Raw genomic sequence first — 228,883 nt, 5'->3', positions numbered from 1 at the left:
GCATCGCGGTCAGCCACTTGTTGCCGTGCTGCGCCTCGGGCTGGCGGCGCTTGCCGGCCGACTCGAAGACCCCCGGCGCCAGCCCGGCCCAGGAGGCCAGATGCGCCGCGGAGGGAAAGCGGGACATGTCCCCGCCGGTCTCGGCCAGGATCACCTGGGCCACCTTCGGCCCCACTCCGGGAATGGTCTGCAGCAGTTCCAGCTGGTGCGCCCAGGGCCGGCAGGCCTGGTCGATCACCGCGTCGAGTTCGGTGAGCGCGGTCTCGATCAGTTCCAGCCGGCGCAGCATGGTGCGCGCCAGCCGGGCGTGTTCCTCGGTGAAGTGCCCGGTCAGCGCCTCCACCAGCTGCGGGATCTTGATCCGCATCTTGCCCTTCGCCAGCTGCGCGAGCACCTGCGGATCCCGCTCGCCGGCGATCATCGCGGTCAGCATGGCCCGGGCCGAGACGCTGGTCAGGCTGGCCGCCACCGAGGACAGCTTGATGCTGGCGTCCTCCAGCATCAGCTCCAGCCGGGTCACCTCCCGGGTGCGGTCGCCCATCAGCTGCACCCGGTAGCGGGTCAGCATCCGCAGCCGGCGGATCTCCGGCGGGGGCACGAACGACGGGCGGATCAGCCCGACCTCCAGCAGCTGGGCGATCCACTCCGCGTCGCGGACGTCGGTCTTGGGCCGGCGCACTGCCTTGATGTGCGCGGCGTTGCACAGCCAGACCTCCAGCACCTCCTCCAGGCAGTAGAACGCCGGCTTCCAGTACGTCGAGGTCGACTCCATCGCCGCGATCGTCACCCCGCGCTCGACCAGCCAGTCCCGCATCACCTCCAGCGCGCGGGTGGTGGTGGGAAACGTCCGCGTCTCACTGCGCCGGCCCCGCGGGCCCGGCGTGCGCACGCAGACGGTCAACGTCGCCTTGCCGATGTCCAGCCCGGCGACCCGCTCGTAAACGACCTCCATGTCGACCCTCCCCTGCATCGCCACCGATGGGGTGTCGTCCGGAGGGCCCTCTGCCAGGACACAGACCCACGCGCTCGGGGCAGCAATCAAGGGGCACCCGAGGGCCCCGCGCCATACACATCTACGGGCTCACTCGCACCAATGTGACACGACGTCGCCGGACCTCTACAGCATTCTCATCGCCAAGGGCAGCGATCAAGATCGCAACCGTTACACGTCTTGCATCTCGGGTTCGGGAACTCGTGGTGACGGGTTACCGGAGAACTGCCAGCACACTTCAGGCCATGGGTACGAGCGGCACCCCCGAATACCGGGCACGACGGCGGGCAGCTGAGCAACAGCGCCGTCAGCGCCACCAGCAGACCGCAGTGAAGCGCCCCCGTCCGGACCAGGCCGGCCCTGCGGCGGACGGGCCCGAACGCCGCATGGCCGCGACGACCTGCGGATGGTGCGGCGGACCGATCACCCCGCGCCGGCGCGGCCCGATACCGAAGTGGTGCTCGGCCGCCTGCCGGCACCGGGCCTGGGAGCAGAGCCGCGCGGCGAACTCCGGCCGGACGGCAGTGCAGGTGGTCGAGCGGCGGGTCGAGATCCGGTTACCCCTCGAGCCGACCCGTCGGGACTGGCCGCGGTTGCTCGGCGAGCTCGCCGGTCAATTGGATGACGACCGCGTCTACGACCGGGACCTGCCCGCCCTCGGCCGGGCACTGGACCCGGTCCTGCGGTCCTACCGGCGGCGGGCCCACTGGAGCGGCGCACCTGACCTCCCCTGATTCTCCAGAGGCGGAGCTCCCCTATTTGCTCCTGTAGGGCACCGGCATCGACGGTGACGTCGGGACAGGTGTCGTGGAGCGGGAGGCCGACGGGGGTGACGTTGGTGACGGGGGCGGTAACGACCCGACCGGCCCGACGTCACCCCCGACCGGTGCGCCACTGCCCTCGCACGCGACGTAACTCCCGGCCCTGCTAGACGGCAGTGCCCCCTGGCCGCGCAGCACGCCCCGCCGAGAGTGCACCGATCCGGTGCGAGGGGTAGCGCGCGCCGGTGACGCCCGCGCAGCATGCCCTTCGACAGCCGGCCGCACATCTGTCGCCCCGTCGTCGGCTACTCGTCGCAACGGATTGCGCAGTCCTGGATGCATAAGGTGTGTCGGCTCGTGATTTTGGAAGCTCCAGTAGAGCCTGGTGGAGGTGCCGAGCCGACGCGGGCCTTTACGGGACACTCGGGGGTCGGTCGCTGCCGGGTGTTGGCCATCGGCTCCTGGAGAGTGGCTGCGGTGCGGCGCGGGAGAGACGATCGCGCCATGGCCAAGCGACAAGGCGAGGACCCGGACGCCCTGCACCGCAAAGCGCAGACCGCGATCCTGTCCGAGCTCGCCGGCGGGAACGACGACGCCTTCGAGCTCATGCTGTCGGTCCGGCCGTACGACGTCCGCGGCCACTTCACTCCGGACGTCGCGCTGCTCGAGGTGGCAGCGGCGGCGCTCGGGCTGGCCTGCCCGCCGGGGAGCGAGCGGCTGGAGTACGACGGCTGACGGATCGCTACCTGTCCGACTACCTGCTCGACGGCCGCACCGTGCGCCGCCGGACGCAGTACGCCATCTACGCGGCCGCTTGCATGCGAGGCGGACTGCATCCCGAACTGCTGATGGAGGCCGGCACGTGGCAGCCACGGCTTTGGACTTACGCAGTCTCGGCGGTCCTCCTCTACTGCCGCGCCGCCGCGGAACGCCTCGACCTGCCAATGGCGGTGATCGCCCTGCGCGTCGCTGACGAGCTCGGCCTCGAGCTGCCCGCCACCGGAGGAGCATCCGAGCAGCTCCTGCCGTAGCTCAGCGCAAGACGAGCCGACAGGAGGAGCGCAGGCGGTTCGGCCACGCTGCAGGACTCCTCGAGACAGCGAAGCAGGAGAAAGTCTGGAGACTTCGCCGAGCAGGCGGCCACCCTCCCCCCTCACCTGCAGAAGTCCGCGCCTGGCACAGGAGAAGTACCGGCGACCCGTCGGCAACCGTGAGCTGAACGTTGCTGACGCCGGAGGGCCTGGCCATGACCGACAACTCGCGAGACGCATCTGTAACAGCGCTGCTGACCCTCACCGAGGCGGCCGCCGTTCTCCGCACACCCGTGGCCACATTGCGCTATTGGCGGCATCTCGGCATCGGGCCCGCCGGATTCCGCCTGGGTCGGCGCGTGCTGTACCGCCGCGACGACCTCGACCGGTGGGTCGAGGACCAACGCACCGCTCAGGCGGTCGACCCGCTTCAGAGCTGACCACCCGAGTAACAGTCCCGGCGCGGCGTCATCCACAGCCTCGACGCCGTCCCCAGATCCTCCCTGGCTCCACCACGGTGAGCTGCGCGACCGCAGGCTGACGAATCCAGGTCATCCGCACGCCGCCCGAACCTGGGTCCGACGCCGAGGGGACGAGACATGCCGAGGCCGCCGCTGGCCGTGGGGACCTTCGGCAAGGTCAACTTCCTCGCCCTGGGCAAGGGCCGGATTCGGGCACAGGTCAGCTTCCGCGACTTCGACGGCCGCCGCCGGTCGGTCACCCGCTTCGGGCGGACCAAGGCCGAGGCGGAGCGCCGCCTGCGGGCCGCGCTGCGCGACCGGGACAGCGCCCCGGACGAGGGCAAGAGCGCGGACAGCCGACTCGCAACCGTGGCGACCGCGTCGCTCTTGGAGGTCGACGACAGCGACCTGGCCGCCGGCACCAAGCGGCTGTACCGCTTCGCCGTCCAGAACTACGTCCTCCCGGGCATCGGTCAGCTCCGGCTGCGGGAGATCACCGTGTCCTCCGTCGACCGGCTGCTGACCGCCGTCCGCACGAGCCACGGCGCTGGCGCCGCCAAGTCCACGCGGTCCGTGCTGTCCGGCATCCTCGCGGAGGCCGTTCGTCGCGGAGCGCTGCCAACCAACCCGGTGCGCGAGGTCGCGTCCCGCCGGTCCCACCGCCGGCCTGCGGCGGGACCGCGCGCCTTGACGGTCGACGAGGTGCGCCAGCTGCGGGAGCGGCTCGGCGCCGACGAGGAGGCGGCCAGGCTCGACCTCCCGGACCTGATCGAGTTCATGCTCGGCACCGGCGTGCGCATCGGCGAGGCGTGCGCGGTCCGCTGGGCCGCCGTCGACCTGGATGCGGCGACGCTGCGCGTCGAGGCGACGCTGATCCGCGTGCCCGGCCGCGGGCTGGCCATCCAAGAGGCTCCGAAGACCACCGCCGGCCGGCGCACGATCGCCCTGCCGACCTTCATCGTGGACCTGCTCCGCCACCGCCAGGCGTGGGTGCCAGCGGCGGACGGCTCGGCGGTGGTCTTCCACAGCCCGACCGGCCGGCTGCGGGATCCGCACAACACCAGCAGCAACCTGCGCCAGGCCCTCGACCGGGCCGGCTTCGACTGGGTGACCTCGCACGTCTTCCGCAAGACGGTGGCGACGCGGCTCGACGAGGCGGGGCTGTCGGCCCGCCAGATCGCCGACCACCTCGGCCACAACCGGCCGAGCCTGACCCAGGACGTCTAGATGGGCCGGGGCCTGGCCGCCCCAGAGGCGGCCACGGCGCTTGAGCGCCGTCGCTGATCAGCGACGCTCGCGGAAGCGATCCGGGGAATCGAGCAAGGGCTTGGGCGCGACGAATCTTCGTCGTCTGTTCGTCGTGGCGGCCCGTGCGACGAGGCGCTCAATGGTTTGACCTGCGGTGATGCTCCCCCGATTGGACTCGAACCAATAACCCTGCGATTAACAGTCGCATGCTCTGCCAATTGAGCTACGGGGGACGGGCGGGTACGACCCGCGCGCCCGTCGAGAGTACCGCACGGGTCCGGACGTCCCGCGCAGGCTCCCGTCGCGGGGCGCCGCGTGCGGCCGTAGCGTGATCACCCGCTCGGTGTCCGCTCACCAACCCGGAGGTCCCCCCGTGGCCAAGTTCTCCTTCCTCGTCGGCTTCGGTGCCGGCTACGTGCTCGGCGCCAGGGCCGGCCGCGAGCGCTACGAGCAGATCTTGCGGATGTGGTCCGACGCCAAGGACAACCCGCAGCTGCAGGGCCTGGCCGGCATGGCACAGGCCCGCGCCGACGACGCGGTCAGCTCGGTGAAGTCCAAGATGGGCCGCGACACGACGCCCGAGTCGAGCACGTCGGCGCGCAGCACCGGCACCACGACGACGCCGCCGGCCACGGCCACCAGCTCGCCCGACGTCACCGCCCTGCCGGTCGACCCGCCGCCGATCGCCTGACCACGCCGGGGCCGGCCGGACGACGTCAGTCCGGCCGGTCCCCCGCGACGGCCTCCTCCAGCTTGCGGCGGGCGACCTCGCGCGCCTCCGGGTCACCGCGGTCGGCGTCGTCGTCGAAGACGACCGTCCACTCGCGCGCGGCCTGACCGGGCACCCGCCGCGCCACGAGCACCACCCCGCCGCCGTTCGGCAGCGGCGTGCGTCGGCTGGCCACCACGGTCTCGTCGACCCGCCGGCGCACCACGGCCGGCAGGTCGCCGGCGTCGCTGAGTGCGTGCCGCTGCTCCTGCTCCCGCGCCTGTACGCCGGGCTCCACCTCGGTCAGCGCGACCACCGCGAAGCTGCCGCCGCCGTCGTTGGTCGCCGTCCACCGGGCCGCGCCGACCTCGTGCCAGCGCAGCACGTCCACGGCGCCCGCCTCGTCGAGCGCCAGACCGGCCGGCACCACCCGCAGGCCGCGGCTGGTGGCCACCAGCCAGCCCTGCCCGCGCACCAGCTCGCCCCACGCCAGCACCCGCTCGTCGTGGTCGGCCGATGCCTGGACGACGGCGCGCACCGGCTCCGGCGGGCGGGCGAGGCGGCGGCGCAGCAGATCGGCGAGCCTCACTCGCCCAGCCCGCCGATCGCCCGCTTGCGCAGCGAGATGGCCTTCTGCTCGAGCGCCATCAGCTGGGTGAACAGGCGCATGTACGCGTCGCCCTGCTCGACGGGGTTCATCCGCTGCAGCTGCCCCTTGATGGCCGCCACCTGCCGGTTGGTGTGCATCTCCTCCAGCCGGGCCAGCACCGCCGACACGTAGCCGGCGTCGGCCTCCCCCACCGAGCGCAGCGGCTCGACGGCGAGCGCGGTGAGCATCGCCCGGGCGGTCTCCCGGTCGCAGTGCGCGGCCACCTCGTCGAGCCACGCCGGCCCGGTCACCTGCGCGGCCGCCGCTCCCCCGGCTCCGGCCACCGCCGCGGCGACGGCGGCGTGGTCGGGGTCGGTGTAGGCCTCGGCCGGCACCGCGTCGAACGAGGGCCCCGCGATCTCGGGCACCTGCAGCGCCGCCTTCACCGCCTCGCGCTCGACGGCGACGGCGGCGTCGTCCGGCGTCCGCTTGGGCACCCGCGGCCGGGAGCGCGACGGGGCGCTCCCCTCGCCGGTGATGCGGCGCACCCGCTCGAGCACCTCGGCCTCGTCGGTGTCGCCGATCAGCCCGGCCAGCCGGCGGGCGTAGGCCGGGCGCAGCGCGTGGTCCTTGACCTGGGCCAGCAGCGGCGCGGTCCTGTCGAGCGCGGCGACCCGGCCCTCGACGGTGTCGAGGTCGTAGTCGGCCAGCGTGGTGCGCAGGACGAAGTCGATCAACGGCGTCCGGCGGGCCACCAGGTCGCGGACGGCGGCGTCGCCGTGCTCCTGGCGCAGCTCGCAGGGGTCGCGGCCGTCGGGCTCCACGGCGACGAAGGTCTGCGCGACGAAGCGCTGGTCCTCCTTGAACGTCTTCATCGCGGCGGCCTGCCCCGCGGCGTCGCCGTCGAAGGTGTAGACGACCTCCCCGCGGAACTCGTCCTGGTCCATGAGCAGCCGGCGCAGCACGCCGATGTGCTCCGCGCCGAACGCGGTCCCGCAGGACGCGACCGCGGTGGTCACCCCGGCCAGGTGGCAGGCCATGACGTCGGTGTAGCCCTCGACGACGACGGCCTGGTGGCGCTTGGCGATGTCGCGCTTGGCCCGCTCGATGCCGTAGAGGACGGTGCTCTTCTTGTACAGCGGCGTGTCGGGGGTGTTGAGGTACTTCGGGCCGGGGTCGTCGGGCGCGAGCTTGCGGGCGCCGAAGCCGATGACGTCGCCGGTGATGTCCCGGATCGGCCACACCAACCGGCGGTGGAACCGGTCGATGAGCGTGCCCCGCGAGGACTCCTTGGCCAGCCCGCCCAGCACCAGCTCCTGCTGGGTGTAGCCCTTCGCGCGCAGGTGGCGGGTCAGCCCGTCCCACCCGCCGGGGGCGAACCCGCAGCCGAAGTCGACGGCGACCTGCCGGTCGAACCCCCGGTCGGCGAGGAACTGCCGGGCCGGCGCCGCCTCGGGGCTGCGCAGCTGCTCGGCGTAGAACTCGGCGGCCGCGGTGTTGGCCGCGACCAGCCGCGCCCGCTGCCCGGCCTGCGCGCGGTCGGGCGCCCCGGTGGGCCGGCCGCCGTCGTCCTCGTACCTCAGGTCGATGTCGGCCCGCCCCGCCAGGCGCTCGACGGCCTCGGTGAACGAGAGGTGGTCGATCTGCTGGACGAAGCTGATGACGTCGCCACCGGCGCCGCACCCGAAGCAGTGGAAGAGGTTGCGTGCGGGCGTGACGTGGAACGACGGCGACTTCTCGTCGTGGAACGGGCACAGCCCCTTGAGGCTGCCGCCCCCGGCGCGCTTGAGCTGCAGGTGCTCGCCGACCACCTCGTCGATCCGGCTGCGCTCGCGCACCAGCGCGATGTCCGCTGCCCGGATGCGTCCCCGGCCGGCCATGTGCCCCCTCCGTCGTGCTGCTGCCGGGACGCCCGCGCGCGCCCCGCACCGATCATCCCCCGTCGGGACGGCGGGAGCGGCCACCGTCCCCAGGCCGCTGCGCGCTGGTCGATCGACCGGCTGCGGCCCGATCGCTCCCCAGCGATCGTCCCCGGCCGCGGGCTCAGCTGCCCCCTGCCGCGGCGGCGCCGCCCGCGACCGCGGCCGTCGTCGCGGCCTCGTCGCGGCGGCTCATCACGAGCCCGAGCCACAGCAGGAAGACCTGGTGGTCCAGCGGCAGCGACTCGTCGGCGGTCAGTGTCGGGCGCGGTGACCAGCCGCCCGTCGTCCCGGTCTCGGCGACCACGCGGTCGCCGTCGAGGTACCGGTGACCGCCCTTCCAGCGGGACACGACCTCCGACCGCAGCGTCGTCCCCTCCAGGTCGGCCTCCCAGGTGCCCTTCCAGAACGACGTCTGCCGGGCGCGCAGGCGGGCGGCGTCCTCCGGCTCGCCCGCCCGACGGGCGGTGAGCGTCCCCCTGCTCTTCGCGAGCACCCACTCGCGGTCGCCGACGACGGCCGTGGCCGCCTCCTTCCACCTCGACGCCCGCAGCGTGGCGACGACGAGGCCGTCGCACAGCACGGGCAGGACGCCCTTCCCCGTGCCGCCCCGACCGGCCTTGCCCAGTTCGAGCACGGTCCCTCCTCACTCAGCCGATGCCCGGCGCCCCCGCCACGCTCTCGCCGGTCGCCCGGTAGAGCAGGTAGGCCGCCGTCTCCCTCAGGATGTAGCGGAACTGCGTGGTGCGCGTCTGCACCGCCGGGCCCTGCCGGGTCGGGGAGCTCTCCACCTCCATCCCGGCGTCCTCGGCCATCCGCTCGGCGCGCATCGCGTGCCACGGGTCGGTGACCAGGACGGCCGTCGACCAGCCGCGCTCGGCGTAGGCCGTCCCCACCGCCCGCATGCTCTCCAGCGTGTCCACGCCCTCGGGGACCGCGAGCAGCGAGTCGGCCGGCACGCCGGCGTCGACGAGGTAGTCGCGGCCGGCCTCGGCCTCGGTGAACGCGTCACCGGCCGCCTTGCCGCCGACCGTGACGACGACCGGCGCGACGCCGTCCTCCCACAGCGACAGCGCGTGCTCCAGCCGGGCCTCGAAGATCGACGACGGGACGCCGTTGTACTGCGCCGACCCCAGCACCACGATCGCGTCGGACGACGGCCGGGCGTCCCCCCGCGCGGTGTACCAGATGGCGGCCGCGGTGGACGCGACGAGCAGCAGCGCGGCGAGCACGACGGCGCCGACCATCCGCGACAGCAGCGCCCCCACCCGCATCCCCCATGGGTATCACGGAGCGGGCGCGCGGCGTGGCCACGGGGACCGGTGTGGCGCGTGTGCCGTCTCAGGACCCGGCGCGACCGCCGCCGAGCGCCGCCCGGCCGGCCTCCAACCGCGCCACCGGCACCCGGAACGGCGAGCAGGAGACGTAGTCCAGGCCCACCTCGTGGAAGAAGTGCACCGAGTCCGGGTCGCCGCCGTGCTCGCCGCAGACGCCGAGCTTGAGGTCCGGCCGCGCCGCCCGGCCCTCCGCGACGCCGACCTCCACGAGCCGCCCGACGCCGGGCAGGTCCAGCGACTCGAACGGCGAGACGCCGAAGATGCCCTTGTCCAGGTAGGCGTGGAAGAACGCGGCCTCCACGTCGTCCCGGGAGAAGCCCCAGGTCATCTGGGTCAGGTCGTTGGTGCCGAAGGAGAAGAACTCCGCCGACGAGGCGAGCTCCGCGGCGGTCAGCGCGGCGCGCGGCACCTCGATCATCGTGCCGATGAGGACGTCGAGCTCGGCGCCGCACTCCTCGAACACCGCGGCCAGCACCTGCTCGGACTCCTCGCGGATGGCCTCCAGCTCCTGCACCGCCCCGACCAGCGGGATCATGATCTCCGGCCGGGGGTCGCCCCCGGCCGCCTTGCGCTCGCAGGCCGCCTCGGCGATGGCCCGCACCTGCATCGCGAACAGGCCCTTGACCACCAGCCCGAGCCGGACGCCGCGCAGCCCGAGCATCGGGTTCTGCTCGTGCAGCCGGCGGACGGCGGCCAGCAGCCGCAGGTTGCCCTCGTCGGGGTGCCCCTGCGCCTCGGCGACCGCCACCCGCACCGACAGGTCGGTGAGGTCGGGCAGGAACTCGTGCAGCGGCGGGTCGAGCAGCCGCACCGTCACCGGCAGCCCGTCCATCACCTCGAAGATCTCCAGGAAGTCCTGCTTCTGCAGCGGCGCCAGCGCGTCGAGCGCGGCCTGCTTGCCCTCGTCGTCCTCGGCCAGGATCAGCTTCTCCACCAGCTGGCGCCGGTCGCCGAGGAACATGTGCTCGGTCCGGCACAGGCCGATCCCCCGGGCACCGAACCGCCGGGCGCGGGCGGAGTCCTCGGGGGTGTCGGCGTTGGTGCGCACCTCCAGCCGCCGCGCCCCGTCGGCGTGGGCGAGGATCCGGTGCACGCTGCGCACCAGGTCGTCGGCGTCGGCGGACCCCGGGTCGATCTCGCCCTCGAAGTAGCGGACGACGGCGGAGGCCTCGACCGGTACCTCGCCGAGCCACACCCGCCCGGTGGACCCGTCGATCGAGATGACGTCGCCCTCCTCGACGGTGACGCCGCCGGGTGCGGTGAAGCGGCGGTTCTTCGTGTCGACCTGCAGCTCCTCGGCGCCGCAGACGCAGGTCTTGCCCATGCCCCGGGCGACGACGGCGGCGTGCGAGGTCTTGCCGCCGCGGCTGGTCAGGACGCCCTCGGCGGCGATCATCCCGGACAGGTCGTCGGGGTTGGTCTCCCGCCGGACGAGGACCACCCTCTCCCCCCGGTCGGCCCACTGGACGGCGACCTCGGAGGAGAACACCGCCCGGCCCACGGCGGCGCCGGGCGAGGCGTTCATCCCCTGGGTGAGCTGGGTGGCGTCCCCGCCGGAGACGAACCGCGGGAACATCAGCTGGCCCAGCTGCTCGCCGGTGACCCGCCGGACCGCCTCGTCCATGTCGATGAGGCCCTCGTCGACCAGCTGGGTGGCGATGCGGAACGCCGCCGCCGCCGTCCGCTTGCCGACGCGGGTCTGCAGCATCCACAGCTTGTTGCGCTCGACGGTGAACTCGATGTCGCACAGGTCGCGGTAGTGCGACTCCAGCGTGCTCATGATCGACCGCAGCTCGCGGTAGGCGCCCTCGTCGATCCGCTTGAGGTCGGGCAGCGGCACGGTGTTGCGGATGCCGGCGACGACGTCCTCCCCCTGCGCGTTCTGCAGGTAGTCGCCGTACACGCCCTGCTCGCCGCTGCCCGGGTCGCGGGTGAAGGCGACGCCGGTGCCGGAGTCCATGCCGAGGTTGCCGAAGACCATGGCGACGACGTTGACCGCGGTGCCGGCGTCGCTGGGGATGCGCTCGCGGCGGCGGTAGAGGATCGCCCGCTCGGAGTTCCACGAGTCGAAGACGGCGTTGATCGCCAGGTCCAGCTGCTCGCGCGGGTCCTGCGGGAAGTCGCGACCGCACTGCTCGCGGACGATGGCCCTGAACCGGCCGACGACGTCCTCGAGGTGCCCGGCATCGAGGTCGAGGTCGAGGTCGGTGCCCTGCTCGTGCTTGACCTCGTCGAGGGCGTGCTCGAACAGGTCGCCGTCGATGTCGAGGACGGTCTTGCCGAACATCTGGATCAACCGGCGGTAGGAGTCCCACGCGAAGCGCTCGCTCCCGGACTGGGCGGCCAGCCCGCGGACCGACTCGTCGTTGAGTCCGACGTTGAGGACGGTCTCCATCATCCCGGGCATGGACGCCGCGGCGCCCGACCGCACCGACACCAGCAGCGGGTCGTCGGGGTCGCCGAGGGTCTTGCCCATCGACTTCTCCAGCGCGGTCAGGTGCTCGGTCACCTGGCCGCCGAGGTCGGGCGGGGTGCTGCCGTGCTCGAGGTAGTAGCGGCAGGCGTCGGTGGTGATGGTGAACCCGGGCGGCACCGGCAGGCCCAGGTTGGTCATCTCCGCGAGGTTGGCCCCCTTGCCGCCGAGGAGGTCCTTCTGCTCCTTGCTGCCCTCGCTGAAGTCGTAGACCCAGGTGGCCGTCCCGGTACCGCTGCCCACCGTGCACCTCCGTGCTCGTCCGCCGGCTGACCCCTCGCCTGCCGGGGACGGCGCCCCGGGGTCCCCCGTCCGCCGCCCCGGCGAGCACGGCTCCGAGTGCCGCGTCAGGTAGACGTCTCATACGTCCGCTCGGAGCCAGACAGCGATCGTGGCCCACCGGCCGGGGACGCGCCAGACCCGGCGGGCGCGCAACCCGGGCGGACCACCCGGGCGGAGGAGGGCCGGCCGGCCGGTGAGGTCAGCCGACGACCAGGAAGCCGAGGACGGCGAAGGCGACGGTCAGCAGGCAGACCAGGATCCCGACGTAGAGGCTGGTCCGGTTGACCGGCGACGGCGGCGGGGGGACGTAGTTCGGGAAGCCGGTGGCCAGCGTCCCCTGGGGCAGCCGCGCGGACTGCTGGGGCGAGGGCGCGAACTGCGGCTGGGGCGGCAGCTGCACCTGGCCGGGGAAGACGATCTGGGTGGGCGCGGCGGGCTGCTGGACGGCGGTGCCGGCGGGGACGTGTGGTGCGGGCTGGTACGGCGGCTGCGACAACGTGGTTCCTCTCGAGCAGGCCCCGCTGGACCTCCGGTCGGGGGCGGCGCACATCGTGGCAGCCGCCGACCGGGGCGAGAAGGGATCCCGGCGCGGCTCGCTGGCGCCGGGACCGCGGGCCCCGCGGTCAGCCGGCGGGGGTGGAGCCGCAGACCCTCGGGCCGTCCTCGAGCACCACGCTCACCGTCGTCTCGGTGCTCGTGCCGCCGTCGTCCCACCGGACGAGGACCTGCTGGGCGGCCGTGCCGTCGACCTCGCCGGCGGTGACCTCCTCGATCCGCGCGGTCCCGGGCTGCGCGTACCCGGCGGCGGTCTCCTCGGCCGCGCCGCGCTCGCGCTCGGACTGGCACAGCAGCCCGCCGGCGGTCTCGGTGTCCCCCGCCTCGAGAGCGGCGAGGAAGACGCCGACCACCTCCCGGGCCTGCTCCTCCCCGCTGCCCTTGACCAGCGGGAGGGCGACCACCGCGGCCACGCCGACCACCACCGTGCCGCCGAAGACGCCCAGCAGCAGACCCCGACGGCGCCGCGGTGTACCGGTGTGCAGCGCCTCCGGGTCCTCGTCGTAGAGGTACGCGCCGCTCATCCGCCGCTCGTCCCCAGCTCCGCGCCAGCCGGCGGGCGGGGGTCGTCGCGGTCGGCCAGCCAGCCCTCGGGGAGGGCCACCGGGCGCGGGCTGCTGGTGCGGCCGCGGGGCCCGCCGAGGACCGCCGCCGGGTAGGGCTGGTCCTCGATCCGGTCGAGCAGTCCGGCCAGCTCGTCGAGGGAGCTGACCATGGCCAGCGCCCGGCGGACCTCGGAGCCGACCGAGAACCCCTTGAGGTACCAGGCCACGTGCTTGCGGAAGTCGGTGCAGCCGTGCAGCTCACCCTGCCCCTCGCTCAGCAGCGCGGCGTGCCGGTACATGACCGCGGCCACCTCGCGCAGGGTGGGCAGCGCGCGGCGCGACTCCCCGGCGAAGGCGGCGGCCAGGTCGCCGAACAGCCACGGGCGGCCCAGGCACCCCCGCCCGATGACGACGCCGGCACACCCGGTCCGTGCGACGAGCCGCAGGGCGTCGTCGGCCTCCCAGACGTCGCCGTTGCCGAGCACCGGGATGTCGACGGCCTCGACCAGCCGGGCGATCGGCGCCCAGTCGGCGGTGCCGCTGTAGAGCTGGTCGGCGGTGCGGCCGTGCAGGGTGATCGCGGCGGCGCCCTCGTCCTGGGCGATCCGCCCGGCGTCGAGGTAGGTGACGTGGTCGGCGTCGATGCCGATGCGGGTCTTGACGGTCACCGGCACGTCGCCGGCCGCCCGCACGGCGGCGCGGACGATGTCGCGCAGGAGCACCCGCCGCCAGGGCAGCGCCGAGCCGCCGCCCCTGCGGGTCACCTTGGGCACCGGGCACCCGAAGTTCAGGTCGACGTGCGCCGGGCGGGTGCCGGCGACCTCCTCGTCGACGAGCATCTCCACCGCCCGCCCGACGGTGGCCGGGTCGACGCCGTAGAGCTGCACCGAGAAGCCGGCCGCCGCCTCCTCGGGCGTCGCCCGGATCATCCGCAGCGTCTTCTCGTTGCGCTCGACCAGCGCCCGCGTGGTGATCATCTCGCAGACGTAGAGGCCCGCCCCGAACTCCCGGCACAGCGTGCGGAACGCCGGGTTGGTGATGCCGGCCATCGGCGCGAGCACGACCGCGGGGTCCACGGTGAGCGGCCCGAGCCGCAGCGGGGCGACCGCCGGCGCCAGGGTGCTCGTCACGCCGTCCAGGGTAGGTGGCCGCAACCGGTGTCCGTGGTCACCCGCGGGAGGGCCCGCCGCATGGACGGCGTCCGCGCTGGGCAGGGGGTGCTCCCGCCCCCGAGCCCAGGAGCACGCGTGCCGAGGTCCGCTCCGCTGTCGCCCGCGGGCGCGCTCGTCCCCGGCGTCGAGCGGATCGCCGTCCTGCGGGCCAACTGGCTCGGGGACCTGGTGCTGACGCTGCCGGCGCTGGCCGCGCTCCGGGCGGCCTACCCCGACGCCGAGATCACCTACCTGGGCGCGCCTTGGCACCCGGAGCTGCTCGCCGGGCGCCCGGGCCCGTGGGACCGGGTGGTCGTCGTCCCGCCGTGGCCCGGCGTACGGGACGCCCCGGGAGCCTCCCGCGACGGCGCCGAGGTGCACGAGTTCCTCTCCGGCCAGCGCGACGAGGGCTACGACCTGGCGCTGCAGCTGCACGGCGGGGGCGGCAACTCCAACCCGTTCGTCGCCGCCCTCGGGGCCCGGGTGACCGCCGGCGCCCGCGACGTCGGCGCCCCGCCGCTGGACCGCTGGCTCCCCTACTGCTCCGACCAGCACGAGGTGCTGCGCTGCCTGGAGGTCGCCGGCCTGGTCGGCGCGGTGCCGACGACGCTCGAGCCGCGCCTGGCGGTCACCCCGGAGGATGCCGCGGCGGCCGACGGCGTCCTGCCGCCCGGGCCCGAGCCGCTGGTGGCGCTGCACCCCGGCGCCCAGGACCCGCGGCGCCGGTGGCCGGCCGAGCACTTCGCCGCGCTCGCCGATGCCCTGGCCGGCGAGGGGACTCGGGTGGTGCTCGTCGGCGCGGGCGACGCCGACCGGCGCACGGCCGACGCCATCCGCGCGGCGGCGGCGGCTCCCCTGCTCGACCTCGTCGGCCGGCTGCCGCTGGGCGCGCTGGCCGGCGTCCTCGCCCGCTGCCGGCTGGTGGTCGCCAACGACTCCGGGCCGCGGCACCTCGCCGAGGCGGTCGGGACGGCGACGGTCGGCGTCTTCCTGGAGCGCAACCTGCTCAACGCCGGGCCGCTGACCCGCCGGCGGCACCGCGTCGCCGTCTCGGCCGCCACCGACTGCCCCGCCTGCGGCGCCGACCAGCGCTGGGGGCGCTGCGGGCACGACCGGTCACTGGTCGCCGGGATCCCGGTCGCGACCGTGCTGGCCGCCGCCCTGGACCTGCTGCAGCACCCCGGCCCCGCGGTGCACGCCGCGGTGCGGTTCCGCGGAGGTGCACGGGGCACCTCCGCGGAACTGCCCGGTCAGCAGCCGGGCAGGCGCGCGGCCAGGTAGGTCTCCACCTCGTCGAGGGCGATCCGCTCCTGGCTCATCGAGTCGCGCTCCCGCACGGTGACCGCCTGGTCCTCGAGGGTGTCGAAGTCGACGGTGAGACAGAACGGCGTGCCGATCTCGTCCTGGCGGCGGTAGCGGCGGCCGATCGCACCGGCGTCGTCGAAGTCGACGTTCCAGTTGCGCCGCAGCTGGGCGGCGAGGTCGCGCGCCTTCGGCGAGAGGTCGGCGTTGCGCGACAGCGGCAGGACGGCGGCCTTGACCGGCGCCAGCCGCGGGTCCAGCCGCAGCACCGTGCGGGTGTCCACGCCGCCCTTGGCGTTGGGCGCCTCGTCCTCGGTGTAGGCCTCGACGAGGAACGCCATGAGCGAGCGGGTCAGGCCGGCCGCCGGCTCGATGACGTAGGGGGTCCAGCGGGTGTTGGCGGCCTGGTCGAAGTAGGTCAGGTCGACGCCGGAGTGCTGGGTGTGCGTGGACAGGTCGAAGTCGGTGCGGTTGGCGATGCCCTCGAGCTCGCCCCACTCGGAGCCGGAGAAGCCGAAGCGGTACTCGATGTCGACGGTGCGCTTCGAGTAGTGGCTCAGCTTCTCCTCCGGGTGCTCGTAGTGCCGCAGGTTGTCCGGCGAGATGCCCAGGTCGGTGTACCAGCGGGTCCGCTCGTCGATCCAGTACTGGTGCCACTCCTCGTCGCTGCCCGGCTCGACGAAGAACTCCATCTCCATCTGCTCGAACTCGCGGGTGCGGAAGATGAAGTTGCCCGGCGTGATCTCGTTGCGGAACGACTTGCCGATCTGGCCGATGCCGAACGGCGGCTTCTTGCGCGCCGCACCCATGACGTTGGCGAAGTTGACGAAGATGCCCTGCGCGGTCTCCGGGCGCAGGTAGTGCAGCCCCGACTCGTCCTCGACCGGGCCGAGGTAGGTCTTGAGCATCATGTTGAAGTCGCGCGGCTCGGTCCACCGGCCCGCGACGCCGCAGTTCGGGCAGGTGACGTCGGCCAGGCCGTTCTCCGGGAGCCGGCCCTTCCTCGCCTCGAACTCCTCCTCGAGGTGGTCGGCCCGGAAGCGCTTGTGGCAGTTCTGGCACTCGGTCAGCGGGTCGGTGAAGACGCCGACGTGACCGGAGGCGACCCAGGTCTGGCGCGGCAGGATCACCGAGGAGTCCAGGCCGACGACGTCGTCGCGGCGCTGGACGACGGTGCGCCACCACTGCTTCTTGATGTTCTCCTTCAGCTCGACGCCCAGGGGCCCGTAGTCCCAGGCGGAGCGGGTGCCGCCGTAGATCTCACCGGAGGGGAAGACGAACCCCCGGCGCTTGCAGAGGTTGACCACCTTGTCCAGGCGGGCGGGGTCGTGCGGCGCTGTCGACGTGGTGGTGGTGCGGGCGCTCACGGGCTGGGGGCTCCATCCGGCTGGCGGTCGGCGAGTTGACCTGCCCACGGTAGTCGGCCTGCCGGCGCCCCCCGACCGGTCCGCTCGGGCCGGTCCGCTCAGGCCGAGGTGTAGCCGCAGACGGCGGGCCGGCCCCCCTCGGCGACCACCGTGACGACGAACTCGCGCGCCGCGCCGTTCTCGAGCGTCACCGCGAAGACGACCTCGTCGACGTCCCCGACGGGAGCCGCGTCGATGGCCCGGCCCTCGGCGATGCGCCCGCCGAGGAAGGTCTCGAAGTCCGCCTGCAGCGCGGCGGGGTCCGGGATCTGGGCCTGCCCGCCGGTGCACAGGTCGGCGTAGGCGGCGTCGGCCTCGCCGTCGACCAGCGACTGCACCCAGCCGGCGGCGACCTCCGGGCTGTCGGGCACGTTCAGCGGCCCGCCGCTGTCGCCGCCGCTCGGCGTGGCCGCGCCGCCGCCGAAGCCCCCGCCGGACGACCCGGGCGAGGAGGAGGTGGACGACGAACTCGCCGAGCCGGACGAGGACGGCGGGGCGGTCGCGGTCGCGGTCGCCGACGACGGCGCGGCGACGTCGGCGCCGGAGTCGTCGCGACCGAGCAGCACGGCGGCCAGCACGCCGCCGCCGACCAGCAGGAGGACCAGGGCGACGAGGAGCCCGACCAGCAGGCCGCGGCGCTTCTTCCGCGGCGGCGGGGCGCCGTACCCGGGCGCGCCGTAGGGCGGCTGCCCCGGGGGGCCGAAGCCGGGCGGTCCGGAGCCGGGCGGTCCGGAGCCGGGCTGCCCGTACGCGGGGCCGCCGTAGCCGGTCCCCGGCGGGCCGTAGCCAGGGCCGGGCCCGCCCCAGCCAGGCTGCCCGCCGGGGCCGTACGGGCCGGGCTGTCCGGAGCCGGGGCCGTACGGGCCGGGCTGGCCGGGGAACGAGCCGGTGCCCGCCCCGCCGGGCCGGCCGCCGGGGACTCCGGGCTGGCCGCCGACCGCGTCCACCCGCAGGGTCGGCGTGCGCTGGTCGGGCGGCCCGGGCATCCGGTCGGTCGGCTGGTCGGGCGGCAGCTGCGACGGGGACGGCGGCACCGGCCGGCCGGGCACCGGGGGCAGGTGCAGCTCGCGGGTGCGGTCGACCGGCGTCCCGTCGTCCTGCGGCGGCTGGCTCATCGCGCCCGTCCTCCCGGCTGCCGGATCCCTGTCCGACGCAGGCTACGCACCCGTCGGGCCCGCCCCCAGCCCCGAGACCGCGCAGGGCCTCACCCCGGGCGCAGGGCCTCATCCCGGGAGGTAGGCCCCGGGCTCGTCGAGCGCGTGCACCCACACCGGCGCCCCGGCGATCTTCACCTCGGCGGCCGACAGCGCGCGGCGATAGGCACCGACCCCGTCCCAGCGGGTGACCAGCGCCCACAGGGACGGGTCGTCGGCGGCCTGCCCCACCTCGCCGCCGCGCCAGCCGGGCCGGGTGGCGAGGACGGCCAGCAGCCCGTCGACGGCGGTTCGCAGCTCCGCGGCGTCGTCCGGGGACACGCGCAGCCGGGTCACCGCGAACACCGCACCTCGCCGGGGTGCGCCGGGCCGCGCCGGGGCGGGGGGCCGTCGGGTCGTCGTCTCCGCACAGCCGTCCACTCTGCGCGCCGCCGTCGCCGGCTGCCCGGCGGGCAGGTGCACGCGCCGCGCCTGAGGCGCTGGCCGGGGTCGGTCGCCGTCCCTAGACTCCGCCGACGACCCGCACCCGGCGCCGGCCCCGACGAGCGCCCGGGGCCGCGGCACACGGAGGAACACCGGTGGACCTGCAACAGTTCGGCGCCTATCGCATCGAGGCGCTGCTCGGCCGCGGCGGCATGGGCGAGGTCTACCGCGCCTTCGACACCGAGCACGACCGGACGGTCGCCCTCAAGGTCCTCTCCGAGCACCTCGCGGCGGACACGAGCTACCGGGAGCGCTTCCGGCGGGAGGCCCACCTGGCCGCCCGGCTCAACGAGCCGCACATCGTCCCGATCCACCGCTACGGCGAGATCGACGGCCGGCTCTTCCTCGACATGCGGCTCGTGCCCGGGCGCGACGTCGCGGCGGTGCTCGCCGAGGAGGGGCCCATGGACCCCCGCCGTGCGGTGTCGATCGTCAGCCAGACCGCGCGGGCGCTGGACGCCGCGCACGCCGACGGCCTCGTGCACCGCGACGTCAAGCCGTCCAACGTGCTGCTCACCGGCTCCGGCGAGGACGAGTTCGTCTACCTGGTCGACTTCGGCATCGCCCGGTCGACGACGGACGCGCAGGGCCCCTCGCTCACGCAGACCGGCGCCGCGCTCGGGTCGTTCGACTACATGGCGCCCGAGCGCTTCCTCGAGAAGCCGATCGACCGGCGGGTCGACGTCTACGCGCTGGCCTGCGTGCTCTTCGAGTGCCTCACCGCCCGCCGGCCGTTCACCGGCGACGGGCTGGCCACGCTCATGTACGCCCACCTCAACACCACGCCGCAGCCGCCCTCGGTGCTGCGGCCGGGCCTACCGCGGGCACTCGACGACGTCGTCCTCAAGGGCCTGGCCAAGGAGCCCGACGAGCGGTACCCGACGTGCGGCGAGCTGGCCGGGGCCGCGCGGGCGGCGCTGGCCTCCGGCGGTGTGGCACCGCGCACGGAGGCCGCACCCCCGACGTCGGTCACCCCGCTGCTGTTCCGTCCGCAGACCGTCGGCTTCGCCCCGGCCGGCGCCCCGGCCGGTCCGGCGACCGGGTACGGGCCGCCGTCGCACCCCGGCCTGCCCGGCGGCTACGGGCCGCCGTCCGACCCGGGCCCACCGGGCGGCTACCGACCGCCGTCGCACCCCGGCGCCTTCTACGGCCCGCCCTCCGGACCCGGCCCGGTCCCGGGCACCGGCTACCCGCCGCCCGGCGGCGCCTCGCCGTCGGGGCAGCGCCGGCCCAACCGCCTGCCGCTGGTCCTGGCCGGCATCGCGGCGCTGCTGGTGCTCGTCGTGGTCGCGGTGGTCGCGCTGACCACCGGGGGCGACGACCCGGTCGACACCACCGCGGGCGGCGGCACGAGCCAGGGCGGGGCCTCCGGCGGCACCGACACCGACACCGGCACCGACACCGGGACCTCCGGCGGCACGGGCACCGGCACCGACACCTCCGGCGGCACCGGCACGCCGGGCGGCGGCGCGACCGGCGGCGCCCAGGACGACCCGGCCGCCGAGCAGCAGCTGCTGTCGATCCTCCCCGGCGACTTCGACCCGGCCACGTGCAGCACGGAGACCCCGGCCGGCGACGGCGACCTGGCCGCCGTCTCGTGCGGCGGCTCGGGTCTCCAGCCGGGCCCGCAGGGCGCGAGCTTCTACCTGTACGAGGACGCGGCCTCGGTCGACGCGGTCTTCCTCGCCGACATGGCGCGCATCGGCGTCCCGGCGCTGCCCGCCGCGGTCCCCTGTCCCGACGCGCAGGGCTACGGCTACTACACGATCGGCCAGCAGCGGGCCGGGCGCATCGCCTGCTACGTCGACGAGGACGACGACGCCTACCTGGTGTGGACCCAGGACGAGTACGCCGCCGAGGCCGTCGTCGCCATCCCCGACGCCGGGCAGCAGGGCCTGGTCGACCTGCTGGCGTGGTGGGAGGAGCGCAGCCGGAGCGACTTCGCGCCCCGCTGAGCACACGCGACGGGCCCCGCTCCTCCCGGCCGGGAGGAGCGGGGCCCGTCGTCGTCCGTGCGCCGGTCAGACCCGGGCGGCGCCCAGGGCCGCGGCGGCCATCCGGTCGAGCCGGGTGGCCACCTGCTCGGCCGTGGTCGGCCGCTGCCCGACCGGGGCCAGGCACGCGGAGACCAGCGCCGCCTCCTCGTCGGTGAGCCCCGGGCTGATCGCCGGCTCGGCGCTCATGACCCGGCGGATGGCCAGCAGCGGCTCGCCGTCGGGCAGCTCGCCGTAGAGCCCGGTGCCGGTGAGCGCCCGGTTGAGGGTGGCACCGAGCGCGAAGACCTCGGTGGCCCGCGAGGGCCGCTCACCGCGCAGCAGCGCCGGGTCGAGGTACTCGACCGAGGCGGCGCTGGCCATCCCGGTCAGCGTGACGCCCGGGGCGAGGTAGCGGGCCAGGCCGAGGTCGGAGAGCTTGCCGCCCTCCTCGGTGAGCAGGATGTTGGCCGGCTTGACGTCCCCGTGGGTGAGACCGGCCTCGTGCAGCGCGTGCGCGGCGTGGGCGGCGTGGGCGACCGCGCGCAGCACCTCGCCGCGGCTCAGCGGCCGGGCCGGGGCGGCCAGCGAGCCGAGCGGGCAGTACTCCATGGCGTACAGGAAGCTGTCCTGCAGCACGGCGTCGTAGACCCGCACCAGGTAGGGCGAGGCCACCTGGGCGAAGGCGCGCAGCTCCCGCACCCCCCGCTCGTAGGCCTGCTCGCTGTGGCTGCCGGTGAAGACCTTGACCGCGACGTACTCGTCGGGCAGGCCGAGGCGAGCCGGGGGGCGGGCCAGGTAGAAGCGGCCGTTGTTGCCCTCACCCAGCACCCGGACCACCTGGTAGTCCGCGATGTTGGCGGGCGCCGCGCCCACCAGGCCGACGGCATCCATCCACGTCCTCCTGAGCTGTTCCCACCCCGGACCGGCCGGGACGCCGCGGTGCGGCAGCGCGTCAGTGTGCCGGGACGGCGGCCCTCCGGGAACCCGTTCGCGCCTGCCGTCGTCCCGCGCTCGGAAGGGCCCTGCGTGGCGTCCGGCGCCGCTAGCATCCGCGCCCGGCCTCGCGCCCTCCATCCCCACCCGGGCTCCGCAGCACGGACCCGGCCGCGCCTCCCGGAGCCGTCGTGGAACCCCACTCGATCCCCGAGATCACCGCCTACGTGTTCCTCGACCTGGCGGTCATCATGGTCATCGCCCGCCTCATGGGCAGACTGGCCGTGAAGGTCGGCCAGCCCGCCGTCATGGGCGAGATCATCGCCGGGATCCTGCTCGGTCCCACGCTGCTGGGCGCCCTGCCCGGCGACCTCGACACGGCGCTGTTCCCCCCAGACGTCCGCCCGTTCCTCAACGTGCTCGCCCAGCTCGGCCTGGTGCTGTTCATGTTCCTGGTCGGGCTCGAGGTGGACCTGTCGTTCATCCGCGGCCGGGAGCGGATCGCCGTCTCGGTGTCGGTCGCCTCGATCGTGCTGCCCTTCGCGCTCGGGGTGCTCCTGGCCACCTACCTGCACACGGCGCACGACGTCTTCACCAACGAGGACGGCACCACGAAGCCGATCTCCTTCGCCGGCTTCGCGCTGTTCATGGGCGTGGCGATGTCGATCACCGCGTTCCCGGTGCTGGCGCGCATCCTCGCCGAGCGGCAGATGCACCGGATCCCGACAGGTGTCCTGGCGCTGGCGTGCGCGGCGGTCGACGACGTCCTCGCCTGGGCGCTGCTCGCCGTCGTCGTCGCCGTGGTGACGGCCGGCTCGGTCGGCGGCGTCTTCCAGATCCTCCTGTGGTCGGTGGTCTTCGCCCTGGTGATGTTCCTGGTCGTACGGCCGCTGTTGAAGCTGCTCGTCGCCCGCTACGAGCGCTTCGGCCAGCTGACCCCGGAGATGCTCGCGCTGGTCCTCATCGGCATCCTCGGCAGCTCGTGGGTGACCGAGCAGATCGGCATCCACTTCATCTTCGGGGCGTTCGTCTTCGGGGTCGTCATGCCGCGGCAGGGCGCCGGCGCGCTCAACCACGAGATCATCGACCGGCTCGAACAGGTCAGCGTCCTGCTGCTGCTGCCGGTCTTCTTCGTGGTCACGGGCCTCAACGTCGACATCGGCGCGATCGACCTGACCGGCCTGGGCGAGCTGGGACTGATCCTGCTGGTCGCGATCTCGGGCAAGTTCATCGGCGCGTTCGCCGCCGCACGGGCGCAGCGGGTGCCCCGGCGACAGGCCACCGCACTCGCGACCCTGATGAACACACGCGGGCTGACCGAGCTGGTGATCCTCAACCTCGGCCGCGAGAACGGCGTGCTGGACGACACGGTGTTCACGCTCATGGTGATCATGGCGGTGGTCACCACGGTCATGACCTCACCCCTGCTGCACCTCGTCTACCCGACGCGCATCCTGCAGCGGGACATCGCCGCCGCCGAGCGGGCCGCGATGGGTCTGACCGACGCGTACACCGTCGTGGTCGTCGTCGACGACCCCGAGCGGGACGCCGGCCTGGTCGACCTGGCCTGCGACCTCGTCGGCCGTGAGGAGCCGGCACAGGTCCTGCTCACGCGGGTGGTGCGCCGGTCGCGGCCGAAGCCCGAGGTGGCCAGCGGTCTCGGCGCCGACCTGGAGCTCATGGCGACCGCGGCCGGGCAGCTGCGCACCCTGGCCCGGCAGGTGGAGGCCCGCGGCCTCAAGGCGTCGGTGGCCTCCCGGTTCAGCGAGGACCCCTGGGCCGAGGTCACCGACCTCGCCGGCAGCAGCCAGGCCGACGTGGTGCTCGTGCGCAGCGGCTGGGGCATCGCCGAAGGCGCGCACGCCGCCGCGGACGACGGCCCGGGCACCCCGTGGCCGTCGTCGCTGCAGGGCTCGGTGGTGGTCGTCTCGGGCGAGCTGGGCGAGGTCGGTCTGCGCCCGGCCGGCCCGGTCGCGGTGGTGCAGGACGGCGACGCCGACGGCCGCGCCGCGCTGCGACTGGCCGCCCACGCCGCCCTCGGCCGCGCCGTGCCGCTGCAGTTGCGCGCCGGCGAGGGACGGCGGGCCGGGCGCCGCCTGGGCACGGTCGCCGACTCCCTGCGCAAGGCCGGCGTCCAGGTGGCCGCGGAGACCGAGACGTTGCCGGCCCTGCTGGTGGCCCCCGCCGGCGCCGGCGCCGTCCCCGCCGCGGACGACCTGACGCCGATCCTGCTGGTGCACGCCGGCACGGCCGACAGCGACCGCGACATGGACGAGACGCTGGCCGGTCTCACCGCGGCACGCCCCGGGGCGGTCTGACCTCCCCTCCACGGGGCGGTCTGACCTCCCCTCCCCGGCGCCGGAGCCCGCGTCCCCGTCCGTGGGACCGCGGGCTCCAGCGTGCGGCGCTCCGTCGTCGAGGGCCGGCCGTCCGGGCCCGCCGTCCGGGAGGACTGCTCCCCCGCCGGGCCGGGCCCGGACACACCGGCGGCGCCCGCCTCCCGGATCGGGGAGGCGGGCGCCGGGTGGTGCGGTGGGGCCTCAGAAACCGCCGTGCGGCGACTCGAAGGCGAACTGCCGCCCGCCCATGCGGACGGCGGTGCCCGGGGTCAGCCGGACCGGCTGGTCGGGCACCAGCGAGGACCAGCCGGGCGCCCCGCGCGGAGCGACCAGTGTCCCGTTGGCCGAGCCGGTGTCGACCAGCAGCACGTCCCACCCCTCGAGGCGGATCTCGGCGTGGTGCCGGCTGACGCCACCGGTCTGGTCGAGCACCAGCAGCGGCCGGAGCTGACCGGAGGCGACCCGTTCGTCGGTCTCCGGCTCGCGGCCCAGCAGGTAGTCCATGTCGAGGCTGACCGTGGCGCCGTCGTCGAAGACCAGCAGCCCCAGCGGTGGGCGCGGTCCCTCCACGAGCACCGCGGTCTGCTGCGTGGTGCGGATGCCGCACAGTGCGCAGAAGCCGGCTCGCGGGTCGTTGAGGTGCCCGTTCTTGCAGAGGATGCCCTTGACCGAGGCGCGGTCGTCCCCGGGTTCCGCGGCCGGGGCCGCCGCCGACTCCTCGCCGCCCACGGTCGGCAGTGGCTCCCGGGGCGGCATCGGCTCGACGACCTCGCCGAACAGCAGCGTCGACTTCTCCGGCGGCGGCAGCTCGGCCGGCGGGGGAGGAACCGGTTCGGCCGCGACCGGGTGCTGGTGACCGTCGTGGTCGTCGTGGCCGTGCCCGGCGTGGTCCCCGGGACCGTGGTCCCCGTGAGCGTGGTCCCCGGGACCGGGGTGCGCGGGCTCGGCCGGCGCCGGGCCCGCGGTCACCGCCGTCCCCGCGGCCGGCCGCGCGGGCCGCGGCGGTGGCGGGGGCGGCGGGGGCGGCGGCGTCAGCGCGTGCGGGGCGGGCAGCCGCAGCTGCGTCGTCCCCGTCGGCACCGCACCGCTCACCGACGGCGCCGGGGCCGGGGAGAGCACGGCGGCCGCCCCGGGGACGGCACCGCCCTCCAGGTCGGCCAGCGGGTGCGGCGCGGTCCGGGCGGTCGAGCCGGCCGACAGGTGCAGCGCGGCCGGCGGCCAGGTGACGAACCGGTCGAGGACCAGCGTCCCGTTGTCGAGCTCCTCCCCCTCCGCGGGCGTCAGCCGCAGGCCCAGGTCGGGCACCTCGGCGCTGCCGCCGCCGGCGAGGACCAGTGCCAGCCCGTCCTCGGTCGCCGCGGCGACCGCGAACGACGGCGGGTCGGTGAGCGTGCCCAGCCAGCTGCGCAGCTCCTCGTGCAGCCGCCGTCCCGGTGCCCGGCTGCCGGCGGCCGACACCCGCCGGCACAGCGTGACCAGCTCGCCGACGTGCGCGTCCCCGGCCGGCGTCGCGACCGGGACGACGGGGACCGGCGCCGGCCCCCAGCCGACGAGCGCCGGCCTGGCCGGCGGCGTGCTCGGGCCGGGTGGCCGGGTGGTCACGCCGACGACGAGGAGCACCCCGGGCAGCCGGACGACGAGGTCCTGGCCCGGGGCGACCCGGACGGCGACCTGGTCGAACGGCGGCACCGTGGCCGGCCCGCCGGTGGCTCCGGTCAGGGGCACCGGCGGTGTGGCGACCGACATCAGATGAGCCTCCCGCCGTTGATCCGCCAGTGGATGAACGGCACGCGCATCGGGCCGTTGGCGACCAGCCACACGATCAGCCAGGTGCTGGCGAAGTGGATGGCGAAGGCCGGGCCGGGCAGCGAGTCGACCCACGGGATCGCGCCGCCGGCGAAGAGGAACCACACCAGCAGCCCCTCCGGGATGCCGGTGAGCAGGCCGAACAGCGTGGGCCAGTCCTTCTCCCACCGGAACTGCTGGATGCCGTGGTAGACGAACTCCCACAGCACCCCCAGCACGGTGATGACCAGCAGCACGGAGAAGGTCGCCCGGTACGACGCGCCCAGGGACGCCCCGGTGGGCAGGACGGGGGTGATGATCAGGGTCCAGATCGATCCGACCACGGCCAGCAGGAAGACCCTGGTCTGGATGCGGCCGTTGAGGGTGGGCAGCACGGGATGTCTCTCTCGGTCGTCGGGGTCGTCGTCGGGGTCGCCCGGTCGGTCAGATCTGCTTGTTCCGGACCCACTTCCACCACTGGCTGGTCGACCGTCCCGGCCCGAGCTTCTTGGCGAAGCCCTGCGCGATGAGGTCGTCGGCGATCTCCTGCGCGGCGATCTGCAGGCCGAAGAACGTGTCGACGCCGGGGAAGGGACCGCCGAGCGTCGCGCTGCCGGAGGCGTAGATCTTGCCGCCGTTCTGCGTGCCGGTGACCTCGAAGGTGCGCTGGACGTCCAGCCGGCCGACCGGGTTGCGCCCGGCGCCGGTGTGGTCGAGGAGGTCGGCCAGCACGCGGTGCTCGCGGATGTCGGCCTCGAGCCCGGTGCAGTCGATGACGGCGTCGAAGGTGCCGACCTGGGGGCCCTGGTCGGGCGTGGAGACGGTGACCTGGACCAGGTCGCCGGCCGGCCGCATGTCCTCGATCGAGCCGATCACCACCCGGTACCAGCCCTGGGCGCGGCCGCGCTTGAGCTGCTCCTGCCAGTCGCGGCGGATGGGGGTGTTGGTGCCGCCCATCTCCTCGTAGAGCCGCTTGCGCTCGGCACCCTCGCTGTGGCGGACCTGCTGCTTGAGCTGCCCGCCCCACACCGACTTCGGGTAGTTGAAGCCCTGGTAGGCCCAGCCGTCGGCGCCCTTGCGGCGCTTGAGGATCCCGGTGCCGTGCGGCTTGTCCACGTAGGTGCGGAACAGGTGCACGATCTGGGTCTGCAGGCCGCGCTGGTCGCGGTCGTCGATGAGCCGCTGCAGCACGCGCGAGGCCACGATGCCGCCGCCGCGGATGAGCACGGTGCCCGGGCGCTGGTGCAGCCGCTCGTAGACGTGCTCGTGCCGCTCGTAGGCGTTGACCACGCGGCTGTAGTCGTTGTGCTCGTTGCGGTAGCGCTGCAGGTCGGGCAGGAACTTCAGGCCGGGGTAGCCGACGGCCACGTGCACGAACTGGCTGCGGTAGGCGATCCGCTTGGTCGGCGTCGCGCCCTCGGGCGGGGTGAGGATCGTGAAGTACCCGCCGCCGACCCGACGGCGGACCATCCGGACCTGGCCGTGGACGACCATCTCGGGGTACCGGATGCGGTGCATCTCCTTCTCCATCGACGTGAACGCGTGACCCGCCTTGGGCGTGTAGTAGTTCGCGAAGATGGGCTCGACCAGCACGTTCCAGGCCTGCTTGAGGTTGCCCTGCAGGGCCTCGCGGATGGCGTAGCTCGGGAAGCCCCAGATGTTGTCGGGGCAGGACGAGGAGTCCGACCGCAGCCGCTCGGTGCGGGGGATCTGCGAGACCGTCGTCAGGTACTCGTAGCTCTCCCAGGGCGTCTTCAGCGGGGTGAGCACCCGCATGGCGCTCGTCGGGACGCCGCAGATGCGCAGGTAGTCGACGGTCACGAACGACCCGATGCCGCCGCCGAAGGTGACAAACGGGACGTCGATGATCGGGATGCCCGCCTCGGCCAGCATCTGGTCGGTCCAGAAGTCGCTGGCGATCAGCTGCTCGGTGAGGTCACCGGGCTGCGCCGCGGGCCGGGCGTGCTGGGGCGCGATCGTGCTCTCGCTCACGGTGGGGGTCCGTCCTCTGTGGGGAGGCGCCACTGTCAGGCGGGTGCGGTGGCCGTGTCAACGGATTCCCGCGCGGCTGCTGCGGACCTCCAGAGGAGCCCACCGGACGGCGTCCGGGGACCTCCGCGGAGGCGTTCAGGCGCTGCCGAAGCGGCGCTGCCGCGAGGCGTACTCCTCGCACGCGGCCCACAGGTGCCGGCGGTCGAAGTCGGGCCAGAGCGTGTCGAGGAAGACGAGCTCGGCGTAGGCCGACTGCCAGAGCAGGAAGTTGCTGGTCCGGTTCTCGCCGGAGCTGCGGACGAACAAGTCGACGTCGGGCATGTCGGGCTCGTCGAGGAAGCGGGCGACGGTGCGCTCGTCGACCTTGGCCGGGTCGAGCCGGCCGGCCGCGGCCTCCCGGGCGATCGCGGCGGCGGCGTCGGCGATCTCGGCGCGGCCGCCGTAGTTGACGCACATGGTCAGCGTGAGGACGTCGTTGTCCTTCGTGAGCTCCTCGGCGACCTCGAGCTCCTTGACCACGCTGCGCCACAGCCGCGGACGGCGCCCGGCCCACCGGACGCGGACGCCGAGCTCGTGCATCTCGTCGCGGCGGCGGCGGATGACGTCGCGGTTGAAGCCCATGAGGAAGCGGACCTCGTCGGGGCTGCGCCGCCAGTTCTCGGTGGAGAAGGCGTAGGCGCTGATCGCCCGGACGCCGAGCTCGATGGCGCCCTCGACGCAGTCGAACAGCGAGGACTCCCCCGCCTCGTGGCCCGCCGTCCGGGGCAGGCCCCGCTGCTTGGCCCAGCGGCCGTTGCCGTCCATCACGATCGCGACGTGCCCCGGCACCCTGTCGGCGGGGATCGACGGTGGCCGCGCGCCCGACGGGTGCGGGTTCGGGGCCTTCACCTCACGCATCGTGCACGAGGCCCGCCTCCCGGCGCGGGGCGACGTCGGAGCGGTCGACCAGGGGCAGCGAGCGCAGGCCGCGCTCGAGGTGCCACTGCAGCAGCGCGGCGACCAGCCCGCTGCCCTCGCGCCGCTGGGGGTTCTCGCTGGCCTCGGCGGTGTCCCAGTCGCCGGACAGCAGCGCCTCCAGGTGCCCGATGGTCACCGGGTTGGGCATCGCCGAGCCGGTCGGACGGCAGGCGGGGCAGACCGAGCCGCCGGCCGGGACGGAGAAGTGCCGGTGCGGGCCCTCGACGCCGCAGCGGGCGCAGTCGCCCAGCGCCGGCTCCCACCCGGCCACCGACATGGCGCGCAGCAGGAACGCGTCGAGCACCAGCCCCGCCGGGTGGGTGCGGTCGGACAGCGCCCGCAGCGCGCCGATGACGAGGAGGAACAGCCGCAGGTTGGGCTCCTTCTCCTCCTCCGCCATCAGCCGGTCGGCGGTCTCGAGCACCGCGGTCCCGGCGGTGTAGGCCGGGTAGTCGCCGGCGATGACCGAGCCGTAGGAGCGCAGGGACTCCGCCTGGCTGACGATGTCGAGGTTCCGCCCGGTGTAGAGCTGCAGGTCGACGTGGCTGAACGGCTCGAGCCGCGCGCCGAACTTGCTCTTGGTGCGGCGCACGCCCTTGGCCACCGCGCGGACCTTGCCGTGGCGGCGGGTGAGGACCGTGATGATCCGGTCGGCCTCCCCCAGCTTCTGGGTGCGCAGGACGACGCCCTCGTCGCGGTACAGCGACTTCGGTGTGGTGCTCACTCAGTACCCGAGCCTGTTCAGCTTCTTGGGGTCGTCCTGCCACTCGCCGAGCACCGTGACGTGCAGGTCCAGGTGCACCCGGGCGCCGAGCAGCGTCTCGATGCCGGGCCGGGCCTCGCTGCCGATCGCCTTGATGACCGACCCGCCCCGGCCGAGCAGCATCGGCTTCTGGCTGGGGCGCTCGCAGTGCAGCAGGGCGTGCACCTCGACCAGCTCGCCGCCGTCCCGCTTGGGGTCGGTGCGGCGGTTCATCTCCTCGATCGTGACGGCGAGGGAGTGCGGCACCTCCTGGAAGACCTTCTCCAGGGCGGCCTCGCGGACCAGCTCGGCGATCTGCCGCTCGACGTCCTCGTCGGTGGTCTGCTCCTCCGGGTAGAGCGGCGGGCCCTCGGGGAGCAGGCCGACCAGCAGGTCCTCCAGCAGCTCGACCTGATCGCCCCGCACCGCGCTCACCGGCACGACCTCGGCGGCCTCGACGAGCTGGCTGGCGGCCACCAGCTGCTCGGCGACCTGCGTCCTGCTCGCGGCGTCGGTCTTGGTCACGACCACGACCACCGGCGTCGTCAGGCCCTGCAGCTGGCGGGCGATGTACCGGTCGCCGGTGCCGACCGGCTGGTCGGCCGGGATGCACAGGACGACGACGTCGACCTCGGAGAGGGTGTCGCGGACGACGTCGTTGAGGCGCCGGCCGAGCAGGCTCTTCGGCTTGTGCAGGCCGGGGGTGTCGACGAGGACCAGCTGGCCGCTCGGGCGGTGCACGACGCCGCGGATGGCGTGCCGCGTGGTCTGCGGCCGGTTGCTGACGATGCCGACCTTCTCGCCGACGAGGGCGTTGGTCAGCGTCGTCTTGCCGGCGTTGGGGCGGCCCACCAGGCAGGCGAAGCCGCTGCGGTACGGCTGCTCCGGCGTGCTCACCGGCCCAGTCTCCCACTCACCGGAGACATCCCCGCGGAGGGCGGCGATGATCAGGTGGGGGCTTCAGGCGGTGGTGCGGACCGCGCCGTCGGGGCCGGCGAGGTGGACGGGCGCGGACGGCGTCAGGTCGTGGACGGCGGCCAGCCCGGCCTCCTCCACGGCGTCGGCGTCGGACACGACCGCGGCGGCCTCCAGGCCCTCCACCCCGCTCGACACGGCGGCGGCCACCGCGGCCTGCAGCGCCGACAGCGTCAGCGAGGGCAGCGCGACGCTCGCGGCGACGTAGGTGCGCCCGTCGGTGTCCCGCACGGCGGCGCCCTCCGGCGCGCCGGTGCGGCCGCGCGCGGAGCGGGCGAGGGTGACGAGCTTGGCGTCCTCGGGCTGCAGGTCGGGCACGGGACGAGTGTCCTACCGGTGGTTCCGGCCCTCCCGCAGGGGCCCGGCGCCGGCCCCGTCCGGAGGCTCGTCCCGAGCGTGCGAGGGGTGAGGGGGATGGGGCCCTTCCGCGGTGGGGGGCGGAAGGGTCCCTCCTCAGCCGTCCACGTCGGTCCGCACCGTCAGCCCTCGACGCCGGCGGTGACGTCCGCGCGGGTGGCCCCCGACTGGTGCTCGGCGTCGTCGGAGGGCACCGGCACCCGGCAGACCAGGATGGTGTCGATGCGGTTGCGCCGTCCGCCGGTGCTCTCGGCCACCAGCCGCAGCCCCGCGACCTCGGCCTGCGAGCCCTCGATCGGCACCAGGCCCAGCTCGCGGGCGAGCAGCCCGCCGACGGTCTCGACGTCGTCGTCGCGGGGCAGCTCGACGTCGAAGAGCTCGGCGAGGTCCTCGACCGGCAGCCGGGCGGTGATCCGCACCGACCCGTCGTCGAGGTGCTCGACCGGCGGGCGCTGCACGGCGTCGTGCTCGTCGGCGATCTCGCCGACGATCTCCTCGAGGATGTCCTCGATGGTGACCAGCCCGGCGAAGCCGCCGTACTCGTCGACCACGATCGCGATGTGGGTGCGGCGGGCCTGCATGTCGCGCAGCAGCTCGTCGACCGGCTTGGACTCCGGCACGAACGCCGGCGGGCGCATGAGCTCCTCGACCCGCGGGCCGCGGCTCTCGCCGAGGTTCTGCGACCGGCGGACGAGGTCCTTGAGGTAGACGACGCCCACGACGTCGTCGACGTTCTCGCCGATCACCGGGATGCGGCTGAACCCGCTGCGCAGGGCCAGCGCCAGGGCCTGCCGGAGGGTCTTGGTGCGCTCGATCCAGACGACGTCGGTGCGCGGCACCATGACCTCGCGGGCGATGGTGTCGCCCAGCTCGAACACCGAGTGGATCATCTGCCGCTCACCGGACTCGACGACGCCGCGCTCCTCGGCGAGGTCGACGAGCTCGCGCAGCTCGACCTCGGTGGCGAACGGGCCGTCGCGGAAGCCGCGGCCGGGGGTGATCGCGTTGCCGACCAGGATGAGCAGCGTGGCCACCGGGCCGAGCACCCGGCCGAGCAGCCGCACCAGCCCGGCGGTGGCCAGCGCGGTCGGGTAGGCGTGCTGGCGGCCCAGCGTCCGCGGGCCGACGCCGACCAGCACGTAGCTGACGACGGTCATCACGGCGGCGGCGGTGAGCGCGGTCTGCCAGCCGACGCCCCACAGCCCGGCGAGGACGACGGCGAGCAGGACCGCCGCGACCATCTCGCAACCGATGCGCAGGAGCAGCAGCAGCGCCACGTGCCGGGCGCGCTCGTCGACGACCTGCTCGAGGGTGGCCGCCCGCCGCACGCCCGCGCGGCGCAGCTCCTCGACCCGGGCCCTGGACACCCGCTGGAGGGCGGCGTCCATGGCGCCGAACAGGCCGGCCAGCGGCACCAGGGCGATCGCGACGACCAGCAGCGTGACCGCGGCGGTGTTCATCGCGACCCGCTCACGTCGGGCCGCTGCCCCGTTCGGCCGGCTCCCCGGTGACCGGCTCCCGCGGCGCCGCGCGCCAGCCCTCGAGCAGGCGGGTCTGCAGGCCGAACATCTCCCGCTCCTCCTCCGGCTCCATGTGGTCGTAGCCGAGCAGGTGCAGCACGCCGTGGGTGGCCAGCAGCAGCAGCTCGTCGTCCATCGAGTGGCCGGCCGCGCGGGCCTGCCGGACGGCCACCGACGGGCACAGCACGACGTCGCCGAGCAGCGCGGGACCGGGATCGGGGTCGTCGGGCCGGGCGGTGTCGAGCTCGTCCATGGGGAAGGCCAGGACGTCGGTCGGGCCCTTCTCCCCCATCCAGCGCTCGTGCAGCACGCCCATGTAGTCGGGGTCGACGCACAGCACCGACAGCTCGGCCATCGGGTTGACGCCCAGCTCGGTGAGCACGTAGCGGCAGACGCCGGTCAGCTCCGCCTCGTCGACGGCGATCTCGGACTCGTTGGCCACCTCGACGGGCACGCCGCTCAGCTCCCCTGCCGGCGCGGCCGGGCGGTGCGGGGCGGCGCGGAGGGGCGCCCGGCGCCCTGCTGCTGGCCGGCGTCCCAGCGCTCGTAGGCGTCGACGATGTCGCCGACCAGCCGGTGCCGCACGACGTCGGAGCTGGTCAGGTTGGCGAAGTGCACGTCCTCGATGCCGTCGAGGATCTCCCGGACGATCTTCAGGCCGCTCTGCGCGCCGCCGGGCAGGTCGACCTGGGTGACGTCGCCGGTGACGACGATCTTGGAGCCGAAGCCGAGGCGGGTGAGGAACATCTTCATCTGCTCGGCGGTGGTGTTCTGCGCCTCGTCCAGGATGACGAACGCGTCGTTCAGCGTCCTGCCGCGCATGTAGGCCAGCGGCGCGACCTCGATCGTCCCCGACTGCATGAGCCGCGGGATCGACTCGGGGTCGACCATGTCGTGCAGCGCGTCGTAGAGCGGCCGCAGGTACGGGTCGATCTTCTCGCTCAGCGTGCCGGGCAGGTAGCCCAGGCGCTCCCCGGCCTCGACCGCGGGCCGGGTGAGGATGATCCGGTTGACCTGCTTGGCCTGCAGCGCCTGCACGGCCTTGGCCATGGCCAGGTAGGTCTTGCCGGTGCCGGCCGGGCCGATGCCGAAGACGATCGTGTGCGCGTCGATGGCGTCGACGTAGCGCTTCTGGTTCAGCGTCTTGGGCCGGATGGTGCGGCCCCGGCGGCTGAGGATGTCCAGGCTGAGGACGTCGGCCGGGCGCTCGGAGCCGCCGCTGCGCAGCATGCCGATGACCCGGCGCACCGAGTCCGGCCGCAGCGCCTGGCCGGTGCCGAGCAGGGCGATGAGCTCGTCGAACACCCGGACGGCGAACGCGTTGTCGGCCGGCTGCCCGGTCACGGCGATCTCGTTGCCGCGGACGTGGACGTCGGCGGTGAGCTCGCCCTCCACCAGCCGGAGCAGCTCGTCGCCGGAGCCGAGCAGGGCGACCATCGACACGGAGTCGGGGACGGTGATCGTCGTGCGGACCGCGGCGGGGGCGGTGTCCGCGAGCGCGCTGTCGGCTGCGGCGGCCTGGGCGGAGGCCTCACGCGACGAGGGGGCGCCGGGCACGGGGACGTTCGGGGAGGTATCGGGCAAGTGCCCTCGACCCTGCCTTCCTGGCACGGGGGTACTGACCCGTCGAGTCTACCCGGGCCCGCGGGGCAGGACCCGCCCTCACGGGGGTCCTCACCTCCCGCTGTAGGTGGCCTTGCCCGGCCCGTCGTCCAGGAAGGAGGCCACCGCGCCGCGCAGGTCGGCGGTGGCGAACAGCGGGCCGGAGACCTGCGGGGTGATCTCGTCGGCGGCCCGCACCCCGTGCCGGACGGCGGTGGTGACCAGCCGCTTGGTGGCCGCGTGCGCCAGCGTCGGCCCGGCCGCGACCCGGCGGGCGTAGTCGCGGGCGGCCTCGGCGAAGCCCTCGTCGGGCAGCACCCGGTTGACGACGTCCCACCGCTCCAGGACCGCGGCCGGGTAGCGCTCGCCGGTGAAGATCAGCTCCTTGGCGCGGGCCGGGCCGGCGCGCTCGACCAGCCGCTGCGGCCCGCCCATCGACGGGGTGAGCCCGACGACGATCTCCACCAGCCCGAACGAGGCGCGCTCGGCGGCGAGCAGGACGTCGCAGGCCAGCGAGATCTCGAAGGCGGCGGTCAGCGTGAGGCCGTGCGCGGCGAAGACGGTGGGGACCGGCAGGTCCTCGATCGTCTGCGCGATCCGCAGCAGCCGGGCCCACAGCGCCGCGCCCCGCTGCCCCGGGTCCGGGCCCTCGGCGATCTCCCGGAAGGCGGTGACGTCCACGCCGCCGGACACCACCCTGCCGCGGGCCTCGACCAGCACCGCGCGGGCCCGGTCGGGCCGGCCGGGCGCGGTGAGCGCAACAAGCTCGGCGGCCGCCTGCTCGAAGCCGGCGAACACCGGCTCGTCGAACAGGTTCAGCGGCGGGGCCTCGAGGACGACGACGGCGACGTCGCCGTCCCGCTCGATCCGGACGGGGGCAGCGCTGCCGTCGGTCATGCCCGCAGCCTGGCAGCCCGGGCGACACGACCGCGAGGGGTCGGACCGGATCTCCCCGCCCCGGTGGTACCGGTACGTCGCGATCCCCGGCGATGAGGCTGCCCGGGGCGTCCCACCTGCGCGCCGCGGTGGCGCTGCTGCCGGCCGACGCCGTCCCCGCCCTCGCCGAGCTCGGCTTCCGGTGCGGCGACAGCTGCCACCGCCCGTCCGACGACCAGACCCTGCACCTCCGGACGGCGGGCGACCGGATCGCCGAGGTCACGTTCGACCTCCCGGAGGACCCCGCGGCCGGCCGCTGGGCCACCGAGCACCTGCCGTTCCCGACCCCCGAGGTCGAGCCGGCCGTCCGTGCCGTGCTGGCGCGGTCGCACGGCGAGGGGCGCCCCTTCGCCGGCGTGGTGGCCGGGACGGTCCTCGTCGTGGACACCCCGCGGCCCTGGTCTCAGGGGGCGACCCCGTCCCCGGGTTCACCGTGACGATCGGCGCGCCGCTGGTCCCCCTGGTGTGACGGCCGGCCCGCCGGCGGCGGTGACGCTGCCCGAGGTCAGCCCGGCGGCCAGGTCATGGGGCGGCCACCCAGGACGTGCAGGTGCAGGTGGTGCACCGTCTGCCCCGCCGCTGGTCCGGTGTTCGTGACCACCCGGTAGCCGGGCTCGACACCGTCCTCGGTGGCCAGCCCCTCCTGCACGGCCACCGCCGCGGCGGCCCGGACCACGGCGCCCAGCAGGTCGGGGTCGGCCTGCGCCACGGCGGCCACGGTCGGGTGGTGGTCCTTGGGGATCACCAGGACGTGCGTCGGGGCCTGGGGGTTGATGTCGCGGAAGGCCAGCGTCCGGTCGGTCTCGTGCACCACGTCGGCCGGGATCTCACCGGCCACCATGCGGCAGAACAGGCAGTCGCTCACGGGCCGACCCTAGAAGGACCCCCTCGCCCCCCACACCTCGCTCCGCTCGGCGCGGGCCCCTGCGCGGGGGCCGCCCCAGCACGGCACCGGCCCCCTACACCTCGCTCCGCTCGGCGCGGGCCCCTGCGCGGGGCCGCTCCAGCACCATGGGGCCACCCGCGCCAGGATGGGCGGCACCCGACCCGTCGCCCTGGAGGTGTCCCGTGCCCGTCCCCCGCTGCAGGACGTAGTGGGCTCCCGTCGCGCTCTCCGGTCGGGGAGCCCCGAGATCCCGTCCCCCTCCCGCCGCGCGTTCCTCGCCGGCACCGCGCTCGCCCTCGCCACGGCGGCCTGCGGCCGCTCGTCCCCCGTCACCTCCGCCACGCCCGCCCGGACGCTGACCATCGGGGCCATCCCCGACCAGGACCCGGAGGTCCTGCAGCGCCTCCACGGCACCGTCGCCGACGCCGTGTCCGCGGCGCTCGACCTCGACGTCGTCTACACGCCGGTCACCGACTACGGCGCCGCCGTCTCCCTCTTCCGCACCGGCGACCTCGACCTCGTCTGGTTCGGCGGGCTCACCGGCGTACAGGCCCGGCTGCAGACGCCGGGCGCGCAGCCGATCGCGCAGCGCGACATCGACGCGGACTTCCACTCGGTGTTCGTCGTCCACGCCTCCACCGGGCTCGCGCCGTCGGACGACCTGCGCCCGCTGGCACCGCTGCGGTTCACCTACGGCAGCGAGACCTCCACGTCGGGCCGGCTGATGCCCGCGTGGTTCCTCCAGCAGGCCGGCGTCGACCCGCAGGGCTTCCCCGGCGGCCCCGGCTTCTCCGGCTCGCACGACGCCACACTGCAGCTGGTCGCCTCGGGCAGCTACCAGGCCGGCGTGCTCAACGAGCAGGTGTGGAGCTCCCGGTCGCAGGAGGGCGCCGTCGACCCCGCCGTCGTCCGCTACGCCCGGACGCCGGGCTACCCCGACTACCACTGGCTGCTCGGCCCGCAGGCCGCCGACCTCGCCGACCCGTTGCGCGCGTACTTCACCGGGCTGCGCGCCGACGACCCCGGCGACGCGGCGGTGCTCGACCTGTTCGGCGCCGGCTCCTTCGTGCCGGCCGCGGCCGCCGACTACGACCGGATCGAGGAGATCGGCCGCAGCCTGGGACTGGTCACCTGAGCGCCGTCCTGCGGCTGACCGGCGTCACCGTCCGCTTCGGGACGGCGACCGCGCTCGACTCCGTGGACCTGACCGTCGGTCCCGGCGAGCGGGTGGCCGTCGTCGGGGCGTCGGGCGCCGGGAAGTCGACGCTGCTGGGGGTGGCCAACGGCGCGGTGCCGCCGTCGGCCGGGTCGGTGCAGGTGCTGGGGCAGGACCCGGCCGCGCTGCGCGGGGCCGCGCTGCGCCGGCTGCGCGCGCGGGTGGGCACGGTGCACCAGCACCTGGAGCTGGCCGGCCCGCTGCGGGTGGTGCACGAGGTCAACGCCGGGCGGCTCGGCACGTGGCCGGCGGCGCGGGCGGCGTGGTCGCTGCTGCGGCCGCAGGGCGTGCCCGAGGTGGTGGCCGCGCTGGAGCGGGTGGAGCTGGCCGACCGGGTGTTCGACCGCACCGACGCGCTGTCGGGCGGGCAGCGCCAGCGGGTGGCCGTGGCCCGGCTGCTGGTGCAGCGGCCCGACCTCGTGCTGGCCGACGAGCCGGCGTCCGCGCTCGACCCGGTGCTCACCGACCGGGTGCTCGAGCTGCTGACCGGGCCGGCGGGCCGGGGTGGCGCCCTGGTCGCCGCGCTGCACGACCCGGCGCTGGCGCTGCGGCACTGCGACCGGGTGGTGGGGCTGGCCGCCGGCCGGGTGGCACTCGACGCCCCGGCCGCTTCGCTGTCGGCCGCCGACCTCGCCGCCTTCTACGGGACCGCGGCGTGACGGCGGTCCTCGACCGGGCCCCGGCGCCGGCGGTCCCCCGGCTGCGGCGGGACCGTCGGCGATGGGCGTGGGGGCTGGCCGCGCTGGTCGCCGTCGGGTGGTCGCTGGCCGGCGCCGTCGACGGGGACGTGCTCAACCCGGCCGGCGTCGGACAGTTCGGCCGGTTCGCCGCGGCCGCCCTCTCCCCCGCGGTCGACGGCGCCTTCCTCGGCGTGCTCGCCACCGCGGCGCTGGTCACCGTCGCCTACGCCGTCCTCGGCGCCGCGCTGGCCCTGCTGCTCGGGGCGTTGGGCGCGGTGCTCGTCGCGCGCACCACCTGGGGACGGCGCCGGCTGGGCTGGACGGCGGCCCGCGGCGTGCTCGCCGTCCCCCGCGGGCTGCACGAGGCGGTGTGGGGCCTGCTGCTGGTCAACGTGCTGGGACTGGACCCCTGGGTGGGCGTCCTGGCGATCGGCCTGCCCTACGGCGCGGTGACGGCGAAGGTGTTCGCCGACCTGCTCGACGAGGTGCCGCGCGGGCCGTACGCGGCGCTGCTGGCCGCCGGGTCGGGCCGGGTGGCCGCCGCGCTGTACGGGCTGCTGCCGCAGGCGTCCGGCGGGCTGCTGTCCTACGCGTTCTACCGGCTGGAGTGCGCCGTCCGGTCGGCCGTGGTGCTGGGGATGGTCGGCGCGGGCGGGCTGGGCTACCAGCTGGCGCTGTCGTTCACGTCGCTGCGCTGGCCGCAGGTGTGGAGCGCGGTGTACGCGCTGGCGCTGCTGTGCCTGGCCGCCGACGTCGCCGGCCGGGCGGTGCGCCACCGGGTGGCCGCGCCGCGGCGGCGGGCCGGGGCGCTCTCCCGCGACCGGTTGCTGACCGCGGCGGTGCTGGGCACGGTCGCCGCCGTCGCCTGGTCGTGGTGGTACCTGGCCCTCGCGCCGGCGTCGCTGCTGTCCGGGCGGACGCGGGGGCAGGTGGGCTACGTGCTCGGCGCCGCCTGGCCGCCCGCGACCGACGGCGACCTGCTGGCCGAGGTCGGGCGCCAGGCGGTGGTCACGGTGCGGATGTCGGTGCTGGCCGTCGCGGTCGCCACGGTCGGCGCGGTGCTGCTCGCCGGGATCGCCGCCCACCCGCCGGGGCGGGTCGGCCCCGGGCGACGGGCGGCCGGGCTGGTCGTGCGGGCCGCGCTGCTGCTGCTGCGTGCGGTGCCGCCGCCGGTGTGGGCGCTGGTCCTGCTGTTCGTGCTGCTGCCCGGCGTGCTGCCCGGTGCGCTGGCGCTCGGTGTCTACACGCTCGGGGTGCTGGGACGGCTGGCCGCCGAGGCGGTCGAGGAGGCCGACCCGCGGCCGCGGGCGGCGCTGACCGCGCTCGGCGCCCGCCCGGCGAGCGGGTGGCTCTACGGGGTGGCGCCTGCGGCGGCCGGGGCGGTGCTGGCCTTCGCGCTGTACCGGTGGGAGGTCGCCGTCCGCGACACGCTGCTGGTCGGCCTGCTCGGCGCCGGCGGGCTCGGGGCGCTGTTGGCCTCGGAGCTGGCGGCCTTCGACTGGCCCGCGGTGGCCACGGTGCTCGTCGCCACGGTGGTGCTGACCCTCGCCGTCGACCTGGTCGGCGACCGCGCCCGCCGCACCCTGCGGTGAGCCGGTCCGGACACGTCCTCCCGCACCGCAGGGCCTCCTCCCCCACCGCCCACCGTCAGGGAGGACGCGCGACGACCAGGTCACCTGATCACCGCGCCGGGACCGCTACCGCCAGCGGGTGGGGACCGACAGCGCGGCCAGGGCGGCGGCGCCCGCGGTGGAGGTCCGCAGCACCTCCGGGCCGAGCCGCACGACCTGGGCGCCCGCGGCGCGCAGCGCGACCACCTCGCCGTCGGTGAGCCCGCCCTCGGGGCCGACGACGACGGCGACCGTCCCGCTCGACGGCACCTCGACGCCGGTCAGCGGACGGCGGGCCTGCTCGTGCAGCACCAGGGCCAGGTCGACGTCGCCGAGCTCGCCGCACACCTGGCGGGTGGTCATCAGCTCGGCGACCTCGGGCACCCGCGGCCGGCGCGACTGCTTGCTCGCCGCCCGTGCCGCCGCCCGCCACCTCGCCAGGCCCTTCTCGACGCGGTCCTCGCGCCAGCGGGTGACGCAGCGCGAGGCCGCCCACGGGACGATCCGGTCGACGCCGAGCTCGGTGGCCAGCTCGACGGCGAGCGGCCCGCGGTCGCCCTTGGGCAGCGCCTGCACCAGCCACAGCTCCGGCTCGGCCGGCGGCACGTCGTAGCGGGCCGCCACCTGGACCCGCAGGCCGGCGGGGCCGGCGTCGAGCACCGTGCCCTCGGCCACGGTGCCGCGGCCGTCGCCGACGCGCACCGGCTCACCGGCGGTCAGCCGCAGGACGTCGACGGCGTGCCGGCCCTCGGCGCCGTCGACCAGGACCTCGGGTGCCTCCGGCAGCTCGTCGAGCAGGAAGAGCGGGGCGCCGTCGAGGGCGGGGCGGGCGTCGTCGGAGGCCGGGACGCTCACTTGAACGGGTTCCGGACCCGCGCGAACAGCCCGCCGGGGGTCTCCCCGGCCGCCGACGCGGGACGGTCCTCGCCGCGCAGCACCGCCAGCTCGCGCAGCAGCTTCTCCTGCTCGGCGTCGAGCCGGGTCGGCGTCTGCACGTCGACGTGCACCAGCAGGTTGCCCCGGCCGGTGGCGCGCAGCCGGGGCGCGCCCTTCCCGCGCAGCGTGAGCACGGTGCCCGGCTGGGTGCCCGGGCGGACGTCGACGTCGGTGTCCTCGCCGTCGAGGAGCGTCAGCGGCAGCGTGGTGCCGAGCGCGGCGGCGGTCATCGGCAGGGTGACCCGGCAGTGCAGGTCCTCGCCGTCGCGGGTGAACACGTCGTGCGGGCGCTCGCGGATCTCCACGTAGAGGTCGCCGGCCGGCCCGCCGCCGGGGCCCACCTCGCCGCGGCCGGTGAGCCGGATGCGCATGCCGTCCTCGACGCCCGCGGGCACCTTCACCGGGATGGTCCGGCGGGCGCGCACGCGGCCCTCGCTGCCGCACTCGGGGCACGGGTCGGGGATGACCTGGCCGGTGCCCGCGCAGCTGGGACAGGGCCGGGTCGACACGACCTGGCCGAGGAAGGACCGCTGCACGCTCTGCACCTCGCCCCGCCCGGAGCAGGTGGTGCAGGTGACCGGATAGGTGCCCGGCGCGGTGCCGGCGCCGCTGCACGTGCCGCACAGGACGGCGGTGTCGACGGTGATCTCCTCCGTCGTCCCGAACACCGTCTGCTCGAGGTCGAGCTCGATGCGGATGAGGGCGTCGTCCCCCTCCCGCACCCGGCTGCGGGGCCCGCGGCCGCCCATCCCGCCGGCGCCGCCGAAGAAGGCGTCCATGATGTCGCCGAGCCCGCCGAAGCCGGCCTGACCGAACGGCGAGCCGCCACCGGCGCCGGGGCCGGTGTCGAACGGGTCGCCGCCGAGGTCGACGATGCGGCGCTTGTCCGGGTCGGTCAGCGCCTGGTACGCGCGGCTGACCTCCTGGAAGCGCTCCTTGGCCTCGGGGTCGGGGTTGACGTCGGGGTGCAGGTCGCGCGCCAGCCGCCGGTAGGCCTTCTTGATGTCGGCGTCGGACGCGCCCCGGGACAGCCCGAGGACGCCGTAGTAGTCGGTTGCCATGGAGTCGCAGACCTCAGCTCTCGGCCAGCAGCTGGCCGACGTAGCGGGCCACGGCGCGGACCGCGGCCATGTTCCCCGGGTAGTCCATGCGGGTCGGGCCGACGATGCCCAGTCCCCCCAGTGCCCGGTCTCCGGTTCCGTACCCCACGGACACGACCGATGCACCGGCCAGTGCCTCGTGGGCGTTCTCCTCGCCGATGCGCACGAGCACCGTCCCGCCGGCGTCGACCTCGCTGATCAGCTTGAGGACGACGACCTGCTCCTCGAGCGCCTCGAGCAGCGGGCGGAGGCTGCCCGGGAAGTCGACGGCGGTGCGGGCCAGGTTCGCCGTCCCGCCGACGACCAGGCGGTCCTCGCCCGGCTCGACCAGCGTCTCGACCAGCGCGGCGCTCATCGCGGCGACCAGCCCGCGCAGGTGCGGCGGCGCGGTGTCGACCAGGTCGGGCACCTTGCCGCCGGCGTCGCCCAGCCGCGCGCCGCCGAAGGCGGAGTTGAGCAGGGCGCGCAGGTCGGCGACGTCGTCGCGGGCGACGTCGACGGGGCACTCGACGACCCGCTGCTCCACCCGGCCGGTGTCGGTGATGAGCACCAGCAGCAGCCGGGAGGCGGTCAGCTGGACGACCTCGAGGTGGCGGACGGCGCTGCGCGCGAGCGTCGGGTACTGGACGACGGCGACCTGGTGGGTGAGCTGGGCCAGCAGGCGCACCGTGCGGCCCAGGACGTCGTGCAGGTCGACGGCGCCGTCGAGGAAGCGCTCGACCGCCTTGCGCTCGGCGGCCGACAGCGGCTTGACCGCCGAGAGCCGGTCGACGAACAGGCGGTAGCCCTTGTCGGTGGGCACCCGGCCGGCGCTGGTGTGCGGCTGGGTGATGTAGCCCTGCTCCTCGAGGACGGCCATGTCGTTGCGGATGGTGGCCGGCGAGACGCCGAGGTCGTGCCGCTCGGCGAGGGCCTTGCTGCCCACCGGGTCGTTGGTGGAGACGTAGTCCTGCACGATCGCCCGCAGGACCTGCAGACGGCGCTCGTCGTGCGCCACGGTGACACCTCCCCGTACCGGTCGACGTGCCCGTGCGGGCGGCCCCGAGCGGGCGCTGCCCGCGCGCACCGGGCTCGCCGGCGGGCTGGCACTCGCACGGATCGAGTGCCAGCCCAGCATACGACCGGCGGGCGCTCGCGTCTCGGAGCGCGCACCGTCCTCCCCCGCGGGGGGCGACGCCGAGCCGGCGGGACGGCCGATAGGGTGACCCGCGGCGGTGCCGGAACGGGGCGGTCGGAACGGAACGGAGGTCGGGTCCCTGGTCTTCAAAGCGGTCCACGACGGCCGGCCCTATCCCGAGCACGGCCTGTCCACCAAGGACTGGGCGATGATCCCCCCGCGCCAGATCCGCCTCGACACGCTGGTCACCACCAAGCGCGAGCTCGCGCTGGACACCCTGCTGGCCGAGGACTCGACCTTCTACGGCGACCTCTTCCCGCACGCCGTCCAGTGGCACGGCGAGATGTACCTCGAGGACGGCCTGCACCGGGCGCTGCGGGCGGCCCTGCAGCAGCGCACGGTGATCCACGTCCGCGTGCTGGACCTCGACGCGCTGATGCCGGCCGACCCGGGCCGCCTCGCGTGACCGCACCCCTGGCCCGGCTCACCGGGCCGGCCGACGGCGTCGTCCTCCGCCGGGCCACCGCCGCGGACCTGCCGACGATCGTGGCACTGCTGGCCGACGACCCGCTGGGCGCGACCCGCGAGGCCGCGGACCTCGCGCCCTACGAGGCCGCCTTCGCCGCCGTCGACGCCGACCCGGCGCACGTGCTCGTGGTCGCCGACGACGGCGGCACGGTGGTCGGCACGCTGCAGCTGTCCTTCGTGCCGGGCCTGTCCCGCCGTGGCGCGCTGCGGGCCCAGGTCGAGGGCGTGCGGGTGGCCGCCGCGGCCCGCGGGCGGGGCCTGGGCGCGGCGCTGCTGCGGTGGACGGTCGAGGAGGCCCGCCGCCGCGGCGCCGCACTGGTCCAGCTGACCACCGACAAGCGCCGTCCCGACGCGCACCGCTTCTACGAGCGGCTGGGCTTCACCGCCTCGCACGAGGGCATGAAGCTCGAGGTCTAGGTCGGCCGCGCTGCAGGGGCCCGCCCCCAGGGGAGCGAGGGGTGGGGGGCAGCGGGGTCCCTCGTCAGAGCCAGCCCTTGTCGGCGGCGACGCGGGCGGCCTCGACGCGGGTGCGGGCGCCGGTCTTGCCGATCGCCGAGGACAGGTAGTTGCGCACCGTCCCCTCGGAGAGGAACAGCCGGCGGGCGATGTCGGCGACGGTCGCGCCGTCGGCGGCCTCGCGCAGCACGTCGGCCTCGCGGGCCGACAGCGGCGTCGCCCCGATGGCCAGCGCCGCGGCGGCGAGCTCCCGGTCGATGACCCGCTCGCCGGCGACGACGGCGCGGATGGACCGGGCGAGGTCGGCGACGGGTGCGTCCTTGACCAGGAAGCCGGCCGCGCCGACCTCCATGGCCCGGCGCAGGAAGCCCGGCCGGCCGAACGTGGTGAGCACGACGGCGCGGACGGCGGGCAGCTCGGCGGCCAGCTCGCGGGCGGCCTCGAGCCCGTCCGCGCCCGGCATCTCGATGTCGAGCAGCGCGACGTCGGGCGAGTGCTCCCGGGCGGCGGCGAGCACCTCGTCGCCGCGGCCGACCTCGGCGACGACGGTGATGTCCTCCTCCAGCTCCAGCAGTGCCCGCAGCGCCCCGCGGACCATCGACTGGTCCTCGGCCACGAGCACGCGGATCACCGGGCGGCCCCTGCGGGCACCGGCGCCAGGGGCAGGACGGCGCGCAGCTCGTAGCCGCCGTCCCGGCCGGCGCCGCCGGTGAGCGCGCCGCCCAGCGCACCGACCCGCTCGGCCAGGCCGGTGAGACCGGAGCCGGGCTCGGTGTCGCCGGCCGGGCCGCGGCCGTCGTCGGACACGGTGAGCACCGCCTCGGCGCCGTCGTCGCTGAGCGAGACGGTCACCGTGCGCGCGCCGCTGTGCCGCAGCACGTTCGTCGTCGCCTCGCGGACCACCCAGCCCAGCGCGGCGTCCACCGGGCCGGGCAGCACCGGCACCCGGGCGGGCAGGCGGACGGCGATGCCGGCGCCGGACAGCGCCGAGCGGGCCTCGGCCAGCGCCTGGGCGCAGCTGACCTGGCGGTAGCCGCTGACGGCGTCCCGCACCTCGGCCAGCGCGCGGCGGGCGACGGCCTCCACGTCGGCCATCTCGGTGCGCGCCCGGGCGGGGTCGGCCTCGGCCAGCCGCCCGGCCAGCTCGCTCTTGAGCGCGATGAGCGACAGGCTGTGGCCGAGCAGGTCGTGCAGGTCGCGGGCGAAGCGCAGCCGCTCCTCGGCGACGGCGTTGCGGGCCAGCTCCTCGCGCGCCTCGGCGAGCTCGTTGTTGACCTCGACGAGGTGGCGGGTGCCGCGCAGCCCGAACGCGGTGAGCAGGCACATCACCGGGAGGATGAAGAGGTCGCCGAGCACGTCGTCGGCCGCGACCACGGCGGCGCACACCGCGGCGGCCGTGACCACCGCCGGCCACACCCAGCGCTGCGGGAGCGCCGCCGCCGAGGCCGCCGACACGTAGATCATCAGCCCGGCCCAGGACGGCCCCAGCCAGACGGCGAGCACGACGGCGAGGACCGCGACGAGCGCCAGCCGGGACAGCGCCGGGGGACCCCAGCAGCCGCTGCCGAAGGCCCGGCGGAACACGTCGAGGTAGACGACGGTGAACACGAGCAGGCCGGCGCCGGCCACCACCCGGACGGCGAGCGGCCGGTCGGTGGTGATCAGGTCGGCGACCGGGAAGAACTGGAACAGGAGCCAGGGCAGCGCCCAGCCGATGCGCTGCCACCGGGTGCGGGGTCCCACGGCGACCGACCGTAGCTGCATCAGCCCGCGACGGCGGTCAGCGGACGACGCCGCGCCACCAGGACCGCCAGGGCGGCGAACACCGCGGCGAAGGCGACCAGCGCCCCGACGGCGGCCACCGACGGCGGCTGTCCCCCCGCGGCGGCGCGGCCGGCCTCGGCGTACCAGTACGACGGCAGGCCGTGCGCGACCGCCCGCAGGCCGGAGGGGAACAGCTCGACCGGCACCCACAGCCCACCCAGGGCGGCCAGCACGGTGCCGACGATGCCGATCGCGCCGCCGGCGGCCTTGGTCTCCAGCGCCCAGCCCAGCAGCAGCCCGAGGGCGACGAAGACCGCCGACCCGAGCCACAGGACGCCGACCAGCGCGGCCCACTCGCCGGCCGCCAGGTGCACGCCGTTGACGAACCGGCCGGTGAGCGCGACGACGACCAGCGGCGGCAGGGTCAGCAGCATCCCGACCGCGACGTCGACGGCGACCACCGACGTCTGCGGCACGGGCGTGACCCGCAGCTGGCGCAGCCAGCCCGATGCCCGGTCGAAGGACAGCCGGACGGTGGCACCCAGGGCCGCCCCGATGGCGCCGTAGGCCATCATCGAGACCATCGTGGCCGCCGCCAGCTCCGGGCTGCCGCCGCCGGGCGTGCCCGCGAAGACCTTCGTGAAGAAGACCGTGAACAGCGCCGGCAGCAGCACGGTGAAGAACAGGAACTGCCGGTTGCGGCCGACCCGGCGCAGCTGGAAGACGAACAACGGGCTCACCGCGCGCCTCCCACCAGGGACAGGACGGCGTCCTCGAGGCTGGCGCCGCGGACCTCGAGGTCGGCCAGCGGGACGCCCTCGGCGAGCAGCGCGCGCAGCGTCGCCTCGACGTCGGTGGTGGTCAGCGCGACCGTGCCGCCCGTCCGGTCGACGCCGCTGACGCCGGGCACGCGGTCGAAGGCCGCGCCGTCGGGGGCGCAGAAGCGCACGGTGCGCCCGGCGACGGCCGACCGGATGCCGGCCGAGGGGCCGTCGGCGACCAGGCGGCCACCGGCCATGACCACCACCCGGTCGGCGACCGCGTCGGCCTCCTCGAGGTGGTGGGTGGCGAAGACGACGGTGGTGCCGCGGGCGGCCAGGTCGCGCATGGTCGTCCAGAAGGCCCGGCGGCCCTCGACGTCCATGGCCGAGGTGGGCTCGTCCAGCAGCAGCAGCGGCGGCTGACCGGCCAGCGCCAGCGCGAGCAGCACCCGCTGCCGCTGGCCGCCCGAGAGCGCCTCGACGTCGCGGCCCAGCAGCCCACCGGTGCCGGTGGTGGCGACCAGGTCGTCGAGCGGCCACGGGTCGGCGTAGCTGCGCCGCACCAGGTGCAGCACCTCGCCGACGCGCGCCTCGCCGGGCAGTCCGCCGTGCTGCAGCATCGCGCCGACCCCGCCGGCGCGGACGGCGTCGGCCGGGGCACGACCCAGCACGCGCACGGTGCCGGCCGCGGGGCGGAGCAGCCCGAGGGCGGCGCTGACGGTGGTGGACTTGCCGGCCCCGTTCGGGCCGAGCAGCGCGACGGTCTCGCCCCGGCCGATGCGCAGGTCGAGGCCGTCGACGGCGAGGACCTCGCCGTGGCGGACGGTCAGGCCGGAGACGTCGAGCGCGTCGGGAGGCACGGCACGAGCCTGGCCTGCGTGAGGCTCCGCGCAGTAGTGCGGGACGTCGCCTTCCCGACCTGACATCCGTCAGGTCGGGGTCACCCCCGGCGGTCGAGGGCCCAGACCACGGCGGCGTGCGGGAACGTCAGCGCGAGCAGGACGCTGACCTGGGCCTGCAGGCCGGCCACGTCGCCCAGCCGCCACAGCACCGCGACGGCCGCCAGCGCGACGGCGCTCGGCACGACCGCGGCCCGGCCCAGCCGGCGCGCCGCCGGGCCCCACCGCCGTCCGCCCTCGGCCGCGCGGGCGAGGTCGAGCAACCGGCCCGTGTGCCGGACGGCGTGCCAGAGCCCGAAGTAGGCGCCGAACGCGGCCAGCGGCGGTGCGAGGGCGAAGACCGCGGCGACCAGCAGGAGCTCCGCGGCGTCGTGCACCCGGTGCCGGGCGAGCAGCCACGCCGTCGCCGCGGCGACCGATCCCGCGACGAGGACGAGCCCCGCGGTGCGGGAGACGAGCACCGCGTCGGCGATGCCGGCCGACAGCGGCCGCACCCACGGATCGGTGGTGGCCGGGTCCCGCCACAGCAGCAGGCCGACGACGGCCAGCCCGTGCGCTGCGCACGGCAGCAGGTCGGCCGCCGGACCCGGGACGGGGCGGCCGGCGCGCTCGGCCCAGGCGACGACCTCACCGCGGCCGAAGTGCACCGCGGAGAGCACCAGCGCCGCCGCGAGTGCCGGGGTCGACGCGAGGAGCAGGGCCGCGGCGGCGACCGCGGCCGCCGCCGCGTAGGCGACGACGACCAGCACGAGGAGCCGGCGGGAGGCCCGCCGGCGGCCCGACCACCACCAGGGGACGAGGTGGTCCGCAGCACCGTGCGGTACGCCGAGGACGGCGCCCGCGACGGCCACGGGCACCGCGGCCGCGGCGACCGCTCCTGGTGCGAGCAGGCTCAGGGCGAGCACCGCCGTCAGGACGGCCACCGGCAGCCGGGTCAGCACCGGCAGCTCCCGCAGGGCCCGTGGAGCGGGCGCGGCGGGAGCCCCGGCCGGGAGGGTCGCCGCCCGGCCGGGGGCGGTGGTCCGCGGGGCCACGGTCACGCCGACCACCGCCTCGGTCAGACCGCGACGGTGTCGCGGCCGGGGGTGGCGGCCTCGTGCACCGCCTGGAGCAGGGCGACGTCCTCTGGCGTGTACCGGCGGTGGCCGCCCGCCGAGCGGACGGAGGCGACCAGCCCGTACCGGCTCCCCCACATCCGCAGCGCGGAGGACGAGACGCCGGGCCGGGCGGCCACCTCGCCGACCGAGAGCAGCTCCATCAGCAGATGCTCACACGTGGCGGAGCGGCCGCCCTGCACGGGCCCGCCCCGAGCTCACCAGAGGTGGGAGCCGGGTGGTCCTCTAGTCGGTCAGGTCGCGGACGACGGCGTCGGCGAGCAGGCGGCCGCGGTCGGTGAGCACCGCCCGGCCCCCCGCGTGCGCGTCCGGGTCGAGCAGGCCGCGCGCGACGGCGTCGGCGGCACGCAGCCGGCCGGCGCCGGACAGCGCGGTCAGCGGCAGGCCGTCGCGCAGCCGCAGGCCGAGCATCACCGTCTCCAGCGCGCGGTCGGCGGGCTCGAGCACCTCGCGGTCGGCCACCGGGCCCTCCCCCGCGGCCAGCCGCCCGGCGTACGCGGCGGGGTGCTTGACGTTCCACCAGCGCACGCCGCCGACGTGGCTGTGCGCGCCGGGCCCGACGCCCCACCAGTTCGCGTTGGCCCAGTACAGCTCGTTGTGCCGGCAGCGGGCGGCGTCGCCGCGCGACCAGTTGCTCACCTCGTACCAGTCGAAGCCGGCGCCGCGCAGCGTGGTGTCGGCCTGCACGTAGCGGTCGGCGAGGACGTCGTCGTCGGGCACCGGCAGCTCGCCGCGGGCGATGCGCCGGGCCAGCCGGGTGCCGTCCTCGACGATGAGCGCGTAGGCGCTGACGTGGTCGACCGGCGCGGCCAGGACGGCGTCGAGCGAGGCGGCCCAGTCGGCGTCGGTCTCCCCCGGCGTACCGTAGATCAGGTCGAGGTTCACGTGCTCGAACCCGGCGGCGCGGGCCTCGCGCGCGGCCTCGGCGGCGCGACCGGGGGTGTGCCGGCGGTCGAGGACGGCGAGCACGTGCTCGGCGGCCGACTGCATGCCCAGGCTGAGCCGGGTGAAGCCGGCCGCGCGCAGGGTGGCCAGGCTGGCCGGCGTCACCGACTCGGGGTTGGCCTCGGTGGTCACCTCGACGTCGGGCGCGACGGGGAACAGCTCGCGGACCGCGGCGAGGACGGCGGCGAGGTCCTCGGCGGGCAGCAGCGTCGGGGTGCCGCCCCCGACGAAGACCGTGGAGACCGTGGGCAGGTCGGGGCCGAGGGTGTCGGCGGCCTGCCGGAGCTCGGCGATCGCCGTCCCGGCGTACTCGGCGCGGTTGGCGCCGGGGCCGAGCTCGTCGGAGGTGTAGGTGTTGAAGTCGCAGTAGCCGCAGCGGGTCGCGCAGAAGGGCACGTGCACGTACAGCCCGAAGGGCGTCCGGGCCAGCCCCTCGCGGGCGCTCTCGGGGAGCTGCAGGGTCGCCGGCGGGGCGTCGAGCAGCGGCAGGACGGTGTTCATCTGACCCCAGTGTGCCGCGCGCGGCAGGATGTCCGGTCGTGGCCGACGACGAGGTGCTGCAGGTCTCGGTCGAGCGCGGGGTCGCGACCCTCACGCTCGACTCCCCCGCCAACCGCAACGCGCTGTCCCGCGCGGTGCGCGCCCGGCTGCGGGAGGCGCTGGACGCCGCGCTGGCCGACGACGCCGTGCGGGTGGTGGTGCTCGACCACACCGGCCGGGTCTTCTGCTCGGGGATGGACCTGTCCGAGGCCGTGGGTGCCGGCGCGGGCGACCAGGGCGTGCGCGAGCTGCCCGAGCTGCTCGAGCGCATCTGGACCGCACCCAAGCCGGTGGTGGCCACCGTCCGCGGTCCCGCCCGCGCCGGTGGGGTCGGGCTGCTGGCCGCGTGCGACGTCGTGGTGGCCGGGGCGTCGGCGACGTTCGCCTTCTCCGAGGTGCGGCTGGGCATCGTGCCGGCGGTCATCTCCGCCGTCGTGCTGCCGCGGGTGCTGCCGCACGTGGCGCACCGGCTGATGCTCACCGGCGAGGTGTTCGACGCCGCCGCGGCGGCCGCCGGGGGGCTGGTGGACCTGACCGCGCCCGACGAGGAGGTCGACGCCGCCGTCGAGGGCCAGGTGCGGGCGCTGGCGGCGGGCTCGCCGTGGGCGCTGGCCGAGACCAAGCGGCTGCTGCGCGCCGGCGGCCTGCGGGGCTCCTTCGACGACCTGCTCGACCTCTCGGCCCGGGCCTTCGCCGGCGAGGAGGGCCAGGAGGGCATCGCCGCGTTCCGGGAGAAGCGGCCGGCCCGCTGGGTGCCCGCGGCGGAGTAGGTCCCCGGCGACCTCGTGCTCTGAGTCGGCAGGCGACCCGGAGCACGAGGTCCGCGCCTCCACCGGGTCCCTGCCGGTTGCCCGGAGCTCGCCGCGCCGGGACCCTGCGGACATGACCGACCCGGAGGACCCGCGCGAGCGCTTCCGCACCCTGCCGCAGCCCGTCGACCCCGACGAGACCGTCGAGACGGTGGACGCCGGCGCGGTGCGGCCGATCGTCACCGAGAGCGACGAGCGCGACCGGATGCTGCGCGAGGCCGGCGGCGCCTGAGCCGGGAGCGGACCCCTCCCGCCGACCGTCGTGCTCTACCCATGGGTGTGGGCAGAGCACGAGGACGCTCAGAGCACGTGGGTGGCGATCAGCTGCCCGAGCTGGCGGATGTCGGAGTTGCCCGTGGACTCCAGCCGGACCTCGCCCGAGCCGCTGGACCACAGGTCGAGCCCGGCGTCGAGGTCGAAGGTGCCGGCGGTCTCCACGGAGAAGGCCTGGACCTTGCCGTAGGGCAGTGAGGTGACGTCCCGCTTCTTGCCGGAGAAGCCCTGCACGTCGACCGCGATGAGCCGCTCGCTCCTGAGGACGACGAAGTCGCGGACGGTCCTGAAGGCGAAGTGCACCTGCTCACCCGGGATGAGCAGCGGGGCGACGCGCCCGCGACGTCGCGAAACGTCGCCGCGGGCTCCCAGGCGGATCGGTCAGCGCAGCCGGCGGCTGGCGTCGGGGAGCCGCTCGGTCACCCCGCGCACGTCGAGCCACTCCATCAGCGGCACCGCCACCCGCCGCGTCGTCCCCCACGCCGAGCGGGCCTGGCTGAGGGTGAACGGCTGCGGCACGGCGGCCAGCCGCGCCCGCGCCACCCCCTCCACGCCCGGCGCCAGGTACACGCCCTCGGCGATCCGCACCAGCTGCCCGTCGCGCACGGCGGCGGCCAGCTCCCGCGGGCCGAGCCGGGCGGCGCGCAGCTCGTCGGCGTCCGGCGCGGCGAAGGGGTCGCCGGCCAGCCGGGCGCGGATCGCGTCGACCGCCCGCTGCACGGCCGGCGGCAGCCCGGCGGCGGCCACCACGACCCGGCCCTCGCGCAGCGCCAGCGGCGGCCGGACGACCAGTCGCACCAGGTCGTCGTCGGGCAGGTCGAGCTCCCGCCGGACGACGGCGACCGGCGGCCCCGGCTCGAGCGGGTGGACCTGCCGGTGCGCCGCGACCAGCCCGGGCACCCGGCGGGCGAGCTCGCCGACCAGCCCCGGCGCGAGCAGCCACGGCCCGGCGCGGACGGCGTCGTCGGGCACCGGCCAGCCCATCGCGGTGAAGTCGGCGGCGCGCACCACCCGGCGGCGCGCGAGGTCGGCCGCCGCACCCGCCGGCCCGGCGTCCTGACCGTCCAGCTCGGCCGCCCGCTGCCGCGCCGCGCCGCGCCGGCGCAGCTCGGGTGGGGCGACGTCGCGGACGTCGGCGCCGAGCACCCGCCGGGCTCCGGGGTCGCGCAGCAGCACCCGGTCGCCGACCCGCAGCGGCAGCGGGGTGGCCAGCCGCAGCCGCACCGCCGCGCCCTCCAGCGTCCGCACCCGCACCGGCACCGCCGCCGACCCGAGGTGCAGCACCGCCTCGGCCGGCAGCCGGTCCTCCGGCTCGGTGGCGAGGACGACGTCGACCTCGGCGGTGGAGCGGAAGGCGCCCGGGGTGAGCAGGGCGTCGCCGCGGGAGAGGTCCTCGACGGCGACGCCGCGCAGGTTGAGCGCCACCCGGGCGGTCGCGCTCGCCCGCTCCACCGGCCGGCCCAGTGACTGCACGCCGCGCACGCCCACCTCGCGGCCGCCGAGCTGCAGCCGGTCCCCGGCGGCCACCGCCCCCGCGGCCAGCGTGCCGGTGACGACCGTGCCGGCGCCACGGACGGGGAACGCGCGGTCGATCCACAGCCGCACCGGGGCGGCGGGGTCGGGCGCCGGCAGCCCGGCGAGCAGCGTCTCCAGCGCGGCGGTCAGCTCGGGCACGCCCCGTCCGGTCGGCGCGCCGACCGCCACCCCCGGCACCGCGCCCATCGACGTCGCGGCCAGCCGCTCGGTCGCGTCGGCGAGGACGGGCGCGGGGTCGGCGAGGTCGGCCTTGGTGACGGCGAGCAGCGCGTGCCGCACGCCGAGCGCGTCCAGGACGGCGACGTGCTCGGCGGTCTGCGCCGACCAGCCGTCGTCGGCCGCGACCACCAGCAGCGCGGCCGGCACCGACCCCACCCCGGCGAGCATGTTGCCGACGAACCGCTCGTGCCCGGGGACGTCGACGACGGCCAGCACCCGGCCCGAGGGCAGCGTCGTCCAGGCGAAGCCGAGGTCGATGGTCAGGCCGCGGCGGCGCTCCTCCTCCCACCGGTCGGGCTCCATGCCGGTGAGCGCCCGCACGAGGGTGGACTTGCCGTGGTCGACGTGCCCGGCCGTGGCGAGGACGTCCATGCCGGTCAGGCTCCCCGCCCGGCGACGGCCAGCACCGCGGCGGCCAGGTCGCCGTCGGCCGACGGCGGCACGCTGCGCAGGTCGAGCAGCGTCCGGTCGTCCTCGACGTGCCCGACCACCGGGCAGGCCCCCCGGCGCAGCGGCTCCGCGAAGGAGCCCGGCAGCGACACCGCGGCGCTGGGCAGCGGGTGCTCGGGCGCCCCTCCCCCGCCCACGCGGGCGGCCGAGTCCACGGCCCGGGCGTCGACGCCGGCCGACGCCAGCCGGGCGGCCAGCGCCTCGGCGCGGCGGCGCAGCCCGGCGACGCCGGCGGCGAGCATCTCCTGCACCGGCGGCAGCGGGCCGCGCAGCGTGGCCTCCAGCGCGGCCAGCGTCGTCTTGTCCACCCGTAGCGCCCGGTACAGCGGGTGCCGGCGCAGCCGCTGCACCAGCTCGGCCCGCCCCAGCACCAGCCCGGCCTGCGGGCCGCCGAGCAGCTTGTCGCCGCTGGCCAGCACCAGGTCGGCGCCGTCGGCCAGCGTGGTCTGCAGGTCGGGCTCCCCGGGCAGGACGGGGTGCGGGCGCAGCAGGCCCGAGCCGACGTCGGCGACCAGCGGGACGCCGGTGCCGGCCAGCCCCGCGGCCAGGTCGGCGACCGGTACCGACCGGGTGAAGCCGCGCACGACGAAGTTCGACGGGTGCACCTTGAGCACCGCGCCGGTGCCCGGGCCGAGCGCGCGCGTGTAGTCCTCGAGCGCCACGCGGTTGGTGGTGCCGACCTCGCGCAGCCGGGCGCCGGTGGACTCCAGCAGCTCGGGGATGCGGAAGCCGTCGCCGATCTCGACCAGCTCGCCGCGGGCGATGACCAGCTCCCCGCCGAGCGCCGTCGCCACCAGCGCGAGGGCCGCGGCGCAGTTGTTCACCACGATCGCGGCCCCGGCCGCCGGGACGGCCGCGAGCAGGGCCGCCAGGGCCGCCTCCCCCCGGGGCCCGCGCCGGCCGCTGCCCAGGTCGAGCTCGACGTCGGTGGTGCCGCTGGCGGCGACCACGGCCTCGACCGCGGCCGCCGACAGCGGCGCCCGCCCTAGGTTGGTGTGCACCAGGACCCCGGTGGCGTTGAGCACCGGCCGCAGGCTGCCCGCGGTACCCGGGAGGCCGGCGAGGACGGCGGCGACGGCGTCGTCCGGGCCGAGCGAGCCGTCGCGCACCCGCTGCTGGACGCCGCGGACGACGTCCTTGACCAGCTCGCGCCCCAGCCGGGCGGAGGCCGCGGCCAGCGCGGGGTCGGCCAGCAGCGTGTCGGTACGGGGCACTGCCCGCCGCAGGTCGGCGCTCATCGCTGCGGAGCGTATGCGCGCCGGCCCGCGGGGAGGCTGGCGGAGGCGGACGGGAATCGAACCCGCCTGACCGAGCTGCTCGGCCACGTCGGCTTTAGAGGCCGCGGGGGCCACCAGGCACCCTGACGCCTCCGCCGGCCAGCCTACGGTGGAGCGGTGACCAGCGCGCCCGCGACGATCCGGCTCACCCAGTACGCGCACGGCGGCGGCTGCGCCTGCAAGATCCCGCCCGGCGAGCTCGAGGCCGTCGTCGCCGGGCTCACCCGCACCGGCCCGGCCGACCCCGCCGCCGAGCTGGTCGTCGGGCTCGACGACGGCGACGACGCGGCCGTCGTCCGCATCCCCGGCGGGCAGGGCCTGGTGCTGACCACCGACTTCTTCACCCCGGTCGTCGACGACGCGTACACCTTCGGCCGGATCGCCGCGGCCAACGCGCTGTCCGACGTCTACGCCATGGGCGGCACCCCGGTGGTCGCGGTCAACCTGCTCGGCTGGCCGCGGGACGTGCTGCCCGCCGAGCTCGCCGCCGAGGTGCTGCGCGGCGGGCTCGAGGTGGCGCAGGAGGCCGGCTGCCACGTCGGCGGCGGGCACTCGATCGACGACCCCGAGCCCAAGTACGGCATGGCGGTGACCGGCCTGGTGGACGTCGACCGGGTCATCCGCAACGACGCCGCCGCCGCCGGGACGCCGCTGTCGCTGACCAAGCCGCTCGGCGTCGGGGTCCTCAACAGCCGCATGAAGGCGACCGGCGAGGTCAGCGAGGAGGCGGTGGCCTCGATGACCGCGCTCAACCGGGACGCCGGCCGGGCCGCGGTCGCCGCGGGCATCCGCGCCGGCACCGACGTCACCGGCTTCGGGCTGCTCGGCCACCTCTACAAGATGGCGCGGGCCAGCGGGGTCACCGCGGTGGTCGACGCCGCCGCCGTCCCCTACCTGACCGGGGCGCGGCAGGCGCTGGCCGACGGGTTCGTCTCCGGCGGCACACGCCGCAACCTCGACTGGGTGCGCCCGCACACCGACCTGTCGGCGGTGTCGGAGGACGAGGCGCTGCTGCTGGCCGACGCCCAGACGTCGGGTGGGCTGCTGCTGGCCGGTGAGGTCCCCGGCACGCCCGTGATCGGCGAGTTCGTGCCGCGCCGGGACGCCGTCGTCGTCGTCCGCTGACCGTCCCGGCGCGTCGCGGCCGACGCGCCGTCCTCCCCGGCCGGGGGTGCGTGAGAACCGCTTCCGGCGCCGCGCCGGCGGCTGTCACCCTCCCGCTCACCGGACCCGGACGTCCCGGGCACCGGCTCGTGAGGAGGACGGCATGAGGACGAGGACGGCCGGGCGGGCACTGACCGTGCTGCTGGCCACGGCGGCCCTGGGCGCGACGGCGGGCGCCGCGGCCGCGGCACCACCCGAGGGAGTCGGGCCCTACACGGCCTCCCGGGCGTGGGCGGTGTTCAGCGACACCGGCGAGGAGCTGTTCGCCGAGGTGACCGTCGAGGAGGTCAGGGGCTCGGGGACGTCCCTCCGGCTCGGACTGTTCGGCCCGGCCTGGTCCTGCACGGTGGACGGCGAGGACGCGACCGTGGCGGAGGTCGAGCAGCTGGAGTCGGCGCGCGTGGTCGCGTCGTACGACTACACCTGCACCGAACGGGACGCCCCGCAGGGCCTGGCACCGCGCGTCGAGAGCGGGACGGCGACGGTCGACGTGACCTGGACCGGGGTGGGCAGGTCGCAGCGGGAGCCCCTCTACGACTGCACCGTCGGCCGCTACCTCACCCGGCAGGCGACCGTCTCCGGCGGCGTCTCGCTGTCCGACGGCCCCCAGTCCGACCTCGACCTGCTCAACGGGGGCGGCCTGTCCCACGACCACAACGTCTGCCCGCCGGGCTGGGTGCAGGACGCAGGGGCCTGAAGCCGGCCGTCCGGCGGGCGCGCTGTCGCCCGCCGGACGGCGGTGTCCTAACGTCCGGCGCATGCGCGCCGTCTTCGTGTCCTCGCCCTCGCCCGACGACCCGCTCTCCGTCCTGGAGGTCGGGGACCGCCCCGAGCCGGAGGTGCCCGACGGCTGGACGACGGTGCAGGTCAAGGCCGTCTCGCTCAACCACCACGACCTGTTCAGCCTGCGCGGCATCGGCCTGCCGCAGGAGCGCATGCCGATGATCCTGGGCACCGACGCGGCCGGGCTCGACGAGCACGGCAACGAGGTGGTCGTGCACGGCGTCGTCGCGACCCCCGAGTGGACCGGCGACGAGACGCTCGATCCCAGGCGCACGCTCTTCTCCGAGCTGCACCAGGGCACGATGGCCGAGCGGGTCGCCGTCCCCCGGCGCAACGTGCTGCCCAAGCCGGCCGAGCTGTCCCTCGCCGAGGCCGCGTGCCTGCCGACCGCGTGGCTGACCGCCTACCGGATGCTGTTCGTGAAGTCCGGGTTGCGGCCCGGCCACACCGTGCTGGTGCAGGGCGCCAGCGGCGGCGTCGCCACCGCGCTGACCGTGCTGGGCAAGGCGGCCGGCTTCCGCGTGTGGGTCACCGGCCGCAGCGAGGAGAAGCGCCGGGCGGCGCTCGACCTCGGCGCCGAGCAGGCGTTCGAGACCGGCGCCCGGCTGCCCGAGCGGGTCGACGGCGTCATGGAGACCGTCGGCGAGGCGACCTGGAGCCACAGCGTCAAGTCGCTCAAGCCCGGGGGTGTCATCGTCACCTCCGGCGCGACCACCGGCTTCAACCCCGGCGCCGAGCTGAACCGGGTCTTCTTCACCCAGCTGTCGGTCATCGGCTCGACGATGGGCACCCGCGACGAGCTCGAGGCGCTCATGCGGATGTGCGCGGCCACCGGCGTCCGCCCGGTCGTCGACGTCGAGCTGCCCCTGGAGCAGGCGCGCGACGGCTTCGCGCGGATGCTCGAGGGCCGCACCGCCGGGAAGATCGTCTTCACCCTCTGACCCGCGGAGGTGAGCGCCGTGATCGCACGGATGTGGCGCGGCTGGGTCCGCACCGAGGACCGCGACGCCTACGCCGAGTACATCGAGGCCACCGGCATGGCGGAGTACCGGCGGACGCCCGGCAACCGGGGCGCGCACATGCTGACCCGCGATCTCGGCGACGGCCGCACCGAGATCGTGACGCTCAGCTTCTGGGAGTCGCGCGACGCGGTCTCCGGGTTCGCCGGCGAGGACGTCTCCCGCGCGGTCTTCTACCCCGAGGACGACCGGTACCTGGTCGACCGCGAGGTCACCGTGAGCCACTACGAGGTGCACGGCCAGGGCTGAGGCGCGCCCACCCGCCCGGCGACGCACCCTCCGGTGCGTCAATCTGGGTTGACACCGCCGGTAGAGCAACCTAGGTTGACGGGCGTGGCGGACACAGCGCAGACGGCGACGGCCGCCGGCAGCCGGGATCCCGCGATCGGCCTGGCGGCCGTGCGTTCCCTCCGGGTCCTCGTCGAGCGGCTGGAGGCGCTCCAGGTGGGCAACGCGCGCGACCAGGGCTGGACGTGGGAGCAGATCGCCCAGCTCCTGGGCGTGACCCGGCAGGCGGTGCACAAGAAGTACGCGAGCGGTCGCGGGCCGCTCCGGCGGAAGGACTGAGTCGTGTTCGAACGCTTCACCCCGGAGGCGCGCGAGACGGTCATCGGCGCCCAGGTCGAGGCACGGCAGCTGCGCGACCAGCGCGTCGGCACCGAGCACCTGCTCCTCGCCCTGCTGACCCAGGACACGCCGAGCACCGCCGTCCTGTCCCGGTACGGACTGACGCACGACTCCGTCGCCGAGACGCTCCAGGGGTACCGCAGCCCCGTCGACGACCTGGACGCCGACGCGCTCACCACGCTCGGCATCGACCTGGACGCGGTCCGGGACCGGGTCGAGGCGACCTTCGGGCCCGGCGCCCTGGACGGCGAGCCGGGCCGCCGGCCCGAGAGCCCGGCGCACATACCGTTCAGCCCGCGCGCGAAGAAGGTCCTCGAGCTGTCGTTGCGGGAGGCCCTGGCGCTGAGGTCGAGGAGCATCGGCGACGGGCACATCGCGCTGGGACTGCTGCGCGAGGGCCAGGGGCTGGCGATGAAGGCCCTGCACGACCGCGGCGTCGACCTGGTCGAGCTGCGCCGGGACCTCACGGCCGCCCTCGCGTCCTGAGGACGACCCCGGGGACGGACGGCGGCCGGACCGGGCGACCGGGATCGCGGGTCCGCCCGGGCCCGGTCAGCCGTCGGCGGGCCGGCGGGGACCGGCCGTCGCCCGGCCCCGGCCGTCGCGCAGCAGCAGGACCGCGGCCACGGCGGCCGACCCCGCCGCGACGGCGGCGCCGGCGAAGACGGTGTGCAGCTGCGTCAGCAGAGCCTGGTCGAGGGCCGCCGAGTGGGCCGGGCAGTCGGCCGGCGACGCCGGGCAGACGGTCAGCGGCGAGCCGATCGCCGCCACCTCGGCGGTGAAGCGCCGCAGCGCGACGGCGGTCAGCAGCGAGAGCCCGACCAGCATGCCGACGGTCCGGGCGACGACGGCCAGGGCGCCGGCGCTGCCGTGCACCGCGGGGCTGGTGACCCCCAGCAGGACGGCGTTGACCGGGGCGATCGCCAGGCCGAAGCCCAGCCCCGCGGCGAGCAGCACCACGGTCGACCAGGCGCCGTCCAGCGACCGCTCGCCCCACCCGGTCATCGCCCACAGCGCGAGGGCGGCCAGCGCCATCCCGCCGGCCGCGACCCACCGCGGCGGCACGACCCGGCACAGCCAGCCGCCGGCCACCGCGCCCACCGGCACCGCCACGAGCAGCCGCAGCAGGACCAGCGCCGCGCCGAGCTGGTCGCCGGGCGTCGTCGTCGCGCGGGCGAACAGCGGGACGTCCACGAGCGCGGCCACCAGCGCCGCCCCGACCAGCAGGTTGACCAGCAGCGCGCCCCACGCGCCGGCCGGGCGCAGCGCGCGCAGCGGCAGCACCGGGTCGGGCGCGCGCCCCTCGTGCAGCCAGAAGCCGACGGCGGCCAGCGCGGCCACCGGGAGCAGCACCGGCCCGTGCGCGACCACCTCGGTGGCCGGGTCGGCCGCGGCGAAGGCCCAGACCAGGGCACCGAGCGCGACGACGGCCAGCAGCGAGCCCAGCACGTCGACCTCGCGGGCCAGTCGCGGCAGCCCGCGCAGCGGCAGCACCGCGCCGGCCGGGACGACGAGGCTGCGGACGACCAGCGCGATCCCGGCGGCGACGGCGACGAGCACCAGCGGCGTCGTCGCCGGGACGCCGTCGGCCAGCGGGACCCACGCCAGGCCGAGGGTGACGTCCTCGGCCAGCGCCGCGGGCTCGGCCAGCTGCAGCCCGGCCGCGGCGCCGGTCGCCAGCAGCAGGACCAGACCGAGCAGGTCGGGCCGCCGGTCGCGGCCGGTGAGCACGACACCGGCGGCCAGGCCCAGGCCGAGCAGCAGGTTGAGCCAGAAGACCGCGCGCCAGTCGGCGACGGCGAGCACCGCCGCCCCGGCGAGCGGGCCGAGCACGGCGCCGGCCTCCTGCACCGCGCCGACGACGCCGAGCGGCACCGAGCGGCGCTCCGGCGGCCACCGGTCGGCGACCAGCGCGAGCGTGGCCGGCACCAGCCCGCCGGCGCCGACGCCCTGCAGGCCGCGGCCGGCGACGGCGAGGCCGAGGTCGGTCGACGTCGCCGTCAGCAGCGAGCCGACGGCGAACAGCAGCAGGCAGCCGGCCAGCACCGGCACCCGGCCGCGCAGGTCGGCCAGCCGGCCCAGCAGCGGCAGCGTGGCGGTGTAGCCGAGCAGGAAGCCGCCGATGATGGGTGTCGCCCGCTGCAGCTCGTCGATGCCGACGCCGACCCCGGTGAGGATGTCGGGCAGCGCGAGGACGACGACGTAGGTGTCGGCCGCGGTGACCAGGACGGCCAGCGTGGCGAGGACGACCAGCGGCAGCCCGGGGACCGGGCGCGGCGCGGGAGCCCCGGCGGCGGCCGGCTCAGCCGACAGGCGGTGCGGTGATCTCGACATCGGCGCCGAAGTCGGAGAGCTCGATGGTGAAGGTGGCGTCCTGGCCCGCGGTGTGGAAGGGGCCGGTCAGCTCCGCGCGGCGCAGCTCGCCGCTGTCGGTGGCCACCGAGAAGCGGGCCTGCACGGGCTGGCTCGGGTCCTCGCTGGTGAGCACCTGCTCGACCCGCTCGCCGGGCAGCTCGGCGGTCACCTCGCGCACCACCTCGCCGTCGACCCGGCGCTCCTCCCCCAGCTCGGCGGAGTCGGCGTCGGCGAGCAGCTGGGAGATGCCGGTCCCGGGGTCGAGCAGGGTGCCGGGGTCGCCGAAGCCGAACTGGGCGGGGTCGACGACGCTGTAGCCGGTGGTGAACGGCAGCTGGGCGTAGACGGTGCCGTCGACCGAGACGACGGCCAGATCGAGTGCGGAGCCCGCGGCGAGCACCTGCAGGGTGCCCTGGAACGACGCGGGCCGGGCGACGTCGCCCTCGCCGCCGACCAGTTCGGTGCCGGTGGTGGGCGCGCCCTGGCTGGTGAGCACGAAGTGCAGGCTGCTGGCCTCGTCGAGCGTCGTCCTGGCCCGCGCCAGCAGCTGGTCGGCGGTCTCCTCCGGCTCGCCCCCGCCGCAGCCGGCCAGCAGCGGCACGGCGGTCGCGACCGCGGCGAGGAACCCGGCGGCACGGCGCAGCAGCATCGGCTCCCCTCCCCGTCGCACCGGTGCACCCGGCGCGGCGCGACGGTAGCGCGCCCGGAGGGTCAGGCCGGGGTGGCGACCCCCGGACGGGTGCGCGCCCCTCCCCGTTCCGTCGCGCGGGCGATGCGCTCGGCGATCTTCGGCCGGTCCTTGACCGGGAGGTGCGCCAGCGCGGGGGCGATCTCGGCGATCCGGTACCGCTGGGTCGTGGTGGCCCGGAACAGCCGGCCGGTGGTGACGCCGTGGGTGGGACGCTCGACCACCTCGACGGCGTCACCGGCGCCGACGTCGCCGGTCTCGAGCACGCGCAGGTAGGCCCCGGTGGCGCCGTGCGCGGTGAACCGCTTCATCAGCTGCGGCACGCCCCAGAACCGCTCGAGGTTGGCGCACGGGATGCGGCAGGCGGTCACCTCGAACAGCGCCGTCCCGACCCGCCAGCGCTCGCCGAGGACGGCGCCGGTGAGGTCGAGCCCCGCCGTCCGGAGGTTCTCGCCGAAGCGGCCGGGCGGCAGCTCGCGGCCGAGCTCCCGCTGCCACCAGTCGGCGTCCTCCTGGGCGTAGGCGTAGACCGCCTGACCCTCGCCGCCGTGGTGCTTGCGGTTGACCTGCACGTCGCCGTCCAGTCCCAGCTCGGCGACGGCGACCCGGCCGGGGACCGGCTTCTTGTCGATGCCGCTGCGGTCGGGACGGCGGCCGGGCAGCGGCAGGAGGCCGGAGCCGGAGACGCACACGGCCAGCAGCCGGCCACTCACCTCCCGGCTCGCTGGCGCTCGCCGAGCGCGTTCGCGGACGCTGCTGTGCCCATGGGTGAGCCCGCGCGCTCGCTCACTTCTTGCTGGCGGTCGACTCGTTGGTGGACAGCGCGGCGACGAAGGCCTCCTGGGGGACCTCGACGCGGCCGACCATCTTCATCCGCTTCTTGCCCTCCTTCTGCTTCTCCAGCAGCTTGCGCTTGCGGGTGATGTCACCGCCGTAGCACTTGGCCAGCACGTCCTTGCGGATGGCGCGGACGGTCTCGCGGGCGATGACCCGCGAGCCGACGGCGGCCTGGATGGGCACCTCGAACTGCTGGCGCGGGATGAGCTCGCGCAGCTTGCCGGCCATCATCACGCCGTAGCTGTAGGCCTTGTCCTTGTGCACGATCGCGCTGAACGCGTCGACGGCCTCGCCCTGCAGCAGGATGTCCACCTTGACCAGCGCGGACTCCTGCTCGCCGGCCTCGGAGTAGTCGAGGCTGGCGTAGCCGCGGGTGCGCGACTTGAGGGCGTCGAAGAAGTCGAAGATGATCTCGCCGAGCGGCAGCGTGTAGCGCAGCTCGACGCGGGACTCGCTCAGGTAGTCCATGCCGCCGAGCTGGCCGCGCCGGCTCTGGCACAGCTCCATGATCGCGCCGGTGTAGTCGGTGGGGGCGATGACCGTGGCGTTGACGACCGGCTCGAAGACCTTGTCGATCTTGCCCATCGGCCAGTCGCTGGGGTTGGTCACCGTGATCTCGGAGCCGTCCTCCATCACCACCCGGTAGACGACGTTCGGCGCGGTGGAGATGAGGCTGATGCCGGCCTCGCGCTCGAGCCGCTCGCGGACGATCTCCAGGTGCAGCAGGCCGAGGAAGCCGACGCGGAAGCCGAAGCCCAGCGCCGCGGAGGTCTCCGGCTCGTAGGTCAGCGCCGCGTCGTTGAGCAGCAGCTTGTCCAGGGCCTCGCGCAGCAGCGGGTACTCGCTGCCGTCGATCGGGTAGAGGCCGGAGTAGACCATCGGCTTGGGGTCGCTGTACCCGCCGATCGGCTCGGCGGCCGGCTTGTGCTGCAGCGTGACCGTGTCCCCGACCCGGGACTGTCGGACGTCCTTCACGCCGGTGATGAAGTAGCCGACCTCGCCGACGCCGAGGCCGGCGACGGGCTTGGGCTCCGGGGAGATGACGCCGATCTCGAGCAGCTCGTGGACGGCGCCGGTCGACATCATCTTGATGCGCTCGCGGCTGGAGATCCGCCCGTCGACGACGCGGACGTAGGTGATGACGCCGCGGTAGATGTCGTAGACCGAGTCGAAGATCATCGCCCGGGCAGGGGCCTCGGCCTCGCCCACCGGGGCGGGGATCTGCGCCACGATCTGGTCGAGCAGCTCCGGCACGCCCTCGCCGGTCTTGCCGCTGACCCGCAGGACGTCGGCGGGGTCGCAGCCGATGATGTGCGCGATCTCGGCGGCGTACCTCTCCGGCTGGGCGGCCGGCAGGTCGATCTTGTTGAGGACCGGGATGATCGTGAGGTCGTTCTCCAGGGCCAGGTAGAGGTTGGCCAGGGTCTGCGCCTCGATGCCCTGCGCGGCGTCGACCAGGAGGACCGCGCCCTCGCAGGCGGCCAGCGACCGGGACACCTCGTAGGTGAAGTCGACGTGTCCCGGGGTGTCGATCATGTCGAGCACGTACTCGTCGCCGGCCGCCTCGCCCGTCCGCGGGGTCCAGGGCAGCCGGACGTTCTGCGCCTTGATCGTGATGCCGCGCTCGCGCTCGATGTCCATCCGGTCGAGGTACTGCGCGCGCATCTGCCGCGCCTCGATGATCCCGGTGACCTCGAGCATCCGGTCGGCCAGCGTCGACTTGCCGTGGTCGATGTGGGCGATGATGCAGAAGTTCCGGATCCGGGCGGGATCGGTGGCAGCAGGAGTCGTCACAGTGCCGCCATCGTCCCACGGCGCGACGCGGCTGCAGAGGACCGTGCCGGGGGCCGGTCCCGCTCCCTCGCGATCCCGGCCGGCCGACTGCCGGCTTGGGGTGCCGCCGCGGGCGCTGGTAGCCTGGCAGGCCGGTCCGCTGACGCACGCCGTCCGGACGCACCGACAGACCCTTTCCCTCCTGCGAGACACCGAGGCTCACGCGTGGCGAACATCAAGTCCCAGATCAAGCGGAACAAGACGAACGAGAAGGCGCGCCAGCGCAACGTCGCCGTCAAGTCCGCCCTGAAGACGGCCGTCCGCCGCTTCCGCGAGGCCGCCGCCTCCGGCGACACCGCGGCCGCGACGACGGCCCTGGCGCACGCCACCAAGGCGCTCGACAAGGCCGCGAGCAAGGGCATCATCCACAAGAACCAGGCCGCCAACCGCAAGTCGGGCATGGCCAAGCAGCTGACCAGCCTCTGAGCTGCACCTCAGCACCCGGCGAGCCCCGTCCCCGCGAGGGACGGGGCTCGCTGCGTTCCGGGGCGGTCCCGCGACCGGCGGGGCGGCTCAGCGACCGGCGCGGGTGCGGGCGGCGCGGCCGGTGACCGCACGGATGGCGACGATGCGCCGCACCGCCCGCTCCAGCGCGTAGTCGGCACTGGCCGCCACGCCCTTGACGTCGGCGTTGAGCTCGGCGGCGACACCGATCGCCTGCTGCAGCCCGTCGATGCTCCAGCCGCGGGCCTGCGCCTGGGCCTTCTTCACCTTCCACGGCGGCAGCTTCAGCGCGCGGGCCAGGTCCCCGGTGTTGTTCGTGTCGAGCGAGGTGACCCGCGCGGCGGTGCGGATGCCGTCGGCGATGGCGTCGGCGATGAGCACGTGCGCGACGCCGCGGTCCAGCGCCCAGCGCAGCATCTCCAGTGAGCCCTTCCCGTCGCCCACGAGGACCCGTTCGGCGACGGTGAAGCCGGTGACGTCCGCCTGGCCGCGGTGGAAGCGCGCGACGGCCTCGTCGTCGATGGCGCCACCGAAGTCCGCGACCAGCTGGATGGCCGCCGACGACAGGGCCCGCAGGTCGGCACCCACGGCGTCGACGAGGGCGGTGACCGCCTCCGGGGTGATCCGCCCGCCGGCCCCGCGCACCTCGTTGCGGACGAAGGCCGCCCGGTCCCCCGGCGAGGAGATCCGGGCGCACTCGTCGACGGCGGCACCCGCGGCGGTGAGGGTCTTGATCAGGGCCTCGTTGCGCTTGCCGCCGTGGTGGACGACGACCAGGGTCAGCTCCGGGTCGGGGTCCTTCACGTAGCTGGTCAGCGCGTCGACCAGCGCGCCGGCCGCCTCGTGCACGCCGGTGACGACGACGAGCCGGTGCTCGCCGAACAGCGAGGGCGCCAGGACGTCGGCGAGCTGCCCCACCGGCAGGCCGAGGGCGGGCAGCTCGTGCAGCTCGGCGTCGGGGTGGCGCTGGAGGACCGCGGTCCGCACGGCGGCCACCGCGCGGGAGCGCAGCAGCTCCTCCTCGCCCACGACGGCCCGCAGCCGGGAGGTCGGTGCCGGGGGTGCCGCTGCCACGGGCCGATGGTGTCACGGCGGGGTGACGGGCCGGCCGCGCTCCCGGGCGGCGCGCGGCGGGGCTCCGTCGGATGCCGTCCGGGATCCCCCCGGTGGGCGGTGCACCTCCCTCCGCCGGTGGTCCGGCCGCGGTGCCGCCCGGACCGCCGCGGACGGCGACGCCCCAGTTCCCGGCCGACCCCACGACCGCGAGGTCGCCCTCCCGGTCGGTGCGGTGCACCCGCATGCCCGCCCGGGCCAGCCACGACAGCAGTCGCGGCGCGGGGTGCCCGTAGGTGTTGTCCGCGCCGACCGAGACCAGCGCCACCCGGGCTCCGGAGGCCTCCAGGAAGGCGGGGTCGGCGTCGGCGCTGCCGTGGTGCGGGACCTTGAGGACGTCGGCGCGCAGGTCGACGCCGCGGGCGAGGACCCGCGCCTCGGCCGCCGCGCTCAGGTCCCCGGTGAGCAGCACCCGCACCCCGCGCTGGGTCACCCGCACGACCAGCGACAGGTCGTTGGCCACCGCGGCCGCGGTGGCGATCTCGGGCGGCGGTGCGAGCACCTCCAGCTGCGCGGTCCCGACGACCCGCCGGTCCCCCGGCCGCAGCACCTCGCGGCGGGCACCGGCCCGGTCGGCGGCCGCGGCCAGCCGGGGTGCCCGCTCGTCGGCCGGCGACAGGGCTCCGGTCGCGACCACGCCCACCGCCCTGCCGTCGAGCGCGCCGGCCAGCCCGCCGGCGTGGTCGGCGTCCAGGTGCGACAGCAGCACCAGCGGCAACCGGTCGACGCCCAGCCGGTCGAGGCAGCGGTCGACCGGGCCGACCTCGGGTCCGGCGTCGACCAGCACCGCCTCCCCCGGGCCGGTGGGCACCACCAGCGCGTCGCCCTGCCCGACGTCGCAGGCGACCAGGACGGCCTGCGCCGGTGGCCACCCGTCGGCCACCTGGCGCAGCGGCCAGCCGATCACCAGCAGACCGACGAGGGCGGCCAGCGCGAGGACCCGCAGCCGCCGGTGCCGCCACAGCAGCAGCCCGACGGTGAGGAGGAGCGCGGTGAGCAGCAGCGCGCCGCGGGTGCCGGCGGGCCAGCCGGTCGCACCGTCGGGCAGGGCGGCGGCCGAGCGGGCCACCGCGACCAGCCACCGCACCGGCCACCCGGCCAGCCACACGAGGGCGTCCCCGGCCGGCGGCAGGAGCGGACCGAGGAGGGTCCCGAGCAGCCCGAGCACCGTCGCGGGCGCGACCGCCGGCGCGGCGAGCAGGTTGGCCGGCAGCGACACCGGGCTGACCAGACCCGAGAGGCCGGCGACCAGCGGTGCGGTGGCCAGGCCGGCGGCTGCCGCCACGGCGACCGCGTCGGCGGGTGTGCGGGGCCAGCGCCGCGCCTGCAGGCGGGCCGACCAGCCGGGCGCGAGCAGCACGATGGCCGCCGTCGCGACGACCGACAGGGCGAAGCCGGCGTCCCGGGCGAGGCCCGGGTCCAGCAGCAGCAGGACGACCACCGACGCGCACAGCGCCGGCACCGCCGCGCGTGTGCGGCCCGACGCCAGGGCCAGCAGCGTCACCGCCCCCATCGCCGCCGCCCGCACCACGCTCGGCTCCGGCCGGGCGAGCACCACGAACCCGGCCAGCGCGGCCACCGCGACGACGGCCTGCACCCGGCGGTCGACCGCCCGGCGCCGCAGCGGGGCCAGCACCCCGGTGAGGACGATCGCCACGTTGGCGCCCGAGACGGCCGTGAGGTGCGCCAGGCCGGCGCGGCGGAAGTCCTCCTCGAGGACGGGGTCCATGGCCCGGGTGTCCCCCACCACGAGCCCGGGCAGGAGCCCGCCGGGCGGGCCGCCGACGACGCGCGCGGCCGAGTCGGCCAGACCGTCGCGCAGACCGTCGGCCGCGCGGTGCGCCCACGGCGGTGACCCGAGCAGCTCCGGCGGGCCGCGCGCCGACAGGCGGGCGACGACGCCCTCGCTCGCCGGGACCCCGGAGACGGCGGCCCGCGTCCGGACCGTCTGCCCGGGCACGACGGCGTCCCAGTCCTCGGCCGCCGCGAAGACCACCGCTCCGGCGGTCAGGTCGACGGCGCGCGCCCCGTCGACGAAGCCGGTGACGGTGGCGTCCAGCACGACGCGCGGTGGTCCTGTCCCGCGGAGGCGCCGCGGGTCGCCGTCGACCTCCAGGACGACCTCGACGGTGCGGCCGGCCCCGACCTCGGCCAGCGGGGAGACCGCACGGGCGGCGCCCCGGACGGCGGTCACGGTCGCGGTGGTGGCGAGCGCGGCCAGCACCGCGAGCAGCACGAGCGCCGCGCCCCGGTGCCGGCGCCGGTACGGGTGCCGCCGCTGCGCTGCGGCGGCGAGGACGGCGACCAGCACGGCCGCGCCCGCGAGACCGGCCAGCGCCGGTGGCGGGAGCACCCCGCCGGCCAAGGTGACCAGCCAGACGGTGGCGGCGACCGGCACCAGGCGCAGGTCCAGCCACGTCCACCGGCCCTCCGGAGGAGCGCTCACACCCGGACCAGGTCGGCGAGCTCGGCGTAGATGGCCGGCCCGATGCCGGGGACGTCGTCGAGCTGCTCGACGCTGGTGAACCGGCCGTGCTCCGTGCGGTGGTCGACGATCCGCTGGGCGAGCACCGGGCCGATGCCGGGCAGGGCGTCGAGGTCGGCGACGGTCGCCGCGTTGAGGTCGACCGGCCCGCCCGGGGCGCCTCCTCCACTCGTCCCGGACACCGGTGCGGCCACCGCACCCGGCACCCCGACGGCGACCTGCTGTCCGTCGGTGACGACCGCGGCGAGGTTGACCGACGCGGGGTCGGCCTCCGGGAGCAGGCCGCCGGCCGCGGCCACGGCGTCGGCCACGCGGGCGCCCTCGGGCAGGGTCACCAGGCCGGGGGTCACCACCAGCCCGACCACCGAGACCACCACGCCGGCCCGGGCCCCGGACACCTCACCCACCGCCGGGGACGCCGCGGGTGCGCCGTCCGTGGGCACCGCACCGTCCGTCGTGGCTGCGCCGCCGGTCGTGGCCTCGGCCGCGGTGTCCGCGGGCGGCGGCGCCGGCTGCACGGTCGGCCGGTCGAGCCAGGTCCAGCCGGCGACGGCCAGCGCGGTGACCAGGCCGGCCGCCCACAGCGCCCAGCTCCCCCGGCGCCCCGGGTCGACCCGCACCGTCCGCTCCGGTGCCCGGTGGCGACCCAGGCCGTGCGGGAGCCGGTCGCGCGGGTCCTCGTCGCGCGGCTCGTCGACGTCGACGTCGCCGTGGTCGTGGCGGTCGTCGCCCGGGTCGTCGACCCGGTCCGGGATCCCGGCGACCGGGCGGCGGAGGAGCGCGACGCCCGTCCTGGGCAGCTCCTCGGGCTCGTCGTCGGTGGGCAGCCAGCCGGCGGACCGGCGGCCCTCGTCGAGCAGGACCCGCAGGCGGGCCCGGATGACGTCGGCGTCGTCGTCGCGGCGGGAGGTCAGGCGCACGTGGCGGACGCTAGGCAGCCCCGGCCCGCCGGGAGCCGCCACGTGAGGAGCTGTGGACGGCGGCGGGCCCTGTGGACGGTCGCGGCCGTTTCGGACAGCACGGGGCGCAGGGTGCCTGGCGTGTCCTGCGTCCTCCGGTCAGTCCTCGCCCGGCTGCGCGTCCCCGCCCGGCTGCGCGTCCCCGCCCGGCTGCGCGTCCCCGCCCGGCTGCGCGTCCTCGTCCGGCCCGGCTCCCGCGGCGGGCGGCCGTGCCGGCGCGGGGGCGACGACGACGCCCACGGCGCCGGGGCCCACGTGCGCACCGATGACCGCGCCGAGCTCGCTGACGTAGAGCTCGCGGATGCCGGGGACGGTCTGCTGCAGGTCGGCGGCCAGGCGCTCCGCGCGCTGGGCGGCCGCGAGGTGGTGCACCGCCACGGAGGCGCCGGGACCGCCGGCGGCCTCGACCGCGCGCTGCACCAGCCGGGACAGCGCCCGCGCCGACGTGCGGACCCGCTCGAGGGGGACGACCCGGCCGTCGGCCACGTGCAGCACCGGCTTGACCGCGAGCGCGGTGCCCAGCAGGGAGGCGGCCGAGCCGATCCGCCCGCCCCGGCGGAGGTGCTCGAGGGTGTCGACGACGAAGAAGGTGCGGGTCCGGGCCGCGGTGTCGTTCGCGACCGCGGCCACCTCGGCAGCACCGGCTCCGTCGGCCGCGGCGCGGGCGGCCGCCAGCACGGCGAAGCCGGTGCCCATGGCCGTGGAGCGGGAGTCGACGACGGTGACCACGTGCTCGCCGACCTGCGCAGCGGCCAGGCGGGCGGCGTCCCAGGTGCCCGACAGCTCCGCGGACAGGTGGATGGAGACGACCCGGTCGGCGCCCTCGGCCAGCCGGCGGCGGTAGGCGGCCACGAAGTCGCCGGGGGTCGGGCGCGAGGTCGAGACCTTCTGGCCGCGGGTGCTCAGCGCCCGGGCGACGTCCTCCGGGGAGACGTCCTCGCCCTCCCGGCCGGAGTGCCCGGCGAGGACGACGTAGCAGGGCACGACCTCGATGCCGAAGCGCGTCACCACCTCGGGTGGGAGGTAGGCCGTGGAGTCGGTGACCACGGCGACGGACACCAGGGGAGGCTAGCCCGCGCCTCCTCGCCCGACGGCCACGGTGGACGGTGCGGGCTGCGGACCTGGTCTCAGAGCGCCACGTCGGCGTCCTCGGTCGGCGCCGGTGACCCCTCCTCCGGCGTGGCCCCCGCGTCGACCGGCGCCGGGACCGAGCGCGGCACCGGGCCCTCGACGCCCTGGTTCGCGCCGGCGGGGAGGGCGGCGACGGCGCAGTTGTGCCGCATCAGCCGCCACCGGGTCCCCTGCCGGACCAGCTCGCTCCACCCGCAGTTGGCCAGCGGCCCGAACACCCGGCGGTGCTGCGGGCCCAGCTCGAGCAGCGCCTCCATCAGGCGGCCGCCGGTCCCGCCGTGGGTGACCACGACCGCGACCTCGGCCGGTGGGAGGTCCGAGAGCGCCGCCAGGGCCCGTGCGGCGACGGCGGGTGCGTCCTCCCCGCCCCGACCCTCGACCGGCCGGCCGGCGAGCCAGGCCGCGTACTGCTCGGGATGGCGGGCGGAGACCTCGTCACGGGTCAGCCCCTCCCAGGCGCCCAGGTGGTGCTCGCGCAGCCGCTCGTCCAGGCGCAGCGGCACCCCGAGCAGCGCGGTGAGCACGGCCGCGGTCTCGGCGGCGCGGACCAGGTCGCTGGAGACGACGACCGTGGTGTCCGGGTCGAGCCCGCCGGCCACCAGGTGCGGTGCGGTGCGGGCGGCCTGCGCGTGCCCCTCCGCGTCCAGCGGCGGGTCGAGCTGGCCCTGGAAGCGACCGGTGGCGTTCCACTCGGTGCGCCCGTGGCGCCAGACGACCAGGCGGGGCACCGGCAGGTCGGGCGGGACCGCAGCCGTCACCGGCCGGTCGCCTCCTGTCCGCCGGAGCCGTCCTGCAGCGGATCGCCCTCCAGCACGTCGTCGTCGGCGAGCTCGTCCTCGGTGACGAGCTCACCGGTGGCCGCGCCGGACGGCCCGCCGGACGCCCCGCCGGACGCCTCGCCAGGCGTCTCGTCGGGGTCCGGGCGCAGCGGCACGGGGTCGGCGCTGCCGGGGTCGACGTCGTCGGCCGACAGCGTGCCGCCGTCCGCGGCCGGGGGTGCCGCGGCGGGAGGAGCGGCGCTGTCGACGAACGGGATGGTGGGGCAGTCCTTCCAGAGCCGCTCGAGGGCGTAGTAGGCGCGCTCCTCGGCGTGCTGCACGTGGACGACCACGTCGACGAAGTCCAGCAGCACCCAGCGGGCCTCGGCGACGCCCTCGCGCCGCACCGGCTTGACCCCGTGACCGCGCAGCCGCTCCTCGACCTCGTCGACGATCGCCTGCACCTGGCGCTCGTTGGGGGCGGCGGCCAGCACGAACGCGTCGGTGATGGCCAGCCGCTCGCTGACGTCGACGATCGAGACGTTGGTGGCGAGCTTGTCGGCGGCGGCCTGGGCGGCGAGCAGCGCGGTCTCCCGCGCCTCGGCGGAGGCGGTCATCGGGGCACCTCCTGGAGGTGGGGGGTCGGTGGGTCGGCGGGGCCGGCGTCGGCCGGGCCGGGCTCCGGCGGGTGGTCGGAGGTGGGCCGGTCCCGGCGGGGTGCGGCCGTGCGGCGGGCGCCCGGCGTCGACCGGTAGAGCCCCCGCTTCTCGATGTACTGCACCACGCCGTCGGGGACGAGGTACCAGACCGGCATCCCCCGGGCCACGCGGTCGCGGCAGTCGGTGGAGCTGATCGCCAGCGCAGGGATCTCGACCAGGCTCACCGACCCCTCGGGCAGGTGCCCGTCGGCCAGCGTGAAACCGGGCCGGGTGACCCCGACGAAGTGGGCCAGCGCGAGGAACCGGTCGCTGTCGCGCCAGCTCAGGATCTGGGCGAGCGCGTCGGCGCCGGTGATGAAGAACAGCTCGGCGTCGGGGCGCTGGGCGTGCAGCTCGGTCAGGGTGTCGATGGTGTACGTCGGGCCCTCGCGGTCGACGTCGACCCGGCTGACGGAGAACCGCGGGTTGGAGGCGGTGGCGATGACGGTCATGAGGTAGCGGTCCTCGGCGGGGCTGACCGCGCGCTCGGTCTTCTGCCAGGGCTGACCGGTGGGCACGAACACGACCTCGTCGAGGCCGAAGAGCCCCGCGACCTCGCTGGCCGCCACGAGGTGCCCGTGGTGGACGGGGTCGAACGTCCCACCCATCACACCGATCCGGCTGCCAGCCACCGATCGAGCCTAACCGTGCGGGGAGGGCCCGGTCCGCACGGTCCCGTCCGGGCGGACCCCGTCCGGGCGGACCGGAGCACGACCGGCGCTGCGGGACCGGGGCGGCGGCCGGGCGCGGTCACCCGCACCCGGCCGCCGGGACCGCCAGCCGGCCGGGACCGGCACCTCCGTGCCGCCGGTCGCGGCGATCCGGCTCCCGTCCGCGGGGACGGCCGGATCCGGCGCCACCCGGCCCGATGGGGCCGGGGCTCAGAGCGTGGTGACAAAGTCGGCCAGTTGGGCGGCGTTGCGGCACTCGACCATGTCGATGACCTCGCCGTACCGGTCGGCCGCCGAGTCACCGCTCCCCCACAGCCGCCGCGGCTCGGGGTTGAGCCAGTGCGCCGAGCGGGCCCGCTTGACCAGGTCGGTGAGCACGGGCAGCCCCGGCTGGCGGTAGTTGGTCCGCCCGTCGCCGAGCACCAGCAGCGACGTCCTCGGCCCGACCGCAGCGGGCCAGCGGTCGGCGAAGACCTCGAGGGCGTTGCCGTAGTCGCTGTGCCCGTCGAAGGCCACGACGTCGGCCTCGCGGCCGATGCGGGCGATCGCGTCGGAGACGTCGGCGCCGGGCCGGAAGAAGCGGGTCACCTCGTCGGTGGCGTCGACGAAGGCGAAGGCCCGGACGCCGGAGAAGTGCTCGCGCAGCGCCTGGGTGAGCATCAGGGTGAAGTGGCTGAACCCGGCCACCGAGCCGCTGACGTCGCAGAGCACCACCAGCTCCGGCTTGTGCACCTTGCGCGGCCGGTGGTGGGTCACCACCGGCACCCCGCCGGTGCCGAGCGAGGCCCGCACGGTCCGGCGGAAGTCCAGCCGGCCGACGCGGCCCATCCGCCGCCGCGCCGACAGCCGCGCCGCCAGCCGCCGGGCCAGCGGCGCCACCGTGCGCCGCAGCTCGGCCAGGTCGGCCTGCTGCGCGCGCAGGAAGTCGACCTGGTCGGCCAGCGGCCGCACCGCGCTCCTGGCCACCCGGTCGCGCCCGCGCTCGGCCGCCGCCCGCCGTCGCACCTCGGCGTCGACCGCGGCCCGGAAGGCGGCCAGCCGCTCGCGCACCGTCTGCCGCGCCACCTGCTCGGCCAGCCCGCCGCGCCCGCCGTCGCCGAGCAGGCCGGCCAGCAGCTGGGCGACCAGCGTGTCCGGCGACAGCGCCCGCATCACCCGGTAGCCGAAGTAGGACTGCCCCGACGGGGAGGCCGGCGCGCGGCCCAGCTGGTCGACGGCCTGCCGGGCGAAGCGGCGCAGCGCCTCGTCGTCGCCGTCCACGAGCAGCCGGGCGAGCTCGGCGCGCATCCGCTCGGCGAGGTCGCGCTCGTCCCCGCGCCCGTGCCCGTCGGGCAGGTCCAGCGTCGAGGCGTCGGCGTCCCCGGGCTCGCCGTCGGCGTCGGCGTCGGAGGAGCCGGCCGCCGGGCGGTCGGCCAGCGGCCACCACAGGTCGAACAGCACGTCGTAGGCCGGCCGCTGCGACGCCCGCTGCAGCAGCACCGCCGCCAGCCCGTGCCGCAGCTGCTCGCGCTCGAGCAGGTCGACCACGGTCAGGATCTCCGCGGCGTCCACGGCCTGGCTGATCCCCACCGGGATGCCGGCCTCCCGGACCGCCCGGACGAACCCGTCGAGGTGGCCCGCGAGCCCGCCCGGGGCGCCGACCGGCGACGCCATCAGTTGAGCCGCAGCTCGGCGGCGGCGCGGTCCTGGTCGCTGGCGTGCTTGAGCACCACGCCGAGCGTCGAGCGCACCGCGGCCTCGTCGAGGGTGTCCAGGCCCAGCTCGAGCAGGGTCTGCGCCCAGTCGAGCGTCTCGGAGATCGACGGCGACTTCTTCAGCTCCATCGCCCGCAGCGCGCGGATGGTGCGCACCAGCTGCTCGGCCAGCCCCGGCGCCAGGTCGGGCACCCGCGACAGCACGATCTCGCGCTCCCGCTCGGCCGAGGGGTAGTCCAGCGCCAGGTACAGGCAGCGCCGCTTGAGCGCCTCGGACAGCTCGCGGGTGGCGTTGGAGGTGAGGACGACGGTCGGCCGGCGGGTCGCGGTCACCGTGCCGAGCTCGGGGATGGTGACCTGGAAGTCGCTGAGCACCTCCAGCAGCAGGCCCTCCACCTCGACGTCGGCCTTGTCGGTCTCGTCGATGAGCAGCACGGTCGGCTCGGTGCGCCGGATGGCGGTGAGCAGCGGCCGGGAGAGCAGGAACTCCTCGCCGAAGACGTCGTCGTGCACGGTGTGCCAGTCGGCGTCGTCGGTGCCCTGCGCGGCCTGGATGCGCAGCAGCTGCTTCTTGTAGTTCCACTCGTAGAGCGCCCGCGACTCGTCGAGGCCCTCGTAGCACTGCAGCCGGATCAGCTCCGACCCGGTCGCGGCGGCCAGTGCCTTGGCCAGCTCCGTCTTGCCGGTCCCCGCCGGCCCCTCGACCAGCAGCGGCTTGCCGAGCCGGTCGGCCAGGAAGACCGTCGTCGCGATCTGGGTGTCGGGCAGGTAGCCGGCCGTGGCCAGCCGCTTGCCGACGTCGGCGACCGAGGAGAACTGGGGCGACTGCGACGGGGGGCGGGGCATGCGGCTCCTTGGCGGCGGGCCGGGTCAGCGGGTGTGGCCGCTGCCGGTGACGACGTAGGTGGTGGAGGTCAGCTCCGGCAGGCCCAGCGGGCCGCGGGCGTGCAGCTTCTGCGTGGAGATGCCGATCTCGGCGCCGAAGCCGAACTCGCCACCGTCGGTGAACCGCGTCGAGGCGTTGACCAGGACGGCGGCGGCGTCGACCCCGGCGGTGAACGCGGCGACCGCGCGGGTGGAGTCGGCGACGATGGCCTCGGAGTGCCCGCTCCCCCACCGCTCGATGTGGTCGAGGGCGGCCGGCAGGTCGTCGACGACCCGCACGGCCATGTCCATCGACAGGTACTCGGTGGCCCAGTCCTCGTCGGTGGCCGGGACGACGGCGTCGTGCGCGGCCCGCGCCGCCTCGTCGCCGTGCAGCGTCACGCCGGCGTCGACGAGCGCGGCCAGCAGCCGCGGCAGGAACGGCACGTCGCGGTGCACCAGCAGCGTCTCCGCGGCGTTGCACACGCTGACCCGGTGCGTCTTGGAGTTCAGCACGACCGCCTCGGCCATCGCGGCGTCGGCCGAGGCGTCCACGTAGACGTGGCAGTTGCCGACGCCGGTCTCGATCACCGGCACGGTGGCCTCGCGGACGACGCGCTGGATGAGCGAGGCGCCGCCGCGCGGGATGACCACGTCGACCAGCCCGCGGGCGCTCAGCAGCTCCCCGACGGAGGCGCGGTCGGCGGGCAGCAGCTCGACCGACCCGGCCGGCAGCCCGGCCTTCTCCGCCGCCTCGGTGAGGACGGCGACCAGCGCGGCGTTGGTGCGGTACGCCGAGGCCGAGCCGCGCAGCAGCGCCGCGTTGCCGCTCTTGAGGCACAGGCCCGCGGCGTCGACGGTCACGTTGGGACGGGCCTCGTAGACGATGCCGACCACGCCGAAGGGCACGCGGACCTGCCGCAGCTCGAGCCCGTTGGGCAGCCGGGAGCCGCGGACGACGTCGCCCACGGGGTCGGGCAGGGCCACCAGCTCGCGCAGCGCGCCGGCCACCGCGGCCACCCGGCCGGCGTCGAGGCGCAGCCGGTCGAGCACCGACGCCGGCGTCCCGTCGGCCGCCGCCGCGTCGACGTCGAGCGCGTTGGCGGCCAGCACCTCGTCGGTGCGCTCGACCAGCGCGTCGGCCATGGCGGCGAGCGCGCCGTCCTTCACGTCGGTCGGGAGGGTGCGCAGCACGCGGGCGGCGGCGCGGGCACGCGCGGCGGCGGCCCCGATCAGCGGCAGCTCGGTGACCTCGGACACGCCCCGGAGGATACGCGCCGACCCTCCCGCCGGGGCCCCGCGGCCATCGTGTGAGAATGGTTCTCATGACCACGAGCGCCCGGCGGACCGTCGCCCTCACCGCCGCATCCGCCCTCCTGCTCGCCGGCTGCGGGTCCTCGGGTGACGACGCGGCGGCCGCGGACGGGGTGGGCGTCGTCGCGGCGTTCTACCCGCTGCAGTGGGCAGCCGAGCGCGTCGGCGGCGACCGCGTCGACGTCACCTCCCTGACCCCGCCCGGCGCCGAGCCGCACGACCTGGAGCTCACGCCGCAGGACGTGGCCACCGTGGCCGGGACCGACCTGCTCGTGTACCTCGAGGGCTTCCAGCCGGCGCTCGACGACGCCGCCGCCGAGGCCGGCGACGCCGCCTGGGACGCCGGGCAGGCCGCGGACCTGTCGCTGACCGCCGAGCCGCACGGGCACGAGGGCGAGACCGAGGAGGAGCACGCCGAGCACGCGGGCGAGGAGGCGGTCGACCCGCACTTCTGGCTCGACCCGACCCGGCTGGCCGACGTCGGCGACGCCCTGGCCGACCGGCTCGCCGAGGTCGACCCCGACGGCGCGGCCACCTACGAGGAGAACGCCGCCGCGCTGCGGGCCGACCTCGAGGCGCTCGACGCCGAGGTGCAGCAGGGCCTGGCCGACTGCGCCGTCCGCACGATGGTCACCGCCCACGACGCCTTCGGGTACCTCGCCGACCGCTACGGTCTCGAGGTGGTCGGCATCACCGGCCTGAGCCCGTCGTCGGAGCCCAGCGCCGCCCAGCTGGCGGAGATCTCCGCGCTGGTCCGCGAGCAGGGGGTGACCACCGTCTACACCGAGACCCTCGTCGACCCCGCCGTCGCCGAGACCGTGGCCGGGGAGGCCGGCGTGCAGACCGCCGTGCTCGACCCGCTGGAGGGCCTGACCGACGAGTCGGCCGGTGTCGACTACCTCGAGGTCATGCGCGCCGACCTGGCCACCCTGCGCGCGGGCCAGTCCTGCACGTGACCGACGGCCACCCCAGCGGCACCGCCGACACCGCCCTCCGGCTCGACGGCGCGACCATCGGCTACGGCGACGTGGCGATCGTGCGCGACGCGCACCTGACCGTGCGGCGCGGCGAGGCGCTGGCCGTCCTCGGTGCCAACGGCTCGGGCAAGACGACGCTCTCCCGCGGCCTGCTCGGCCTGGCCGCCGTCCTCGGCGGCACCGTCGAGGTGCTCGGCGCCCCGGTCGGCCGGCTGCGCGAGCGGGGCCGGGTGGGCTACGTACCGCAGCGGCACACCGTCAGCGGCGCCATGCCGGCCACCGTGCGCGAGGTCGTCGGCGTCGGCCGGCTGCCCCGGCTCGGCCTGTTCGGCCGGCCCGGCCCGCGCGACCGGGCCGCCGTGGCCGACGCCGTCGACGCCGTCGGGCTGGCCGACCGCCTGGAGGACCCCGTGGCGGCGCTGTCCGGCGGGCAGCAGCGCCGCGTGCTCGTGGCCCGCGCACTGGCCGCCGAGCCCGAGCTGCTGGTCATGGACGAGCCGACCGCCGGGGTCGACGCCGGCAGCCAGGAGGCGCTGGCCGGCGTGCTGGCACGGGTGTCGGCACGAGGAACGACACTGGTGGTCGTGACGCACGAGACGGGGCCGCTGGCCGCGGTGCTCTCCCGCGCGGTGGTGGTCGACTCCGGCCGGCTCACCTACGACGGGCCGCTGGCCGCCGCCGAGACCCTCGCCGGCACCGGCGGGCACCACCACCCCGGCGAGGACGACGGCCCGGCCGTCCCCGGGTACCGCCTCGACCAGCCGCGCCCGGCACCCGACGCCGTCCGCGTGCGGAACGGGAGCCGCTGAGGTGGAACTGCTGCAGTACGGCTTCATGCAGCGGGCGCTGCTCGCCTCGCTCATGGTCGGCCTGGCCGCGCCCGCCGTCGGCGTCTTCCTCGTGCAGCGCCGGCTGTCGCTGCTCGGCGACGGGCTCGGGCACGTGGCGCTGACCGGCGTCGCGATCGGCATCCTCACCTCCACCGCCCCCGTGGGGACGGCGCTGGTGGCCGCCGTGCTCGGCGCGGTGCTCATCGAGCTGGTCCGCGCCCGGGGCCGCACCAGCGGCGACGTCGCCCTGGCGGTGCTCTTCTACGGCGGCATCGCCGGCGGCGTGGTGCTGCTGTCGCTGGCCCCGCGCGGGCAGGCGACCAACCTCGACGCCTACCTCTTCGGCGCGATCACCACGACGACGGCCGGTGACGTCACCGCCTTCGCCGTCATCACCGTCGTCGTCGTGGGCGTCGTGTGGCTGCTCGGCTCACGGCTCTACGCCGTCAGCGACGACGAGGAGTACGCCCGCGCGGTCGGCCTGCCGGTGCTGCCGCTCAACGTGGTGCTCGCCGCCCTCGTCGCCGCCACCGTCGTGCTGTCCATGCGGGTGGTGGGCCTGCTGCTGATCAGCGCGCTGATGATCCTGCCCAGCGCCGTCGCCCAGCTGGTCGGCCGCAGCTTCCGCCAGACGCTGTACCTGGCCTGTGCGATCGGCGTGGTGGTGAGCGTCTCGGGCACCGCGGCGTCGTACTACACGGGGACGCCGTCGGGCGGGACGATCGTGCTGCTGGCCATCGCGCTGTTCCTGCTCGTCACCACGGCGGTGGCGGTGCGCGAGGCGACCGCGCGACGGCGGCACGGCCGCCGGGTGGAGGTGCACGCCGCCCACCCGCACGAGCACGGCGAGGGCTGCGGGCACCGGGCGGTGCCGCACGGCGACCACGTCGACTACGACCACGACGGCCACCTGCACGCGCCGCACGCCACCGGCACGGGCGTGCACTACGACGAGCACAGCGAGCACGGCGGCCGACCGGTCCCGGCGCGGACGGAGCGCTCGTGAGCAGCCCGGCCGAGGTCCCCGCCCGCCGGCAGACACGGCAGCGGACGGCGGTGCTGGCGCTGCTCGACGAGCTCGACGGCTTCCGCACGGCGCAGGACCTGCACGCGCTGCTGCGCGAGCGCGGAGACGCCGTCGGCCTGGCCACCGTCTACCGGGCGCTGCAGGCGCTGGTCGACGACGGCCTGGTCGACGTGCTGCGCAGCGAGGTCGGCGAGGCGGCCTACCGCCGCTGCTCGCCGGTGCACCACCACCACCTGGTGTGCCGCTCCTGCGGGCGCACGGTGGAGGTGGCCGACCCGCCGGTGGAGCGCTGGGCCGCCCGGGTGGCCGCCGAGCACGGCTTCGCCGACGTCCAGCACCAGCTCGAGGTGTTCGGGACCTGCAGCGGTTGCGCGGCGGGGGCCGCTCAGCGGTAGGGGTCGGTGACCTCGCGCAGCCGGGTGAGCGCCGCGCGCAGCTGCGCGGTGGCCTCCTCGCCGAGGTGGGCGGTCCACTCGGCCTCCACCTCAGCCTCGACCCGCCGTGCCACGGCGACGGCGGCCAGCCCGCGCTCGGCCATCCGCACCAGCCGGGCCCGGGCGTCGGTCGGGTCGACCACGCGCCGGACGTAGCCGCTCCGCTCGAGCTGGTCGACCAGGTGCCCCGTCGTCTGCTTGGTCACCAGCGCCTGCTCGGCGAGGTCGGTGAGCCGGGTGCCGTCACGGCCGATCCGCGCGGCGATGCGGCCCTGGGCCGGCGTGAGGTCGTCGAACCCCGCCGCGGCCAGGGCAGTCAGGATGCGGGCCTCCATGGCCCGGTGCGGGTAGAAGCACAGGACGCCGAGGTTCTGGTGGTCCTCCGGGTCGGTCGTCACGGTTCCCCTTGACGGATGGTCAGATCATCTGACGGAATGGTCAGACCATCGTACTGAATCTGAGGAGGCCGCCGTGGACCTCGACGAGGTGTGGCGGACGATCGACACCGAGCGGGCAAGCCTGGCCGACCTGCTCGACGACCTCGCGCCGGACGAGTGGGAGGCGCCGTCGTCGTGCGACGCCTGGCGGGTCCGCGACGTCGCCGCCCACCTGACGCTCGCGCAGATGGGCCCAGCGGCGGCCCTGGTCTCCACCGTCCGGGCGCGCGGGAGCTTCAACCGGATGATCCGCGACACCGCCCTGCGCGTCGGCCCCCTGCCCGACGTCGAGTACGGCCACCGGATCCGCGCCATGGTCGGCTCCCGGCGCACGGCACCCTTCGTCAGCCCGCTCGAGCCGCTGATCGACGTGCTCGTGCACGGCCAGGACGTCGCCGTCCCGCTGGGCCGCGAGCGTGCGGTGCCGCCCGCCGCCGCGGCCGCCGCCGCCACCCGGGTGTGGGAGATGAGCTTCCCGTTCCGGGCACGGCGGCGGCTGGCGGGGTTCGCGCTCACCGCCACCGACTCCGGCTGGAGGGCCGGCACCGGCGCGCCGGTCGAGGGGACGACCGGCGACCTGCTGCTGCTGCTGACCGGCCGCACCGCCACGGTCGGCCGGCTCTCCGGCGAGGGCGCGGAGCTGCTGCGCTCCGGGCGGCGGCCGGGCGACCGCCGCCCGCGAGCGGTCAGTTGAGCGCGCGGGTGCCGGCCGGGAGGGTGCCGCCGCCGACCACCTCGACGACGGCGTCCTGCAGGGCGGTCAGCGCGACCCGCTGCGTGAACGGGCCCGTGGAGACGCGGGCGACGCCGAGCTCCTGCAGCTCGCGGGCGGGCAGCGAGGCGCCGGGGACGCTGATCAGCGTCAGCTTGTTGCGCCCGAGCGCCTCGACGACCGTCTCGATCTCCTCGCGGACCACCAGGCCGGGCACGAACACGACCGGTGCGCCGGCCTCCAGGTAGGCGCGGCCGCGGCGGATCGCCTCCGCGACCACCTCCGAGCGGTCGGCGTCGGTCCCGGCGCGCAGGAAGGCGTCGGTGCGGGCGTTGAGCACGAAGTCGATGCCGGCGTCCCGACCGGCGCGCAGCACCGCCTCGACGGCGGCGACGGCGTCGTCCAGCGGCTTCATCTGGTCCTCGAGGTTGCCGCCGACGACGCCCTTCTCGATGGCCCGGCGAGTGGTCTCGCCGGCGTCGCCGTAGCCGGCCTCCATGTCCATGCTCACCGGCAGGTCCACGGCGGCGGCGATCCGGCCGACCATGTCCAGGTGCAGGTCGAGCGGGATGTTCTCGCCGTCCTCGTAGCCGAAGGTCGAGGCGATGCCGTGGCTGGCGGTGGCGAGGGCGCGGACGCCGTCGGTGGCGGCGACCACCTGGGCGGAGACGACGTCCCACACGTTGGCCAGGACCAGGATCTCCGGGGCGGTGTGCAGGTCGAGGAGGGTGCGGGCGCGGGTGGCGAGGTCGGTCACGCGGACGACGCTACGGCGCTCCTCAGCGGTCGCGCAGCGCGCGGAGGGCGGCCTTGCGGGCCTCGCCGGCCAGCCGGTCGAGGAAGACCCTGCCGTCGAGGTGGTCGACCTCGTGCTGCAGGCAGCGGGCCATCAGCCCGGTGCCCGACAGCCGCAGCGGCTCGCCGTGGACGTCGAACCCCTCGACGACGGCCGACATCGCGCGGACCGTCGGCGCCCAGATGCCCGGGATGGACAGGCAGCCCTCGTCGCCGTCCTGCGTCTCCTCGGACAGCTCGACGACCCGCGGGTTGACCAGGTGGCCGATCTCGCCGTCGACGTTGTAGCTGAAGACCCGGGCGCTGACGCCGATCTGCGGCGCGGCCAGCCCGGCGCGGCCGGGGTGGTCGACGGTCTCCAGCAGGTCGCGGACCAGGGCGGCCAGTTCCCTGTCGAAGGCCCGCACCTCGTCGGCGGGCGTGCGGAGCACGGGGTCACCGAGCTCGCGGATGGGGCGGATCGTCACGCGGGCAGTCTCTCAGCCGGCCGACCGGCGCCCGACCAGCACCATCTCGTCGCGGTGCACGACCTCGCGCCGGTACTCCGGGTCCAGGTCGGGCGTGCGCCGGCCGAGCAGGCCGGGCATCTCGCGGGCGTCGTAGGCCACCAGGCCGCGGGCGACGACGGCGCCGTCCGGGCCGACCAGCTCCACCGGGTCGTCGGCGAGGAAGTCGCCGTCGACGCCGGTGATGCCGGCGGCCAGCAGCGAGGCCGACCGTTCCCGGACGGCCCGCACGGCGCCCTCGTCGAGCAGCAGCCGGCCGCGCGGCCGGCTGGCGTAGCGCAGCCAGAACTGCCGGCCCGAGGGGCGGCGGCCGTGCGGCTCGAAGAGGGTGCCGACGGACTCCCCGGCCAGCGCGGCGGCGGCCTGCGGGGTGGAGGTGACGACGACGGGGACGCCCGCGCCGGAGGCGATGAGCGCCGCCTCGACCTTGGTGGCCATCCCGCCGGTGCCCACGCCGTTGCGGCGGGCGGTGCCGAGGGTGACCGCGCCGAGGTCCGCGGGCCCGGTGACCCGGTCGAGCAGCCGGGCGGGGCCGGTGCGCGGGTCGCCGTCGTAGACGCCGTCGACGTCGGAGAGCAGCACCAGCGCGTCGGCGGCGCAGACGTGGGCGACCAGCGCGGCGAGCCGGTCGTTGTCGCCGAAGCGGATCTCCTCGGTGGCCACCGTGTCGTTCTCGTTGACGATCGGCAGCGCCCCCAGGGTGAGCAGCCGCTCGAGGGTCTGCCGGGCGTTGCGGTAGTGGCTGCGCCGGGTGAGGTCGTCGGCGGTCAGCAGCACCTGCCCGACGGTGACGCCGTGGCGGTCGAAGGCGTCGGCGTAGGTCTGCACCAGCCGCAGCTGGCCGACGCTGGCCGCGGCCTGCGCGGTGGCGAGATCGCGCGGGCGGCCCTCGACGCCGAGCGGCGCCAGCCCCGCGGCGATCGCGCCGGAGGACACCAGCAGCACCTCGCGGCCCGAGGCGCGCACCGCGGCCAGGATGTCGACCAGGGCGGTCAGCCGCGCCGGGTCCAGCCCGCCGGGCAGCGTGGTCAGTGACGAGGAGCCGACCTTGACCACCACGCGGGCGGCCCCGGACAGCTCGGGACGGGCACTCACGCGCCGTCCCCGTCGTCCGGGAGGTCCTCGTCCCCCCACGTCTCGGTGAGCTCGTAGGGCGTGCGGCGGGCCTTCTTGGCCGCCAGCCGCTCGGCGGCCCGCACGCGGTGAGGGGCGTCGATGCGGCTGTCGGTGCCGCGGCCGCCGAGGCCCGCGGTCTCCTCCGCGATCGGGCTGCCGGCGGGCAGGCTGGGCACGAAGTCGAAGCCGACGTCGCCGATGACGACCATGTCGCCCTCCTGCGCGCCCAGCCGCACGAGCTCCTCCTCCACGCCCAGCCGGTTGAGCCGGTCGGCGAGGTAGCCGACGGCCTCGTCGTTGGTGAAGTCGGTCTGCCGGACCCAGCGCTCGGGCTTGACCCCGCGGACGACGAACGCCGCGTCGTCGTCCGGGTCGCGGGTGACGGTGAAGCCGGAGTCGTCGACCGCGCGCGGCGTCAGGGTGACGCGGGCGGCCTCCGGCGCCGGCAGGGCGGCGCGGTGCTCCTCGACGACGGCGGCCAGCGCGTAGCCGAGCTCGGCCAGCCCCTCCCCCGTCGCGGCGCTGACCGGGAACACCCGCAGCCCGCGGGCCTCCAGCGACGGCCGCACCAGGTCGACCAGCTCCCGGCCGTCCGGCACGTCGATCTTGTTGAGGACGGCGATGCGCAGGCGGCCGACCAGGTCGAGCTCGTCGCCGCCGGCGGCGGCCTCGGAGTACAGGGCCAGCTCGTGCTCGAGGGCCTCGATGTCGGTCTCGGGGTCGCGGCCGGGCTCGACGGTGGCCATGTCGACGACGTGCACCAGCACCGCGCAGCGCTCGACGTGGCGGAGGAACTGCAGCCCCAGGCCCTTGCCGGTCGAGGCGCCGGGGATCAGCCCGGGCACGTCGGCCATCGTGTAGACGACGTCGCCGGACCGGATGACGCCGAGGTTGGGCACCAGCGTGGTGAACGGGTAGTCGGCGATCTTCGGCCGCGCCGCGGACATGGCGGCGATCAGCGAGGACTTGCCCGCCGAGGGGAAGCCGACCAGGCCGACGTCGGCGACGCTCTTGAGCTCGAACACCGCGTCGAAGGCCTCGCCGGGCTCGCCGAGCAGCGCGAAGCCGGGCGCCTTGCGGCGGGGGTTGGCCAGTGCGGCGTTGCCCAGGCCGCCCTTGCCGCCGGCGGCCAGCACCACCCGGGTGCCGGCGCCGACGAGGTCGGCGATGACCCGGCCGTCCGGGGTGCTCACCACCGTGCCCTCGGGCACGCGCAGCACGCGCTCCTCGCCGCGGCCGCCGTGCCGGTTGCTGCCGGCGCCCGGGCGGCCGTTGCCGGCCTTCTGGTGGGGGTGGTGGTGGAAGTCCAGCAGGGTGTGGACGTTGGGGTCCACCTCGAGGACGACGTCCCCGCCGTCCCCGCCGTTGCCGCCGTCGGGACCGCCGAGGGGCTTGTACTTCTCACGGTGCACCGACGACACGCCGTGACCGCCGTTGCCGGCGGCGACGTGCACGACGACGCGGTCGACGAACGCGGCCATCTGCTGCCTCTACCTGCTCACTGCCTGCTCAACGCCACGAGCGCACGGGCCGGCCGGCCCGTGCGCTCGTGGCGTGGTGACGTGCTGGAACGGCCCCTTGCAGGGTCCCGCCGCGAGCGTGCGAGCGGCAGGGGCGAGGGGTCCTTGCTCAGGCCCCGACCGTGGTGATCGAGACGGTCTTGCGGCCGCGCCGGGTGCCGAAGGTGACCGCACCGGGCTCGAGGGCGAACAGCGTGTCGTCGCCGCCGCGGCCGACGCCCAGGCCGGGGTGGAAGTGGGTGCCGCGCTGGCGGACGATGATCTCGCCGGCCTTGACGACCTGGCCGCCGAAGCGCTTGACGCCGAGGCGCTGGGCGTTCGAGTCGCGGCCGTTGCGGGAGGACGAGGCGCCCTTCTTGTGTGCCATGTCGTCGTCAGCCCTTCGTGATGTCGCGGACGACCACGTCGGTCAGCGGCTGACGGTGCCCCTGCCGCTTGTGGTAGCCCGTCTTGTTCTTGAACTTGTGGATGCGGATCTTCGGGCCCTTGGCGTGGCCGACGATCTCGCCGGTCACGGTCACGCCCGCGAGCGCCTGCACGTCGCTGGTCACGGTCTCGCCGTCGACCAGGAGCAGGGCCGGGAGGGTGACGGTGTCGCCCGCCTCACCGGCGAGACGGTTGACCGTGAACCGGTCGCCCACGGCCACCTTGTGCTGCCGGCCACCGGCCTTGACGACTGCGTACACCACTGACTCCTCGATCGCTGCTGTCTGTCCCGCGCTGCGTCCTGGGCGCACCCCGGCGCGGGCACCGGGTGCTGGACGGGCCGTACCGCCTCTCCGGTCCCGGGCAGGGCCCGAGCCGGGGCGGTGCAACCCGACCAGCGTACCCGAGCGGCCGGGACCGGGTCGAACCTGGCCCCGGCCGCCGGGAGGGTCAGGACGCCGGCGGGCCGGCCGGGCGGCTGGCCGCGCGACGGCGGCGCGGACGCCCGCCGGCCGGTCCGGCGCCGTCGCCGGAGGGGACGCCGGGCGCCTGCGGGTCGGCCGACGGGGCCGGGTCGTCGGGACCGGCCGACGCGGGGATCCGCTCGTCCTCGTCGTCCTCGTCGTCGCGGTCGGCGCCGGGCACCGGCTCGGGGGCCGGCTCGGCCTCGGCCGCGGCGGGCTGGGGCACGACCGGGTCGGCCGCGAGCTGGGACGCGGTGGGCTCCGCGATGACCGGCTCGGGCCCGGTGGCTGCCGCCTCCGTGGTCCCCGGCTCGGTGGTCCCCGGCTCGGTGGTCCCCCGCTCGGCGGCCTGCGGCTCCGTGGCCGCCGGCCCGGCGACCTCCGCGCCCGGCACCTCGGCGCCGAACTGGATCGTCACCTCGGCCACGGCCTCGGCCTCGGCGGCGTCCGGAGCGGCGTCGGCGGTGGCGTCGGCGGCCGTGGTGTCGGCGGCGGTCCCTCCCGGGTCGACTCCGGTGTCGGCGTCGACGGTGTCGGCCTCGCTCGAGGCGGCGGCCAGCACCGCCGCGTCCTCGGCGGCGCGCTCCTCACCGGCCTGGCCGCGGTTGCGGCGCCCGCGGCGGCGGCCGCCCGAGCGCTGCCCCTCGCCCTCGGTCGCGTCGGCGCCGCCCTCGGCCGCGGCGTCCCCGCCGGACGGCGCGGTCACCTCGACCACGGCGTCCTTGCGGTCGGCGTCCCTGCGCTCGTCCTTGCGGCCCTGGTCGCGCCGGCCGCCGTTGCCGCCGGACGCGGCGCCACCGCCGGAGCCGCCGGAGCCGCCGGAGCCGTTGCCGCCGCGGCGGCGGTCGTCCACGGGCTCGGTGCTCACGACGACGCCGCGGCCGCGGCAGTGCTCGCACGGCTCGGAGAAGACCTCGAGCAGGCCCTGCCCGACCCGCTTGCGGGTCATCTGCACCAGGCCCAGCGACGTCACCTCGGCGACCTGGTGCTTGGTGCGGTCGCGGCCCAGGCACTCGGTGAGCCGCCGCAGCACGAGGTCGCGGTTGCTCTCGAGCACCATGTCGATGAAGTCGATGACGATGATGCCGCCGATGTCGCGCAGCCGGAGCTGGCGGACGATCTCCTCGGCGGCCTCCATGTTGTTGCGGGTGACGGTCTGCTCGAGGTTGCCGCCGGACCCGGTGAACTTGCCGGTGTTGACGTCGACGACGGTCATCGCCTCGGTGCGGTCGATGACCAGCGAGCCACCCGAGGGCAGCCACACCTTGCGGTCGAGCGCCTTGGCCAGCTGCTCGTCGATGCGCAGGTCGCGGAAGACGTCGCCCTCGCCGACGTGGCGCACCAGCCGCCCGGACAGCTCCGGGGAGACGTGCGCGACGTAGGCCTCGACGGTGTCCCAGGCGTCGTCGCCCTGGACGACCAGCTCGGTGAAGTCCTCGTTGAAGACGTCGCGGATGACCCGGATGGCCAGGTCGGGCTCGCCGTAGAGCAGCGTCGGCGCGTTGCTCGAGGACTCCGACTTCTGCTTGATGACCTCCCACTGCGCCTGCAGCCGGGCGACGTCGCGGGTGAGCTCCTCCTCCGAGGCCCCCTCCGCGGCGGTCCGGATGATGACGCCGGCGTCCTCGGGGACGATCCTCTTGAGGACGTCCTTGAGCCGCTGCCGCTCGGTGTCGGGCAGCTTGCGGCTGATGCCGGTCATCGAGCCGCCGGGCACGTAGACGAGGAACCGGCCGGGCAGGTTGACCTGCTGGGTCAGCCGGGCGCCCTTGTGGCCGATCGGGTCCTTGGTGACCTGGACGAGCACCTTGTCGCCGGACTTGAGCGCCTGCTCGATCGAGCGCTGCTTGCCGGACAGGCCGGCGGCGTCCCAGTTGACCTCGCCGGCGTAGAGGACGGCGTTGCGGCCCTTGCCGATGTCGACGAACGCCGCCTCCATGCTGGGCAGCACGTTCTGCACGCGGCCGAGGTAGACGTTGCCGGCGAAGGACGTCGCCTGCGCCTGGGTGACGTAGTGCTCGACCAGCACGCCGTCCTCGAGGACGGCGATCTGGGTGCGCTCGCCGCGCTGGCGGATGACCATGCGCCGCTCGACGGCCTCCCGGCGGGCGAGGAACTCCGCCTCGGTCAGGATCGGCGCGCGGCGGCGGCCGGTGTCGCGGCCCTCGCGGCGGCGCTGGCGCTTGGCCTCCAGCCGGGTGGAGCCGGCGACGCCGCGGACGTCGTCGTCGCTGGTGGTGCGGCCGGTGCGGCCGGCCCGCTCGGGGCGGTCGTCGTCGTCGGTGGCGGTCTCCCCGGCGGCCTCCCCGCCGCGACGGCGGCGACGGCGGCGCCGGCGGGTGCTCGAGCCGGTCTCGGCGTCGTCGCCCTCGGCCGCCTCGTCGGCGTCGGTGTCCTCGTCGTCGGTGTCGTCGTCGGAGGCGTCCTCGTCGGCGCGTCCGTCGGCGTCGTCCTCGGTTTCCGCGTCCTCGGTCTCGGCGTCCTCGCCATTGCGGCCACGTCCGCGGCCCCGGCGTCCCCGGCGGCGGCGGCGGCTGCCCGTGCCGCCGTCGTCACCGGCGTCGTCGCGGTCGGCGTCCTCACCGGTGTCGGTGTCGGTGTCGACGTCGGTGTCCTCGGCGTCCACGTCGGCGACCGGCGGGGTGTCCTCGGCATCGGCGTCGGCGTCGGCGGCCGGAGGCGCGGTGTCGGCGTCCCCGCCGCGACGGCGCGACCGGCCGCGGCGCGAGCGCGGCGCCGGGGTCTCCTCCGGCTCCTCGTCGGGGGCGGCGTCCTCCACGTCCGGGGACTCCGGCAGCGGACGGCGGCTGCGCCTGCGGGTCGCCGGCGGCACCTCGGTCTCCAGCGGCGCCACGAAGCTGACGAACGCCGGGATCGCGGGGGCCACCGGCGGGGGCGGCGTGTAGGTGCCGGGGTCGGCGGCGCCGGCCGGCCGGGTGGCCCGCCGGCGGGGGCGGGCGATGACGGCGGTCGGCTCCGGGGAGCTGAACTGGGCGCCGAAGAACGAGGGCTCCTCGTCCGTCTCGGCCGCGTCCGTCCCGGCCGCATCGGTCTCCGGCTCGGCCGGCGCGCCGTCGCCGGGCCCGTCCGCGTCCGGCTCGGCCGGATCGGGGTCGGCCACCGGCGCCGGGGTCTCCTCGGCCGGGGTCTCCCCGGCGGGGCTCTCCCCCGCGGGGTCGGGGACCGGGGTCCCGGCGGTCGCGGTCGGGTCCGCCGCGGTCTGGTCCGCGGTGGTGTCGCTGTCCTGGTCGGCCACGAGGGCTCGCCTCCTGTGTGGTGCTCCCGGGCGCCGGTCGGGTGGACAGGCGGCCGCGCAGGAGCACGGGTTGGGCGGGCCGGGCGACCGCACGGGGTGCGGCGGTGAGCCCGGCCTGCGAAGTCTGGTGTCGGTCCCGCGCGACGGTCGCCGCGGCCGGGGCCGGACTGCAGGTGGTGCGGTGGTGCGCGGTCTCGGGTGGTGCCGGGTCGGGGCGTCACGTCTGGCAGCCGTGCCGCTCGACGGCGCGGGAGCCCCGGGCTCGCCGGTCAGACCGCGGCGTGCTCCCCCTGGCAGCGGGTGCGCGTCACTCGGTCGGGACCGAGCGGATCGGCCACGGTCCCGCTGTCGTCGAGCCGGCCCTGCGCCTCACGCACGGCCCGTGGGGGCGACGGCGGGCGCAGGTCGGCGACGGCAGCGAGAGCGGCCACCACGTCGTCGGGTCGAACGGCGGGCGTCACCTGCCGGACGACCACGTGCAGTATGGCACAACCTGCCGCCCCGCCCGCGGACGCCGAGGCCACCGGTCCCCGCGCATCGACGTCGCGCAGGCCGTTCTTGGTGCGCTTGGCCACGAGCACCTCGTCCCGGGCCAGCAGGGACTCCACCGCGGCGGCGAGCTCGGCCGGCTCCACGCCGGGCAGCTCCACCCGCCACCGGGCGGCGTCGATCCGGTCGGCCAGCGACCCGCCGCCCTCGGTGGCCTCCACGCACTCGAGGACGTCGACGCCGGTGGGCAGCGAGGCGTCCAGCGCCGCGCGCACCTCCTCGGGGTCGCGCCGCTCGGCCAGGCCGATCTCCAGGTACTCGGCCTCGCTGGCCGCCCCGGTCGGCGCCGCCCCGACGTAGCTGATCTTCGGGTGCGGGCTGAAGCCGGCGGAGAAGGCCATCGGCACCCGGGCGCGGCGCAGGGCCCGCTCGAGCGCGCGGGCGAGGTCGCGGTGGGAGGCGAAGCGCAGCGGGCCGCGCTTGGCGTAGCGCAGCCGCAGCTTCTGGACGGTGGGCGGCGGGGGCGGCCCCTCGGGCTGGCGGGCCACTACCGGCCGACGACGGTGAGCGGGATCAGGCTGCGCCCGGTGGGGCCGATCTGGATCTCGGTGCCGTTGGTCGGGCAGACCCCGCAGTCGTAGCAGGGGGTCCAGCGGCAGTCGGCGACCTCCTCCTCGGAGAGGGCGTCCTGCCAGTCGTCCCAGAGCCACTCCTTGTCCAGCCCGGAGTCGAGGTGGTCCCAGGGCAGGACCTCCTCCTGGGTGCGCTCGCGGGTGGTGAACCAGTCCAGGTCGACGCCGAACGGCGCGAGCTCCTCGGCGGCCACCCGGGCCCAGCGCTCGTAGGAGAAGTGCTCGCTCCAGCCGTCGAACCGGCCGCCGTCGCGCCACACCCCCTCGATCACCCGGCCGACGCGGCGGTCGCCCCGGGAGAGCAGTCCCTCGATCACCCCGGGCTTGCCGTCGTGGTAGCGCAGCCCGATGGAGCGGCCGATCCGCCGGTCGGCGTTGATGGCCTGCCGCAGGACCCTCAACCGGGAGTCGATGGTCTCGGCACTGGCCTGCCCGGCCCACTGGAACGGCGTGTGCGGCTTGGGCACGAACCCGCCGATCGAGACGGTGCAGCGGATGTCCTTGCGGCCGCTGGCCTCGCGGCCGGCGCGGATGACCTCGACCGCCAGGTCGGCGATCTCCAGCACGTCCTCGTCGGTCTCGGTCGGGAGCCCGCACATGAAGTAGAGCTTCACCTGCTGCCAGCCGTTGGCGTAGGCGGTGGTGACCGTGCGGACCAGGTCCTCCTTGGACACGGTCTTGTTGATCACCCGCCGGATGCGCTCGCTGCCGCCCTCGGGGGCGAAGGTCAGCCCCGACCGCCGGCCGTTGCGGGACAGCTCGTTGGCCAGGGTGACGTTGAAGGCGTCCACGCGGGTCGACGGCAGCGACAGCCCGGTGTTGGTGCCCTCGTAGCGGTCGGCGAGCTCCTTGGCCACCTGGCCGATCTCGGAGTGGTCGGCGCTGGACAGCGACAGCAGCCCGACCTCCTCGTAGCCGGTCGCGCGCAGGCCCTGGTCGACCATCGAGCCGATGCCGGTGATCGTCCGCTCCCGCACCGGCCGGGTGATCATCCCGGCCTGGCAGAAGCGGCAGCCGCGGGTGCAGCCGCGGAAGATCTCCACGCTCATCCGCTCGTGCACGCTCTCGGCCAGCGGCACCAGCGGCGTCTTCGGGTAGGGCCACTCGTCGAGGTCCATGACGGTGCGCTTGCCGACCCGCGCGGGGACGTCGTCCCGGGTGCGGGTGACCGCGGCGATGGCGCCGTCGGGGCCGTAGGAGACCGCGTAGAAGCGCGGCACGTAGACGCCGTCGACCCGGGCGAGGCGGGCCAGCAGCTCCTCGCGCCCGCCGGGCCGGCCCTGCTCCTTCCACGCCGCGACGACGTCGGTGACGTCGCCGACGACCTGCTCGCCGTCGCCGAGGACGGCGCAGTCGACGAAGTCGGCGACCGGCTCGGGGTTGAACGCCGCGTGCCCGCCGGCGATCACCACGGGGGAGGTCTCGTCGCGGTCGACCGCGTGCAGCGGGACCCCGGCGAGGTCGAGGGCCTCGAGCAGGTTGGTGTAGCCGAGCTCGGTGGCGAAGCTGACGCCGAGCAGGTCGAAGTCGCGCACGGCCCGGTGCGCGTCGACGGTGAACTGGCCGACGCCGTGCTCGCGCATGAGCGCGGCGAGGTCGGGCCAGACGGCGTAGGTGCGCTCGGCGAGGGCGTCGGGACGCTCGTTGAGCACCTCGTACAGGATCATGAGGCCCTGGTTGGGCAGCCCCACCTCGTAGGCGTCGGGGTACATCAGCGCCCAGCGGACGGCGACGTCGTCCCACGCCTTGACCTGCGCGTTGAGCTCCCCGCCGACGTACTGGATCGGCTTCTGCACCTGGGCCAGCAGCGGTTCGAGACGGGGGTAGAGGCTCTGTCCAGTCATGACCGGTCCAGGGTAGACGCCGCCCCCCGGCCCGAGGCCCCCGCGGCGGGCGGGCGTCAGGACAGCAGCAGCCGCTCCAGGCGCCGCGCGCCGACCGCCAGCCCGGCCAGGCCCATGACCAGCAGGTAGGCCGCCGAGCCCAGCAGCGACCACCCGACGGCACCGGTCACCAGGCCCCGGACCAGCTCGATGCCGTGGTAGAGCGGGGTGCACTCGACCACCAGCTGCAGGGGGCGCGGGTAGGTCGACAGCGGGTAGAAGGTCGTGGAGAACAGGAACAGCGGCAGGACGGCGACCTGCACGAACTCGAAGTCCTGCCAGCCGCGCAGGAACGTGGTCGCCGCCAGGCCCACCGCCGCGAAGGCGAACCCGATGAGGACGGCGGCCGGCAGCGCCAGCACCGCCCACCACGAGCCGACCAGCCCGAGCACGAGCATCACCAGCAGGAACGCCGCCGAGTAGGCCGCCCCGCGCAGCAGCGCCCACACCGTCTCCCCCACCGCGGCGTCGGCGGCCGAGACCGGCGTGGCCAGCACGGCGTCGTAGAGCTTGGCGTAGCGCAGCTTGAAGAAGAGGTTGAACACGGCGTCGTAGACCGCGCCGTTCATCGCCGCCGAGGCCAGCAGGGCCGGGGCCACGAACTGCTGGTAGCTCAGCGCGGTGCCGCCGTCGGGAACGACGTCGCCCACCAGCCCGCCGATGCCGACACCGATGGACAGCAGGTAGAAGAACGGCTCGAAGAAGCCCGAGGCGAACACCACCCAGTTGCGGCGGGCCACCAGCAGGTTGCGGTGCACGAGCGTGCCGGCCCGGCGGGGCGAGAGCGGGTACAGCGGCACCACCCGCAGCAGCAGCGACGGCGAGGTCCGGGCGCTCACCGGAGCAGCCGCCGGGTGAACGCGCGGGTGGCCAGGAGGGTGCCGGCCACGACCCACAGGGCCAGGTAGCCGACGTGCAGCAGCGCCGTCCCCGCCTGGGGGGTGCCGAGGGCGAGGTCGCGGGCCAGCGCGACCCCGTGCCACAGCGGCGTCGCGTAGGCGACCCCCTCGAGGACCGCCGGCAGCTGGCCGACCGGGAAGAAGGTGCCGGAGAACAGAAACATCGGCACGAGGAGGAACCGCTGCAGCGCGGCGAAGGCCGCGTCCTCCTCCAGCCGGCCGGCCATGGCGGTGACCGGCGCGGCGAAGGCCAGCCCGGTGAGCAGGGCGACCGGCACGGTGAGCACCACCAGCGGGCTCTCCGCGGCGCCGAAGGCGAGCAGGACGAGGAGGAAGGCCGCGGCCGACGTCGTCACCCGGAAGGCGACGTAGAGCAGGTGGCCGGCCACCAGGTCGACCGGGCGGGCCGGGGTGGCCAGGATCGCGTCGTAGGTGCGGTCCCACTTGATCGCCCCGAGCACCGGGTAGCTCGACTCGCCGGTGGCGGTCTGCATCGCCGCGGCCACCAGCAGGCCGGGCGCGAGGAAGGCGAGGTAGCCGACGCCGCCGGGCAGCCCCGGCCCGCGGTCGACCAGGGTGCCCAGCGTCAGGCCCATCGCGGCGAGGAAGAGCACCGGCTCGAGCACGCTGCCGATCGCGCTGCTGCGCCAGTAGTGGCGGTGCGCGGTCAGCCGCTGCCGGAACAGCGACCAGGCGGCCGGGCCGGGCATCAGTCGACCAGGGTCCGGCCGGTCAGGCGGAGGAACACGTCCTCCAGCGAGCTGCGCCGCACCAGCGACGACACCGGGTGGACGCCCTCGGCGAGCACCGCCGAGAGCGCGGCGTCGCCGTCGGCGGTGTAGAGCAGCAGCCGGTCGGGCAGCACCTCGACCCGCTCGGCGGCGCCCCGGGCCACCAGCGGTGCCAGCGCCTCGGCGTGCGCGGCCGGGCCGGGCGCGCCCTCGGTCAGCGGGAAGCGCAGCTCGCACACCTCGCGGGTGGACCAGGTGGCGATCAGCTCGGCCGGCGAGCCCTCGGCGGCGATCCGGCCCCGGTCCATGACGACGAGGCGGTCGCACAGCTGCTCGGCCTCGTCCATGTAGTGCGTGGTCAGCACGAGGGTGACGCCGCGCTGCTTGAGCCGGTAGAGCCGCTCCCACAGGACGTGCCGGGCCTGGGGGTCCAGGCCGGTGGTGGGCTCGTCGAGCAGGACGACGTCGGGGTCGTTGACCAGCGCCCGGGCGATGGTGACCCGCCGCTTCATCCCGCCCGACAGCGGCTCGACCCGGTCGCCGGCCCGGTCGGTGAGCTGGACGAAGTCGAGCAGCTCGGCGGTCCGCCGGCGAACCGCGGCCCTCGGCAGGCCGAAGTAGCGGCCGTAGACGAGCAGGTTCTCGGCGACGGTGAGCTCGAGGTCGAGGTTGTCGGTCTGCGGCACGACGCCCAGGCGGGCCCGGATGGCCGGGCCGTCGACGGCGGGGTCCATGCCCAGGATCCGCAGCTCCCCGGCCGTCGGCGGGGAGACCGCGCCGATCATGCGCATCGTCGTGCTCTTGCCGGCGCCGTTGGGCCCGAGGAAGCCGAAGGCCTCCCCGGGCGCGATGTCGACGTCGATGCCGTCGACGGCGGTGGCGGAGCCGAAGCGCTTCACCAGGCCCCGCGCCCGGACGACCTCCCCCACGACCCCGACGCTATCCCCGGCCCCGGGGGCGGGGTCCAGTCGGTCTCAGGAGAGGTCGGGGAAGAAGAGCGCGACCTCGCGCGCGGCGGACTCCGGCGAGTCCGAGCCGTGCACGATGTTGCTCTGCACCTCGAGGGCGAAGTCGCCGCGGATGGTGCCGGGCGCGGCCGTGACCGGGTCGGTGGCGCCGGCCAGCGCGCGGAAGGCCTCGATCGCGCGCGGACCCTCCACGACGAGGGCCAGCAGCGGGCCACCGGTGATGAACTCGACCAGCGAGCCGAAGAACGGCTTCTCGCGGTGCTCGCCGTAGTGCTCCTCGGCGACGTCGCGGGTCAGGGTGCGCAACTCGGCGGCGACCAGCCGCAGGCCCTTGGCCTCGAGCCGGGAGACGACCTCCCCGACCAGGCCGCGGGCGACGCCGTCGGGCTTGACCAGGACGAGGGTGCGCTCAGCGCTGGGTGCAGACACGGTGCCGCAGACTACGGGACGATCTGCGTCAACTCCGGTTGACATCGCGGACGGCGTCAACCACAGTTGACGCATGACCCCTCCTCCCGACGTCGGCACCGCCGCCGCGGCCGGCGACCCGGACACCGGTCTGCGCGCCGTCCGGGCGCTGCGCGAGCTGGCCGAGCGCCTCGAGGCGCTGCAGGTCGGCAACGCGCGGGCGCGCGGCTGGTCGTGGGAGCGGATCGCCGGGGCCCTCGGCGTCAGCCGGCGGGCCGTCCACCAGGAGCACGCCCGGAGCAGGAAGGACGTCTGAGGTGTTCGAACGCTTCGCCCAGGAGGCCCGCCGCGCGGTGGTCGTGGCCCAGCAGGAGGCCCGCGACCTGCGCGCCGGGCACGTCGGGCCGGTGCACCTGCTGCTCGCGCTCACCCGCGACCCCGGGCGCGGCGGGACGGTCCTGCGGTCCGTGGGTCTCGACCACGCGACCGTCCGCGACGCGCTCACCCGGTCGGGCGGGCAGCTGGACGCCGAGGCCCTGGCCGCCGTCGGGATCGACCTGGACTCGGTGCGTGCCGCGGCGGAGTCCACCTTCGGGCCCGGGGCGCTCGACCGCGGACCGCTGGCGCGCACCGGGCACGTCCCCTTCGCCCACGGCGCCGAGCGGGCGCTCGAGGGCGCGCTCCGGCACCTCGTGGCGCAGCCGCGCCGCAGCCGCCGCCGGGTCATCGACACCGGGCACCTGGTCGTCGGCGTCCTCGCGGTCGCCGACCCGGTGGTCGGGCGGGTGCTGCGGCAGCTGGGCACCGACGTCGTCCGGCTCCGGCAGGGGCTCGACGGCGCGTCGGCCGCCTGAGCCGCCGGGCGCCGGCCCGGGTCGCTCGCCGGGTGCCGGCCGGAGTCAGTCGCCGGCGGCCGGCTGGGCGAACGGCGAGCCGAGCAGGTCCTTGCGCACCTGCAGCAGGTAGAGCCAGATGAGCACGAAGAGGCCGCCGACGAACCACATGGCGGCGTCGATGAGCCCGGTGAGCAGCAGCGGCACCTGCAGCGCGGTGGCGACCTCCAGTCCCCGCGGCCGGCGCTGGACGCCGCTGGCCAGGATGAGGACGAGGGCCAGCACGAGCAGGATCGTCAGCCGGACACCGCCCAGGCCGGCCTCGGTCTGCGCGATCGCGCGGGGCACGAACAGCACCGCGATGCCCTCGAGCAGCAGCACCGCCGCCGCCGCGCCGCGCAGCGCCCTCGCCGCGCGGACCGGGTCGGGCGCGGTCACGGCGTCGTCCCGCCCAGGATGGTGCGGGCCTCCCCCGCGGTGATCACGCTGCCGGTGACCAGCACGCCCGAGCCGCCGAGCGCGTCGTCCGGACCGGCCTCGGCCAGCTCGATCGCCTCGGTGAGGGCCTCGGGCAGGCGCGGGGAGACGCTGACCCGGTCGGCGCCGAAGACGTCGACGGCCAGCGCGCCCAGCTCGTCGGCCGGCATCGCCCGCGACGAGCTGTTCTGGGTCACCACCAGCTCGGCGCAGACGTCCTCCAGGGCGGCGAGCATGCCGGACACGTCCTTGCCGTGCACCGCGCCGACCACGCCGACGAGCCGGGTGAAGTCGAAGGACTCGCGGACGGCGTCGACGGTGGCGGCCATGCCCGCGGGGTTGTGCGCGGCGTCGACCAGCACCGTCGGGCTGGTGCGCACCCGCTCCAGCCGGCCGGGCGAGCGCACCGCGGCGAAGGCGGCACGCACCGTCTCGACGTCGATCGTGCCGGTGGTCGCCCCGGCGCCGAGGAACGCCTCGACGGCGGCCAGCGCGGTCGCGGCGTTCTGCGCCTGGTGCGCGCCGAACAGCGGCAGGAAGACGTCGCCGTACTCCCCGCCCAGGCCCTGCAGCCGCAGCTGCTGCCCGCCGACGGCGACCCGCCGGTCGAGCACGCCGAACTCGGTGCCCTCGCGGGCGACGACGGCCTCCACCTCGACGGCACGGCGGACCAGCGCGTCCAGGGCGGTCGGCTCCTGGCGGGCGAGGACGGCGATCGCGTCGGGCTTGATGATCCCGGCCTTCTCCCCGGCGATCGTGGCGACGTCGGGGCCGAGGTACTCGGCGTGGTCCAGCGCCACCGGCGTGACGACGGCGACCCGCGCGTCGACGACGTTGGTGGCGTCCCAGGTCCCGCCCATGCCGACCTCGACGACGGCGACGTCGACCGGCGCGTCGGCGAACAGCGCGTACCCCATGCCGACCACGACCTCGAAGAAGCTCATCGGGTGCTCGCCGGCGGCGTCGACCATGTCGACGTAGGGCGCGACGTCGTCGAAGGTCTCGACGAACCGCTCGGCGCTCACCGGCTCGCCGTCGAGGACGATCCGCTCGCGCATCGACTGCAGGTGCGGGCTGGTGAACCGGCCGACGCGCAGGCCGAAGCCGCGCAGCAGCTCGTCGACCATGCGCGCCGTCGTCGTCTTGCCGTTGGTGCCGGCGACCTGCACGACGGGCATCGCGCGGTGTGGGGAGCCGAGCAGGTCGACCAGCGCGGCGATGCGGCCGAGGGAGGGCTCCAGGCGCGTCTCGGGCCAGCGCGCGAGCAGCGCCTTCTCGACGCGGGCGAGCTCGGCGTCGCCGCCCGGACCTGTGCTGCTCATCCTCCCCAGGATGCCAGCCGCGGACTTCCTAGGATGGGGCCCATGGTCGCCGACACCCGCACCCCGGTCAGCACGGCCCCGGGAGCCGGTGCCGGGGTACCCGACAAGCCCACCCTGGACGGTCTCGAGGACACCTGGGTCGCCCGCTGGGCCGAGCTGGACACCTACGCCTTCGACCGGGAGGCGGCGCTGGCCGCGCCGCGCGAGCAGGTGTACTCGATCGACACCCCGCCGCCGACCGTCAGCGGGTCACTGCACGTCGGGCACGTCTTCAGCTACACCCACACCGACATCGTCGCCCGCTACCAGCGGATGCGCGGCAAGCACGTCTACTACCCCCTGGGCTGGGACGACAACGGGCTGCCCACCGAGCGGCGGGTGCAGAACTACTACGGCGTCCGCTGCGACCCCTCGCTCCCCTACGACGAGGGCTTCGAGCCCCCGGCCAGGCCGGGCAAGGAGCAGGTGCCGGTGTCCCGGCGCACCTTCGTCGAGCTGTGCATGCGGCTGACCGAGGAGGACGAGCGCGACTACGAGCAGCTGTGGCGCCGCGTCGGGCTGTCGGTCGACTGGTCGAACGTCTACCGGACGATCTCGGAGTCCTCCCGCGCCACCGCGCAGAAGATGTTCCTGCACAACCTGGCCCGCGGCGAGGCGTACGCCCAGGAGGCGCCGACCCTCTGGGACGTCACCTTCCGCACCGCCGTCGCCCAGGCGGAGCTCGAGGACCGCGAGCGCCCCGGCGCCTACCACCGGATCTCCTTCGCCGGCCCGTCCGGCCCGGTGTTCATCGAGACCACCCGGCCCGAGCTGCTGCCGGCCTGCGTCGCGCTGGTCGCCCACCCCGACGACGAGCGCTACCGACCGCTGTTCGGGCGGACGGTGCGCACGCCGCTGTTCGACGTCGAGGTGCCGGTGGTCGCCCACCGCCTGGCCGAGCCGGACAAGGGCTCGGGCATCGCGATGATCTGCACCTTCGGCGACCTCAACGACGTCACCTGGTGGCGGGAGCTGCAGCTGCCCACCCGCGCGGTGATCGGCTGGGACGGCCGGCTGGTCCCCGACGCGCCGTCCGGCGTGCCCGCGGCGCCCTACGCCGAGCTGGCCGGGAAGACGGCGTTCGGCGCCCAGCAGCGGATCGTGGAGATGCTGCGCGAGTCCGGCGACCTGCACGGCGAGCCGCAGTCGATCACCCACCCGGTCAAGTTCTACGAGAAGGGCGAGCGGCCGCTGGAGATCGTCACCACGCGGCAGTGGTACATCCGCAACGGCGGCCGCTCCCCCGAGCTGCGCGACGCGCTGGTCGCCCGCGGCCGGGAGATCCAGTGGGTGCCCGAGCACATGCGGTACCGCTACGAGAACTGGGTCGAGGGCCTCAACGGCGACTGGCTGATCAGCCGCCAGCGGTTCTTCGGCGTCCCGTTCCCGGTCTGGTACCGGCTCGACGACGCCGGCGACCCGGTGTACGACGAGCCCCTGCTGGCGCCGGAGTCGGCGCTGCCGGTGGACCCGTCCTCCGACGTCCCCGAGGGGTTCGACGAGTCGCAGCGCGGGGTGCCGGGCGGGTTCGTGGCCGACCCCGACGTCATGGACACCTGGGCGACGTCGTCGCTGTCGCCGCAGGTGGCCTCGGGCTGGGACACCGACCCGGAGCTGTTCGCGCACGTCTTCCCCATGGACCAGCGGCCGCAGGCGCACGACATCATCCGGACCTGGCTGTTCTCCACCGTCGTCCGCTCGCACTTCGAGCACGGCACGGTGCCGTGGACGCACGCCACGATCTCCGGCTTCGTCGTCGACCCCGACCGCAAGAAGATGTCGAAGTCCAAGGGCAACGTCGTCACGCCGATCGACGTGCTGGAGCGCTACGGCACCGACGCCGTCCGGTGGCGGGCCGCCGGTGCGCGGCCGGGGGCGGACTCGCCGTTCGACGAGGCGCAGATGAAGGTCGGCCGGCGGCTGGCCATGAAGATCCTCAACGTCGGCAAGTTCGTGCTGGGGCTCGGGGTCACCGCCGGGCTGAGCGGTGAGCAGGTCAGCGAGCCGATCGACCTGGGGCTGCTGGCCTCGCTGGCGTCGGTGGCCGACGAGGCGACCGCGGCGATGGAGGCCTACAACTACACCCGCGCGCTCGAGGTGACCGAGGGGTTCTTCTGGTCCTTCTGCGACGACTACGTCGAGCTGGTGAAGTCCCGCGCCTACGGGACCGGCCCGGCGGCGGAGTCGGCGCAGGCGACGCTGGCGCTGGCGCTGTCGGTGCAGCTGCGGCTGTTCGCCCCGGTGCTGCCCTTCGTCACCGAGGAGGTCTGGTCGTGGTGGCAGGCCGGCTCGGTGCACCGGGCGGCGTGGCCGGCCGCGGCCGAGCTGCCGACCGGCGGCGACCCGGCGGTGGTGCCGGCGGTGGCGACCGCGCTGGCCGGCGTCCGCAAGGCCAAGTCCGACGCGAAGGTGTCGATGCGGGCCGACGTCTCGTCGGCGACGGTGACCGCCCCGTCGGCCCAGGTGGCACTGCTGGAGGCCGCGCGGGGTGACCTGGTGGACGCCGGGCGGATCGCGTCGCTCAGCGTCGTCGCCGGTGACGGCCCGCTGTCGGTCGACGTCGTCCTGGCGCCCCCGACGGAGTCCTGACCCGCCGGTCCCCGTGGCGATCCCGGCGGGGTCGGGTCAGGCGGCGTCCTCCCCCGCCCAGGCGGGTGCCGGACCCAGGCCCAGCCGCCAGCGGGCCGCCTCCTCCGACGGGCTGTGGCCGCCGAGCGCGAGGCGGAGGGCGCGCAGCTGCAGGCGGGCCACGGTCACCGGGACGGCGCCGCCGCGTCCCCGGCCGGGCACGCCGGCGCACCCGGCCACCGCGGGTGAGACCACCTGCGCCGCGGCGCCGGACAGGCCCCGGTAGAAGACCCGCTCGGGTGGGCTGAGCCCCGGCGGCGCGGCCAGGAAGGCGCGCAGCGAGTCCGGCACCGGCGCGAGCTCCGGCCGGCACGCGGCCAGCGCCTCGGCCAGCTCTCCGGTGCTCGACGGGAGGTCGGTGGCGCCCAGCTCCCGCGCGGTGCGGGCCCACTCGGCCACGTAGACGTCGGGCCAGCGCCGCCCGAAGCGCGGTGTGAGGTCCTGCCCGACGGCCTGCTGGGCGGCGAGGAAGGCGTCGGTGAAGGCCAGGTGCACCCAGCGCAGCAGGGCCGGGTCGGACGCCGAGTACGGCCGGTCGCCGACGCGGCCGCGCACCCGGGTGTGCATCCCGCGGACCCGGGCGGCCTCCCGCTCGGCGAGCTCCGCGGAGCCGAAGGTGCTTACCACCAGCCAGCGGGCGGTGCCGGCCAGCCGCTTCCACGGGTCCTCGCGGTACGCCGAGTGGCGCTGCACCCCGGCCAGCGCGAGCGGGTGGGCGGCCTGACCGAGCAGCGCGGCCACCCCGCCGACCAGCGTGGACAGGTCGCCGTGCACCCGCCACACCACGCCGTCCGGCTCGAACCAGCCCGGGCCCGCGCCGACCCGCGCGATGTCCCGGACCCAGTCGGGAGCGCCGGTGGGGTCGCCGGAGACACGGGCACGGAACGCCTCGCGCGCCGCGTCGGGCAGGGAGGTGAGGGCGCGCACCCCCACCAGCGTGCCAGCGCGGCGGTCCGCGGGCCTGTCGACGACCGGCGAGCGTGTGCGCCGGCGCCGTGTTCCGGAGGTGGGACCGCGGCGTCAGCGCACCCCGTTCGGCCGGAGCAGGCGACGACGGGCCGTGTAGACGGCCTCGACCCGGCCCGACAGCGCTCCGGCTCGGTGGTCATCCGGCGGAACCCGAAGCGCAGCGTCTGCCAGCCCGCCGTCGCCACGAGCGCGTCACGCCTGATGTCCCGCTCGCGCTGGCTGCGCGAGCCGTGCCAGGCGGCGCCGTCCATCTCGACGGCGAGCCGGACGTCGTCGTAGGCGGCGTCGAGGACGAAGACCTCCCCGGCGACCTCGACGGGGCGCTGGAGGGTGAACTCCGGCGTGCCCGGCGCACGCAGCACGGCCAGGCATCCCCAGATCTCGAGTTCACTCCGGCACCCCTCGGCCAGGAGCCGCACCAACGCCACCACCTCGGCCCGTCCCGAGAGGCATGGCCGGCGCTCGACCTCGAGGAGCAGTCCCTGCGGCCGGCACAGGCGGCGCCGGACCGCATCGATGGCCGCAGCACGGACTGCCGGTCTGGTCAGTCCAGCCGGCGTCCCCCACGAGTCGACCACCGCCCGCTCAGGGCAGGACACCGGCAGCCCATCGACCCGGCGGACGCTCCGGTCGAGGTCGCTCGACCGGTGCAGCACGACGCCCTCGGTCCCGCGTCCGCTCCGCCGGTGCGAGACCGTGAGGTGGATCGGCCCGCCGGGTGGGGCGAGCTCCCACAGCGCCAGTGCCGACCGGTGGCTGACCACCCCGCCGCACGCCCGCGCCGCGGCCTCCATCCGCAGCCGCCAGTCGCCGGCCATCCCGGGCAGGGCGTAGACGCCGGGCTGGACGCGCACGAGTCGGCCGGCGGTCACCCATCGGGTCACCGTGCTGCGGTCCACCCGTGCGGTGAGCACCTCCCAGGTGACCCAGCCGTCCGGGCCGACGACGGCCGCGGGGTCGTGTGCCATGCGGCGAGCATCGATGTGCGGCCGGTCGTCGTGCGGCCACCGACGGCACCTGTGGATGCCCTGGCACCCGGTGGACGGCCGGGCGTGTGCGCTGACGCCGCACGCGGAGCAACCGAGTGCGGCGTGGGCGCACACGCCCGGCGCCCGTCGCGGCGCCGACAGCACGACGGCCCGCCTCCCTCGCGGGGGACGGGCCGTCGTGGACGTGTCGGCGCGGTCAGGCGCTCTTCTCGCGGCGCTCGCGGGTGGGCTTGCGCGGCACGATCGTCGGGTTGACGTGCTCCAGCACGACCTCCTTGGTGATCATGACCGAGGCGACGTCGTCGCGGCTGGGCACCTCGTACATCACCGACTGCAGCACCTCCTCCATGATCGCCCGGAGCCCACGGGCACCGGTGCCGCGGAGGATGGCCTGGTCGGCGATCGCCTCGAGGGCGTCGTCGCTGAACTCCAGGTCCACGCCGTCGAGCTCGAACAGCCGCCGGTACTGGCGCACCAGGGCGTTCTTCGGCTCGGTGAGGATGCTGATCAGCGCCTCGCGGTCGAGGGCCTGCACGCTGGTGATCACCGGCAGCCGGCCGATGAACTCCGGGATCATGCCGAACTTCAGCAGGTCCTCGGGCATGACCTCGGCGAAGGCGCTGGAGGCCTCGATCTCCTTCTTGCCGCGGATCTCCGCGCCGAAGCCGATCCCCTGCTTGCCGACCCGCTGCTCGATGACCTTCTCGAGCCCGGCGAAGGCACCGCCCACGATGAACAGCACGTTCGTCGTGTCGATCTGGATGAACTCCTGGTGCGGGTGCTTGCGGCCGCCCTGCGGGGGCACCGACGCCGTCGTCCCCTCGAGGATCTTCAGCAGCGCCTGCTGCACGCCCTCACCGGAGACGTCGCGGGTGATCGACGGGTTCTCGCTCTTGCGGGCGATCTTGTCGACCTCGTCGATGTAGATGATCCCGGTCTCGGCCCGCTTGACGTCGTAGTCGGCGGCCTGGATCAGCTTGAGCAGGATGTTCTCGACGTCCTCGCCGACGTAGCCGGCCTCGGTCAGCGCCGTGGCGTCGGCGATCGCGAACGGGACGTTGAGCATCCGCGCCAGGGTCTGCGCCAGGTGGGTCTTGCCGCACCCGGTCGGGCCCATCAGCAGGATGTTGGACTTGGCCAGCTCGACGGACTCGTCGCGGCTGGCGCGCTCACCGCCGGCCTGCACCCGCTTGTAGTGGTTGTAGACCGCGACGGCGAGGGTCCGCTTGGCCTTCTCCTGGCCGATGACGTACTGCTCGAGGAAGTCGTGGATCTCCTTGGGCTTCGGCAGCTCGTCGAACTTGAGGTCCGACGACTCCGAGAGCTCCTCCTCGATGATCTCGTTGCAGAGGTCGATGCACTCGTCGCAGATGTAGACCCCCGGGCCCGCGATGAGCTTCTTGACCTGCTTCTGGCTCTTGCCACAGAAGGAGCACTTGAGCAGATCACCGCTCTCACCGATTCGTGCCACCTGCTGACCTCCACCTCGGGGGAAGCAGGTCCTGCGTGGATCGGACCTGCGGATGTGTGTCGCTCTCGTGCCCGTGCCCTGCCCCGCTGGAGGCGGGTGCCGCGAGGGTGACCTCCCGGCGCTGCCGGCCGGGGATCGGCCGTTCGCCGACGCTACCTGCCGCCGCCGGCGCCGCGGGGCTGCGACGCCCCGGTGCGCCGGGGACCGTCGACTCGCACGTCACTCCCGGCACTGCCCCCCAAACGGTACGGGTCGAGGGCGCGACACGCGCGACTCCGGCCCGCACCGTCCGGGGGACGAGGGCGCTGCTCATGCCGGCAGCGCGTTGAGCTTCCGGCTCTGGATGACCTGGTCGACGATGCCGTAGTCCTTGGCCTCGGTCGCGGTCAGGATCTTGTCGCGGTCGATGTCGGTGCGGACCTGGTCCACCGACCGGCCGGTGTGCCGCGCGAGGATCTCCTCCATCTGCGCGCGCACCCGCTGGATCTCCGCGGCGTGGATCTCCAGGTCGGAGACCTGGCCGCCGGCCTCGCCCGAGGGCTGGTGGATGAGCACCCGCGAGTACGGCAGCGCCAGCCGCTTGCCCGGGGTCCCGGCCGCGAGCAGGACGGCCGCGGCGGAGGCCGCCTGGCCCATGCAGACGGTCTGGATGTCGGGCCGGACGAACATCATCGTGTCGTAGATGGCCATCAGCGACGTGAACGAGCCACCGGGCGAGTTGATGTAGATCGTGATGTCGCGGTCGGGGTCGGCCGACTCCAGCGTGATCAGCTGGGCCATCACGTCGTTCGCCGACGCGTCGTCGATCTGCACCCCGAGGAAGATGATCCGCTCCTCGAAGAGCTTGTTGTAGGGGTTGGACTCCTTCATGCCGTAGCTCGTGCGCTCCACGAAGGAGGGCAGGATGTAACGGCTGGAGGGCATCTGGAAGCTCATCGTCAGTTCCTCCGAACCGTCAGTTGTCGGTGACCGGGTTGGTGCTGTCGGTCATGGCGGCCTTGCTCACCACGTGGTCGACGAAGCCGTACTCGAGGGCCTCCTGCGCGGTGAACCAGCGGTCGCGGTCGGAGTCGCGCTCGATCTGCTCGACCGGCTGGCCGGTGTGCTGCGACTGCAGCTCGTTGAGCTCGCGCTTGGTGCGGCGGAAGAGGTCGGCCTGGATGGCGATGTCCGCGGCCGTGCCGCCGACGCCGGCCGAGGGCTGGTGCATCATGATCCGCGCGTGCGGCAGGGCGTAGCGCTTGCCCCGGGTGCCGGCGGTGAGCAGGAACTGACCCATCGACGCGGCCAGGCCCATGCCGTAGGTGGCGACGTCGCAGTCGATGAACTGCATCGTGTCGTAGATGGCCATACCGGCGCTGACCGAGCCACCGGGCGAGTTGATGTACAGGTGGATGTCGCGCTTGGGGTCCTCGGCCGACAGCAGCAGCATCTGCGCGGCCAGCTGGTTGGCGATGACGTCGTCCACCTGGGTGCCCAGGAAGATGATCCGCTCGCGCAGCAGGCGCTCGTAGACCGAGTCGTTGAGGTTCATCCCCCCGGCGCCACCCCGCATCAGCGGGGAGGTCGCCAGGTTCGGGTCGGTGCTCACGGGTGTGGTGACCTCCGTAGGACTGGAGAGCAGTCGGTCTCGAATGGGCGGGCTCGTGGGGAGCGGGGCCGGCGGCCCGTGCGGGCCGTACCCCCGGCGCCCGCCCCGAGTCACGTCGACCCTAACGCGCACCCCCCGGCCCGGAGTCCCGGCGCGGGGGCCTGTTCGCCGTGGGCGCAGCGGGGTCCGGGCCACCCGGGCCCGCGACGACGGACGCCGCCCTCCCCCGCCGCGGCAGGGGAGGACGGCGTCGTCGGTGCCCGTCGGTCGCGGGGAGGACGGGCTCCTCCCGGGGCCTCGCTCAGGCCTTGGCGACGTCCCCGCTGTCCTCGGTCGCGCCCTCGACGGCCTCGACGGCGACGGCGGTGTCGACCTCGGCGTCGGGCGCGTCGTCGGTCCCGTCCCCGGCCACGTCGTCCTCGGCGTCGTCCTCGGCGGGAGCCGCGGCGCGCACCGTCTGCGGGCGCAGCGCGTCGAGGTCGACGACGTTGCCCGAGGCGTCGGTGATCGTCGTCTGCTCGAGCAGCTGGGCCAGCGCCTTGGTGCGGCGGACGTCGGCGACGAACTCGGCGATGTTGCCGCCCTGCTGCAGCTGCTGGGCGTACTGCTCCGGGCTCATCCGGCTGCGCTGGGCCTGGGCCATGATCTGCGCCGACAGGTCGTCGTTGTCGACGGTGATCTCGCGGGCGTCGGCGATCGCGTCGAGGACGAACTGGGTGCGGACCGCCTCCTCGATCTGCGTCCGCTGGTCGGCCTCGTAGGCCTCACGGCTCTCGACGCCGGACATCTGCACGAAGGCGTCCCAGTCCATGCCGGCCTGCTGCAGCTCGGACTCCATCGCCCGGTTGCGCCACTCGATCTCGCGGTCGACCAGCCCCTCGGGGACGGGGACCTCGGTGGCCTGGAGCAGGTGCTCGACCAGCTTGTCGCGGGCCTGGGCGCCCTGCTGCATGGTCTTGACCCGCTGCAGCCGGGTGCGGACGTCGTCGCGCAGCTCGGCGAGGGTGTCGAACTCGCTGGCGGTGGAGGCGAACTCGTCGTCGAGCTCGGGCAGCTCCTTGGCCTTCACCGAGCGGACGGTGACGGTCACCTGCGCCTGCCGGCCGGCGTGCGGCTCCTGCTGCAGCTCCGTCCCGAAGGTGGCCGCCCCGTCGGCGGACAGGCCGCGGACGGCGTCGTCGAGGCCGTCCATGAGCGAGCCGGAGCCGACCTCGTAGGACATGCCGCTGGTCGTGCCGTCCTCGAGCACCTCGTCGTCGACACGGGCCTCGAGGTCGATGGAGACGAAGTCGCCGTCCTGGGCGGGGCGGTCGACGCCGGTCAGCATCGAGAACCGCTCGCGCATGACCGAGACCTGCTGGTCGATCTCCTCGTCGGTGACCTCGACGTCGTCGACGGTCACGGCCAGCTCGTCGAGGGCGGGCAGCTCCACCTTCGGGGCGACGTCGACCTCGGCGGTGAAGGCGAGGGTGTCGTTGTCGTCGAGGCGGGTGACCTCGATGTCGGGCTGGCCCAGGACGCGCACGGAGTTCTCGCGGACGACCTCGGAGTACACCTCCGGGATCGCGTGCTGGACGACCTGCTCGAGGACCACGGGGCGGCCGATGCGCTGGTCGAGCACCCGGTTGGGCACCTTGCCCGGACGGAAGCCGGGGACGCGGACCTGCTTGCCCAGCTCCTTATAGACCTCACCGAAGGCGTGGTCCAGGTCCCCCCACGGCACCTCGATCGCCATCCGGACCCGCGTGGGGCCCAGTTCCTCGATGGTGCTCTTCACAGCGCAGTGCTCCTCGGTACGACGGCAGGGTGGGGCGCCGGGCAGGACGGACGACGCCGGGTCGACCCCCGAGTCTACGGACGTCGCGGGACCGGGTCGGGGTGGCGGGATTCGAACCCACGGCCCCCCGCTCCCAAAGCGGGTGCGCTACCAAGCTGCGCCACACCCCGTGACGGGGAGAGTCTAGGCGCGCGGGCTCCGCGCGCTCAGGCCGAGACCGCCGGACGGCGACCGGCCCACGGCGCCGCCTCCTCCAGCGCCGCGGCCACGCGCACCAGCAGGTCCTCCCGCCCGACGGCGGCGACGAGCTGCACGCCCACCGGCAGCCCGTCGTCGGTCGTCGCCAGCGGCAGGCTGATCGCCGGCTGCCCGGTGACGTTGAGCTGGGCGGTGTAGGGGATGAAGGCACCGATCCGGCGGCCCTCCTCGCGTGGGCCCGCGGCGGTGAACCAGCCCAGCTCCGGCGGCGGGCCGCCGGCGGTCGGGGTGACCAGCAGGTCGAAGCCCTGCCCGCCGTCGTCGGCCGGCGTCCAGAAGGCGGCCATGCGGCGGGACCAGGAGCTCAACCAGGCGCGGGCGGCGAGGTACTCGGGGGCGGTCATCCGGTCGCCGGACGCCCGGTAGTACGCGTTGCGCGGCTCGAGCTCGTCGTCGGTGATCTGCCGGCCGAGTACGCGCTCCACGTCGGCCAGCGTGCGGGCGGTGTCCGCGGCGACGGTGGCGTTGAAGTGCCGCGCGAAGGCGTCCTCGGAGAAGGCGTCGGGGGCGGCCGGCTCGACGGCGCAGCCCAGCTCCTCCAGCAGCCGGCCGGCCGCGGCGACGGCGGCGCGGCACTCGGGCGCGTCCGGCCGACGCTCGTCGGCGAGGGTCTCGAGCAGGCCCACGCGCAGCCGGCCGACCGGGGCGCCGACCTCCTCGCGCAGCGGGCGCGGCAGCGGTGGGGCGGCGTAGGGGTCGCCCGGCATGGGCCGGCCGATCAGGTCCAGGACGGCGGCGGTGTCCCGGACCGAGCGGGTGACGACGCCGTCGATGGTGGCGCCGGCCCACCCCTCGCCGACGTCGGGGCCCGGGCTGACGCGGGCGCGGGTGGGCTTGAGGCCGACCAGCCCGCACGCGCCGGCGGGGATGCGGATGGAGCCGCCGCCGTCGCCGGCGTGCGCCACCGGCACCATCCCGGCCGCCACCGCCGCGGCCGACCCGCCGCTGGAGCCGCCGGTCGAGCGGGTGGGGTCCCACGGGTTGCGGGCCGGGGCGTTGGCCGCGGGCTCGGTGGTGACCGTGGTGCCGAGCTCGGGGACGTTGGTGCGGCCGAGGACGACGAAGCCGGCGGCGCGGAAGGCCTCGGCGAGATGACTGTCGCGGTGCCAGCGCACCCGCGCTTCCTGGAGCGGGGCCAGCCCGTAGGCGGTCTCCTCCCCCGCCACGTGGCAGCCGATGTCCTTGAGCAGCAGCGGCACGCCGCGGAACGGGCCGTCGGGCAGCGTGCCGGCGGCCTCCGCGCGGGCGGCGTCGAAGCGGTCGCGGAGGACGGCGTCCAGCTGCGAGTTCACCTGCTCGATGCGGGCGATCGCGGCGTCGACGAGCTCGGCGGGGCTGGCCTCTCCGCGGCGGACGAGGTCGGCGGAGGCGGTGGCGTCCAGCCACGTGGCGTCGGTCACCCGGCGGAGCCTAGGAGGGCACGCGGAGCGCCGTCGGTCCCGGCCGGGGGCAGCGGCTAGGCTGGTCGCGCACCACGCGGGTGTAGCTCAATGGTAGAGCCCCAGCCTTCCAAGCTGGCCATGCGGGTTCGATTCCCGTCACCCGCTCCACGCATAACTCCAGGTCAATCCGCTGTCAGGCCCTCTGAAGGAGTACTGGAGGACCGCCCGGAAGGCCCGTTTCGGCCCCTGCAGACCCCTGTTTTCCGCTCCATTGGTCATGGATTGGTCACGCCGGGTGCCCCATACGGCCAGGTCGCGGCCCTCGTTCGCTCCTCCCCCGTGACCACAACTGGTCACGCGGTGAGCTCGAGGCTGCGCGAGGCGGCAATCTGCCGAGCGATCTCCCCCACCGGGACCGGGAGGCGCGCGGCTGCGGCACGGCTGTAGATGACGACGGCAAAGACGGCGTACTGCCACAGCGGGGTCTGCCACCAGCCGGCGTCGCTGAGCAGATCGGGCTGCAGGCCGCCGCGCATGCAGGCGGCGGCGTACAGGGCGTACTGGCTGTTGCGGTGCGCCACACGGCCGCGGAACGTCACCTCCGGCAGGCAGCGCTCGCGTAGCCCCTCGTACTCCAGCGGCTCGGCGCCGGAGGGGCAGACGAGGTCGAGCGCCGTGACGGCCAGCTCGAGCAGAGCCAGATCCGGCGTGAACCAGCCAGGCACGTGGGTGGGAGCCGCGGCCGCCACGAGGTCGTGGACATCGTCGCCCCGAGCCAGGCCGGACAGCACCGCAACCTGAGCGCGGCGATGCAGGACGTCCTGGTCAATGCGCTCCCGCTTCGTCACCGCGACATCGTCACCCGAAGGCCTCGTCCTGCACTGCCACCCCGAGGACGCCGCCCAGCCCACTGAACCGGGAGCCCGGTCGGGGAGGCGAAAGCTAGTACGACAGGCGGCGCCTTCGACAGGTCAATGTCACGCTCAGGACACGTCTAGAAAACGGCCGCCGGGGAGCCTGACCGGTGGCAATCTTCAAGTCTCCATCAGCTACAGAACGGTCCACCGGCAACGGCAAGGCGTTCCATGAAAGCCATCGAGGTGTACTCAAGCTGGGCGCTCGGACAGCAGCTGGGTGAGGCGGCATGCGGGATGCGGAACATGAGGGATCGAGGCGTTCCGCCACGGCTTACAGCCGCGTCTGCGGTGCGGACTCCTCCGACCGCTGCTTCAGGCCGGCGGCCTCCATCTCCACGTAGCGCCGCGTGAGGCCGCCGTAGAGACGTCCCACCAACCGCCCGAGGACACCCGCCTGGTCGATGGACAGGATCGCCCGTGACCCGTCGGCGGTCCCGACGACGCGGTGCGACGCGCGGGTGTGCACCCCGGGGCTGAACCGCTCCCCCTCGACGAGCTCCGAGACGGTCCACACCGTGGTGGGCAACCGAGGCTGCTTGATGCGGACACACGAGCCGGCCTGCAGCGGGTCCGGGCTCAACGGGCGGATCGAGGTGACCGACGCCGTCCACGCCGGCCAGGACTCCACGTCCGAGAGGACCGCCCACACGACCTCCGGTGGCGCGCTGATGTCGACCGTGACGTCTACCCGCATGACCTTTTCTCCCGGGCTGTGGGAACGGGGCGCGTGAGTACGGGTCACCGTCGCGCCCGCTGCGCCTCCCCCGACGAGTCTCGGCTCCCCCGGGGACGAAGCACATCTCTTGGCGGCCGAGATCTCGCCTGCGGGTTTTCTTCTGGACCAGTCCTGCCACGCCGACGTCCTGCTCGAGATGGTCGACCGCTGACCGCCGGCCGCACCGGGAGCAGCTGCGGACGGCGCGCGACCGTCCCGGCCCCGGCCCGCCCCATCGGGCCGGCGCCGGTCGGAGGCAGTGGGCTCAGTTGCCGGCGGCGCGGAACCGCTCGACGACATCGGCCTTGATGCGGCCGCGCGGAGACACGTCGATTCCCTGGCCCTTCGCCCAAGCTCGGACTGCCGCGGGGTCGATGGAGTCGGTGGTGGTGTGTCGAACAGCGGCGCGACCCTTGCTCGTCGAGCCAACCTTGCGCGCTGCGCTCACATACTTCGACAGCGTGTTACGGAACTCGGCCGCATTGTTGTCTGTGAGGTCGATCTCGTAGTCAGTGTCCGAGATGCCAAACTTCACCGTGGTGTCGGCCGGTGACTCTCCGTCCAGGTCGTCCACCAGCATGACATTGGTCTTGGTTGCCATGCCCAACATCTTCCGGGTACCGAGCGGAAAGTCAAGTTGGTCCAAACGACCTATTGACCCAATTGGGGTGGCCGGACCTAACCCGCAACTGCAGTGAGCTCACCTATTGCACCCATAGGATGTACCAACGATTTTGGACAGGAACCTCCTCTTGAGAGGATGCGTCCATGCCCGAGCAGCGGAGGAAGTTCAGTCCGCAGTTCAAGGCTGAAGCCGTGCAGATGGTGCTCGAGACCGGCAAGCCGATCGCCGAGGTCGCTCGTGACCTGGGGATCAATGAGGGAACCCTGGGCATGGGTGCATATCTGGCGCCGCGAGAATCCGGAGCCGTCGACGGAATTAACTCCGGTGGAGCGTGCGCGTGTGAAGGAAATGGAAGACGAAATCCGCCGGCTGCGGCTGGAGAACGAGTTCCTAAAAAAGGCGGCGGCCTTCTTCGCGCGGACGCAACCGTAGCCGAGCGCTGCGCGCTGATCCACGCGGAGAAGGACACCTACGACATCACGTTCATGTGCCGGTTCATGGGCGTGCCGCGCTCGACCTACTACGCTTGGACCAATCGAGCCGAGACCCCGACCCAGGCCCGGCGGCGGGCGCTGGCGGTCGAGGTCGCCGCGGAGTTCAAGGCATCCCGGCAGACCTCAGGCTGCCGGCGGATCGCCGCCGCGCTCAACCGCAAGGGAATCGCCTGCTCGGTCGGGCTGGTCGCCGACCTCATGCGCGAGCTGGGCCTGGCCGCGGTGCAGCCGCGCGCCTACAAGCGCACCACCGTGCCCGGGGATGCGGCGAAGTTGCGTTCGACAAGGTCGGCGGAGATCGGATCCGGCGTCGGGCGTCGCCAGCGCGGTCGGCCGGTGACGCCGTGGATGCCGGCGCGGGCCATGAGCAGCTCGACCGTGCCGTGCCCGACCACGAGACCGCGGCCGAGGGTGAGCTCGGCGTGCACCCGCCGGGTGCCGTAGGTGCCCTTGGAGGCGGTGTGCACTGCCAGGATCTGGTCGGTCAGCCAGACGTGCCGGATCGCCCGCGCCGATGGCGCTCGGCTCCGCCAGGCGTAGTAGCCGGAGTCGGTCACGTCGAGCACGCGGGTGGCGAGCTGGACGGGTAACCCCTCGCCGGCCATCACCGCGATGGCCTCGAACCGCCTTTTGGGGGCACCATCTTCCCCAGTAGCTCGCTGGCCCGACGGTGAACGGCCAGTTCAGCCTCCAACTCGGCGATCCGCCGCTTGGCGCGGTCAGCTCCGACTTCTCCGCGCTGTTCAGCCCCGGCTCGAGGCCCTTGTCGATGCGGTCCTGCCGGCGCCAGGTGTAGATCGCCTGGGCGCTGATCCCCAGGTCGCGGGCCACGTCGACGATCGGCCTGCCGGCCGCGACCAGATCGAGCACCTTGCGCCGGAACTCCGGCGGATATCCACGCCTGCCCACGAACCCTCCTCCGGGGTTGCGCGGTCAGGATTCCAGCAACGCGACTCCACGAAGGGCGGGGCAGACCACCGGCTGTCCAGGACCCAGCTGCGCGGCCCGCTGCCGGAACTTCTCGGGGTACTTGCTCCGTCGGCCCAACCCGGCCCTCCCTCCTCGGCTTGCGCCAAGTCCAGAAGTGTTCAGCCGACGGTGGTCACTTCAGTCTCTCGCCAGAAGGCCCCATGGCACAGCGGGCTGACGACCGGGTAGGCGCCGCACCAATCCCAGGTCCAGATGGGATATGGCGACAGGTTATGCAGCACATGAGCTCCCCGCCCTAGCGGCGGCCCGGGGTTCCGGCGTAGGGACTCCTCCAGCGACCCGTGGTCCGACACCTTCGTCGCGCTGCTGCAGAACAACGTGCTCGACCGCCGCTCCTGGGCCACCCACCAGGAGTTGTGCATCGCGCTCGTCACCTGGATCGAACCGACCTACCAGCGGCGGCGCCGCCAAGACGCCCTCGGCCGCCTGACACCCATCGAGTACGAGACAATCAACCCGACACAGGCAGCTCAGGCCGCCTGACCCAACCTGTCACCTGTCCATGCAGCAGTCCCGTCGGCGATACTCGCATGCCTCGACAGAGGCGGTCGCCGGAGAGGACACTCCCAGCAGGACAACCATGTCCGGGGGTTGCGATGAACGAGACGCCGCTGTCGAGGCGTGCCCAACACACAATCGTATACATCCCCGGGCTCAGTCGAGACGCTAACAACACAGGGGAAGCAGTCGCGGCGTCCATTCGGGCGGCGGCTGATGTACAGGGTGGCCGATACAACCTTCAGGCGGCGACTCCCGCTCCGGAGGGATTGCGGCCATGCGCCACTGTTGTCGGAGAGAGCGCGCAGCCGCTCGTCGACGTGTACGAACTTGACTATCGGCGCACATTCGAGCAGCTCGACAGGGACGAGGCTGGCAAGGAAGACACGCCGCCCGGCGTCTTCACCGCCATATACTGTGCCGCCTTATCCTGCGCCGTCTGGTCCCGAGCATGGTTTGGTCGTCACAAAAACCTGGGCAAGTCGCTGAGAACACGTTTGCAGCTCTATGTCGGCTTTGCCATGGCGCTACTACTTGTCCTGTTCGCGGTTTTCGTTCTGCTCACCGCTGCGATCGTGATCGCAAATCGCATAGGATGGGTCGATATAAGTCTCGAGCCTGCACCGGAGGCCCTGCTCCTGGGCGGGCTTGTCACCGGTGCCGGCTATCTCGCTCTTCGGAGGACCCTGCTGCGGGCAGCAACCCAAGGCCGCCGATTGGTGCGGTACTACGACGAGCCGCCGATGCGTCAGCGGTTGTCAACGGAGGTCGCCCGTTCCATCGACGACCTCGTTGATGAGGGTTACTCAGGAGACATACATTTGGTTGCCTACAGCTTTGGCAGCAGCATAGCGCTAGACGCCATGCTGTGCTATAGCGGCGACGGTCGACTGCACCGCCGGGTGGGCGAGGCCGTCACGAGCCTGGTAACTGTCGGCTGTCCCTACGACATAGAACGGCTATTTTTTCCCGACCGACTGATCGGTCGTCAGGCGACGAGCCAGCAAGTGAGCTGGCGGAACATATTTATCGCCTCGGACCTCTTTGCTTCCAACTTCGTCGATAAGGACGACGATGCCGCTGGGACTGTACAGACCCCTTGGGGCGTACAAGTCCAATCCGTGCGCTACCTGCCCGATGCCCGATTGACGTGGTTCAGCTTCTTCCGACTGGCGGCCTACAAGCAGCACAACAGTTACTGGCATGAGCAAGGCGGTTGCTGGGCGAGCGTGCTCGACCTTTGGGATCTCGCGCCGACGGTGGCTGAAAATGAAGGATCACCACCGCCTCCTACCTTGAGGAGTGGAAACACCAGGCCTCCGCCCTCCCAGGCTGCAGGGGAGTGACCACGTCCCTCTTCGAGGGCACCCCATCAGCCCCAGGATTCCCATCTGCACCGGAGGGTGGATGAGCCTCATGGAGCCGGGGTAGCGCTTCCGACACTACGATTCGACGCGACACGTCGAATACGGCGGGGTTTCGGCCTACGACTGGGGCCCTGTCCAGGCGAAGCACGTGCGGTATGGCCGACGTGGCGTTAGGCGCTCATCAGCATCAGGGTTCATGGCCAGAACACGGGGCGGATGGTCGATTGGAGAGATTTGATGCCCACGACTCGACGGCTATTTCACGTAACACATGAATCCAAGGCGGGATTCTTTGGCGGCTTCAGGGATCCCGAGGGTAACCACTACCCGTCTCGGCCTGGGAAGTGGAAAGATCACTACGAAGTCGACAATCTTCCAAGGCATAATATGGACATCATAGTCTGGGCGGAACATCATTACAACCGATCGGTAAATATCGGCATGTCGGAGAACGCAGTTCTTAGAGTGCACTTACCCCACGTTTGGCCTTACGAGATCCAATGGGGTCAACTACGAAACGGTCAGATTCTTGACGGGAATGATGTCATCAGGGCAACGATCGACGAGGGGGTGATTGAGGACGACGCCGTGATGTTCTCCCTCAGTTGCAAACTCGGCTGGGTGAAGGAGGTGATCGTACCAGATGGCCAGAGGTCCCAATGGAAGATATGGACCGGCGGGTTGAGCGGAAAGACCTACGACGAAGTTGCCCTGTGGGGTCACCAAGTTCACAACGGGCAAAGGCTACAGTTTAGTAAGGCCAAGACCCCTGCCGGCCGACCCCTCGACCCGGTCTACTTGCTAGGAAACCTGCACATACTGAAGCCGCATAGCCGCGTGACGTTCCAGTGGGAGAAGGACTAGCTTGGGACTGCTGCAGGGCTGGCTGACACTCCATCTGTGTGATTTGACTCTGCCCAGTACACGTCTTTGGCGTTCACCGAGGCGCTGCTCGGAGGCCATCATCGCCGGCTCGGTCGGCGACGCCCTGGACAACGCGCTGATGGAGTCCACCATCGGGCTCCACAAGACCGAGTTAATCGACCGCCAGCGCTCCTGGACCGGCCGCAACGAGATCGAGCGGCAGACGGCCGCCTGGGTGCACTGGTTCAACACCGAACGCCTGCACTCCGCGCTTGACTACCGCCCACCGGTCGAGTTCGAGGACCACTACCGTGACACCACCGCCACCGCGGACCTCGCTGTGGCCTGAACCGAGCGTCCGTCAAATCCAGGACGGTTCAGTGGCCAGCGTCGTGCGGCGAAGCTCGCTAAAGATCATCAACTGCAGGGGTTACAGAACGGCTCGAACTCGAGCCCTGTGCTGGCCAGGGAAGCCGGCCAGCAGCGCAGGTCGGTACTGCATCCGTTTGAGTCGGGTTTTCACCAGCGCGGTCAGCTCGGCGAGGTTGTGCTTGGTCAGGTTGGCCAGCGACCGCTTCAGGTGCGACCACACCGGCTCCACCGGGTTGAGCTCGTGGGCGTACGGCGGCAGCCGGAACACCGTCAGCCAGGGCCGGGCCGCGACGATCTCGGCCATCGCCGCGCTGACATGGGTGTTGAGGTTGTCCCAGACCAGCACGATCGGGCCGCCGAGCTGCCGGTGGGCGGCGTCGAGCAGGGCGGCGTAGTCGGCCTCGGTGAAGCCCTTCCGCCGGCCGCCGTTCCCGCTTCCGCGTCGCCGGCCGCGGTGGGTGCGGTAGATCAGCCGCGGCCGATGGCCGGGCTTGGTGGCCGCCAGCGCGGCCAGCGACAGTCGCGGGGCATTCTGTGCGGTCACTCGCACCACCGGCGTGTGCCCGCGCTGGCCCCAGGTGCGCCCCTTTGGTGGCCTCAGCCCCTGGCCGGACTCGTCTTCGAAGACCAGCCAGGCGCCCAGGGCCGCCGCCGCCGTTTTATCTCCGGCCAGGTCTCCTCCCGCCAGGCGGTGATCTGCTCCTCGTTTCGTTCGGCGGCCTGCCGGGCGGGGACCTGCACGCTCCAGCCGAGCCGGTGCAGCAGCAGATCCAGCCCGGGCAGGGTGTAGTCCACGCCGAACCTGGTGCGCACCACGTCGGCGATGCGCGGCAGCGTCCAGCACTGATCGGCCCAGCCCCACGCGGCCGGGCCCATGTCCAGCACGGCCTGCAGCTCATCCAACTGGGCGGGGCTGAGCTTGCAGCGGGCCCCGCCGGCACCCTTGGAGGCCAGCGCCGGCCGGCCGCCGGCGACCAGCGCTCGCCGCCAACGATTGGCCGAGATCCGGGTCACCCGAAACCGGGTGGCGACCTCACGGTCGCTGGCGCCCTCCTCGATCCACTCGGCCGCCGCCAGCCGCACCCGCTCCCGCCGGGCACGCTCCTCGGCGGTCAGCGCACCACCGTCGGGATACCTCATGGCTTCGGCATAGCGCACACCGCGCCGCACGTCAGCAGGGTCCGGAACCTCCGCCATTAATGATCTTTAGTGGCAGCAGGACGCCACCTAGGTAGAGCGGATGCCGAAGATGGGCGTACACTCCTGTGCGAACAAGCTGCGGAGAGGCTCGATATTCGTGTAGGAATAGCGTTCGTGCGGTACTCAAGCCTCGAAGTCCAAGGACGATGAGGCCGCCCAACCGCGGAGCATATTACTCCTGCGGTAATTCTTTGGGCAGAAGGGTTCGGCAAGCCCATTATGAGGCCATACACGGCTGGTCGACCGATCTGAGAGAAATTCAGCGCAACACCGGGCGGGATGTATAGGCAGAAGGCTCGACGAAACGAATGGCTCTCGCTGCTTTGTCGTGCAAGGCGTTCATGTCGGGGGAAAAGTAGCCGAGCCACGCCAAGAATAAGCCCAGAACCCCACCTGTAATAGGTATGGGGAGACGTTAGACGCTTCTTCAACCAGGTTGCCTGCCGCTAAGTAGGAAAGTGGCGCACCCCCTAGGGCGCCAATGATGAAGAGTCTAGCCTTCCATGTTGGCTGCCATCCCAGGGCGCGGATAAGCTCGTCCATTACGGCCCCTTTCAGGGAAGCCGGACCTCGGCATTAGCTTTGCGGAGCGAGCGCGTACGGGCATGGTTAGCGCGGCGCGCGGATTGGGGCCGCCGGCTGCAATCGGCGCAGCACCGATGTTGCGATTCCCTTGGCGTCGAGGCCGTGGGCCGCGAGGATCGCCTCGCGCTCTCCTACCTCCATAAACTCCTGCCGCAGACCCAGCGTAAGCAGCCCGACAGGCACCTGAGCATTTCGCAGCGTTCGGGCGACCGCATCACCGAAGCCTCCGGCCGCTCCATTGTCCTCGACCGTGACCACGATGCGGTAGTGGCGGGCCGCCTTGGCGAGTCCTGGCGCAACGGGAAACACCCATCGCGGGTCTACTACGGTCGTCGGCACTCCCGCCGACCGCAGCCGCTCCGCAGCGGCGACGGCCGCGGACGCCAAGGAGCCCACCGCCAGGATGAGCACCTCGGCGTGCCGTTCGCTTACCAGGACGTCCGCAGTCCCCAACCGGTCGAGCGCTGGCAACTCGACTCCTGGACTGCCCTTTGGGAAGCGCACCGCCGTAGGACCGTCGTGAGCGACCGCCTCGCCGAGGAGCTCGCCCAGCCGGGCCGCGTCCCTCGGTGCCGCGACCCGCATGCCCGGCACCATCCCCAGGATGGAGAGGTCCCACATGCCGTTGTGGCTTGGCCCGTCGCTGCCTGTGATACCCGCTCGATCAAGGATGAAGGTTACCGGTAGCCTGTGCAGGCCGACGTCGAGCAGCAGCTGATCGAATGCCCGGTTAAGAAACGTGGAGTAGAGGGCGACGACCGGGTGCATGCCGCCCATGGCGAGTCCGGCCGCGGAGGTCACCGCGTGCTGCTCCGCAATCCCAACATCCACCGCCCGGTCGGGGAACGCGGTTGCGAACGGGGCGAGACCCGTGGGCTCCAGCATCGCGGCTGTCAGTGCGACGACATCGGGGCGTCGGGAACCGATCTCTACCAGCTCTGCAGCTAGCACCGAAGTCCATGTCGGTCGAGAGGACCTGGTCCGCGGCGGGCAGACGGTGTGCTGCCGGTCGTGCGGATCCGTCTCGGCCGGGAGATGACCTCGCCCCTTGACCGTGCGGACATGCACCACCACCGGAGCCCGCAGCGACCGCGCGCGGGACAGTGTGTCCTCAAGCGCGCCAATGTCGTGTCCGTCCACCGGCCCTAGATAGGCCAGGCCCATCAGTTCGAATAACGACGGACCGATGGGCAGGCCAGCAAGATGGGCGGCCAGGCCCCCCACGGTCGGCGCGTAGGAGCGTCCGTTGTCGTTCAGGACGACGACCACCGGACGGTCTGGCGCGGCACCCAGGTTATTCAACCCCTCCCAGCACATCCCGCCGGTGAACGCGCCGTCCCCTACGACGGCGACAACGGTGGACCCTAATTCACCGCGAAGCTGCAATGCGCGAGCGAGGCCGTCGGCGTAGGACAGCGCGGTGGAGGCGTGCGAGTTCTCTACCCAGTCGTGCGGGCTCTCTTCTCTCCTTGGGTAGCCCGATAACCCCCGGGGCTGACGCAGCGTACGGAAGTGCGCCTGGCGGCCGGTGAGCAGCTTGTGGATGTAGGCCTGATGTCCGGTGTCCCATAGGATGGGGTCCGACGGCGAATTGAAGACTCGGTGCAGGGCCAGTGTCAACTCCACGACGCCGAGGCTTGAGCCCAGATGACCACCGGTTCGACTTACGGAGTCCACCAGGGTGCGCCGGATCTCCGCAGCCAAGAGGGAGAGCTCCGCAGCTCCCAGGCTGCGGAGGTCGGCCGGCTGGCGGATGCCGGCGAGCAAGCCACCACGTAGGTCTTGTACGCTGCTGGTCACAGTGACCTCCCGGGCCAAGCGGTATCGTGGCGATCGAATATTGGTCGTGGCGGCGACATCGGCGGCGGCTCGAAGCCACCACGACGCGAGTGGTAGGCGCAACGGCCCCTCATTTCGAGGCAGTATTCTGGATCGTTGGACTCCTATGACCTTAACGCGCGTCCCCCGAGGGGCTAGAAGACGTTGCGGAAGTCCAACTTGGCCTACCGCGCCGATGAGTGGTACAGACGAGACGGAAATGGTGTGGAGCACCAACCCCGCTGGTGTACGTTCACAACGACTTCTTAGTTCCATCCTGCAACGGGACAATGACAAGCGTCCACCTTCGGCCCCTTTCTTTGATCGGGCCGAAAATGAGGAAGGAATCAAGGTAGCTCGTGATGGCGGGGGGAGCGTTGCCTCGTGCCACCGAACCCCGCAGCGTTGTTGGCTGAGAAGTGTAGTCGGCGAGATGGCAATGGTCACTTGCGGCACCTCCTAGAGCGCCGTCACCTGAAAGGTGATCAACGCCGCGATGGCGTAATGCTCGAAGGCACACGGTCGCCTGTCAATCCTTTAATGCGCGCCGCATCGGTGACTCAATCGAGCCACTAACTCGACGTATACAACCCGTCACGCAGTGCCAAGGCGCCGTGGACGTGATCTGGTAGTACTTCGTTAGGTCGGTGCTCGAGCGTGGCCGTTAGTGCGTTGTCCGCATATGGCGCAGGTGCCGGTCCAGGTGGCGAGCAGGGCCTGCAGGTGGTGCAGGACCCGGTAGAGGCTCAGGCCGGCGCAGCCGCTTTTGGGTCGCTGCGTAGTCCGGTGAGGAACAGCTGGGCGGCGGTGACCAGGGTGACGTGGCGGTGCCAGCCCGACCAGGTGCGGCCCTCGAAGTGGTCCAGGCCCAGGGCAGTCTTCAACTCGCGATAGTCGTGCTCGATCCGCCAGCGGATCTTGGGCAGCCGGACCAGCTCGGCCAGCCCGGTGCCCTCCGGCAGGGTCGCCAACCAGTAGTCGGTGGGCTCGGCGGCCTCAGTCGGCCACTCGGCCAGCAGCCAGGCCGCCGGCAGCGAGCCGTCTGCGCTCAACCGCCCGGTCGGTCGGCGTCCGGCGGGGCGGATCCGCAGCGCCACGAACGCCGAGGTCATCGGCCCCCGCGAGCCCTCCCGCCAGGTCAGCTGCCCCGCGGCAGCCCGGCCGGCGGCCAGCACGTGCTCGCGTAGCCCGACCGGACGGGTGCGGTAGCGCGGCTTGGGATGCGGGCCCCGCCCGGAGTAGCCGACTAGCTCGGGCACCGCTCCGAGCGGGTAGGCGGTCAGGTCGCCGGTGACCTGGCAGACGTAGGGCCAGCCGCGAGCGGTCAAGCCGTCGCGGAAGGCGGCGTTGGTGCCGTAGCCGGCGTCGGTGACCACCACCGGCGGCGCGAGGTCCCAGCCGGCCAGCTCCTCGAGCATCTCCAGCGCCAGCCGCCACTTGGCCCGGTGGCGGGCGTCCTCAGGGATGCCGGCGCGCTCGCGCCGCGCCCGGATAGCCGCGGCCGCGTCTTCAGTCGCGGCCTCGGCGTCGTCCCAGCGCTCGGGCAGGAACAGCCGCCAGTTCAGCGGGCAGGAGGCGGTGTCGGTCACCGCGCAGACCGAGACCCCGATCTGGCAGTTGCCGACCTTGCCCAGCGTGCCGGAGTACTGCCGGGCCACCCCCGGCGAGGCGACCCCGTCCTTGACGAAGCCGGTGTCGTCGACCACCCACGCCTCCGGGGTGATCACCGCCACCGCCTTGCGGGCCAGCCGCTCGCGCACCGGCTCGACCGCCCAGGTCGACGAGGAGACGAACTGCTGCAGGCCCTGATGATCCACGCCGAGCCGTTCGGCTATCGGCTGCATCGACTTGCGCCGCCCGTCCAGCAGCAGGCCGCGCACATAGGCCACGCCCTTGCCCCGCTGATCACGGCGGGCCAGCGGCGCGAACACCTCCGCCGCGAACTCCTCCAACCGCCCTCGACCGGCGGCCAGCTCCCCCGGAGTCATGCCCCCATGGCAGCGCGCGGACGCAGGTCAGACAAGACCTAACGAAGTACTACTAGTGGACCCGCGTGCCCGCTTAGCTCCGGCCGAGGCAGGCCGACCGTCCCGAAGCCCTTGCAGTCCCGGCGACGCTCCATTGGACAACCGTGAGAAGGGTCGTCAAGCCACACGTAGTCTCGACCTGACCAGCATGCGATACGTGTAGGACGTGTCCTGCGGATCTTCTGAGAGGGTCAGCCTGGGGTGGCGGTAGGCTGCGGTGAACTGACCAATGCTGCGTGGGCGACGGGATGATCGGCTGGCCCGAGGCGCGGATGTACCGGATGGCGGCGGTGAGGGCTTGCAGGCGCTGGGCGACCCGGGCGGTGACCCGGCCAGCGCGCGCCCGCCGAACAGCCCCAGGTTGAGTGGGCATTTAGGCGTCGTAGCCAAACTCAATCAGCCGCCGAAATGGGACCAGCAGCGCCCGACCGGGCCGGGGCGCGCGGTTGCGGTGAGGCGGCGCAGGAGCGTCGCGCCGCGGGCGTGCGGGTAGTGGTCGAGTCCGGCGGAGATGTAGCCCTTGTCGGCGATGAGGGGCAGTGCCGGTCGCTCGGCGAGCGGCCCGCCGTCGTGGTCGAGGGCGCACATGAGCACCTGGCGCTCGTCGAGCTTGGGGTCGGCTAGTTGTACTGCCCAGCGAGGTTGTTTAAGCGTGTGATCGGCGGGTGGCATCCGATCGCGGTGTGGGGCCGGTGATGTGAACCGCCCCCGGTCTCGTAGCGGGCCTTAATCCACGGGAGAGTGGAATCGTGCCTGCACCGAGGAAGTACCCCGACGAGTTGCGTGAGCGGTCGATCCGCTTCGCCTGCGATCTCGTCGACGGCCCGGAGAAGCTGAGCGTGAATGCCGCCTGCCGACGGGTCGGTGAGCAGCTGGGCATCCAGCCGGACACGCTGCGGAACTGGGTCACGCAGGCCCGCGTCGACGCCGGCGCCGAGCCCGGGCTGACCACCGATGAGCGGGCCCGGCTGCGCGAGCTGGAGCGGGAGGTCCTCGAACTGCGCCGGGCCAACGCGATCTTGAAGACGGCCTCGGCTTTCTTCGCGGCGGAGCTCGACCGCCCCTCGCCGCGCTGATCGACTACATCGACACCTACCGGGAGCAGTTCGGGGTCGAGCCGATCTGCCGGGTCCTGCGCGAGCACGGCCTGCGGATCGCCCCGAGCACCTACCGGGCGGCCAAGACCCGCCCACCGTCGGCCCGCGCGCAACGGGATACCGTGGTCCTGGAGCGGATCCGCACGGTGCACGGCGACCGGAAGGTCGGTCGGGGGCTCTACGGCGTGCGCAAGGTGCACGCCCAGCTGCGCCGCGAGGGCGGCGTGGCCGGCCGTCCGGTCTCCCGCCGCCAGGTGGAGCGGCTCATGCGCGCCGACGGACTCGCCGGGGTCCGCCGCGGCCGGGCCTTTCGCACCACCGTTCCAGACTCGGCGGCGGCCCGGCCGCCGGACCGGGTGCAGCGCGACTTCACTGCACCCGCGCCCAACCGGCTGTGGCTGGTGGACTTCACCTACGTGCCGACCTGGTCGGGCATGGCGTTCACCGCCTTCGTCCACGACGCGTTCAGCCGCCGGATCGTCGGTTGGCGCACCGCCTCGGCGATGCCCACCGAGTTGCCGCTGGACGCCCTGGAGATGGCGCTGTGGACCCGTGAGCGGGCAGGTGAAGACGTCAGCGGCGTCATTCAACACAGCGACGCGGGCAGTCAGGGCGGACTCAATCGGTCGTCGCAACGCCCCGTGATCACGGAGGGGTTCGATGGTGCGACGTCAGCAGCAGGCGGATCGGGCTCTGCGGCCGGCCATGAGGTCGCCGGGGCGGCCGATGCCGGCCCCGGCATGTCGAGCGCAACTTCTGGCGGCTGATCGCGCAGGGAAGGCGCACGGAGGACGCCGCGCTCGAGGTCGGCGTGTCCACGCCAGTCGCGTCGCGCTGGTTTCGCCACGCTGGCGGCATGCCGCCGTTGAGCCTGGCCGAGCCCACCGGCCGCTACCTGTCGTTCCACGAGCGCGAGGACCTCGCGCTGCTGAAGGCGAAGGGGCTCGGAGTCCGGGCGATCGCTCGTGAGCTCAGGCGCGATCCCGGGACGATCTCGCGCGAGCTGCGACGCAACGCCGCGACCCGCAGCGGCAGAATCGAGTACCGGGCGACGGTCGCGCAGTGGAAGGCGCAGACCGCCGCTCGGCGCCCCAAGCCGGCGAAGCTGGCGAGCGATCCGCGGCTGCAGGAGTACGTCCAGACGCGGCTGAGTGGGCAGTTGCAGCGGCCCGACGGGACGGTCGCGGCGGGGCCGCCGACGACCTGGAAGGGCTTGAACAAGCCCCATCGTGCGGACCGGCGCTGGGCTACCGCGTGGAGTCCGGAGCAGATCAGCCGACGGCTCGTCGTCGACTTCCCCGACGATGCGGACATGCGCATCAGCCACGAGGCGATCTACCAGGCGCTCTACATCGTTAGGACGCGGAGCGCTCAAGCGTGAGCTGGTGGCCTGCCTGCGGACCGGGCGGGCGCTGCGCAAGCCCCGCGAGCGCTCGCGCAACAGGCCGCAGGGCCACGTCACCGCCGAGGTCGTGCTCAGCGAGCGGCCGGCCGAAGCCGAGGACCGCGCGGTCCCCGGGCACTAGGAGGGCGACCTGATGATCGGGCTGAACCGGTCCGCCATCGGCACTGTGGTCGAGCGGACCAGCCGCTACACGCTGCTGGTTCACCTGCCGCGTCTGGAGGGCTACGGCACTGTCCCGCCGGTCAAGAACGGACCTGCCCTCGGCGGCTATGGCGCCGTCGCGATGAAGGACGCGTTGCAGGCCACGATGGCCACGATGCCCGCCGAGCTGCTCCGCTCACTGACCTGGGACCGCGGCAAGGAGCTCTCCGCGCACGCACAATTCAAGGTCGACACCGGCATCGCCGTCTACTTCGCCGACCCGCACTCACCCTGGCAGCGCGGCACGAACGAGAACACCAACGGCCTGCTGCGCCAGTACTTCCCCAAGGGCACCGACCTCTCCCGCTGGAACCTCGAGGACCTGCTCGCCGTCCAGGCCGCGGTCAACAGCAGGCCCCGCAAGGTCCTCGACTGGAAGACCCCGGCCGAGGTCCTAGACGAGCAACTACGGTTGCTCCACCAAGCGGGTGTTGTAACGACCGATTGAGCCCAGGCAGTACACGGCCATTCGGTATCAGGACCGACTGGCCGACGCCGGTGCGCTCGCCTCGATCGGCAGCGTCGGGGACTCCTACGACAACGCCCAGGCCGAGAGCCTGATCGGCCTGTACAAGACCGAGTGCACCCGCCGCGACGGGCCCTGGCGCAGCGTCGACGATCTCGAGCTGGCGACGTTGTCGTGGGTGCACTGGTTCAACACCACCCGCCTGCACAGCGCCCTCGACCACAGGCCCCCGGTCGAGGTCGAGCAGGAGTACTACCGTTCGATCACCGCCGAGCAGCAACCGCTGCCGGCATAACCGCCCCGCTACAGAACCGGGGACGGTTCAATGGTTGTACTCGTGCAGCCAGGCCGGCAGGGCTTTGCGGCGGGCTGACTCGCTGAGGAACATCCGGGCGAAGGCCCAGCCGTCGGCCAGGGTGCGGTGGAAGCGCTCGATCTTGCCGTTGGTCTGCGGTCGGTAGGGCCGGGTCCGCTTGGGCGTGATGCCCAGCTCGGCGCAGGTATCCCGCCACGCGTGGGAGCGATAGGCCGAGCCGTTGTCGGTCAGCACCCGCTGCACGGGGACGCCGCGGGCGGCGAACCAGGCCACCGCGCGGCGCAGCACGCCGCTGGCGGTAGCGGCGGTCTCGTCATCGTGGATCTCGGCGTAGGCCACCCGGCTGTGGTCGTCGAGCACGGTGTGCACGAACGCCGTGCCTAGACGGGGTTGTGATGCTTGCTGCGGGGCTTGCCGGCCGTGGCGGCCCGGTTGCGGTGGCCCTGCTGGCGGCCGGTGTAGCGCCAGCCGCCGCCGTCGGGGATGTTGCCCAGCTTCTTCACGTCCAGGTACAGCAGGGCGCCGGGGGTGTCGTGCTCGTAGCGGCGGATCGGCTCCCCGGTCGCGCGATCGACGTGGGAGAGCCGATTGAGTCGGCAGCGGACCAGGACCGCGTGCACCGTGGAGGCGGCCAGGCCGAGCCGGTCGGCGATCTGCACCGGGCCCAGCCGCTTCTTCCAGCGCAGGTGCACGATCTTGCGCACGATCGGCCGAGGTGTGCGCCGCGGGCAGCGATGCGGCCGCGAGCTGCGGTCTTCCATCGCCGCCGGCCCGCCGGTCCGGTACCGCTCGGCCCACTTCTTCGCGGTGGGCCAGGAGACGTTGAACACCGCCGCGGCGTGGCCGATCGTCCAGCCGTCTTCGACCACGGCGCGGCCGAGCCTGCGTCGGTGGCGTGGGGTCAGGGCGGCGTTAGCGTGGGACACGAGGACCTCCGGGTCGTGCAGTGGGTGCCTTCAGCAGCTCCACTCCACGTCCGGAGGTCCTCCCGGACAAGGTCAGTCAGATCGTGTCGTCACACGCCCTCGACCAACGTCTCTGGCCAGTACAGCTAGTGAGCCATTCCCAGGAGCTGCTCCGGTGATCAGTTGATCATGTGGTGCGGCCGTGCACTTGGTGGAGCAGCACCAGTGCGGCGGCGGTGATCGCGCCGATGCGCCAGGGGCAGAGGGTGACCCGGCGCAGCGCCTTGAAGGTGGTCTAGAGCAGCGAGTTGCCGCGTTCGGCCGGAGCTCGGGTGGCCGCGTGCAGCAGGTTGACGGTGCGCTCGTCGTCGGTCAGCGGCGCGTCGGAGGTCTTCTTGATCGGCGTGGTCAGTGCCGCGCGCTCGCCCTCGTAGCCGGGATCGGCCAGTACGGCGTGCTCGGCGTCGATCCACTCGGCCGACAGCGGCAGCCGCCTCGGGATGGGTGCGCAGGGCGGTGGTGTCGTGCTCACGCCCGGGCCGGACGTCCGAGGTCCAGATCGACCAGCCGTCGGGCGCGGCGATGACCTGTACGTTGCCGCCGTGGGCGGCGTGCCCGACCACCGCAGGTCGACCTGGCGGCCGGATCGGTCGGTCCGGGCGGTCGGGCCGGGAACGTGGCAGCGGTCGGTCCGGATCCGCGTGCCGTCCACGGTGACGTGCGAGTGGCCGGCGGCGCGGGCCAGAGCAGGCCGGCGGCGTGCGCGCCGGCCAGGACGGCCTCGAGGTCCGGGGCGTGGGCGGCGATCACCTCGAGCGCCTCGTGCAGATAGCGGTAGGCGGTGGCGATGCTGAGCCCGACCTCGCCGGCCAGCGTGCGCACATCCAGGCGGTGGCGCAGCCAGCGCAGCACGAGCACGACCTGGGTGTGCACCGTGCCGGCCCGCTGCGCCGGCCGGGCACCGGGACGGCGCCGACGGCGGACGATCCAGCCGGTCACCGACTTCAACATCGGTACGGACACATCCAGGCTGGCACGATGAGACACAGCGGGCTCCCGGGGAAGCGGAGAGGCTTTGGCGAGACGATCTTTGCCTCGAGAGCCCCGGGCCCTCTTTCTGAACCCAGCCGTCATCAGCAACAACGCCGATCAGCCCATCAAAGCTGGTGAGGCAACCTCACTACTCGACGGCCAACGTGACATCAGCGGCGGAAGGCAAGTAAGTGACGGCGGAGCTTTGGCTGCACCGCCTTCTCAAGGCTAGGACGTTCCGCTCGCATCAGACCTAATACAGCTCAGCTTCGGCGTGGGCACTCCTCCCATCCAGGAGTAGGCTCCAGTCACTGTGACACGGAAGGCCGTTGACCAGGAGCTTGCGCCCTAGGCGCCTTCTGACTGACGGTGCACCGGGACACCTCGCGGTCACGACTGCACGAAGCCAGCGGGTGGTCGACTCGTCCGAAGGGCGCGTCGACTGGGAGAAGACATGGCGTCTCGACAGGTCACTCGGTCCTGCCACTACTGTGAGGCCTCTTGCGGCACGATCGTCGACGTGAAGGATGGCGCGGCTTGTCGCGTATCCGGGGATCGAGCTGACGTACTCAGCGCAGGATACGTCTGTAAGAAGATGCGACGAGTCCTTGACGAAGACACCGACAGGTTGCCCGGCCCACTGCGGAAGCACGGTTCAGCTTGGATCGGGCTCACCTGGGACGAAGCGGTGCGACAGATTGGGCAGCAAGTACTTTCGATTCAGCGTGAACACGGCAGGGACTCGGTTGCCATTTGCTTCGGCAATCCGACCGCGTTTGATTACGCTACTGTCCTTATTGGCCGGCTGCTCACCATGACGATGGGCACCGCAAACAGATACTCCGCCGCTTCACTCGATGGCCTGCCCCACCTCGTCACCTCTCGACTGATGTTTGGCAACCAATTGCTTCTACCTGTGCCAGACATCGATAGGACGGACCTGCTCATAATTATTGGTGCCAATCCGCTTGTTTCCAATGGAAGTGTTCTTTCAGCGCCAGGGATGCCGCGGCGACTAAGGGAGCTTAAACGCCGGGGTGGCCGGCTTGTGGTCGTCGACCCCAGAAGAACCGAGACGGCACGGATCGCGGACAGGCATCTGCAGATTCGTCCCGGCAGTGACGGCATCCTGCTGCTAGGACTAATCCACGCATTGATCCAGAACGGACTTGCGCCGTCAGGCAATTGGGTGACGGACGAGGATCTGCGCTTCCTGCGATTCTTGTCGAACCGTTGGGATTCAAGAGCGGTCGAGACGTTGACCGATATTCCGGCAGAGCAGATCGAGGAACTGGCCAATGACCTCATTTCGCGCGAACGAGCCGTGTGCTATGCCCGGCTTGGCGTCGCACACGGGCCATTCGCAACAGCTACATGCTGGCTGGTGAACGTGCTCAACACCCTCACCGGGAACCTAGACTCGATCGGGGGTGCGATGTTCACTCGACCGGCCGTCGACTTGATTGCTATCTCCCGGCTGACTCGAGACCAAGGTGACTTCGGGGTACGTTCACGGATTCACTCCTTTCCCTCGTTCGGGGGGGAACGACCAATGTCAACGCTCGCCGACGAGATCCTCGCCGAAGGACATGGGGCGATCAGAGCACTCATCACGGTCGGGGCCAACCTGGTAGAGTGCGTACCCGACTCCGCAAGAATTCGTCAGGCTCTTCCGCAGTTGCAGCTACTCGCGTGCGTAGACCCGTTCATCAACGAGACGACGAGCATGGCCCACTATATCCTTCCACCAATATCCTCGTTGTATCGAGACCAGTATCCTCTCATTACCTCGCTCACCGCTCTGCGCAATACTGCGAAGTACAGCCTCCCGGCCTATGACGAGCCACCGCCGGGGCCCGTTGACTGGGAAATCCTGTCTATGTTGCAAAGCGAACTGGCGAGGGGGCGACGCGGGCTCCATCGCATCATTCATCGAAACCTAGCTTCCGTGACCCGGCGCGTGGGTCCGACCCAAATGCTCAATGCTGCTCTATTGGTCGGTCCATATGGAATTCGAAATGCACTCTGGCGACGGCCGCTCGATCTGTCGGTCTTACGCGCGCAAGACCATGGAGTAGACTTCGGGCCGCTGGTTCCGATGCTGCGACGTCGACGAGTGAAGGTGCGCTTAATACCAGAACCCATTAAGGTCGAAGCCGAGCGCATGGTGGATGCGCTCGGGCGTGCGGGTCAGCCGCGCAACGGCGAGCTCCTGTTAATCGGCAGGCGGCGACGCAATTCGATGAACAGCGGAACCGCAAGTTTCCGAGAGGGCGCGTCCGAGTTTGAATCAAGTTGCCTCATCATGCACCCAGCGGACGCCTGTGCGCGGGGCCTCAAGTCCGGTGACAAGGCGCGAGTCTCCTCGGATACCGCGGAAATCGTTGTTCAAGTTGTATCGTCTTACGATATCAAACCCGGGGTAGTGAGCCTTCCACACGGATGCTCTGTCGGGTGGCGAATCACTTCAGGTGATGGTGAAGGCTTGTTGGGCCCTGCCGGCGCCAACGAGCTTACATCTCGCACCTTGGTGGATCACATCGCCGGTTCGGCGGTGCTGAGCGCAGTGCACGTGTCCGTCACAAAGTATGAAGGATAGCAGTTTCTGCGCGGGCGAGCAGCCGCTGATTGCACCGACCACGGACGCTGGTGACGGCGTCCGGTGACATGACGAAGACCTCCGGGTGAGGTGCGGAGCTGTCTAGGATTCGCTCCTTAGTTGGAGCTTGTCTCACGTGGCGAGCTTCTTGTAGCAGGTCAAGGTGGCGGCCAGGGTGAGGAATGCGGTGAACAGCCGGGCGGAGCGTTCGTAGCGGATGGTCAGCCGGCGGTAGCCGGTCAGCCACGCGAAGGACCGCTCGACGACCCAGCGGTGGCGGCCCAGCCGGGTGGAGGTCTCCACGCCGCGGCGGGCGATGCGCGGGCGATCCGCCGGCGGCGCAGCCAGGTGCGCAGATGCGGATAGTCATATCCCTTGTCGGCGTGCAACTTGTCCGGCCGGCGTGGCCGCGGGCCCCGTCGGGAGCGGATGGCGGGGAGGGCCTGCACCAGCGGGATCAGGGCGAGGCTGTCGTGGGTGTGGGCCGCACTGACCGCCACGGCCAGCGGCAGTCCGCCGGCGTCGGTGAGGACGTGCGGCTTGGAGCCGGGTTTGCCGCGGTCGACCGGATTCGGGCCGGTCCGTGGGCCCCCCTTTTCGCCCGGACGCTGGCCGCATCGACCACTACGCGGGACCAGTCGATGGCCGCCTGGTCACCCAGGCGATCCAGTACCGCTCGGTGCAGCCGCCGCCACGGGCCGGCCTCGGTCCAGGCGACGAACCGCCGGTGCGCGGTCGCCTGGGACACCTCGAACTCGGCCGGAGGTGCCGCCAGGCACAGCCGGTGGTCAACACGTAGACGATCGCGGTGAACACCGCCCGGTCATCGACGTACCGGGTGCCGCCGCCCTGCGGGCGCTCGGTCTGCGACGGGATCAACGGCTCAACGATCTCCCACCAGCCGTCGGGCACCAGCGTCTGTCCGATCCGTTCCCCCACGAGCGGGAGCAACACCGACCAGGTCAGACCTCATCCACATGAGACAAGCTCTTAGGAGGTCTTCCTCATGCCACACGCTAATGCCGCCCTGTCTCCGCGTGCCCAGCTTTGCTGGTTCCCTGCGTTGTCGAAAAGGGCTGGTCGCTGCGGCGTGCGGTCGCGCGGTTTCACACCTCGACGAGGACTGCGGCGCGGCGGGCCGGCCGCTATCGCGAGCACGTCGAGGCCGGCATGTTGGATCGACCCAGTCGGCCGAACCGCAGCCTGCGGCGCACGCCCACGCGCCTAGAGCGGCGGATCATGTAGGTACGGGTGCTGCGCCGCTAGGGCCTCTTTCATAGCCGCTAGGACCTTTTTCATAGGTCGCAGCCAGATGTTGATGTTGGTGATCTGGGCGGTGACCTCGTAGCGGACGGTGGGCTTGTCGTAGCGGGTGGCGAAGCCGCGATGCTATTAGTGGGACAAAACAGCTGATGGGCGCATCCTTCCCCTTGACGATCAGTCTAGGCGTCCAGGGTGAAAGCGCACGGAGCTCGAGCCGATGTGCGAGCGGCCGTGTCTGTTGTGCGGCTGCCCCCTGACGTGCTGCACGCCTTATCGGGCCTTGCTTCTGGTGCGGTCTAGCTTGGCAGAGCCACTGTCATCGGGGACATTAGCCAACTCCTTCATGTCGACGTGCACTGGCCGCCGGGGCGGGTTTCCGAGCTGGCGCAGTGGTGCTCCTGTCGTTCGGCCGAAGTGGCAGGACCCGCCCACCTCGCAAGCAACCAAGCTTCGGGTCACCGTTGAGGGAACTGCTGGGCCTGAGCGGCGACTGCCATCAGTAGATGCCGTCGCTTAACCAAGGTGCACGGTTCCGTGCCGAGCGGTTGAGGCGCCTGCCAGTGTGGGCGACTGGTCGGCGATGCGGGCGTGCCGGCTGCGGCCGACGCATCACGGTCCTCATGAGGCCTCCTGGTCTGGCTGGCCCTACGGTTTCCGGACCAAGTGGGGATGTCTCCTCACAGTTGAACCAGCCTCGACCGCAGGCGTGCTCCCGCCAGCCCGCTCGCACATCTAGCGCTTCTGGATCCTGCGGCCGAACCGTAGGATTCGAGGGGTGGTGAACGCCGCTCCTGCAACTATCACCACTCTGCCCGTTGAGGACTCGCCCGACCTTCTCGCCGTCCTGCCCCTCGAGGGGGCGCTCTGCTGGTTGCGCCACGGCGAGGGACTGGTGGGCTGGGGGGAGGCGGCTCGGCTGGAGGTCTCAGGTCCGGCCGCACTGGCCGAGGTGGCCGACTGGTGGGCGTCATACACGTCGGACGCCGTGATAGATGACCAAGTGGTGACGCCTGGCTCTGGCCCCGTATTGTTCGCGAGCATCGCTTTTGATCCCGTGGCCGGGACGTCGGTGTTCGTCGTCCCCGAAGTTGTCGTCGGCCGCAGGCGCGGCGTGAGCTGGTGCACCGGGATTAATGGCGCCTATCTCCACTCAGCCCCGACCGCAGGCGACGCAGACAAATCGTCAGTGCCGGTGCTGCGCTACTCCGACGGAGCGCTCGATCCGGCCAGCTGGTGCACGGCCGTCGCCGCTGCACTAAAGCGGATCGATACCGGGGAATTGACTAAGGTGGTCCTCGCCCGTGAACTGATCGTGGCCGCGGACGAACCACTCAGCCATCAACGGGTGCTGCGCCGACTGGCCGCTCGCTTTCCCCTATGCTGGACCTTCGCCGTGGACGGCCTGTTAGGGGCGACGCCCGAGCTGTTGCTCCGTCGAACCGGGCGGCGACTGTGGGCGCGCGTCCTGGCTGGCACTTCAAGGCGAGGTGCCGGTAATGAGGACATCGGACTGGGCGCTTCCTTATTAGCCTCGGAGAAGAATCGGGCGGAGCACGATCTGGCGCTCGAATCCCTTGTCCGTGCGCTACAACCCTACTGTCGGACGATCACGACCCCGGGTCGGCCCGAGCTGCTCACCTTGCCAAACGTCCTCCACTTGGCGAGTGATGTCCACGGCATTCAACGGTGCAGTGGTTCTGCGCGCGAAGCCGGATTGCTTGAACTCGTCGGCTCAGTTCACCCCACTGCAGCAGTCTGTGGAACTCCTGCCGGGACGGCGCGGACGCTTATCAAGGAGCTTGAGGCAATGGACCGCGGGCGCTACGCAGGTCCGGTTGGTTGGCTCGACTCTCGGGGGGATGGCGAGTTCGGATTGGCCCTGCGGTGTGCCGAGTTCGGCCGGGATGGCTTCTCGGCACGCCTCTTTGCCGGCTGCGGTATTGTTGCGGGTTCCGACCCGTTGGAAGAACTCATCGAGTCTCAGGCCAAGTTCTCGGCCGTACAGGCTGCCCTGGAGTGCTGACCGGCAATTGTCGGTGTGGCTTGCCACTTGCAATCTCCTAATGCCGGTGGATTCGTGCTGGCAACCTCGCATCGACAGAAAGACTCGGGATTGTAGTCGGCCAATCAGACCGCGTTGCGTATGTCTTGACAGCATGCCGTATGGCAGGCGCAGGGGACTGCCCCCAGTGCCGACCTGACAAAGTGAGGGGACCTCTGTCGGTTGAATTCCAGAGTCGGCGAGCCATCGAGGAGGTCCTAGACGGCGATGGAGCAGGTGCTCCGAGAAACCCAGCACTAGGCCCTGTTTGGAAGTCGCGCAGCCAGGTGTCGCTGTCGCTGACCATCACGGTGGCCTCGTAGCGGACGGCGAGCTTGTCGTCGCGGGTGGCGAAGCCGCGGTGCTGCTTGTGCAGGTTGATGCCGCACTCGGCGGCCTGCCGCTGCCGGTAGCCGGTCAGGATCCATCGTTGGCGGTCGCCCGCCGGCCGACCCTTCTTCCGCCGGTTGGCCTGCTGGTCGGCCTTGACCGGCAAGGTCGCCGGGATCCCGCGCCGGCGCAGATCGGCCCGATTGGCGCGGCTGGAGTAGGCCTCGCAGGCCAGCACCGAGGTCGGTCGGTTACGCGGGCGAGCCCGGACCCGACCGGCGTGGTACCCGGATTAGCCCGAGCACGTTGGTGAACTGGGGGCTGTCGGCGGCCTGCCCGGGCTTTACCACCGTGGTCAGCGGTTTGCGTCCCTGCTCGACCGCCAGGTGGGGCTTCGTCGTCCACCCGCCGCGGGAGCGGCCCAGGGCGTGATCGGCCGGCTACCCGACCGGCGGCGTGCGCTGGGTCTCCGGATGGCGGCGGGCGCCGGCAGCGTGCTGGTGGGCCCGGTAACCCTTGAGTCCACCTGTCCCGCGTCAAGCAGCTGGCGAATCGTCGGTCTCGGGAAAGTTGGGGATCAACGGGTCGGCCAGACCGAGGTGGACATCGAGGGCGGGTTCCAGGCCAGCGCCTCGTGCGGGCGGACGGTGCTGTACTCGACCCGGTAGTCCTCGGCGTGCGCGACCAGGTCCAGGGCGTCGGGCCTCTCTTCGAGAAGGATGACATGAGGAGGGACCCCCTCAGCTCAGCGCACCCTGGGTGCGTCGACTGTGAGGGAGCTTGAGGAGGCCCCCGATGGGGATCGTAGGCGGGCTGGACATCCACCGGCGGCAGATCACCTTTGACTACCTCGACGAGCGCAGCGGCGAGACTTGGCACGGGCGGATCGCCCCGGCCGACCGGAAGCTGCTGCGCGGCTGGCTGCACAAGCTCATCGCCGACGGCGACGCCGGCACGCCGGCGGCGTTCACGGTGAAGGGGTGCACCGGCTGGCGGTTCGTGGTCGAGGAGTTGCAGCGTGCCGGGGTCGAGGCGCATCTGGCCGAGCCGGCCGACACCTCCGCCGCGCGCGGGCCGAAACGGCGGGCCAAGACCGACCGGGCCGACGCCCGGCTGCTGCGCGAGCTGCTCGCCGACGGCCGGCTGCCCGAGTCGTGGATCCCGCCGGCCCAGGTACTTCCAGATGCGCGCCCGGCTGCCGCTGTTCCGCGACCTGCGCGAGCAGCACACCGCCTGGGTGCAGCGCATCCACGCCATCCTGCTGCACCACGGCGCCCCGGCGGTCACCGGCGGCCTGCTCGGACTGGACAGTCGCCGCCGGCTCGAGGCCGGCGCGGGCCTGTCACCGGCGGGGCGCGAGGCGGTGGCCGCCACGCTGCGGATCCTCGACGCCCTGGATGCCGAACTCGATCCGCTGCGCCGCCAGATCACCGCGTTCGCCGCCCCGCCAGCCCGGCTGCCGGGCGCTGCAGGCCGACTACGGCATCGGGCCGATCACCGCGACCGCGTTGTGGACCGAGCTGGGCGACTCGGCCCGCTTCTCCGCCTCCCGCAAGGCGGTGCGGCACACCGGGGGTGGACATCACCGTGCACTCCTCGGACGGCAAACGGCCGCCCGGGTACCTGTCCCGCCAAGGATCGCCGCTGCTGCGCTGGGCGCTGTTCGAGGCCGCCCAGTGCGCCGCCCGCCCCGGCTCTCCCGATCACGCCTACTACCGGCGGGTCGCCGAGCGGGTCGGGCGGCAACCGGGCCGCCCTGTCGGTGGCCGGCAAGATGGCTCGCCGGGCGCACCAGACCCTGCGCGCCCTCGGTGACCAGGCCCTCGCCCCGGTCTGATCGCCGCAGTCGCGGTGCGCGCATCTGCCCATCCACCGATGCCCGCGGCCCGCTCCAGCTGAAGCGCTGCCGACCGTGCCTCGCGCACGGAACGGCCTGGACAGACCGAGCGGCCGCCTCCCCGCCGGGACACCCCATCGATCATCATGTCACCGCAGCCGCACTGACCCTGGCTGCGCGCACCGAGATAAGGCCGGGCGCCCGCGCACCGCAGCCTGCCCCTGCGACCACCCGGCGCCGACGCCGGACCGGGAGCCGCTCATCGACCGAACACGCTCACTCCTCCCCTCCGCGGCGAGCAATCTGTGCCGGTCCTCGCCGCGGTCAAGGTCGTTCGTCCAGTAGGGCGCTCCACCTTGACCGCGGCTGCGGGCCGGCACCATCTCAAGCCGCCAGACGGGGCCAGGACCATGGACCCGATTGACCGGGGGTCCCTCCACAGATAAAAGCTTCTCGTACTTGAGCGAACCGAAGCCGCGTTCGCGTGAGCCGTTCCGTCCCGGGGTCTTGACCCGGGTGCGGACGTGGCGCAGCTCGGGGTGGGTGGCGATGAACGCCTCGAACCGAAACGACCGGAACGGCCCGCCGTTGTCGGTCACGATGGTGACCAGCGGAACCACCTGGCCGTGCTCGTCGCGCTCGGCCAGGTCGATCAGCGGGCGGCCGCCAGGCGCTCGGCCTCGGTGAGCGCGAGTTCGACCGCGGCGATCGCGTCGTGCTGGTTCGCCGTCGGTGCCACGTGCCAGCCCAGCTCGTACTTGCTCCAGTAGTCCCGGCAGCCGGCCAGCCGCCACGTCCCGCCGGCGCTGGTCTCGATACTGGCGAGAAGTCCAGCTGCCACACCTGGTTGGGCCCGGTCGGCTCGGCGGCGAACGCGGCCTTGCGCCGAGCGGCCAGCTGACCGCGCTCGCGCTGGTAGTTGGCCTCCAGCAGCAGCCCCTCGTCGCGCAACAGCCGCAGCACGGTGGCCTGGGAGACCCAATGCCCGTCGTGGCGGCACATCGCCCACACCTTGCGGTGCCCCCAGGCCGGATGGGCCAGCGCGTGCCGGCAAGCGGCGTCCCGGACCCGCTCCCGGGCCGGCCGCGGCCACGGGCCCCGCGTCGGCCGGTCGGCCCGGGCGCGGGCCTGACGGCGGCGCCAGGTGCGCTCAGGCACGCCGATCAGCGCGCAGAACCTCGTGGTCGGCATGCCCGCCTCGACGCGGATCACCTCGAGGTCCGCGAAGGGCCCAGGCGACCCTCGGCGGACTTCTTCCACACCCGCAGCTCGACCGCGGCCTCACCCAGGGCCTGGGTCAGCTCGGCGACCTCGGCCTCCAGCTGCGCCTCCCGGGTCGACGGGCCGGACTTGCCGGCCACCAGGCCGGCCCGGCCGGACTCCAGGAACTGGCGCTTCCAGCTCCCGACCGACTACTCGGACACCTTCGCCCGGCGCGCGGCCTCGGCGACGGTCACCTCTCCGGCCAGGATCGACAACACGATCCGGACCTTCTCCTCAGCCGGGAACACCGGCGGCCTCACCATGAACGATCAGACTCCTTACACCAGGTCAGACCCGCAAGCAACGGGCCCTGCCAGAAGTCTGACGCGCGACAAAAGCCTTGTGGCGGAGATGAAGGCGAGGAGCGCGATCGTGGCATCCCGGTGCCCTAGTGACACAACGGTGACGCCGTGGTGACGCACCTCCGCGAAGATCTCGACCGTGGGTCTGGCGTCCCTGCTACTGCTCTTCGAGCTCCTGACTGCTCTACGGCCGTCGGCCACGGCGCCTCCGGCATGTCTTGGAGCCTGCATGGGCTTTCCCAACGGATAGTTCAGCAGGCGCGCATAACCGGTGCTGCGTGCGGTCGTTGCGTCAATCAACAACACCGCGGGTTCCTCTTGGAAGACCTGCCTTATCGAAAGCGGAAGATGGGAGCGTCGTATGAAAACCGTCGTGCCCGACGCGCAGCTCGGGCAGCTCACCGTCACGCAGATTCAGGTCGGTGAACTTAACGCCGGCCCGATTCAGGTCGGCCGCCTTGTGCTCAACGACACCCGTACCGCCGTCCAGACTGGGGCAGCCGCGTTCTCCAACTTGCGGGTTGAGTTGCGGCTGGAACTGACGCTGCGCTGGAAGATCACTATTGACCTGGGATTTTTCGAGCGGACGTGGGATGGCTCGATTCCCTTCGGGGTGCAAACCCCGATGATCCGAGTGGGGGATCTGACGCTGCCGGGCCTGCAGCGGTTCGACCTCGGCCTGGCGTCCGTGTCGGTCGAGCAGTTGGAAGCCACCGTCGGCCCGCTGCGAGACCTGACGTTGAGCGGTCTCACTGCCGAACAGGTCCGCGTCGCCGACATGACCGCCCCGGTGCAAGACTTCACGATCACCGGACTGGGCCTCGGTGGGGCCTCGCTGGAAGGCCTGAACTTGCCTGATGCCTCCGTCGGCGCGGTCACCATCGCCCGCCTGCGCGGCCTGGCGGTCCCAATGGACTCGGTCACGATCCCCGACATCGCCCTTCCCGCTGCAAACGCTGGCCGGATCGTCGGCGAAGGCCTGGACACGGACGCCGAATCCAATCCAATCGACCTCACGGCCGACGCGGGCATCCTCGAGGTCACCCTCGAGCTCGTGCCGGGAGTACGACTCCTCGCCGACCAGCTAATTCTCGACGGCGTCAACCTGGCCCTGTCGGTCGGATCCCTCGAACTGCACGACGTCGTACTCCCGTACGAGGTCCTCAACCTGACCCTGTCCCAACTCGGCATCCAAACCGTCGACGTCCCGAAGATCCAGGTGACCTGACATGAGCGACCCAACACGCACCACCGTGCATGTGGACGTGCCAAAGGTGGACAACGTCATCGAGGTGAGTGAGCTGCTGGCTGCCCTGCGGGATTTTGCCGCCCAGCAGACTCCGCCATCGGACTCCGCTGGCGCCACGGAACTGAATCAAGTCCGTGACCTGGCCGCACAATTAACAGACCTCGTCGCGGGGATGCCCGATATCTTCCACCGGCGACCAAACCCGCCTCCCCAACCTTGACCGCGCTGGCCTGGACGACGCCCTGGCAACGAAAGGCCTTACGCGCCGAACCACTGGCCCTCGACTTCCACGATACAGCGACCGGGACAGGAGACACTCATGCAGACGGTGGTTCCCGACATCCGGATGGCACGGGCCACCATCGCGCGCGTCGCGATCGGCCAACTGGCGCTCGGCCCCATCACCGTCGGTGAGTTGATTGCTGGTGACCTACGCGTGGGCATGCGGTCTGGTCGCGTCGAGCTACAGAATCTTGAGGTCATCCTGGAGGCGCGGTTGCTGCTGATCTGGTCCATCCGCATCCCATTGCCGTGGCCGTTCGACGACATCGTCATCGCCGAGACAACGACCGACCTGGGAACCGTCTCGCTGCCCTTTGGGTTCGGAAGCCCAGCTATTCCAGGGTTGGAGAACATCGACCTCCAAATCCCCGAGCTCCGCGCAGCCGACCTCGTGACCGAGGCCGACCCCATCACCGGGCTCGAGCTGTCGGGGGTGCAGGCCGAGGGAGTCCAGGTCTTCGAGCTGACTCTGCCGACCGCCGGATTCCAATTCAACGGCCTAGCACTCACCGGTGTGAACCTCAACGACGTCACCGCCCCCGCGGCGGCCATACGCGGCGTCGCGGCCCGGAGCGTGCAGAGCGCCCCGCTCCAGGTGCCGAGCCTGCGCCTGCGGGGACTCGACCTTCCGGCCGCGGCGGCCAATGACGTCAGCAGCGGGCCCATCGAACTCGCAGTCCCCGGCCCCCCCTTCCAAACGCCCCCCTTGAGCCTAGGCGTCCTCGGAGTACAACTGCGCATCGAGGCCTCGGCCCGGACCCGGATCGCGCAGATGCGCCTGTCGGACGTCCAGGTGGGCGCGAACGCACGCACGATCGAACTCCGGAACGTGACCATTCCCTACGGCGCCGTCGAAGTGACCCTGTCGGACCTCGGACTCGACGTCCTTGAGATCCCTTTGGTGGGAGTGGCCTGAGATGTCTCCCGAATCACGCCAACCAGACCCGTCCGTCCAGGCGGCCTTCGAGCTCCCTCAGGAGCAGCCACCGCAGATCCAGCTGAGTCTGACCGACATCCTCACCCACCTGACAACCAACGCCCAGGCGCAAGTCAGCGTCACCGCAGCCACTCGCCAGGCCCAAGGAATGGATCCCCAGAGCGTTGACGAGCTCAACCGGCGACTGCAGAACGTGACGCGGCTCGCCGACGAACTCCAAGCCGAACTAGCCGCAATCCAGATTCTGCGGCCTCCCGACCAGGGGCGCCCGGTCGTCCTCTAGGGTTGATTTATATGCGGTAGCCGGCAACTGCGTCGACCCGAGTAACGGACTGCACGCGGCCGCGTTCCGTAACGGCTCAGGCTCACAACCCCGTCGGGCGGCATCGAGACTGAGTATCAGGATTTGCCGCCGATAAGGCAGTGGACGCGGCGAACCCGTGGCAGCGGATATCGCCAAGGTCTATCCCCTTTCGGGAGACGGAGCAGGTTCCATCAGAGAGCAGGTTTTATCAGAGCAGGTTCCATCAGAGAGGGCATCGACCGCCGCTCCACTAGACCGATACGGCTTGAGGGTCAGGCGACCCTACATAGTGTCCGCTCGGCTGCCCGACGAAGCGCCGAGCGGGCTGGCGATGACGGTAAATCTCCAGCTGTCGGAGCGCCTGGTCAATCAGCTCCGTTGCGACACTTCGGGCCCGGGCCAACGCGCCACTGCTTTCGAGGATCGCTTGCATCTTCCGATAATCGGACATGATGTCCTGATCGCTGCACGAGCCAGAGATGACGGACTGGACGAAGTCGGCCTCTGCGGAGGGCGCGGACGTCAACGCGTAGATTATCGGCAACGTGACTCGACGATTACGCAAGTCGCTGACGCCTGACTTTCCGGTCGCAGCCTCATCCCCCGAATAGGCAAGGACGTCGTCCGTGATTTGGAAGGCTACTCCCACCGTCTCGCCATAGTTCCGCAGTGCCACCTCTTCGGCGCAGGTTGCTCCACCGAGAACGGCCCCCGTCTGGCACGCTGCGCGAAACAGGCTTCCGGTCTTGCCTCGCACAACCTCTTGGTAGTGCTCTTCTGTGGCTGAGCAATTCTGCAGAAGGTGACCCTCGAGAGCCTGGCCAAGGCATAGGTCGACGCAACTCTGGGCTGTTATCCCGAGCGCCCGGACGATCCTATCGGCCGGGATCCCCGATTCACACAGAGCCAAACTTCGAAAAGCCTGGAATATGAATAGGTCACCGACCAGCAGCGCGGCGTCGAAGCCATACTTGCTCCATATCGTTGGCTGACCTCGACGCATCACGTCATGATCCATGATGTCGTCATGCACGAGGCTTGCGAGATGGCCGCACTCGGCCCCCACGGCGGCCCACTCGACCGCCACCGCGTCACCGCCGACGGCGAGACAAGCGTTCAACAGCATCTCGCCACGTATCATCTTCCCCGGGCGTTCGGCCGCATACTCCACTGCCTCGAGGATAGGGTTGAAAGGGTAGGAAGTGCGATCCTCGCCTGCTACCAGATCCAGGATCTTGCTCTGCAAGATGCTTCGCGTTTGGTCCACTGACAGATACTTCTCGGACGTGGTGCGATGCCAGGCGCCTGCGCTGTGCATAGGATGACCCCTCCACCGCTGTTTGGGTTGACGCGGCAGTTGCTGGTGCAGGGAATGTTAGCGCCCCCGGGACCACATGGATAGATGGTAGATCCCGGTCAATGGATCACTCGGCAGGGCTGCGGCGCGAAGCTCACTCGGGGCCACGCAAGCCCTGGATGGAAGTGTCGTCCTCGATAGGGTCGATGCCAGTTCGACGGACATGTCGGGCTGTCCTCACAGATACGTGGTGGCCTCGTACCAAAACACCCGGGACGATGACCGAGCGCGCGCTGAAGTTGTCCCTTGGGCGAGCTTTGCTGAGGCGGGTATCGAGGCGGTTTGCAGACCTTACGGGTGCGGGTTCAGTTGACGAGCCGACTCGCTACTTAGAGCTTGTCTCACGTGGCGAGCTTCTTGTAGCAGGTCAAGGTGGCGGCCAGGGTGAGGAATGCGGTGAACAGCCGGGCGGAGCGTTCGTAGCGGATGGTCAGCCGGCGGTAGCCGGTCAGCCACGCGAAGGACCGCTCGACGACCCAGCGGTGGCGGCCCAGCCGGGTGGAGGTCTCCACGCCGCGGCGGGCGATGCGCGGGCGATCCGCCGGCGGCGCAGCCAGGTGCGCAGATGCGGATAGTCATATCCCTTGTCGGCGTGCAACTTGTCCGGCCGGCGTGGCCGCGGGCCCCGTCGGGAGCGGATGGCGGGGAGGGCCTGCACCAGCGGGATCAGGGCGAGGCTGTCGTGGGTGTGGGCCGCACTGACCGCCACGGCCAGCGGCAGTCCGCCGGCGTCGGTGAGGACGTGCGGCTTGGAGCCGGGTTTGCCGCGGTCGACCGGATTCGGGCCGGTCCGTGGGCCCCCCTTTTCGCCCGGACGCTGGCCGCATCGACCACTACGCGGGACCAGTCGATGGCCGCCTGGTCACCCAGGCGATCCAGTACCGCTCGGTGCAGCCGCCGCCACGGGCCGGCCTCGGTCCAGGCGACGAACCGCCGGTGCGCGGTCGCCTGGGACACCTCGAACTCGGCCGGAGGTGCCGCCAGGCACAGCCGGTGGTCAACACGTAGACGATCGCGGTGAACACCGCCCGGTCATCGACGTACCGGGTGCCGCCGCCCTGCGGGCGCTCGGTCTGCGGCGGGATCAACGGCTCAACGATCTCCCACCAGCCGTCGGGCACCAGCGTCTGTCCGATCAGTGCGCCGCGGGTCCATGCCGAACTCGCCTTGGGTTGGGCCTCGCCTGCTGTCCCAGCAGGTCACCCGGCTAGTGCGAACGGCCGGACTGGTCGGGGTCTCCCCCGCCGTGGCCACTGACGTGCCAGGGCGGTGCCGGGGGTGGACGACGATATGGTGCGGCGACGTTCGCGCGGACGCACCCGACCGGTCATGGGCCACCGACATACAGTAAGACCGAGTTCCCGTCCTCCGATGGCAAGGTGGACTGCGCCGCCGTCTTGGACGTCTACAGCCGCGCGGCGGTCGGCTGGTCGATCGCCGACAAGCGGCGCCTCGAACTGGTCCTCCCCTCCCCAAGGTGGCCAACTGATGCCGCTCCCCCTGCTCGAAGAGAGTGATGCACTCCAACCGCGGAGCCAGTACACCTTGAATTCTCGGCCACCAGCTGTGCACCGCCGCGCTGCTGGGCTCGACGGGCAGGGTGACCTCCACGGTCGACAACAGCCTGATCGAGTGGTCCTGGCCAACGATGCAGCACGAACTGCTCGACCGTCGGACACGCAGTGTCCGGGCGAGATTGACTCGGCGGTCCTCGAGTGGAGTCCTCGCTATCCTTACATCAGCCGAGCGACAAGCCGTTCACCCCGCCGGGCTTAACGCCGCGCAATCACCCAACCCGACATGTCCGCAGAACCGGTCAGAGACTCGGCCGCCAAGTGACCGCTCGAACTCGCGGCGTCGCCTGCGTTGCAGCAAGCGCGGTCAATCTGAGCGCCACAGGTCGACCGCTGAGTAGTGTCTCGACGTATGGATCAGTTGCTATCCCTGGCCGAAGAACGGTTCATCCTGCTGACGACGTACCGCCGATCCGGTGAGGCGGTCTCCACGCCTGTGTGGGTCGGACGCCAGGGTGATGCTCTTGTCGTCCTGACTTCAGCCAGGAGCGGCAAGGTCAAGCGGATCCGTCGTGACCCCCGCGTCCTGGTTCAGCCCTGCGGGCCCTTCGGCAAGGTTCCTAAGGGCGTCGAGCCGATGGCTGGAATCGCTGAGGTGCGCGAGGATCCGACCGACGTCGAGCGGGTCACTGCGATCATCCGGCGGACGTACCCCATTGAGTCCCGCGTCTTCATGCTTCTTGAGCCACTTCACGAGTGGCTCCGCCGTCAGGCGCCTGTCGCGCATTACGCGTTGCACATCACTAGCGACCCCCGGGTCGCGGCATAGAAAGTATAAGCGCGTAAAGAAGTGTTGAGCGCGGCCTGGTCCGCCCCGGGTGGGTTAGTTCACTCCCAACTCAGTCTCTGCACCATGGCGAGGTGATTCACTACAATCTTGCCTGTCATGGCCGTCGAGGTGATGTGGTGCGTCTAGCGGATGCTGTCTCATACACGGGAGGACATGCTCCTCCGGGGCAGGCAGACGACCGCTACTGATCTTCGACTTGCGACCGTTGCTGCAACCGCTCGGTCACCAGGTCGGCCAGGCGCTCGTGGTCCAGTTCACGCACGCCGCCACGCCGGATGTCGTCGTCCGGACCCAGACCCTCCTCGTCATCGCGCGGCCGTGCTTCGCCCCGCGCCGCAAGACGTAGCGCGAGGAGGTCGGCGAGGCGGTTGTAGTCCAATTCACGCACGCCGCCACGCCGGATGTCGTCGTCCGGACCCAGACCCTCCTCGTCATCGCGCGGCCGTGCTACACCCCGCGCCGCAAGACGTAGCGCGAGGAGGTCGGCGAGGCGGTTGTAGTCCAATTCACGCACGCCGCCACGCCGGATGTCGTCATCCGGACCCAGACCCTCCTCGTCATCGCGCGACCCTGCCACACCCCGCGCCGCAAGACGAAAGGCCACCCGGTCTGCCAACCTGTCCAGCTCCGACCCCCGCAGCACACCGACGCGCCCCCTCCGATCGGGCACCTCGTCGGCGACTCTGCGGGCAGTGCTCCCCAACTCGTCAAGGAAGCGACCATTGGCTCGGATGAACCCGGCGACCAGGTTCTCCACCAGGTCCGAACAGGACGAGGTACCGACCAACTCATCGGAGAAGGCCAGAGATGCCTCCGAGAACCCGTCGGCCAGGCCGCCCGCAACCGACCCGTCCCGCCTAACGCGGGTTCTGCCGCGACCGGCATCCGCTCCGACCGTTCGCTCGGCGCCCATGTCTGCCGGCAGATACGGATCCGCGTAACTAGCCATGGTGAACCTCCTCGTCCCTTAGACGGCCTAGCGTTCGGATCCGACTCTCCGGATCACAGAGGTGAGGGCAAGAAACAGCATGACGCATCCGACGAGCGCCAGCCAGGGGTGCTCGGCGACAGAGGTCGTGGAGTCGACAATCGCACGCATGACCGTTGACTCCGCCCCCACGAGGGCCAGGGCTGCCAGTCCGATGGCGGCGAGCCCCGCGACAGCGCGAACGAACCGTAGGGTCATGAGCACGATCTGTTCCCAACTCGACAGCCCGCGAAGCGTGGCGCGACCCAGCTGAGGCAGGCGAGTCAGGGCCCACTCGGCACTCTCGGCCACCGCAAGCGGCGTGCGGGCGAGGCGGAAGGCGGTGTAGGTCGACCGTAGCTGCCCACCCACCGCCTGCCGAATTACGTCTTCTCGAGCATCTTCCACGAAGCGGGCGAGATGACCGATCCAGTGCATCGTCGGGTAGAGCCGAAGAACAACCATATCGGCGATAAGAACGGTGCGGTACAGGGCGACGGTGCTGACCGTCATCGGCAGCCGGCTTCGCCGTAGTGCCTGCAGAGTTCTCGTGAGGAATACGCCCGCGCTCTTCTCAGCCAGGCCTGCCTCAGGGTCCTCGTTGGCGAGCAAGTAGTCCCTGATGCTCAATTTGAGGTCGTGTTCGAACGGACGGAGGTCTCGGCCTTCCGGGATCGGCTCGATGCTCTCAAGCATTGCTAGGTATGCATCATGCGAGCGGCCGCGTACGAAGGCCTCACGCAGGCGCAGCTGCAGCTCCCACTGCCGCTCGTCAATCCAGCCGGTTAGCCCAAAGTCCACCCAGGCAACAGTGCCGCCCGCCATGACGATGAGGTTCGAGGGATGCGGGTCGGCGTTGAAGGTACGGAACCGCATGGTCTGCTCCAGGACCGACCTGAAGACAATAATCGCGGTTCGTTCTGGCGTGATTCCCATGGCCGCCCATCGCGTAAGGGACGCCTCATCCCCTTTCACCAGGGCGTCAATGAGTTCACGCACAGCCACTCCATCGATTCGCTCTAACGTCAGCATGTTGAAAGTGGAGAGGGAGCGGTAGACCTTCGGCGCATAGTGTGCGATCGGATCGACGACCATGCGGCGCCTGATGTAGGCCGTGTTTTGGGCCTCACGGCGAAGATCGAGCTCTTCCAGTGCCGCGCGCGACAGTTCGTCGACGAGCCGCCGGATGTCGAGGCCGCGCAGGACCGGAAGCGTGTCAATTACCCGGGCGGTCAACCTGATCCAGGCCGCATCGACCCGCATCAACGGGCGGATGCGCGGCTTCAACACTTTCACGACGACGCGCTCGCCGTTATGCAGGATCGCGCCGTGCACCTGGGCCAGTGAAGCGGTCGCTAGGGGCGTGCTGTCGAACACCGCGTAACTCGCCTCCAACGGGAGGCCGAGCTCTGCCTCGATAATGCGCCGGATGTCCCCCGTCGGCACGGGACGAAGCCGGTCGAACAACTTGCTGAGCTCTTCGCAGTATTGCGCCGGGAGCAAGTCGTATCGCGAAGCGAGCAGCTGCCCGATTTTGACGTATCCGCCGCCGCAGGTCTCGAAGTACCAGCGAAGGAGGCGCGGGCCCGCATCCCTCCCCAGGCCCCTCCTAATCAACAACAGTGGCCCGCATAGTACGGTCAGCGCCGCCACCCAACACAAGCGCGCCACCGACCACACTACGGATACCCCCTGCCTTTTTGATTACTCCTGTTTGCCACCTCCGCCGCGAGGGCCGGCTAAGTCATCAGAGGTCGCTAGCCCTCCTTCGCCGGATTGTCGTGGTACGCGGCGACGAGAGGTGCGGACATGAGCCGCTGCCGCCCCGCCAGCCCTACGGGGATAATGTGCGGCACGGATCGCGCATAAGAAGCATAACATTCACCGAACACCAGTCGAAGACGACGATCCTCTAGGACGTTGTATACAAGCCCATAAAGAACATTCGCTGCGGCCACGGCGATTGCAGTAGCTGTTCCCACCGCTACGGCAAGGCCGCAGGAGAAGAAGATGCCCGACCAGAAAAGGGGATGCCGGACGTGCGCGTACGGTCCTTCACGCAGGGGCTGGAAGGCTGCAGTGCCGACGTACTCCGGGACGAACCCGACCCTGGCGCTGCCCAGGGTGCGCCACGCCTTGATAAAGAGGACTGTGGCGCCGACGGCGACCACTCCTCCGGCGGCCGCTCGCAGGTTAAGCAACGGCGTACCCACAGGCAGCAGGGCCGACTCCCCGGCCCGGATGTTCGGGCCGTTGATGGCGGGGCGCAGCATCTGGGCGAAGCTCACGGTCAGGCCAGGGATGAGGTCCACGAGAAAGGCCCGCCGATACGGCAGCAGAGTCGACTCTCGTAACCACCTCTGCCTATTTCGGGGGAACACTAGGCTGTGCCAGACAGTCCACAATAGCCAGGTTATCGCCACGACACTGACGGTTCCCGCGAGACCCACGTTAAGGTACCACTCAAGGACGGCCAGCGCGCTGGCGGCAGCGACGGTGGAGGCGCCGAAGCCAAACCAAATGGCAAGAGCCGCGACCTTCCGAGCGGTCCGGCCGCAAATGCCCAGAGCAGTCAGCAGTTCGTTCACGTCCCCAGTCCTTACCGACGCTGCACGAGAAGGTGGATTGGCCGCCGTGTTCGTAAGGTGATCGACGGCATGAGGTCCGGTGGGGCCAAGCTCAGCAATTCGTATCGACGGACGACGGCTCCGAGGACGAGCCTGATTTCACGCAGGGCGAGCCGTTCACCGATGCAGCGCCGCGTGCCCAGGCCGAAAGGCATAAACCCGGCGGCCGGTACGCCCGCTAAGTCTCCGTTCAACCAGCGTTGGGGCCTGAAGGACGCTGGATGCGGATACCAGTCTTCGCGATGGTGGAGGACCCAAACAGGCACCAAGACCTGCGCGCCAGCCTCGATCTTATAGCCCGCCAACATCGTGGGGCGGATTGCCTCGCGCCCCATGGCCCACACAGGTGGAAACATCCGCAGCGACTCTTTGATTGCGGCGTCCAACAGAGGCGTCGCCACGTCCCCGCACAAGGCACCGATTTCCTCGGCCTCCACCGTTCTCCTGAGCTCTCTGGCCACTTCCTCTTGCACGTCCTCGTGCTTGGCCAGGAGCCAGCAGGCATAGCCGAGGGCGAGAGCCACAGTCTCGTGCCCCACGAGGACCGTAGTTAGCAGCTCGTCGATCATGCGCCGAGCGGACTCAGTCTCGCTTTCCTCGGAAAAGTGAGCGCGGAGCAGAGCCGCGAGGCCATAGTCGGAGGAGGAGTCGAGCGCCTCCAACGACGGCGTCAACATGTGCTGGAGCTCTACCATCGCCCGATGCGCTCGCTGGTTCGCCGGCGTGGGCACCTCTGGCGGGATCCGGATCCCGGTCCCGCCGATACCAAGTGCATGGCGCATAAGAACGTCGAGGTTGCTGGCGATAAGATCCGCGTCGGCAAGATTGGGCAGCCCCATGACTGTGTTTAGCAGGATACGGAGCGACAATCCTGCGGTCCATGCGGAAAGGTTCACGTGCCCGCACTCCGGCCACTCGCCGAGGGCGCTGTCGCATGCATCCACCATCGCGTGGTCATAGCGAGCTGCATGTGCCCTGCTAAAGGCAGGAAGGATGGCGCGGCGCCGCGCCTGCCACGTGGGCCCGTCGGAGACGAGAAGGCTCTCGCCCAAAGCATCGGCCAGTCCCCGCGAGAGCCGGTCCAACGTATATGACCGCGCATCTCGGATCAGGACGGAGGACACTTCCTCCTCGCCGCTCACCATGTAGACGTCCAGGCCACGGACCTTGAGGTAGACCAGATTGCCATAAGTTTTCTGGGTCCTCGCCATAAAAGTCAGCGGATCCGAGGCCACTGCCATCGTGTTGCCGACCAGGGGAAATCCCCTCGGTCCTGGCGGTCGGTCCCGCATGCGCCTTATAGGGGCGGCCCCGGTCCCCGACTTGTTGTGGACAACGGAATAGACGTTAGCCTGGGCTGACCTGGCCACGGCCTCCTCCAGGGGATTTTATCTTCTGGATCCAGGAAGACCAACATGCGTCGGGATGATTCGGGGCACCTCCTTCGAGTAGGCGGCATAGCGATCCCCAAAGATTCGTACGAGGCGTCGGTCTTCCAGCCTGTTGTAAATGAGGCCGTACGCCACGTTGAGGGAGGCGATGGCAAACGCAGTGGGATGGTCGCAGATCAAGGCGAGTCCGAAGGAAACGACCACTCCGGACCAGAAGAGCGGATGCCGGACACAGCGGTATGGGCCAGTGCGTACCGGAACAAACGAGGTCGGATACAAGAACTCACTAACGAAGCCCACACGCGCCGCACCCAGCACCCGCCAGGCGCTAAGGAATAGCGCGGTGCCCAAACAGAGAAATAGCCAACCAGCGGTGGCCGTCACCCATTCAAGCAGTCCGCGAGGGACCGATGGCAACACGGAGTTCGACCGGATGACATCGCCGTTCAAAGCAGGCCGGAGCATTTGCGAGAAGCCGACGGTGATGCCTGGGAATATGTCGCGTGCGAAGGCTTGACGGTACGCAAACTTCTTGCCTAACAGGTGACGCCGATCCTTCTCGAACACGAAACTGTGCCAGATGGTCCAGAGCGCCCAGACCACGGCCACAATGCCCACACTAGCTCCGCCACTCAGGCCGCAATTCGCCTCGACGGCTGCCTGTGCCGCCGCGATCAGTACCATCGCGACGGTAAATCCCAGCCAGATACCCACGGCCGCTGCAGCGCGCTTCGTCCGTCCTGTGACGCCGAGTGCGTCCAAGAGTTCACTCAACAGCTGCTCCCAACCGTCAGAGCTGGTCGCCAACCATTCCCAACCACCACCGTAGGGGGCGGGCAACTTCACGCGCCGAAAGATGTTCTGCTCAGCTGCGGGATAAATGGCACTGAGTAGCGACGGAGCTCAAGGCTGATCCAGTCGCCAACTAATCCGCGGTTCCTAAGCCTGCCTGCATCTGGACATCGAAGCCTGTCACCGTAGCTGGGTCGCGGTGCCGGCGCTGAAAGTTATCGCCTTGCAGGCGGTGACGTGTTTTCCACGGCCGCACCTCCCAAGATCAGCGGCAGAAGGTTCCCGACGTTCGGGATGACCGCTCGGGGTAGTCGGGACCGTACGCTGGCCATGGAGTCGAGGCAATGGGAAACGCCCTCGCATCGCATGACGATGAAGCCGAGGATTGCACAAGAGCACAAAGACTCTACATCGGTTCGTGCAACGCCCCCTAGCCGGGGGCAGGGACCAAGCACTACCGCGACTCGACTGCGGAAGCACGGTGGCGGAGATCCCCGCTCGGCGCCCCTGAAGCGACTGTTGCTAGTCCCGGGAAGAGACCCTAGCGATGCACCACTCTCCGCTAAGCGGTGATCATGTGAACCGAGGACCGCCGGTCCCCACTCTGCCATCGCCTATCGCGCATGTGTTCGTAGGCCCGCCCGGTCAATCGTACTGATTACGCCTTTGAAGGCCGCGGGCACCTCCGCCGGACAGTGAGGCATTCCCAGTAGCCGAGGGCTGGCAGGTCAGGGACACGCCGAGGGCGGTCAGATGACCGGAAGGAGCGCAGGACCTCGATAGGAGGGGCGTCCTTCCACAGATGTCCAGCTGCACCGAGGTCCTGCTGTGGCCGATCCTGTCACCTACACCGCCGTGCTTCCGGTCGCCGAGGAGACCGTGCTGTTCGTGTCCGGCCTACTGGCCGCCGAGCGCCGTCGCCGAGGTACGCGAGGCCGACGGCGGGCGCTGGGCTGCTACCGACAGGCGGTGCTGGTGCTGTGCTGGTTCTGCGATGCCACCCGGCTGGTCCAGCTGGCGGCCGACAACCGGATCGGCCGGTCGACGGCCTACCGGTATCTGCGCGAGGGCATCGAGGTCGTGGCCGCGGCCGCACCGGGGCTGCGCGGCGCGCTGCTGGCCGCCCGCGCCGCCGGCCACTCCCATGTGACGGTGGACGGCACGCTGATCCGCACCGACCGGTGCTCCGTCGCCGGACCCGCTGCCCGTGCCGACCGACCCGAGCGCCGGGTCGACTTGTGGTGGTCGGGCAAGCACGCCGCCCATGGCGGCAACATCCAGGTCGTCGCCGCTCCCGACGGCTGGCCGATCTGGACCTCGGGCGTGCGGCCCGGTCGCGAGCACGACACCACCACCCTGCGCAGCCACGCCGAGGCGCTGCCGCTGCTGGCCGAGTGGGCCGATGAGGACCACGCGGCGCTGGCCGACCTCGGCTACGAGGGCGAGCGAACGGCACTGACCACGCCGATCAAGCACCGCACCGGCCGCCGGCTGACCGACGATCGGCGCACCGTCAACCTGCTGCACGCGGCCACCCGGGCCCCGGCCGAACGCGGCAACTCGCTGCTCAAGACCACCTTCAAGGCTCTGTGCCGGGTCAGCCTCTGCCCCTGGCGCATCGGCGCCATCACCGCCGCTGCTCTCGTCCTGCTCCATCACGAGCACAGCCGCACCACATGATCATCGACCGAGGCGAGCCGTTACTGGGAATGGCTCAATGCCACAACTTCCCCGGGTCGCCGCCGCCAAGCTGGTATGCCAGCTGACGTCTCCTCGGGAGAAACTCGGGGAGGCCGTCCTGGGAATGCTAGGCGTTGATCCGCAACGGTATGCGCGCATCCCCGTTCTGACCTCGACCTGGAATGGACGGATCGGGCAGACCTTAGTCGGTTGCGTCCCTTCGCCGCCGCGCAGCACAGCACCCGCCGTGGACCGGGCTGAGGCCCGACCTGGGCAGGGCTCAAACAGCTGTGCCAGGTGGCGGCCATGTGCGGCGGGCCGGAATCAGCCAGCGAGCCACGCGTAAGGCGACACGAAGTTTCGGGTCACCGGGCGCGCGGATCTGCGCGATCAGCCCGGCTGTGCTGCGCTCGATGGACCCTTGGGCGTCCGCGCTGCCCAGTGGGTCCTTGAGCCGGTCGGCGTTGTACCAGGCCATCCCTCGGACCACCCGTATGCCGTAGTTGCTGAGCAGCTCGTCCTGCTGTGTGAACAGGTGGTCTAGGCCAGCCAGCGCCCGCCAGTAGCGGGTCGCCAGGCCGCTCTGGACGGCGTCGATGGAGGCGGCGAGCACGTCGTTCATTCGATGAAAGTCCGCGATGCGCGACCCGCCATGCTGTCGGCCTCTAAGGTCTAGCAGGGCGAGTGGCAGGTCGTAGGACATGTGCGCCATCATCGAGAAGAGGACGTCCTCGAGCACGTACGAGCGAGGAGTGCTTGACGCCGCGTACACGTCGCGCCACGGCTGAGGAACGCTGTGGGGCAGGTCGCCGGGGTGGGCGGGCCGGTGAGGACGGGCCGTGGCGAGGCAGCTCTCAAGGCCGTCCATGGCGCTGAAGTACCGCTCCGCCAGCGCCACGGAGAGGTCCGCGACCCAGTCCGGGTCATTGAACGCCGGCTGCCCCTCAGCCAGTGCCGCAGCCAGGGTGCGCGTCAGGCGCAGGTACACGTAGGCGAACGGCGCCCGGTGATCGCGCTCCGCGTCGTACCGGTACAAGTAGGACTCCAGGCGGTCCGCGACCGCCGTCACCTTCGCCTGCGCAGGGTCGGCACCAACCCCATCGGCTCCCCTCACGCGCACCGGGTCCGTGCCGGTCATCGCGACAGCCGCCGGATGCGGTCTCCAACACGCACGGCGTCCTCCGTTGCGATCGCCCAGGCCGACGTTAGGGTTCCTGACAGAGCCCGGCGGTCTGCGCTCACGTCGTACGTCGCCGTCCACGGTGCTCCCAGCAGGGGCATGTAGTAGGTCGAGGACATGCCGCCGTTGCGGATCAGCGCGGGGTAGGTGAACGACCGGGTCAGAATCCTCGGGATCGGGCCGAAACGTTCGGCTGCGTGAACCGACACCCCTGTGCCGTCCGGGGCGAGTTCGTAGCGTTCGTCCAAGTCGTACAGGGTGATTCCCAGCCGTGACAGGCGGACCCTGTTGAGTGCCGTACCGAACGGTCCCTCCTCGGGTCGGGGCATGATCACAGACCGCAGACGGGCTCGCCCGGTGAGGCGCTGGGTGAGGGCCATTGCCGCGACCAGCACGAGATTCCGCACGCCGATGCCGCTGCGCAGGAGTCCGCGCCAGTCCGTGACGCGAAAGCTGAACGTCCCCCGCCACGTCCCCGCGCCGATCTCGAAGTAGTAGACGTGGCTCGGTGCGCCCGTCGGTTCCCGAGCGCTAACGTGCCGGACCGTGGAGTGTCCCATCGCTGCCTCCTGACGGCGTGCCCGATCCAAACCGGACCTGACCGGTTTGGAGTCATTCTGCGGCACGTTCTGCCGCCTGCATGTGGATGCATCCGTCGGGTCTGCCGCTGCCACCATGATCGCGGATCGAAAGTGAACCACCGAGGCTAGGACCGACGCACCACGCGAGCGTCACGGTGGTTCCTGACGGTGACGCCTCCGGGAATGGTGCAGCCGGTCGGCGGTCTGAGCTCGTCGGCGAAGTGCTGGCATGCGAGGGGCCACCGCGCGGATGTTCTGCGTGTTCCCACCAGGGGTCACTCAGAGGAAGGCCACGCGATGGCCCAGGACCAGCCTGCCCTGCTGGAGCTCTCGAGGCAGTCGAAGCCGCCGACGTCGACGACCGCATCCGCACCGCCACCGAGACGCTCCACCAGGCCCTGTTCGCAGTGGTGACGGAGGCCTGTCTGCACGGGGGTGGGCACCCGCAAGGTCGATGACCCGGTCCGCGCGCTGGGCGCCGACACCGGCATCAGCACGTCTCAGGTCAGTCGGATCTGCGCCGACCCGGATGCCGAGGTCGCTGCCTTTCCGCGACCGCAGCCTCGCCGACACCGCGTTCCCGTACGTGTTCCTCGACGCCACCTACGGCGAGGCTCGGGTCAATCGCCGGGTAGTCTCCCAGGCGGTGGTCATTGCGACCGGGGTGGCCGCCGACGGGCACCGCGAGGTCCTCGGCTTCGCCGTCGGCGACTCCGAGCACGGCGTCCTGGACGGCCCTCCTGCGCTCGCCGAAGGCCCGCGGCTTGGCCGGTACCCCAGCTGGTCATCTCCGATGCCCAACCGGGCTCGAGGCCGCGATGGGCGCGGTGCTCATCGGCACCAGGGAGGCCCGAGACGACCTGCTGGCCTTCACCGCCTTCCCGGTCGTCCACTGAAGGAAGATCTGATCGGCCAATCCTCTGGAGCGGCTGAACAAGCGTCATGCCGTCAGCCCTTCTCCTTTCCTTTCGTGCCGCGAGTCCTTCCGTGCCGCGAGCGGTCGACGCGGTGCGTGCCGTCGACATCGCCGTGCGGAATCCGGTCATGGCTTGTCGACCGCAGACATTCGCGCTTTCCAGCCCGTTGACCGAGTGCCTGAGGTGGCGTCAGGCTCGGCCTCATGTCCGGGCGCATGAACGCCGCGTTCCCTCCTCGCCTCAGTCCCCTGGATGCCTACTTCCTCGACGTCGAGCCTGGCGGACCGGCCATGAACATCGGTGGACTGATCGTGCTCGAGCGGCCGGACGGCGTCCCCGCCCTCACCACCGAAGCGCTACGAGCGCGTGTGCTGCAACGGCTGCCCCTGCTACCGCGGCTCCGAGCGCGAGTCACCCCGGTCCCCTTCCACCTCGCCCAACCGGTGTGGGGCGACGACCGGCATTTCGACATCGATCGCCATGTCCGGGCCGGCCCGTTGGACGATCCCGACGGAACGGGCGTCGCGTGGTCCCGGATCCTGCGTGCGGTCGAGCACACGCACCACGAGCCACTGGACCGTGCGCATCCGCTGTGGGACATGACGCTGCTGCCCGGGACCGCGCCACGGCAGCAGGTGTTGCACGTGCGGTTCCATCACGCGCTCGTGGACGGAATGCGCGCCATGGCCCTTGCGGTCGCGCTGTTCGACCGACCCGAGGACTACGTCAAGGTGGTCCAGGTACCCGCCCCTCCACCGGTCGAGCCGTCGGCGACGGACCTGCTGACAGCGATCGTCGCGGAGCGCGGCGTCCGGCAGTTGCAGCGCGGTCTCGACCTCGTGCTCGGCGCGCTCGACCCTCTGGCCCAGCTGAGGCAGGAGCAGCGCACGGTCGAAACAGTCCTATCCTTCCTCGGCACACCTGACGCACCGAGGGCATCGCTGAACGGCCGGGTGGGTCCGGAGCGGCGTTGCCGGACAGCCGTTGTCCTCACGAGCGATGTCGCGCGGATCCGCCGTCGCCACCATGTCACAGCGCACGACGTCGTCCTCACACTCATCGCCGGGGCTCTGGCGCGGTTGTTCGCTGCTCGTGGGGAGCCGGCGTCGTGGGTCCGTGCCCTCGTGCCGATGGCCCGTCCACTGCCCGCGACGGATGAACCCTTGGGGAACCATGCCTCCATCTGCTTCGTCGACCTGCCCATTGCACCGGGGCGGGACGACGAACGGCTGCGCGCCGTGGCGGCGGCGGCGGCTGCGGCGAAGCACTCGCCTCAGCTGCGCAGCGGGGCAGAGTTCGAAGGACTGACCGACGAGGCCCCGCCGCTCGCGGCCGCCTGGATGGCCCGAGCGCTGGCCGATGATGTGCACGTCAACCTGGTCGTCACTTACCTGCGGTGGAGTCGCCGCATCCCCCCGCTGCTCGGGGCGCAACACATTGTGACCTACCCCCTGCTTCCCCTCGCCCGGCGCATCGGGCTGTTCATCGGCGTGGTCGAGGCCGGTGGGCGCCTGGGTCTCGCTGTCACGACCGATCCGTCGATCCTCCCGGAGCCGGGTTTCCTCGCGCACGCCTTGCGCGAGACCGCGGCGTCCCTTCTCCGCTGACCGGGGCGGGCGGGGGTCCGGCTGGCTCCTCGCCTCCCTCGGTGTCCGCGAAAGGCCCGGTCGCCGACGGCGGTCCGGGCGGTGCCGACTCGTGCCGCGGCGACTCCGGGGGCAATGCCCACGCGGAAAGGATCAGCGAGAGGCCGGGATGCCCGTCCACCTCGACAGTGCTGGTGTAGATCCGGCCGGCCCGGAACAGCTGCGGCTCCAGGAGCACGCGGAGGGACACCGCCGCCACTGCACCGGGAGCCAGGATCAGCGACGCCGGCTCGATCACCACCACCGGACGGAACACCTCGCCGGCCGGGCCACGGAAGGGGGCGACCACGAGGGTGGTGGACACCGCCGCGTCCTGCTCATTGGTCAGCTCGAACCGGGTGTCGGCCCACTCACCAGCGCGCGCGCTCAGCTCCACGTACACCGGACGCGGAGGCTCGGGAGGTGGAGCGGACAGTCCGTGCAGCAGCTGCTCGTAGAACCCCTTGGACCACTCGGTGCCCAGAGCGGCCAGTTCGCCGTAGTAGCGGATGGTCGAATCGGCCGCCCGGCGGAAGAATCTCGCCCCCTGCTGGCGGGCGTACTCGACATACGCGCGATCCACAGCCGACTGGTCCAGTACCCCTTGGACCACGAGTTGCCGCACCTCGTTGTGGGCGGCCACGTTGCGCATGTTCTCCGCGAGGAACCGGCGGGACAACTGGGACAGGAGGTCGCGCAGCTCCTCGCCCGACCCGGTCCCACGCGGTCCGTCAGCAGCAGCCACAGTCGCAGGTCACTGAAACGGCCTCGCAGTCCCGGGGGAGCACGGCGACCGCGAGCCGCAGCGGCCTCCTCTCGCAGCCGGTGATCCGCAGGTCTGCATAGGCCACCAGGCACTCGTCGACGTCGGGGACCCTTCCCTCCAGCTGGCCCTCATGAATCCCCGTGGCCAGCATGTCGTGGACGTTGCGCTCCTCGCCGCCGTCCTCCAGTGGCCTCGTCGCGACGGTCCGGACCACGACCACCACTGCCAGCTCCCCGCACGGAGCGATGGTCCCGGCTCCCGGTGTCACCAGACCCACCACTGGCGCCGGTTGCCCGCCGCGGGTGGTCCACTGGGACAGCTCGAAGGTCACCTCCCGGTCACGCCGGCGATCGTTCTCCACCACCAGTGCGAGGACGCGCTGTTCTCCCAACCGCGTCCGGATGACCACGTCGGCGTCGCAGACGCTGCACGCGCAGGCGTCGCAGTCCTCGTAGCACGGGTGTTCGTCGCACTCCATGCAGCCGCAGGGGACGTGATGGCCACACGCGCAGCTCTCGCCGTGCCGCGCGCCGTACCGGAGCCCGGTCTCGGTCGGTGACCCGAACGTCCGCACGAGGGACTCCAGCCCATCGAGCACCCGGCGCGCCCCGGTGATGAGCTGCTCGGGGGACGGCGAGGGCTGGAGGAGGCCGCCCCAGCCCATGCCCGGGAACCCGCCGATGCCGCCCGACGGCGACGTGAGGGCCACCGGTCCGCGCCGGACCGGGCCGCCCGCGTGACCTGGCGGCCTGTCGTGGCCTCGGCGCAGCGGATGGCCGAGGGCAGCCATGTGGCCCATGTCGGATCCCCTTCGATCGGTGTGCGTCAGTCGGCGGGGCGCTCCCCCGTCTGGGGTTCGGACACGCCGTTGGGCCGCGCGGTGCTGACCACGGCAGGGACGATGACGAAGACGAGGTCAGCCAGCTGGAAGGGAGCTGTGCCGGTGTACCTGGTGTGCCGGTCGAGGGTGGACGGAACCTCGATGGCCAGGGTGATCGTCCGAATTTCGCCGGGTGCCAGGACGAATGGAGCGCCCTGCACGTGGACCCGGAGCAGCCCGGCGCGCTCCAGCGCCTTGTGCGCCTGCCGGCCAACCTCCACGAAGTAGCTCTCGACGCTCCGCTCCTCGCGAGCTGTCCACTCCTTCAGCGCACCGCGTAGCAAGCGGCAGTCTAGGCGCTCGTCGTCGAGCGGCACCCCGCCGATGTCGGTCACACGCAGGGGCACGTTGCCGCGGTTGCGCACGACGACGGTCTTCTCCTGCACCAGCTTCGGCGCGTTGTCCAGGATGAACGACGTGGGACGGATGTCGAGGGAGGCCACATCCATCACGGTTGCGACGGCGGCGACGCGCTCCCCACCGATCTCGATCTCGATCTCGTAGCGACCCGGCGGGGTGTGCCGGTCGAGGCTGAGCCTGACCGACACCTCCCCGGCCTCGCGGCCACGCAGCACGGTCGCGCGGGCGACACGGGCCTCGGCCGGCCCCTGAAGATCCGCAGTTCCCCCGAGGGTCGCGGCGAGGGCGTCGCACCTCGTCAGCATGAGCGCCCGCTCGTCCGTTCTCCGCAGAAACAGGCGCCCGGTGAGCGCGTGTGGGGGACCGACGAACTCGGCCGGCCGGTCTTGGTCGGCGGCGACGAGGAGACCGTCGGGGAGCAGCCGGCGCACTGGCGTTCGTCCGTTCCGCAGGCTCGACGCCATGTCGGCTCAGTCCCCGAGCGAGAGGCGCAGCCCGCCGCCGGCGATCCGTGGCCGGTAGCCCCAGGGCGAGCGTCCCTCGGCCGGCTCCCCGGCGAGCGGCTCGGTGAGACCCGCCGACCGCCGGTCAGCACGCTCCGGCTCCGCCGTCACCCGACCCCATACCTCGGCCGCGCGCGCGGGGACGTCGGTGACGATCATGCGACGGCGGCCAATGAGGTCGATGCCGAACAGCTCAACGCCCAGTGCACGGACCGATAGGTGGTGGTCGTAGGGCCGAGTGATGCACAGGCGCGGGACATTGCCGATCCCCGCGGTGACGCACAGGTCGACCACCATCGGCTTGACGTCCAGCGCCACGTCGCTGCTGGTTCTGACCGGCTCGGTGATCGCCACTTCCGAGCGGCTGGTCAGCTCCGTCCGGATGGGCTCGGTGACCGCCACTTCCGAGCGGCTGGTCAGCTCCGTCCGGATGGGCTCGGGCACGGCGATGCTGACACCGGTCTCGAGCGGTGTCCCGGTGCCTCCCATCTCGGAGCGCGTCTGCAGTGGTCGGTCAGTGCCGCCGAGCTCGGTCGTCGTCGTCAGGCCACCGGCCAGATCGAAGGAGACGGGGGCCCCCTCGTCGCCGGTGATCTTTATGTCCCCGCCGAGCTTGCCCTTGCCGCCACCACCAGGCATGAGCCACCTCCGAGTGAATCGCATCCCAGGGTAGAGGCGTTGCCAGCCGACCGGAACCCCCGAGGACCGTAGGGATTGCTTGGGCGATCGGCCGCGGGCATGCTGCCCCCGGGGGCGCACATGGCACACGATCGAATTCTGGTTGAGACGCTGCTCGCCGAGGCGAGGACGATGGTCAGCGAGCAGCTGACGACGGTGATCAACATCAGCCGACGCACCAGCTACGGCCCCCTGTACGACCTGGTCGCCGATTATCCATTTCGCGAGGGAAAGGGGCTTCGGCCGGCGCTGTGCCTGGCGGCGGCACGGGCCGCAGGCGGGCGGAGGGACCAGGTCCAGCTTTCCGCGGCGGCCCTCGAGTTGTTCCACAACGGGTTCCTCCTGCACGACGATGTCGAGGACGCCTCGGAGTTCCGGCGCGGTGCGGTGACGATGCTCCAGCAGTTCGGGGCACCGATCGCCATCAACGTCGGCGACGCGACACATGTCCTCGCCCTGCAGATGCTGCTCGAGAACACCAGCTGCATCGGACTGCGAAAGACGCTTCTGGTCCTGCAGGAAGTCGCGCGCATGGCGCGCGAGTCGGTCGAGGGCCAAGCCATCGAGCTCGATTGGATCCGCCGCGGAGAATTTGACCTCGACGATTCGGACTACATCCGAATGGCGCACAAGAAGACCTGTTGGTACACCGTCGTCGCCCCGCTACGGATTGGTGTCGTGTGCGGCGCGGATGCGGGTGTCGGATTTCCGCTGGCGCAGGAAATGCTGCCGCTCGTCGAATTGGGTCATGCGGCAGGAATCGCCTTCCAGATATCGGACGACCTGCTCAACCTCGAGGCCGACGAGAGCGTCTACGGCAAGGAGGCGAACGGCGACCTGTGGGAGGGCAAGCGAACGGTCATGCTGCTGCACTTCCTTCGGACGGCGGGGCCGGCGGCCCGCCGGCGGGCCGAGCGCATACTCGCGACGCCCCGCCTGGAGAAGACCGCGCGGGACGTCGCGTGGCTGCGTACGGCGATGGTGGAAGCCGGGTCACTGGAGCACGGCCGGGCACTCGCGCTCGACTTCAGCGCCCGCGCGCTCGAGATCGACTCCCGGCCGCTCAGCTATCTCCAGGCCAACGACGACCGCCGGTTTCTGCGGGAGGTGCTCACCTACGTCGTCGAGCGAGTCAAGTGACCCCCGTTGCGAGGGAGACACCAGATCGTGATCCGCCTGACCGGACCTGAACCGGAGAACTCGGCCGAGTCGCTCCGGCGCCTGCTCGAGCTGCAGAGCGACTTCGCCGCCCGCCTCTCCGAGGAGACCCTCCGTTACCTCCGCAACCTGCAGGGGGTGATCGGTCCCGCAACACCGGGCACCGTGGTCCTCGCCGAGCGCGAAACGGCACTCGATACGGAGGGTCGACCGGGCGGCACGGTCGTGCTGGCGGTCGAGGTGCTCAACGAGCAGGCCGTCTACGGCGTGGTGGCGCCGGCTCTCTCGCCACTGGTCTCCGGGCAGGGCGGGACGTGGTTCCCCCAGGCATCGGTCGACCCGCCGTACCAGCTTGTGGAGCCGCACGCCACGAGGAGGATCGCGGTGACCATCGCCGTGCCCGTCGACATCCCCCCGGAGACCTACCGGGGCATGATCCTGTTCCCCGGCAGTCCGAACGGCGTGGGCGTCGCGGTCCGGGTTTCCTCTCTCACGCCTCCCCCTCCGGTCCCCGACGAGCAGGCCACAGCGCAGACCGGCACCGGAGCGCCGGCCGCGCGACGCCGACGTGCCGAGCCGGCCGGAGCGTCACCCACTGAGCCCGTACCGCCGCGGACGGAGGACCCGACATGAGCGAGGACGAGGCCCTCGCACGGGTGCGGCTGACCGACGAGCCGGACGACGTCCCGAGGACGACCGGGAGCCTGGTGGCCTCGTTCGCCGCCCGACTCGGAGCGCTCGGACATGTGACCGGCGGCGAGGCGATCGGCTCGGAACTGGCCGGGTTCGCCGCCTTGGGACGGGACGTGGCACGGACGTCGGAAGGCGACCGCATGCGCCACATGCTGGCCGCCGGTCGGGTCGGGGCCAATGCCGAGGAGCTGTGGCGCGCCCTGCGCGTGGAGGACTGGCTCTCCCAGATGCCTCCGGCGCCCGTCCTGGATCATCTGCGCAACGACCTCGCGCTGCTCTTAGCAGACGACCTACCTGAGGTCCTCGCCTCCGCGCCTGAATCCGCGAGTGTTGCGGCAGCGACTCGACCCGAACCCCAGCCGGTCCACGCGGTGGACGTGCTGCTTGGGCTCTGGGCGTACGGACGCGAGCTCGTCCGGGCGGTCGGGACGATCGCCGGTGAGGTGGACACGGGAGTGGTCGCGCGGCCGGAGTGGGAACCGGGACCGACGCTCGACGGCACGCTGCTCCGATGACGGTGAGAGCCGAGCGAACCGTTGGGCGGTCGGGAGGCCCGCGGCCTCCAGGCTTCGGCAGCCAGGACGCGTTCTTCTACAAGGACTGGCTGCACGTCAACGTGGTCGACCAGGAGCGCGGCGCGGTGGGGCTTGTGAACGCCTCATTGCATGGTGATCCGAGGGATCCGCGGGCCGTCGCCGTCGGAGCGGCACTGCTGCACCTGCCGGGGCGAGGCTGGCTCGGTGGGGTCCACGTCGTCCCTCAGCAGGAGGCGGTAGTCGGTCACTCCGGGATCTTCATGGAGTCGGTCGCGGTGTCGGTCGACGGGCGTACTGGCACCGTGGCGGCGTCGATGCGCACCACCGAGCTGACCGGCGAGCTGATCGGCACACCGGCAGCGCCGAGCACGACGCTTCCCGTCCCCCTGCCGTTCGGCTCTGGGTGGATCGGCTGGTCGGTGACTCCCCGACTGCACCTGACCGGCAGCCTGCACGGGGCCGGGACGACGATCGGAACGCATGCGGCAAGCGGCTACCACGATCACAACTGGGGACGATGGCGGTGGGGCGACGACCTGGGGTGGGACTGGGCCGCGCTCCTGGCTCCGGAACCCGCCCCAGCGCTGGTGCTCTCACGGGCCACGGACCGCCAGCACTCCAGCACCGCGGATTGGCGCCTGACAATCACCGACGCCACGACGGAGACGACCTTCGCTGGTCGCCGCGTCGACGTCCGGACCGACGGCCGGATGTCCGGCCCCATCCGCCGGCTCCCGGGGGCGACGGCCGCGGCGCAGACCGGCCGCAGCCGCCCGGACCTTCCCTCACGATGGCAGGTCCGTGCGGTTGATGGGTTCGACCACGTCGAGGCCGAGGTGTGCGCCACGGCCGCCGCCCAGCTCGTCCTGGCCGAGCCCACCGGCCCGGGGTACAGCTACCTGCACGAGATCGCGGTGACCTTCTCGGCCGAGGGGCGGGTCAGAGGCCGCCGGGTTCGTCTCCAGGGGCTGGGCATCGCGGAGCGGCTGGATTGACCACCGCTCCCGTCGACGGCGCCCCGCAACTCGCGGACTGGATCCACGGGCTCGTCGCCAAGCTCGCCGGTGAGCCGGGCGCCGTCGCGCGGCTGCAGGAGGTCGTCGGGGACCGGAGGGCCCGGATCGCCCTGGAGAACGACGTCGTGGTCGTCGCGATGGCTAGCGGGACGGTCGTCGTGCTCCCCGACGACGCGAGCGTCGCTGGCTCCGGGTCGACCACTTCAGCGACGGTCCTCGCCCTGCTCGACGGCCGGCTGGATCCGACCGAGGCCCTACGGGACGGCCACGTGGCGGTCCAAGGGGGGATCGAGGACCTGACCGCCATGCTCCATGCCATCGAGATCCTGCTGGACGTCGCGACGCGCGTCCCCGCCATGCGATCTCTCGCCGGCGCCTTCCGTGCGTCCCGTGCGTCGCGGCTTCCCGTCCCCGGCGCCACCCCGCCGCCAGTGGCGGCGGCGGACGAGGAGCTGCGGATGCTGCGTCGACTGGGACTTGCCGACGTGGAGACGTGATGGCGCGGATCGGGTTGGTCCTGGGCGGGGGTGGCGTCGTGGCCACGGCGTGGCACGCGGGTGTGCTGACCGCGCTCCTCGAGCACCACGGTTGGGACGCCCGGAAGGCTGACCTCATCGTCGGTACGTCCGGCGGCGCGATCACCGCGGCCAGTCTGCGGGCCGACATCCCCCCGGGCGATCTCGCCGACGGCGCGCTGGGGCGGCCGCTGACGCCGGGGGCGGCCAGGATCCTCGGGCCGCTGCGGGCCGCCGTCCTGCCGCGCGGACCGCGGATCGCCTCCCCGACGTCGCGTTTCCGCCGCGGCAACGCGCTCGTTTCTCTGGCGCGCCGACCCCGACAGCTACGCGCTGGCCTGGTCGCCACGGCTCTCGTCCCCGTGGGACGGCTCTCGTCGGCCGACATCACCAATCTTCTAGACCTGCTTTTCCCAGCAGGCTGGCCGCAGGCGCCGCTGTGGCTGCCCGCGGTCCGCCTGCCGGATCTCTCCCGTGTCGTCTTCGGCCGGGATGGCCAGCCAGCCACGACCGTCGGCCGGGCCGCCGCAGCATCGTGCGCCGTGCCCGGCCTGTTCGCGCCCGTAGAGGTGCGGGGAGTCGACTATGTCGACGGGGGCGCGCACTCACCGACAAATCTCGACGTCGTCGTGGGTGCCGGCCTCGACCTGGTGATCCTCAGTGCCCCCATGTCCCGATGGCGGGAAGCGCCCGAGGGCCGACGGCTGCGCGCGGCGGCCCCGGAGGTGGGCCACTACGTGGCACGGGAGGCGCGGCTCGTCCGGCAGTCGGGCACCCGGGTACTCGTGTTCGCGCCCACGCGGGCAGCAGGAACCATCCTCGGACACGACCTCCTCGCCCCGACGCGGATGCGTACCGTAGCGGAGGCTGCCTACGCCGCGGCGCGGCGCCGACTGGACGAGCCCGAGGTCCGTCAGGATCTTGCGCTGACGAGGCTGCGATGAGCTGGACGGGCCGACAGGTCATTCTGAGTGGCTGATCGGGCGCATAACAACCGGTTCCCCAGATCCGTCCCGTGTCGGAAAGCGGCCGCAGTCAGAGCTGGGCTACCGGTCTGCACGCGGGGGCCCGTACCGCGTCATTCACCCGCTCCACGACGACCAGGTGCTGGTCCGGATCGTGTGCAGCGCACCGGCGCCAACGTCCACGACTAGAGGACGCGCTCGAGCCAATAGCCGATGAGTTAGCGGACGCCGGACAGCTGTGTGCGTAAGAGCTTGTCTCATGTGGATGAGGTCTGACCTGGTCGGTGTTGCTCCCGCTCGTGGGGGAACGGATCGGACAGACGCTGGTGCCCGACGGCTGGTGGGAGATCGTTGAGCCGTTGATCCCGTCGCAGACCGAGCGCCCGCAGGGCGGCGGCACCCGGTACGTCGATGACCGGGCGGTGTTCACCGCGATCGTCTACGTGTTGACCACCGGCTGTGCGTGGCGGCACCTCCGGCCGAGTTCGAGGTGTCCCAGGCGACCGCGCACCGGCGGTTCGTCGCCTGGACCGAGGCCGGCCCGTGGCGGCGGCTGCACCGAGCGGTACTGGATCGCCTGGGTGACCAGGCGGCCATCGACTGGTCCCGCGTAGTGGTCGATGCGGCCAGCGTCCGGGCGAAAAGGGGGGCCCACGGACCGGCCCGAATCCGGTCGACCGCGGCAAACCCGGCTCCAAGCCGCACGTCCTCACCGACGCCGGCGGACTGCCGCTGGCCGTGGCGGTCAGTGCGGCCCACACCCACGACAGCCTCGCCCTGATCCCGCTGGTGCAGGCCCTCCCCGCCATCCGCTCCCGACGGGGCCCGCGGCCACGCCGGCCGGACAAGTTGCACGCCGACAAGGGATATGACTATCCGCATCTGCGCACCTGGCTGCGCCGCCGGCGGATCGCCCGCGCATCGCCCGCCGCGGCGTGGAGACCTCCACCCGGCTGGGCCGCCACCGCTGGGTCGTCGAGCGGTCCTTCGCGTGGCTGACCGGCTACCGCCGGCTGACCATCCGCTACGAACGCTCCGCCCGGCTGTTCACCGCATTCCTCACCCTGGCCGCCACCTTGACCTGCTACAAGAAGCTCGCCACGTGAGACAAGCTCTAAGTAGCGAGTCGCCCCTCGGACACAGCCTCACCCCGGTGTTCCTGCAGGTTAGGAGCCCGAGGTGTCTTGCTGTCCGGGCCTGCGAAGCCCGCGTGATACTTCGCCCGGAATCGCTCGACGACATCGGTCTTGATGCGGCCGCGCGGAGACACGTCGATCCTCTGGCCCTTCGCCCAAGCTCGGACTGCCGCGGGGTCGATCGAGTCGGTGGTGGTGTGTCGAACAGCGACGCGGCCCTTGCTCGTCGAGCCAACCTTGCGCGCTGCGCTCACATACTTGGACAGTGCGTTACGGAACTCCGCCGCATTGTTATCTCTGAGGTCAATCTCGTACTCAGGGCCCGAGATGCCGAACTTCACTGTGTTGTTGGCGACTCCTCGTCCAGGTCGTCCACCAGCATGACATTGGTCTTGGTTGCCATACCCAACATCTTCCGGGCACCGACCGGAAAGTCAAGATGAGCCATACGGCCCATTGACCCAATCGGGCTGGCCAGACTGGCCAGTCAGTGCAATGAGTCCAGCCATTGCAGCCAAGACCTTCGAGGGTTCCGTCGCACCTTCGGAGCGTCGCGAAAGGGAACACTGCTTCATAGTCGACTGCGAACTCAGCGATCGAACGTATCACGTGAACAACGCCCCGGACATGAGCTGGCGGACTCGCCGCCTGATGATTGGCCCGACGGTCGCCAGCCACGAGCGCCTCTGCCTCGTTTACCAGGCCATGCTTGTTGTCGAGGCGACTGAGTCACGGGCTCCTACCAGGCATGGTCCGGCTGCGATCTCGCGTCGGAGTGGCGCTGTGCACGTCAGTTGCGCGGGAGGGTGGCTAGCCACTCCTTGGTGGCGTCGTCGATCAACAGATATTCCTGGAAATGGCCGAGCAGATCGTACGTGTTGGTGTAGAGAAACCGGGTTCCCCTGAAGCTGGCCTCGAGCGCGATTCGGTGGCCGCGCTGGCGGTAGCCGGCCATTACCGCGTCGTACTCGTCTGTGCTGTCCAACTGACTGGCGACGTGATGACTACGAAGGGCGAACTGGTCTGATCGCTCGGGCAGGGTGGAGGCGGAGATGGTCTCCACCAGGCCGCGACCGACCGCCTCGGCGGCCAGCTCGGCGGCACTCCGACGCGCCAGGGGGAACCCGGCTTCCGCCGGCAGCGCGCAGGCCAGCGCCTTGACCTCGGCCTCGACCGTGGGCGCGAAGCTGCGCCCCCGACCGGGTCGAGGCCGGTCGGCCAGCCCGGATAGCCCCTCGGCGCAGAACCGGGCCCGCCGATTTCTCACCGTGTCGACACAGATCCCTAGCCGGCGGGCGATCGCCGCGTTCGCCTGCTCGTCGGCGGCGCCCAGCACGATGCGGGCACGCTGCACGTCTCGGTGCGGGCACCGGTCGCCGCGGGGCTCGCGCCGTGAGCACCCAACGGTCCTCGTCGGTCAACGTCACCCGATACGGACTCGCGATCGCCATCGCTGGCACTCCCGTCTCCGGCGTCGCTCGACGGCGGCGTCCCGCCGTGCCACTACGAGGATGACCGGCGTGCTGAGAATCCCGAAGTCCACCAAGAACTCGCTGCACTGGCGGCTGGACCACCCGCGCTCGCGAACGCTGGCCGGACCTGGCCGAGGTGCGGATGCGCTACTGGGCCGGCTTCGCCTACGTCGACGGCGTCCTGCCCGACAGCGAGGTTCTCCAGCTGTGCCGATTGAGGTACGTCGGCTCCGCCACCCGCTGGGGCTTCGCCATCTACCGCGCCAGCCACGACGACTACGACGACACCGTCCTGCCTTACGGCTCACCCACCGGCACCGCCGAGGAGGCCCTCGCCCGATGAGCTCGCCGCCCTGCGCGGACAGCTCGATCTCGGGCAGGCTGGCCGGCTCCACGCGAGGTCAACGAGCCCCATGGGGCACCGGACCGCAGCCTCCTCATAGCGGCATCCGACTAGGCCAACCGCTCGCGTGACGACTCAGCACGAACCTGCATGAGGATTGGGGCTGACTCGACGGCGTCTCAGCCTCTACACTTGTCCGTCCGCACCGTATAGCTAGACGGGACGCCGGCCATGATTACTCATCGAGAGTCCATCACGATAAATCGTCCGGCCGAGGAGGTCGCTGAATACGTATTCGACCCGTCCACGATGCCGCAGTGGAGCGCGATCGTGCAGGAGGTGGAGCCCTTCCGCAGCAGGCCCCGAACGGCCTGGAGGACGGGAGATCGGCTTCGCTCCAACGTGAACCTCCTGGGCGCCAGGGTCGCCATGGCGGGCGAAGTCGAAGAATATGATGCGAATAATCGCCGCGCAGTTTTAAGAGTCACCCCGGCACGTGGTAACGGGACGACGATCAGGAATGAAGTGATCGTGGAAGACCTAGACGGCAGTTCCGTGCTGCACTTTGTGACTCACGTAGAACTGTCTAAGCCGCTCGCGGAACGCATCACGAACAGGTTCATCATCCGCAAGCTCGATCAGACCGCCCGGTATGGACTCTCGAACATTAAGGAAATTCTGGAGGAGGGCCAGGAGCAGACCATGGCCGACCTCGCCCGGGCGGTCTCGGAGGAAGCGCCGCCGGCGGAGCGCTACGGGGAGGACAAGTAAGAAGACGACGCAGGGCCCGCCAACCGCCGCAGGCAGGGCAAGGTAACGCCTCGCAACAGCCCTCTAGCAGACACGTACATCCCACGCCCCATCACGGCGCCCACCTTGTGGCGGCACCCGCAGTCTCGGAATGTCAGGACCATCCCACGTCGAACATTGCGACTAGGGGGACGAATGACGACGAAGACCTGGTGCTTGGCCCGCGCGCTCGTGGTGGGGACAGCTCTGTTGCCCTTGGTGTTGGCACCACTCCTGTTGACCGGCTGCAGTTCGGCGGAGGATGACCAGAGCGCACGAGAGTTGCGGGAAATTCAGTTCGTCCTCGACTTCTCGCCGCAGGGTCGACATGCCCCCTTCTACTTGGCTCAGGCCAACGGACATTACCGTGACGAGGGATTAGACGTTACGTTCCTGAGGGGCGAGGGTGATCTGTTCGCGGCGCAGATCGTCGCCGGCGGCAAGGCTACACTCGGCTCGGCAATGCCAGTCACCATCATAGAGGCGCGCAGCCAAGGGGTGCCCATCAAGTCGGTCATGGTCTATGAACACCGGTCGCCCCTGTCATATGCGGTTTGGAGTGATTCGGGCATCAACTCCCCGGCCGACTTCGCAGGCAGGCGCTACGGCGGCAATCCTTTCGGATCCGCGAACAAGGTGCTGCCGGCCTTCCTGCGGGCACAGGGCGTGGACCCGAGCACGATCGAGATGCAGACGGTGGATCCTTCCGCCCTCGTGGCAAGCTTCCTTGCTGGCCAGTTCGATATCGCGCCCGCGTTCCACGATGCGACGTGGCCGGTGTACCAGGTCAAGGGTGCCGAGGTCGGACGGACGCCCCGCGAGTTCCTTCTCTCCGATTGGGGCTTCGACTTGCTCGGCTATAGCGTCTTCGCCACCGACTCCACCATAGACTCCGATCCTGACCTGATCGAGTCGTTCGTCAGAGCGACGATCAACGGTTACGAGGATACAGCAAGCGATCCGCAGAGAGCTGTTAACGCCATCCTTGAGCAAGAGCCGACCCTAGACGAGACCCTCCTAAGGGCGCAGGTCGACAATGCCCTCGAGCTGATGAAGAGTGACCGATACGGATATGCGTCCCCTGAGGCGATGACGGCGACTCTCGTATCCGTGTCCCAAGCGTACGGTATCAGCGGGATCGACATCTCAGATGTCTTCAACAACAGCTTTGTTCCTTAGGCCATCTCGCTGCCCCGGAGGACGTGACTGTCGGTATGGCATGATACCCCTCACGGTAAACCTCCGCGGCGTCACGCAGGTGTTCGGCGGCTCGGGGGACGGCACGACCGCCATCCGTGGGATGGATCTCACGGTTGCACGTGGTGAGTTCTTGTCGATCATCGGTCCGAGCGGTTGCGGGAAATCCACGCTGCTCAAGATTATTGCCGGCATCATCCTCCCGACATGCGGTGAGGTCCTGGTCAACGGAGCGAGCGTCAATGGACCCGTCCGGGAAGCAGAACTGATGTTGCAGCGCCCCGTCTTATTGCCCTGGAAGACGGTCAGGGTGAATATCATGACACCGCTGCGGGTCCGCTTCGGTGCTCATTCTAGGGATGAGCTCCTGGCGAACCAACTGTTGGAGCTGGTCGGCCTGAGCGACTGGGCCGAGCGATACCCACAGGAACTGTCCCTGGGGATGCAGCAACGGGTGTCGCTCTGCCGGGCGCTGATCACAAATCCAACGCTTCTTCTGATGGACGAGCCGTTCTCGAGCCTGGATGAGATCACACGAGAGAGAATGGCTCTCGAACTTCTGCGCATCTGGGACGGTCATTACAGCACAGTCATCTTCGTCACCCACAGCGTCGCCGAGGCAGTACTCCTGTCCGACAGGGTCGTGGTAATGACAGGCACGCCCGGGTCGACTCGGGCGTCCTTTCTGATTCGTATCCCGCGTCCGCGCCGAGTCGACATGCTCGCAAGTGCTGAATTCGGTGAACTGGCAGGTCGGATCAGGGACGCTATCGCGATGGACGGGCCGTGTTCATGAATGGGCGTCCTACGGTCCTCCGGCGTCTCGGTTGGCGCTTTATGCCACTGCGGCGTCACGGCGGCATTTCACTGGCCGTCAAGGCCCTGGCTCCTACTCTGATCATCGCGGCGATGTGGGAACTGTATGCACGCCTGTCCCGGGTTCCCGATTACATCCTGCCGGCGCCGTCCGAGGTGTGGCTTAGCTTCACCCAGCACTACGAGGCGCTGGCGGCCCATGCCCTCGTGACCCTGCAGGAATCCCTGGCGGGACTTCTGCTCGGTGTAATGATCGGATCGGTGACCGCCACGGTGTTGTACAGTTCCCGTTCTTTGAGAACCGCTTTGATGCCTCTACTGATCATGTTCAACTCGTTTCCGAAGATTGCGATAGCTCCGGTCCTGATCCTGTGGCTGGGAACGGGAGTCTCGTCGAAGGTCGTCCTCAGTGCGTTGCTGGTGTTCTTTCCCATAACGGTGAATGTTCTTGCTGGCTTGATGCGGGTCGACCCTGAGCTCCTCGAGCTCTTTCGCTCCTGGAGGGCGACTTCCTGGACCATCTTCCGCATGATTCGAATCCCAACTGCTTTCCCTCATTTCGTCGATGGCGTCAAGGTGGCCATCCCTTTGGCCGTCATCGGAGCCCTAATCGGGGAGTTTATCGGTGCATCAAAGGGATTGGGGTACCTTCTGCTGCTGGCGGGTAGTAGCCTGGACGTCTCTCTGCAGTTCGCCGCTCTCATCACGATGGGGTTGATTTCATTGATCCCCTTTTATCTGCTCCGACATGTTCAGTCGAGAATTGCTCGTCGCTGGAGCTGGGGTGGTGCCGAGGGGTAGGTGAGGACGCAATGCTCACGAGGTCGGGTCGCAGACAGCCCCCATGGGCCAGGCTAGGCACACTCGTTACCGTGATCCAGCCACAGTTCTTCCACCTGTCCGCTTGGTCCGTGGTTCTCGGAACCGTCATTGCCTATGTGGAGTTCGCCTCACTCGACTTCGCGACATTCCTTTTCTCGCTCGGCAGCATTGCGTGCATCCACGCGGGCGTTAACTCGGCGAACGAGTACTTCGACTATCTCAGCGGCGCTGACCTTGCAGTGACGGAGGACATGCGCTTCGGCGGGGGGACGAGAGTGCTTCCGAGTGGAAGGCTGCAGCCGCGTACGGTGCTTGTTGCCAGTATGGTCTGCTTCGCGGTCGGCGCAGCGATGGGTATGTTTGTCGTCGTCCGCACGACCTTCTGGGTGCTGCTGTTGGGGGTCCTTGGCGCGTCGCTGGGCTACTTCTACACCGCGCCGCCGTTGAAGCTGGCCTACCGCGCTCTGGGCGAACTCTTCGTGGGCCTGGCCTTCGGTCCGCTGATGGTGCTCGGTGCTGTGTATTCTCAGGCGTCGCAGGTTGGCTGGGGCGCGATCGCCGTATCACTAACAGTCGGCCTTCTGAATGCTGCGGCAATTGTTTGCCACCGTTTTCCTGACGCGGAACCCGATGCACTCACCGGAAAGCGGACCCTGGTGGTCGTACTAGGCAAGGATGCCTCACGTTGGGTTGTCGCCACCTTGCTGTGGATTTCGCCTGTGCCGCCCGTGATCTCATATTTCCTCGGCGTCGTGCCTGGCCCGGTTGCGGTCCTCGCAGGTCTCACGGTCCCGGCAGTACTGTTGCTTGGGTTGCGCTTCATAGAGCGGTTCACGGACAAGCGGGCCGTGGAGCGTGTCGGTACGAGGATCATGACCTTGCTGTCTACCGTGCCCGCTGGCTTCTCGGCCGCCTATTTCGCTGCAAAGGCTTTCGGGTGGTAGCTTTCTTGGAGTGCCGCGTTGCGCCGCCTGCCGCCCGTGTTAAGGACACGGCCGGCAGGCGGCTGCGGGAGCCGGCCACACGCAGCGGTGAGTGGGCAGCGGCGCGTACCCAGTTCGGCTGCTTGGACTGGGGCGAGGGTCTCCTCACCGGGCGCACGGAGCGTGGGATGCGCGCGGCGAGCGATCCTGCGGTCACGGAGAGGGCCGTGCGGTTGTCCGGACCGGGCCGGACAACCGCACGGCCGCCCTGACCGGGTGCTGGCCGACAAGGCCTATCTCGCGGTCGCCCCTGGCGGGGACCCGGCCGACGCGACCTCGCAGGGCCCGATCGCGGACGCCGGTCCGTCGGCGGCCGCGGCCACCACGCTGCCGGCACGGATGTGTCCCGGCGGCTGTTCCGGGCCCGCTCACTGGCGGTCGCCGCCGGCACGGTTGCCGTGGCCACCGCCGGCACCGGCGCGGTGCTGGCCAACTCCGCACCCGTCATCCGCCGGGTGCCCATCGCCATCGCCGGCCTGGACCCGGCGCCGTTCGGGTACCGCATCGTCACCTTCTCCGACGCGCACCTGTCGACGACCTACGGTGGCCGCCGGTTCGAGCGGCTGGTCGAGACCGTCAACGCCCAGCGGCCAGACGTCGTCGCCGTCGCCGGGGACATGGTCGACGGCGAGCTCGCCGACCTGCGCGAGGAGGTCGCCCCGCTGGCCGACCTGGTCAGCGGACAGAGCACGTACTTCGTCACCGGCAACCACGAGTACCTCGTCGACACCGTCGCCTGGCTGCGGCACCTGCCCACCCTGGGCATCGACGTGCTGCGCAACGAGCGGGTGGCGCTCGGCCGCGGCAGCGCGACCTTCGACCTGGCCGGCATCGACGACCGCACCGCCGCGCGCTCCGGCGTTCCCGGGCACGGCGCCGACCTCGATGCCGCCCTGGACGGCCGGGACGACGCCGTTCCCCTCGTGTTGCTGGCCGACCAGCCGGTGCAGGTCGAGCAGGCGCGCGCCGCCGGAGTCGACCTGCAGCTGTCCGGGCACACCCACGGCGGTCAGCTGTGGCCCTTTGACTACGCCATCCGGCTCGACCAGCCCGCCGTCGAGGGCTTGTCCCGGCACCGCGACACCCAGCTCTACGTCACCGCCGGCGCCGGCTACTGGGAGCCGCCGATGCGGATCGGTGCGCGCCCCGAGGTCACCGTTCTTGAGCTCACCCGTGCCTGACGGCTTCCGTACGGCCCGCACCCCCGGGGTCGCCGCCCCGCTGCGCCCGCAGGTGCGGGTCCCACCCGGCGCCCGCCGCTTCCTGCCCGTCGCCGCCGCCACGTTCGTCGCCACCTGGGCGCTCGGCGGCTTCTACCAGGCCTTCGGCGCCACCGTGGCCGCCGACCAGCTGGGTACGACCAACGCCCTGGTTGCTGCCGGGGTGTTCGCCTCGCTGATGGCGCCGAGCGCCGCTGGCGGGCCGGCTGACCTCGGCGGCCGCACAGCGCGCCGGCATGGTCGTCTACCTCCTGGCCGTGGCCGTCATCCTCGTCTCCCTGCGGCTGGGCACCGTGCTGGCCCTTCCTGATCGCCAGCGCCGCGCAGGGAGCAACCATGACCAGCAGCATGCGCGCCCTGCTGATGCGGACCGGGCCGGCCGACCGGGCCGGCCTGCTCGCCGCCGTCTACCTCATCTCCTACAGCGGCGCGGCGATCCCGGGCCTCGTCGCCGGTCAGCTCTCCTCCAGCCTCGACCTGTTCACCATCGCCGTCGGCTACGGCGGGCTCGCCGCAGTGGCCTGCGTCCTCACCCTCGCCACGGCCCGGAACCCAGCACCGCTGCCCCCAAGCCGAGTCATCAGCCCGAGCCGTCGTCACGGACCTCTGATCTGCTCCGCGGGGGGGGCCCGACATCCGCCACCAGACGGCATCGTTTCGGTCGCCGTCGACCTTCGTACTCAATCCGCCGCCCAGGGACCACGGTGCCCGCACAGCCGCGTCGCCTGCTGAGCTGAGATCGAGGCAGCCAACGCGCCTGCACGCCAGCTGAGGATCGCAGGGTCCTGGCAGCGTGGCGGAACGGGAACACGACCGGCCGGCTGCGGCGAAACTTCCCCAAGGGCGCCGACCTGTCGCGATGGACCGCCGAGGAGATCGAGGCCGTCGCCGCAGCCCTAAACGGCGGGCGGACAACGCTCGGATGGAGGCCCCCCGCCGAAGCCCTGAGTGACCACCAACTCTCGGCCGAACAGACTGGTGCTGCGACAACCCATGGATGAGGACGTCGCACCAGCTTGGGGGCGCGAGGCCGTGTGCGGCCCGCGCCTCAGTGGCCATGGCGCTCAGGAGTCGACTCCTTCGCCAGCCGCCCTGCGACACGCCTAGCACGTCGCAGAATCGCCGTCCAGGTGTAGCAGTGCCGACATCGGACGGGCCGACCCTGGTGGCATGACGGCCAGCCTGTACGTCACCGGCACGCACGTTGCGTCTGTCGAGCGTCAGTCCCTTCGAGACGGCCGGGACCTCAATCGCGTGGTCAACGTGGCTCATGCGGTAGCCCGACCCGTCGTGGACGGCCTTGCAGCGTCGGTCTGCGGCGTCCTGGTAACAGCGATCGCGGACATGGACTGGCGAAACCGTTGCACAGTTCCGCGGTGCGAAGAGTGCGAACGGATCGCCGCATGACGGCTACCGAAGGCCACCCAGCGTTCGTCGAGCTCGACCGCCGGGTGGTCCTACTCCAGCAGACGGCCGCACTGCTGAATCGGAGGTTCAGTGGGTGGCGTCCCCGCGAAAGGCCACACAACTTCAGCGCCGAGCAGCGCACCGTCGCCTCTGGGCCGACCGCATCCGTGACCACCTGCGCCAGCAAGCAAGGTAGACGCGCTCACCAGTGACCGCTCTGCCTGAACTGGAGATGTACAAGATCAAGTGCCACGCAGACCCGTGAATGAGTGAGCTGCAGGCGCGCGTCAGCGCGGGGCGGGCGGAGCCCGTCCATCCAGTCCTTCTGCAGTCGACTTTGCCGACCGGGTCAAGAACCACGGTGTGGCCGAGCTTCTCCAGCTGGGCGACCAGCCGGCGGGTGTGCGCCTCGGTGTTGCGCCGGGTCAGCCAGTCCGCGCCGAGCTCTCGGTAGGGCTCGTCGTTCTTCAGCATGTAGTAGGCCGAGACCAGGATTGAGTGGGCGACCGCGACCTGAGCGCGGCCCATGCCGCGCCGGGCGGTGAGCCGGGCGTGCTGGGCCGACAGGTGGTTGGTGCCCTTCATCCGCCCGACCGAGCCGGCGGCCTCGACCAGCATGTGGTTGAGCCACTTGTTTCCGTGCCGGGTGCCGGCCGGGCTGCGCTTGCCCGCCGACTCATAGATCGCCGGGGCCACTCCGGCCCAGGCGGCCAGGTGCCCGGCCGAGGGGAAGCGGGACATGTCGGCGCCGGTCTCGGCGATGATCACCTGGGCGACCTTTTCCCCCACCCCGGGAATGGTCTGCAGCAGCTCGAGCTGGCGCGCCCACGGGGCGAAGGCCTCGCGCAGGACCGCATCGAGCTCGGCCAGCGCGGCCTCGACCGCATCCAGACGGGCCAGGATCGAGCGGGCCAGCCGCGCGTGGTTGGCGTCGAAGTGCCCGATCAGCGCATCGGTCAGCTGCGGAATCTTGACCCGCATCCGGCCGCGGGCCAGTTCGGCCAGCGCCCGCGGATCCCGCTCGCCGTCGATCATCGCGGTCAGCATCGCCCGCGCCGAGACGGTGGTCAGGCTGGAGGCCACCGACGAAAGCTTGATCGAGGCGTCTTTCAGCATCAGCTCCAGCCGGGTCGCCTCGCGGGTGCGATCGCCCATCAGCTGCTCGCGGTAGCGGGTGAGCATCCGCAGTCGGCGGATGTCCGGCGGTGGCACGAAGCTCGGGCGCAGCAGCCCGTGCTCGAGCAGTTGGGCGATCCACTCGGCGTCCTTGATGTCGGTCTTGCGCCCGGGGACGGCCTTCATGTGCGCGGCATTGAGCAGCCAGGCCTCCATGACCTCTTCCAGGCAGTAGAACGGCGCCTTCCAGTAGGTCGAGGTCGACTCCATCGCCGCGATCGTCACGCCTTCGCTCAGCAGCCAGTCCCGCATGACCTGCAGCGAGCGGGTCATCGTGGAAAACGTCCGCGTCTGCGCCCGCCGACCACCCCGCGGCCCGGGCGTGCGCACGCACACCGTCAGCGTCTTCTTGCCGATGTCGAGCCCGGCAACGCGCTCGTAGAGAACTTCCACCCCGGATCCCCTCCTACGGCCGACGACCGATCGGGCGTCGTCCGGAGGGCCCTCAAGCCAAGGACACAGACCCGCGCGCTCGCAGCAGCAATCAAGGGCACCCGAGGACCCCGCGCCAAACACCTCAGCGGGCTCTCCCGCACCAGTGACAGACGACGTCGCCGGACGACAGAGGCATTCTCATCGCCAAGGGCTGCAATCAAGATCGCAAAGGATTACACCTCATGCACTCCGGCGCAGCTGACTCGTTGTGACGAGTTCGCCGACGCCGACAGGCGGAGCTAGGCCGCCTCGCCGGGGTGTGTGCTCCTGCCTTTCGAACCAGGGCAGTCCGGTCACCAGATGACTTCGACGGCGCCGGTCTCAGCGACCGCGGCGATGGCGCGATCCTTCGTGCCCAGCGGAGCCCCGTGATGGATCGCCGCAGAGTTGATTAGCCGGTCCCATGGGTCGCGGAGTGCGGCCAACTCCGCGGAGTCGAAGTGGGCCACCGCTGGGGCCGTGATCGGGACCGCGCTGGTGGTCGAGCTCGGGTCCTCCGTGACCGCACAGATGCGTCGGACGTCGTCTGGGCTGAACCGGCCGGCTCGATGGAGGTAGTGCTGGTCAAGTCGGCTCGCCAGGGAGACGGCGATGCCGCCGTCGGGGTGGTGCTGGGCCGCTCGAGCGTTCCCGGGCCGCGTACTCAGGCGCTCGTCGGCCTCGAGGAATTAGAAGACGTTGCGGAAGTAGGTCGTCGGGCTCTGGCCGTCCCTGAGCGATCGGCACAGGGTGCGGGGCATGTCGTCGTCGGTGTCTTCCCCGCCGCCGCGGCTGATCAGTGACGAGTTGTGGGCGCTGGTCGAGCCGCTGATCCCGCCCCAACCTCCGGCGGTGCACGGCCGCACCGGGCGGCCACGGACCTCTGATCGGGACGTGCTGGAGGGCATCGCCTTCGTGCTGTCCACCGGCATCGGCTGGACCAAGCTGCCTCGCGAGCTCGGCTACGGGTCGGGCTGGACCTGCTGGCGCCGGATGCACCAATGGGCCGACGCCGGGCTCTTTGACCGGCTGCACCAGGTGGTGCTGGACCGCCTCGGCGAGCAAGGAGAACTGGACTGGTCCCGAGCCAGCCTGGACTCGGTCAGCGTCCGGGCCAAAAGGGGGGTGCACTGACCGGCCCCAACCCCACCGACCGGGGCAAGCGCGGCACCAAGTACCACCTGCTCGTCGACGCCACCGGCCTGCCGCTAAACGTCGTGGTCTCCGGCGCCAACCGGCACGACAGCATGCTGGTCGAGCCGATCCTGGACTCGATGCCGGCGATCAAGCGGGGCGGCCGCGGCCACCCGCGCCGGCGACCGGTCAAGCTGCACGGCGACAAGGGCTACGACAACCCGCGGGTCCGCCGGTACCTGCGCCGCCGCGGAATCACTGCTCGGATCGCTCGCATCGGTCGGGACCCCAGCCAGCGCCTGGGCCGGCATCGCTGGGTCGTCGAGCGCACCATCGGCTGGCTGCTGTCCTACAAACGACTGGCCCTGCGCTACGACCGCACCGCCGCCACCATCTGCGCGCTGGTCCGACTCGCCGTCACTCTCATCTGCGCCCGACGACTCACAGCGCACTAACGCAACGTCTTCTTAGACGAGTGCATGTCGTGTCAGCGACGCCCCTCACCGATCGGCAGAGGTCGGGCCCGACTCGACGTCCTCCACCGCGAGGCGGCCGGCAGCTTCGAAGTCCTTCCAGGACACCTGACGGACCTCCCCCGGAGCACGCCATAGACCCGGCGGATCTGCGGACGTTCGACCTGGGCCACGATGCGCAGGTGCGCGCCCCGGCTACACCATGGCGCGCAAGCTCCTCGGGTGCGATGCCGCCGTTAGTACCCACCACGACCTCGAAGCCCGCGTCCGCACTCATCGCGTCGAAGGGTCACACGGTCAGACGCCGAAGGAAGGACGACCGGAGGATCACCGGAGGTCCACCGGAGGATCACCGGAGGATCACCGGAGGATCACCGGAGGATCACCGGCGACGCTAGATCCATGACGACGCGAGCGGCACAGGATCGGCATTCCGACCGCGATCCGCTCCTGACCGTCGCGCAGGCCGGCGAGTACCTCGGTACCGGCGAGCGGTTCATTCGCCGGCTCATCACCGAGCGCCGGATCGACTACGTCAAAGTCGGCAAGTATGTGCGCCTGGAGCGCTCGACGCTAGACGCCTTTGTGGATTCCGGCCGCGTCCACAGCCAGCGGTGATCGTCGAGGACGCGAGCTGAGGTACCCGTCAAGGTCTCGACGTGGCCAAGCGGACGTTCGGGTCGGTCGACCGGCTCCCGAGTGGCCGCTACCGCGCCCGGTACCTCGGCCCTGATGGTCGGCGCCACAGCAAAATCCTCGGCACCAAGGCCGACGCCTGGGCGTGGCTGGCAAGTCAGCAGACCGACCTCCTGCGGAAGAGCTGGCGAGCGCCGAACGCCAGCAGCCGCGCCGTCGGCGAGTACGCCGAGGACTACCTCGCCCGCAATGACCTCCGCGAGGGCACCCGCGTCCTCTACGCCGGCCTGTGGCGTCACCACCTCGCCGAGCCATGGGCGGACGTTCCCGTCGGCGAGGTCACCCCCGCCGCCGTCCGCTCCTGGCACGCCAAGGCCGGCCGGACGACGGGCCCGACAGCACTGGCGCAGTCGTATCGGCTCCTGCGCGCCATCCTCAACGTCGCGGTTGCCGACGAAGCCATCGCGTCCAATCCATGCCGGTTGCGGGGCGCCGGCACGCCCAAGGCCACCCGGCCGTCTCGCGCACTCACCGCCGCAGAAGCACTGCAGCTTGCCGATCAACTAGGGCGGGACCGGAGGACCGCTCGCTACCGCGCCCTGCTGCTCGTCCTCGCCTTCGGCGGGCTCCGGTTCGGTGAAGCCACGGCCCTGCGCCGATCCGACGTCCTGTCTGGCGGCCGGCTGCGCGTCGAGCGTTCGGTGCGACGCGTTGGCGGCCGGTGGGTGCTCGGCGAACCGAAGACCGACGCCGGACACCGGACGGTGACCCTCCCCGCCGCGGTCGCGGCGGTACTGGAGGAGCACCTGGAGAAGCACGTCCCGACTCCTCCGGGCGCCCTCCTGTTTGGCACCAGTACCGGCGGCTACCTCGCCCGCAGCAACTGGAACTCAACCTTCCGCCGCGCCGCCGACGCCATCGGGTTGCCGCCGGTCCGGCCACACGAACTCCGTCATACCGGCGCCACCCTGGCCGCTGCTACCGGAGCGACCACGAAAGAGCTCATGCGCCGGCTCGGTCACTCCTCCCCCGCCGCCGCGCTCCTCTACCAGCACGCCGCCGACGACCGCGATGCCGACATCGCCCGGGCCCTTGACGCCATGCTCGGTGCTATCACCAAGGCACCGGAGAGCAACGGCGACCAGCGGCCGGAGTGATGCCGACCGAGAGGCGATTGGTCACATAGTGGTCACGTGGACCCTCTTGGGGAGCGCAACAAGCCGCTTACCAGCGCCTATAGGTCTACAGCGCCCCGCCTTCCAAGCTGGCCGTGCCGGTTCGATCGCCAGCTGCCACGGGCGGTCCTGCGAGCGGCCACGGTGGTCACACATCGCCGATCGGGGATCAGACTGACGACAACCACAACGGACTGCGCCTCATCACCCGGAAGTGGCGGCGGGTGTCCGGCTGACCTACGCCGGACATGACCGACGTCTCCCAGCTCGAGCCAGCAGTTGACCGGGACCAGGCTGCGAGGTCGTGGCGTACCCGGCCCACATGTACCGCGGCTGCGCGGTCCGAAGGACCAGCCCCGCCTGGACGTCCTCGTCGACACACTCGCCGATCGCGTGACGCACCGGCGGTACCCATGATGCTCACGTGACCCCTCGTCCCCGCACCGGTGTCCGCGGTGTGGTGGTCGCTGCGGTCCCGGATGTCCCTCCGGGGCCAGGCGGGGTGCACGCTGCTCGCCGGTGCGACGGTCGTGTCGGGGGTCCTGGCGTTCACCTCCGTGGACGACCTGCAGTGAGCCGTCGACGTCCATGTCACCCGCGGCGCCGACCCGGTGCTCCACGCCAGGAACGTGGTCGCCCCGGTCGGGGCGGGGACGTGCATCGCGACGGGCGCGGTGCGCCGGCCCCAGCTGCACCCGGATCCCGCATGCCCGAGGCACGCGACGTCGTGGTCCCGTTGCACCCCGTCCTGCCCGGACCGCCTCGGATGGGGTCCTCCGGATGCCGTGGGGCCGAGGGCGCCCCGCCTGGACATGGACGGGACCGTTGCGGGCCGGCCGCCGCGGACCCCGACCCCGCCCCCCGGCGTCGCCTCGCTCCCGTCGGGAGCGGTGCCAGCCTCTCCCCGGATGATTGCGCCTCGTGACGGCGTGCGCCCGGTACGGCTGACACCGGGGTGACCGGCCTCGTACCCCGGGTCCGGGACGCGCTGCGGGCGGGTCCTGTCGTGGTCTCGCTCGGCATCGCCGTCCTCGGCCTGGCCGCGTACGGCGTCCTCACCGTCGCTGCCCGATCGCTGACGGCGGCGGACTTCTCGACGTTCGCCGCGGCGTGGTCGCTGCTGTTCGCCGTCTCCGGCGGGTTCTTCCTCCCGCTCGAGCAGGAGACCACTCGCGCCGTGGCGGCGCGGCGCGCTCGCGGGCACGACATCGGTCCGGCCGTGCGGCGGGTCGCGATCCTGGGCGCGGTGGTCGTGACCGTCCTCACGGTGCTGCTCGCAGCTCTGTCCGGGCTCCTCCGCGACCGGGTCCTGGCGGGTCGATCGGAGCTGCTCGCCGTCCTCGTCGTCGCCTTCCCCGTCCTGGCCGGGCTCCACGTCGTCCGGGGCGCCCTCGCCGGCACCCGCCGCCTCGGCTCCTACGCGCTGGTGCTGTCGGGCGAGGGCCTCACGCGACTCGTCGCCGTGGTGCTCCTCGCGGCGGCCGGCGCGGCGACGACCGGCTCGCTGGCCCTGGCCGTCGCGGCAGCCCCCCTCCTGGTCATCCCGCTGGCGGCAGCCCGCGTGCCCCGCGGCCGGGGCGCGCACGTCCCCGGGGCGTGGCCGGAGGTCACCCAGAACCTCGCCTGGCTGGTCGTCGCCTCGGTGGTCGCGCAGGGTCTGGCCAACGCCGGGCCGATCGTCCTGCAGGTCATCGGACCCGCCGACGCGGACCTCGCCGGCCGGTTCCTCGCAGCCTTCGTCGTCGTCCGGCTCCCGCTGTTCTTCACCGGGGCACTGCAGGCTTCCCTGCTGCCCCGCCTGGTCCACGCGGCGGAGCGGAGGGACCGCTCCGCGTTCATGCACGCGCTCGGCCGCGTGCTCGCCCTCGTCGGCGTGCTCGGTGGAGCCGCGCTGCTGGTGCTCCTGGCGGCGGGGCCGGCACTCGTCTCGCTGTTCTTCGGCCCGTCCTACGTCGTCGCACGGCTGGACATGACGGTGCTCGGAGCGTCCAGCGTGCTCCTCCTGCTCGCCGCGCTGCTCCAGTCCGCGGTCGTGGCCCTGCGCGGGCACCGCACCGTCGCCCTCTGCTGGGCGGCCGCAGCCGTGGTCTTCGTCGCCGGCTGCACCCTGCCGCTCGAGCCGCTGCTGCGCGTGGAGGTCGCCTACGTCCTCGCGTCACTCGTCGTCGTGGGCGCGCTGCTGGCGGCCCTGATCCGGGTCCTACCAGCGATGATGCACGGCGAACCGTCTACAGGAGGATGACCACCGTGCGCATCTTCGCCGCCACCAGTTACGGCTCCCACACGCCGATGACCGGGGGGCGACTGCGCCGCGAGCACCTGCTGGCGGGGTTGGCCGGACGCGGTCACTCGGTCGACCGGCTGACCCTCGACGCGCGACCGGGGCCGGCCTCGGGTACGCGCAGCCTGGTCGCGGCGGTCGATCTCCGGATCGCCGGCCGCATCCGACGGGCCGACGTCGTCCTGCTGGCCGACGTGTTCACCGCTCCGCTGGTGCCGGCCGTGCGGCACGCGGGGGTCCCCGTGCTGCTCGACCTGTGCGACAGCCCCTACCGTCTGCTGGCCGAGGCGCCTCGGGACACGCCCGCCCGGTGGGCGGTCCAGGTCTTCGCGAGTGCGCAGCTGCTCGCGGTCATGCACGGGCTGGTCCCGATGGTCGGCAGGCTGACGTACATCTCCGAGCTCGACGCCCAGGTGGACCGGCGGACCGTGCGCCGGCTGCCTCCCCACAGCCTCGTGCACAACGGCATCGCCGCGGAGCTGTTCGAGGTCCCGCTCGACGTCGACGACCGCGGCTACATCGGGTGGGCGGCGGACTGGGACTACCCGCCCAACCAGGACGCCCTGCGGTGGTTCGCCCGGGAGGTGGCCACGGTGCTGCCGGAGTCCGTCCTCGACCGGGTGCGGTTGTTCGGTCCCCGGGACCCCCTGCCGTCGCTGGGCCGTGCCCGGGGCCGCCTGCGGTACGCCGGCTTCGTCCCGAGCCTCTCGACCCTGTACCGGGGGGCCGCCCTCCTCATCGCCCCGACGCTGTGGGGAGCGGGCATGAAGAACAAGGTGCTGGAACCGCTCGCCGCGGGACGGCCGGTCCTGACCACCCCGGCCGGGGTCGAGGGTGTGCCGGTGCACATCGCGAGCGTCGTCGACGTCGCCGAGGCCGATCCCCGGACCTTCGCCCGGGCGATGGAGGCAGCTGTGCAGGCGGCCCCGTCGCCCGGCCAGGCGGCACGTCGGCGGGAGTCGGTGCGGCCGTTGACCTGGCCCAGCGCCGTGGAGGCGATGGAGTCCGCGCTCAGGGCGGTCGCCGAGGAGCGGCTCGACCGCCAGGTGTAGGGCTGCCCGACAGGGGGGACCGCGCCGGCTCCTCAGGCGACGGGTCGGTCCGGCCGACGCGCCAGCACCGCCTGCTGCCGGTACCGCGGGATGCTCACCGTGCGCGCCGCGAACCCCGAGGGCCGGCTCGTGGACTGGGGCAGCCGGAGGACCCGCCGGACGAGGAGGCCCGCCGCCGCCAGCGGGTAGGTGATGGGCGTGAGCTCCTCAGCGACGACGGTCAGGCCGGCCCGGGACAGCACCTCGTTCACCGCCGCAGCCGATCGGTACTCGCGGACGTGGGTGGAGTCCAGTACCCAGCCCGCCTGCGGGTTGCGCCGGAAGTACCAGGCACCGGGGAGCTTGACCGGCGTCTCGACGTAGACGTAGCCCCCGGGCCGGGTGATCCGGGCCAGCTCCCGGGCGAAGACCTCGTCATCGGGCACGTGCTCGATGACGTGGCAGGCGGCTGCGACGTCGAACGCGGCGTCCTCGACCGGCACGGTCCCGTCGGGCGACGTGAGGACGGTGTGGCCGTGCTCGCGGGCCAGCTCCGCGCGGACGTCGGACACCTCGTAGCCGACCAGCGCCCACGCGTCCCCGTAGCCGTCCCGCAGCCGGTCGAGCAGCGCGCCCTCGCCGCAGCCGACGTCGACCACCCGGCCGGTGGCGGCGTCGAGGGCCCGGCGCAGCAGCGGCGGCACGGTCGACTCGTCGTCGAGCTGGCGGTACGTTCGCGCGTACGTGTCCCAGTCCATCCGTCCCCTCGCCGACCGCTCGGACGTGCCCTGGCCGAGACCGCGGATGCTAGGTCAGTCGGAGGAGCGGCGGGGCCCGGGCGCCACCGGGGTGATGTTCGGGTTGAGCCGGAAGAGGTTCGCCGGGTCGTAGCGGGACTTGAGCAGCCGCAGCCGGTCGAGGTTCGGACCGAAGGAGGCCCGCACCTTCTCGGGCGCGTCGTCGGTGGCGAGGTGGTTGACGTAGGCGCTGCCCTCCATGTGCGGTTCGGCCGCGGCCCAGTGCGAGCGGAGCCACTCGGTGTGCCGCCCGGACTCCCCCGCCTCGGTCCACTGGGCGATCACGTCGACGTCCCACTGCGTCCGGCGGGCGGCGAACGCGGTCGCCTCCGGGGCGACGCGGGCCGCCGCACCGTGCACGTGGAAGAAGAGGACGGCGCTCAGCGGTGAGCTGAAGCCGGCGGCGGCCGCGACCACGGCGTCGATCAGGCCGTCGTCGATCCGCTCGGTGAACGCCGAGCGCCAGTAGCGGTGCAGCCCGTTGACGGCGTTGGGCTGGTCGAGCATCGACTGGCGCGCCACGTACGGCATGGGCGCCACGAGGTCGGCCAGCGGCGGGCCGAACTCCCGGGCCGGCCGCAGCACCCGCTCACCCTCGTCCAGCGGCCCGTTGTAGCCGAGCAGCAGGGCGATCACGGGGACGCCGGCCTGCGGGTCGGTGAGCAGCGCGCAGTAGGCCTCGGCCTCGTCGGGCAGCGTGGCGCAGAAGTCGCGGTAGAAGCGGAGCACGTCCCCGGCCCGGTCGAGGGGGTGCACGACCATGCCGCCGAGCACCTCGGGGACCGGGTGCAGGCGGTAGCGCAGCGACGGGACGACGCCGAAGTTGCCGCCACCGCCGCGCAGCGCCCAGAACAGGTCGGGCTCGCGGTCCGCGTCGACCGTGTGCAGCTCACCGTCGGCGGTGACCGCCTCGGCCGACAGCAGGTTGTCGATCGCCAGGCCGTGCTTGCCCATGAGCCAGCCCAGGCCGCCGCCGAGGGTCAGCCCGGCGACCCCGGTGTTGGAGACCGTGCCGCCGGTGGTCGCCAGGCCCGCGCGCTGCGTCTGCTCGTCCAGCTCGCGCCACAGGACGCCGCCGCCGACCTGCGCGGTGCGCGCGTCGGCGTCGACCGCGATCGTCTTGAGCAGCGACAGGTCGATCACCAGGCCGCCGTCGTTGGTGCCGTAGCCGGGGGCGCTGTGCCCGCCGCCGCGCACGGAGAGCAGCAGCCCCTCGTCCCGGGCGAAGCCGACGGCGCGCTGGACGTCGGCGGCGTCGAGGCAGCGGGCGATCGCCGCCGGACGGCGGTCGACGTCGCCGTTCCAGACCCGGCGCGCCGTCTCGTAGCCGTCGTCGTGCGGGCGGAGCAGGGCACCGTGCAGGTCGGCGGCGAGTGCCGTCAGGGCCTCGTCGCGCACGGGTCCCGGCCGGCCGGCCTCGGTGATCACCATGGTGCCTCCTCCGCGCCGCGGGGCTCCCTGCCCTCGGCATCGGCACCCTGGCAGCGGTGCCCGTGGCCAGGACAGGGCCGGAAGCCCCGGCCCGTGCGGCACCCGGAGCACGCAGCCGACCAGTGCAGTCAGGTCCGCGGCCCCGCCCTGCCTCCGAGCCGGCCGTGCTGGTCCGGTCTCCGGCACGGCTCCGCGCCTCTCGCGGTCAACCGCCCGCGAGCCGACCTGCCTCGCGTGACGGCGCGGTGACGCCTCCAGGTGCATCCTCCGCGCCGGAACACGGAAGTCAGGACAGACACGTCAGGGACACGTCGTGCAGACCGAGGACGAGACCCCCAAGGTGTTCGGTGTCGAACCGGACGTCTTCTCCGCGTACGTCGGCCTGATCGCTGCGTTCCTGGCCCTGCTCGGTATCGGTGGGGTCCTCCGCCAACTACGACAGGCGGACCGCACTGCGCTCTTCAGCGTCGTTCTGCAGATCGATGCACTCCTCGCCGGCCACACGGAACAGCGCAGGTGGATCAACGCCAACCACGGGCTCAGCCCCGAGGACCAGGCCGATGCGCCCGACATCGTCCCCTACATGGCGATCTTCGAGCGCCTGTCCGCTGCGTTGGCCAGCGGGCTGGTCAGCCGTGACTGGGTGTACCGCTTCTACTCGTCACGGCTCCGCCGACTGCTGCGCATGGCGCACGTCCGGAAGCTCCTCGTGAACCAGGCACACGGCTGGCAGTACCTCATCCGCCTGGCCGTCGAGCTCGACGCCTGGGCCAAGTACAACGAGCTGAGGCCCGTCATCGTCACGCATGCTCCGCCGAGGAACGAAGGCGACGCGGAGCCCGACACTGCCTTCCTCGCGGTGCTGAGGAGCAAGGTCGACACCAGGCAGGTCGAGGTCAGGGACGTCTGAGGGGACCCCAGCAGCACCCACCCGGATCAGATCGAGAGCACCGGTGCGCCCAGGCGGATCTCCCCGTCGGTGAGGACGTCGGCACGCAGGCCGCCGCGGTGGATGAGCGGCCGCAGGGTCCCCGGCCCGCTGAGCCGGTCGAGGTGCACGCAGGGCTCGCACAGCCGCCGCCCCTCGCACAGCACGTCCCCGATGCGGAAGCGCCGCCCGACCAGGGCGTTGACGTCGATGCCGCGGGTGAGGACGTTGCGCCGGGTGCCGGCGAAGTCCAGGTCCTGCCCGGCCGCGGCCATCTCGTCGAGGACCTCGGCGGCCATCAGGGTCAGCTCGTAGCCGGGGCGCCGTCCGGCGCGGGGGGTGAACGTGCCGGCTCCCGCGGCGTAGCGGTCGCCGTCGAGCCCGTGACCGGCGCGGGCCTGCGCGACCTCGAGCAGCTGCATCGGCGCCTCCGCGGCCGGCGCCACGGCGAGGCCTTCGACGGTGCCGCGCAGCTCCGCCCCGGCCGGCTGCCGGTGCAGCACCGGGTCGAGGGAGGCGACGGCGTGGGCCTGGCGGATGCGCAGGTCCGCGGTGGCCCGCCCCAGCAGCGCGGGCGCCTGCGGGCTGAGCACGACGCCGGGCGGCGTCCCGAAGGCCAGCACGGCGACGTCGGCACCGGGACCGGCGGGGTCCTCGACCACGGCGATCCACCACCCGGCCCACTGGAAGCGCACGGGGTCGGCGATCGGCACCAGCCCCGACCCGTGCTCGGCCAGCCAGGTCCGCCAGGCGCCCAGTGCGTGCGCCAGCTCCTCGTCGGGCCGCGGCAGGTCGGTCACCGGCACCTCGGTGACCGACGCCAGGCACGCGGCGAACCCCCGGACGAGCGCACCCGTGTCGGGTCCGGGTGGCAGTTCGACGTCGATCACGGGTCCTCCAGGAGTCCGGCCGGTGACGCCGACTGCGGCACCGGGGTGTTCCACGCCAGCATGGGCGGTCGCTGCCCGGCTCAGCTCCCGCTGACGCCGCGGAGGGCCAGGGAGACGGCCAGCGCCGTCATGACCACGGCGATGACGCCGTCGAGCACCCGCCAGGCCGCCGGGCGGGCGAACACCGGCCGGAGCAGCCGGGCACCGAAGCCGAGGCCGGTGAACCAGATCGTGCTGCCCAGACCCGCGCCGGCGGCGAACTGCCACCGGTGCTCGCCGTACGTGGAGGCCATCGAGCCCAGCAGCACGACCGTGTCCAGGTACACGTGCGGGTTGAGCCAGGTCAGTGCCAGGCAGGTGCCGACGGTGGCCGCGAGGCCGGCACGGACGCCGCCGGCGTCGGGCAGCAGCGAGCCGGGACGCAGTGCCCGTCGTGCGGCCAGCGCGCCGTAGCAGAGCAGGAACGCCGCACCGGCGAAGCACACCACCGGGATCAGCCACGGCACCTGCGACAGAGCCGCGCCGGCGCCCAGCACCCCGGCGAGGATCAGCGCCAGGTCGGAGAGCGCGCACACCGCCACCACCGCGGCCACGTGCTCGAGGCGGAGTCCCTGCCGCAGGACGAAGGCGTTCTGGGCGCCGATGGCGACGATCAGCCCCATCCCCAGCGCGAGCCCGGACGCGACGGCGAGCAGCGCCGAGGTGGTCCACACGCCGTCGACGGTAGGAACCGGCATACCCGCAGTCCAGCTCAAGTTGTTGATGCACCGTTAGCGTTGCTGTTCATGGACCTCGACCTGGCGCAGCTGCGCGCGCTCGACGCCACCGTCCGGGGCGGCACGCTGGAGGCCGCCGCCCGGGCACTGCACGTCACCCCGTCGGCGATCAGCCAGCGGCTGCGCGCGCTGGAGGTCGCGACCGGCCGGATCCTGCTGGTGCGGACCAGACCGGTGCAGGCCACCGAGTCCGGGCAGGCGGTGCTGCGGCTGGCCCGCCAGGTCGACCTGCTCACCGCCGACGTCGCCCGCGAGCTCGGCGGCGACCCGTCGCCGGAGCACGTGCCCACGCTGCCCATCGCGGTCAACGCCGACTCGATGGCCACCTGGGTGCTGCCCGCGCTGACGCCGCTGGCCGGCGACGTCTGCTTCGACCTGTACCGCGAGGACCAGGGGCACACCAGCGCCCTGCTGCGCGCCGGCACGGTCATGGCGGCGGTGACCGCGGACGCCGAGCCGGTGCCCGGCTGCACCTCGACCCGTCTGGGTGGCATGCGCTACCGGCCGATGGCCACGCCGGGCTTCGCGCGGCGCTGGTTCCCCGCCGGTGTCACGCCCGAGGCGCTCGCCTCGGCCCCGGTCGTCGTCTTCGACCGCCGGGACGACCTGCAGCACCGCTACCTGCACGCGCGGGCCGGCGACGACGTCGCGCCACCGGCGCACTACGTGCCCGCCGCGGCGGACTACGTCGCCGCCGTCACCCTCGGCCTGGGCTGGGGCATGGTGCCCGACCAGCAGGCGCGAGGGGTGACCGCGGAGCTGGTCGTCCTCGACCCGGCCGCGGCGGTGGACGTCGTCCTGTACTGGCAGCAGTGGCGGCTGCGCTCCACCGCGCTCGACCGTGTCCGCGAGGCCGTGCTGGCCGCCGCCGTCCGCGACCTCGACCAGCCGGGCGGGCCCGGGCGCTGACCGCCGCCGCGGCGGCTGGTGGCCCGGTCCCGTGGGCACCCGCCCGCGGTCGGGTCAGACGTCGGGGCTGTAGGTCGCGATGAACTCCGCGTACCGGCGCGCCCCGACACCCGAGGACACGTCACCGATCCGGAGCACGGTCAGGCCGAGGTACCCCCACGTCTCGAAGGCCTCGTCGATGTTGTCCCAGCCCTCGTCGTTGGTGACCCCGCCGGCGAGCGCGTTCTCCCCCTTGAGCTCGACGCCGACGCGGAACGCGTAGTCGCCGATCCACTGCACCAGGGTCTGGGCCAGCGAGTACGCCTCCGGACCGGGCTGGTCGTCCATCTCGAGCGCGGTGAAGTGCATGACCACCTCGCGCGGCCCGCCGTCGAACCGGTTGGCCAGCTCGACGATCCGCTGGTAGCCGTGCCCGGTCGCCCACGAGTCGAGGTCGACGCTGGTCTGGATCAGGCCGGTGGTCACCTCGGTGGCCCGCGGGTGGATCGGGTGGGTCATCTGCCAGTGGATGCCCGGGACCTTGTAGCCGATGTCCGCCTCGGGGAAGTCCCGCCCCAGCGCGTGGACGACCGTCCGCAGCACCCGCTCGCCGTGGTCGACCAGCGAGCCGTTGTACCAGTCCACGAAGTCGCGGCCGTACTGCGTGTCCAGGTACGCCCGGCTGGTGAAGAACGCCTCGGCGTCCTCGGGCGGGCCGATCTGGTCCACCGACGTGTGGTCCGTGCCCCAGGCGCCGTTGACCGCCTCCAGCGAGCCGTACCGGTCCAGCACCTCCTCCTGGAAGTCCTGGACGGCCAGTGGGGAGTACGACTGCAGGGCGCCGCGCGTCGGGTAGCCGGTGCCCTCGTCGTGCTGGTTGTAGGAGGGGTACCGCAGCTCGCCGGACGGGCCGAGCGAGACGTTGACCTCCACCACCTCCTCGGCGTAGACGTCGCCGTACTGCTGCTCAAACGCGCGGGTGAAGTCCCGGTACTCGTTCATCACCACCCGGTCGGCCCAGCCCTGCACGCTCTCGGGGCTGTGGTTGCCCTGCTCGCTCCGGTGCTGGAGCCCGGTCGGGCCGAGCAGGATGCCGCGGTGGGTCCGGTCGGCGTACTTCGTCCACAGCCACGACGGCAGCAGGCTGGTGTAGTCGTCACCGACGTTCCCCCCGGCCTGGTGGAACGACAGGATCGGCGCGAGGTCCAGGCCCTCGGACGTGATCACGTCGAAGACCCGGTCGTAGTAGCTCCAGTCGAACCGGTTGTCGGCGGCACCCTCGACGTCGCCCCACCACACGTCGACGCTGACGGCGTCCACGCCGTAGGCGGCCACGGTCTCCAGGTCGGCCTCGAACGCCGCCCAGTCGGTCACCTTCAGCGGCGCCATCACGTTGGCGGTGAACTCCGGGTGGTCCAGCGCCACGGGCCCCGGAGGCACCGGGCCGTCCACCGGAGCAGCCTGGGCGGTACCGGCGCCGGCGAGCAGCAGGCTGAGGACGGCGAGCGTGACTGTGGCGTGCCTCACACCCGCCATGCTGCCAGCCCGTCGTACGGCGCCCCAGGCGGGTGCCCGACCAGGATCGTCGGCCCGGCGTGTCCGGCCGGACTCGCGGTCCCGACCGCCCGTGGACCCCGGCCCGGCCACTCCCCCGGCGCCGCCCTCAGTTGCGCAGCGTCTGCACCAGAGGGCAGCTGAACGGGTCCCGGGCGCCCAGCCCGACCGCGTTCAGGTACCGGACGACGATGCCGTAGGAGCCGACCAGGCTGGTCTGGGTGTAGGTCACGCCGTTCGCCCGGCAGAACGCCCGCACGATGGGCTGGGCCCGCCGCAGGTTGGGGCGCGGCATGCTCGGGAACAGGTGGTGCTCGATCTGGTAGTTGAGGCCGCCCATCGCCGCGTCGGTGAGGAGCCCGCCGTCGATGTTGCGCGACATGAGCACCTGCCGGCGCAGGAAGTCCACGCGGGCGCCCTCCGGCACGATCGGCATGCCCTTGTGGTTGGGCGCGAAGGCGCCGCCGAGCAGGAGCCCGAAGACGCCGAGCTGGACGGCCAGGAAGGCGGCGGCCTTGCCCGGGGACAGGACCAGCAGCACGGCCGCGAGGTAGCCGGCCAGCCGGCCGACGACGAGCACCAGCTCCACCCGGCGGTGCGCGAGATCGCGCCGGGTCACCAGCACCTGGAGGCTGGCCACGTGGAGGTTGAGGCCCTCCAGGAGGAGCAGCGGGAAGAAGGCCCAGCCCTGGCGGGCGGTCAGCCAGGCCGCCAGACCGGTCCGCGGGGCGGCGGCGGCCGGGGTGAAGGCGAGGACACCGAGCCCGATGTCGGGGTCCCTCCCCTCCTGGTTCGGGGCGCTGTGGTGCCGGCTGTGCTTGTGGGACCACCAGCCGGCGCTCAGGCCGGCGAACGCCCCGGCCATCACCCGCGCCGCCCAGTCGTTCCAGCGGGCCGAGCCGAAGACCTGCCGGTGCGCCGCGTCGTGGGCGAGGAAACCGAACTGGGTGACGACGACGGCCAGGACGGCGGCGACCCCGAGCTGGAGCCAGGAGTCCCCGAGCAGGGCGAAGGCCACCCAGACCCCGGCGAACGCGCCGGTCATGACGAGCATCTGCGTCCAGTACCAGGCGCGCCGCCGCTGCAGCAGTCCCGCCGCCTGCACCTGGCGGGACAGCTCGCCGTAGGTGCTGGTCTGCCGGTCCGTCCGCGGACGGCGGACGGTCGGCCGATCGGCGACGCGGGGCGCCGGGTCGAGCAGGGGGGATGCCATGGACTGCGCCTCCGGGAGGACGGACGGGTGTACCGCCGGGTCCGGGGCAGTACCGCCACGGTAACCCGGCCGCGTCGAGCACGCGGCCGGCCACCGACGGCCCCGGCGTCCCCACTCCCCAGGGGGCTCCCGTGCCCCCTGGGGACACGCCCGCTGGAGACGTGCTCGCTAGAGGCGCAGCGCGCCGGAGACGACCTGCGCGGCGAGCGCGTGCAGCGGGACCCCGGTCCGCCGGGCGTGCGAGCGCAGCACGGTGAACGCCTCGCCCACCTCGACGCCGGTGCGCTCGGCCAGCACGCCCTTGGCCTGCTCGATGAGGACCCTGCTGTCGAGCGCGGCCTGCAGCTGCTCGGCCAGCAGGTCCCGCGACCGGATGGTCCGCTCCTGCATGAGGCCCACGGTCGCGACGTCGGCCAGGGCCCGGGCCAGTCGCATGTCCGCCTCGCTCAGCGCACCGGTCGCCACGCGGAACACGTTCACCGCCCCGATGACCTCGTCGCGCAACCGCATGGGCACCGCCTGCGCCGAGGCGAAGCCCGCCTGCTCCAGCCGGGCGGTGAAGTCCGGCCAGGCGCGGCGCATCTCGCCGAGGTCGGCCTTGGTCACCGCCTGCCCCGTGTGGAAGGCCTCCAGGCACGGGCCCTCGTCGCTCTGCAGCTCGAAGAGCTCGACCAGCCGCACCTCGTGCGAGGTCGCCGCCATCACCTCGAGGCCGCCCCGCTGGTCGGCGAGCATGATGCCCCCGGCGTCGCCGTCGAGCAGCCTGACCGTGCGCTCGATCAGGGTGTGCAGGAAGTCGACGAGGTCGAACTCGGCGACCAGCGTGTCCGCCAGCTCCACGAAGGTCTCCGCGACCTCTTGCTCCCGGCTCGTCACGACGACCCCTTCTCTGGACTGCCGTCCACGTCCCGTCCTCCCGGGCCCGTCGAGACCCCGTCCTCACTGTCGTCGAACCGCACGCGCCGTGCCACCACGTCGCCGGCGAGGTCGGCCATGCGGCGGTCACGGGCGAAGGCGGCGGCGCGCAGCCGGAGCAGCGCCTCGACCACGCCGACGTCCAGCTGCACCGAGATCATCCCGGCGGCCTGGTGCACCACGGCCCGCCGGTCCACGACGTCGGCCCACCCGTCGACACCGGGGACCGTGTCGTCCTCCTCGCGCTCCTGCAGGTGCAGCAGCACCGCCGCGGCCGCGTCGGCGAAGGCGAAGGCCTCGGCGAGGTGCGCACCGGACAGCGGGCCGCGACGGTCGCGGTAGAGGTCGAGCACGCCGATCGCGACGGCACCGACCTGCAGCGGGAAGGTGAACGCCGCCGCGATCCCCGCCTGCGCGGCGCCGAAGGCGAACGCCGGCCACCGCACGACCCCCTCCACGCCGAGGTCGGAGCACAGGACCGGCCGTCGCGACGTCGAGGCGTCCGCGCAGGGCCCCTCGCCCAGGGTGAACTGGAGGTCCTCCATCTGCTGCGCGGGACCGCCGGTCGCCGCCACGAGCCCGCTGACGCCCTCGCCGCTCACCAGCGCGAGGCCCACCCCGGTCATCCCGGTGGCCTGCCGGCAGTCCTCGACCAGGTGGTCCGGCCAGGACGCGGCCGGCCCGGCGGCGGACAGGGTGGCGAGGATGTCCGCCACCCGCGCTCCGGCCATCGTCGCCGCCCGTCCACTCGGAGGTGCCGGCCCTCGACCCGGCCACCGGCCGGGACCGCCCGACCTGCCGGAGGGCTCCGCACCGCAGCCCGCGGGCGCCATGCTCGCAGGTGCGGGCGGGCGGGGACCAACCCGGGCGCACGGCCCGGCCGGTCCCCGGGGGCCGGCCCCCGCGCTGCGGTCCGCTGCCGCGTGCTGCACCCCCGCGGGACCCCTACGATGGACGCAGGCCGTCCCGGTCCGGCACCGTCGCCGACCGCGGACCCGTCGCCGCAGGTGCCATCGCCGGCACCGTCCCCCTGAGTGCGCCCTGCCGCACCTCCCCCTGCCCTCCCCGCCCAGGAGACCCGTGCCCGTGAACCCACCCACCCCCGACCCCACGACGGCCGCCGACTGGTGGCGCCAGGCCGTCGTCTACCAGGTCTACCCGCGGAGCTTCCGCGACCTCGACGGCGACGGCCTCGGTGACATCCGCGGGGTGACCGAGCGGTTGCCCTACCTGCAGCGGCTCGGCGTGGACGCCGTCTGGCTGAGCCCCTTCTACCCCTCCGCCCTCGCCGACGGCGGCTACGACGTCGACGACTACCGCGACGTCGACCCCCGACTGGGCACGCTCGAGCAGTTCGACGAGATGGTCGCCCGGGCCCACGCCCTAGGCGTCAAGGTCGTCGTCGACGTCGTCCCCAACCACTCGTCGAACCGGCACGCGTGGTTCACCGAGGCCCTCGCCTCGCCGCCCGGCTCCCCCACCCGTGACCGCTACGTCTTCCGCGACGGGAAGGGCCCCGACGGCAGCGAGCCGCCGTCGGACTGGATGTCGCACTTCGGCGGCCCGGCGTGGACCCGCGTCCCCGACGGCCAGTGGTACCTGCACCTGTTCGCCCGGGAGCAGCCGGACCTCAACTGGGACAACCGCGAGGTGCGGGAGGACTTCCTGCAGACGCTGCGCTTCTGGTCCGACCGCGGCGTCGACGGCTTCCGGGTCGACGTCGCGCACGCGCTGGCCAAGGACCTGTCCGAGCCGCTGCGCGACTACGGCGGCGTCCACCCCGACTCGCGGACCGAGCTGCCCCTGGACGGCAGCCACCCGCTGTTCGACCGCGACGAGGTGCACGAGATCTTCCGCGAGTGGCGCAAGGTGCTCGACACCTACGACCCGCCGCGGTCAGCCGTGGCCGAGGCGTGGGTGACCACCAGCCGGCGGGTGCTCTACGCCCGGCCCGACGAGCTGGGGCAGGCGTTCGACTTCGAGTTCCTCGTGTCGCCGTGGTCGGCGGAGCAGTTCCGGGTGGAGGTCGACGGTGCGCTGTCGGCCGCCGCGGCGGCGGGGGCGTCGGCGACCTGGGTGCTGTCCAACCACGACGTCGTCCGGCACCGGTCGCGCTACGCGCTGCCCAACGGCACCGACCTGGACGGCTGGCTGCTCTCCGGCGGCACGCACCCGGCGCCGGACGACGAGCGCGGCCTGCGCCGCGCCCGGGCGGCGACCCTGCTGATGCTGGCCCTGCCCGGCTCGGCCTACCTCTACCAGGGCGAGGAGCTCGGCCTGCCCGAGGTCGCCGACCTGCCGGCCGAGGCGCTGCAGGACCCGATCTGGGAGCGCACCGGCCACGCGCAGAAGGGCCGCGACGGCTGCCGCGTGCCGCTGCCGTGGACCCGCGAGGGGTCCTCCTTCGGGTTCGGGGACGCCGGGTCCTGGCTGCCCCAGCCCGCGTGGTTCGGCGAGTACTCCGCCGAGGCGCAGGACGGCGCCGAGGGCTCGACGCTGGAGCTGTACCGGGCGGCGCTGCACCTGCGGCGGGAGCTGCGGGCCGACGAGTCGCTGCAGTGGCTCGGCTCGCGGCCGGTCGCCGCGACCCACGTCCTGCACCTGCGCCGGTCGACCGGGTGGGAGAGCGTCACCAACTTCTCCGACGCCGACGTCGACCTGCCGGCCGGCGAGGTCCTGCTCGCCAGCGGACCGCTCCCCGGCGGGGTCCTCCCGCCGGACACGACGGTCTGGCTGCGCCGGGCGCAGGACTGAGGAAGGGCCCTCCTGCCCCCCACCGCTCGCGTGCTCGCGGCGGGACCCTGCAGGAGGGCCGATCGGTTCCGGGCCGGGGAGTGACCACTCCCCGGCCCGGCGCCTCAGTGGTGGTAGGCGTGCACGACCGCGTGGCCCTTGCCGCGGCCCATGAGCCAGCGGTTGACCGGGAGGGTGACCACGAAGGCCACGGCGAGCGCGCCGGCCAGTGACAGCCAGAACACCGCCGAGGACACCCCGGCCTCCATCGCCCCCGGCACGGACACCATGACGGCGTTGTCCACGACCTCCATCACCGTGATCGAGACGGTGTCGGCGGCCAGGGCCACCTGCAGCGCCCGCCGGAGCGGCAGGCCCGCCCGCAGGACGCCGCGCATGGTGAGCGCGTAGCCGAAGACGAAGGCCAGCCCGACGGCCAGCGCCACCGTGGCCCCGGTGGACAGGCCCACCGACGTCCCGATCACCATCCCGAGGACCTCACCGATGGCGCAGCCGGTGAGGCAGTGCAGCGTGGCCTGCGCGGCCATCGCCCAGCTGACCGGCCCGCTGCCGGGCGCCGAGGCGTGGTCGTGCGCGGTGCGCGCCGTGTCGTGCTGCGTGTGCATGTCGTCCTCCTCCGTCGACGGACCGAAGGTACCCCCAGGGGGTATCAGGACACAACACCCGGCGGCGCGCTCACATGCCGGTGACGATGCGCTGGAGGTCGGTGGCCATGCCCGTCGCCTCCCGCGAGGCCCCGACGATGGCCTCCTGCGCCTGCGCGGTGGAGGCGGTCTGCTCCTCGACGGCGGTCGCGATGGTGGTCTGCGCCGCCACCACGTCGGCCATCACCTCCTGGACCCTGCCGAGGGCCGTGCCGGCGGCGACGACGTCCCCGCGGACGGCCTCGACGACGCGGCGGATCCGCTCGGTGGCCTGCGCCGTCTCGGAGGCGAGGTCCTTGACCTCCCCGGCGACCACGGCGAAGCCCTTGCCCGCCTCGCCGGCGCGGGCGGACTCGATGGTCGCGTTGAGCGCGAGCAGGTTGGTCTGGTCGGCGATGGTGGAGATGCTGCCGGCGATCTGGTCGATCTCGGCCATGGTGGCGGCCAGGCGCTCCACGGTCTGCGCGCTGTCCCGGGAGCTGGCGCTGGCCTCGTTGGCGGTCGTCGTGGCCTGGCTGGCGGCGGAGGCGATCTCACCGATGGCCGCGCGCAGGCCGGCCATCACGGCGGTGGCGACGCCGACGTTCTCGTCCAGCCGCCGTCCGGCCGCGACGAGTCCGCTCAGCTGGTGCCCGAGCTCCGCGGTCCGCTCCTCGCGCTGGGCGAGCGCGGCGGCGGCCTCCTCCGCGGTCCGCACCCGCTCGGCGGCGAGCTCCTCCTGGGCCCGGACCTGGGCGGCCTTCTGCTCGTCGGCGCGCAGCTGCTCCGCCTGCCGGGCCCGGTCGGCCACCTCGGTGAACTTCCAGCCGTAGGCCAGGAACGTCGCCTCGGCCAGGAGGAAGGCGGCGTGCAGCAGGGCGAACAGGACCGGGCTCTGCTGCGCGTGGTGGTCGGAGAACACGGAGTCGGGTGAGAGCAGGCTCATCGCGGCGTGGTGGACGGCGACGAAGGCGACGGCCAGCAGGAACGGCGTCCACATCTGGTAGAGCGCCACGAGCGCGAGGACCGCGTAGAACCAGATGTGCAGGTCCTGCAGTCCCCCGCCCACGTGCAGGAGGACGTCGGCGGCGACCATCAGGCCCAGGCTGACGGCACTGGCCCGCGCCACCTGGGCGGGCAGGGCGCGGCCGAGCAGCAGCAGGACGACGATGACCGCCAGCTGCCCCCAGAGCAGCCAGCCGGACACCCCGCGCGCCAGGCCGATGCCCGCCAACACGGGGAGGTGCACTGCGAGCACCGCGGTGATGACCCGGTGCCGGGTGCCGAAGGTCTGCTCGTCGAGCCGCACCCCCCGGGGCACGGTGGCCCACGGGCGGGAGGTGACGGAGGTGGTGCCGGACACGGCGGACGTCGGACGCACGCAGGGCTTTCGGCCCGCGGCCCGGACGACTTGAGTGCAACCGGCGGACCGGCGCGTTCCGTGTCCGGCCGCCGCGCCGACCGGGCGGGGCGGGCGCGGTGGCCGGCTCGCGTCAGGGGGTGGCGGGCTCCGGCCGGGGCTCGAGGACGGCGGGCATGCCCAGCCGCACGAACAACCCGGTGTCGAGGTCGAGGAAGCTCGTGATGTGCCGGACCCGGCCCCCGTCGATCTCGAGGACGTGCAGCGCCCACGGCACGTGCACGCCGTCCCCGCGCAGCCGGTACTGGGCGAAGGCCGGGCAGCCGTTGGCCTCGGTCTGCAGCAGCCGCGAGCCCCGGCAGCCGCTGCCCGGGCCGAGCATCCAGGTGCCGATGTCGGCGGCGCCGCCCAGCCACATCTCGAACGGCGGCATGTGCTGGGTGGCGTCCTCGTGCAGCAGGGCGACGAAGGCGTCCACGTCGTAGCGCTCGAAGGCGTCGAGGTAGCGCGCGAGCAGCTCGCGCGAGTCGGCGTCCAGCGGGCGGGGCTCGGGGGTGCCGCCCATCGCCGCCAGCGTCGCCCGCGCCCGCTGCAGCGCGCTGTTGACCGAGGCGACGGTGGTCCCCAGCAGGCCGGCGACCTCGTCGGCCCGCCACCGCAGCACGTCGCGCAGCAGGAGCACCGCCCGCTGCCGCGGGGGCAGGTGCTGCAGCGCCGCGACGAAGGCCAGCCGCACCGACTCCCGGGCCACCGCCCGCTCGGCCGGGTCGCCGTCCTCGGGGAGGACCTGGCGGTCGAGCACCGGCTCCACCCACGCCTCGGCCGGCCGCTTGGCCGCCAGCGACGCCTCCACCGGCGACCACGACGACCCCGAGAGGTCCATCGGCAGGGCGCGGCGCTGCCGTCCGGACAGCTGGTCGAGGCAGACGTTGGTGGCGATCCGGTACAGCCACGAGCGCAGCGACGAGCGGCCCTCGAAGTCGGCCAGGCTCTTCCACGCCCGGACCAGCGTCTCCTGCACCGCGTCGTCGGCGTCGAACGACGACCCGAGCATCCTGTAGCAGTACCCGGTCAGCTCGCGCCGGTGCTCGAGCAGCCGCGGGTCGAGCTCGTCGGACACCCCGGTCAGCACGCTGGTCACCTGCGACCACCCCTCTTCGTCGGCGAGGGCGGTAGTCCACCACGGACCACCGACGGAACGGGAGACCCGGGAGGGCCCACCTACTGGTAGGTGACCAGCTCCGGACGCGGGGAGACCTGGGCGATCGTCTCCTCGGGGGTGAGCATCGGCGAGTCCTCGTCGTAGAAGTTCTTCCAGCCCCAGGCGAGCCCCTCCGGGCCGATGCCGTGCAGGACCCGCCAGGTCTCCTGCTTGCTGCCCTGGGGGCCCTGCCCGTCGGCGTGCACCATGACCGACAGCTCGTCGCGGGAGAGGTCCACCCGCTCGCGGCCGGGGATCATGTCCACCCGGAACTGGTGCAGCACGAGGAGCTTCTGCGGCAGCGCGTTCTGCCGGGTGAGGTCGGCCAGCCAGGTGACCACCCGGTTGACCTCCTCGACGTCCACCGAGCCGATCTGGGTGAGGTGCACCTGGTCCGGCGCCAGCCGCCACTCGGGGTCCAGGGCCAGGCCCACGTGCGGCAGCTCGAGCAGCTCCCGGTAGCGCTCGGCCTGGGTCACGAAGTCGGTGCGGCCCGGCTGCAGGTCCAGCACGACGTAGACGCCGGCCTCCCCGGCCGCGTCCACCCACGGCCGCAGCTCCTCGACCGGCGCCTCGTAGGAGTAGTCGCCCTCCTCGGTGGGGAACTCCGAGGCCACCGTGGCGATGATCTCGAAGGCCGGGACGACGGTCGCGTCGTCGACCAGCGCGTCGTAGGGCGCGGCGGTGTCGCGGGCCCGCTGGACGCTGGCCGCGACGTCCTGCTCCCCGAGCACGCCGAGCGCGCCGGTGCCCGGGTGCCCGTAGAGGGCGACCAGGAAGTGCTGCGGGAAGAGCACCTGCCCGCCACCGGGCAGCTGCGCGCCGGTGGCCGCCGTCTCCACCTTCCAGTCCAGGCCGTCCTCGTCGGCGAAGCCCGCGCCCAGCGCCACGACGGTGCCGGCGCCGGCCACGGCGTCGACCGCCTCCGCCGAGCCCCGCGGGTCGGTCGAGCCGCCGGTGAGCTGCACGCGCGCGCCGGCCGCCCGGGCGGTGGCGACGCCGGCCAGCGAGTCCGGCGTGCCGGACGCGAGGACGACGGTGTCCTCCAGCGGCTCGGCGCGGGTCACCTCGGGGAGCTCCCCGGACGCCTCCCCCTCGGCGGCGTCGGCGTCCTCGGGCAGCAGCGCGGCGGGCGCGGCGGGGTCGAGCCCCGCGACGGCGGCCGCGTCGCCGTCGGCCGGCACGGGGTCGGCCTCGGCGAGGTCCAGGCCGGTGGCGGCGGCGACGGCCTCGGCGGTGGCCGGGACGGTCACGACGTCGAGGTCGGCCCCGCCCGGCGCGGCGTCGCCGCCGACGGCCAGGACCGTCGTGGCGCCCAGCCGGTCGAGCTCGGCGGCGACCGGGTCGTCCCCGGCGCCGTCGCCCTCGGGGTCGAGCAGCAGCGGGACGCCCAGGCCGACCGCGGCGGAGGAGCCCAGCAGCGTCGCGGCGCGGTCGCCGTCGGGGGCGACCACCACGACGCCGGCCTCGTCGAACAGCGCGCGGCTGGTGCTCACCGCGGAGGCGGCGGGCTCGGCGTCGGCGACCACGGAGAGCCGCTGGTCGAGGGCCGAGGTGGCGACCGTGGCGGCCGCGGCGTCCCCTCCGCCGCCACTGGCCGACGAGGTGCAGCCGGCGGCCAGCAGGACCGCGCTCACGGCGATGGGCACGGTCCTCGGGCGCACGCGGGGACCTCCGTCCGCCGGGCACGTGGTCGCGCGGGAGGCACGACGCCGTCGGCGCGCCCGACCCGGGGGACCCTACCGATGCCCGCGCCGGGGCACCTCTCGCCGGCCGGTCCGGCCGCCGGCCGCGGACGCCGCGGACGGGTCGGCGGAACGCGGTCGCGGAGCGTCGCACCGGCCCGGTAGACAGCGGGGGTGACCGATCCCGCCGTGCTGCGCCCCGTGTCGCCCGACGAGTGGCCGTCCTTCGCGCAGGCCATGTTCGACGTCTTCGGCGAGGAACCGGACGCCTCGTTCGCCGAGCGCCCGCCGGCGACCGCGGAGCTCGACCGGACGCTGGGCCTGTGGGACGGCGACCGGGTGGCGGCCACGTCGGGGGTCTACAGCCGCACGCTCACCGTGCCGGGCGCCGTCGTCCCCTGCGCCGGCGTGACCTGGGTGACCGTCTCGCCCACCCACCGCCGCCGCGGCGTGCTCACCGCGATCATGCGCCGCCAGCTCACCGAGCTGCACGAGCAGCAGCGCGAGCCGCTGGCCGCGCTGTGGGCCTCGGAGGGCGGCATCTACGGCCGCTTCGGCTACGCCCCGGCCACCCTGCGCGGCAACCTCACCGGCCGCACGCAGCGGTCGGCGTTCCGGCCCGGCGTCGACCTGGGCACCGGCACGGTGACGCCGGTCGACGTCGAGGCGTACCGGGCCGCCGCCCCCCGCGTGCACGAGGCGCTGCGCCGCTGGGTGCCCGGCGCGCTCGAGCGCGACGAGCGCTGGTGGCAGCGCCTGCTGCGCGACCCGGCCGACCGGCGCGACGGCGCCACCGCCCGCCGGCACCTGCTGCACACCGAGGCCGACGGCACGGTCACCGGGTACGCCGCCTACCGCGTCCGCGCGCGGGAGACCACCGACGGCGAGCCCGACGGCACGGTGCTCGTCGACGAGGTCCGCGGCCGCGGCACGCCGGCGTACGCGGCACTGTGGCGGTACCTGCTCGACCTCGACCTGGTCCGCACGGTCGAGTACCCCCACGCCTCCGCCGACGAGCCGCTGCGCCACCTGCTGGCCGACGCGCGCGCCCTGCTCCCCCGGCCGGTCGACGGGCTGTGGCTGCGGCTGGTCGACGTCGACCGGGCCCTGTCGGCCCGCCGCTACCCCGCGCCGATCGACCTGGTGGTCGAGGTGCGCGACGAGTTCTGTCCCTGGAACGAGGGGCGCTGGCGGGTCGCCGGGCACCCGGCCGGTGGCTACTGCGGCCGCACCGACCTCGACCCCGACCTGGTCGTGGACGCCGGCGCGCTGGCCGCCGTCTACCTGGGCGGGGTCTCGCTGGGCACGCTGCACGCGGCCGGGCGGGTCACCGAGCTCAGCCCCGGGGCGGTCACCCTGGCGGCGACGGCGTTCTCGTGGCCGGTGACCCCGTGGTGCCCCGACCCCTTTTAGACGACGTCCCCGCGGGTGGGCAGGCCGCCGGCCGGGCGGTGCCGGTTCTGCTCGTAGTCGTGGATCAGGCCGATCCGGCGGACGTGCCGCTCCTCGCCGCTCCACGGTGCGGCCAGGAAGTGCAGCACCAGCCCGGTGGCCTCCTCGACGGAGTGCTGCCGGGCACCGATCGCGCAGACGTTGGCGTCGTTGTGCGCGCGTGCCAGCTCCGCGGTCTCCCGGTTCCACACCAGGGCGGCGCGCACCCCGGGCACCTTGTTGGCCGCGATCTGCTCGCCGTTGCCCGAGCCGCCGATGACGACGCCGAGGGTGCCGGGCTCGACGACGACGCGCTCGCCGACCTCGAAGCAGAACGGCGGGTAGTCGTCCTGGGCGTCGTACTCGAAGGCACCGCAGTCGACCGGCTCGTGCCCGGCGTCGGTGAGCGCCTGCTTGAGGTGCTCCTTGAACTCCAGACCGGCGTGATCGGTGCCCACGAAGACGCGCATGGCCCGAGTCTGTCAGGGTCGCGACGTGCCGGTGCTCGGGGTGGACGGGTGGCGCGGGGCGTGGGTCGGCGCGCTGCTCGAGGGCCGGTCGGTGACGCTGCTGGCGCTGACCGACGTGGCCGCCGTCCTCGCCGTGCCGGGGGTCGAGGTGGTCGCCGTCGACATGCCGATCGGCCTGTCCGACGACGGCGTCCGGGCCTGCGACGTGGCGGCGCGCCGGTGCCTCGGCCGCGCCGGCAGCTCGGTGTTCGCCGCACCGGTGCGCGCGGTCCTGGGTGCCGGCGACTACGCCGAGGCCCGCCGGCTCTCGGTCGGCGCCACCGGCGGGACGTCGCTGTCGGCGCAGGCGTTCCAGCTGGTCCGCTCCATCCGGGCGCTGGACGACGCCCTCGGCGACCCGCCGCTCGAGCACGTCGTCGAGGTGCACCCCGAGCTGGCGTTCCGCGAGCTGGACGACGCCGTCGCCGACCCGAAGGTCACCGCCCGCGGGCTGGCGCAGCGGCTGGCCGCGCTGCGGCCGGTGATGGACGTCGACGCCGCGCTGGCCGCCGCCCCGCCGCGGGTCCCCGCCGTGGACGCCCTCGACGCGTGCGCGGCGGCGTGGTCGGCCCGCCGCGTGGCCGACGGCGTGGCCCGGTGCCTGGGCGACGGGTCGCGCGACGCCCGCGGCCGGCCGATGCGGATCTGCGTCTAGCGGCCCCGTGCAGGGGGCCGGGAGGTCCGTCAGGTCAGGCGGCGGAGCACCGGCAGCGGCAGCACGCGCAGCAGCGCCGAGACCGGCCGCCACGGCCACTCGGGCACGTAGGCGCGCACCGGCTCGCGCTCGATGGCGGCGACGAGCGCGTCGACGCCGGTGTCGAGGTCGACGGTGAACGGGCCGCGGCGGCCGGCGTTGATGTCAGTCGCGACGTAACCGGGCAGCACCGTGGTCACCCGGATGCCGGTGCCGAGCAGGTCGGCGCGGATGCCCTCGGCCAGCGCGTTGAGCGCGGCCTTGCTCGCGCCGTACGCGGCGCGGCTGCCCTGCATGCCGCGGACCGACGCCACGGAGCTGATGACCACGAGGTGCCCCGCGCCCTGGGCGCGGAACAGCTCGACGGCGGCCTCGCACTGCGCGTGGGTGCCCAGCACGTTGGTGGCCAGGACGGCGCGGTTGACCGCGGCGGCGCCGGTGCCGATGGCCGAGCCGTTGCCGATCCCGGCGTTGGCCACGAAGCGGTCGATGCCACCCAGCTCGGCGGCCAGCTCGGGGACGCCGCACGCCACGGCGTCGGCGTCGTCGACGTCCATGGCGGCGGTGACCACCCGGGTGCCGGGGTGGGCGGCCAGCAGCTCGTCGCGCAGCTCCTCGAGCAGGTGCGTGCGCCGGGCGACGAGCGCCAGGTCACGGCCCCGGGCGGCGAAGCGCTGTGCCATGCCGCGGCCGAGGCCGGAGCTGGCGCCGGTGACGAGGACGCGCTGGCGGACGGGTCGCGGCACGCGCTCAGCATGCCGCGACCGTCCGGCCCCTGCAGCGGGGTCCTCACCTCAGCGGCGGGTGAGCTCCAGGGCGTCGGCGGGCACGGAGTCCATGTCGGGACCGGACGTGCGGGTGCGCTTGAGCTCCCAGAAGTCGGGGAGGTTGGCCAGCAGGACGGCGCCGTCGAAGGCCTTGCCGGCGTCCTCACCGGTCGGCACCCTGCTGATCACCGGGCCGAAGAACGCGACGCCGTCGATGTGCACGACCGGGGTGCCGACGTCGTCGCCGACCGGGTCCATGCCGGCGTGGTGGCTCTTCTCCAGCGCCTCGTCGTACTCGGTGGAGCCGGCGGCCTCGGCCAGCGACGCCGGCAGGCCGACCCTCTCCAGCGCCGGGACGACGATCTCGTCGAGCTCCCTGCCCTCGTGGTGCCGCAGGGTGCCCATCGCGGTGTAGAGGTCGCCGAGGACCTCGTCGCCGTGGTGCTGGGCCGCGGCGATCGCCACCCGCACGGGGCCGATCGCCTGCTCCATCATCTGCTGGTACTCCTCGGGCAGGTCGCGGCCGCGGTTGAGCACCGCCAGGGACATGACGTGCCAGTGCAGGTCGATGTCGCGCACCTTCGCCGCCTCGAGCACCCAGCGGCTGGTCAGCCAGGCCCAGGGGCACAGCGGGTCGAACCAGAAGTCCACCCGTGCCGCGGTCGGGGCGCTCTGCACTGCCTCGGTCATCGCTCACCTTCGCTCTCGTCGTCGTCCGGCCGCCTGTCCCGCCCGGACCGCTGTCCGCTGGCAAGTGCCCCGGCCGGGCGGTTGTTCCCCGTGGTCCCGGGCGTGTCGACGGATCGTGGGAAGCTGCCGGGCGTGGCCGTACCCAACCTGACCCGCGACGACGCCGCCGCCCGCGCCCGGCTGCTGGCCGTCGACAGCTACGACCTCTCCCTCGACCTCACCGACGGCACCGGGCGCCCGGGCACGGGCACCTTCGCCTCGACGACGACGGTGCGCTTCACCTGCCGCGAGCCGGGCGCGACCTCGTTCATCGACCTGGTCGCCGAGCGGGTGCACTCGGCCATGCTCAACGGGGTGGCGCTCGACGTCGGCACCTACACCGAGGAGGGCGGCCTGCCGCTGGCCGACCTCGCGGCCGACAACACCCTCGAGGTCGTCGCCGACTGCCGGTACTCCAACTCCGGCGAGGGCCTGCACCGCTTCGAGGACCCGGAGGACGGGCAGGTCTACCTCTACACGCAGTTCGAGCCGGCCGACGCCAAGCGCGTCTTCGCCTGCTTCGACCAGCCCGACCTCAAGGGCAGCTACACGGTGCACGTGGTCGCGCCGTTCGACTGGCAGGTCGTCTCCAACACCGGCGGGCGCACCATCGAGGCCGGCCCGGGTGGCTCGCAGCTGGTGCACTTCGAGCCGACCAAGCGCCTGTCGACCTACCTGGTCGCGCTCGTCGCCGGGCCCTACGCGCGGGTGACCGACGACCACGAGGGCATCCCGCTCGGCCTGTACTGCCGCGCCTCGCTGGCCGAGCACCTCGACCCCGACGAGCTGTTCCGGGTGACCAAGCAGGGCTTCGACTTCTTCCACCGGGTCTTCGACTACCCGTACCCGTTCGACAAGTACGACCAGCTCTTCGTGCCCGAGTTCAACGCCGGGGCGATGGAGAACGCCGGTGCGGTGACCATCCTCGAGGACTACGTCTTCCGTTCGCGGGCCACCCGGGCCAAGTACGAGCGGCGTGCCGAGACGGTGCTGCACGAGCTGGCGCACATGTGGTTCGGCGATCTCGTGACCATGCGCTGGTGGGACGACCTGTGGCTCAACGAGTCCTTCGCCACCTACATCAGCACGCTGTGCCAGGCCGAGGCCACCGAGTACACGACCGCCTGGACGACGTTCGCCAACGCCGAGAAGGCGTGGGCCTACGCGCAGGACCAGCTGCCCTCGACCCACCCGATCGCCGCCGACATGGTCGACGTCGCCGCCGTCGAGGTGAACTTCGACGGGATCACCTACGCCAAGGGCGCCTCGGTCCTCAAGCAGCTGGTCGCCTACGTCGGCCGGGAGGAGTTCCTCGCCGGCATCCGCCGCTACTTCCGCGACCACGAGTACGGCAACACCACGCTGGCCGACCTGCTCGACCCGCTGTCGGAGGCCACCGGCCGCGACCTGACCGAGTGGTCGGCGCAGTGGCTGGAGACCAGCCAGGTCAACACCCTGCGGCCGGTGTACGAGCTCACCGACGACGGCCGCTACGCCTCCTTCGCCATCGAGCAGACCGCCGTCCCCGAGCACCCGGTGCTGCGCCGGCACCGCCTGGCTGTCGGCCTCTACGACCGCGGGTCCGACGGGCTGACCCGCACCACGCGGGTGGAGCTGGACGTCGACGGGGCGCGCACCGAGGTCGCCGACCTGGTGGGTCACCCGGTCGCCGACCTCGTGCTGGTCAACGACGACGACCTCACCTACGCCAAGCTGCGCCTCGACGAGCGGTCGCTGGCCACGCTGCGCACCCACATCGGGGCGATGCCCGACTCGCTGCCCCGCGCGCTGTGCTGGGCGGCGGCCTGGGACACGACCCGCGACGCCGAGCTGCCCGCCCGTGCCTGGGTGCAGCTGGTCCTGGCCGGCATCGACGCCGAGACCGAGATCAGCGTGGTGCAGTCGCTGCTCGCCCGGGTGCAGACGTCGCTGACCAGCTACGCCGACCCGGCGTGGGCCGAGACGGGGTGGACGGCGCTGGCCGACAAGTCGCTGCAGGCGCTGGAGGCGGCCGAGCCGGGCAGCGACGAGCAGCTGCAGTGGTCGCGCACGCTGTCCTCGGCGGCCCGGACCGAGGCGCACGCCACGGTGCTGCGCGGCCTGCTCGACGGCGCACGGGTGGTCGAGGGGCTGGCGGTCGACGCCGACGCCCGGTGGGCGTTCCTCAACGGCCTGGTGGCGATCGGCGCGGCGGGGGACGCCGAGATCGACGCCGAGGCCGAGCGCGACGCCACCGCCACCGGTGCGCGCCGGGCGGCGACCGCGCGGGCGCTGCGGCCGACGGCGGAGGCCAAGGCGGAGGCCTGGCGGCAGGCCTTCCACGACGCCGACGTCCCGAACGCCGTGCACGAGGCGCTGGTGGCCGGCTTCTGGCACCCGGCGCAGCGGGAGCTGACGGCGCCCTACGTCGACCGCTACTTCACCGAGATCGGCCCGATGTGGGACCGGCGCCCCGGCGAGATCGCGAAGAACGCCGTCCAGTACCTCTTCCCGCCGGTGGTCGAGGAGGACACGCTGCGGGCCGCCGACGCGTGGCTGGCCGAGGAGGACCACCCGGCAGCCCTGCGCCGACTGGTCAGCGAGGGCCGTGACGGCATCGCCCGCGCCCTGCGCGCCCGGCAGCGGGACGCCGCGGAGAGCTGAGGGCCGCGCGCGCGGGAGGGCCGGGACCCGGCGGGTCCCGGCCCTCCCGCACCGACCCCTCGGCAGCCTCCCGTCGCGCGCTCGCGAGCGGTGAGGGCGGAGGGGTCCTCCGCTGCTAGTGGGTGTGCGCGCCGCGCGGGTGGCCGGCCTGGTCGGACAGCTGCCGCAGGCCGTTGACGATGCCGCCCACGAGGTCGCCGGAGGAGAAGGAGTTCGTCATCGACAGCACGGCCAGCGCGCAGGCGCGGTCGGGCAGCCGGCGGGCGGCGGAGGGGCCGGTGACCACCTCGATGACCCGCTGCCCGGGCGAGACGGCCAGGAGCACGGAGTCGGCCGGGTCGCCGCCGCGGGCGTGCAGCTCCTCGGCGCGCAGGCGGGTCTGCGACCCGAGGTCGCCGATGTAGAGCGTGAAGCGCAGGCCGGTCTCGCGCGAGGACATGGTGAGCGCCTCGTCGAGCCGGGCCAGCTCCCGGTAGCTGAAGACCGTGTCGTAGGCCTCGTCGGCCCGGTTGGGCGCGGTGTCCCTCGTCCCGGTGTCGTGGGGTTCGGCGTGCAGGACGCGGGTCATCGCCGGCCTCCGGGGACGGTCGCGGGGTGGGTGGGGGTGCGGGCGGTCATCGCGGTGCGGTCACCAGGTCCCGCGGGCGCCGCCGAGCGGGCCGACGGAGCCGGGCACCGGGGCGCCGGCCGAGACCGCGGTGGCGCCCTGCGACCCGGCGGGCAGGGCGCGGTGGCCGTCCGACGAGCCGATGCCCGCGGTCTCGCCGTACAGCGAGGACCCGACCGCCTGGGTGTCGCCCTCGCCCGCGGTGTGCGCCGGGGCGCCGACCGGCTGGGGCTCGTACCAGACCGGCTCGTGGTCCCAGGGCTGGCCCGGCTTGTACTGCACGCCCTGGCGCCGCCGTCCGCCGGGCAGGTAGGTGAACGCCCACAGCAGGAGGTAGACGGCCAGCGGAGCGCCCACGAAGACGAGCAGGGTCTCGACGACGGTCACGCCGCACAACCTACCGCCACGGCCCCTCGGCTATGCGTGCGCGTCCCAACCCGGCGGGCGGCGTCGCGACCACGGCCGGGCCTCCTCCAGCTGGGCCGAGAGCGCGATCAGCGTGGCCTCGTCGGCGGGCCGCCCGACGAGCATCGTGCCGATCGGCAGGCCGTCGTCGGTCCACCACAGCGGCAGGCTCACCGCCGGCTGCCCGGTGACGTTGTAGAGGGCGGTGAAGGCGGCGTAGGCCTTCTGCCGCTCGAAGTCCGCGGCGCCGTCGCCGTCGGCGTCGAACCAGCCGAGCGGGCGCGGCGTCATCGTGGTCACCGGCGCCAGGAGGACGTCGAAGCCCTCGGTGGCCTGCACGTAGCGGCGGGAGAACAGCCGCAGCGCGGTGAGCGCCTCCATGGCGCCCCGCGCCGACAGCGCCAGGCCGCGGGCGCGCAGCACCCGGGTCAGCGGCCGCAGCTCCCGCACCCGCCCGGGCGGCACCGGCAGCGTCGTCCCCGACAGCGACCACACCCGCTCGAAGGCGGCGAGCACGTCCGGGCCCAGCAGGCCGGCCGGGACGTCGACCACCTCGTGACCGAGGTCCTCCAGCAGCCGGGCGGCGTCGTCGAAGGCGGCGGCCACCTCCGGGTCGAGGACGGCCCCGGGCACGGCCGACTCCCGCGTCCGGCCGATCCGCAGCCGGCCGACCGGCCGGTCGGCGTAGCCGAGGAACGTCTCCCCCGGCGGCGGCGGAGGCGCCCAGGACGCGTCGCCGGTCACCGGGCCGGCCATCGCGTCGAGCAGTGCCGCGGCGTCGCGGACGGTGCGGGCCAGCGGGCCGTTGGTGCCCAGGCCCGTGACGTCTCCGCCGAGCGGGGCGTTGCTCACCCGGCCGCGGCTGGGCTTGACGCCCACCAGGGCGTTGACGCTGGCCGGGATGCGGATGGAGCCGCCGCCGTCGCTGCCCTGCGCGACCGCGACCATGCCGGCGGCGACGGCCACCGCCGCCCCGCCGCTGGAGCCGCCGGCCAGCCGGGTGCGGTCCCAGGGGCTGCGCGCCGGTCCGACCAGGTCGTTGTCGGTGTAGCAGGGGAAGCCGAACTCCGGGGTGTTGGTCTTGCCCAGGCTGATCGTCCCGGCCGCGGCCAGCTTGCCGACGACGGCGTCGTCGACCTCGGGCACGAAGTCGGCGAACACCGTGCAGCCGAAGGTGGTGCGGACGCCGGCGGTGTTGTTGAGGTCCTTGATCGCCGTGGGGACGCCGAGCAGCGGCGGCAGCTCCCCGCCGCGCAGCACCCGCGCGTCGGCCGCGGCGGCCGCGGCCAGCGCCCGCTCGGGCGTGACCGTGACGAAGGCGCCGAGCCCGGCGTCGAGCGCCTCGACGCGGGCCAGGGCGGAGCGGACCAGCTCGGTGGGGCTCACCTCCCCCGCGCGGACGGCGGCCGCCTGCTGCAGCGCGGTGAGCTCGTGCAGCTGTGTGCCGGTCACGGTCGGGGACGCTATCGGCGACGGGTAGACAGGCGCCGTGGACCTCACCCGCGCCGCCGCCGCGGCGCTCGACGCCGCCGACCCGCTGGCGGGGTACCGCGCCCGGTTCGCCGGCACCGACGACGACGGGCCGGGGCGGCTGCTCTACCTCGACGGCAACTCGCTGGGCCGGATGCCGCGGGAGACGCCGGCGGCGCTGGCGCGCGTGGCCGAGCAGGAGTGGGGCCGCGGGCTGGTCGGGTCGTGGGCGTCGTGGATCGACGTCGGCACCCGCGTCGGCGACGTCGTCGGCACCGGCGTCCTGGGTGCCCGCCCCGGCGAGGTGCTGATCGCCGACTCCACCACCGTGGACCTGTACGCGCTGCTGGTGGCCGCCGTCGACGCCCGTCCGGGCCGCGACGTGCTCGTGTGCTGCGCCGACGACTTCCCCACCGACCGCTACGTCGTCGCCGGGGTGGCCGCGGCGCGGGGCATGACGGTGCGGGAGGTGCCCGCCGACGTGGACGAGGGGCTCGACCCGGCGGTGCTGGGCGCGGCGCTCGACGGGCGGGTCGCCGTCGTCGTGCTGTCGGCGGTGGCCTACCGATCGGGCGCGCTGGCCGACGTCGCGGCGGTGACGGCGGCGGCCCGGGACGCCGGCGCTCTCGTGCTGTGGGACCTCTCGCACGCCGCCGGGGCCGTCGCGCTCGACCTGGCGGCGAACGGCGTCGACCTCGCCGTCGGCTGCACGTACAAGTACCTCAACGGCGGGCCGGGGTCGCCGGCCTTCCTCTACGTGCGGCGGGAGCTGCAGGAGTCGCTGCGCCCGCCGATCCAGGGCTGGTTCGGCCAGCGCGACCAGTTCGCGATGGGCCCGGTCTACGACCCGGTGCCGGGGATCGGGCGCTTCGCCGCCGGTACGCCGCCGGTGCTGGCCGCGGCCGCGGTGGAGGTGGGCGTGCGGCTGGTCGCCGAGGCCGGGATCGACCGGCTCGCGGCCAAGGGGCGGGCGCTGTCCGGCCTGCTGGTCGCGCTGGCCGACGAGCACCTGGCGCCGCACGGCGTCGCGCTGGCCAGCCCGCGCGACCCCGCCCGCCGCGGCGCGCACGTCACGCTCGCCCACCCGGCGGCGTGGCAGCTGACCCGGGCGCTGGTCGACCGCGGCGTCGTCCCCGACTTCCGCACGCCCGACCGCGTGCGGTTCGGCCCGGCGCCGCTCTACACCCGCTTCGTCGACGTCTGGGACGCCGTCGACCGCTTCCGAGCGCTGCTCAAGGACGGCGGCTGGACGGCCTACCCCGAGGAGCGTGCCCGCGTCACCTGAGCGTGCACGTCCGCGGAGATGCCCCGTGCCGTCTCCGCGGACGTGCCCGGTCAGGACTGCGCGAACACGACCAGGTTCTCGGTGGCGGCGTGCGTGGTGTCGCGCTGGAAGCAGGTGATGAGCACCAGCCGGCCCGGTGCGGCCTCCCAGACGTCGGTCGCGTCGGGCAGCTCACCCTTGGCGACCCGCTCGGTGCGCTGGACGGTGTACTCGACCGTGCCGTCGGGGGTGCTGACCTCGACGACGTCACCCGGGATGAGGGTGCTGCCCGCCGAGCCGACGTCGACCAGGGAGTCGAAGCCGTACTCGCCGGTGCCGGTCGCGTGGGCGGCGAGGTAGAGCGTGTTGTCCGCCTCCCCGGCCGAGCCGACCGGGTCGCCGTAGGGCTCGATCCAGTAGGCCGCCGTCAGGGCGGGTGGGTTGATCACGCCGCCGCTCGGGTCCAGCGGCAGCACGGGCAGGTCCAGGCCCACGGCGGGCACGCTCACGTGCACGTCCGAGGACGGCGTCGGCAGCGTGACCCCCTCGGGGGGCAGGGTGGGCTGCGCGGGCTCGGCCGGCGCGCCGGCGGTGGCCGCGGCCACCGGGTCGGCGGACCCGGCGGCCGCGGCCGGCTGCCAGCCGTCGGTCAGGCCGACGGCGAGCACGGCACTGCCGGCGATGCCGAGGGCGGCGACCGCCGTGATCGCGGCGGTGCGCCGCCCCGGCCGCATCAGGCCTCGCCCGTCCCGGTCTCGACCGCCGGACGGCGGCGGGTGCGGGCGACGGCGACGCCGCCGGCGCCCGCGAGGAGCAGCAGGCCTGCCCCCGCGGCGACGGTCCCGGTGCCGGTCTCGGCGGCCGGGGCCGTGACTCCGGTGTTGGAGCGCAGGCCCGTGTTGGCGACGACGGCCTGGGTGCTCGGCGCGGCGGTGGTGGGCGCAGCCGACGGAGCGGCGACCGGCGCGGGTGCGGCGGCCACGGCCAGCTCGGCCAGCACGATGGAGAAGCCCGACGCCGTCGGCTGGCCGAGGACGAGGGCGTAGGAACCGGCGGCCAGCTCGGCGGGCAGGACGGCCCGCGCCGTGGAACCGCTCGCCTCGACGGTGAGCGGCACCGGAGCGGCGGTGGGGTCGTCGATGCTGGCCAGCTCGAGCTCGATGCCGGTGAGGTCGGTGAGGCCGAGGTCCCGCAGCGCCGAGTCGGCGGTCAGGTCGAGGACGAGCCCGGATCCGGCGGTCACCGCGACCGGGCACGGCGTCGGCGAGCTCAGGGCGCAGGGCACCTGGGCGAACGCCAGGAGCTCGGGGTAGAGGGTGGTGTTGGTCGGGGCCGTGGCGCTGAGGTCCAGCTGGTACACGATCTCCGGGTCGACGGTGAACTCCGGGCCCAGGACGGCGGGGTCGGTGTCGACGGGGACGATGCGGAGGGTGGCCAACGGCCCGTTCACGGTGTCGTCCGCCGGCAGGGCGATCGTGAGGTCGTTCGTGCCGGGGACCGGGGTCACGAGCAGCGGGTCGGTCGCGCTCGGGTCCGTGGAGTAGACCTTGTCCGGGTCGGAGTCGGTGTCGGCGGCGGTGTCGGGGAACTCGATCTCGACCACCGCGTTGCTGGGGTCGAGGCCGTCGGCCAGGTCCACGGTCAGCGTCTCGCCGTACTGGACCACGACGGGCGTGGGGACCCCGGTGGGGCCGTTCATGGGGTCCATGGCCGTGCTGCTGTAGTTCTCGACCGGGATGTTCAGCAGGGCCACCTCGGCCGGCTCGAGCGGGAGGACGACGTCGGTCGCCGCGGCGGCCGGGGAGGCGATCCCGACGAACAGCACGGCAGCGCCGATGCCGGCGAGACCGAAGCGCTGCACCTGGGGCCGGCGCTTGGGGAGGGGGGTGGACATGAGGGGCACCTTCCGGCGACCGCAGCGCCCCGTCGGCGCTGACCAGGCCCGGAACGTATGGTCACCGTGAAGTCCGGATCCGTAGGCGACACGCGTCGTGGGACGCGTGGGACCCCCTGTGACGGGAGTGTGCCGCGATGCGCCCGGGACTTGGCACTAGTCGCCGGCCGTCCGCCGCGTCGCCCCGCTCGTGGACGGCAACTCTCAGCGGCCGGCGCGCGGTCTGGGGACAGGTCCTGACATGCCGCCGACCTCAGGAGGGGTCGGGGGCACCGATGGGGTTGTGGTCGGGGAAGAGCCCGGCGGCGACGACGGCGCGGCGCACCGGGGTCAGCAGCTCGGCCAGCCGGTCGCAGCCGGCGTCACCGATCGCCCGCCACGGCCCGAGCGCCAGCCGGTCGGTGTCGGCCTCGATGGCCGTCACCATGGCCAGGCCCTCGGCGCTGAGCTCCGCGCCGTCGAGCCAGCCGCGGGCGGACAGCTCCTCGGCCGCGGACTCCCACGCCTCGTCGTCCCACCCGCGGGCACGCTGCAGCCAGTCCCGGTCGGTGCGGCCCGCGGCCGCCGCCAGCACGAGCGCGCCGGTGCCGGACACCTCCCGGTCGAGCAGGGCCGCGCTGTGCCCGTCGCCGCGGTGCTCCCGCAGCGTCGTGAGCGCCTGCCACAGCGCCAGGTGCGGCTCGCCGGGCGGCTCGAGCCCCGCGTTGGCCGCCGCCAGCGGCCGCCCGGGCAGGTCGACCGCCCGCGCCGCGGCCCCGGCCAGCTCGGCGGCCTCGGCCGCCCCGGCCGACGTCGCCCACTCCCCCAGGACCCGGCGCACCGCGGCGTCCACCCCCGCCAGCCGCGCCTCGAGCGCGGCGGCGGGCGTGACCGACGACCACACGTCCGGCACGCGGCGGGCGACGAAGGCCGGCGCGAAGTTGTAGAAGGTCGCCGTCACGACCTCCGGTCCCACCGGCCCGAGCGGCGCCGCGCGCTGGGCGAAGTAGACCGACCAGAAGCCGCGGAGCCCCGCGCCCTCCCCCGCCGCCCGCGCCTCGTCGGCGAAGTAGGTGAGCGCGTGGAACGGCTCCCCCAGCGCCCACAGCCGCCGCGCCGTCCCGGCCGAGGTCACGCGCTCACGCTCTCCGGCACGCCCAGCCACTCCCGCCAGCGCGGGTCGACGGTGCGCGCCCCGAGCAGCCGCCACGCCGCCCCGCTCGGGGTCCGGGGCGGGTGCGGCAGCTTCCACCCCAGCTCGGCCAGCGACCGGTCGGCCTTGGTGTGGTTGCACCGGCGGCAGGCGGCCACGACGTTGTCCCAGGTGTGCGTCCCGCCGCGGCTGCGCGGCACGACGTGGTCGATGCTGGTGGCCGACCCGCCGCAGTAGACGCAGGTCTGCCCGTCGCGGGTGAACACCGCCCGGCGCGAGAGCGGCACCTGCGCCGGGTAGGGCACCCGCACGTACCGGGTCAGGCGCACGACCACGGGGACGGCGAGGCTGAGCCGCTCGGCGTGCACGACCTCCGCGGCGGTGTCGACCGGCTCGGCCTTCTCGGCGAGCACCAGCACGATGGCGCGGCGGCTGGAGACCACGCACAGCGGCTCGTAGGTGGCGTTGAGCAGCAGCGTGGCCGCCGTGGTGCCGGACGAGGGCACGGGCAGCCGGGGTCGGACGACGGGGTCGCGGCGCGGACCTGGATGGCCTGCGACCGACCCGGGCGCAGAACGCGGCACGGATCACCTCCGGACGCCCGGACCGCCGTACCGGGGCGGCCCGCGGGCCTCTCCATCCTGCCCTGGGCAGGGGCTCCGGCGCGCGCGGGAGGCCGGCGTGCAGGAACCGGGACGTCCGGGAGCGCGCCGCGGCCGCCGTTACGGTGGACCGGGTGCGCCATCCCCATGCCGAGAAGCTCGACCTGGTCGAGGACCTGCACGGCCACCGCGTGGCCGACCCCTACCGCTGGCTCGAGGACGCCGACGACCCGCGCACGCGGACCTGGACGGCGGCCGAGGACGCCCTCGCCGCCGACGTCCTCGGCGCCCTCCCGCTGCGCGCGGACTTCACCGCCCGCCTCGAGCGGCTGGTGCACGCCGGCGCGGTCGGCGTCCCGGTGCACCGCGGCGGGCGGGCCTTCTCCACCCGTCGCGACCCCGGCCAGGAGCACGCCGTCCTCCGGGTCCGCGAGCCCGACGGCACCGTCCGCGTGCTGGTCGACCCGATGGCGGTGGACCCGTCGGGGACGACCACCCTCGACGCCTGGTCGCCGTCCTGGGACGGCGACCGGCTGGCCTACCAGCTGTCCACCGGCGGCGACGAGGAGTCCCGGCTGTACGTCCTCGACGTCGCCACCGGCGAGCAGCTCGACGGGCCGGTCGACCGCTGCCGCTACTCCCCCGTCGCCTGGCTGCCCGGCGGGGAGGAGCTCTTCTACGTCCGCCGGCTGGCGCCCGGCCAGGTCCCCGCCGGCGAGGAGCAGTTCCACCGGCGGGTCTGGCGCCACCGGGTCGGCGCCGACCCCGGCGACGACGTCCTCGTGCACGGCGAGGGCCTGGACCCCACCAACTACTACGGCGTGCGGACCAGCGCCGACGGCCGCTGGCTGGTCGTCTTGGCCTCCGCCGGGACCGCGCCGCGCGACGACGTCTGGCTGGCCGACCTCGGTGGGGACGCCGTCCTGCGGGAGCTGCAGGTCGGCGTCGACGCGCAGACCGCCGCCTGGGTCGCCCGCGACGGCCGGCTGTGGCTGATGAGCGACCGCGGCACCCCGCGCTGGCGGCTGGCCGTCGCCGACCCCGCCGACCCCGCGACGTGGACGCCGGCGGCGTGGCGCGACGTCGTCCCGCAGTCCGACGACGGCGTCCTGACCGACGTCGCCCTCGTCGACGCCCCCGACGGGTCGCTGCAGGTGCTCGCCGTCCACTCGGTCGACGCCACCGACCGGCTCTCGGTGTGGGCCGGGGACGGCTCGGGACGGCGGGCCGAGGTGACCGGCCTCGGCGTCGGCAGCGTCTCCGGCGTCAGCGCTCCGCCGGAGGGCGGCACGCGCGCCTGGGTCGGCTACACCGACCACGCCACGCCGCCGTCGGTGCTGCGCTGGGACGCCGCCGAGCCGACGGCGCTGGCCGAGGACGAGCGCGCCCCGGTGACCGGCGAGGTGCCCGCGGTGACCGTCGTCGAGACGCACGCGACCTCGGCCGACGGGACGCCGGTGCACCTGTTCGTGCTCTCGGCGGCCGGGGCGCCGGACACCCCGCGGCCGGCGGTCCTCTACGGCTACGGCGGCTTCAACGTCGCGCTCACCCCGTCCTACTCGGCGCAGGCGCTGGCCTGGGTCGCCGCCGGCGGCGTGTGGGCGGTGGCCAACCTGCGCGGCGGCTCCGAGCACGGCGAGGAGTGGCACCGCGCCGGCATGCGCGAGCGCAAGCAGAACGTCTTCGACGACTTCGCCGCCGCGGGCGAGCACCTGGTCGCCGAGAGCTGGACGACGCACGCGCAGCTGGCGGTGATGGGCGGCTCCAACGGCGGCCTGCTCGTGGGCGCCACGCTCACCCAGCGGCCGGACCTGGCCGCCGGCGTCGTCTGCAGCGCCCCGCTGCTGGACATGGTGCGCTACGAGCGCTTCGGCCTGGGCCGGACCTGGAACGACGAGTACGGCACCGCCGACGACCCGGTCGAGCTGGGCTGGCTGCTGGGCTACTCGCCGTACCACGCCGTCACCGAGGGCACCGCCTACCCGGCGGTGCTGTTCACGACCTTCGAGTCCGACACCCGCGTCGACCCGCTGCACGCCCGCAAGCTGGCCGCCGCCCTGCAGGCGGCCACCGCGTCCGACGCGCCGGTCGTGCTGCGCCGGGAGACGTCGGTGGGCCACGGCGCGCGGGCGGTCAGCCGCACCGTGGGCCTGGCCGCCGACCAGCTCGCCTTCCTCGCCGCCGCCACCGGTCTGTCCGGCTGGGGCGCGGCGGGCTCCTGACCGACCGTCCCGACCTGACACCATGGGGAGTGATGAACGGTTCACCCTCCGTGCTCGCTGCTGCCGACAGCGGGCCGGCTGACGACGTCCCCGCCTGCGTCGACGACCCGACCACGCTGTGCGCCAAGGTCTACGAGCTGTCCGGCCTGGACTGGCTGGCCACCAACGCCGAGGCACTGGTCGAGAAGCCGGCAAAGATCCTCCTCGTCGTGGTGCTCGCCGCGACCGTCCGCTTGCTGGTGCACCGCGCGGTCCGCCGGTTGACCGACCGCACCGCCACCGGAGCGGTGCCGACGATCCTGCGGCCGCTGCGCGGCCGCGCCACCGGGTCCGGTGACCCGCTGGAGCAGGTCGCGGCCCGCCGCACCCAGCGGGCCGAGGCGATCGGCTCGGTGCTGCGCAGCTTCGCCTCGTTCGTGATCATGGGCATCGCCGTCGTGCTGGTGCTGGGCGAGGTCGGGATCAACCTGGCGCCGATCGTGGCCAGCGCGGGCGTGGTCGGCGTGGCGCTCGGCTTCGGCGCGCAGAACCTGATCAAGGACTTCATCGCCGGCATCGGGATCATCCTCGAGGACCAGTACGGCGTCGGCGACGTCGTCGACCTCGGCGAGGCCAGCGGGACCGTGGAGGCCGTCGGGCTGCGGATCACCCGGCTGCGCGACGTCAACGGCGTCGTCTGGTACGCCCGCAACGGCGAGATCCTGCGGGTGGGCAACAAGAGCCAGGGCTACGCGCAGGTGGTCATCGACATGCCCGTCGCCCACGACACCGACCTCGAGCGCTGCCGCCGGGTGATGCAGGAGGTCGCCGACGCGATGTACGCCGAGGACGAGTGGGCGACGGCGCTGCTGGCCGAGCCCGAGTCCCTCGGCGTCGAGCAGATCACCGCCGAGGGCGTCTTCCTGCGGGTGCAGGTGCGCTCGACCAACGCCGACCAGTGGCGGGTCGGCCGGGAGCTGCGGATGCGCCTCAAGGAGCGCTTCGTCGCCGAGGGCATCAGGACCCCGCCGCCGCTGATCGGCGCCGCCCCGACCGCGGTGGGTGCCCGGTGAGCGAGGGCGACACCGGTGACGGTCGCCCGGCCACCTTCGGTGAGGTCTTCGCCGTCCGGGAGTTCCGGCCGCTGTTCGGCACCTACACGCTCTCCACCATCGGCGACGAGCTCGCTCGGGTGGCGCTGACCGTCCTCGTCTACCAGCGCACCGACTCGCCGCTGCTGTCGGCGCTGACCTTCGCCCTGAGCTTCCTGCCGTGGGCGGTGGGCGGTCCGGTGCTGGCCACCTTCGCCGACCGGTTCCCGCGGCACCGCGTGCTCATCGCCAGCGACGTCGCCCGCGCGCTGCTGGTCGCCACGATGGCGCTGCCCGGGATGCCGCTGGTCCTGCTGCTGGTCCTGCTGCTGCTGGTGTCGCTGCTGGCCCCGCCCTTCGAGTCGGCCCGCTCGGCGCTGATGGCCGACGTCCTCGAGGGCGAGCCCTACGCCGTGGCCACCTCGCTGACCAACGTCAGCCTGCAGGTGGCCCAGGTGGTGGGCTTCGTCGTCGCCGGCGGGCTGGTCACCGTGCTCGACCCCACGGTGGTGCTGCTGCTGGACGCGGCCACCTTCCTCGTCTCCGCGGTCTGGCTCGCCGCGACCCTGGAGCGCCGGCCGGCCCCGGTGACCGAGATCGACGACGGCAGCCCCTCGTCGGTGTGGCGCGACGCCGCCGAGGGGCTGCGGCTGATCGGCCGCACGCCCCGCCTGCTGTCGATCATCGGGCTGCTGTGGACCGGGACGCTGTTCGCCAACGCCGCCGAGGGCATCGCCGTCCCGCTGACCGAGTCCCTCGGCGAGGGCCCCGCCCAGCTGGGCGTGCTCCTGGCGGCCAACCCGCTGGGGGTGACCGTCGGCGGCCTGGTGGTCGCCCGGCTGCTGGGGACGGCGCGCAGCGAGCGGCTCATGCCGGTGCTGGTGGCCCTCTCGCTGGCGCCGGTGCTGCTGGCCGGGCTGGTGGCGGTGGCCGCCGGACCCGGCCGCGGGGCGTACACGCTCGTCGTGGCGCTGCTGTTCGTGGCCGGCCTCGGGGCGTCGTGGACGATCCCGCTCAACGTCTCCTTCGTGCAGGCGGTGCCGGCGGCCTACCGCGGCCGCGCCTTCGGGGTGGCGGTCAGCGGCCTCTACGGCGTCCAGGGGCTCGGGGCGCTCGGCGCGGGCCTGGCCGCCGAGCGGGTGCCGCCGGGCGCCGTCGTGGCGGTGGCCGGCGGGCTCGGCCTGCTCGCCGTCGTCCCGCCGCTGCTCGGTTTCGCCCGGACCCGGCCCGCCGTGGCGGGGGACGGCCCGGCTGCGGGACCATCGGTGTCATGAGCGAGGCGCGCAGGTCCCTGCCCTCGGCGCGGACCTTCTACGAGGAGGTCGGCGGCGAGCCGGTCTTCCGGCAGCTGGTCGCGCGCTTCTACACCGGCGTGCGGTCCGACCCGGTCCTCGCGCCGCTGTACCCCCAGGACGACTGGGACGGCGCCGAGACCCGGCTGCGGATGTTCCTCCAGCAGTACTGGGGCGGGCCGACCACCTACCAGGAGCAGCGTGGCCACCCGCGGCTGCGCATGCGGCACGCGCCGTTCGCGATCGGCCCGGCCGAGCGCGACGCGTGGCTGCGACACATGCGCGACGCCGTCGACTCCCTCGACCTGACCGAGGAGCAGGACGCCACGCTGTGGGGGTACATGGAGATGGCCGCCCGGAGCATGCAGAACCGCTGAGCCCGACGAGGGCGCCCGGCGGCCCGTCCCCCGCCCGGACGGGGGCCCGTCCTCCGGTACCTTCCGCGGGGACCTGCGCGGGCTGGCGCCCGCCGCCCCGGGAGGAGACGCCGTGAAGACCAGGGACCTCGCCTACGTCGCCCTGTTCGCCGCGATCATCGCGGTGCTGGGCACGCTGCCGGCCATCCCGATCGGCCCGGTGCCCATCACCGCGCAAACCCTCGGCGTGATGCTGGCCGGCAGCGTGCTCGGCGCGCGCCGCGGGTTCCTCGCCGTGCTGCTGTTCCTGGTCCTGGTGGCGGTCGGGTTGCCGCTGCTGGCCAGCGGCGCCGGCGGCCTGGCGCCCTTCGCCGGGCCGACGGCGGGCTACCTGTTCAGCTGGCCGGTCGCCGCCTTCGTCATCGGCTGGCTGACGGAGCGCTCCTGGGACCGGTACTCCGTGCTGCGTGGCGTGCTGTTCAACGTCGTCGGCGGCATCGTGGTCGTCTACGCCGTCGGCGTGCCGGTGCTCAAGGCAGTGAGCGGGCTCTCGTGGGGCGCGGCGCTGACCGGCGGCGCCGTCCCGTTCCTCCCGGGCGACCTGTTCAAGGCGTTCGTCGCCGCGGCCATCGCCGACGTCGTGCGGCGCAGCTACCCGGTCATCGAGCGTCCCCGGCGGACCGCCACCACCCGGTGAGGTTCCGCCGTCCCGGTGCGGCGACCGCCGCCCCCGACGTCGCCGACCCCGCCCGCGGCATCGAGCTGCGCGGGGTCGGGCACCGGTACGGCGACCGGGTGGTGCTCGACGGCGTCGACCTGACGCTGACCGAGGCGCGCGTCGGCGTCATCGGGGCCAACGGGTCGGGCAAGAGCACCCTCGCCCGGCTGCTCAACGGCCTGGTGGTGCCCACCGAGGGGCGGGTGCTGGTCGACGGGCTGGACACCCGGACCCAGGTGCGCGCCGTGCGGCGGCGGGTCGGCTTCGTCTTCCAGGACCCCGACGCGCAGATCGTGCACCCCACCGTGGCCGAGGACGTCGCCTACGGGCTGGAGAACCAGGGCGTGCCCCCCGACGAGCGCGCGGCCCGGGTGGCCGAGGTGCTGGCGCGCTACGGCCTGGCCGGGCACACCGACCACCCGGCGCACCTGCTGTCGGGCGGGCAGAAGCAGCTGCTGGCCATCGCCGGCGTGCTCGTGATGCGGCCGGCCCGGATCGTCTTCGACGAGCCGACGACGCTGCTCGACCTGGTCAACGCCCGCCGGATCGCCGAGCTGGTGGACGGGCTGGAGCAGCAGGTGGTCGTGGTCACCCACCAGCTCGACCTGCTCGACGGCTTCGACCGCGTCCTGGTGGTGGACGGCGGCCGCGTCGTCGAGGACGCCCCGCCCGGGCCGGCCGTGGCCGCCTACCGTGCGCTGATGGCCGGCCGGTGACCCTCGCCCTCTACGTCCCGCGGGCCAGCGTCGTCCACCGGCTGCCGGCGGGCGCGAAGCTGCTCGGCCTCGCGGTCCTGGCCGTCGTCCTGTTCGTCCTGCCGACGCTGCCGGCGGCCGGCGCCGCCCTGCTGGCGACGGTGGCCGTGGGGCTCGGCGTCGCCCGGCTGCCGGTCGCCGTCCTCGCCCGGCAGGCGCGGGCGGTGGCGTGGTGGCTGCTGGCGCTGCTCGTCGTCCACGCGCTGACCACCGACCTGCTCACCGGCGCGCACGTGGTCCTGCGGCTGCTGACCCTGGTGCTGGCCGCAGCCGTGGTGACCGCGACGACGCGGGTGAGCGCGATGGTGGCGGTGGTCGAGCGCGTCTGCGCCCCGCTGCGGCTGGTCGGCGTGCGACCGCACCGGGTGGGCCTGGTGATCACCCTGGCGCTGCGGTTCATCCCGGTGCTGGTCGAGCGCGCCGACCGGATCCGGGCCGCCCAGGCCGCCCGCGGCGGCTCGCCGCGCGGGATCCGCGCGCTGCGGACCACGGTCGCCCCGCTGCTCGTGCAGGTCCTGCAGATGGCCCACGACGTCAGCGAGGCGCTCGACGCCCGCGGCGCCGACGACGTCCCTCCCGCGCGCCGCCGGCGCACTCCCACCCCGGAGGTCACGTGACCGCTGGCTCCCTGCTCGAGATCTGGCTGACCCCGGTGGCGGCCGCGCCGATGCGGCGGGCGCCGACGGCGCGGCTGCTGACCGGACGCGGCCTCGACGGCGACCGCTACGCCCTGGGCGGCGGGACGTGGGCGCAGTACCCCGACCTGGAGAAGCAGCTGACGCTCATCGACGCCGCCGACGTCGCCGCGGTGGCCGCCGAGGTGGGCGTGCCGCTGGCGCCAGGTGACACCCGCCGCAACCTGGTGACCACCGGGATCGACCTGCCGTCGCTGGTGGGGCGCTGGTTCGCCGTCGGCGACGCGCTGCTGTTTGGGGCCAAGCGCTGCCCGCCGTGCACCCACCTCGAGCGGCTGACCGGCGCCCGGCTGGTGAAGGCGATGGTGCACCGCGGCGGGGTCAACGCGGCGGTGTTCGCCGGCGCGCAGATCGCCGAGGGCGCCGTCGTCCGGCCCGTCTCCGAGGAGGAGGCCGCCCGCCGCGGGGCGCCGACCGGGACCGACCGGCCGGTGCCCCGGGTGATCTGACCCGGCTGCCGCGCCGTCGTGCCCTGCCCTCGGTGTGGAGCAGAGCACGACGTGCGGCGGAACCCCGCGGCGGCCCGGCCCGTGGAACAGGTGTGGACACGCTCCGGACGCTGATGAACCTGGTCTGGCTGGTGCTGCAGGGCTGGGTGCTCGCGCTGGCCTACGCCCTCGCCGGTCTGCTCGCCTGCGCACTGATCGTGACCATCCCCTTCGGCATCGCCGCGTTCCGGCTGGCCGGCTTCGTGGTGTGGCCGTTCGGGCGGACGACGGTCCGGGCGCCCGGTGCCGGGATCGCCTCGGCCGTGGGCAACCTGGTCTGGTTCCTGGTGGCCGGCTGGTGGCTGGCGCTGATCCACGTGGTCTCCGGCATCGCCTTCTGCGTGACCATCGTCGGCATCCCGTTCGGGATCGCGTCGTTCAAGCTGGCCGCCGTCGGGCTGTTCCCGCTGGGCAAGCGGGTGGTCGAGACCGCGCCGCCGCGCGACTGGCGGCACGCCGGCCACGGCGTCGTGCACGGGGCGCCGGCCCACTGAGCCGGCGCGGGCCGCTCAGGCGGCGGGCTCGTCGGCCCAGCGGCCGAGGAACTCCCGCTCGTCGGGCGTCAGCCGGCGGGGTCGGTCGATGGTGAAGTCGAAGGGCACGAGCAGCGTGCTGCCGGTGACGGCGAGCCGCTCGTGGTCGAACACCTCGTAGTGGCAGGTGAAGGCCGCGGCCCGCACGCCCGACACCCAGATCTGCACGTCGAGCGGGCGGGCCGAGTAGACGACCGGCAGCTTGTACTGGACGTCGTGCGCGGCGACGACCGTGCCGCGGCGCAGGCCGGTCCGCTCCTCGAGTGACGCCCGCTCGAAGAACAGCGCGACGCGGGCCATCTCGAAGTACTGCAGGTGGACGACGTTGTTGACGTGGCCGTAGGCGTCCATGTCCGACCAGCGCATCGGGACCTGCACCGTGTACCGCACGCAGCCCACCCTGCCGCACCCCCGACGGGAGCGTCGACGCACCTCCCCGCCGGGACGGCGCGGCCCTAGCGTGCGGGTCGTGGACCCCTGGGAGTCCGGCGCACCGGGCGTCCTCGTGCTGCCCTCCGGACGGCGGGTGCGGGGCCGCGGTCTGCGCGCGCCGCTGCCCGACGGGCCGCTCCCCGCGTTCGGCGTGTACCTGCTGGGCCGGCCCCCGCCGGCGCTGGGCTGGGACAGCCGCTGGGTGCGCTGGCCGGACTTCCGGCTGCCGAGCGCGCCCGACGACCTGCGGGCCGCGCTGGCCGAGGCGTGGCAGCGGTCGGCCGGCGAGCGGGTCGAGCTGGCGTGCGGGGGCGGCACCGGCCGGACCGGGACCGCGCTGGCGTGCCTGGCCGTGCTGGACGGCGTGCCGGCCACCGACGCGGTCGCCTACGTCCGGCGCCGCTACCGCCCCCGCGCCGTCGAGACACGACGGCAGGCGCGCTTCGTCGCGACGTTCGGGACCTGACAGCGGTGTGCCGGTCGGTCGGCGGCCGTGGCCTCCGGCGCCGGCGGTGGTGTGCGCTGAGGGCTCGTCCTGCAGACCGACATGCGCCGTGGGCGCAGATCGCTGCAGGTCACGCCTCCCACCGTGGTCAGCCGACCGGCACCAGCGCCCGCCGGCGTGCGAGCCCGGGCCAGCACCTGGCGACCAACGCGCACACCGCTGTCAGACGCCGGCGGCCGGCCGGAGCAGTCGCTCCGGCCGGCCGCCGGTGAGGTTCTGCAAGGCCCCCGCTGCAGGGCCCCGCGCCGGGCCTGCGAGGCGGGGGCAGCGGGGTCCTCGATCAGTCGCGGGCGAGCTTGCGGTACGTGGCGCGGTGCGGGCGCGCCGCCTCCGGGCCGAGCCGCTCGACCTTGTTCTTCTCGTAGTCGGCGAAGTTGCCCTCGAACCAGAACCACGTGGACTCGCCCTCGTAGGCGAGGATGTGGGTGGCCACGCGGTCGAGGAACCACCGGTCGTGGCTGACCACGACGGCGCAGCCGGGGAAGTCCAGCAGCGCACCCTCGAGGCTGGTCAGGGTCTCGACGTCGAGGTCGTTGGTCGGCTCGTCGAGCAGCAGCAGGTTGCCGCCCTGCTTGAGGGTCAGCGCCAGGTTCAGCCGGTTGCGCTCACCGCCGGAGAGCACGCCGGCCGGCTTCTGCTGGTCGGGACCCTTGAAGCCGAACGCGGCGACGTAGGCCCGCGAGGGCATCTCGACGTTGCCGACCTTGATGTGGTCGAGGCCGTCGGAGACGACCTCCCACAGGGTCTTCTTCGGGTCGATGCCGCTGCGGTTCTGCTCGACGTAGGAGATCTTGACCGTCTCGCCGACCCTGATCTCGCCGTCGTCGGGCTTCTCCTCGCCGACGAGCATCTTGAACAGCGTGGTCTTGCCGGCGCCGTTGGGGCCGACGACGCCGACGATGCCGTTGCGCGGCAGAGTGAAGGACAGGTCGTCGATCAGCAGCCGGTCACCGAAGCCCTTGGTGAGGTCGGCGCTCTCGACGACGACGTTGCCCAGGCGCGGGCCCGGCGGGATCTGGATCTCCTCGAAGTCCAGCTTCCGGAACTTGTCGGCCTCCGCGGCCATCTCCTCGTAGCGGGCCAGGCGGGCCTTGCTCTTGGCCTGGCGTGCCTTGGCGCCGGAGCGGACCCACTCGAGCTCGTCCTTGAGCCGCTTCTGCCGCTTGGCGTCCTTGGCGCCCTCGACCTTGAGCCGGGTGGCCTTGGTCTCCAGGTAGGTGGAGTAGTTGCCCTCGTAGGGGTAGGCCCGGCCGCGGTCGAGCTCGAGGATCCACTGGGCGACGTTGTCGAGGAAGTACCGGTCGTGGGTGACGGCGACGACGGTGCCGGCGTACTTCTCCAGGTGCTGCTCCAGCCACGCCACGCTCTCGGCGTCGAGGTGGTTGGTGGGCTCGTCGAGCAGCAGCAGGTCCGGCGCCTCGAGCAGCAGCCTGCACAGCGCCACGCGGCGGCGCTCACCGCCGGAGAGGACGGTGACGTCGGCGTCGCCGGGCGGGCAGCGCAGCGCGTCCATGGCCTGCTCGATGCGGGCGTCGAGCTCCCAGCCGTCGTGCTGCTCGATGACCTCCATGAGCTCGCCCTGCTCGGTCAGCAGCGCGTCGAAGTCGGCGTCGGGCTCGCCCATCGCCGCGCTGACCTCCTCGAAGCGGGTCAGCGCGTCGCGGAGCGGCTTGACGGCCTCCTCCACGTTGCCGCGGACGTCGAGCTCCTCGTTGAGCGGCGGCTCCTGCAGCAGGATGCCGACCGTGGCGTCCGGCGCCAGCATCACGTCGCCGTTGGAGGGCTGCTGCATGCCGGCCATGATCTGGAGGACGGTCGACTTGCCGGCGCCGTTGGGCCCGACGACACCGATCTTGGCGCCGGGGAGGAAGGACAGGGTGACGTCGTCGAGGATCACCTTGTCGCCGTGCGCCTTGCGGGCACGGACCATGGAGTAGATGTACTGAGCCACTGGGCGTTCGAGCCTTCCGTCGGTGCGCGAGGAGGGGCGGGCCGGCCGTCGTGCCGGCCCGGCCCCCGTGCGTTCTCGGTCGTCGATCCTCCCAGTTCGCCGTCGGCTAGTGCAGGGCCGGCTCCGGCTGGGCGTCGAGCGGGGCGTCGACGCCGGACTGGGCGTGATCCAGCTCGTACAACGCCCGATCCCCCGCCGGGTAGTCCCGGTCCCCGACGGGTTCCTGGGCGGCCGACGGCTCGTGCTCCGGGGGCGCGGCCACGGAGGGGCGCTGGGTCTTGCGGAACTCCGCGGTACCCCGGTTCAGGTTGAGGCCCACGGCCTCGGCCTTGACCACCGGCCGGGTGCGGCGGCCGTGCTCGGACTCCCACTCGTGCGTGCGCAGCACCCCGCGGACGATGACCGGGTCGCCCTTGCTGATGCTGTGCGACACGTTGCCGCTCAGCTCGCCCCAGCACTCCACGTCGACGAAGAACGTGGCCCCGTCGACGAACCCCTGCGTGGCGCTGTCGTAGCGGCGCTCGGTGGAGGCCAGGCGGAAGTTGGTGACGCTGCCGTGCTGCGTGCGGACGCGGCTCGGTGGGGTGACGACGTTGCCGATGACGGTGATCTCGGTGGCGCTCACGGTGCTCCTCGGGTCGGTGCGGGCCGGCACCGTGCCGACCCGGGTCGACCCTCGCCCCGCCGCGAGCGGCCGGGCGGCGCTGCGGCCGACCTGTGGAGGAGCCGCCCCCTGTGGACGACGGGTGCCTCGGTGTCACCTCGCCGAGGGTGGAGGCACGACACGCCGAAGGGGAGGCGTCCCCCGCTCCGCCGACGGGTACGGGCCCGGGCGGCGTCCCGGCGGGACGACGGGACCAGCGGGGGACTCCTGAGCCATGGGTAGAACGATGCGTCGATGGTGGCTGCCCTTGGCGGCCGTCCTGGTCATCGTGCTGGCAGCCACGCTGGTGCTCACAGGCGCCGGGCGGGAGGCCTCGCCCGCTCCGGCCGGCGCGGGGCTGGTCGCCCGGGTCGTGGACGAGACCGGCACCCCCCTGCCCGGTCTGCGTGTGCGGCTGAGCACCGGAGGGGAGACGAGGACCGGCGAGGACGGCGACCTGCGCGCCGCCCTGCCCGGAGGGGCGCAACTGGTCACCGCGAGTGCGGACGGCCACCTCCCCCGGACCCAGGCGGTCGTCCCGGGGACCCCCACGGAGATCCGGCTCACCTCAGCGGCTGAGGAGACCGTCTCGATCCGCTTCGGCGGCGACGTGATGTTCGGCCGGAGGTTCTACGACCACGATGGCGACGGTGACCGCAGTGACGGGCTGCTCCCCGCCGACGCCTCCGCGGCCGACCACGCAGCACTGTTGGCCGAGGTCCGGCCACTCCTCGAGGACGGCGACGTCACCGTGGTCAACTTCGAGACAGCAGTGGCCGACCGAACCTGGCTGGACCCGACCGGGCCTCGCCCGCCGGGGTTCCACCCGACAAAGGACGTGGTCTTCGCCAGTTCACCGGCGTCCGCGCAAGCCCTGGTGCAGTCTGGGGTCGACGTCGTGTCCCTGGGCAACAACCACGTGTTCAACGCCCTCGAACCGGGTCTCGAGCAGACCATGGCGGCCCTCGACGCGGCCGGGCTGGCACACTTCGGCGCCGGGCGGACCGTGGACGAGGCCTGGGCGCCCGCTGTCGTCGAGCGCAAGGGCCAGCGCGTGGCCTTCCTTGGCTGCACCTCGGTTCAAGGCAGACAACACGCCATCCGCTACGTCGCCGGGGACGGGCAGGGCGGCGCGGCCCTCTGCAGCACCGAGCGGCTGGAGCAAGAGGTCCGCGCTGCCCACGCGTCCGCCGACGTCGTCGTCGTGATGATCCACGGCGGCGAGGAGTACCAGGCCCAGCAGGTCGCGCCGGTCCCGCAGCTCTCCGCGGCCGCTGAGGCCGCTGGGGCGGCCGTCGTGGTCAACGGGCACCCGCACGTGGTCGGAGGAGTGCGCCTCGGGGAGAGGGCCCTGATCGCCGAGACCATGGGCAACCTGCTGTTCGACCAGAGGGTGTGGCCCACCTTCCTGTCCTACCTGCTGAGGGTCGACGTCCGCGACGGCCGGCCGGTGCTGGGCACCGTCGACCCCCTGTTCATCGACGACTACCTCCCCAGGCCGACGGTCGGGGTCCTGGCTGACGCCGCCGCCAGGAGGGCCGCCGGGCTGACCCCCGGGTCCGAGGCCCGCCTGCAGGCCCCGGGAGCGGTCTTCACGGCGGACGATCCCCCACCGGCGGGGACCGCCGAGCAGGAGTTCCCGGCCGGGACGGTGGCCCGCCTGGCACCGGGGTGGTGGGTGCAGGGAACCGCCCGGCAGGACGCCGACACGCAGGTACGGGTGGGTGAGGACCTCCTGTGGACGGGGTCGTTCGAGGACATGGACACCGATCCGGCAACTGCCGGTGCGCACGGGTGGTCCCTGAGCCCGAGCGCCCGGGTGTCGGAGGCGGCGGCCTGCTCGGGTGTGGTGGGGGTCGAGCTCAGCCGGAGCCCGGTCAGCACCGAGGACGTGATCGCGACCCCGGAGCACCGTCAGCTGGTCACGCCCGGAACCCAGCTGTCCCTCGTGGCCGAGGTCGGCGACGCCTCCGAGGGAGCCAGGCTCGAGCTGCGGTGGTACCCCGACACCCGGGGCGGCAGCACCTCGACGACCGCCGTGGAGATCCCCGCCGGTTCCCATGACGACGCGTGCCGACAGGTGCGGATCGACGCGACGGTGCCCGACGGGATCGTCGCCGTGCAACCGATGGTGCGCCTCCTCCCGACCCTCGACGTCCAGTTCGCCGCCCACCTCGCGGTGGACGACGTGCAGCTCGTCGTCTGGGCCACGCCGGGTGCGTTCGGCCGTCGGTACCCGGTCCTGGACGTCCAGGAGGACACCACGGTGGTCCTGGGCCGGGACGGCGACTTTCCCGAGGACCCGGTGGCCGGCACCTCGACGTCGCCGTGAACCGGTGGCGGTCCCGGCACCGGGGCGGCGCGACCACCGGCCGGCGCGGCCCGGACCCGATGTCCAGCGGCGCCCACTGGTAGGCGGATGACGTCACCGGCGGAGACGCCTCCGCTGCAGCACGGCCCGTGTGACGGGCACCCCGATCGACCCCAGGCAGAGGAGTTCTGGATCATGACCATCGCCCCGGACAGGGACGCCCTTGCGGTGCTCCCCGCACTGACCGATCCCGATCGGCTCGCCACCATCGAGGACACCGGCCTGCTCACCGGCGCCGACCCCGCCATGGACCGTCTGGCCCGGCTCGCCGCGGCCCTGCTCGGGGCGCCCCGGGCCTTCGTCACCCTGGTGACCCCGGACCGACAGCACCTGGCCGGGATGGTCCGGCACGACGACCCCGCCGACCTCTCCCGTGAGACCCCGCTGAACGCGTCGCTGTGCCAGTTCGCCGTCGCGACCGAGGAACCGCTGGTCATCCCCGACAGCCACCTGGACCCCCTCGTCCGGGACCTGGACCCCGTTCGCAAGGGGCAGATCGGCGCCTACGCCGGCGTGCCGCTGCGTACCAGGGCGGGCCACGTCCTGGGGACCCTGTGCGTCGTCGACGGCGACGCCCGGACCTGGGACGAGAGCCGCCTCGCGCTCCTGGAGGACCTCACGGCGCTGGCCGCGCACGAGGTGGACCAGCGGCTGACCCTGGCCCGGGAACGACGCCTCCACGAGCTCGTCGAGGACCTGACCCGTGAGGTCCCACCACTGGCCGACGCCGTGCACAGCCTCGTGGAGCTCGCCGAGCAGCAGGAGGAACCACGGCTGCAGCGCTACGCCGCGTTGACCCGGTCGCGCATGGAGCCCGTGCTCGCCCTGGGGCGCCGGTTGGAGTCGACGTCGTCCGAGGCTGGTCGCGTGGCGGCGCGCGGCCGGAGGTGGGTCGACCTCGGCAGGGTCCTGCAGAACTGTGTCCGCAGCGCCCGGGCCGCGACTGGGACCGACGCGATCCGGCTGGAGCTCCCCGCTGCGGTCCTCCCCGTCCGCTGTGACGCCGTGGGGCTCGAACGGTCGGTCACCCACGTCCTGGTGACCGCACTGCACCACTCCCGCGGGGACGCTCCCGTCGCGATCAGGATCGGCGGCCCCACGTCGCGGGGAGCTCACTCCGCGGACGACGAGGACGAACCGGTCGCCACCCTGCACGTGACCGCGGAGGACTGTCCCGTGCCCACCGGCGAGCTCGCCCGGATCGTCGCCCGCTTCCACGAGGCGACGTGCACGGAGTCCGGAACGGCAGCCCCAGGGGCCCCGGCTCGCGTCCGGATGACCGGCGGTGGGGTGACCGCGGAGAGCGGGACGGTGCGCGGCGAGGTCCGACGGGGCGGCCGGCTGGTCCTCGAGGCGCGGTGGCTCCTCGAGGACCAGCCGACCGGCGTCAGCCGTCGATGACGCCGCCGGCCAGGAGCGCAGCGGTGAGGAGGTTCATGACCGCGAACGTGCCCAGCGACGTCAGCGTGGCCCCCCAGACCGTCTTCTCCCATCCCTGCCGCTGGGCGTCGTTGGCGAGCAGCGCAGGCACCATCAGCGTGATGACGGTCAGCCCGCGCCAGGGCACGTAGTCACCTCCGGTCCACGCCACGACGACCACCTCGGCAGCCCACCCGAGGATCGCCCCCACCAGGACCATCGTGGCCAGCTTGCGCCGCCCGAAGAGGAGCAACCGGGGCATGAGCAGGTGCACGACGACGAACCACGTGGCGACCGCGACGACGGCCGCGAAGACGAGGTCCAGCCATCGCGGGGCCACCAGGGCGATGTAGGCACCGGAGATGAAGCCCCCGGACCTCAGTCCGAGCCGGGAGAAGACGAACATGCCGACCAGCACGCTGGCCGCGGCGGCGATGAGGACGAGTTCCCTCGGGAACCCGGTGACCGAGACCAGGCCGCCCACGGTGTCCCCGGGTTCGAGCGGCGCGATCTCGATCAGGGACGTGTAGACGAAGATGAAGACGCCCAGGATCGCCGTCGTCCCCAGGACGGCGACGACGGTCTTCCCCGGGCGCTGACGCGCCATGTCGTGCGCCAGGATGCCGGGGACGAGGAAGCCGATGCCGGCGAGGCCCAACAGCACCGGGTCCAGCGGGGCCAGCCGGTCGGCGGTGAGCGTCAGGACCATGACCAGGGCCAGGCCGACGAGCACCTCCACCTCGAACTTGCGGCGGCCGTAGAGGATGACCCGCCGCGCGAGCGCCCTGTTGACGATCAGGTAGGTGCCGTAGGCCGCGACGACGGTGGTGGCGACGTAGAGCGGTCGCGGCAGGTGCAGCGCCAGGTACGCCGGCACGATCGCGCCACCGGTCGTGAGCTGGACCCGCTCGTAGAAGAGCATGCTGACGATGACGCCCACGACGAGGGCGACGCGGACGACCTCGGGCCGGAAGAGGTACTCGTGCACCGTCGGTCAGGTCCCCGACCGGCCGTCGCCGCCGGGGTCGGTGGCGGTGTCCGGGAACTCGACGGTCCTGCTGCCGTGGGCACCGGCACGGCGGATCCGGCGTGTGCCCGCGGGCATGCGCGCGGGGTCCCGTGACTCGTCGAGCTCGCTGCGGTGCTCGGAGCCCTGGAGGTGCTCGAAGTACTCGATGAGCAACTCGGCCTGGTCGGTGTGGATGTTGACCATGCCGATGAGGACACCCTCGGGTCCGTCGACGAGCCCGGCGATCGTGGCCAGGATCTGGTCGAGGGTGGGCTGGACCGTCTCGCCGAGCAGGTGGACCCGGTCGGCGGGGTAACCGAGTTCGACGATCGTGCGGCTGACCTGCTCCTCGTACGCCCCGAAGGTGATCACGTGGTCGAGGTAGGAGGAGAGGTCGGTGGGGACCATCTGGGCGAACAGCTCGGCACGACGACCACGGTCCCGGCGGTTGTTCAGGATGCCCATCACCGGGGCTCCGGGCGGGAACTGCGCCTGCAGGGTCTCGAACGTCAGGACCACGCTCTCGCGGTCGTTCGCCGCGAACAGCGGGATCCACAGGATGTGCTTGCCCAGGACGTCGTACCAGCGCAGCCGGACGACCCCGATGTCCGGCACGGACTTCCACATCCCCTGGAGCGCGACCTGGCGCCGGATCCCGAGGAGGCGGGCGATCGCCAGACCGATGGCCACGTTCTCCTTGAACTGGAGGTAGTCGAAACCCCGCATGTCCTCGTCGCCCACCGCCTGCGGGTCTGCGTAGAGGAGCCGGCTGCCCCGCTCCTCGGCCCGCTCACGCAGCCTGTCCCGCAGGTGCGGACGGTCCTCAGCGGTGATCAGGATGCCGTTGCGGGGGATGGTCAGCGACAGCGAGTCGGCGATCTGCTCCAGGGTCTCCCCCATCTCCTCCTGGTGGTCCTCGCGCACGTTCGTGATCACGGTGATGTCCGAGCGGACCATGTAGTCCTGGGAGTACTGCTGGTAGAGCGGCCGCACCGCCATGCACTCGATGACCAGCGCCTCGACCTCGGGGTCCACGTGCCGGGCCACCACGTCGATCTGCTCGTTGATGGTGGCCGCGCCCCGGCGGAAGATCGGCGTCTCCTCGCCTCGCCGCTCGATCACACGAGCGGCGCTCCCCGTCGTCTTGGCCACGGTCACGAAACCGCCCTCCCGGAGGACCCCGCCCACCAGCCGGGTCACGGTGGACTTGCCCCGGATGCCGTTGACGTGGACACGGACGTCGAGCTGGTCCAGTCGGGTCCGGTGCCCGGACACCGACGTGCGCCAGTACAGGATCAGCCCGAGGGCGACGACGACCAGGAAGAGGAGGCTGAACAGCCCGGCGGTCACGCCGCGGACCCCTCTGCCGACGACCGGTGGGCTCCACCGGCCTCCTCCGCCCGGGCCGACCGGCGCGCCGCCTCCAGGAGGGTCGCCGCCTCACCGGTCCGGTCGCTGAGCGTGGCGAGCCCCACGTGCAGCTCCGCACAGTCGACGAGGTTGCGTCGCTCGTCCTGCTCGCGCACGGTGAACGCGGCCCGCGCGGCGGCGTCCAGGACCGGCCCCAGGGCCTCCCAGGCGGTCGCCCCGTCCG

At 73.0% G+C, this 228,883-nt stretch carries 207 protein-coding genes, 4 tRNA genes, 19 pseudogenes and 1 other annotated feature (2 of these 231 cut by a window edge); of the genes and pseudogenes, 93 read left to right on the top strand and 137 right to left on the bottom strand.

Annotated elements, in window-relative coordinates; all coding sequences use genetic code 11:
- Positions 1–952: the 5' portion of an IS110 family RNA-guided transposase gene (locus tag JOD57_RS20265; RefSeq protein WP_239568689.1), read on the bottom strand. It extends 278 nt beyond the left edge of the window; 952 of the gene's 1,230 nt are visible here — the first part of the coding sequence; it begins with the start codon at positions 950–952; its stop codon lies beyond the left edge, outside the window.
- Positions 953–1,236: 284 nt separating this feature from the next.
- Between JOD57_RS20265 and JOD57_RS25750 the strand changes: the two genes are divergently transcribed.
- The 5 genes from JOD57_RS25750 (at position 1,237) to JOD57_RS20245 (ending at position 4,471) form a co-directional block, all read left to right on the top strand.
- Entirely contained in the window at positions 1,237–1,725 is a 489-nt protein-coding gene (locus JOD57_RS25750) for a hypothetical protein (RefSeq protein WP_239568688.1), read from the top strand.
- 531 nt (positions 1,726–2,256) lie between these two features.
- On the top strand, positions 2,257–2,487 hold the full coding sequence (locus JOD57_RS25745) for a hypothetical protein (RefSeq protein ID WP_239568686.1): 231 nt from the start codon (positions 2,257–2,259) through the stop codon (positions 2,485–2,487).
- 41 nt (positions 2,488–2,528) lie between these two features.
- Positions 2,529–2,783 (top strand): hypothetical protein, encoded by a 255-nt coding sequence (locus JOD57_RS25740; protein ID WP_239568684.1) that lies wholly within the window; start codon positions 2,529–2,531, stop codon positions 2,781–2,783.
- A 215-nt stretch (positions 2,784–2,998) separates the two neighbouring features.
- Positions 2,999–3,223: a helix-turn-helix domain-containing protein gene (locus JOD57_RS20250; protein WP_204693657.1), complete on the top strand. Its 225-nt coding sequence runs from the start codon at positions 2,999–3,001 to the stop codon at positions 3,221–3,223.
- Positions 3,224–3,382: 159 nt separating this feature from the next.
- Positions 3,383–4,471, top strand: coding sequence for a site-specific integrase (locus tag JOD57_RS20245; protein WP_204693656.1), 1,089 nt, complete (start codon positions 3,383–3,385; stop codon positions 4,469–4,471).
- Between the two features lie 181 nt (positions 4,472–4,652).
- Here the strand turns inward: JOD57_RS20245 and JOD57_RS20240 are convergent.
- Positions 4,653–4,725 (bottom strand) — tRNA-Asn (locus JOD57_RS20240).
- 140 nt (positions 4,726–4,865) lie between these two features.
- Between JOD57_RS20240 and JOD57_RS25735 the strand changes: the two genes are divergently transcribed.
- Positions 4,866–5,183 carry a hypothetical protein gene (locus JOD57_RS25735; RefSeq protein ID WP_239568682.1) on the top strand — a complete coding sequence of 106 codons (318 nt, stop codon included), beginning with the start codon at positions 4,866–4,868 and terminating at the stop codon, positions 5,181–5,183.
- A 25-nt stretch (positions 5,184–5,208) separates the two neighbouring features.
- On the opposite strand, the gene JOD57_RS20230 is transcribed toward JOD57_RS25735, so the two are convergent.
- The 8 genes from JOD57_RS20230 to dusB form a co-directional block, all read right to left on the bottom strand.
- Positions 5,209–5,790 (bottom strand): hypothetical protein, encoded by a 582-nt coding sequence (locus JOD57_RS20230; protein WP_204693655.1) that lies wholly within the window; start codon positions 5,788–5,790, stop codon positions 5,209–5,211.
- Positions 5,787–7,670 (bottom strand): DNA primase, encoded by a 1,884-nt coding sequence (dnaG, locus tag JOD57_RS20225; protein WP_204693654.1) that lies wholly within the window; start codon positions 7,668–7,670, stop codon positions 5,787–5,789. The genes JOD57_RS20230 and dnaG overlap by 4 nt, the downstream gene beginning before the upstream one ends.
- 163 nt (positions 7,671–7,833) lie before the next feature.
- Positions 7,834–8,346, bottom strand: coding sequence for a hypothetical protein (locus JOD57_RS20220; RefSeq protein WP_204693653.1), 513 nt, complete (start codon positions 8,344–8,346; stop codon positions 7,834–7,836).
- Between the two features lie 13 nt (positions 8,347–8,359).
- Positions 8,360–8,983: a YdcF family protein gene (locus JOD57_RS20215; RefSeq protein ID WP_204693652.1), complete on the bottom strand. Its 624-nt coding sequence runs from the start codon at positions 8,981–8,983 to the stop codon at positions 8,360–8,362.
- A gap of 67 nt (positions 8,984–9,050) precedes the next feature.
- On the bottom strand, positions 9,051–11,762 hold the full coding sequence (gene ppdK / locus JOD57_RS20210) for a pyruvate, phosphate dikinase (protein ID WP_204693651.1): 2,712 nt from the start codon (positions 11,760–11,762) through the stop codon (positions 9,051–9,053).
- Positions 11,763–12,000: 238 nt separating this feature from the next.
- Positions 12,001–12,297, bottom strand: coding sequence for a hypothetical protein (locus JOD57_RS20205; RefSeq protein WP_204693650.1), 297 nt, complete (start codon positions 12,295–12,297; stop codon positions 12,001–12,003).
- A gap of 127 nt (positions 12,298–12,424) precedes the next feature.
- Positions 12,425–12,880, bottom strand: coding sequence for an Rv0361 family membrane protein (locus JOD57_RS20200; protein ID WP_204693649.1), 456 nt, complete (start codon positions 12,878–12,880; stop codon positions 12,425–12,427).
- A complete protein-coding gene (dusB, locus tag JOD57_RS20195) occupies positions 12,877–14,031 on the bottom strand; it encodes a tRNA dihydrouridine synthase DusB (RefSeq protein WP_307824815.1) in 1,155 nt (384 codons plus the stop codon). The genes JOD57_RS20200 and dusB overlap by 4 nt, the downstream gene beginning before the upstream one ends.
- A 117-nt stretch (positions 14,032–14,148) precedes the next feature.
- On the opposite strand from dusB, the gene JOD57_RS20190 reads away from it, so the two are divergent.
- Complete coding sequence (locus JOD57_RS20190) at positions 14,149–15,333, top strand: glycosyltransferase family 9 protein (protein WP_204693648.1); 1,185 nt, start codon at positions 14,149–14,151, stop codon at positions 15,331–15,333.
- Here the strand turns inward: JOD57_RS20190 and JOD57_RS20185 are convergent.
- From JOD57_RS20185 to JOD57_RS26495, 3 genes are all read right to left on the bottom strand, one after another.
- Positions 15,303–16,721, bottom strand: coding sequence for a glycine--tRNA ligase (locus JOD57_RS20185; protein ID WP_307824814.1), 1,419 nt, complete (start codon positions 16,719–16,721; stop codon positions 15,303–15,305). The genes JOD57_RS20190 and JOD57_RS20185 overlap by 31 nt on opposite strands.
- A 98-nt stretch (positions 16,722–16,819) precedes the next feature.
- Positions 16,820–17,875: a hypothetical protein gene (locus JOD57_RS26500; protein WP_204693647.1), complete on the bottom strand. Its 1,056-nt coding sequence runs from the start codon at positions 17,873–17,875 to the stop codon at positions 16,820–16,822.
- Positions 17,876–17,983: 108 nt separating this feature from the next.
- Entirely contained in the window at positions 17,984–18,259 is a 276-nt protein-coding gene (locus tag JOD57_RS26495) for an antibiotic biosynthesis monooxygenase family protein (protein WP_204693646.1), read from the bottom strand.
- Between the two features lie 233 nt (positions 18,260–18,492).
- Here JOD57_RS26495 and JOD57_RS20170 point away from each other — a divergent pair, with 233 nt between their 5' ends.
- On the top strand, positions 18,493–20,352 hold the full coding sequence (locus tag JOD57_RS20170; protein WP_204693645.1) for a serine/threonine-protein kinase: 1,860 nt from the start codon (positions 18,493–18,495) through the stop codon (positions 20,350–20,352).
- Between the two features lie 66 nt (positions 20,353–20,418).
- On the opposite strand, the gene JOD57_RS20165 is transcribed toward JOD57_RS20170, so the two are convergent.
- Complete coding sequence (locus JOD57_RS20165; RefSeq protein WP_204693644.1) at positions 20,419–21,264, bottom strand: protein kinase domain-containing protein; 846 nt, start codon at positions 21,262–21,264, stop codon at positions 20,419–20,421.
- Between the two features lie 233 nt (positions 21,265–21,497).
- Here JOD57_RS20165 and JOD57_RS20160 point away from each other — a divergent pair, with 233 nt between their 5' ends.
- Positions 21,498–23,624, top strand: coding sequence for a cation:proton antiporter domain-containing protein (locus JOD57_RS20160; RefSeq protein ID WP_204693643.1), 2,127 nt, complete (start codon positions 21,498–21,500; stop codon positions 23,622–23,624).
- Between the two features lie 222 nt (positions 23,625–23,846).
- Here JOD57_RS20160 and JOD57_RS20155 read toward each other — a convergent pair whose 3' ends face one another.
- From JOD57_RS20155 to JOD57_RS20105, 11 genes are all read right to left on the bottom strand, one after another.
- Positions 23,847–25,391 carry an FHA domain-containing protein gene (locus JOD57_RS20155; protein WP_204693642.1) on the bottom strand — a complete coding sequence of 515 codons (1,545 nt, stop codon included), beginning with the start codon at positions 25,389–25,391 and terminating at the stop codon, positions 23,847–23,849.
- Positions 25,391–25,825 carry a hypothetical protein gene (locus tag JOD57_RS20150; protein ID WP_204693641.1) on the bottom strand — a complete coding sequence of 145 codons (435 nt, stop codon included), beginning with the start codon at positions 25,823–25,825 and terminating at the stop codon, positions 25,391–25,393. Before JOD57_RS20150 ends, JOD57_RS20155 begins: the two co-directional genes overlap by 1 nt.
- A 49-nt stretch (positions 25,826–25,874) precedes the next feature.
- Positions 25,875–27,422 carry an FAD/NAD(P)-binding protein gene (locus JOD57_RS20145; protein WP_204693640.1) on the bottom strand — a complete coding sequence of 516 codons (1,548 nt, stop codon included), beginning with the start codon at positions 27,420–27,422 and terminating at the stop codon, positions 25,875–25,877.
- 135 nt (positions 27,423–27,557) lie between these two features.
- A complete protein-coding gene (locus tag JOD57_RS20140; protein ID WP_204693639.1) occupies positions 27,558–28,319 on the bottom strand; it encodes an isoprenyl transferase in 762 nt (253 codons plus the stop codon).
- Entirely contained in the window at positions 28,312–29,103 is a 792-nt protein-coding gene (gene recO / locus JOD57_RS20135; RefSeq protein WP_204693638.1) for a DNA repair protein RecO, read from the bottom strand. The genes JOD57_RS20140 and recO overlap by 8 nt, the downstream gene beginning before the upstream one ends.
- Positions 29,104–30,018 (bottom strand): GTPase Era, encoded by a 915-nt coding sequence (era, locus tag JOD57_RS20130; protein WP_204693637.1) that lies wholly within the window; start codon positions 30,016–30,018, stop codon positions 29,104–29,106.
- Between the two features lie 63 nt (positions 30,019–30,081).
- On the bottom strand, positions 30,082–30,414 hold the full coding sequence (locus tag JOD57_RS20125; RefSeq protein WP_204693636.1) for a cytidine deaminase-like protein: 333 nt from the start codon (positions 30,412–30,414) through the stop codon (positions 30,082–30,084).
- A 161-nt stretch (positions 30,415–30,575) separates the two neighbouring features.
- Positions 30,576–31,913 (bottom strand): hemolysin family protein, encoded by a 1,338-nt coding sequence (locus JOD57_RS20120; protein WP_204693635.1) that lies wholly within the window; start codon positions 31,911–31,913, stop codon positions 30,576–30,578.
- 10 nt (positions 31,914–31,923) lie between these two features.
- The gene (gene ybeY, locus JOD57_RS20115; protein WP_204693634.1) at positions 31,924–32,427 is read right to left on the bottom strand and encodes an rRNA maturation RNase YbeY; all 504 of its coding nucleotides are present in this window, start codon (positions 32,425–32,427) and stop codon (positions 31,924–31,926) included.
- A 5-nt stretch (positions 32,428–32,432) separates the two neighbouring features.
- Positions 32,433–33,530 (bottom strand): PhoH family protein, encoded by a 1,098-nt coding sequence (locus tag JOD57_RS20110; RefSeq protein ID WP_204693633.1) that lies wholly within the window; start codon positions 33,528–33,530, stop codon positions 32,433–32,435.
- 117 nt (positions 33,531–33,647) lie between these two features.
- A complete protein-coding gene (locus JOD57_RS20105; RefSeq protein ID WP_204693632.1) occupies positions 33,648–34,472 on the bottom strand; it encodes an enoyl-CoA hydratase/isomerase family protein in 825 nt (274 codons plus the stop codon).
- A gap of 92 nt (positions 34,473–34,564) precedes the next feature.
- On the opposite strand from JOD57_RS20105, the gene JOD57_RS20100 reads away from it, so the two are divergent.
- A complete protein-coding gene (locus tag JOD57_RS20100; RefSeq protein WP_204693631.1) occupies positions 34,565–34,948 on the top strand; it encodes a hypothetical protein in 384 nt (127 codons plus the stop codon).
- 68 nt (positions 34,949–35,016) lie between these two features.
- Here JOD57_RS20100 and JOD57_RS20095 read toward each other — a convergent pair whose 3' ends face one another.
- A complete protein-coding gene (locus tag JOD57_RS20095) occupies positions 35,017–35,376 on the bottom strand; it encodes a histidine triad nucleotide-binding protein (RefSeq protein ID WP_307824813.1) in 360 nt (119 codons plus the stop codon).
- A gap of 229 nt (positions 35,377–35,605) precedes the next feature.
- On the opposite strand from JOD57_RS20095, the gene JOD57_RS20090 reads away from it, so the two are divergent.
- From JOD57_RS20090 to JOD57_RS20080, 3 genes are all read left to right on the top strand, one after another.
- Positions 35,606–36,532: a putative selenate ABC transporter substrate-binding protein gene (locus tag JOD57_RS20090; RefSeq protein WP_307824812.1), complete on the top strand. Its 927-nt coding sequence runs from the start codon at positions 35,606–35,608 to the stop codon at positions 36,530–36,532.
- A 62-nt stretch (positions 36,533–36,594) separates the two neighbouring features.
- Positions 36,595–37,272 (top strand): phosphonate ABC transporter ATP-binding protein, encoded by a 678-nt coding sequence (locus JOD57_RS20085; RefSeq protein WP_307824811.1) that lies wholly within the window; start codon positions 36,595–36,597, stop codon positions 37,270–37,272.
- Positions 37,269–38,885, top strand: a complete 1,617-nt coding sequence (locus JOD57_RS20080; RefSeq protein ID WP_204693629.1) for a PhnE/PtxC family ABC transporter permease — start codon at positions 37,269–37,271, stop codon at positions 38,883–38,885. Before JOD57_RS20085 ends, JOD57_RS20080 begins: the two co-directional genes overlap by 4 nt.
- 105 nt (positions 38,886–38,990) lie before the next feature.
- Here JOD57_RS20080 and JOD57_RS20075 read toward each other — a convergent pair whose 3' ends face one another.
- From JOD57_RS20075 to hrcA, 3 genes are read right to left on the bottom strand one after another with little or no spacing between them, the layout of a single operon-like run.
- Positions 38,991–39,758: a 16S rRNA (uracil(1498)-N(3))-methyltransferase gene (locus JOD57_RS20075; RefSeq protein WP_204693628.1), complete on the bottom strand. Its 768-nt coding sequence runs from the start codon at positions 39,756–39,758 to the stop codon at positions 38,991–38,993.
- Positions 39,755–40,900, bottom strand: coding sequence for a molecular chaperone DnaJ (dnaJ, locus tag JOD57_RS20070; protein ID WP_204693627.1), 1,146 nt, complete (start codon positions 40,898–40,900; stop codon positions 39,755–39,757). Before dnaJ ends, JOD57_RS20075 begins: the two co-directional genes overlap by 4 nt.
- A gap of 13 nt (positions 40,901–40,913) precedes the next feature.
- The gene (gene hrcA, locus JOD57_RS20065) at positions 40,914–41,936 is read right to left on the bottom strand and encodes a heat-inducible transcriptional repressor HrcA (protein WP_307824810.1); all 1,023 of its coding nucleotides are present in this window, start codon (positions 41,934–41,936) and stop codon (positions 40,914–40,916) included.
- Positions 41,937–42,153: 217 nt separating this feature from the next.
- Between hrcA and JOD57_RS20060 the strand changes: the two genes are divergently transcribed.
- Positions 42,154–42,522, top strand: a complete 369-nt coding sequence (locus JOD57_RS20060; protein WP_443667590.1) for a type II toxin-antitoxin system VapB family antitoxin — start codon at positions 42,154–42,156, stop codon at positions 42,520–42,522.
- Positions 42,519–43,001, top strand: coding sequence for a GNAT family N-acetyltransferase (locus JOD57_RS20055; RefSeq protein ID WP_307824809.1), 483 nt, complete (start codon positions 42,519–42,521; stop codon positions 42,999–43,001). Before JOD57_RS20060 ends, JOD57_RS20055 begins: the two co-directional genes overlap by 4 nt.
- Positions 43,002–43,065: 64 nt before the next feature.
- Here JOD57_RS20055 and JOD57_RS27075 read toward each other — a convergent pair whose 3' ends face one another.
- The 7 genes from JOD57_RS27075 to hemW form a co-directional block, all read right to left on the bottom strand.
- Positions 43,066–43,671 carry a response regulator transcription factor gene (locus tag JOD57_RS27075; protein ID WP_204693625.1) on the bottom strand — a complete coding sequence of 202 codons (606 nt, stop codon included), beginning with the start codon at positions 43,669–43,671 and terminating at the stop codon, positions 43,066–43,068.
- Positions 43,668–44,783 (bottom strand): sensor histidine kinase, encoded by a 1,116-nt coding sequence (locus JOD57_RS20045; protein ID WP_204693624.1) that lies wholly within the window; start codon positions 44,781–44,783, stop codon positions 43,668–43,670. Before JOD57_RS20045 ends, JOD57_RS27075 begins: the two co-directional genes overlap by 4 nt.
- 20 nt (positions 44,784–44,803) lie before the next feature.
- Positions 44,804–45,544: an ABC transporter permease gene (locus JOD57_RS20040; RefSeq protein ID WP_204693623.1), complete on the bottom strand. Its 741-nt coding sequence runs from the start codon at positions 45,542–45,544 to the stop codon at positions 44,804–44,806.
- Positions 45,541–46,425 (bottom strand): ABC transporter ATP-binding protein, encoded by an 885-nt coding sequence (locus JOD57_RS20035; RefSeq protein WP_204693622.1) that lies wholly within the window; start codon positions 46,423–46,425, stop codon positions 45,541–45,543. Before JOD57_RS20035 ends, JOD57_RS20040 begins: the two co-directional genes overlap by 4 nt.
- An 80-nt stretch (positions 46,426–46,505) precedes the next feature.
- Positions 46,506–47,504: a beta-carotene 15,15'-dioxygenase, Brp/Blh family gene (locus JOD57_RS20030; protein ID WP_204693621.1), complete on the bottom strand. Its 999-nt coding sequence runs from the start codon at positions 47,502–47,504 to the stop codon at positions 46,506–46,508.
- A 17-nt stretch (positions 47,505–47,521) separates the two neighbouring features.
- Positions 47,522–47,722, bottom strand: coding sequence for a MerR family transcriptional regulator (locus JOD57_RS20025; RefSeq protein ID WP_204693620.1), 201 nt, complete (start codon positions 47,720–47,722; stop codon positions 47,522–47,524).
- 82 nt (positions 47,723–47,804) lie between these two features.
- Positions 47,805–49,025, bottom strand: a complete 1,221-nt coding sequence (gene hemW / locus JOD57_RS20020) for a radical SAM family heme chaperone HemW (RefSeq protein ID WP_204693619.1) — start codon at positions 49,023–49,025, stop codon at positions 47,805–47,807.
- 38 nt (positions 49,026–49,063) lie between these two features.
- On the opposite strand from hemW, the gene JOD57_RS20015 reads away from it, so the two are divergent.
- Entirely contained in the window at positions 49,064–49,834 is a 771-nt protein-coding gene (locus JOD57_RS20015; RefSeq protein ID WP_204693618.1) for an enoyl-CoA hydratase-related protein, read from the top strand.
- 112 nt (positions 49,835–49,946) lie between these two features.
- Positions 49,947–50,105 carry a hypothetical protein gene (locus JOD57_RS20010; RefSeq protein WP_204693617.1) on the top strand — a complete coding sequence of 53 codons (159 nt, stop codon included), beginning with the start codon at positions 49,947–49,949 and terminating at the stop codon, positions 50,103–50,105.
- 68 nt (positions 50,106–50,173) lie between these two features.
- Here the strand turns inward: JOD57_RS20010 and JOD57_RS20005 are convergent, their stop codons facing one another.
- The 4 genes from JOD57_RS20005 to JOD57_RS19990 form a co-directional block, all read right to left on the bottom strand.
- Positions 50,174–50,518, bottom strand: coding sequence for a PH domain-containing protein (locus JOD57_RS20005; RefSeq protein WP_275582550.1), 345 nt, complete (start codon positions 50,516–50,518; stop codon positions 50,174–50,176).
- Between the two features lie 9 nt (positions 50,519–50,527).
- Positions 50,528–52,273: a selenocysteine-specific translation elongation factor gene (gene selB / locus JOD57_RS20000; RefSeq protein ID WP_204693616.1), complete on the bottom strand. Its 1,746-nt coding sequence runs from the start codon at positions 52,271–52,273 to the stop codon at positions 50,528–50,530.
- Between the two features lie 5 nt (positions 52,274–52,278).
- Complete coding sequence (gene selA, locus JOD57_RS19995) at positions 52,279–53,589, bottom strand: L-seryl-tRNA(Sec) selenium transferase (protein WP_204693615.1); 1,311 nt, start codon at positions 53,587–53,589, stop codon at positions 52,279–52,281.
- A gap of 37 nt (positions 53,590–53,626) precedes the next feature.
- A tRNA-OTHER gene (locus JOD57_RS19990) sits at positions 53,627–53,722 on the bottom strand.
- A gap of 23 nt (positions 53,723–53,745) precedes the next feature.
- Here JOD57_RS19990 and selD point away from each other — a divergent pair.
- From selD to JOD57_RS27070, 6 genes are all read left to right on the top strand, one after another.
- On the top strand, positions 53,746–54,753 hold the full coding sequence (gene selD / locus JOD57_RS19985) for a selenide, water dikinase SelD (RefSeq protein ID WP_204693614.1): 1,008 nt from the start codon (positions 53,746–53,748) through the stop codon (positions 54,751–54,753).
- Between the two features lie 142 nt (positions 54,754–54,895).
- Positions 54,896–55,489, top strand: a complete 594-nt coding sequence (locus tag JOD57_RS19980) for a hypothetical protein (RefSeq protein WP_204693613.1) — start codon at positions 54,896–54,898, stop codon at positions 55,487–55,489.
- Positions 55,490–55,550: 61 nt separating this feature from the next.
- Positions 55,551–56,516: a zinc-binding dehydrogenase gene (locus JOD57_RS19975; protein ID WP_204693612.1), complete on the top strand. Its 966-nt coding sequence runs from the start codon at positions 55,551–55,553 to the stop codon at positions 56,514–56,516.
- A gap of 18 nt (positions 56,517–56,534) precedes the next feature.
- Complete coding sequence (locus JOD57_RS19970; protein ID WP_204693611.1) at positions 56,535–56,843, top strand: antibiotic biosynthesis monooxygenase family protein; 309 nt, start codon at positions 56,535–56,537, stop codon at positions 56,841–56,843.
- An 84-nt stretch (positions 56,844–56,927) separates the two neighbouring features.
- Positions 56,928–57,161, top strand: a complete 234-nt coding sequence (locus tag JOD57_RS19965; protein WP_204693610.1) for a helix-turn-helix domain-containing protein — start codon at positions 56,928–56,930, stop codon at positions 57,159–57,161.
- A 3-nt stretch (positions 57,162–57,164) separates the two neighbouring features.
- Positions 57,165–57,707, top strand: coding sequence for a Clp protease N-terminal domain-containing protein (locus tag JOD57_RS27070; protein WP_204693609.1), 543 nt, complete (start codon positions 57,165–57,167; stop codon positions 57,705–57,707).
- Positions 57,708–57,773: 66 nt separating this feature from the next.
- On the opposite strand, the gene JOD57_RS19955 is transcribed toward JOD57_RS27070, so the two are convergent.
- The 4 genes from JOD57_RS19955 to lepA form a co-directional block, all read right to left on the bottom strand.
- A complete protein-coding gene (locus tag JOD57_RS19955; protein ID WP_204693608.1) occupies positions 57,774–59,555 on the bottom strand; it encodes an MFS transporter in 1,782 nt (593 codons plus the stop codon).
- Entirely contained in the window at positions 59,524–60,225 is a 702-nt protein-coding gene (locus JOD57_RS19950; protein WP_204693607.1) for an LppX_LprAFG lipoprotein, read from the bottom strand. The genes JOD57_RS19955 and JOD57_RS19950 overlap by 32 nt, the downstream gene beginning before the upstream one ends.
- Before the next feature lie 62 nt (positions 60,226–60,287).
- The gene (locus JOD57_RS19945) at positions 60,288–60,977 is read right to left on the bottom strand and encodes an MOSC domain-containing protein (protein WP_204693606.1); all 690 of its coding nucleotides are present in this window, start codon (positions 60,975–60,977) and stop codon (positions 60,288–60,290) included.
- Positions 60,978–61,050: 73 nt separating this feature from the next.
- Positions 61,051–62,895 carry a translation elongation factor 4 gene (gene lepA / locus JOD57_RS19940; RefSeq protein ID WP_204693605.1) on the bottom strand — a complete coding sequence of 615 codons (1,845 nt, stop codon included), beginning with the start codon at positions 62,893–62,895 and terminating at the stop codon, positions 61,051–61,053.
- Positions 62,896–63,099: 204 nt separating this feature from the next.
- Between lepA and rpsT the strand changes: the two genes are divergently transcribed.
- Positions 63,100–63,360: a 30S ribosomal protein S20 gene (gene rpsT / locus JOD57_RS19935; RefSeq protein ID WP_204693604.1), complete on the top strand. Its 261-nt coding sequence runs from the start codon at positions 63,100–63,102 to the stop codon at positions 63,358–63,360.
- Between the two features lie 87 nt (positions 63,361–63,447).
- On the opposite strand, the gene holA is transcribed toward rpsT, so the two are convergent.
- The 10 genes and pseudogenes from holA to JOD57_RS19890 form a co-directional block, all read right to left on the bottom strand.
- On the bottom strand, positions 63,448–64,452 hold the full coding sequence (holA, locus tag JOD57_RS25725) for a DNA polymerase III subunit delta (protein ID WP_307824808.1): 1,005 nt from the start codon (positions 64,450–64,452) through the stop codon (positions 63,448–63,450).
- A gap of 355 nt (positions 64,453–64,807) precedes the next feature.
- Positions 64,808–66,238 (bottom strand): annotated as a pseudogene (locus tag JOD57_RS25720) (ComEC/Rec2 family competence protein); the annotation flags it as partial.
- Positions 66,239–66,933: 695 nt separating this feature from the next.
- Positions 66,934–67,896: a ComEA family DNA-binding protein gene (locus tag JOD57_RS19925; RefSeq protein WP_204693603.1), complete on the bottom strand. Its 963-nt coding sequence runs from the start codon at positions 67,894–67,896 to the stop codon at positions 66,934–66,936.
- Between the two features lie 138 nt (positions 67,897–68,034).
- Positions 68,035–68,994 (bottom strand): DegV family protein, encoded by a 960-nt coding sequence (locus tag JOD57_RS19920; RefSeq protein ID WP_204693602.1) that lies wholly within the window; start codon positions 68,992–68,994, stop codon positions 68,035–68,037.
- Between the two features lie 68 nt (positions 68,995–69,062).
- Entirely contained in the window at positions 69,063–69,824 is a 762-nt protein-coding gene (locus JOD57_RS19915; RefSeq protein WP_204693601.1) for a histidine phosphatase family protein, read from the bottom strand.
- Complete coding sequence (gene rsfS / locus JOD57_RS25715; protein ID WP_239568674.1) at positions 69,821–70,441, bottom strand: ribosome silencing factor; 621 nt, start codon at positions 70,439–70,441, stop codon at positions 69,821–69,823. Before rsfS ends, JOD57_RS19915 begins: the two co-directional genes overlap by 4 nt.
- Positions 70,438–71,154 (bottom strand): nicotinate-nucleotide adenylyltransferase, encoded by a 717-nt coding sequence (gene nadD, locus JOD57_RS19905; RefSeq protein ID WP_307824807.1) that lies wholly within the window; start codon positions 71,152–71,154, stop codon positions 70,438–70,440. The genes rsfS and nadD overlap by 4 nt, the downstream gene beginning before the upstream one ends.
- Before the next feature lie 249 nt (positions 71,155–71,403).
- Entirely contained in the window at positions 71,404–72,846 is a 1,443-nt protein-coding gene (locus tag JOD57_RS19900) for a vWA domain-containing protein (protein ID WP_204693600.1), read from the bottom strand.
- Positions 72,846–73,733: an AAA family ATPase gene (locus tag JOD57_RS19895; protein ID WP_204693599.1), complete on the bottom strand. Its 888-nt coding sequence runs from the start codon at positions 73,731–73,733 to the stop codon at positions 72,846–72,848. The genes JOD57_RS19900 and JOD57_RS19895 overlap by 1 nt, the downstream gene beginning before the upstream one ends.
- Before the next feature lie 24 nt (positions 73,734–73,757).
- The gene (locus tag JOD57_RS19890) at positions 73,758–75,011 is read right to left on the bottom strand and encodes a glutamate-5-semialdehyde dehydrogenase (RefSeq protein WP_204693598.1); all 1,254 of its coding nucleotides are present in this window, start codon (positions 75,009–75,011) and stop codon (positions 73,758–73,760) included.
- Between the two features lie 65 nt (positions 75,012–75,076).
- Between JOD57_RS19890 and JOD57_RS19885 the strand changes: the two genes are divergently transcribed.
- From JOD57_RS19885 to JOD57_RS19870, 4 genes are read left to right on the top strand one after another with little or no spacing between them, the layout of a single operon-like run.
- Positions 75,077–76,021, top strand: a complete 945-nt coding sequence (locus JOD57_RS19885; protein WP_239568672.1) for a metal ABC transporter substrate-binding protein — start codon at positions 75,077–75,079, stop codon at positions 76,019–76,021.
- A complete protein-coding gene (locus JOD57_RS19880) occupies positions 76,018–76,851 on the top strand; it encodes a metal ABC transporter ATP-binding protein (RefSeq protein WP_204693596.1) in 834 nt (277 codons plus the stop codon). The genes JOD57_RS19885 and JOD57_RS19880 overlap by 4 nt, the downstream gene beginning before the upstream one ends.
- Before the next feature lies 1 nt (position 76,852).
- Positions 76,853–77,878 (top strand): iron chelate uptake ABC transporter family permease subunit, encoded by a 1,026-nt coding sequence (locus tag JOD57_RS19875; RefSeq protein WP_204693595.1) that lies wholly within the window; start codon positions 76,853–76,855, stop codon positions 77,876–77,878.
- Positions 77,875–78,294, top strand: a complete 420-nt coding sequence (locus JOD57_RS19870) for a Fur family transcriptional regulator (protein WP_204693594.1) — start codon at positions 77,875–77,877, stop codon at positions 78,292–78,294. Before JOD57_RS19875 ends, JOD57_RS19870 begins: the two co-directional genes overlap by 4 nt.
- On the opposite strand, the gene JOD57_RS19865 is transcribed toward JOD57_RS19870, so the two are convergent.
- Entirely contained in the window at positions 78,285–78,731 is a 447-nt protein-coding gene (locus JOD57_RS19865) for a MarR family winged helix-turn-helix transcriptional regulator (RefSeq protein WP_307824806.1), read from the bottom strand. The two genes, JOD57_RS19870 and JOD57_RS19865, sit on opposite strands and share 10 nt — an antisense overlap.
- A gap of 73 nt (positions 78,732–78,804) precedes the next feature.
- Here JOD57_RS19865 and JOD57_RS19860 point away from each other — a divergent pair, with 73 nt between their 5' ends.
- On the top strand, positions 78,805–79,464 hold the full coding sequence (locus JOD57_RS19860) for a maleylpyruvate isomerase family mycothiol-dependent enzyme (protein ID WP_204693593.1): 660 nt from the start codon (positions 78,805–78,807) through the stop codon (positions 79,462–79,464).
- On the opposite strand, the gene JOD57_RS19855 is transcribed toward JOD57_RS19860, so the two are convergent.
- The 13 genes from JOD57_RS19855 to ndk all read right to left on the bottom strand — a co-directional run bounded on the left by JOD57_RS19855 (position 79,457) and on the right by ndk (position 93,596).
- Positions 79,457–80,239 carry an isocitrate lyase/PEP mutase family protein gene (locus tag JOD57_RS19855; RefSeq protein ID WP_204693592.1) on the bottom strand — a complete coding sequence of 261 codons (783 nt, stop codon included), beginning with the start codon at positions 80,237–80,239 and terminating at the stop codon, positions 79,457–79,459. The two genes, JOD57_RS19860 and JOD57_RS19855, sit on opposite strands and share 8 nt — an antisense overlap.
- 22 nt (positions 80,240–80,261) lie before the next feature.
- Complete coding sequence (gene def / locus JOD57_RS19850; RefSeq protein ID WP_204693591.1) at positions 80,262–80,744, bottom strand: peptide deformylase; 483 nt, start codon at positions 80,742–80,744, stop codon at positions 80,262–80,264.
- A gap of 12 nt (positions 80,745–80,756) precedes the next feature.
- On the bottom strand, positions 80,757–81,878 hold the full coding sequence (gene proB, locus JOD57_RS19845) for a glutamate 5-kinase (protein WP_204693590.1): 1,122 nt from the start codon (positions 81,876–81,878) through the stop codon (positions 80,757–80,759).
- Positions 81,875–83,380 carry a GTPase ObgE gene (gene obgE, locus JOD57_RS19840; RefSeq protein WP_204693589.1) on the bottom strand — a complete coding sequence of 502 codons (1,506 nt, stop codon included), beginning with the start codon at positions 83,378–83,380 and terminating at the stop codon, positions 81,875–81,877. The genes proB and obgE overlap by 4 nt, the downstream gene beginning before the upstream one ends.
- Positions 83,381–83,528: 148 nt before the next feature.
- The gene (rpmA, locus tag JOD57_RS19835) at positions 83,529–83,786 is read right to left on the bottom strand and encodes a 50S ribosomal protein L27 (RefSeq protein WP_204693588.1); all 258 of its coding nucleotides are present in this window, start codon (positions 83,784–83,786) and stop codon (positions 83,529–83,531) included.
- A gap of 7 nt (positions 83,787–83,793) precedes the next feature.
- On the bottom strand, positions 83,794–84,105 hold the full coding sequence (gene rplU, locus JOD57_RS19830; RefSeq protein ID WP_204693587.1) for a 50S ribosomal protein L21: 312 nt from the start codon (positions 84,103–84,105) through the stop codon (positions 83,794–83,796).
- Positions 84,106–84,295: 190 nt separating this feature from the next.
- Positions 84,296–87,565 carry a ribonuclease E/G gene (locus tag JOD57_RS27065; protein WP_204693586.1) on the bottom strand — a complete coding sequence of 1,090 codons (3,270 nt, stop codon included), beginning with the start codon at positions 87,563–87,565 and terminating at the stop codon, positions 84,296–84,298.
- A 269-nt stretch (positions 87,566–87,834) separates the two neighbouring features.
- Entirely contained in the window at positions 87,835–88,602 is a 768-nt protein-coding gene (locus tag JOD57_RS19820; protein ID WP_204693585.1) for a TIGR03936 family radical SAM-associated protein, read from the bottom strand.
- Positions 88,602–90,530, bottom strand: coding sequence for a TIGR03960 family B12-binding radical SAM protein (locus JOD57_RS19815; RefSeq protein ID WP_204693584.1), 1,929 nt, complete (start codon positions 90,528–90,530; stop codon positions 88,602–88,604). The genes JOD57_RS19820 and JOD57_RS19815 overlap by 1 nt, the downstream gene beginning before the upstream one ends.
- Positions 90,531–90,586: 56 nt before the next feature.
- Positions 90,587–91,408, bottom strand: a complete 822-nt coding sequence (locus JOD57_RS19810; RefSeq protein WP_204693583.1) for an ABC transporter permease — start codon at positions 91,406–91,408, stop codon at positions 90,587–90,589.
- Positions 91,405–92,178, bottom strand: coding sequence for an ABC transporter permease (locus JOD57_RS19805; protein WP_204693582.1), 774 nt, complete (start codon positions 92,176–92,178; stop codon positions 91,405–91,407). The genes JOD57_RS19810 and JOD57_RS19805 overlap by 4 nt, the downstream gene beginning before the upstream one ends.
- Complete coding sequence (locus JOD57_RS19800; RefSeq protein WP_204693581.1) at positions 92,178–93,128, bottom strand: ABC transporter ATP-binding protein; 951 nt, start codon at positions 93,126–93,128, stop codon at positions 92,178–92,180. Before JOD57_RS19800 ends, JOD57_RS19805 begins: the two co-directional genes overlap by 1 nt.
- Positions 93,129–93,173: 45 nt before the next feature.
- Entirely contained in the window at positions 93,174–93,596 is a 423-nt protein-coding gene (gene ndk / locus JOD57_RS19795; protein WP_204693580.1) for a nucleoside-diphosphate kinase, read from the bottom strand.
- Between the two features lie 73 nt (positions 93,597–93,669).
- Between ndk and JOD57_RS19790 the strand changes: the two genes are divergently transcribed.
- Both JOD57_RS19790 and JOD57_RS19785 read left to right on the top strand, forming a co-directional pair.
- Positions 93,670–93,891 (top strand): helix-turn-helix domain-containing protein, encoded by a 222-nt coding sequence (locus JOD57_RS19790; RefSeq protein WP_204693579.1) that lies wholly within the window; start codon positions 93,670–93,672, stop codon positions 93,889–93,891.
- Between the two features lies 1 nt (position 93,892).
- Positions 93,893–94,429, top strand: coding sequence for a Clp protease N-terminal domain-containing protein (locus JOD57_RS19785; protein WP_204693578.1), 537 nt, complete (start codon positions 93,893–93,895; stop codon positions 94,427–94,429).
- A 45-nt stretch (positions 94,430–94,474) separates the two neighbouring features.
- On the opposite strand, the gene JOD57_RS19780 is transcribed toward JOD57_RS19785, so the two are convergent.
- Both JOD57_RS19780 and folC read right to left on the bottom strand, forming a co-directional pair.
- Complete coding sequence (locus tag JOD57_RS19780) at positions 94,475–94,846, bottom strand: DUF4233 domain-containing protein (RefSeq protein ID WP_204693577.1); 372 nt, start codon at positions 94,844–94,846, stop codon at positions 94,475–94,477.
- Positions 94,843–96,207 (bottom strand): bifunctional tetrahydrofolate synthase/dihydrofolate synthase, encoded by a 1,365-nt coding sequence (gene folC, locus JOD57_RS19775; protein ID WP_204693576.1) that lies wholly within the window; start codon positions 96,205–96,207, stop codon positions 94,843–94,845. The genes JOD57_RS19780 and folC overlap by 4 nt, the downstream gene beginning before the upstream one ends.
- A gap of 42 nt (positions 96,208–96,249) precedes the next feature.
- Between folC and valS the strand changes: the two genes are divergently transcribed.
- Entirely contained in the window at positions 96,250–98,835 is a 2,586-nt protein-coding gene (gene valS, locus JOD57_RS19770) for a valine--tRNA ligase (protein WP_204693575.1), read from the top strand.
- Positions 98,836–98,871: 36 nt separating this feature from the next.
- Here valS and JOD57_RS19765 read toward each other — a convergent pair whose 3' ends face one another.
- The 8 genes and pseudogenes from JOD57_RS19765 to JOD57_RS19730 all read right to left on the bottom strand — a co-directional run bounded on the left by JOD57_RS19765 (position 98,872) and on the right by JOD57_RS19730 (position 107,329).
- Positions 98,872–99,801 (bottom strand): oxygenase MpaB family protein, encoded by a 930-nt coding sequence (locus JOD57_RS19765; RefSeq protein WP_204693574.1) that lies wholly within the window; start codon positions 99,799–99,801, stop codon positions 98,872–98,874.
- A gap of 221 nt (positions 99,802–100,022) precedes the next feature.
- Positions 100,023–100,637: pseudogene (locus tag JOD57_RS26470) on the bottom strand (DUF559 domain-containing protein); the annotation flags it as partial.
- Between the two features lie 391 nt (positions 100,638–101,028).
- On the bottom strand, positions 101,029–102,303 hold the full coding sequence (gene clpX, locus JOD57_RS19755; RefSeq protein WP_204693573.1) for an ATP-dependent Clp protease ATP-binding subunit ClpX: 1,275 nt from the start codon (positions 102,301–102,303) through the stop codon (positions 101,029–101,031).
- A gap of 309 nt (positions 102,304–102,612) precedes the next feature.
- Complete coding sequence (locus JOD57_RS19750) at positions 102,613–103,239, bottom strand: ATP-dependent Clp protease proteolytic subunit (RefSeq protein ID WP_204693572.1); 627 nt, start codon at positions 103,237–103,239, stop codon at positions 102,613–102,615.
- 19 nt (positions 103,240–103,258) lie between these two features.
- Positions 103,259–103,894 (bottom strand): ATP-dependent Clp protease proteolytic subunit, encoded by a 636-nt coding sequence (locus JOD57_RS19745; RefSeq protein WP_443667589.1) that lies wholly within the window; start codon positions 103,892–103,894, stop codon positions 103,259–103,261.
- 301 nt (positions 103,895–104,195) lie between these two features.
- Entirely contained in the window at positions 104,196–105,671 is a 1,476-nt protein-coding gene (tig, locus tag JOD57_RS19740; RefSeq protein ID WP_204693571.1) for a trigger factor, read from the bottom strand.
- 96 nt (positions 105,672–105,767) lie between these two features.
- A tRNA-Pro gene (locus JOD57_RS19735) sits at positions 105,768–105,841 on the bottom strand.
- Positions 105,842–105,877: 36 nt separating this feature from the next.
- Positions 105,878–107,329 carry an amidase gene (locus JOD57_RS19730; protein ID WP_204693570.1) on the bottom strand — a complete coding sequence of 484 codons (1,452 nt, stop codon included), beginning with the start codon at positions 107,327–107,329 and terminating at the stop codon, positions 105,878–105,880.
- Between the two features lie 76 nt (positions 107,330–107,405).
- On the opposite strand from JOD57_RS19730, the gene JOD57_RS19725 reads away from it, so the two are divergent.
- Positions 107,406–107,479, top strand: a tRNA-Gly gene (locus JOD57_RS19725).
- A gap of 185 nt (positions 107,480–107,664) precedes the next feature.
- Here JOD57_RS19725 and JOD57_RS19720 read toward each other — a convergent pair.
- From JOD57_RS19720 to JOD57_RS19710, 3 genes are all read right to left on the bottom strand, one after another.
- Complete coding sequence (locus JOD57_RS19720; protein WP_204693569.1) at positions 107,665–108,159, bottom strand: hypothetical protein; 495 nt, start codon at positions 108,157–108,159, stop codon at positions 107,665–107,667.
- 340 nt (positions 108,160–108,499) lie between these two features.
- Complete coding sequence (locus JOD57_RS19715; RefSeq protein ID WP_204693568.1) at positions 108,500–108,922, bottom strand: SRPBCC family protein; 423 nt, start codon at positions 108,920–108,922, stop codon at positions 108,500–108,502.
- A 286-nt stretch (positions 108,923–109,208) separates the two neighbouring features.
- Positions 109,209–109,544, bottom strand: coding sequence for a histone-like nucleoid-structuring protein Lsr2 (locus tag JOD57_RS19710; RefSeq protein ID WP_204693567.1), 336 nt, complete (start codon positions 109,542–109,544; stop codon positions 109,209–109,211).
- A gap of 167 nt (positions 109,545–109,711) precedes the next feature.
- Between JOD57_RS19710 and JOD57_RS19705 the strand changes: the two are divergent.
- Positions 109,712–110,290 (top strand): annotated as a pseudogene (locus tag JOD57_RS19705) (transposase); the annotation flags it as partial.
- Positions 110,291–110,298: 8 nt separating this feature from the next.
- Here JOD57_RS19705 and JOD57_RS27365 read toward each other — a convergent pair.
- Complete coding sequence (locus JOD57_RS27365) at positions 110,299–110,667, bottom strand: IS3 family transposase (protein ID WP_372440259.1); 369 nt, start codon at positions 110,665–110,667, stop codon at positions 110,299–110,301.
- A 148-nt stretch (positions 110,668–110,815) separates the two neighbouring features.
- A pseudogene (locus JOD57_RS27360) lies at positions 110,816–110,971 on the bottom strand (transposase); the annotation flags it as partial.
- A 369-nt stretch (positions 110,972–111,340) separates the two neighbouring features.
- Between JOD57_RS27360 and JOD57_RS19695 the strand changes: the two are divergent.
- The 4 genes and pseudogenes from JOD57_RS19695 to JOD57_RS19680 all read left to right on the top strand — a co-directional run.
- Positions 111,341–111,535: pseudogene (locus JOD57_RS19695) on the top strand (IS3 family transposase); the annotation flags it as partial.
- 335 nt (positions 111,536–111,870) lie between these two features.
- Positions 111,871–112,896, top strand: a complete 1,026-nt coding sequence (locus tag JOD57_RS19690) for a hypothetical protein (protein ID WP_204693564.1) — start codon at positions 111,871–111,873, stop codon at positions 112,894–112,896.
- 258 nt (positions 112,897–113,154) lie between these two features.
- Complete coding sequence (locus tag JOD57_RS19685) at positions 113,155–113,781, top strand: hypothetical protein (protein WP_204693563.1); 627 nt, start codon at positions 113,155–113,157, stop codon at positions 113,779–113,781.
- Positions 113,782–113,832: 51 nt separating this feature from the next.
- Positions 113,833–114,130 (top strand): annotated as a pseudogene (locus JOD57_RS19680) (integrase core domain-containing protein); the annotation flags it as partial.
- Positions 114,131–114,211: 81 nt separating this feature from the next.
- Here JOD57_RS19680 and JOD57_RS19675 read toward each other — a convergent pair.
- From JOD57_RS19675 to JOD57_RS27445, 5 genes and pseudogenes are all read right to left on the bottom strand, one after another.
- A complete protein-coding gene (locus JOD57_RS19675; protein WP_204693562.1) occupies positions 114,212–114,697 on the bottom strand; it encodes a transposase in 486 nt (161 codons plus the stop codon).
- Positions 114,698–114,750: 53 nt separating this feature from the next.
- Positions 114,751–115,293 carry a winged helix-turn-helix domain-containing protein gene (locus tag JOD57_RS19670; protein WP_204693561.1) on the bottom strand — a complete coding sequence of 181 codons (543 nt, stop codon included), beginning with the start codon at positions 115,291–115,293 and terminating at the stop codon, positions 114,751–114,753.
- 669 nt (positions 115,294–115,962) lie between these two features.
- On the bottom strand, positions 115,963–117,738 hold the full coding sequence (locus tag JOD57_RS19665; RefSeq protein WP_307824805.1) for a 1-deoxy-D-xylulose-5-phosphate synthase: 1,776 nt from the start codon (positions 117,736–117,738) through the stop codon (positions 115,963–115,965).
- A 764-nt stretch (positions 117,739–118,502) separates the two neighbouring features.
- A complete protein-coding gene (locus JOD57_RS19660; RefSeq protein WP_204693560.1) occupies positions 118,503–119,744 on the bottom strand; it encodes an IS701 family transposase in 1,242 nt (413 codons plus the stop codon).
- Between the two features lie 280 nt (positions 119,745–120,024).
- A pseudogene (locus tag JOD57_RS27445) lies at positions 120,025–120,407 on the bottom strand (IS982 family transposase); the annotation flags it as partial.
- 125 nt (positions 120,408–120,532) lie between these two features.
- On the opposite strand from JOD57_RS27445, the gene JOD57_RS19650 reads away from it, so the two are divergent.
- The 4 genes and pseudogenes from JOD57_RS19650 to JOD57_RS19635 all read left to right on the top strand — a co-directional run.
- Entirely contained in the window at positions 120,533–120,859 is a 327-nt protein-coding gene (locus JOD57_RS19650) for a transposase (protein WP_204693558.1), read from the top strand.
- Positions 120,817–120,945 (top strand) — a sequence feature (AL1L pseudoknot). It overlaps the preceding gene by 43 nt.
- Positions 120,856–121,482 (top strand): annotated as a pseudogene (locus tag JOD57_RS19645) (IS3 family transposase); the annotation flags it as partial. It overlaps the preceding feature by 90 nt. The gene JOD57_RS19650 and the pseudogene JOD57_RS19645, both read left to right, overlap by 4 nt.
- Positions 121,483–121,540: 58 nt before the next feature.
- Positions 121,541–122,934: pseudogene (locus JOD57_RS19640) on the top strand (IS30 family transposase).
- 7 nt (positions 122,935–122,941) lie between these two features.
- A pseudogene (locus tag JOD57_RS19635) lies at positions 122,942–123,247 on the top strand (integrase core domain-containing protein); the annotation flags it as partial.
- 30 nt (positions 123,248–123,277) lie between these two features.
- Here the strand turns inward: JOD57_RS19635 and JOD57_RS19630 are convergent.
- Together JOD57_RS19630 and JOD57_RS19625 are read right to left on the bottom strand one after the other, a co-directional pair.
- Positions 123,278–124,194 (bottom strand): annotated as a pseudogene (locus tag JOD57_RS19630) (IS481 family transposase); the annotation flags it as partial.
- Between the two features lie 166 nt (positions 124,195–124,360).
- A pseudogene (locus JOD57_RS19625) lies at positions 124,361–125,220 on the bottom strand (transposase family protein).
- Positions 125,221–125,659: 439 nt separating this feature from the next.
- Between JOD57_RS19625 and JOD57_RS19620 the strand changes: the two are divergent.
- Complete coding sequence (locus tag JOD57_RS19620; protein ID WP_204693557.1) at positions 125,660–127,804, top strand: molybdopterin-dependent oxidoreductase; 2,145 nt, start codon at positions 125,660–125,662, stop codon at positions 127,802–127,804.
- Between the two features lie 132 nt (positions 127,805–127,936).
- Here the strand turns inward: JOD57_RS19620 and JOD57_RS19615 are convergent.
- Positions 127,937–128,731: pseudogene (locus tag JOD57_RS19615) on the bottom strand (IS5 family transposase).
- A 79-nt stretch (positions 128,732–128,810) separates the two neighbouring features.
- Here JOD57_RS19615 and JOD57_RS19610 point away from each other — a divergent pair.
- From JOD57_RS19610 to JOD57_RS19595, 3 genes and pseudogenes are all read left to right on the top strand, one after another.
- A pseudogene (locus JOD57_RS19610) lies at positions 128,811–129,046 on the top strand (leucine zipper domain-containing protein); the annotation flags it as partial.
- A 796-nt stretch (positions 129,047–129,842) separates the two neighbouring features.
- Complete coding sequence (locus JOD57_RS19605) at positions 129,843–131,090, top strand: isochorismate synthase (protein WP_307824804.1); 1,248 nt, start codon at positions 129,843–129,845, stop codon at positions 131,088–131,090.
- A 1,143-nt stretch (positions 131,091–132,233) separates the two neighbouring features.
- Complete coding sequence (locus JOD57_RS19595; protein WP_239568670.1) at positions 132,234–133,253, top strand: transposase; 1,020 nt, start codon at positions 132,234–132,236, stop codon at positions 133,251–133,253.
- Between the two features lie 674 nt (positions 133,254–133,927).
- Here the strand turns inward: JOD57_RS19595 and JOD57_RS25705 are convergent.
- Together JOD57_RS25705 and JOD57_RS25700 are read right to left on the bottom strand one after the other, a co-directional pair.
- Positions 133,928–134,116: a hypothetical protein gene (locus JOD57_RS25705; RefSeq protein WP_239568668.1), complete on the bottom strand. Its 189-nt coding sequence runs from the start codon at positions 134,114–134,116 to the stop codon at positions 133,928–133,930.
- 367 nt (positions 134,117–134,483) lie between these two features.
- On the bottom strand, positions 134,484–134,636 hold the full coding sequence (locus tag JOD57_RS25700; protein WP_239568664.1) for a hypothetical protein: 153 nt from the start codon (positions 134,634–134,636) through the stop codon (positions 134,484–134,486).
- Positions 134,637–135,201: 565 nt separating this feature from the next.
- Between JOD57_RS25700 and JOD57_RS19580 the strand changes: the two genes are divergently transcribed.
- The 3 genes from JOD57_RS19580 (at position 135,202) to JOD57_RS19570 (ending at position 137,287) form a co-directional block, all read left to right on the top strand.
- The gene (locus JOD57_RS19580; protein ID WP_204693553.1) at positions 135,202–136,068 is read left to right on the top strand and encodes a hypothetical protein; all 867 of its coding nucleotides are present in this window, start codon (positions 135,202–135,204) and stop codon (positions 136,066–136,068) included.
- Position 136,069: 1 nt separating this feature from the next.
- Positions 136,070–136,309 (top strand): hypothetical protein, encoded by a 240-nt coding sequence (locus tag JOD57_RS19575; protein WP_204693552.1) that lies wholly within the window; start codon positions 136,070–136,072, stop codon positions 136,307–136,309.
- A gap of 99 nt (positions 136,310–136,408) precedes the next feature.
- Positions 136,409–137,287, top strand: a complete 879-nt coding sequence (locus tag JOD57_RS19570) for a hypothetical protein (protein ID WP_204693551.1) — start codon at positions 136,409–136,411, stop codon at positions 137,285–137,287.
- Between the two features lie 575 nt (positions 137,288–137,862).
- Here the strand turns inward: JOD57_RS19570 and JOD57_RS19565 are convergent.
- Together JOD57_RS19565 and JOD57_RS19560 are read right to left on the bottom strand one after the other, a co-directional pair.
- On the bottom strand, positions 137,863–138,783 hold the full coding sequence (locus tag JOD57_RS19565; protein WP_204693550.1) for a polyprenyl synthetase family protein: 921 nt from the start codon (positions 138,781–138,783) through the stop codon (positions 137,863–137,865).
- A gap of 527 nt (positions 138,784–139,310) precedes the next feature.
- Positions 139,311–140,105, bottom strand: a pseudogene (locus JOD57_RS19560) (IS5 family transposase).
- Positions 140,106–140,895: 790 nt separating this feature from the next.
- Between JOD57_RS19560 and JOD57_RS27355 the strand changes: the two are divergent.
- A complete protein-coding gene (locus tag JOD57_RS27355; RefSeq protein WP_204693549.1) occupies positions 140,896–141,312 on the top strand; it encodes a PPOX class F420-dependent oxidoreductase in 417 nt (138 codons plus the stop codon).
- 202 nt (positions 141,313–141,514) lie between these two features.
- On the opposite strand, the gene JOD57_RS19550 is transcribed toward JOD57_RS27355, so the two are convergent.
- The 5 genes from JOD57_RS19550 to JOD57_RS19530 form a co-directional block, all read right to left on the bottom strand.
- Complete coding sequence (locus tag JOD57_RS19550; protein WP_204693548.1) at positions 141,515–142,282, bottom strand: hypothetical protein; 768 nt, start codon at positions 142,280–142,282, stop codon at positions 141,515–141,517.
- A 27-nt stretch (positions 142,283–142,309) separates the two neighbouring features.
- Positions 142,310–143,953 (bottom strand): ABC1 kinase family protein, encoded by a 1,644-nt coding sequence (locus JOD57_RS19545; protein ID WP_204693547.1) that lies wholly within the window; start codon positions 143,951–143,953, stop codon positions 142,310–142,312.
- 104 nt (positions 143,954–144,057) lie between these two features.
- Positions 144,058–144,888 (bottom strand): methyltransferase family protein, encoded by an 831-nt coding sequence (locus tag JOD57_RS19540; protein WP_204693546.1) that lies wholly within the window; start codon positions 144,886–144,888, stop codon positions 144,058–144,060.
- 11 nt (positions 144,889–144,899) lie between these two features.
- A complete protein-coding gene (locus JOD57_RS19535) occupies positions 144,900–146,219 on the bottom strand; it encodes a cytochrome P450 (protein ID WP_275582538.1) in 1,320 nt (439 codons plus the stop codon).
- Between the two features lie 96 nt (positions 146,220–146,315).
- On the bottom strand, positions 146,316–147,164 hold the full coding sequence (locus tag JOD57_RS19530; protein ID WP_204693544.1) for a methyltransferase family protein: 849 nt from the start codon (positions 147,162–147,164) through the stop codon (positions 146,316–146,318).
- A 748-nt stretch (positions 147,165–147,912) separates the two neighbouring features.
- Here JOD57_RS19530 and JOD57_RS19525 point away from each other — a divergent pair.
- A pseudogene (locus JOD57_RS19525) lies at positions 147,913–148,790 on the top strand (transposase family protein).
- Between the two features lie 280 nt (positions 148,791–149,070).
- Here JOD57_RS19525 and JOD57_RS19520 read toward each other — a convergent pair.
- Entirely contained in the window at positions 149,071–149,928 is an 858-nt protein-coding gene (locus JOD57_RS19520; protein WP_204693543.1) for a DUF5995 family protein, read from the bottom strand.
- Positions 149,925–150,530, bottom strand: coding sequence for a hypothetical protein (locus tag JOD57_RS19515; protein WP_204693542.1), 606 nt, complete (start codon positions 150,528–150,530; stop codon positions 149,925–149,927). The genes JOD57_RS19520 and JOD57_RS19515 overlap by 4 nt, the downstream gene beginning before the upstream one ends.
- A gap of 413 nt (positions 150,531–150,943) precedes the next feature.
- On the opposite strand from JOD57_RS19515, the pseudogene JOD57_RS25690 reads away from it, so the two are divergent.
- Together JOD57_RS25690 and JOD57_RS19505 are read left to right on the top strand one after the other, a co-directional pair.
- Positions 150,944–151,390, top strand: a pseudogene (locus tag JOD57_RS25690) (transposase); the annotation flags it as partial.
- A 293-nt stretch (positions 151,391–151,683) separates the two neighbouring features.
- Positions 151,684–153,075, top strand: coding sequence for a wax ester/triacylglycerol synthase domain-containing protein (locus tag JOD57_RS19505; protein ID WP_204693540.1), 1,392 nt, complete (start codon positions 151,684–151,686; stop codon positions 153,073–153,075).
- Here the strand turns inward: JOD57_RS19505 and JOD57_RS19500 are convergent.
- The 4 genes from JOD57_RS19500 to JOD57_RS19485 form a co-directional block, all read right to left on the bottom strand.
- Positions 152,993–153,838 carry a hypothetical protein gene (locus tag JOD57_RS19500; RefSeq protein WP_204693539.1) on the bottom strand — a complete coding sequence of 282 codons (846 nt, stop codon included), beginning with the start codon at positions 153,836–153,838 and terminating at the stop codon, positions 152,993–152,995. The two genes, JOD57_RS19505 and JOD57_RS19500, sit on opposite strands and share 83 nt — an antisense overlap.
- Positions 153,825–154,457 carry a hypothetical protein gene (locus tag JOD57_RS19495; protein WP_204693538.1) on the bottom strand — a complete coding sequence of 211 codons (633 nt, stop codon included), beginning with the start codon at positions 154,455–154,457 and terminating at the stop codon, positions 153,825–153,827. Before JOD57_RS19495 ends, JOD57_RS19500 begins: the two co-directional genes overlap by 14 nt.
- A 227-nt stretch (positions 154,458–154,684) precedes the next feature.
- On the bottom strand, positions 154,685–155,563 hold the full coding sequence (locus JOD57_RS19490) for a hypothetical protein (protein ID WP_204693537.1): 879 nt from the start codon (positions 155,561–155,563) through the stop codon (positions 154,685–154,687).
- A 6-nt stretch (positions 155,564–155,569) separates the two neighbouring features.
- Positions 155,570–156,241 carry a hypothetical protein gene (locus JOD57_RS19485; protein ID WP_204693536.1) on the bottom strand — a complete coding sequence of 224 codons (672 nt, stop codon included), beginning with the start codon at positions 156,239–156,241 and terminating at the stop codon, positions 155,570–155,572.
- 171 nt (positions 156,242–156,412) lie between these two features.
- On the opposite strand from JOD57_RS19485, the gene JOD57_RS19480 reads away from it, so the two are divergent.
- The 7 genes and pseudogenes from JOD57_RS19480 to JOD57_RS19450 all read left to right on the top strand — a co-directional run bounded on the left by JOD57_RS19480 (position 156,413) and on the right by JOD57_RS19450 (position 162,269).
- Complete coding sequence (locus JOD57_RS19480; protein ID WP_204693535.1) at positions 156,413–157,420, top strand: polyprenyl synthetase family protein; 1,008 nt, start codon at positions 156,413–156,415, stop codon at positions 157,418–157,420.
- Positions 157,421–157,447: 27 nt separating this feature from the next.
- Positions 157,448–158,071: a hypothetical protein gene (locus JOD57_RS19475; RefSeq protein ID WP_204693534.1), complete on the top strand. Its 624-nt coding sequence runs from the start codon at positions 157,448–157,450 to the stop codon at positions 158,069–158,071.
- Positions 158,068–158,646 (top strand): hypothetical protein, encoded by a 579-nt coding sequence (locus tag JOD57_RS19470; RefSeq protein WP_204693533.1) that lies wholly within the window; start codon positions 158,068–158,070, stop codon positions 158,644–158,646. The genes JOD57_RS19475 and JOD57_RS19470 overlap by 4 nt, the downstream gene beginning before the upstream one ends.
- Positions 158,643–159,662: a hypothetical protein gene (locus JOD57_RS19465; RefSeq protein ID WP_204693532.1), complete on the top strand. Its 1,020-nt coding sequence runs from the start codon at positions 158,643–158,645 to the stop codon at positions 159,660–159,662. The genes JOD57_RS19470 and JOD57_RS19465 overlap by 4 nt, the downstream gene beginning before the upstream one ends.
- On the top strand, positions 159,659–160,180 hold the full coding sequence (locus tag JOD57_RS19460; RefSeq protein WP_204693531.1) for a hypothetical protein: 522 nt from the start codon (positions 159,659–159,661) through the stop codon (positions 160,178–160,180). The genes JOD57_RS19465 and JOD57_RS19460 overlap by 4 nt, the downstream gene beginning before the upstream one ends.
- Positions 160,180–161,142 (top strand): patatin-like phospholipase family protein, encoded by a 963-nt coding sequence (locus JOD57_RS19455; protein WP_204693530.1) that lies wholly within the window; start codon positions 160,180–160,182, stop codon positions 161,140–161,142. Before JOD57_RS19460 ends, JOD57_RS19455 begins: the two co-directional genes overlap by 1 nt.
- Positions 161,143–161,474: 332 nt before the next feature.
- A pseudogene (locus JOD57_RS19450) lies at positions 161,475–162,269 on the top strand (IS5 family transposase).
- An 8-nt stretch (positions 162,270–162,277) separates the two neighbouring features.
- Here JOD57_RS19450 and JOD57_RS19445 read toward each other — a convergent pair.
- Together JOD57_RS19445 and JOD57_RS19440 are read right to left on the bottom strand one after the other, a co-directional pair.
- Entirely contained in the window at positions 162,278–162,640 is a 363-nt protein-coding gene (locus JOD57_RS19445) for a histone-like nucleoid-structuring protein Lsr2 (RefSeq protein WP_307824803.1), read from the bottom strand.
- 449 nt (positions 162,641–163,089) lie between these two features.
- Positions 163,090–163,653, bottom strand: a complete 564-nt coding sequence (locus JOD57_RS19440) for a helix-turn-helix domain-containing protein (protein ID WP_307824802.1) — start codon at positions 163,651–163,653, stop codon at positions 163,090–163,092.
- Between the two features lie 260 nt (positions 163,654–163,913).
- Here JOD57_RS19440 and JOD57_RS19435 point away from each other — a divergent pair, with 260 nt between their 5' ends.
- The 9 genes and pseudogenes from JOD57_RS19435 to JOD57_RS27350 form a co-directional block, all read left to right on the top strand.
- Positions 163,914–164,114, top strand: coding sequence for a hypothetical protein (locus JOD57_RS19435; RefSeq protein WP_204693528.1), 201 nt, complete (start codon positions 163,914–163,916; stop codon positions 164,112–164,114).
- 231 nt (positions 164,115–164,345) lie between these two features.
- On the top strand, positions 164,346–164,885 hold the full coding sequence (locus JOD57_RS19430) for an SRPBCC family protein (protein ID WP_204693527.1): 540 nt from the start codon (positions 164,346–164,348) through the stop codon (positions 164,883–164,885).
- Between the two features lie 174 nt (positions 164,886–165,059).
- The gene (locus tag JOD57_RS19425) at positions 165,060–166,082 is read left to right on the top strand and encodes an ABC transporter substrate-binding protein (protein WP_204693526.1); all 1,023 of its coding nucleotides are present in this window, start codon (positions 165,060–165,062) and stop codon (positions 166,080–166,082) included.
- A 40-nt stretch (positions 166,083–166,122) separates the two neighbouring features.
- Entirely contained in the window at positions 166,123–166,896 is a 774-nt protein-coding gene (locus tag JOD57_RS19420) for an ABC transporter ATP-binding protein (protein WP_204693525.1), read from the top strand.
- A gap of 41 nt (positions 166,897–166,937) precedes the next feature.
- Positions 166,938–167,717: an ABC transporter permease gene (locus tag JOD57_RS19415; protein WP_204693524.1), complete on the top strand. Its 780-nt coding sequence runs from the start codon at positions 166,938–166,940 to the stop codon at positions 167,715–167,717.
- A 71-nt stretch (positions 167,718–167,788) separates the two neighbouring features.
- A complete protein-coding gene (locus JOD57_RS19410; RefSeq protein ID WP_204693523.1) occupies positions 167,789–168,682 on the top strand; it encodes a prenyltransferase in 894 nt (297 codons plus the stop codon).
- A gap of 437 nt (positions 168,683–169,119) precedes the next feature.
- Positions 169,120–169,902: a metallophosphoesterase gene (locus JOD57_RS19405; protein WP_307824801.1), complete on the top strand. Its 783-nt coding sequence runs from the start codon at positions 169,120–169,122 to the stop codon at positions 169,900–169,902.
- 387 nt (positions 169,903–170,289) lie between these two features.
- Entirely contained in the window at positions 170,290–170,673 is a 384-nt protein-coding gene (locus tag JOD57_RS19400) for a hypothetical protein (protein WP_204693522.1), read from the top strand.
- Between the two features lie 68 nt (positions 170,674–170,741).
- Positions 170,742–170,942 (top strand): annotated as a pseudogene (locus JOD57_RS27350) (IS30 family transposase); the annotation flags it as partial.
- 529 nt (positions 170,943–171,471) lie between these two features.
- Here the strand turns inward: JOD57_RS27350 and JOD57_RS19395 are convergent.
- The gene (locus JOD57_RS19395; protein ID WP_307824800.1) at positions 171,472–172,917 is read right to left on the bottom strand and encodes an IS110 family RNA-guided transposase; all 1,446 of its coding nucleotides are present in this window, start codon (positions 172,915–172,917) and stop codon (positions 171,472–171,474) included.
- Positions 172,918–173,697: 780 nt separating this feature from the next.
- Between JOD57_RS19395 and JOD57_RS19390 the strand changes: the two genes are divergently transcribed.
- From JOD57_RS19390 to JOD57_RS19370, 5 genes are all read left to right on the top strand, one after another.
- A protein-coding gene (locus JOD57_RS19390) for an IS5 family transposase (RefSeq protein WP_204693521.1) occupies positions 173,698–174,527 on the top strand; the annotation gives its coding sequence in 2 pieces (ribosomal slippage) (positions 173,698–174,054 and positions 174,057–174,527; 828 coding nt in all).
- Between the two features lie 420 nt (positions 174,528–174,947).
- Entirely contained in the window at positions 174,948–175,163 is a 216-nt protein-coding gene (locus tag JOD57_RS19385) for an excisionase family DNA-binding protein (protein ID WP_089305213.1), read from the top strand.
- Positions 175,164–175,204: 41 nt separating this feature from the next.
- Positions 175,205–176,338: a site-specific integrase gene (locus JOD57_RS27060; protein ID WP_204693520.1), complete on the top strand. Its 1,134-nt coding sequence runs from the start codon at positions 175,205–175,207 to the stop codon at positions 176,336–176,338.
- A gap of 1,024 nt (positions 176,339–177,362) precedes the next feature.
- Positions 177,363–178,598, top strand: a complete 1,236-nt coding sequence (locus JOD57_RS19375; RefSeq protein ID WP_204693519.1) for a hypothetical protein — start codon at positions 177,363–177,365, stop codon at positions 178,596–178,598.
- Positions 178,595–179,689, top strand: coding sequence for a glycosyltransferase (locus tag JOD57_RS19370; protein WP_204693518.1), 1,095 nt, complete (start codon positions 178,595–178,597; stop codon positions 179,687–179,689). Before JOD57_RS19375 ends, JOD57_RS19370 begins: the two co-directional genes overlap by 4 nt.
- A gap of 32 nt (positions 179,690–179,721) precedes the next feature.
- Here the strand turns inward: JOD57_RS19370 and JOD57_RS19365 are convergent, their stop codons facing one another.
- Entirely contained in the window at positions 179,722–180,426 is a 705-nt protein-coding gene (locus tag JOD57_RS19365) for a class I SAM-dependent methyltransferase (RefSeq protein ID WP_204693517.1), read from the bottom strand.
- A gap of 54 nt (positions 180,427–180,480) precedes the next feature.
- Positions 180,481–181,896: an FAD-binding oxidoreductase gene (locus JOD57_RS19360; RefSeq protein WP_204693516.1), complete on the bottom strand. Its 1,416-nt coding sequence runs from the start codon at positions 181,894–181,896 to the stop codon at positions 180,481–180,483.
- Between the two features lie 313 nt (positions 181,897–182,209).
- On the opposite strand from JOD57_RS19360, the gene JOD57_RS19355 reads away from it, so the two are divergent.
- Complete coding sequence (locus JOD57_RS19355) at positions 182,210–182,806, top strand: hypothetical protein (protein WP_204693515.1); 597 nt, start codon at positions 182,210–182,212, stop codon at positions 182,804–182,806.
- Positions 182,807–182,832: 26 nt separating this feature from the next.
- On the opposite strand, the gene JOD57_RS19350 is transcribed toward JOD57_RS19355, so the two are convergent.
- Entirely contained in the window at positions 182,833–183,714 is an 882-nt protein-coding gene (locus JOD57_RS19350; protein WP_204693514.1) for an MOSC domain-containing protein, read from the bottom strand.
- Between the two features lie 80 nt (positions 183,715–183,794).
- Positions 183,795–184,427: a LysE/ArgO family amino acid transporter gene (locus tag JOD57_RS19345; RefSeq protein WP_307824799.1), complete on the bottom strand. Its 633-nt coding sequence runs from the start codon at positions 184,425–184,427 to the stop codon at positions 183,795–183,797.
- Between the two features lie 72 nt (positions 184,428–184,499).
- On the opposite strand from JOD57_RS19345, the gene JOD57_RS19340 reads away from it, so the two are divergent.
- Complete coding sequence (locus tag JOD57_RS19340) at positions 184,500–185,399, top strand: LysR family transcriptional regulator ArgP (protein ID WP_204693512.1); 900 nt, start codon at positions 184,500–184,502, stop codon at positions 185,397–185,399.
- 54 nt (positions 185,400–185,453) lie between these two features.
- Here JOD57_RS19340 and JOD57_RS19335 read toward each other — a convergent pair whose 3' ends face one another.
- The 4 genes from JOD57_RS19335 to JOD57_RS19320 form a co-directional block, all read right to left on the bottom strand.
- Entirely contained in the window at positions 185,454–186,905 is a 1,452-nt protein-coding gene (locus JOD57_RS19335) for a family 14 glycosylhydrolase (RefSeq protein ID WP_307824798.1), read from the bottom strand.
- A gap of 136 nt (positions 186,906–187,041) precedes the next feature.
- Positions 187,042–188,145 (bottom strand): fatty acid desaturase family protein, encoded by a 1,104-nt coding sequence (locus tag JOD57_RS19330; protein WP_204693510.1) that lies wholly within the window; start codon positions 188,143–188,145, stop codon positions 187,042–187,044.
- 168 nt (positions 188,146–188,313) lie between these two features.
- Entirely contained in the window at positions 188,314–189,021 is a 708-nt protein-coding gene (locus JOD57_RS19325) for a GAF and ANTAR domain-containing protein (RefSeq protein WP_204693509.1), read from the bottom strand.
- Positions 189,018–189,776, bottom strand: a complete 759-nt coding sequence (locus JOD57_RS19320; protein WP_204693508.1) for a GAF domain-containing protein — start codon at positions 189,774–189,776, stop codon at positions 189,018–189,020. Before JOD57_RS19320 ends, JOD57_RS19325 begins: the two co-directional genes overlap by 4 nt.
- A gap of 370 nt (positions 189,777–190,146) precedes the next feature.
- Between JOD57_RS19320 and JOD57_RS19315 the strand changes: the two genes are divergently transcribed.
- Positions 190,147–191,814 carry a glycoside hydrolase family 13 protein gene (locus JOD57_RS19315; RefSeq protein WP_307824797.1) on the top strand — a complete coding sequence of 556 codons (1,668 nt, stop codon included), beginning with the start codon at positions 190,147–190,149 and terminating at the stop codon, positions 191,812–191,814.
- A gap of 104 nt (positions 191,815–191,918) precedes the next feature.
- Here JOD57_RS19315 and JOD57_RS19310 read toward each other — a convergent pair whose 3' ends face one another.
- The 4 genes from JOD57_RS19310 to JOD57_RS19295 all read right to left on the bottom strand — a co-directional run bounded on the left by JOD57_RS19310 (position 191,919) and on the right by JOD57_RS19295 (position 196,635).
- Positions 191,919–192,419 carry a DUF4396 domain-containing protein gene (locus tag JOD57_RS19310; protein ID WP_204693506.1) on the bottom strand — a complete coding sequence of 167 codons (501 nt, stop codon included), beginning with the start codon at positions 192,417–192,419 and terminating at the stop codon, positions 191,919–191,921.
- A gap of 70 nt (positions 192,420–192,489) precedes the next feature.
- Positions 192,490–193,800, bottom strand: coding sequence for a methyl-accepting chemotaxis protein (locus JOD57_RS27055; protein ID WP_307824796.1), 1,311 nt, complete (start codon positions 193,798–193,800; stop codon positions 192,490–192,492).
- A 130-nt stretch (positions 193,801–193,930) separates the two neighbouring features.
- Positions 193,931–194,938, bottom strand: a complete 1,008-nt coding sequence (locus JOD57_RS19300) for a sigma-70 family RNA polymerase sigma factor (protein WP_204693505.1) — start codon at positions 194,936–194,938, stop codon at positions 193,931–193,933.
- 80 nt (positions 194,939–195,018) lie between these two features.
- Positions 195,019–196,635, bottom strand: a complete 1,617-nt coding sequence (locus JOD57_RS19295) for a hypothetical protein (RefSeq protein WP_239568644.1) — start codon at positions 196,633–196,635, stop codon at positions 195,019–195,021.
- A gap of 222 nt (positions 196,636–196,857) precedes the next feature.
- On the opposite strand from JOD57_RS19295, the gene JOD57_RS19290 reads away from it, so the two are divergent.
- A complete protein-coding gene (locus JOD57_RS19290; protein ID WP_204693503.1) occupies positions 196,858–198,096 on the top strand; it encodes a GNAT family N-acetyltransferase in 1,239 nt (412 codons plus the stop codon).
- On the opposite strand, the gene JOD57_RS19285 is transcribed toward JOD57_RS19290, so the two are convergent.
- The gene (locus JOD57_RS19285) at positions 198,093–198,584 is read right to left on the bottom strand and encodes a ribose-5-phosphate isomerase (protein ID WP_204693502.1); all 492 of its coding nucleotides are present in this window, start codon (positions 198,582–198,584) and stop codon (positions 198,093–198,095) included. The genes JOD57_RS19290 and JOD57_RS19285 overlap by 4 nt on opposite strands.
- 25 nt (positions 198,585–198,609) lie before the next feature.
- On the opposite strand from JOD57_RS19285, the gene JOD57_RS19280 reads away from it, so the two are divergent.
- The gene (locus tag JOD57_RS19280; RefSeq protein ID WP_204693501.1) at positions 198,610–199,278 is read left to right on the top strand and encodes a DUF429 domain-containing protein; all 669 of its coding nucleotides are present in this window, start codon (positions 198,610–198,612) and stop codon (positions 199,276–199,278) included.
- Positions 199,279–199,307: 29 nt separating this feature from the next.
- Here JOD57_RS19280 and JOD57_RS19275 read toward each other — a convergent pair whose 3' ends face one another.
- Positions 199,308–200,063 (bottom strand): SDR family oxidoreductase, encoded by a 756-nt coding sequence (locus tag JOD57_RS19275; RefSeq protein ID WP_204693500.1) that lies wholly within the window; start codon positions 200,061–200,063, stop codon positions 199,308–199,310.
- 48 nt (positions 200,064–200,111) lie between these two features.
- Positions 200,112–200,774 carry a mycothiol-dependent nitroreductase Rv2466c family protein gene (locus JOD57_RS19270; protein WP_204693499.1) on the bottom strand — a complete coding sequence of 221 codons (663 nt, stop codon included), beginning with the start codon at positions 200,772–200,774 and terminating at the stop codon, positions 200,112–200,114.
- Positions 200,775–200,906: 132 nt separating this feature from the next.
- Here JOD57_RS19270 and pepN point away from each other — a divergent pair, with 132 nt between their 5' ends.
- Entirely contained in the window at positions 200,907–203,456 is a 2,550-nt protein-coding gene (gene pepN, locus JOD57_RS19265) for an aminopeptidase N (protein WP_204693498.1), read from the top strand.
- Positions 203,457–203,571: 115 nt separating this feature from the next.
- Here pepN and JOD57_RS19260 read toward each other — a convergent pair whose 3' ends face one another.
- The 3 genes from JOD57_RS19260 to JOD57_RS19250 are packed head-to-tail and all read right to left on the bottom strand — an operon-like array spanning position 203,572 to position 205,920.
- Positions 203,572–204,024 (bottom strand): DUF5130 family protein, encoded by a 453-nt coding sequence (locus tag JOD57_RS19260; RefSeq protein ID WP_204693497.1) that lies wholly within the window; start codon positions 204,022–204,024, stop codon positions 203,572–203,574.
- A gap of 60 nt (positions 204,025–204,084) precedes the next feature.
- Positions 204,085–204,450 (bottom strand): aa3-type cytochrome oxidase subunit CtaJ, encoded by a 366-nt coding sequence (ctaJ, locus tag JOD57_RS19255; RefSeq protein WP_204693496.1) that lies wholly within the window; start codon positions 204,448–204,450, stop codon positions 204,085–204,087.
- Positions 204,451–204,480: 30 nt separating this feature from the next.
- Positions 204,481–205,920 carry an amidase gene (locus tag JOD57_RS19250; RefSeq protein ID WP_204693495.1) on the bottom strand — a complete coding sequence of 480 codons (1,440 nt, stop codon included), beginning with the start codon at positions 205,918–205,920 and terminating at the stop codon, positions 204,481–204,483.
- A gap of 37 nt (positions 205,921–205,957) precedes the next feature.
- Between JOD57_RS19250 and JOD57_RS19245 the strand changes: the two genes are divergently transcribed.
- Positions 205,958–207,223: a kynureninase gene (locus JOD57_RS19245; protein WP_204693494.1), complete on the top strand. Its 1,266-nt coding sequence runs from the start codon at positions 205,958–205,960 to the stop codon at positions 207,221–207,223.
- 50 nt (positions 207,224–207,273) lie between these two features.
- Here the strand turns inward: JOD57_RS19245 and JOD57_RS19240 are convergent, their stop codons facing one another.
- The 4 genes from JOD57_RS19240 to JOD57_RS19225 all read right to left on the bottom strand — a co-directional run bounded on the left by JOD57_RS19240 (position 207,274) and on the right by JOD57_RS19225 (position 210,734).
- Positions 207,274–207,936, bottom strand: a complete 663-nt coding sequence (locus JOD57_RS19240; RefSeq protein WP_204693493.1) for a class F sortase — start codon at positions 207,934–207,936, stop codon at positions 207,274–207,276.
- Complete coding sequence (locus JOD57_RS19235) at positions 207,936–209,096, bottom strand: hypothetical protein (RefSeq protein ID WP_204693492.1); 1,161 nt, start codon at positions 209,094–209,096, stop codon at positions 207,936–207,938. The genes JOD57_RS19240 and JOD57_RS19235 overlap by 1 nt, the downstream gene beginning before the upstream one ends.
- A gap of 253 nt (positions 209,097–209,349) precedes the next feature.
- Positions 209,350–210,210, bottom strand: a complete 861-nt coding sequence (locus JOD57_RS19230; protein ID WP_204693491.1) for an SCO6745 family protein — start codon at positions 210,208–210,210, stop codon at positions 209,350–209,352.
- The gene (locus tag JOD57_RS19225) at positions 210,207–210,734 is read right to left on the bottom strand and encodes an HNH endonuclease (RefSeq protein WP_307824795.1); all 528 of its coding nucleotides are present in this window, start codon (positions 210,732–210,734) and stop codon (positions 210,207–210,209) included. The genes JOD57_RS19230 and JOD57_RS19225 overlap by 4 nt, the downstream gene beginning before the upstream one ends.
- 230 nt (positions 210,735–210,964) lie before the next feature.
- On the opposite strand from JOD57_RS19225, the gene JOD57_RS19220 reads away from it, so the two are divergent.
- From JOD57_RS19220 to JOD57_RS19180, 9 genes are all read left to right on the top strand, one after another.
- Positions 210,965–213,052 carry a prolyl oligopeptidase family serine peptidase gene (locus JOD57_RS19220; protein ID WP_204693490.1) on the top strand — a complete coding sequence of 696 codons (2,088 nt, stop codon included), beginning with the start codon at positions 210,965–210,967 and terminating at the stop codon, positions 213,050–213,052.
- Positions 213,053–213,084: 32 nt separating this feature from the next.
- Positions 213,085–214,104: a mechanosensitive ion channel family protein gene (locus JOD57_RS19215; RefSeq protein ID WP_204693489.1), complete on the top strand. Its 1,020-nt coding sequence runs from the start codon at positions 213,085–213,087 to the stop codon at positions 214,102–214,104.
- A complete protein-coding gene (locus JOD57_RS19210; protein WP_204693488.1) occupies positions 214,101–215,396 on the top strand; it encodes an MFS transporter in 1,296 nt (431 codons plus the stop codon). The genes JOD57_RS19215 and JOD57_RS19210 overlap by 4 nt, the downstream gene beginning before the upstream one ends.
- Positions 215,393–215,791 carry a globin gene (locus tag JOD57_RS19205; RefSeq protein ID WP_204693487.1) on the top strand — a complete coding sequence of 133 codons (399 nt, stop codon included), beginning with the start codon at positions 215,393–215,395 and terminating at the stop codon, positions 215,789–215,791. Before JOD57_RS19210 ends, JOD57_RS19205 begins: the two co-directional genes overlap by 4 nt.
- Before the next feature lie 112 nt (positions 215,792–215,903).
- Positions 215,904–216,467, top strand: a complete 564-nt coding sequence (locus JOD57_RS19200) for a biotin transporter BioY (RefSeq protein ID WP_204693486.1) — start codon at positions 215,904–215,906, stop codon at positions 216,465–216,467.
- Entirely contained in the window at positions 216,464–217,204 is a 741-nt protein-coding gene (locus JOD57_RS19195; protein ID WP_204693485.1) for an energy-coupling factor ABC transporter ATP-binding protein, read from the top strand. The genes JOD57_RS19200 and JOD57_RS19195 overlap by 4 nt, the downstream gene beginning before the upstream one ends.
- Positions 217,201–217,860 carry an energy-coupling factor transporter transmembrane component T family protein gene (locus JOD57_RS19190; protein WP_204693484.1) on the top strand — a complete coding sequence of 220 codons (660 nt, stop codon included), beginning with the start codon at positions 217,201–217,203 and terminating at the stop codon, positions 217,858–217,860. The genes JOD57_RS19195 and JOD57_RS19190 overlap by 4 nt, the downstream gene beginning before the upstream one ends.
- Positions 217,857–218,387, top strand: a complete 531-nt coding sequence (locus JOD57_RS19185; RefSeq protein WP_204693483.1) for an MOSC domain-containing protein — start codon at positions 217,857–217,859, stop codon at positions 218,385–218,387. Before JOD57_RS19190 ends, JOD57_RS19185 begins: the two co-directional genes overlap by 4 nt.
- Before the next feature lie 92 nt (positions 218,388–218,479).
- Positions 218,480–218,920, top strand: coding sequence for a YccF domain-containing protein (locus tag JOD57_RS19180; protein WP_307824794.1), 441 nt, complete (start codon positions 218,480–218,482; stop codon positions 218,918–218,920).
- A 15-nt stretch (positions 218,921–218,935) separates the two neighbouring features.
- On the opposite strand, the gene JOD57_RS19175 is transcribed toward JOD57_RS19180, so the two are convergent.
- Positions 218,936–219,349: an acyl-CoA thioesterase gene (locus JOD57_RS19175; protein WP_204693482.1), complete on the bottom strand. Its 414-nt coding sequence runs from the start codon at positions 219,347–219,349 to the stop codon at positions 218,936–218,938.
- Positions 219,350–219,428: 79 nt separating this feature from the next.
- Between JOD57_RS19175 and JOD57_RS19170 the strand changes: the two genes are divergently transcribed.
- Complete coding sequence (locus JOD57_RS19170; protein ID WP_307824793.1) at positions 219,429–219,857, top strand: protein-tyrosine phosphatase family protein; 429 nt, start codon at positions 219,429–219,431, stop codon at positions 219,855–219,857.
- A 319-nt stretch (positions 219,858–220,176) separates the two neighbouring features.
- Here JOD57_RS19170 and ettA read toward each other — a convergent pair whose 3' ends face one another.
- Positions 220,177–221,847, bottom strand: coding sequence for an energy-dependent translational throttle protein EttA (ettA, locus tag JOD57_RS19165; protein WP_204693481.1), 1,671 nt, complete (start codon positions 221,845–221,847; stop codon positions 220,177–220,179).
- A gap of 106 nt (positions 221,848–221,953) precedes the next feature.
- Positions 221,954–222,472: a single-stranded DNA-binding protein gene (locus JOD57_RS19160; RefSeq protein ID WP_204693480.1), complete on the bottom strand. Its 519-nt coding sequence runs from the start codon at positions 222,470–222,472 to the stop codon at positions 221,954–221,956.
- Positions 222,473–222,758: 286 nt separating this feature from the next.
- Between JOD57_RS19160 and JOD57_RS19155 the strand changes: the two genes are divergently transcribed.
- Positions 222,759–224,822 (top strand): CapA family protein, encoded by a 2,064-nt coding sequence (locus tag JOD57_RS19155; RefSeq protein ID WP_204693479.1) that lies wholly within the window; start codon positions 222,759–222,761, stop codon positions 224,820–224,822.
- A 174-nt stretch (positions 224,823–224,996) separates the two neighbouring features.
- Complete coding sequence (locus JOD57_RS19150) at positions 224,997–226,262, top strand: GAF domain-containing protein (protein ID WP_204693478.1); 1,266 nt, start codon at positions 224,997–224,999, stop codon at positions 226,260–226,262.
- Here the strand turns inward: JOD57_RS19150 and JOD57_RS27050 are convergent.
- The 3 genes in view from JOD57_RS27050 to JOD57_RS19135 are tightly spaced (at most 6 nt apart) and all read right to left on the bottom strand, a layout consistent with a single transcriptional unit that may run on beyond the window.
- Positions 226,249–227,268 carry a poly-gamma-glutamate biosynthesis protein PgsC/CapC gene (locus JOD57_RS27050; RefSeq protein WP_204693477.1) on the bottom strand — a complete coding sequence of 340 codons (1,020 nt, stop codon included), beginning with the start codon at positions 227,266–227,268 and terminating at the stop codon, positions 226,249–226,251. The two genes, JOD57_RS19150 and JOD57_RS27050, sit on opposite strands and share 14 nt — an antisense overlap.
- Positions 227,269–227,274: 6 nt before the next feature.
- The gene (gene pgsB / locus JOD57_RS19140) at positions 227,275–228,639 is read right to left on the bottom strand and encodes a poly-gamma-glutamate synthase PgsB (RefSeq protein ID WP_204693476.1); all 1,365 of its coding nucleotides are present in this window, start codon (positions 228,637–228,639) and stop codon (positions 227,275–227,277) included.
- Positions 228,636–228,883, bottom strand: the 3' end of a protein-coding gene (locus JOD57_RS19135; RefSeq protein ID WP_204693475.1) for a nucleotidyl cyclase domain-containing protein. Its footprint extends 643 nt past the window's final position; the window shows 248 of its 891 coding nt (coding positions 644–891); its start codon lies off the right edge, out of view; the stop codon is at positions 228,636–228,638. The genes pgsB and JOD57_RS19135 overlap by 4 nt, the downstream gene beginning before the upstream one ends.

The sequence above is a fragment of the Geodermatophilus bullaregiensis genome (assembly GCF_016907675.1).
In the GTDB taxonomy this organism is placed as follows: Bacteria; Actinomycetota; Actinomycetes; order Mycobacteriales; family Geodermatophilaceae; genus Geodermatophilus; species Geodermatophilus bullaregiensis.
The sequence above is the reverse complement of the archived record's forward strand: the minus strand, read 5'-3'. Positions and strand labels throughout refer to the sequence as shown.

Excerpts from the sequence above, each read along its gene's own strand:
- JOD57_RS19580 (WP_204693553.1), top strand. The coding sequence starts at position 135,202 with ATGAAAACCGTCGTGCCCGACGCGCAGCTCGGGCAGCTCACCGTCACG.
- JOD57_RS19205 (WP_204693487.1), top strand. The coding sequence starts at position 215,393 with ATGAGCGAGGCGCGCAGGTCCCTGCCCTCGGCGCGGACCTTCTACGAG.
- JOD57_RS19815 (WP_204693584.1), bottom strand. The coding sequence starts at position 90,530 with ATGACTGGACAGAGCCTCTACCCCCGTCTCGAACCGCTGCTGGCCCAG.
- JOD57_RS19365 (WP_204693517.1), bottom strand. The coding sequence starts at position 180,426 with ATGGACTGGGACACGTACGCGCGAACGTACCGCCAGCTCGACGACGAG.
- JOD57_RS20200 (WP_204693649.1), bottom strand. The coding sequence starts at position 12,880 with ATGAGCGGCGCGTACCTCTACGACGAGGACCCGGAGGCGCTGCACACC.
- JOD57_RS19385 (WP_089305213.1), top strand. The coding sequence starts at position 174,948 with ATGACGACGCGAGCGGCACAGGATCGGCATTCCGACCGCGATCCGCTC.
- JOD57_RS25745 (WP_239568686.1), top strand. The coding sequence starts at position 2,257 with ATGGCCAAGCGACAAGGCGAGGACCCGGACGCCCTGCACCGCAAAGCG.
- JOD57_RS19435 (WP_204693528.1), top strand. The coding sequence starts at position 163,914 with ATGCGCTACTGGGCCGGCTTCGCCTACGTCGACGGCGTCCTGCCCGAC.
- JOD57_RS20245 (WP_204693656.1), top strand. The coding sequence starts at position 3,383 with ATGCCGAGGCCGCCGCTGGCCGTGGGGACCTTCGGCAAGGTCAACTTC.
- JOD57_RS19235 (WP_204693492.1), bottom strand. The coding sequence starts at position 209,096 with ATGTCCACCCCCCTCCCCAAGCGCCGGCCCCAGGTGCAGCGCTTCGGT.
- JOD57_RS19260 (WP_204693497.1), bottom strand. The coding sequence starts at position 204,024 with ATGACCCGCGTCCTGCACGCCGAACCCCACGACACCGGGACGAGGGAC.
- JOD57_RS19415 (WP_204693524.1), top strand. The coding sequence starts at position 166,938 with ATGCCACTGCGGCGTCACGGCGGCATTTCACTGGCCGTCAAGGCCCTG.
- JOD57_RS19330 (WP_204693510.1), bottom strand. The coding sequence starts at position 188,145 with ATGGCATCCCCCCTGCTCGACCCGGCGCCCCGCGTCGCCGATCGGCCG.
- JOD57_RS19400 (WP_204693522.1), top strand. The coding sequence starts at position 170,290 with ATGCGCGCCCTGCTGATGCGGACCGGGCCGGCCGACCGGGCCGGCCTG.
- JOD57_RS19505 (WP_204693540.1), top strand. The coding sequence starts at position 151,684 with ATGAACGCCGCGTTCCCTCCTCGCCTCAGTCCCCTGGATGCCTACTTC.
- JOD57_RS19285 (WP_204693502.1), bottom strand. The coding sequence starts at position 198,584 with ATGCGCGTCTTCGTGGGCACCGATCACGCCGGTCTGGAGTTCAAGGAG.
- JOD57_RS19370 (WP_204693518.1), top strand. The coding sequence starts at position 178,595 with ATGACCACCGTGCGCATCTTCGCCGCCACCAGTTACGGCTCCCACACG.
- JOD57_RS27355 (WP_204693549.1), top strand. The coding sequence starts at position 140,896 with ATGGATCAGTTGCTATCCCTGGCCGAAGAACGGTTCATCCTGCTGACG.
- JOD57_RS19515 (WP_204693542.1), bottom strand. The coding sequence starts at position 150,530 with ATGGGACACTCCACGGTCCGGCACGTTAGCGCTCGGGAACCGACGGGC.
- JOD57_RS20250 (WP_204693657.1), top strand. The coding sequence starts at position 2,999 with ATGACCGACAACTCGCGAGACGCATCTGTAACAGCGCTGCTGACCCTC.
- JOD57_RS19950 (WP_204693607.1), bottom strand. The coding sequence starts at position 60,225 with ATGCTGCTGCGCCGTGCCGCCGGGTTCCTCGCCGCGGTCGCGACCGCC.
- JOD57_RS19430 (WP_204693527.1), top strand. The coding sequence starts at position 164,346 with ATGATTACTCATCGAGAGTCCATCACGATAAATCGTCCGGCCGAGGAG.
- JOD57_RS19455 (WP_204693530.1), top strand. The coding sequence starts at position 160,180 with ATGGCGCGGATCGGGTTGGTCCTGGGCGGGGGTGGCGTCGTGGCCACG.
- JOD57_RS20165 (WP_204693644.1), bottom strand. The coding sequence starts at position 21,264 with ATGGATGCCGTCGGCCTGGTGGGCGCGGCGCCCGCCAACATCGCGGAC.
- JOD57_RS19340 (WP_204693512.1), top strand. The coding sequence starts at position 184,500 with ATGGACCTCGACCTGGCGCAGCTGCGCGCGCTCGACGCCACCGTCCGG.
- JOD57_RS19480 (WP_204693535.1), top strand. The coding sequence starts at position 156,413 with ATGGTCAGCGAGCAGCTGACGACGGTGATCAACATCAGCCGACGCACC.
- JOD57_RS20105 (WP_204693632.1), bottom strand. The coding sequence starts at position 34,472 with ATGACCGACGGCAGCGCTGCCCCCGTCCGGATCGAGCGGGACGGCGAC.
- JOD57_RS19980 (WP_204693613.1), top strand. The coding sequence starts at position 54,896 with ATGAGGACGAGGACGGCCGGGCGGGCACTGACCGTGCTGCTGGCCACG.
- dnaG (WP_204693654.1), bottom strand. The coding sequence starts at position 7,670 with ATGGCCGGCCGGGGACGCATCCGGGCAGCGGACATCGCGCTGGTGCGC.
- JOD57_RS20010 (WP_204693617.1), top strand. The coding sequence starts at position 49,947 with ATGACCGACCCGGAGGACCCGCGCGAGCGCTTCCGCACCCTGCCGCAG.
- JOD57_RS19270 (WP_204693499.1), bottom strand. The coding sequence starts at position 200,774 with ATGACCGAGGCAGTGCAGAGCGCCCCGACCGCGGCACGGGTGGACTTC.
- rsfS (WP_239568674.1), bottom strand. The coding sequence starts at position 70,441 with ATGACCGCCTCCGCCGAGGCGCGGGAGACCGCGCTGCTCGCCGCCCAG.
- JOD57_RS19490 (WP_204693537.1), bottom strand. The coding sequence starts at position 155,563 with ATGGCGTCGAGCCTGCGGAACGGACGAACGCCAGTGCGCCGGCTGCTC.
- JOD57_RS19575 (WP_204693552.1), top strand. The coding sequence starts at position 136,070 with ATGAGCGACCCAACACGCACCACCGTGCATGTGGACGTGCCAAAGGTG.
- JOD57_RS19620 (WP_204693557.1), top strand. The coding sequence starts at position 125,660 with ATGGCGTCTCGACAGGTCACTCGGTCCTGCCACTACTGTGAGGCCTCT.
- JOD57_RS20155 (WP_204693642.1), bottom strand. The coding sequence starts at position 25,391 with ATGTCGGTCGCCACACCGCCGGTGCCCCTGACCGGAGCCACCGGCGGG.
- JOD57_RS19805 (WP_204693582.1), bottom strand. The coding sequence starts at position 92,178 with ATGCCCGGCCCGGCCGCCTGGTCGCTGTTCCGGCAGCGGCTGACCGCG.
- JOD57_RS19360 (WP_204693516.1), bottom strand. The coding sequence starts at position 181,896 with ATGGTGATCACCGAGGCCGGCCGGCCGGGACCCGTGCGCGACGAGGCC.
- JOD57_RS20120 (WP_204693635.1), bottom strand. The coding sequence starts at position 31,913 with ATGAACACCGCCGCGGTCACGCTGCTGGTCGTCGCGATCGCCCTGGTG.
- JOD57_RS20140 (WP_204693639.1), bottom strand. The coding sequence starts at position 28,319 with ATGCGTGAGGTGAAGGCCCCGAACCCGCACCCGTCGGGCGCGCGGCCA.
- JOD57_RS20100 (WP_204693631.1), top strand. The coding sequence starts at position 34,565 with ATGAGGCTGCCCGGGGCGTCCCACCTGCGCGCCGCGGTGGCGCTGCTG.
- JOD57_RS19520 (WP_204693543.1), bottom strand. The coding sequence starts at position 149,928 with ATGACCGGCACGGACCCGGTGCGCGTGAGGGGAGCCGATGGGGTTGGT.
- JOD57_RS20025 (WP_204693620.1), bottom strand. The coding sequence starts at position 47,722 with ATGGAGCTGCTCTCGGTCGGCGAGGTGGCCGCCCGGCCCGGCGTCTCG.
- JOD57_RS19310 (WP_204693506.1), bottom strand. The coding sequence starts at position 192,419 with ATGCACACGCAGCACGACACGGCGCGCACCGCGCACGACCACGCCTCG.
- JOD57_RS19570 (WP_204693551.1), top strand. The coding sequence starts at position 136,409 with ATGCAGACGGTGGTTCCCGACATCCGGATGGCACGGGCCACCATCGCG.
- rpmA (WP_204693588.1), bottom strand. The coding sequence starts at position 83,786 with ATGGCACACAAGAAGGGCGCCTCGTCCTCCCGCAACGGCCGCGACTCG.
- JOD57_RS19900 (WP_204693600.1), bottom strand. The coding sequence starts at position 72,846 with ATGGCGTCGCCGGTCGGCGCCCCGGGCGGGCTCGCGGGCCACCTCGAC.
- JOD57_RS19550 (WP_204693548.1), bottom strand. The coding sequence starts at position 142,282 with ATGGCTAGTTACGCGGATCCGTATCTGCCGGCAGACATGGGCGCCGAG.
- JOD57_RS19715 (WP_204693568.1), bottom strand. The coding sequence starts at position 108,922 with ATGCGGGTAGACGTCACGGTCGACATCAGCGCGCCACCGGAGGTCGTG.
- JOD57_RS19895 (WP_204693599.1), bottom strand. The coding sequence starts at position 73,733 with ATGCCCCGCCCCCCGTCGCAGTCGCCCCAGTTCTCCTCGGTCGCCGAC.
- JOD57_RS19885 (WP_239568672.1), top strand. The coding sequence starts at position 75,077 with ATGACCACGAGCGCCCGGCGGACCGTCGCCCTCACCGCCGCATCCGCC.
- JOD57_RS19150 (WP_204693478.1), top strand. The coding sequence starts at position 224,997 with ATGACCATCGCCCCGGACAGGGACGCCCTTGCGGTGCTCCCCGCACTG.
- valS (WP_204693575.1), top strand. The coding sequence starts at position 96,250 with ATGGTCGCCGACACCCGCACCCCGGTCAGCACGGCCCCGGGAGCCGGT.
- JOD57_RS19215 (WP_204693489.1), top strand. The coding sequence starts at position 213,085 with ATGAACGGTTCACCCTCCGTGCTCGCTGCTGCCGACAGCGGGCCGGCT.
- hemW (WP_204693619.1), bottom strand. The coding sequence starts at position 49,025 with ATGAACACCGTCCTGCCGCTGCTCGACGCCCCGCCGGCGACCCTGCAG.
- obgE (WP_204693589.1), bottom strand. The coding sequence starts at position 83,380 with ATGGCCGCGTTCGTCGACCGCGTCGTCGTGCACGTCGCCGCCGGCAAC.
- JOD57_RS19470 (WP_204693533.1), top strand. The coding sequence starts at position 158,068 with ATGAGCGAGGACGAGGCCCTCGCACGGGTGCGGCTGACCGACGAGCCG.
- JOD57_RS19710 (WP_204693567.1), bottom strand. The coding sequence starts at position 109,544 with ATGGCAACCAAGACCAATGTCATGCTGGTGGACGACCTGGACGGAGAG.
- JOD57_RS19975 (WP_204693612.1), top strand. The coding sequence starts at position 55,551 with ATGCGCGCCGTCTTCGTGTCCTCGCCCTCGCCCGACGACCCGCTCTCC.
- JOD57_RS19485 (WP_204693536.1), bottom strand. The coding sequence starts at position 156,241 with ATGCCTGGTGGTGGCGGCAAGGGCAAGCTCGGCGGGGACATAAAGATC.
- JOD57_RS26500 (WP_204693647.1), bottom strand. The coding sequence starts at position 17,875 with ATGAGCCAGCCGCCGCAGGACGACGGGACGCCGGTCGACCGCACCCGC.
- JOD57_RS19420 (WP_204693525.1), top strand. The coding sequence starts at position 166,123 with ATGATACCCCTCACGGTAAACCTCCGCGGCGTCACGCAGGTGTTCGGC.
- JOD57_RS19595 (WP_239568670.1), top strand. The coding sequence starts at position 132,234 with ATGGGGATCGTAGGCGGGCTGGACATCCACCGGCGGCAGATCACCTTT.
- JOD57_RS19425 (WP_204693526.1), top strand. The coding sequence starts at position 165,060 with ATGACGACGAAGACCTGGTGCTTGGCCCGCGCGCTCGTGGTGGGGACA.
- dnaJ (WP_204693627.1), bottom strand. The coding sequence starts at position 40,900 with ATGGCAACCGACTACTACGGCGTCCTCGGGCTGTCCCGGGGCGCGTCC.
- selB (WP_204693616.1), bottom strand. The coding sequence starts at position 52,273 with ATGGACGTCCTCGCCACGGCCGGGCACGTCGACCACGGCAAGTCCACC.
- JOD57_RS25750 (WP_239568688.1), top strand. The coding sequence starts at position 1,237 with ATGGGTACGAGCGGCACCCCCGAATACCGGGCACGACGGCGGGCAGCT.
- JOD57_RS20215 (WP_204693652.1), bottom strand. The coding sequence starts at position 8,983 with ATGCGGGTGGGGGCGCTGCTGTCGCGGATGGTCGGCGCCGTCGTGCTC.
- JOD57_RS19790 (WP_204693579.1), top strand. The coding sequence starts at position 93,670 with ATGACCCCTCCTCCCGACGTCGGCACCGCCGCCGCGGCCGGCGACCCG.
- selA (WP_204693615.1), bottom strand. The coding sequence starts at position 53,589 with ATGAGCGCCGACCTGCGGCGGGCAGTGCCCCGTACCGACACGCTGCTG.
- JOD57_RS19750 (WP_204693572.1), bottom strand. The coding sequence starts at position 103,239 with ATGAGCTTCCAGATGCCCTCCAGCCGTTACATCCTGCCCTCCTTCGTG.
- JOD57_RS19240 (WP_204693493.1), bottom strand. The coding sequence starts at position 207,936 with ATGCGGCCGGGGCGGCGCACCGCCGCGATCACGGCGGTCGCCGCCCTC.
- JOD57_RS19955 (WP_204693608.1), bottom strand. The coding sequence starts at position 59,555 with ATGTCGAGATCACCGCACCGCCTGTCGGCTGAGCCGGCCGCCGCCGGG.
- JOD57_RS19670 (WP_204693561.1), bottom strand. The coding sequence starts at position 115,293 with ATGAGGTATCCCGACGGTGGTGCGCTGACCGCCGAGGAGCGTGCCCGG.
- JOD57_RS19535 (WP_275582538.1), bottom strand. The coding sequence starts at position 146,219 with ATGCGGGACCGACCGCCAGGACCGAGGGGATTTCCCCTGGTCGGCAAC.
- JOD57_RS27365 (WP_372440259.1), bottom strand. The coding sequence starts at position 110,667 with ATGGCCGGCGAGGGGTTACCCGTCCAGCTCGCCACCCGCGTGCTCGAC.
- JOD57_RS19660 (WP_204693560.1), bottom strand. The coding sequence starts at position 119,744 with ATGACTCCGGGGGAGCTGGCCGCCGGTCGAGGGCGGTTGGAGGAGTTC.
- JOD57_RS19465 (WP_204693532.1), top strand. The coding sequence starts at position 158,643 with ATGACGGTGAGAGCCGAGCGAACCGTTGGGCGGTCGGGAGGCCCGCGG.
- JOD57_RS19685 (WP_204693563.1), top strand. The coding sequence starts at position 113,155 with ATGCCCACGACTCGACGGCTATTTCACGTAACACATGAATCCAAGGCG.
- folC (WP_204693576.1), bottom strand. The coding sequence starts at position 96,207 with ATGAGCAGCACAGGTCCGGGCGGCGACGCCGAGCTCGCCCGCGTCGAG.